General features: G+C 33.5%; 198 protein-coding genes, 5 tRNA genes and 3 pseudogenes. 86 read left to right on the forward strand and 120 right to left on the reverse strand.

Features of this window, described 5'->3' with window-relative positions; genetic code table 11:
• Positions 1-180 precede the first annotated feature (180 nt).
• Positions 181-525: an antiterminator Q family protein gene (locus tag J3U19_RS01950; RefSeq protein WP_267339780.1), complete on the reverse strand. Its 345-nt coding sequence runs from the start codon at positions 523-525 to the stop codon at positions 181-183.
• A 336-nt stretch (positions 526-861) separates the two neighbouring features.
• On the opposite strand from J3U19_RS01950, the gene J3U19_RS01955 reads away from it, so the two are divergent.
• Positions 862-1,557, forward strand: coding sequence for an XRE family transcriptional regulator (locus tag J3U19_RS01955; RefSeq protein WP_267339781.1), 696 nt, complete (start codon positions 862-864; stop codon positions 1,555-1,557).
• A 1,651-nt stretch (positions 1,558-3,208) separates the two neighbouring features.
• Here J3U19_RS01955 and J3U19_RS01960 read toward each other — a convergent pair.
• From J3U19_RS01960 to sohB, 4 genes are all read right to left on the reverse strand, one after another.
• The gene (locus tag J3U19_RS01960) at positions 3,209-4,813 is read right to left on the reverse strand and encodes a bifunctional aspartate transaminase/aspartate 4-decarboxylase (protein ID WP_267345304.1); all 1,605 of its coding nucleotides are present in this window, start codon (positions 4,811-4,813) and stop codon (positions 3,209-3,211) included.
• 28 nt (positions 4,814-4,841) lie between these two features.
• Complete coding sequence (aspT, locus tag J3U19_RS01965; protein ID WP_267345305.1) at positions 4,842-6,542, reverse strand: aspartate-alanine antiporter; 1,701 nt, start codon at positions 6,540-6,542, stop codon at positions 4,842-4,844.
• Positions 6,543-6,988: 446 nt separating this feature from the next.
• Positions 6,989-8,008, reverse strand: coding sequence for a hypothetical protein (locus J3U19_RS01970; RefSeq protein ID WP_267339784.1), 1,020 nt, complete (start codon positions 8,006-8,008; stop codon positions 6,989-6,991).
• 230 nt (positions 8,009-8,238) lie between these two features.
• On the reverse strand, positions 8,239-9,348 hold the full coding sequence (sohB, locus tag J3U19_RS01975) for a protease SohB (RefSeq protein WP_267345306.1): 1,110 nt from the start codon (positions 9,346-9,348) through the stop codon (positions 8,239-8,241).
• Positions 9,349-9,501: 153 nt separating this feature from the next.
• Between sohB and J3U19_RS01980 the strand changes: the two genes are divergently transcribed.
• A complete protein-coding gene (locus J3U19_RS01980) occupies positions 9,502-11,202 on the forward strand; it encodes a formate--tetrahydrofolate ligase (protein WP_267339787.1) in 1,701 nt (566 codons plus the stop codon).
• A 26-nt stretch (positions 11,203-11,228) separates the two neighbouring features.
• Positions 11,229-11,405: pseudogene (locus tag J3U19_RS11510) on the forward strand (RnfABCDGE type electron transport complex subunit B); the annotation flags it as partial.
• 268 nt (positions 11,406-11,673) lie between these two features.
• Here J3U19_RS11510 and typA read toward each other — a convergent pair.
• Both typA and hemG read right to left on the reverse strand, forming a co-directional pair.
• Positions 11,674-13,500: a translational GTPase TypA gene (typA, locus tag J3U19_RS01990; RefSeq protein WP_324123778.1), complete on the reverse strand. Its 1,827-nt coding sequence runs from the start codon at positions 13,498-13,500 to the stop codon at positions 11,674-11,676.
• Positions 13,501-13,655: 155 nt separating this feature from the next.
• Positions 13,656-14,189, reverse strand: a complete 534-nt coding sequence (gene hemG, locus J3U19_RS01995; RefSeq protein ID WP_267339789.1) for a menaquinone-dependent protoporphyrinogen IX dehydrogenase — start codon at positions 14,187-14,189, stop codon at positions 13,656-13,658.
• 588 nt (positions 14,190-14,777) lie between these two features.
• Between hemG and glmU the strand changes: the two genes are divergently transcribed.
• The 6 genes from glmU to rlmKL all read left to right on the forward strand — a co-directional run bounded on the left by glmU (position 14,778) and on the right by rlmKL (position 24,629).
• A complete protein-coding gene (gene glmU / locus J3U19_RS02000; protein WP_267339791.1) occupies positions 14,778-16,163 on the forward strand; it encodes a bifunctional UDP-N-acetylglucosamine diphosphorylase/glucosamine-1-phosphate N-acetyltransferase GlmU in 1,386 nt (461 codons plus the stop codon).
• Between the two features lie 3 nt (positions 16,164-16,166).
• Positions 16,167-17,999, forward strand: a complete 1,833-nt coding sequence (gene glmS / locus J3U19_RS02005; protein ID WP_267339792.1) for a glutamine--fructose-6-phosphate transaminase (isomerizing) — start codon at positions 16,167-16,169, stop codon at positions 17,997-17,999.
• 287 nt (positions 18,000-18,286) lie between these two features.
• The gene (locus J3U19_RS02010; RefSeq protein ID WP_267345309.1) at positions 18,287-20,161 is read left to right on the forward strand and encodes a PTS mannitol transporter subunit IICBA; all 1,875 of its coding nucleotides are present in this window, start codon (positions 18,287-18,289) and stop codon (positions 20,159-20,161) included.
• Positions 20,162-20,244: 83 nt separating this feature from the next.
• A complete protein-coding gene (locus J3U19_RS02015; protein ID WP_267345310.1) occupies positions 20,245-21,405 on the forward strand; it encodes a mannitol-1-phosphate 5-dehydrogenase in 1,161 nt (386 codons plus the stop codon).
• 7 nt (positions 21,406-21,412) lie between these two features.
• Complete coding sequence (locus J3U19_RS02020; protein ID WP_267339797.1) at positions 21,413-21,964, forward strand: MltR family transcriptional regulator; 552 nt, start codon at positions 21,413-21,415, stop codon at positions 21,962-21,964.
• A 544-nt stretch (positions 21,965-22,508) separates the two neighbouring features.
• Positions 22,509-24,629 (forward strand): bifunctional 23S rRNA (guanine(2069)-N(7))-methyltransferase RlmK/23S rRNA (guanine(2445)-N(2))-methyltransferase RlmL, encoded by a 2,121-nt coding sequence (gene rlmKL, locus J3U19_RS02025; RefSeq protein ID WP_267345312.1) that lies wholly within the window; start codon positions 22,509-22,511, stop codon positions 24,627-24,629.
• Between the two features lie 360 nt (positions 24,630-24,989).
• On the opposite strand, the gene J3U19_RS02030 is transcribed toward rlmKL, so the two are convergent.
• The 4 genes from J3U19_RS02030 to J3U19_RS02045 form a co-directional block, all read right to left on the reverse strand.
• Positions 24,990-26,021 (reverse strand): T6SS immunity protein Tli4 family protein, encoded by a 1,032-nt coding sequence (locus tag J3U19_RS02030; protein ID WP_267339800.1) that lies wholly within the window; start codon positions 26,019-26,021, stop codon positions 24,990-24,992.
• Positions 26,022-26,122: 101 nt separating this feature from the next.
• Positions 26,123-27,931, reverse strand: a complete 1,809-nt coding sequence (locus J3U19_RS02035; RefSeq protein WP_267345313.1) for a lipase family alpha/beta hydrolase — start codon at positions 27,929-27,931, stop codon at positions 26,123-26,125.
• A gap of 126 nt (positions 27,932-28,057) precedes the next feature.
• Positions 28,058-28,471 (reverse strand): hypothetical protein, encoded by a 414-nt coding sequence (locus tag J3U19_RS02040; RefSeq protein WP_267339803.1) that lies wholly within the window; start codon positions 28,469-28,471, stop codon positions 28,058-28,060.
• A 371-nt stretch (positions 28,472-28,842) separates the two neighbouring features.
• Positions 28,843-29,271 (reverse strand): universal stress protein, encoded by a 429-nt coding sequence (locus tag J3U19_RS02045; RefSeq protein WP_267339804.1) that lies wholly within the window; start codon positions 29,269-29,271, stop codon positions 28,843-28,845.
• Between the two features lie 218 nt (positions 29,272-29,489).
• On the opposite strand from J3U19_RS02045, the gene J3U19_RS02050 reads away from it, so the two are divergent.
• Both J3U19_RS02050 and J3U19_RS02055 read left to right on the forward strand, forming a co-directional pair.
• Positions 29,490-29,891: a GNAT family N-acetyltransferase gene (locus J3U19_RS02050; RefSeq protein ID WP_267345314.1), complete on the forward strand. Its 402-nt coding sequence runs from the start codon at positions 29,490-29,492 to the stop codon at positions 29,889-29,891.
• Between the two features lie 5 nt (positions 29,892-29,896).
• Positions 29,897-30,478, forward strand: a complete 582-nt coding sequence (locus tag J3U19_RS02055) for a Maf family protein (protein ID WP_267339806.1) — start codon at positions 29,897-29,899, stop codon at positions 30,476-30,478.
• A 63-nt stretch (positions 30,479-30,541) separates the two neighbouring features.
• Here the strand turns inward: J3U19_RS02055 and J3U19_RS02060 are convergent, their stop codons facing one another.
• From J3U19_RS02060 to J3U19_RS02105, 10 genes are all read right to left on the reverse strand, one after another.
• Entirely contained in the window at positions 30,542-31,210 is a 669-nt protein-coding gene (locus J3U19_RS02060; protein ID WP_267339807.1) for an ABC transporter ATP-binding protein, read from the reverse strand.
• Positions 31,210-32,421, reverse strand: coding sequence for an ABC transporter permease (locus J3U19_RS02065; RefSeq protein ID WP_267339809.1), 1,212 nt, complete (start codon positions 32,419-32,421; stop codon positions 31,210-31,212). The genes J3U19_RS02060 and J3U19_RS02065 overlap by 1 nt, the downstream gene beginning before the upstream one ends.
• Positions 32,422-32,457: 36 nt before the next feature.
• Positions 32,458-32,925 (reverse strand): DUF4418 family protein, encoded by a 468-nt coding sequence (locus tag J3U19_RS02070; protein WP_267345315.1) that lies wholly within the window; start codon positions 32,923-32,925, stop codon positions 32,458-32,460.
• A gap of 17 nt (positions 32,926-32,942) precedes the next feature.
• Positions 32,943-33,602: an ABC transporter ATP-binding protein gene (locus J3U19_RS02075; protein WP_267339813.1), complete on the reverse strand. Its 660-nt coding sequence runs from the start codon at positions 33,600-33,602 to the stop codon at positions 32,943-32,945.
• Between the two features lie 10 nt (positions 33,603-33,612).
• The gene (locus J3U19_RS02080) at positions 33,613-34,755 is read right to left on the reverse strand and encodes an ABC transporter permease (protein WP_267345316.1); all 1,143 of its coding nucleotides are present in this window, start codon (positions 34,753-34,755) and stop codon (positions 33,613-33,615) included.
• Positions 34,756-34,772: 17 nt separating this feature from the next.
• The gene (locus J3U19_RS02085; RefSeq protein ID WP_267345318.1) at positions 34,773-36,059 is read right to left on the reverse strand and encodes an ABC transporter permease; all 1,287 of its coding nucleotides are present in this window, start codon (positions 36,057-36,059) and stop codon (positions 34,773-34,775) included.
• A gap of 21 nt (positions 36,060-36,080) precedes the next feature.
• Positions 36,081-37,331: a Fe-S-containing protein gene (locus J3U19_RS02090; RefSeq protein ID WP_267345319.1), complete on the reverse strand. Its 1,251-nt coding sequence runs from the start codon at positions 37,329-37,331 to the stop codon at positions 36,081-36,083.
• A gap of 97 nt (positions 37,332-37,428) precedes the next feature.
• On the reverse strand, positions 37,429-37,992 hold the full coding sequence (locus tag J3U19_RS02095; RefSeq protein WP_267345320.1) for an iron transporter: 564 nt from the start codon (positions 37,990-37,992) through the stop codon (positions 37,429-37,431).
• Positions 37,993-38,202: 210 nt separating this feature from the next.
• Entirely contained in the window at positions 38,203-39,402 is a 1,200-nt protein-coding gene (locus tag J3U19_RS02100) for an FTR1 family iron permease (RefSeq protein WP_267345321.1), read from the reverse strand.
• Positions 39,403-39,418: 16 nt separating this feature from the next.
• The gene (locus tag J3U19_RS02105) at positions 39,419-40,057 is read right to left on the reverse strand and encodes a nitroreductase family protein (RefSeq protein ID WP_267339824.1); all 639 of its coding nucleotides are present in this window, start codon (positions 40,055-40,057) and stop codon (positions 39,419-39,421) included.
• A gap of 643 nt (positions 40,058-40,700) precedes the next feature.
• On the opposite strand from J3U19_RS02105, the gene J3U19_RS02110 reads away from it, so the two are divergent.
• The 4 genes from J3U19_RS02110 to J3U19_RS02125 all read left to right on the forward strand — a co-directional run bounded on the left by J3U19_RS02110 (position 40,701) and on the right by J3U19_RS02125 (position 45,671).
• Complete coding sequence (locus J3U19_RS02110; protein WP_267339825.1) at positions 40,701-41,627, forward strand: TIGR01212 family radical SAM protein; 927 nt, start codon at positions 40,701-40,703, stop codon at positions 41,625-41,627.
• A gap of 482 nt (positions 41,628-42,109) precedes the next feature.
• On the forward strand, positions 42,110-43,231 hold the full coding sequence (locus tag J3U19_RS02115; RefSeq protein WP_267345322.1) for a glycosyltransferase family 4 protein: 1,122 nt from the start codon (positions 42,110-42,112) through the stop codon (positions 43,229-43,231).
• The gene (rfaP, locus tag J3U19_RS02120; protein ID WP_267345323.1) at positions 43,224-44,027 is read left to right on the forward strand and encodes a lipopolysaccharide core heptose(I) kinase RfaP; all 804 of its coding nucleotides are present in this window, start codon (positions 43,224-43,226) and stop codon (positions 44,025-44,027) included. Before J3U19_RS02115 ends, rfaP begins: the two co-directional genes overlap by 8 nt.
• Positions 44,028-44,042: 15 nt before the next feature.
• Positions 44,043-45,671 carry a DUF2813 domain-containing protein gene (locus tag J3U19_RS02125; protein WP_267345325.1) on the forward strand — a complete coding sequence of 543 codons (1,629 nt, stop codon included), beginning with the start codon at positions 44,043-44,045 and terminating at the stop codon, positions 45,669-45,671.
• A 167-nt stretch (positions 45,672-45,838) separates the two neighbouring features.
• Here the strand turns inward: J3U19_RS02125 and ettA are convergent, their stop codons facing one another.
• Both ettA and nfsB read right to left on the reverse strand, forming a co-directional pair.
• The gene (gene ettA, locus J3U19_RS02130; protein ID WP_267345326.1) at positions 45,839-47,506 is read right to left on the reverse strand and encodes an energy-dependent translational throttle protein EttA; all 1,668 of its coding nucleotides are present in this window, start codon (positions 47,504-47,506) and stop codon (positions 45,839-45,841) included.
• A gap of 549 nt (positions 47,507-48,055) precedes the next feature.
• Positions 48,056-48,700, reverse strand: coding sequence for an oxygen-insensitive NAD(P)H nitroreductase (gene nfsB, locus J3U19_RS02135; RefSeq protein ID WP_267339833.1), 645 nt, complete (start codon positions 48,698-48,700; stop codon positions 48,056-48,058).
• 602 nt (positions 48,701-49,302) lie between these two features.
• Between nfsB and leuA the strand changes: the two genes are divergently transcribed.
• The 4 genes from leuA to leuD all read left to right on the forward strand — a co-directional run bounded on the left by leuA (position 49,303) and on the right by leuD (position 54,165).
• The gene (gene leuA, locus J3U19_RS02140; RefSeq protein ID WP_267339834.1) at positions 49,303-50,850 is read left to right on the forward strand and encodes a 2-isopropylmalate synthase; all 1,548 of its coding nucleotides are present in this window, start codon (positions 49,303-49,305) and stop codon (positions 50,848-50,850) included.
• A gap of 62 nt (positions 50,851-50,912) precedes the next feature.
• Positions 50,913-51,992, forward strand: coding sequence for a 3-isopropylmalate dehydrogenase (gene leuB, locus J3U19_RS02145; protein ID WP_267345327.1), 1,080 nt, complete (start codon positions 50,913-50,915; stop codon positions 51,990-51,992).
• 158 nt (positions 51,993-52,150) lie between these two features.
• A complete protein-coding gene (gene leuC / locus J3U19_RS02150; protein ID WP_267339836.1) occupies positions 52,151-53,551 on the forward strand; it encodes a 3-isopropylmalate dehydratase large subunit in 1,401 nt (466 codons plus the stop codon).
• An 11-nt stretch (positions 53,552-53,562) separates the two neighbouring features.
• Entirely contained in the window at positions 53,563-54,165 is a 603-nt protein-coding gene (gene leuD, locus J3U19_RS02155) for a 3-isopropylmalate dehydratase small subunit (RefSeq protein WP_267339837.1), read from the forward strand.
• Positions 54,166-55,018: 853 nt separating this feature from the next.
• On the opposite strand, the gene J3U19_RS02160 is transcribed toward leuD, so the two are convergent.
• The 10 genes from J3U19_RS02160 to manD all read right to left on the reverse strand — a co-directional run bounded on the left by J3U19_RS02160 (position 55,019) and on the right by manD (position 64,815).
• A complete protein-coding gene (locus J3U19_RS02160) occupies positions 55,019-56,434 on the reverse strand; it encodes an RNA polymerase factor sigma-54 (RefSeq protein WP_416380345.1) in 1,416 nt (471 codons plus the stop codon).
• Positions 56,434-57,159: an LPS export ABC transporter ATP-binding protein gene (gene lptB / locus J3U19_RS02165; protein ID WP_267339839.1), complete on the reverse strand. Its 726-nt coding sequence runs from the start codon at positions 57,157-57,159 to the stop codon at positions 56,434-56,436. The genes J3U19_RS02160 and lptB overlap by 1 nt, the downstream gene beginning before the upstream one ends.
• Before the next feature lies 1 nt (position 57,160).
• The gene (gene lptA, locus J3U19_RS02170) at positions 57,161-57,712 is read right to left on the reverse strand and encodes a lipopolysaccharide transport periplasmic protein LptA (protein ID WP_267345330.1); all 552 of its coding nucleotides are present in this window, start codon (positions 57,710-57,712) and stop codon (positions 57,161-57,163) included.
• 4 nt (positions 57,713-57,716) lie between these two features.
• Positions 57,717-58,280, reverse strand: coding sequence for an LPS export ABC transporter periplasmic protein LptC (lptC, locus tag J3U19_RS02175; protein WP_267339842.1), 564 nt, complete (start codon positions 58,278-58,280; stop codon positions 57,717-57,719).
• 99 nt (positions 58,281-58,379) lie between these two features.
• A complete protein-coding gene (gene yccX, locus J3U19_RS02180; RefSeq protein WP_267339843.1) occupies positions 58,380-58,658 on the reverse strand; it encodes an acylphosphatase in 279 nt (92 codons plus the stop codon).
• Positions 58,659-58,801: 143 nt separating this feature from the next.
• Positions 58,802-59,485 (reverse strand): GntR family transcriptional regulator, encoded by a 684-nt coding sequence (locus tag J3U19_RS02185; RefSeq protein ID WP_267339844.1) that lies wholly within the window; start codon positions 59,483-59,485, stop codon positions 58,802-58,804.
• 175 nt (positions 59,486-59,660) lie between these two features.
• Entirely contained in the window at positions 59,661-61,151 is a 1,491-nt protein-coding gene (locus tag J3U19_RS02190; protein ID WP_267345331.1) for a mannitol dehydrogenase family protein, read from the reverse strand.
• A 30-nt stretch (positions 61,152-61,181) separates the two neighbouring features.
• Positions 61,182-62,531, reverse strand: coding sequence for an MFS transporter (locus J3U19_RS02195; RefSeq protein ID WP_267345332.1), 1,350 nt, complete (start codon positions 62,529-62,531; stop codon positions 61,182-61,184).
• A 37-nt stretch (positions 62,532-62,568) separates the two neighbouring features.
• Complete coding sequence (locus J3U19_RS02200) at positions 62,569-63,585, reverse strand: Zn-dependent oxidoreductase (RefSeq protein ID WP_267345334.1); 1,017 nt, start codon at positions 63,583-63,585, stop codon at positions 62,569-62,571.
• A gap of 15 nt (positions 63,586-63,600) precedes the next feature.
• On the reverse strand, positions 63,601-64,815 hold the full coding sequence (manD, locus tag J3U19_RS02205) for a D-mannonate dehydratase ManD (protein ID WP_267345336.1): 1,215 nt from the start codon (positions 64,813-64,815) through the stop codon (positions 63,601-63,603).
• A 377-nt stretch (positions 64,816-65,192) separates the two neighbouring features.
• Here manD and J3U19_RS02210 point away from each other — a divergent pair, with 377 nt between their 5' ends.
• On the forward strand, positions 65,193-65,762 hold the full coding sequence (locus tag J3U19_RS02210; RefSeq protein WP_267339850.1) for an anthranilate synthase component II: 570 nt from the start codon (positions 65,193-65,195) through the stop codon (positions 65,760-65,762).
• Between the two features lie 7 nt (positions 65,763-65,769).
• Entirely contained in the window at positions 65,770-67,509 is a 1,740-nt protein-coding gene (pabB, locus tag J3U19_RS02215; RefSeq protein ID WP_267339852.1) for an aminodeoxychorismate synthase component I, read from the forward strand.
• A gap of 51 nt (positions 67,510-67,560) precedes the next feature.
• On the opposite strand, the gene J3U19_RS02220 is transcribed toward pabB, so the two are convergent.
• From J3U19_RS02220 to J3U19_RS02230, 3 genes are read right to left on the reverse strand one after another with little or no spacing between them, the layout of a single operon-like run.
• On the reverse strand, positions 67,561-68,094 hold the full coding sequence (locus tag J3U19_RS02220; RefSeq protein WP_267339854.1) for an ABC-type transport auxiliary lipoprotein family protein: 534 nt from the start codon (positions 68,092-68,094) through the stop codon (positions 67,561-67,563).
• Positions 68,095-68,144: 50 nt separating this feature from the next.
• A complete protein-coding gene (gene pqiB, locus J3U19_RS02225) occupies positions 68,145-69,782 on the reverse strand; it encodes an intermembrane transport protein PqiB (protein WP_267345338.1) in 1,638 nt (545 codons plus the stop codon).
• Positions 69,783-69,789: 7 nt separating this feature from the next.
• On the reverse strand, positions 69,790-71,043 hold the full coding sequence (locus J3U19_RS02230) for a PqiA/YebS family transporter subunit (RefSeq protein ID WP_267339856.1): 1,254 nt from the start codon (positions 71,041-71,043) through the stop codon (positions 69,790-69,792).
• Positions 71,044-71,590: 547 nt separating this feature from the next.
• Here J3U19_RS02230 and recA point away from each other — a divergent pair.
• The 10 genes from recA to rarD all read left to right on the forward strand — a co-directional run bounded on the left by recA (position 71,591) and on the right by rarD (position 79,267).
• The gene (recA, locus tag J3U19_RS02235; protein WP_267339858.1) at positions 71,591-72,637 is read left to right on the forward strand and encodes a recombinase RecA; all 1,047 of its coding nucleotides are present in this window, start codon (positions 71,591-71,593) and stop codon (positions 72,635-72,637) included.
• Entirely contained in the window at positions 72,637-73,137 is a 501-nt protein-coding gene (locus J3U19_RS02240) for a regulatory protein RecX (RefSeq protein ID WP_267345340.1), read from the forward strand. The genes recA and J3U19_RS02240 overlap by 1 nt, the downstream gene beginning before the upstream one ends.
• 212 nt (positions 73,138-73,349) lie before the next feature.
• A complete protein-coding gene (gene alaS, locus J3U19_RS02245; protein WP_267345342.1) occupies positions 73,350-75,983 on the forward strand; it encodes an alanine--tRNA ligase in 2,634 nt (877 codons plus the stop codon).
• Between the two features lie 152 nt (positions 75,984-76,135).
• Positions 76,136-76,336 (forward strand): carbon storage regulator CsrA, encoded by a 201-nt coding sequence (gene csrA / locus J3U19_RS02250; protein WP_198235577.1) that lies wholly within the window; start codon positions 76,136-76,138, stop codon positions 76,334-76,336.
• Between the two features lie 125 nt (positions 76,337-76,461).
• A tRNA-Ser gene (locus tag J3U19_RS02255) sits at positions 76,462-76,554 on the forward strand.
• A gap of 19 nt (positions 76,555-76,573) precedes the next feature.
• Positions 76,574-76,650, forward strand: a tRNA-Arg gene (locus J3U19_RS02260).
• An 18-nt stretch (positions 76,651-76,668) separates the two neighbouring features.
• Positions 76,669-76,745: transfer RNA gene (locus J3U19_RS02265), tRNA-Arg, on the forward strand.
• Positions 76,746-76,764: 19 nt separating this feature from the next.
• Positions 76,765-76,841: transfer RNA gene (locus J3U19_RS02270), tRNA-Arg, on the forward strand.
• 156 nt (positions 76,842-76,997) lie between these two features.
• Positions 76,998-78,290 carry a serine--tRNA ligase gene (gene serS, locus J3U19_RS02275; protein ID WP_267339863.1) on the forward strand — a complete coding sequence of 431 codons (1,293 nt, stop codon included), beginning with the start codon at positions 76,998-77,000 and terminating at the stop codon, positions 78,288-78,290.
• An 80-nt stretch (positions 78,291-78,370) separates the two neighbouring features.
• Positions 78,371-79,267, forward strand: coding sequence for an EamA family transporter RarD (rarD, locus tag J3U19_RS02280; protein ID WP_267345343.1), 897 nt, complete (start codon positions 78,371-78,373; stop codon positions 79,265-79,267).
• 47 nt (positions 79,268-79,314) lie between these two features.
• On the opposite strand, the gene pflA is transcribed toward rarD, so the two are convergent.
• From pflA to J3U19_RS02305, 5 genes are all read right to left on the reverse strand, one after another.
• Entirely contained in the window at positions 79,315-80,091 is a 777-nt protein-coding gene (gene pflA, locus J3U19_RS02285; protein WP_267345345.1) for a pyruvate formate lyase 1-activating protein, read from the reverse strand.
• Between the two features lie 259 nt (positions 80,092-80,350).
• The gene (gene pflB / locus J3U19_RS02290; RefSeq protein ID WP_267339867.1) at positions 80,351-82,633 is read right to left on the reverse strand and encodes a formate C-acetyltransferase; all 2,283 of its coding nucleotides are present in this window, start codon (positions 82,631-82,633) and stop codon (positions 80,351-80,353) included.
• Positions 82,634-82,701: 68 nt separating this feature from the next.
• Positions 82,702-83,550 (reverse strand): formate transporter FocA, encoded by an 849-nt coding sequence (focA, locus tag J3U19_RS02295; RefSeq protein WP_267339868.1) that lies wholly within the window; start codon positions 83,548-83,550, stop codon positions 82,702-82,704.
• A 199-nt stretch (positions 83,551-83,749) separates the two neighbouring features.
• Positions 83,750-84,820, reverse strand: a complete 1,071-nt coding sequence (mltC, locus tag J3U19_RS02300; protein ID WP_267345346.1) for a membrane-bound lytic murein transglycosylase MltC — start codon at positions 84,818-84,820, stop codon at positions 83,750-83,752.
• A gap of 8 nt (positions 84,821-84,828) precedes the next feature.
• Positions 84,829-85,098, reverse strand: a complete 270-nt coding sequence (locus J3U19_RS02305) for an oxidative damage protection protein (protein ID WP_267339872.1) — start codon at positions 85,096-85,098, stop codon at positions 84,829-84,831.
• A 216-nt stretch (positions 85,099-85,314) separates the two neighbouring features.
• Between J3U19_RS02305 and J3U19_RS02310 the strand changes: the two genes are divergently transcribed.
• The 15 genes from J3U19_RS02310 to J3U19_RS02380 all read left to right on the forward strand — a co-directional run bounded on the left by J3U19_RS02310 (position 85,315) and on the right by J3U19_RS02380 (position 100,802).
• On the forward strand, positions 85,315-86,526 hold the full coding sequence (locus tag J3U19_RS02310) for an aspartate aminotransferase family protein (protein ID WP_267345347.1): 1,212 nt from the start codon (positions 85,315-85,317) through the stop codon (positions 86,524-86,526).
• Between the two features lie 67 nt (positions 86,527-86,593).
• Complete coding sequence (gene yihA / locus J3U19_RS02315; protein WP_416380337.1) at positions 86,594-87,205, forward strand: ribosome biogenesis GTP-binding protein YihA/YsxC; 612 nt, start codon at positions 86,594-86,596, stop codon at positions 87,203-87,205.
• A 16-nt stretch (positions 87,206-87,221) separates the two neighbouring features.
• Positions 87,222-88,208 carry a serine/threonine protein kinase gene (locus tag J3U19_RS02320; RefSeq protein WP_267339874.1) on the forward strand — a complete coding sequence of 329 codons (987 nt, stop codon included), beginning with the start codon at positions 87,222-87,224 and terminating at the stop codon, positions 88,206-88,208.
• A gap of 44 nt (positions 88,209-88,252) precedes the next feature.
• Positions 88,253-88,549 carry a GIY-YIG nuclease family protein gene (locus J3U19_RS02325; protein WP_267339875.1) on the forward strand — a complete coding sequence of 99 codons (297 nt, stop codon included), beginning with the start codon at positions 88,253-88,255 and terminating at the stop codon, positions 88,547-88,549.
• A gap of 935 nt (positions 88,550-89,484) precedes the next feature.
• Complete coding sequence (locus tag J3U19_RS02330; RefSeq protein WP_267345348.1) at positions 89,485-90,189, forward strand: lipopolysaccharide core heptose(II) kinase RfaY; 705 nt, start codon at positions 89,485-89,487, stop codon at positions 90,187-90,189.
• A gap of 180 nt (positions 90,190-90,369) precedes the next feature.
• Positions 90,370-90,957: a hypothetical protein gene (locus tag J3U19_RS02335; RefSeq protein ID WP_267339879.1), complete on the forward strand. Its 588-nt coding sequence runs from the start codon at positions 90,370-90,372 to the stop codon at positions 90,955-90,957.
• A gap of 487 nt (positions 90,958-91,444) precedes the next feature.
• Positions 91,445-92,116: a CsgG/HfaB family protein gene (locus J3U19_RS02340; protein WP_267339880.1), complete on the forward strand. Its 672-nt coding sequence runs from the start codon at positions 91,445-91,447 to the stop codon at positions 92,114-92,116.
• A gap of 34 nt (positions 92,117-92,150) precedes the next feature.
• Positions 92,151-92,510: a DUF4810 domain-containing protein gene (locus J3U19_RS02345; protein ID WP_267339882.1), complete on the forward strand. Its 360-nt coding sequence runs from the start codon at positions 92,151-92,153 to the stop codon at positions 92,508-92,510.
• A gap of 3 nt (positions 92,511-92,513) precedes the next feature.
• Positions 92,514-93,179 (forward strand): DUF799 domain-containing protein, encoded by a 666-nt coding sequence (locus J3U19_RS02350; protein ID WP_267339883.1) that lies wholly within the window; start codon positions 92,514-92,516, stop codon positions 93,177-93,179.
• A gap of 501 nt (positions 93,180-93,680) precedes the next feature.
• On the forward strand, positions 93,681-94,976 hold the full coding sequence (locus J3U19_RS02355) for a 2-hydroxycarboxylate transporter family protein (protein ID WP_267339884.1): 1,296 nt from the start codon (positions 93,681-93,683) through the stop codon (positions 94,974-94,976).
• Between the two features lie 119 nt (positions 94,977-95,095).
• Positions 95,096-96,253 carry an NAD(P)-dependent malic enzyme gene (locus J3U19_RS02360; RefSeq protein ID WP_267339885.1) on the forward strand — a complete coding sequence of 386 codons (1,158 nt, stop codon included), beginning with the start codon at positions 95,096-95,098 and terminating at the stop codon, positions 96,251-96,253.
• A gap of 116 nt (positions 96,254-96,369) precedes the next feature.
• Entirely contained in the window at positions 96,370-97,998 is a 1,629-nt protein-coding gene (dcuS, locus tag J3U19_RS02365; protein WP_267345350.1) for a DcuS/MalK family sensor histidine kinase, read from the forward strand.
• Entirely contained in the window at positions 97,991-98,662 is a 672-nt protein-coding gene (locus J3U19_RS02370) for a response regulator (protein WP_267339889.1), read from the forward strand. The genes dcuS and J3U19_RS02370 overlap by 8 nt, the downstream gene beginning before the upstream one ends.
• Positions 98,663-98,787: 125 nt before the next feature.
• Positions 98,788-99,927, forward strand: coding sequence for a hypothetical protein (locus J3U19_RS02375; protein ID WP_267345351.1), 1,140 nt, complete (start codon positions 98,788-98,790; stop codon positions 99,925-99,927).
• A gap of 146 nt (positions 99,928-100,073) precedes the next feature.
• Positions 100,074-100,802 (forward strand): autotransporter outer membrane beta-barrel domain-containing protein, encoded by a 729-nt coding sequence (locus J3U19_RS02380; RefSeq protein WP_267345353.1) that lies wholly within the window; start codon positions 100,074-100,076, stop codon positions 100,800-100,802.
• Between the two features lie 469 nt (positions 100,803-101,271).
• Here the strand turns inward: J3U19_RS02380 and yfbR are convergent, their stop codons facing one another.
• The 21 genes from yfbR to J3U19_RS02485 form a co-directional block, all read right to left on the reverse strand.
• Positions 101,272-101,865 (reverse strand): 5'-deoxynucleotidase, encoded by a 594-nt coding sequence (gene yfbR, locus J3U19_RS02385; protein ID WP_267345354.1) that lies wholly within the window; start codon positions 101,863-101,865, stop codon positions 101,272-101,274.
• 83 nt (positions 101,866-101,948) lie between these two features.
• Positions 101,949-102,863, reverse strand: a complete 915-nt coding sequence (gene lpxC, locus J3U19_RS02390) for a UDP-3-O-acyl-N-acetylglucosamine deacetylase (RefSeq protein WP_267339896.1) — start codon at positions 102,861-102,863, stop codon at positions 101,949-101,951.
• A gap of 67 nt (positions 102,864-102,930) precedes the next feature.
• The gene (gene ftsZ / locus J3U19_RS02395; RefSeq protein ID WP_267339897.1) at positions 102,931-104,070 is read right to left on the reverse strand and encodes a cell division protein FtsZ; all 1,140 of its coding nucleotides are present in this window, start codon (positions 104,068-104,070) and stop codon (positions 102,931-102,933) included.
• A gap of 81 nt (positions 104,071-104,151) precedes the next feature.
• Positions 104,152-105,405, reverse strand: coding sequence for a cell division protein FtsA (gene ftsA / locus J3U19_RS02400; protein ID WP_267339898.1), 1,254 nt, complete (start codon positions 105,403-105,405; stop codon positions 104,152-104,154).
• 21 nt (positions 105,406-105,426) lie between these two features.
• On the reverse strand, positions 105,427-106,254 hold the full coding sequence (locus J3U19_RS02405; protein WP_267339899.1) for an FtsQ-type POTRA domain-containing protein: 828 nt from the start codon (positions 106,252-106,254) through the stop codon (positions 105,427-105,429).
• Between the two features lie 12 nt (positions 106,255-106,266).
• Positions 106,267-107,175 carry a D-alanine--D-alanine ligase gene (locus J3U19_RS02410; RefSeq protein WP_267339900.1) on the reverse strand — a complete coding sequence of 303 codons (909 nt, stop codon included), beginning with the start codon at positions 107,173-107,175 and terminating at the stop codon, positions 106,267-106,269.
• Positions 107,176-108,624 carry a UDP-N-acetylmuramate--L-alanine ligase gene (murC, locus tag J3U19_RS02415; RefSeq protein ID WP_416380335.1) on the reverse strand — a complete coding sequence of 483 codons (1,449 nt, stop codon included), beginning with the start codon at positions 108,622-108,624 and terminating at the stop codon, positions 107,176-107,178.
• A gap of 148 nt (positions 108,625-108,772) precedes the next feature.
• Positions 108,773-109,825, reverse strand: a complete 1,053-nt coding sequence (gene murG / locus J3U19_RS02420; RefSeq protein WP_267345356.1) for an undecaprenyldiphospho-muramoylpentapeptide beta-N-acetylglucosaminyltransferase — start codon at positions 109,823-109,825, stop codon at positions 108,773-108,775.
• Complete coding sequence (gene ftsW, locus J3U19_RS02425; RefSeq protein WP_267339902.1) at positions 109,825-110,976, reverse strand: cell division protein FtsW; 1,152 nt, start codon at positions 110,974-110,976, stop codon at positions 109,825-109,827. The genes murG and ftsW overlap by 1 nt, the downstream gene beginning before the upstream one ends.
• Entirely contained in the window at positions 110,973-112,307 is a 1,335-nt protein-coding gene (murD, locus tag J3U19_RS02430) for a UDP-N-acetylmuramoyl-L-alanine--D-glutamate ligase (RefSeq protein WP_267339904.1), read from the reverse strand. Before murD ends, ftsW begins: the two co-directional genes overlap by 4 nt.
• A gap of 21 nt (positions 112,308-112,328) precedes the next feature.
• Positions 112,329-113,411, reverse strand: a complete 1,083-nt coding sequence (gene mraY, locus J3U19_RS02435; RefSeq protein ID WP_267345358.1) for a phospho-N-acetylmuramoyl-pentapeptide-transferase — start codon at positions 113,409-113,411, stop codon at positions 112,329-112,331.
• An 18-nt stretch (positions 113,412-113,429) separates the two neighbouring features.
• Positions 113,430-114,785, reverse strand: a complete 1,356-nt coding sequence (murF, locus tag J3U19_RS02440) for a UDP-N-acetylmuramoyl-tripeptide--D-alanyl-D-alanine ligase (RefSeq protein WP_267339906.1) — start codon at positions 114,783-114,785, stop codon at positions 113,430-113,432.
• Positions 114,782-116,332 (reverse strand): UDP-N-acetylmuramoyl-L-alanyl-D-glutamate--2,6-diaminopimelate ligase, encoded by a 1,551-nt coding sequence (gene murE, locus J3U19_RS02445; protein ID WP_267345360.1) that lies wholly within the window; start codon positions 116,330-116,332, stop codon positions 114,782-114,784. Before murE ends, murF begins: the two co-directional genes overlap by 4 nt.
• Positions 116,333-116,345: 13 nt before the next feature.
• A complete protein-coding gene (gene ftsI, locus J3U19_RS02450) occupies positions 116,346-118,124 on the reverse strand; it encodes a peptidoglycan glycosyltransferase FtsI (RefSeq protein ID WP_267339908.1) in 1,779 nt (592 codons plus the stop codon).
• Complete coding sequence (ftsL, locus tag J3U19_RS02455) at positions 118,124-118,501, reverse strand: cell division protein FtsL (RefSeq protein WP_267339909.1); 378 nt, start codon at positions 118,499-118,501, stop codon at positions 118,124-118,126. Before ftsL ends, ftsI begins: the two co-directional genes overlap by 1 nt.
• Positions 118,491-119,429 carry a 16S rRNA (cytosine(1402)-N(4))-methyltransferase RsmH gene (gene rsmH, locus J3U19_RS02460; RefSeq protein WP_267339910.1) on the reverse strand — a complete coding sequence of 313 codons (939 nt, stop codon included), beginning with the start codon at positions 119,427-119,429 and terminating at the stop codon, positions 118,491-118,493. Before rsmH ends, ftsL begins: the two co-directional genes overlap by 11 nt.
• 18 nt (positions 119,430-119,447) lie before the next feature.
• On the reverse strand, positions 119,448-119,894 hold the full coding sequence (gene mraZ / locus J3U19_RS02465) for a division/cell wall cluster transcriptional repressor MraZ (RefSeq protein WP_267339911.1): 447 nt from the start codon (positions 119,892-119,894) through the stop codon (positions 119,448-119,450).
• Positions 119,895-120,309: 415 nt separating this feature from the next.
• A complete protein-coding gene (pgl, locus tag J3U19_RS02470; RefSeq protein WP_267339913.1) occupies positions 120,310-121,008 on the reverse strand; it encodes a 6-phosphogluconolactonase in 699 nt (232 codons plus the stop codon).
• A 13-nt stretch (positions 121,009-121,021) separates the two neighbouring features.
• Positions 121,022-122,482, reverse strand: coding sequence for a glucose-6-phosphate dehydrogenase (gene zwf, locus J3U19_RS02475; protein ID WP_267345361.1), 1,461 nt, complete (start codon positions 122,480-122,482; stop codon positions 121,022-121,024).
• A gap of 181 nt (positions 122,483-122,663) precedes the next feature.
• Complete coding sequence (gene rplY / locus J3U19_RS02480) at positions 122,664-122,948, reverse strand: 50S ribosomal protein L25 (RefSeq protein ID WP_267345362.1); 285 nt, start codon at positions 122,946-122,948, stop codon at positions 122,664-122,666.
• Between the two features lie 181 nt (positions 122,949-123,129).
• On the reverse strand, positions 123,130-124,002 hold the full coding sequence (locus tag J3U19_RS02485) for a D-hexose-6-phosphate mutarotase (protein ID WP_267345363.1): 873 nt from the start codon (positions 124,000-124,002) through the stop codon (positions 123,130-123,132).
• A gap of 198 nt (positions 124,003-124,200) precedes the next feature.
• Here J3U19_RS02485 and hemW point away from each other — a divergent pair, with 198 nt between their 5' ends.
• A complete protein-coding gene (hemW, locus tag J3U19_RS02490) occupies positions 124,201-125,334 on the forward strand; it encodes a radical SAM family heme chaperone HemW (protein WP_267339921.1) in 1,134 nt (377 codons plus the stop codon).
• A gap of 250 nt (positions 125,335-125,584) precedes the next feature.
• Here the strand turns inward: hemW and J3U19_RS02495 are convergent, their stop codons facing one another.
• Positions 125,585-126,550 (reverse strand): sugar kinase, encoded by a 966-nt coding sequence (locus tag J3U19_RS02495; RefSeq protein WP_267345364.1) that lies wholly within the window; start codon positions 126,548-126,550, stop codon positions 125,585-125,587.
• Position 126,551: 1 nt separating this feature from the next.
• Positions 126,552-127,379 (reverse strand): DeoR/GlpR family DNA-binding transcription regulator, encoded by an 828-nt coding sequence (locus J3U19_RS02500; protein WP_267339923.1) that lies wholly within the window; start codon positions 127,377-127,379, stop codon positions 126,552-126,554.
• Between the two features lie 343 nt (positions 127,380-127,722).
• Here J3U19_RS02500 and J3U19_RS02505 point away from each other — a divergent pair, with 343 nt between their 5' ends.
• Genes J3U19_RS02505 through J3U19_RS02520 form a run of 4 tightly spaced genes read left to right on the forward strand, consistent with a single transcriptional unit; the run spans position 127,723 to position 131,420 of the window.
• Positions 127,723-128,577 (forward strand): tagatose bisphosphate family class II aldolase, encoded by an 855-nt coding sequence (locus tag J3U19_RS02505; protein WP_267339924.1) that lies wholly within the window; start codon positions 127,723-127,725, stop codon positions 128,575-128,577.
• Positions 128,578-128,588: 11 nt separating this feature from the next.
• Positions 128,589-129,509 carry a 1-phosphofructokinase family hexose kinase gene (locus J3U19_RS02510; RefSeq protein ID WP_267339926.1) on the forward strand — a complete coding sequence of 307 codons (921 nt, stop codon included), beginning with the start codon at positions 128,589-128,591 and terminating at the stop codon, positions 129,507-129,509.
• Between the two features lie 12 nt (positions 129,510-129,521).
• The gene (locus tag J3U19_RS02515) at positions 129,522-130,937 is read left to right on the forward strand and encodes a PTS fructose transporter subunit IIC (RefSeq protein ID WP_267339927.1); all 1,416 of its coding nucleotides are present in this window, start codon (positions 129,522-129,524) and stop codon (positions 130,935-130,937) included.
• Between the two features lie 45 nt (positions 130,938-130,982).
• Entirely contained in the window at positions 130,983-131,420 is a 438-nt protein-coding gene (locus tag J3U19_RS02520) for a PTS sugar transporter subunit IIA (RefSeq protein WP_267339929.1), read from the forward strand.
• Positions 131,421-131,551: 131 nt separating this feature from the next.
• Here the strand turns inward: J3U19_RS02520 and ribD are convergent, their stop codons facing one another.
• The 13 genes from ribD to rpsU form a co-directional block, all read right to left on the reverse strand.
• A complete protein-coding gene (ribD, locus tag J3U19_RS02525; RefSeq protein ID WP_267339931.1) occupies positions 131,552-132,661 on the reverse strand; it encodes a bifunctional diaminohydroxyphosphoribosylaminopyrimidine deaminase/5-amino-6-(5-phosphoribosylamino)uracil reductase RibD in 1,110 nt (369 codons plus the stop codon).
• 9 nt (positions 132,662-132,670) lie between these two features.
• Positions 132,671-133,123 (reverse strand): transcriptional regulator NrdR, encoded by a 453-nt coding sequence (nrdR, locus tag J3U19_RS02530; protein WP_267339932.1) that lies wholly within the window; start codon positions 133,121-133,123, stop codon positions 132,671-132,673.
• Positions 133,124-133,696: 573 nt separating this feature from the next.
• A complete protein-coding gene (gene thrC, locus J3U19_RS02535) occupies positions 133,697-134,986 on the reverse strand; it encodes a threonine synthase (RefSeq protein ID WP_267339933.1) in 1,290 nt (429 codons plus the stop codon).
• Positions 134,987-135,104: 118 nt separating this feature from the next.
• Positions 135,105-136,043 (reverse strand): homoserine kinase, encoded by a 939-nt coding sequence (thrB, locus tag J3U19_RS02540; RefSeq protein WP_267339934.1) that lies wholly within the window; start codon positions 136,041-136,043, stop codon positions 135,105-135,107.
• Positions 136,044-138,500: a bifunctional aspartate kinase/homoserine dehydrogenase I gene (gene thrA, locus J3U19_RS02545; RefSeq protein ID WP_267345366.1), complete on the reverse strand. Its 2,457-nt coding sequence runs from the start codon at positions 138,498-138,500 to the stop codon at positions 136,044-136,046. It lies immediately after the preceding gene.
• A gap of 355 nt (positions 138,501-138,855) precedes the next feature.
• On the reverse strand, positions 138,856-139,185 hold the full coding sequence (locus J3U19_RS02550) for a hypothetical protein (RefSeq protein WP_267345368.1): 330 nt from the start codon (positions 139,183-139,185) through the stop codon (positions 138,856-138,858).
• A gap of 142 nt (positions 139,186-139,327) precedes the next feature.
• Positions 139,328-140,077 (reverse strand): SDR family NAD(P)-dependent oxidoreductase, encoded by a 750-nt coding sequence (locus tag J3U19_RS02555; RefSeq protein ID WP_267345369.1) that lies wholly within the window; start codon positions 140,075-140,077, stop codon positions 139,328-139,330.
• Between the two features lie 190 nt (positions 140,078-140,267).
• Positions 140,268-140,720 (reverse strand): universal stress protein UspA, encoded by a 453-nt coding sequence (gene uspA / locus J3U19_RS02560; protein WP_267339939.1) that lies wholly within the window; start codon positions 140,718-140,720, stop codon positions 140,268-140,270.
• A gap of 65 nt (positions 140,721-140,785) precedes the next feature.
• Entirely contained in the window at positions 140,786-142,300 is a 1,515-nt protein-coding gene (gene pitA / locus J3U19_RS02565) for an inorganic phosphate transporter PitA (RefSeq protein ID WP_267339940.1), read from the reverse strand.
• A gap of 69 nt (positions 142,301-142,369) precedes the next feature.
• Positions 142,370-143,341, reverse strand: coding sequence for a bile acid:sodium symporter family protein (locus J3U19_RS02570; RefSeq protein WP_267345371.1), 972 nt, complete (start codon positions 143,339-143,341; stop codon positions 142,370-142,372).
• A gap of 67 nt (positions 143,342-143,408) precedes the next feature.
• Positions 143,409-145,250: an RNA polymerase sigma factor RpoD gene (gene rpoD, locus J3U19_RS02575; RefSeq protein WP_267339942.1), complete on the reverse strand. Its 1,842-nt coding sequence runs from the start codon at positions 145,248-145,250 to the stop codon at positions 143,409-143,411.
• Between the two features lie 84 nt (positions 145,251-145,334).
• Positions 145,335-147,113, reverse strand: a complete 1,779-nt coding sequence (gene dnaG, locus J3U19_RS02580; protein WP_267339944.1) for a DNA primase — start codon at positions 147,111-147,113, stop codon at positions 145,335-145,337.
• Between the two features lie 132 nt (positions 147,114-147,245).
• Positions 147,246-147,461 carry a 30S ribosomal protein S21 gene (rpsU, locus tag J3U19_RS02585; RefSeq protein ID WP_034882800.1) on the reverse strand — a complete coding sequence of 72 codons (216 nt, stop codon included), beginning with the start codon at positions 147,459-147,461 and terminating at the stop codon, positions 147,246-147,248.
• Positions 147,462-147,645: 184 nt separating this feature from the next.
• Here rpsU and hemB point away from each other — a divergent pair, with 184 nt between their 5' ends.
• The 3 genes from hemB (at position 147,646) to J3U19_RS02600 (ending at position 150,701) form a co-directional block, all read left to right on the forward strand.
• Positions 147,646-148,659, forward strand: coding sequence for a porphobilinogen synthase (gene hemB, locus J3U19_RS02590; RefSeq protein ID WP_267339945.1), 1,014 nt, complete (start codon positions 147,646-147,648; stop codon positions 148,657-148,659).
• Positions 148,660-149,040: 381 nt separating this feature from the next.
• Positions 149,041-149,811 (forward strand): hypothetical protein, encoded by a 771-nt coding sequence (locus tag J3U19_RS02595; RefSeq protein ID WP_267339946.1) that lies wholly within the window; start codon positions 149,041-149,043, stop codon positions 149,809-149,811.
• 89 nt (positions 149,812-149,900) lie between these two features.
• Entirely contained in the window at positions 149,901-150,701 is an 801-nt protein-coding gene (locus J3U19_RS02600; RefSeq protein WP_267345372.1) for a hypothetical protein, read from the forward strand.
• A 35-nt stretch (positions 150,702-150,736) separates the two neighbouring features.
• Here the strand turns inward: J3U19_RS02600 and nudC are convergent, their stop codons facing one another.
• From nudC to epmB, 6 genes are all read right to left on the reverse strand, one after another.
• The gene (gene nudC / locus J3U19_RS02605) at positions 150,737-151,540 is read right to left on the reverse strand and encodes an NAD(+) diphosphatase (protein WP_267339949.1); all 804 of its coding nucleotides are present in this window, start codon (positions 151,538-151,540) and stop codon (positions 150,737-150,739) included.
• A gap of 57 nt (positions 151,541-151,597) precedes the next feature.
• The gene (gene yidC, locus J3U19_RS02610) at positions 151,598-153,226 is read right to left on the reverse strand and encodes a membrane protein insertase YidC (RefSeq protein ID WP_267339950.1); all 1,629 of its coding nucleotides are present in this window, start codon (positions 153,224-153,226) and stop codon (positions 151,598-151,600) included.
• Positions 153,226-153,468: a membrane protein insertion efficiency factor YidD gene (gene yidD / locus J3U19_RS02615; protein WP_267340143.1), complete on the reverse strand. Its 243-nt coding sequence runs from the start codon at positions 153,466-153,468 to the stop codon at positions 153,226-153,228. Before yidD ends, yidC begins: the two co-directional genes overlap by 1 nt.
• A 47-nt stretch (positions 153,469-153,515) precedes the next feature.
• Positions 153,516-153,872, reverse strand: a complete 357-nt coding sequence (gene rnpA / locus J3U19_RS02620; protein WP_267345374.1) for a ribonuclease P protein component — start codon at positions 153,870-153,872, stop codon at positions 153,516-153,518.
• A gap of 11 nt (positions 153,873-153,883) precedes the next feature.
• Positions 153,884-154,024, reverse strand: coding sequence for a 50S ribosomal protein L34 (rpmH, locus tag J3U19_RS02625; protein WP_025314679.1), 141 nt, complete (start codon positions 154,022-154,024; stop codon positions 153,884-153,886).
• Between the two features lie 328 nt (positions 154,025-154,352).
• Positions 154,353-155,381: an EF-P beta-lysylation protein EpmB gene (epmB, locus tag J3U19_RS02630; protein ID WP_267339953.1), complete on the reverse strand. Its 1,029-nt coding sequence runs from the start codon at positions 155,379-155,381 to the stop codon at positions 154,353-154,355.
• Between the two features lie 32 nt (positions 155,382-155,413).
• On the opposite strand from epmB, the gene efp reads away from it, so the two are divergent.
• Positions 155,414-155,980: an elongation factor P gene (efp, locus tag J3U19_RS02635; protein ID WP_267339955.1), complete on the forward strand. Its 567-nt coding sequence runs from the start codon at positions 155,414-155,416 to the stop codon at positions 155,978-155,980.
• Between the two features lie 165 nt (positions 155,981-156,145).
• Here efp and trmL read toward each other — a convergent pair whose 3' ends face one another.
• The 4 genes from trmL to thiI all read right to left on the reverse strand — a co-directional run bounded on the left by trmL (position 156,146) and on the right by thiI (position 160,359).
• Positions 156,146-156,631, reverse strand: coding sequence for a tRNA (uridine(34)/cytosine(34)/5-carboxymethylaminomethyluridine(34)-2'-O)-methyltransferase TrmL (gene trmL / locus J3U19_RS02640; RefSeq protein WP_267339956.1), 486 nt, complete (start codon positions 156,629-156,631; stop codon positions 156,146-156,148).
• Positions 156,632-156,644: 13 nt separating this feature from the next.
• Positions 156,645-158,024, reverse strand: a complete 1,380-nt coding sequence (cpxA, locus tag J3U19_RS02645; RefSeq protein WP_267340145.1) for an envelope stress sensor histidine kinase CpxA — start codon at positions 158,022-158,024, stop codon at positions 156,645-156,647.
• 41 nt (positions 158,025-158,065) lie between these two features.
• Positions 158,066-158,776 (reverse strand): response regulator, encoded by a 711-nt coding sequence (locus tag J3U19_RS02650; RefSeq protein WP_267339957.1) that lies wholly within the window; start codon positions 158,774-158,776, stop codon positions 158,066-158,068.
• A 131-nt stretch (positions 158,777-158,907) separates the two neighbouring features.
• Entirely contained in the window at positions 158,908-160,359 is a 1,452-nt protein-coding gene (gene thiI, locus J3U19_RS02655; RefSeq protein ID WP_267345375.1) for a tRNA uracil 4-sulfurtransferase ThiI, read from the reverse strand.
• 421 nt (positions 160,360-160,780) lie between these two features.
• Between thiI and secG the strand changes: the two genes are divergently transcribed.
• The 5 genes from secG (at position 160,781) to J3U19_RS02680 (ending at position 164,174) form a co-directional block, all read left to right on the forward strand.
• Positions 160,781-161,155: a preprotein translocase subunit SecG gene (gene secG, locus J3U19_RS02660; RefSeq protein ID WP_267345376.1), complete on the forward strand. Its 375-nt coding sequence runs from the start codon at positions 160,781-160,783 to the stop codon at positions 161,153-161,155.
• A gap of 7 nt (positions 161,156-161,162) precedes the next feature.
• Positions 161,163-161,248, forward strand: a tRNA-Leu gene (locus J3U19_RS02665).
• Between the two features lie 185 nt (positions 161,249-161,433).
• Entirely contained in the window at positions 161,434-162,684 is a 1,251-nt protein-coding gene (locus tag J3U19_RS02670; RefSeq protein WP_267345378.1) for an integrase domain-containing protein, read from the forward strand.
• Positions 162,685-163,407: 723 nt separating this feature from the next.
• On the forward strand, positions 163,408-163,602 hold the full coding sequence (locus J3U19_RS02675; protein WP_267345379.1) for a hypothetical protein: 195 nt from the start codon (positions 163,408-163,410) through the stop codon (positions 163,600-163,602).
• Between the two features lie 5 nt (positions 163,603-163,607).
• Positions 163,608-164,174: a hypothetical protein gene (locus tag J3U19_RS02680; RefSeq protein WP_267345380.1), complete on the forward strand. Its 567-nt coding sequence runs from the start codon at positions 163,608-163,610 to the stop codon at positions 164,172-164,174.
• Between the two features lie 189 nt (positions 164,175-164,363).
• Here J3U19_RS02680 and J3U19_RS02685 read toward each other — a convergent pair whose 3' ends face one another.
• Positions 164,364-165,089, reverse strand: a complete 726-nt coding sequence (locus J3U19_RS02685; RefSeq protein ID WP_267345381.1) for a phage baseplate protein — start codon at positions 165,087-165,089, stop codon at positions 164,364-164,366.
• A 185-nt stretch (positions 165,090-165,274) separates the two neighbouring features.
• Here J3U19_RS02685 and J3U19_RS02690 point away from each other — a divergent pair, with 185 nt between their 5' ends.
• The 4 genes from J3U19_RS02690 to J3U19_RS02705 all read left to right on the forward strand — a co-directional run bounded on the left by J3U19_RS02690 (position 165,275) and on the right by J3U19_RS02705 (position 167,916).
• Complete coding sequence (locus tag J3U19_RS02690) at positions 165,275-166,237, forward strand: hypothetical protein (RefSeq protein WP_267345383.1); 963 nt, start codon at positions 165,275-165,277, stop codon at positions 166,235-166,237.
• Positions 166,238-166,440: 203 nt separating this feature from the next.
• Positions 166,441-166,641, forward strand: a complete 201-nt coding sequence (locus J3U19_RS02695) for a helix-turn-helix transcriptional regulator (protein ID WP_091348728.1) — start codon at positions 166,441-166,443, stop codon at positions 166,639-166,641.
• Positions 166,641-167,054: a hypothetical protein gene (locus J3U19_RS02700; RefSeq protein WP_267345384.1), complete on the forward strand. Its 414-nt coding sequence runs from the start codon at positions 166,641-166,643 to the stop codon at positions 167,052-167,054. Before J3U19_RS02695 ends, J3U19_RS02700 begins: the two co-directional genes overlap by 1 nt.
• A gap of 100 nt (positions 167,055-167,154) precedes the next feature.
• Positions 167,155-167,916, forward strand: coding sequence for an antA/AntB antirepressor family protein (locus J3U19_RS02705; protein ID WP_267345386.1), 762 nt, complete (start codon positions 167,155-167,157; stop codon positions 167,914-167,916).
• Positions 167,917-168,250: 334 nt separating this feature from the next.
• Here the strand turns inward: J3U19_RS02705 and J3U19_RS02710 are convergent, their stop codons facing one another.
• The gene (locus tag J3U19_RS02710) at positions 168,251-168,424 is read right to left on the reverse strand and encodes a hypothetical protein (protein ID WP_176700243.1); all 174 of its coding nucleotides are present in this window, start codon (positions 168,422-168,424) and stop codon (positions 168,251-168,253) included.
• Positions 168,425-168,554: 130 nt separating this feature from the next.
• Between J3U19_RS02710 and J3U19_RS02715 the strand changes: the two genes are divergently transcribed.
• The 13 genes and pseudogenes from J3U19_RS02715 to J3U19_RS02780 all read left to right on the forward strand — a co-directional run bounded on the left by J3U19_RS02715 (position 168,555) and on the right by J3U19_RS02780 (position 177,574).
• Positions 168,555-168,896 (forward strand): hypothetical protein, encoded by a 342-nt coding sequence (locus J3U19_RS02715; protein ID WP_267345387.1) that lies wholly within the window; start codon positions 168,555-168,557, stop codon positions 168,894-168,896.
• A gap of 1 nt (position 168,897) precedes the next feature.
• Entirely contained in the window at positions 168,898-169,440 is a 543-nt protein-coding gene (locus J3U19_RS02720) for a host cell division inhibitor Icd-like protein (RefSeq protein WP_267345388.1), read from the forward strand.
• Positions 169,441-169,453: 13 nt separating this feature from the next.
• Positions 169,454-169,687: a hypothetical protein gene (locus J3U19_RS02725; protein ID WP_267345389.1), complete on the forward strand. Its 234-nt coding sequence runs from the start codon at positions 169,454-169,456 to the stop codon at positions 169,685-169,687.
• Complete coding sequence (locus J3U19_RS02730; protein WP_267345390.1) at positions 169,680-169,901, forward strand: hypothetical protein; 222 nt, start codon at positions 169,680-169,682, stop codon at positions 169,899-169,901. Before J3U19_RS02725 ends, J3U19_RS02730 begins: the two co-directional genes overlap by 8 nt.
• Positions 169,888-170,067, forward strand: coding sequence for a hypothetical protein (locus tag J3U19_RS02735; protein ID WP_267345391.1), 180 nt, complete (start codon positions 169,888-169,890; stop codon positions 170,065-170,067). Before J3U19_RS02730 ends, J3U19_RS02735 begins: the two co-directional genes overlap by 14 nt.
• A 5-nt stretch (positions 170,068-170,072) precedes the next feature.
• Entirely contained in the window at positions 170,073-170,447 is a 375-nt protein-coding gene (locus J3U19_RS02740; protein ID WP_267345393.1) for a hypothetical protein, read from the forward strand.
• A 9-nt stretch (positions 170,448-170,456) separates the two neighbouring features.
• Entirely contained in the window at positions 170,457-172,826 is a 2,370-nt protein-coding gene (locus J3U19_RS02745) for a primase-helicase zinc-binding domain-containing protein (RefSeq protein WP_267345394.1), read from the forward strand.
• Positions 172,827-173,414: 588 nt separating this feature from the next.
• Positions 173,415-174,649: pseudogene (locus tag J3U19_RS11515) on the forward strand (integrase domain-containing protein).
• Positions 174,650-174,724: 75 nt separating this feature from the next.
• Positions 174,725-174,875: pseudogene (locus J3U19_RS11520) on the forward strand (primase-helicase zinc-binding domain-containing protein); the annotation flags it as partial.
• Positions 174,876-175,086: 211 nt separating this feature from the next.
• Positions 175,087-175,320 (forward strand): hypothetical protein, encoded by a 234-nt coding sequence (locus J3U19_RS02770; RefSeq protein ID WP_267339964.1) that lies wholly within the window; start codon positions 175,087-175,089, stop codon positions 175,318-175,320.
• Between the two features lie 9 nt (positions 175,321-175,329).
• Positions 175,330-175,656: a primase-like DNA-binding domain-containing protein gene (locus J3U19_RS11525; protein WP_416380344.1), complete on the forward strand. Its 327-nt coding sequence runs from the start codon at positions 175,330-175,332 to the stop codon at positions 175,654-175,656.
• A 334-nt stretch (positions 175,657-175,990) separates the two neighbouring features.
• Positions 175,991-176,479 (forward strand): hypothetical protein, encoded by a 489-nt coding sequence (locus J3U19_RS02775; RefSeq protein ID WP_267339965.1) that lies wholly within the window; start codon positions 175,991-175,993, stop codon positions 176,477-176,479.
• Between the two features lie 936 nt (positions 176,480-177,415).
• Entirely contained in the window at positions 177,416-177,574 is a 159-nt protein-coding gene (locus J3U19_RS02780) for a hypothetical protein (protein WP_267339966.1), read from the forward strand.
• 795 nt (positions 177,575-178,369) lie between these two features.
• Here J3U19_RS02780 and J3U19_RS02785 read toward each other — a convergent pair.
• The 10 genes from J3U19_RS02785 to J3U19_RS02830 form a co-directional block, all read right to left on the reverse strand.
• Positions 178,370-180,481, reverse strand: a complete 2,112-nt coding sequence (locus J3U19_RS02785; RefSeq protein ID WP_267345400.1) for a peptidase domain-containing ABC transporter — start codon at positions 180,479-180,481, stop codon at positions 178,370-178,372.
• On the reverse strand, positions 180,474-181,766 hold the full coding sequence (locus J3U19_RS02790) for an HlyD family secretion protein (RefSeq protein WP_267339968.1): 1,293 nt from the start codon (positions 181,764-181,766) through the stop codon (positions 180,474-180,476). Before J3U19_RS02790 ends, J3U19_RS02785 begins: the two co-directional genes overlap by 8 nt.
• A 352-nt stretch (positions 181,767-182,118) precedes the next feature.
• Positions 182,119-182,340, reverse strand: a complete 222-nt coding sequence (locus tag J3U19_RS02795; RefSeq protein WP_267339969.1) for a hypothetical protein — start codon at positions 182,338-182,340, stop codon at positions 182,119-182,121.
• Positions 182,341-182,899: 559 nt separating this feature from the next.
• Complete coding sequence (locus J3U19_RS02800; protein WP_267339971.1) at positions 182,900-183,121, reverse strand: hypothetical protein; 222 nt, start codon at positions 183,119-183,121, stop codon at positions 182,900-182,902.
• Positions 183,122-183,514: 393 nt separating this feature from the next.
• Positions 183,515-187,933 carry a chromosome partition protein MukB gene (gene mukB / locus J3U19_RS02805; protein ID WP_267345402.1) on the reverse strand — a complete coding sequence of 1,473 codons (4,419 nt, stop codon included), beginning with the start codon at positions 187,931-187,933 and terminating at the stop codon, positions 183,515-183,517.
• A gap of 2 nt (positions 187,934-187,935) precedes the next feature.
• Positions 187,936-188,658, reverse strand: a complete 723-nt coding sequence (mukE, locus tag J3U19_RS02810; RefSeq protein ID WP_416380343.1) for a chromosome partition protein MukE — start codon at positions 188,656-188,658, stop codon at positions 187,936-187,938.
• Between the two features lie 43 nt (positions 188,659-188,701).
• The gene (mukF, locus tag J3U19_RS02815) at positions 188,702-190,024 is read right to left on the reverse strand and encodes a chromosome partition protein MukF (protein ID WP_267345404.1); all 1,323 of its coding nucleotides are present in this window, start codon (positions 190,022-190,024) and stop codon (positions 188,702-188,704) included.
• A 1,090-nt stretch (positions 190,025-191,114) separates the two neighbouring features.
• Complete coding sequence (locus J3U19_RS02820; protein WP_267345406.1) at positions 191,115-192,503, reverse strand: MFS transporter; 1,389 nt, start codon at positions 192,501-192,503, stop codon at positions 191,115-191,117.
• Positions 192,504-192,507: 4 nt separating this feature from the next.
• The gene (locus J3U19_RS02825; RefSeq protein ID WP_267339978.1) at positions 192,508-192,765 is read right to left on the reverse strand and encodes a hypothetical protein; all 258 of its coding nucleotides are present in this window, start codon (positions 192,763-192,765) and stop codon (positions 192,508-192,510) included.
• 339 nt (positions 192,766-193,104) lie between these two features.
• The gene (locus tag J3U19_RS02830; RefSeq protein WP_267339979.1) at positions 193,105-193,287 is read right to left on the reverse strand and encodes a hypothetical protein; all 183 of its coding nucleotides are present in this window, start codon (positions 193,285-193,287) and stop codon (positions 193,105-193,107) included.
• A gap of 723 nt (positions 193,288-194,010) precedes the next feature.
• Between J3U19_RS02830 and pntA the strand changes: the two genes are divergently transcribed.
• Both pntA and pntB read left to right on the forward strand, forming a co-directional pair.
• Entirely contained in the window at positions 194,011-195,543 is a 1,533-nt protein-coding gene (gene pntA / locus J3U19_RS02835) for a Re/Si-specific NAD(P)(+) transhydrogenase subunit alpha (protein ID WP_267339980.1), read from the forward strand.
• Between the two features lie 15 nt (positions 195,544-195,558).
• The gene (gene pntB / locus J3U19_RS02840; protein ID WP_267339981.1) at positions 195,559-196,953 is read left to right on the forward strand and encodes a Re/Si-specific NAD(P)(+) transhydrogenase subunit beta; all 1,395 of its coding nucleotides are present in this window, start codon (positions 195,559-195,561) and stop codon (positions 196,951-196,953) included.
• Between the two features lie 65 nt (positions 196,954-197,018).
• Here pntB and J3U19_RS02845 read toward each other — a convergent pair whose 3' ends face one another.
• The 4 genes from J3U19_RS02845 to oxyR all read right to left on the reverse strand — a co-directional run bounded on the left by J3U19_RS02845 (position 197,019) and on the right by oxyR (position 199,794).
• Positions 197,019-197,195 (reverse strand): hypothetical protein, encoded by a 177-nt coding sequence (locus tag J3U19_RS02845; RefSeq protein ID WP_267339982.1) that lies wholly within the window; start codon positions 197,193-197,195, stop codon positions 197,019-197,021.
• A 364-nt stretch (positions 197,196-197,559) separates the two neighbouring features.
• Positions 197,560-197,736 carry a hypothetical protein gene (locus J3U19_RS02850; protein WP_267339983.1) on the reverse strand — a complete coding sequence of 59 codons (177 nt, stop codon included), beginning with the start codon at positions 197,734-197,736 and terminating at the stop codon, positions 197,560-197,562.
• Between the two features lie 484 nt (positions 197,737-198,220).
• Positions 198,221-198,865, reverse strand: a complete 645-nt coding sequence (fabR, locus tag J3U19_RS02855; protein ID WP_267339985.1) for an HTH-type transcriptional repressor FabR — start codon at positions 198,863-198,865, stop codon at positions 198,221-198,223.
• On the reverse strand, positions 198,862-199,794 hold the full coding sequence (gene oxyR, locus J3U19_RS02860) for a DNA-binding transcriptional regulator OxyR (RefSeq protein ID WP_267339986.1): 933 nt from the start codon (positions 199,792-199,794) through the stop codon (positions 198,862-198,864). Before oxyR ends, fabR begins: the two co-directional genes overlap by 4 nt.
• 433 nt (positions 199,795-200,227) lie before the next feature.
• On the opposite strand from oxyR, the gene pcnB reads away from it, so the two are divergent.
• The 6 genes from pcnB (at position 200,228) to sppA (ending at position 208,869) form a co-directional block, all read left to right on the forward strand.
• On the forward strand, positions 200,228-201,562 hold the full coding sequence (gene pcnB, locus J3U19_RS02865) for a polynucleotide adenylyltransferase PcnB (RefSeq protein ID WP_267340147.1): 1,335 nt from the start codon (positions 200,228-200,230) through the stop codon (positions 201,560-201,562).
• 74 nt (positions 201,563-201,636) lie between these two features.
• Positions 201,637-203,994, forward strand: a complete 2,358-nt coding sequence (gene lptD / locus J3U19_RS02870; RefSeq protein WP_267339987.1) for an LPS assembly protein LptD — start codon at positions 201,637-201,639, stop codon at positions 203,992-203,994.
• 85 nt (positions 203,995-204,079) lie between these two features.
• Positions 204,080-205,393, forward strand: coding sequence for a peptidylprolyl isomerase SurA (surA, locus tag J3U19_RS02875; protein ID WP_267339988.1), 1,314 nt, complete (start codon positions 204,080-204,082; stop codon positions 205,391-205,393).
• Positions 205,386-206,183, forward strand: coding sequence for a 16S rRNA (adenine(1518)-N(6)/adenine(1519)-N(6))-dimethyltransferase RsmA (gene rsmA, locus J3U19_RS02880; RefSeq protein ID WP_267339989.1), 798 nt, complete (start codon positions 205,386-205,388; stop codon positions 206,181-206,183). Before surA ends, rsmA begins: the two co-directional genes overlap by 8 nt.
• Before the next feature lie 4 nt (positions 206,184-206,187).
• The gene (gene apaH / locus J3U19_RS02885; RefSeq protein WP_267345407.1) at positions 206,188-207,006 is read left to right on the forward strand and encodes a bis(5'-nucleosyl)-tetraphosphatase (symmetrical) ApaH; all 819 of its coding nucleotides are present in this window, start codon (positions 206,188-206,190) and stop codon (positions 207,004-207,006) included.
• Between the two features lie 27 nt (positions 207,007-207,033).
• Positions 207,034-208,869, forward strand: coding sequence for a signal peptide peptidase SppA (gene sppA / locus J3U19_RS02890; RefSeq protein ID WP_267345408.1), 1,836 nt, complete (start codon positions 207,034-207,036; stop codon positions 208,867-208,869).
• Between the two features lie 72 nt (positions 208,870-208,941).
• Here sppA and J3U19_RS02895 read toward each other — a convergent pair whose 3' ends face one another.
• From J3U19_RS02895 to moaC, 5 genes are all read right to left on the reverse strand, one after another.
• Positions 208,942-210,768, reverse strand: a complete 1,827-nt coding sequence (locus J3U19_RS02895) for a sulfatase-like hydrolase/transferase (protein WP_267345410.1) — start codon at positions 210,766-210,768, stop codon at positions 208,942-208,944.
• Positions 210,769-210,941: 173 nt separating this feature from the next.
• Positions 210,942-211,640: a Bax inhibitor-1/YccA family protein gene (locus tag J3U19_RS02900; protein ID WP_267339993.1), complete on the reverse strand. Its 699-nt coding sequence runs from the start codon at positions 211,638-211,640 to the stop codon at positions 210,942-210,944.
• A 55-nt stretch (positions 211,641-211,695) separates the two neighbouring features.
• Entirely contained in the window at positions 211,696-212,139 is a 444-nt protein-coding gene (gene moaE, locus J3U19_RS02905; protein ID WP_267339994.1) for a molybdopterin synthase catalytic subunit MoaE, read from the reverse strand.
• 4 nt (positions 212,140-212,143) lie between these two features.
• Complete coding sequence (gene moaD, locus J3U19_RS02910; RefSeq protein WP_267339995.1) at positions 212,144-212,389, reverse strand: molybdopterin synthase sulfur carrier subunit; 246 nt, start codon at positions 212,387-212,389, stop codon at positions 212,144-212,146.
• Complete coding sequence (gene moaC / locus J3U19_RS02915; protein WP_267339996.1) at positions 212,382-212,873, reverse strand: cyclic pyranopterin monophosphate synthase MoaC; 492 nt, start codon at positions 212,871-212,873, stop codon at positions 212,382-212,384. Before moaC ends, moaD begins: the two co-directional genes overlap by 8 nt.
• Positions 212,874-213,090: 217 nt before the next feature.
• On the opposite strand from moaC, the gene priA reads away from it, so the two are divergent.
• On the forward strand, positions 213,091-215,259 hold the full coding sequence (gene priA / locus J3U19_RS02920) for a primosomal protein N' (protein WP_267345412.1): 2,169 nt from the start codon (positions 213,091-213,093) through the stop codon (positions 215,257-215,259).
• Positions 215,260-215,308: 49 nt separating this feature from the next.
• Here priA and J3U19_RS02925 read toward each other — a convergent pair whose 3' ends face one another.
• The 12 genes from J3U19_RS02925 to J3U19_RS02980 all read right to left on the reverse strand — a co-directional run bounded on the left by J3U19_RS02925 (position 215,309) and on the right by J3U19_RS02980 (position 230,679).
• A complete protein-coding gene (locus J3U19_RS02925; protein ID WP_267339998.1) occupies positions 215,309-215,614 on the reverse strand; it encodes a ComEA family DNA-binding protein in 306 nt (101 codons plus the stop codon).
• A gap of 153 nt (positions 215,615-215,767) precedes the next feature.
• Positions 215,768-217,627, reverse strand: a complete 1,860-nt coding sequence (locus J3U19_RS02930) for a SurA N-terminal domain-containing protein (protein ID WP_267345413.1) — start codon at positions 217,625-217,627, stop codon at positions 215,768-215,770.
• A 132-nt stretch (positions 217,628-217,759) separates the two neighbouring features.
• A complete protein-coding gene (lon, locus tag J3U19_RS02935; protein WP_267345414.1) occupies positions 217,760-220,195 on the reverse strand; it encodes an endopeptidase La in 2,436 nt (811 codons plus the stop codon).
• Positions 220,196-220,382: 187 nt separating this feature from the next.
• A complete protein-coding gene (clpX, locus tag J3U19_RS02940) occupies positions 220,383-221,657 on the reverse strand; it encodes an ATP-dependent protease ATP-binding subunit ClpX (protein WP_267340001.1) in 1,275 nt (424 codons plus the stop codon).
• A gap of 12 nt (positions 221,658-221,669) precedes the next feature.
• Positions 221,670-222,272, reverse strand: a complete 603-nt coding sequence (gene clpP / locus J3U19_RS02945; RefSeq protein ID WP_324123777.1) for an ATP-dependent Clp endopeptidase proteolytic subunit ClpP — start codon at positions 222,270-222,272, stop codon at positions 221,670-221,672.
• A 93-nt stretch (positions 222,273-222,365) separates the two neighbouring features.
• Positions 222,366-223,667, reverse strand: a complete 1,302-nt coding sequence (tig, locus tag J3U19_RS02950; protein WP_267340002.1) for a trigger factor — start codon at positions 223,665-223,667, stop codon at positions 222,366-222,368.
• 108 nt (positions 223,668-223,775) lie between these two features.
• Positions 223,776-224,804: a UDP-3-O-(3-hydroxymyristoyl)glucosamine N-acyltransferase gene (lpxD, locus tag J3U19_RS02955; RefSeq protein WP_267345415.1), complete on the reverse strand. Its 1,029-nt coding sequence runs from the start codon at positions 224,802-224,804 to the stop codon at positions 223,776-223,778.
• A complete protein-coding gene (locus J3U19_RS02960; protein ID WP_267345416.1) occupies positions 224,804-225,292 on the reverse strand; it encodes an OmpH family outer membrane protein in 489 nt (162 codons plus the stop codon). Before J3U19_RS02960 ends, lpxD begins: the two co-directional genes overlap by 1 nt.
• Before the next feature lie 39 nt (positions 225,293-225,331).
• Positions 225,332-227,755 (reverse strand): outer membrane protein assembly factor BamA, encoded by a 2,424-nt coding sequence (gene bamA / locus J3U19_RS02965; protein WP_267340006.1) that lies wholly within the window; start codon positions 227,753-227,755, stop codon positions 225,332-225,334.
• A 25-nt stretch (positions 227,756-227,780) separates the two neighbouring features.
• On the reverse strand, positions 227,781-229,100 hold the full coding sequence (gene rseP / locus J3U19_RS02970; RefSeq protein WP_267345417.1) for an RIP metalloprotease RseP: 1,320 nt from the start codon (positions 229,098-229,100) through the stop codon (positions 227,781-227,783).
• A 14-nt stretch (positions 229,101-229,114) separates the two neighbouring features.
• Positions 229,115-229,954 carry a phosphatidate cytidylyltransferase gene (locus J3U19_RS02975; RefSeq protein WP_267340008.1) on the reverse strand — a complete coding sequence of 280 codons (840 nt, stop codon included), beginning with the start codon at positions 229,952-229,954 and terminating at the stop codon, positions 229,115-229,117.
• Complete coding sequence (locus tag J3U19_RS02980; RefSeq protein ID WP_267340009.1) at positions 229,948-230,679, reverse strand: isoprenyl transferase; 732 nt, start codon at positions 230,677-230,679, stop codon at positions 229,948-229,950. The genes J3U19_RS02975 and J3U19_RS02980 overlap by 7 nt, the downstream gene beginning before the upstream one ends.
• Between the last annotated feature and the right edge of the window lie 7 nt (positions 230,680-230,686).

The following is a 230,686-nucleotide window of genomic DNA, read 5'->3' on the forward strand; positions in this document are numbered from 1 at the left end:
ACACCATTATCCGAAGATATGAACCTTTACATTCAAAATTAATATTGTCTATTAATGCGTTTACTTCGTTTAAACTTGACGATAATTTTAATTTATCCGAATACAAAAAAACCCAGCTAGTTTTAGCTGGGTTTCGTTTAAATTTTATAAAATAGCGCAATAGTCTGCATCTGATCTAACTCATCTGAAAAAAGGATAAATGTACCCCCCAATAAAACTTTCTGCTTGATTGAGTATATTAATAATATCGTGAGGACGTTTACCAATAACTTTAGCTTGTGCATTACATGAAACATTTTTTGTATAGTAAGTCATTAAAACTGTCCAATGCGCTAGATTATATTCTTTTAGATTTAAAATAGCGCTATCAACGATTTCCGCTTCTTCCTCTGTCAAGTATTGACGATAATCAAAATCTCTTGCAGCGCCAGTAATAACTGCTGATTTTGATGGATATTCAGTTCCGATACGTTTAAGTACGCGAGTATTTTTCCATGCGGTTAAAATTTCTTTGGTCTCTTTCATTGTTACCTCTCACCATTAATGCTTTAATTTAATTATTTATAGAATACTTTTATTTAATTATTTATAGGTTTTATATTTATTTTTCTTATAAGATTTAATTTGCTTTATATCCAAAAAATACCGTATAGAAATTCACTTTAATTTCTCACCAAATTTCACGGCTATTTTTTTGGTTATCGTTTAATAAGATGCTATCTTCTAATCGGTAACTCATTTACGATAATTTATATTATCACATGATAACCAATATTATCGATTAGATCAATAACTATTATTATTTGATGACCGATAACTTAAATTATATACTTACAACATCGATAACCATGAGATAACGATATGAATACCTTTACTGATAGAATTAATTGGGCTCTAGAAGCATCAGGCATGTCTCAGCATCAACTCGCTGAGATAGTAAAAATTAGCCAACCGGCCATTCAAAAACTCGTTTCTGGTAAATCCAACACATCCCGTAAAATCATTGAGATTGCTTCTGCTTTGAACGTTGATCTCCTTTGGTTAACAAAAGGAGTTGGAAACCCCGATATAGGGGAAAACTTGTCCAATGCAAAAATAGTGGGAACAATTGATGAATGGGATAGTAAGACACCACTTAATGATGACGAGATTGAAGTACCATTTTATAAAGATGTCAGATTATCTGCTGGAAGTGGTTTTGCTGATGACATTGAAGATTACAATGGTTATCAACTACGCCTATCGCGTTCAACCATGCGTAGATATGGTATTGATAAAGACTGCACGGTTTGTTTAACCGTTTATGGCGATAGTATGGAGCCAGTTTTTCAAGATGGAGCAACAGTTGCCATTGATCAAGCCGACACCATTATTCGTGATGGTAAAATTTATGCAATTAATCATGCTGGCTTACTAAGAATTAAAATACTTGAAAAATTACCTAATAACCAAATCAAAATCAGAAGTTACAATGCTGATTATGAAGATGAAATTGTTTCACAAGATGAAATTACTATCTTAGGGCGTGTATGGTGGCAATCATCAATACTTAATTAATCGGTCAATTTATCATTCAGATCAATATGATAATTTACATTCAATTGAGCTTGTTATGATTCTACCTTTAAAATGCATAGTATCAATGCATCATGGCGCTTATTTAAGCCCTTAAATGGGCTTTTTTATGATACATTTTCCCTTAACTTGGTTATAAACAATAACTTTCGTTATTGACAAATCTGATAACTTATATTATCATTACCACATCAATACCAATCGAGTTAACAGAGTCATTAAACAATACTACGAGTTATTTAGTGGGTTAATAAGATTCAAGTAGCTAGCAGGGGCTTATGAACATACTGCGGTCTTGATGGATGTCTTGGGCATGACGCTAAGCTGTCTAATTGGCTGTTTTGATTCGTTAACACTTAAATCAGCCAATTTAACACCTAAGCATGAAATAAAATTTATGTATAAGGATATCAATTGCTATAAAAATAGCAATCAGTACATCAGTTGCCCCGCTAGCAGGGGCTTTTCTGATAATAATAACTAAAAAATGATTATTATTTTAATTTTTTATCAATCCACTTGCATAAAACTTATTAAAAAATTCAAGTCTATTGAGCTCTCTATGACAGGGAAATAACCAAAGTTTTATGGAAGATAAAAATTGAATAAGATTGCCATAAATTACTATAAGTAACTTGGTGCTAATTATGCGTTACAAGTAATGGAACAAACCATAGAGTAACCAGAATTACCCATTATAATGGCAATAATCGCTATCAACATTAAAAAACTAAAGAAATAAAGGAAACACACGAAATAGATAAACATTAAAAACATCAATCTATGCTAACGAAATTGATATAAATAACAATAAGCAAAAAGCATAACAAAGTAATGAATAGATTCGGTCCTATTTATTTGTTAAGCAATTTAGGATTTTTGAAATTAATATTATTGCCATTGAGCCAACATTAATACCAAATACTTTTATAAAAATAGCAATATTTAGCAATGACCAACTATCATCAACAAATATTAGCGATAATGGATCATTAGTTGGAAGGAAACTCAAGGACATAAGTAACTAGATAATTAACCCATTGCTTTTATCTTTTAAATGATCATTACATTTTTTCAATATTTAGGGTTATTGATTTTGAAAATTGGCTAAATTTTGCATCAACGGTACCCTTCAAAAAATAAAATTATCACGCCACCACTAAAACTATTACCTTCATTGAATAACTTGTCTTGGATACTTAACATAAGATAATGTTGCACTGATAAAAATGGTGCACACCTATTTAGGTATGGATAACTCTAAAATTATAATCATTATCGAAAAAATAAATATAATGATTAGTCAATTATGATGATGAGATAATCGTCTTTATAAATATTCATCAACAATTAATGTCCATTAAATTTTTAAACCATTAATAACATCATTCACGGAATCAAATTTAATGGGGTTAATTCATTTTATCTTTTCTTAAAAGTGAAGTTTAAGCGATAGTCACAAAATCGATACCAACATAATCGGTGTTAAAACAACTTACGAAAAGTAACCATAACTTTTCGACTGACTAAATTTTATCTTTCTTAATGAAAAAAATAATATTCATATTAACTAATTGATTGAAATAAAAAACCCTAGATGAACTAGGGTTTGATAAGTAAGTTAACTAAAGGATTAACTATTTTTCTTCGCTTTACTTTTGTACTCATCATAATACTCTTGTGCAAGTTTACGCATTGATAAGCCAATCGCAGCGTATTGATATTCATTTAAGTTCGCTAAAGATGCACGAGCAGAAGGATGTTGTACAGCAAAACCTTTACCAGGTAATAAAACAACCCCAGCTTCATCAGCTATTCTAAATAGCATTTCAGATGGATTTTTATTTGTTAAGATCCATTGAGCAAATTTATCGTCATATAATTCACGACAAATATGTTCAAGATCAATTAGAGTATAATAATCAACACTATTTTTATCGACAGGGTGTTTAAGACCTAAATGTTGATAAAGAGACGCAGCACGACGTCGGATCAATGATTTTAATGCTGCCTTATAACTTTGATCGGTGTCAATCATTTCGCACAATGCAAATAAAACCATTTGTACTTGTTGTGGTGTTGAAAGACCAGCAGTGTGATTTAACGCAACCGCTCGGCTATCGGCAACTAAACGATCAATAAATTTTAGATTTTCTGGTTCTGTTACAATTGAACTATAACGCTTATTTAAGACTTGTTTCGTTTTGCTAGGCAATGCATTAATTTTTTTATCTAAAACATTATCTTTTGTTGTGGCAATAACACCTAAACGCCAACCTGTTGCTCCAAAATATTTAGAAAAAGAATACACCAAAATAGTATTATTAGGGCAAATAGCAAATAATGATTGGAAATCGTCAGCAAATGTACCATAAACATCATCGGTTAATAGGATGAGATCTGGACGTTTTTTTACAATATCTGCGATGATTTTTAATCCTTTATCGTCAATTTTTACTGAGGGTGGATTGGAAGGGTTGACTAAAAAGAACGCTTTTATAGAAGGATCTTCTAACTTACGCAACTCAGACTCTGGATACTGCCAATTAGCATCAGGATCAGAGTTAACTAATACCTCAACCAACTGATAATCATTGAGTTCTGGTATTTCAAGATATGGCGTAAATATTGGAGCACCAATGGCAATTTTATCACCTTTTTGAATCAAATTATTTTCTTTCATTGAATTAAAAATATATGCCATAGCGGCTGTTCCACCTTCAACAGCAAATAAATCAATATCATCAAGATCAAGATATTGAGCGCCCATTTGCTGTAGCACATAAGATTTTACAACTTCTTCACTTAAACGAAGCATCCTATCAGGAACAGGATAGTTACAACCTAAAATGCCTTCAACCATCTCTTGTAAAAAAGCATTTTCATCCAATCCAAGTTGATCACGAATGTAAGAAAAAGCTTTACCTAAAAACGAAACGCCCTCTGTATTATAATTTTGACGAATAAAATGTTCAAAGCGCCCTGTTAAACCATCTTTGATTGGAAAACCACCAACGCCCTCATTTAAGTAAGAGTAGGACATTTCCGATTCTTGCATTGCAAAGACACCTAATTGGAAAAAAGCTTGTCTTGGCCAAATAGCTAAAAAATTAGGATTCCCTCGACCTGCATTTAGCATAGCTCGATCGGCATGACTTTGTGCCAATTTAATTAAGTTATCTTTTAACTCAAAAGGACTTAAATTAGCATACTTAGCATATTGTGTTTGGTTCTTCATAATCTGTATCCTTAAATTAATATTTTAATTAAACAAAGGCCACAACCAATGGTCCTAATAAAGTCAGAAATACATTAGCTAAAGCATAAGTAATAGCGAAAGAGTTTGTTGGTGTAGAATTACCCGCTTTGTTAAGAACTTCACCAAATGCAGGGTTAGCACTACGAGCACCAGCTAAAGCACCTGCAAAAACGGCAGCATTTTTGTAACCAAGAACATATTTACCAAAATAAATAGCAAGCAACATTGGTAAGACTGTAACGACAACACCAATTAAAAACAATGATAAGCCTTGTTCCCGAATAGTATTGATGGCCTGAAGTCCAGAACTTAACCCTACTACTGCAACAAAACCAGCTAACCCGAAATCTTTTAATAGTTGCACCGCACCAGTTGGAATATTACCTATAGTTTGATGCAGTGAACGGTACCAACCGAATATCAAACCTGAAAGCAATGCACCACCACCAGCGCCTAAGGTAATTGGAATCTCACTAACCCGGATAACAATTAAGCCAATAATCAGACCAAACACCAAACCTAACCCGTGAAATATCCAATCCGTTTTTTCGCTTTTAGTGATTGGTGCACCAATTTTATCAATTACTCGACGAAGATCACTATCGGTACCATAAATGGTAATTACATCACCCAATTTGAATTGGAAGTCACTGTTAAGAGGCAGTGATTGTCCATCACGATGAATAGCTATAAGATAAATGCCATGTTTTAATTGCATTACTTCCTCAGAGGATAATACCTGGGATAAATTCTGACCAACATAACGCGAGTTACGCATTTCGACATCTTGCGTATTCATTACAACATCCATACCTGAAGCAGAATTTACTTCTGACCCAAGAAGATCATTAGCTTGTATCATGGCATCACGGTGACCAACTACCAAAATAATATCTTTGGCTTTTATTACTGTATCAGGTGATGCTTCTAAAATTTTATTGCCACGTTTAATTCGTTCGATACTAATACCACTAACGGTTTTTTCAATATCAGAAACACTTTGATTGATTTTATTAGTGACTCGATATAATCGACCACTAATATCGGATAATGCTAAGTTTTGGTTCGCACCTAATAACAGGGAGCCATGAAGCTGCTCTCCTTCAGCCTTAATCGCATCATCACCAATATCTCGCCCCATTATTTTCGGTAAAATATTCACGCAAATGATAATCGCACCGAGTGAACCAAAAATATAAGTCACCGCATAACCTATGGTCACATTGCTTTGTAAATGACTTAGCTCTTCAGGACTTACACCTAATTGACTTAATGCATCGGAAGCTGTGCCCATAATGGCAGATTGCGTTAAACCACCTGCTGCTAAACCTGCTGCAAGTCCTTTATCTAAATTGAATATTTTTGCCAGAACAACAACGGTAATTAATCCAACAACTGCAATAAAGAGTGCTAAAAAGATTTCACGAAGTGTTTTAACACCTAATGAACGGAAAAACTGCGGACCACTTTCGAATCCAACAGCATAAATAAAGAGAGCAAAAAGAACGGCTTTAACGCCAGCATCAACAGTAACACCAAAAATACTTAAAGCAACAGCCACTAATAATGATCCTGCTACACCACCAAGTTGAAATTTACCAATCCGAATACCACCTATTAAATACCCTAAACTTAATGATAAAAATAAAAGTATTTCTGGTGAGTGTTTGAGTCCATCTAAAATCCAGTTAAAAAGCCAGTGAAACATAATAATTGTCCTCAAGCGCTGTGATTAATGATTTATAGAAAAGATATTTATTAAGGAATGGAACTATATTCATTGAATTTATGAATATGACTATATATTAAACTTCAATGCAAAGAATAGAAAGTCTATTTTAACGATTAATATTATTGTTAGGAATAATAATAAACTTTAAAAAAACGCAATTAACAAATACGAAAAAAATAATGAACATAAAAATAATTATTATTCATTGATATGACTATTTCAATATCAAAATTTTCAAGGAACAGAATGCTAATTGATATGGCGGTAAATTAGAACAACAAATATATTTAATAAAGTTGTTTTTTTATTTTTTTCATCTTTACGAAAGCTAATCAGATTTAAATTTGGAAATGATAAACAAAAAAATCCGCCGAAGCGGATTATATTTAAAGCAATTTAAGAAACAATAATCCTATAAAGGGTTATTCAATACCTGATTTAAAGTACTTAGTTAATAGATTATTTAATATTGATATTTTCTTAATTTTCGCTATGGTCTTTGGATCTATCTTTCTTTCGACATTTTTTCGTGAGCCATAAAATCTCACTATTACCTGATCTTTATCATTTAGTGAATTGATATAAGATACAAATTGATTATTTAGAATAAATTTAGTCCATTCATATACAGTGCTACCACTTTTACTCTTAAAAGTTAAGTCACTAGATGATTCATATATATCATCATTTTGAAAGATCTTAAAATGATCAATAAACAGTCGTTCTTTACTACTAAATATAGCAGTAACCGTTGTAGTATATAATTTTTCTTTAAAAATAAAGGTTTCTATACTCAAAGGTTCGCTTTTTAATTCGATCTTAATAATATTATTTTGAGAATTATAGGTGAAATTGATATCATCCGTGTTAATAATATCAATGAATCGATGTAAATCATTTGGATTAGTTATTTTTTTTGATAGGGATAATAGCCCATAAAGGTTAGCATTACGCAATCTTAGACCATTTGAAAAGGTAATAATATAAATATCTTTCGATTTTGAATCTGTCTCTACTTTTGTTACATATAAATCGTCTATATTGGGAAATTTAATTTCTTTTAATTTCTCTATCTCATCTAATCGCTTTTGGTAATTTTTTGCACTAACTATCTGATTATAAGAATTGAGATCATTGAGATAAAGCACTTCTCCATTTTTCAAAACTATCTTATAGTAAATTTTATTTCCAACTTTGACTTCTTTGTCCAAATAACCTTCCATTCCGTTATATTTTTTATAAGAAGGATAAAAAAGTGAACGTGCATTGGGTTCAGAATATAAACCACTATATTTTTTCAGGTTTATTGCCTCAGCAGAATATTGATCAAAAACAAAAATATCTTTATCTGCTGGATTATATTTTTCTTTTTTAATTAATGCAGATGAAGAAAACGAAACAACCGTCAATATAAGAAACAAATAACAACAAACCTTTTTCATACCATTATCCTTAATCCTTTTTATTTTTTTGTAATAGTATGTTATTTAAGCTTTTTTGGCAATAAAAAATCCCATTTCCATCAAGAATTTTAAGGTAATAGGGGATAAAAAAATTGTGCTTGATAACATGTCTATTTGTGAAATTTAAGCGAGCTGATATGAGAGTTTGCGTATTTACTTATGCTTAATGAATAGCTATCTGAATTTTGTATTATTAAGAAAATGGGCTACTATAGCCCATTCCCTTGTCTAAACAATAACCTTTCAACATTTTTGACCACATTTTTTGAGATTTTTTCAGACAGCTTTTGTTTACGTTGAAAACTCACTGAAATAATTTTATGTGTATCAAGATGCGATAAAATAAAATCATCACTAGTACTGATTTCGTCAACTAATCCTTTATCTTTTGCTTGAGCAGCAAACCAGTGTTCTCCTGTTGCCACCTGCTCAATATCCACATTAGGACGATACTCTTTAACAAAATCTTTGAATAATAGATGAGTCTCCTCTAATTCTTGCTTAAATTTCTGGCGCCCTTCATCAGTGTTTTCTCCAAACATGGTCAATGTACGTTTGTACTCACCGGCTGTTTGTAGTTCTATATCCACATCATGCTTTTTAAGCAAGCGATTAAAATTTGGAATTTGAGCAACGACACCAATTGAGCCTACAATAGCAAACGGTGCAGCAACAATTTTACTGGCGGTACACGCCATCATATAACCTCCACTTGCGGCTACTTTATCAACGACAACAGTAAAAGGGATATTGCGTGCTCTAAAACGTAATAATTGTGAAGCCGCTAATCCATAACCATGTACAACTCCACCAGGGCTTTCTAATTTAATCACGACCTGATCTTCTGGTTTGATAATAGCAAGTACAGCAGTGATCTCTTGACGCAACTCTTCAACCTCATGAGCATCCATACTACCATTAAATGATAATACAAATAGCTTAGATTTAGTACCATGAGTGATTGTAACCTTTGTTTGTGGATTAGAATCATCAATAATGTTATTACAATCAGTTTGGTTACAATTTTTATCCTGTTTCTTTTTTTGTTTGACGGCTAATTTTGCCTGCTTTTTCTCATTTTTTTTCTGTTTTTTAAGATCTTTTGTATACTGCTTAGCTTCAAGTTCATCCATGCTTGACATCAATATATCATCTTTAACTTGTTCATATTCCTGACTGATATCCTTAACAGATAAGCGCCCAGCAACGATTGATAATTTGCGACGTTGACTTACTATAAAAACAAGGATAGACAAAATAGCAATGACCACTGTTGCGGTTTCTGCCAAGAAAAGAGCATACTGTGAAAACCAATTCATTTAACATTTTTCCTTAGATTGAATGTATTGCATTATTATAACAAGATAATTAAGAATTGTGCCGAAAATCAACAAAGATAAAATTGTCGCTTTATTCGGCAATTCAAATTAATTATACTGATACCTCAACATTATCATTCAATGAGAATCTTTATGTCTTTACGTCCAATTACTGAAATAGCACAGCAATATAATATTCCTAAACAATATGTTTTACCTTATGGTAAACATGTCGCAAAAATCGATTTATCCATTCTTAAAACAAATCAAAACAAACCAAAGGGTAAATTGATACTGGTTACTGCTATTACCCCAACTCCTCTCGGCGAAGGTAAAACTGTTAATACGATTGGACTTAGTGAAGGATTAAATTATATTGGTAAAACAGCGATAGCGTGTATTCGTCAACCAAGTTTAGGTCCGGTATTTGGCGTGAAAGGTGGTGCTGCCGGTGGCGGTCAAGCCGAAGTTTTACCGATGGAAACCCTAAATTTGCATTTAACTGGCGATATTCATGCTATCACCGCAGCTCACGATTTGGCATCAGCTGCATTAGATGCACGTCTTTATCATGAAGAACGTTTAGGTGACGAATTTACCACACAGACTGGTTTACAACGTTTAAATATTGATGTCAATCGTATCGTCTGGAAACGTGTCATAGATCATAACGACCGCGCATTACGGCATATCAATGTTGGCGTCGGTGGTGGCGTAAACGGTATTGAACGCCGTGATGGTTTTGAAATTACTGCTGCATCAGAACTGATGGCAATTTTAGCATTGGCTTCTGATTTACATGATATGCGCGCACGTATTGGTCGAATTATTTTAGCGTATAATACTCAAGGCGACCCCATCACAGCGGAACAACTTGAAGTTGCGGGTGCAATGACTGTACTATTAAAAAATGCCATTAATCCAAATTTAATGCAAACTGTTGAGCATACTCCTGTACTAATTCATGCTGGACCTTTTGCTAATATAGCTCATGGTAACTCCTCGGTGATCGCTGACCGCATTGCCTTGCAACTGGCTGATTATGTTATTACTGAAGCTGGATTTGGTTCTGATATGGGAATGGAAAAGTTCTTCAATATCAAATATCGTCAAGCAGGTATAAAAGCGTCTTGTGTGGTGTTAGTCGCTACTGTTCGCAGCCTGAAATCAAACAGTGGTAGATATAACATTAAACCAGGACAAGCCATCCCTAAAGAGATCTCAGAATCGAATGTAGAACTACTCGAAATTGGTGCAGCTAACTTAGCATGGCACATTAACAATGCTAAAAGTTATGGTTTAAAGGTAATTGTTGCTATTAATCGCTTTCCCCATGATAGTGAGGAAGAACTCACTTTCTTACAAAAATATGCTATTGACCATGGTGCGTTTGCTTGTGAAGTGAGTGAAGTATTTACCCATGGTGGTCAGGGCGCTGAAAAACTGGCACAACATATTATTAAAGCTTGTGATACGCCAAGTGAAATTAAGTTACCTTATCCGGATAATATGCCTTTAATTGAAAAAATTCAAACCATGGTAAAAAAATATGGTGCCAATAAAGCAAATCTTTCCAAAAAAGCGCTTGACAATATCAAAGAGATCGAAGCATTAAAACTCGATCACCTGCCTCTTTGTATTGCCAAAACGCCAATGTCAATCAGTGCCGATCCCAACTTAAAGAATGTACCAACGGATTTTGATGTTGATATCAGTCATTTAGCGATTTCTGCTGGTGCTGGATTTATTCGAGTCTATGCTGGTAATGTAATGACTATGCCTGGACTGGGTACCAATCCGGCTTATCGACAAATTGATATTGACAAGGATGGTAATATTATAGGTTTAAGTTAATGCAAAAAGTAATTATGCAAACCAAACAACAATATAAAGCTTTTATTGACGAAGAAAATTGTATTGGCTGTGGTAAATGTATTCGCGTTTGCCCAACCGATGCTATTGTCGGCAGCAAACAAGTATTACATACCGTATTACCGCAGTTATGTACTTCGTGCAGTAATTGCATCAATACGTGCCCAACAGACTGTATTACATTAAGTACATTAGGTATAGCATTAAGTGAAAATGAAGAGTTACGACTGACTGAGAAAAAGCAACAACGCTTAAATTACAATCAACTTGTACCACCTACGATACTATTTCCACACACAATGCCTGTAAATCACAGCAGTCAAACTAGCCCAAGCGATCGCAAACAATCGATTGCTGATGCGATTGCTAGAGTCAAAGCCAAAAAAAACCTCGCTAAATAGCGAGGTTTTTTATTCAGTTATTATATCCTATCTTTCAGATTAATAACAAAGATTAGTCTTTATTACTGCTTCTAAACGCACGTTTACGATCATTCTCAGTAAGATGACGTTTACGTAAACGGATAGATAATGGTGTTACTTCCACTAATTCGTCGTCATCAATAAATTCTAATGCTTGTTCTAACGACATTTTAACTGGCGGTGAAAGTGTGGTTGCTTCATCAGTACCTGATGCACGCATATTAGTCAATTTTTTACCCGTTAAACAGTTAACGGTTAAATCATTTGAACGAGTATGAATACCAATAATTTGACCTTCATAAACTTCAGCACCATGACCAAGGAATAATTTACCACGATCTTGTAAGCTATAAAGTGCATAAGCTAATGCTTTACCCGTACCATTTGAAATCATAACCCCATTAATGCGTTGACCAATTTCACCCGGTCGTACATCGTCATAATGACTAAATGTAGAATATAGCAAACCAGTACCCGATGTCATGGTCATAAACTCCGTTCTAAAGCCGATAAGACCACGACTTGGAATGACATAATCCAAACGCACTCGACCTTTACCATCTGGTAACATATTAGTCAGATCACCTTTACGTAAACCAAGCGCTTCCATCACAGAACCTTGATGTTGTTCTTCAATATCAAGGGTTACTTGTTCAAATGGTTCTTGTCTTTTACCGTCGATTTCTTTGAAGATAACTTTAGGACGAGAAACCCCAAGTTCATAACCTTCACGACGCATATTTTCAATTAATACCGATAAGTGTAATTCACCGCGACCAGAGACTCTAAATGCATCAGGATCAGGCGTTTCTTCAACTCGAAGTGCCACATTATGTACAAGTTCTTTCTTCAAACGTTCAAGAATTTGGCGAGAAGTCACAAATTTACCTTCTTTACCTGCAAACGGTGAACTATTAACATTAAAGAACATAGTAACAGTTGGTTCATCAACAGTTAATGCTGGTAATGCTTCAATGCAGCTGTTATCACAAATCGTATCAGAAATACCTAATTCACCAAGGCCAGTTAACGCAATTATATCACCGGCTTCGGCAACTTCTGCTTCATAACGTTGTAAACCTAAATGACCTAAGACTTGCCCTACTTTACCAGTACGTTTATTACCTTCACTATCAACAATCGTCACTTGTTGATTTGGTTTTACGCGACCTCGTTTGATTCGACCGATACCAATAACCCCAACATAATTATTATAATCAAGTTGAGAAATTTGCATTTGGAATGGCCCATCTAAATCCACTTTTGGAGGCTCAACATGTTTAATGATAGCTTCAAATAATGGTGTCATATCTTCAGCCATATTTTCATGATCTAAACCAGCGATACCCATTAATGCAGAAGCATAAACAATAGGGAAATCGAGCTGCTCGTCAGTTGCACCTAAGTTTACAAACAGATCAAATACTTGATCAACAACCCAATCTGGACGCGCACCTGGACGGTCAACTTTATTAATTACTACAATTGGTTTTAAACCATAAGCAAACGCTTTTTGTGTGACAAAACGAGTTTGTGGCATTGGTCCATCCATAGCATCGACTAACAATAACACCGAGTCAACCATCGACATAACACGCTCAACTTCACCACCAAAATCAGCATGACCTGGGGTATCGACAATATTTATACGATAATCATTCCAGTCAATCGCTGTATTTTTAGCTAAAATGGTAATACCACGCTCTTTTTCAAGCGCATTAGAGTCCATTATACGTTCATTGTCGTCACCACGCAGATTATCTAGCGTACCTGATTGTTTTAACAATTTATCAACCAAAGTTGTTTTACCATGGTCAACGTGCGCAATAATGGCAATATTTCTTAAATTTTCAATCACAATTAAAATCCCAATTAGGAGATAGATTCTTTAGGCGCGATATTGTACACCTTTTTAGCCCAAATGTTGATCTATATCACAAAGTTTATTTAAAAGAACGTCATTACTTGATAACATTACAAAAATATTAATCTATTTTGACAAGAAGTTTAGGGTTATCTATACGTTTGAGTATAAAATTGTGTTGCAAACTGATCAACTTTAGCCCAATCGGTATACTCAATGATAGGTTTTGTCACGTCTGTATCACCCTTACCTAGCCACATAATAAAACGAATCATATTACGATCAAACCAATTGTATTTGGGATAATAAAGTGCGCCAGCAAAAACGGCTTTAATTGTTGGTTTCCATGCGATTTTAGCTAAGAATTTTCTCGTGTACAAATTGGTTTCAGGGGTATTTTTATGCGGCTTTCTGGCCACAACATTCACACCAAAAAAACCCGATTTAATTTTATTTAATTGCTGATAATTATCATCAATAAATTTTTTCATTACTTTATTGTAAAATCCATAACGAATAGAACATCCTAACAAAACTGCTTGATATTTTGTAAGATCGATATTCATCGTTGGTAAAAGCTCAATGACATCACAATCACATTTACCCGCGAGTTGATTTTCGATACGCTGCATAATTTTAAATGTTTGCTTTTCGTAAGTAGTATAGAGTAATAAAACTTTCATTTTTAAATTTCCTATTAAAGGGTTTATACCTGCAACTTTTTAATTCATTTAGTCGTAATTAACTGAATATAGGATAGCAAGCGAAACCTATTATATATAAACGTTAAAGATTAATCAGTACTTTATATTTACTTAAATCATCATATCTAATCAGAATGGCTAACTTAATTTTGTTGAATGGATTTTCTTTTTTTGGTTAAAAAGTAGATTATAGTTTTGAACGGTTGCCCACTGATCTATGCATTGAAATTATCGGCTATTTGAATCATAACTAAACCTTTGTGGCAAATCATAATAGCTTTTTTGACATTTCTATATCACATTGATGAAATCTGAATGGAAACAGGACTAATTACCTTTTTATTACTCATCGAAACATTGCCTCTATTTATTATAGAATTTGAAACATCGACTTAAGTCTTGAATCTATATTGAAAATATTTTTTAGAACACAATTTTCATAATTAAAAGAGATAATCATTAAAGTAGATGTAACTTTTTTTATGATAAAAATTAATAAATTGTGGATGATTTACTAAAAAACTTTGATTATAGTATTATACTAATTTAACCTGATCGGAAATGAATATGGCAATTTCACCCCCAAAACTTAGTGCAATTATTTTGGCGGCAGGAAAAGGCACACGGATGTATTCCAACCTTCCTAAAGTTTTACATAAAATCGGTAACAAACCGATGCTTCAACATGTAATTGATACAGTTAAACAACTTAATACCAATCGCATCAATGTTGTTTATGGTCATGGTAAACAACAGCTTAAAAATGCGTTTAAAGATCAACCTGTACAATGGGTTTATCAAGCTCAACAGCTTGGTACTGGACATGCAGTACAACAAGCTATTGCCTATATTGAAGATGACGAAGACATCTTAATTTTATATGGCGATACCCCACTTATATCAATACCAACCTTACAAAATTTAATTGCCAGTAAACCCAAACAAGGTATTGCGTTATTGACTGTTGTACTTGATGACCCTACCGGTTATGGGCGTATTGAGCGGAAAAATGGCAAAGTCGTTGCGATTATAGAGGAAAAAGATGCTTCATCAGAGCAGCAAAAAATCAATGAAGTCAATACTGGGATTATGTTAGTAACGGGCAAACTATTAAAAAATTGGCTAACGCGATTAACCAATAATAATGCACAAAAAGAGTATTATTTGACTGATATCATTGCTTTTGCTAATCAAGATGGTTACGAAATTCTCACCTCTCATCCAATAAAGCAATTCGAAGTTGAAGGTGTGAATAATCGATTACAGTTAGCGATATTAGAACGACACTATCAACATCAACAAATACAAAATCTATTACTTTCAGGTGTAACCCTACTTGATCCAAACCGTTTTGATTTACGTGGCACTCTTACCCATGGTAAAGATGTCGTAATTGATAGTAATGTCATTATTGAAGGTGATGTAACACTCGGTAATAACGTTACTATTGGCGCAGGGTGTATCTTAAAAAATTGCCGTATTGATGATGATTCCGTTATCAGCCCATACAGCATAATTGAAAATTCAACCATTGCTAAGCAATGTACAATTGGACCTTTTGCACGATTAAGACCAGGTTCAGAACTTGACGAACAAGTACACGTTGGTAACTTTGTTGAACTTAAAAAAGCGCATTTAGGCAAAGCAACCAAAGCTGGACACTTAAGCTATCTTGGCGATAGCCAAATCGGTAGCAATGTCAACATTGGTGCAGGCACGATTACCTGTAATTATGATGGTGCCAATAAATTGACAACCATCATTGAAGATGATGTATTTGTAGGCTCAGATACCCAACTCATTGCCCCAGTTAAAGTTGGTAAAGGTGCAACCATCGCTGCAGGTACTACTGTCACCAATAATGTTAATGATAACGAATTAGTAGTAAGCCGAGTAAAACAAAAGCAATTTGCTGGTTGGAAACGTCCAACTAAATTAAACAACGAGGAATAGACTATGTGTGGAATTGTTGGTGGTGTGGCCAAACGTGATGTTGCTGATATATTACTAGAAGGTTTAAAACGATTAGAATATCGCGGTTATGATTCTGCTGGGCTTGCCATTATATCGCCACAAGGCGAATTACAACGCGTTCGTCGCGTTGGCAAAGTTCAAGCCCTAAAAGATGCCGTCGATGCGCACCCACTCAAAGGTTCAACAGGTATTGCCCACACACGCTGGGCAACACATGGTGAACCGGCTGAACATAATGCCCACCCACATGTTTCCGGATTTATTAGTGTGGTGCACAACGGTATTATTGAAAACTTTGAACCATTACGAGAACAGCTCATTGCTAAAGGTTACCAGTTCCGTTCCGAAACCGATACTGAAGTTATTGCTCATCTAATTCATGACATCATTGCAACTGAAGATTGCTCATTATTTGATGCTGTCCAAAAAGCGATACCACAGCTACGTGGGGCTTATGGCACTGTGATAATGGATACTCGTAACCCTGATATATTAGTCGCTGCACGTTCGGGCAGCCCCTTAGTGATTGGTTGTGGTATGAGTGAAAATTTTATTGCCTCAGATCAACTTGCATTATTACCAGTCACACGTCAATTTATCTTTTTAGAAGAAGGTGATATTGCCCTTATTGGCCACAGCGCGATTACAATCATAGATAAAAATTATCAACATGTTACCCGTCCACGTATTGAATCCGATGCCAGATATGACGCTGGGAGCAAAGCGGGACACAACCACTATATGCAAAAAGAGATCTACGAACAACCTAATGCTATAAAAAATACGCTTGAAGGTCGTATGGCACATGGAAGAGTAGATTTATCTGAACTAGGGGAGCGTGCCGAAAATATTTTAAAACAAGTTGAACATATTCAAATCGTGGCATGTGGTACTGCTTATAATGCTGGTATGGTTGCTCGTTATTGGTTTGAAGCTTTAGCCGGTATTGCTTGCGATGTCGAAATAGCGTCAGAATTTCGCTATCGTAAACCAGCACGTCGAAAAAACAGCTTATTTATCACGTTATCGCAATCAGGTGAAACTGCAGACACTTTAGCCGCACTAAGGCTAGCAAAAGAAATCGACTACCTAAGTACACTCGCAGTGTGTAATGTAGCAGCATCAACCCTTGTTCGTGAAGCAGAATTAGTACTATTAACTAAAGCTGGGGTAGAAATAGGTGTTGCGTCCACAAAAGCATTTACTACTCAATTAACGGTATTGCTGTTATTAGTTGCCAAATTGGGGCGACTCAATGACATGGCAGAAAGCACAGAACAAGCCATTGTTCACGCATTACAAACCTTACCAAATCGTATTGAACAGGTATTAATGTGTGAACCACAAATTAAAAAACTCGCCAGTCAATTTGTTGATAAGCATCACGCTCTATTCTTAGGGCGAGGCGATGAATACCCAATTGCTATGGAAGCATCATTAAAACTAAAAGAAATCTCATACATTCATGCTGAAGCTTACGCTGCTGGTGAACTCAAGCATGGTCCTTTAGCATTAATTGATGCAGACATGCCGGTAATAGTTATGGCACCAACTAACGAAATGTTGGAAAAATTAAAGTCCAATATTGAAGAAGTCCGTGCTCGTGGTGGTCAACTTTATGTATTTGCTGAGCAAGATGCCGGTTTTGTCAGCGACGACACCATGCATATTATTAATTTACCCCATATTGAACAGCTTACCGCACCAATCTACTACACTGTACCAACTCAATTACTGGCTTACCATGTGGCATTAATCAAAGGCACAGATGTCGACCAACCCAGGAATCTAGCAAAGTCGGTAACAGTCGAGTAAAACCAAACCCATAATTATTAAGACCATAAGGGTCAATTATTATGGGTAAAGATCAATAAAAATCAGACAAGCATCACAAACCATTGGCATAAAATTTATTCCAAACATCCTTCCAAGCATTTAACCATTTTGCAAGTGTGAACCACATCACATAATCAGAAAATACCCTGTTTTTTGAAGTGTGATAAGGGTCACATTTACTCATTATTCCAGATGAATATTATGAATAAATCCCTATAAAATAAAAGCATAATAATTATATTCATCAATAAGGAAAGATGCATTTTATGACAACATTAAATATTAAATTAAAAGTCCAAAACTTTGGGCGATTCTTAAGTAATATGGTGATGCCTAATATCGGGGCTTTTATTGCTTGGGGATTTATAACGGCAATTTTTATTCCAACGGGCTGGTATCCTAATGAAAACGTTGCCAAACTCGTTGGTCCAATGATCACTTATTTATTGCCACTGCTCATTGGCTATAGTGGCGGTAAATTAGTTCATGGAGAACGAGGAGGTGTCGTTGCAGCCGTAACAACTATGGGTGTGGTTGTTGGAGCATCCATTCCAATGTTCTTAGGGGCTATGATTGTAGGTCCATTAAGTGGCTGGGTGATTAAACAATTTGATAAGACCATAGACGGTAAAATCAAAAGTGGCTTTGAAATGTTAGTCAATAATTTTTCAGCCGGTATTATTGGTATGCTCCTTGCTTTATTATCATTCTTTGCCATTGGACCTTCAGTAGTTGTCGCATCTAAGGTACTTGCAAGCGGTGTTGACTTTATGGTGCAACATAATTTATTACCACTCACTTCTATTATTGTTGAACCAGCAAAAATCTTATTTTTAAATAATGCAATTAACCATGGTATATTTTCACCACTTGGTATTCAACAAGCAGCCGAACATACACAATCAATATTCTTTCTAATTGAAGCTAATCCTGGACCAGGTTTGGGATTATTACTTGCTTATATGCTTTTTGGTAAAGGCGCGGCAAAAGGTTCAGCAAGTGGTGCTGCAATCATTCACTTCTTTGGTGGTATTCATGAAATTTACTTCCCATATGTGTTAATGAATCCTCGCTTAATTATTGCCATGATTTTAGGTGGGATGACAGGTGTATTTACACTTACCCTTTTTAATTCAGGCTTAAGTTCCCCCGCTTCACCAGGTTCAATTATTGCCCTATTAGCAGTAACGCCTAAAGATTCAATGCTTGGTGTGATTACCTCGGTCCTAGCCGCAACGACAGTATCATTCTTAGTATCAATCGTATTATTAAAAACAACTAAAAATATCGATAAAAGCTTTGAAGATGCAAAATCAGATGTCATAGCGATGAAGGATGAATACAAAGCTTTAAAAACTGAAACATTTAATCTTGATAATGTGAAAAAAATTGTTGTAGCTTGCGATGCAGGGATGGGATCGAGTGCAATGGGTGCAGGTGTACTTCGCAAAAAAATACAAGATGCTAATTTAGACATTTGTGTTATTAATCTTGCCATCAACAATCTAACCTCCGATACCGATATCGTTATTACTCATAGAGATTTAACTCAACGAGCAAAACAATATGCACCCAATGCACATCACATCTCATTAACTAATTTCTTAAACAGTGATTTATATAGCCAACTTGTAAACGAATTGATTGTTGCACAAGGTGTTAGCAATACTAATCGTAGTAATATTGAAACATCAACGCATAATATCCAACCATTATTTCAATTCACAGAAAAGGACATCTTTTTAGGTTTAACCGCTCAAAACAAAGAAGAAGCAATCCGTTTTGCAGGGCAAAAATTAATGGATAACGGCTATGTTAAATCCGCTTACATTGAAGCAATGCTAGAGCGTGAACGGCTAACTTCAACTTATCTTGGCCAATCCATTGCTGTACCTCATGGCACAATTGAAGCCAAAGATAGTGTCATCAATACCGGTATCGTCTTTTGTCAATATCCAGCTGGGATAGAATTTGGTGAAGAAGCGAATGACAAAGCCAAAATCGTTATTGGCATCGCTGCACGCAATAACGAACACTTAGATGTCATAGCCAAATTAACTAACGCGCTGGACGATCCAAACCTTATTGCCAAACTATCCAATACCTCTCGTTTTGATGAAGTGTTAGCAATATTAAGTTAAGTATGACATCACAATGACTTCCTTCACTTTACTTAAGGAAAGTTGTTAAACCAATTATATTAAATACAAATTAAAGGTAAAAAATGCAAGCATTACATTTTGGCGCTGGCAATATTGGGCGCGGATTTATCGGTAAATTATTATCAGACGCAGGTATTCATGTAACATTTGTCGATGTTAACCAACAAGTGATTGACGAAATTGCCAAACGTCATCAGTACCCTGTTAATGTGGTGGGCGAGCAATCAACCACTGAAATTGTTCACAATGTTGACGCGATTAATAGCTCATCGTCCGAAGTGATTGACTATATTGGAACAGTCGATTTAGTAACCACCGCAGTGGGTCCACAGATTTTAGCTCGGATTGCTGAAGATATGGCAAAAGGATTGATTGCAAGATATCAACAAACCAACAACGCACCACTTAATATCATTGCTTGTGAAAACATGGTACGAGGAACCAGCCAATTAAAACAAGAAGTATTTAAATACATACCTTATGAACTCCACTCATGGATGAACAGTCATATTGGCTTTGTTGATTCAGCCGTTGACCGCATCGTACCACCAGCAACATCTAAAATAGGCGATATTTTAGAAGTCACAGTTGAAACATTTTCGGAATGGATTGTTGATAAAAATCAATTTATTGGCGATATCCCATCAATCAAAGGTATGGAACCAGTCGATAATTTAATGGCATTTGTCGAACGTAAATTATTTACTTTAAATACAGGTCATGCCATCACCGCTTATTTAGGATTTTACAATAATATTGCAACCATCCGTGATGCTATTTTAGTTAATAGCATTCGCACAGTTGTACAAGGAGCAATGCAGGAAAGCGGTCAAGTACTGATAAAACGTTACAATTTTGACCCTGCTAAACACCAAGCCTATATTGAAAAGATCCTTACGCGCTTTGAAAATCCATATCTCCAAGACGATACAGCTCGCGTTGGTCGCCAACCCATTCGTAAATTAGGATCTAGCGATCGATTAGTTAAACCGCTACTTGGCACATTTGAATATGAACTAAGCAATAACAACTTGCTCATCGGTATTGCAGCAGCACTTAATTATTACAATGTTGATGACCATCAAGCTATTGACTTAAATAAACAAATCGTTGAAAAAGGCTTAATTCAAACATTTTGTGATATTTCAGGTATAGAAATCAATAATCCTATTGTTTGTCAAATTGAACAACTTTATACTTCCATGCAACATCATCAATACTAAATGAATAATGCTAGAATCAACATTAGCAGAAAACACAATACTTGAAAAACTCAACCAGCAAGCTGACATACACAGCTTGCTGGCGGAGGCGATAAAAATGATCAATAGCATTATTAGTCAATTGCTTATAAAGTCCTTTCGTAAAGAACCTCACGCTATAAAATTTGTCATACCTTCACTCATTGATAAAAATGGTCCGCTCAATGATACATCCATCTGTTTAAAATTACTTTATGTGTTTGGAATCATAACGCACGAAGAGTATGAAGATGTCGAGCTATTAATTGCCATATTAGACGAACTTGATCATGACGATAAAAAATACACTTACCTCGACGATGAAATATTAGGTCCGATTAGTCTATTACATGATATGGTACTGCCATCAAATTGGGATTCACAACATCAAAAAGCCAAAGATTCTGGTATTGTCGATACATTAAAGTCATCCATCTATCAAAATCGATATCAACAAATGATACGCTCAGCACTGATTATCGCTATTACGGATCTGACGGTACGTATGATTAATAAACAAAATATTCACTGCATCCCTTAAAGAGAGAAAATTCATCTTTAAAACAGTTGGTTAATAAAAAACCAAGGACTCATCGAAAAACAAAAACTGGTCTTAATCAAGATCACATAAAGGGAGAACTATTATAAACATGGTTCCTTACCAATGGCATTAATTTTGAAACAATTTACCTACACATTCAATCCTTCTATTAAATCATAACAAACTAAGTTAAGTATGGCTCTCAGTTTGGCAAAAAAACTGTAATAGTTTCTATCTATTGACACAACAAAAATTTTCAATTTCAGGGTGATTTATATTTCATTATGCTATTCAAATTTTGTCGGTGACAGACAAATCATTTACTTTTTTATAGTCTCCTCCTTTTGAATTAAGATTCGTACATTCGGGGTTGAATGTAAGTTTGAATTTCTAATGAAACGGTATAGACTCCTAAATATTTTTTACAAAATTTACTGTTTTCATACTCAAAAATCATCAAGATCCAAAAAGGATTATCCTTTATTTCCCACAATAAAAATAACTCGCTATAATGCATTCAATTTTATTGTTAAGTGGATTATGCATGAAAACACTATTTGCCAGCACGTCGCGCGGGCTTGAAGAGTTATTAAAAAAAGAGTTAGAAGAGTTAGGTTCGGTCGATTGTAAAATCGCCCAGGGTGGTGTTTTTTTTGACGCGGATGAAAAAACACTATATCAATCATTATTATGGTCTCGTTTGGCATCGCGTATTTTATTGCCCATTGCGGAGTTTGATATTTACAGTGATTTAGATCTTTATTCGTGTGTATTTAATCTTAAATGGCCAGATATTTTTGCAGTTGATAACTCCTTTGTCATTAATTTTGTTGGTGTCAACGATTTTATTCGTAATAGCCAATATGGCGCACTCAAAATTAAAGATGCAATTGTTGATCACTTTTCTCGTCATTCTAACGAGCGTCCTAATATCGCTAAGCAAGATCCAGATATTCGTATTCATGCTTATTTAAATAAGAACCGTGTAACACTGTCATTAGATTTGAGTGGCAGTAGTTTGCATCAACGTGGTTATCGTCAGCAAACTGGGCAGGCTCCATTAAAAGAAAACTTAGCGGCAGCAATCATTATGCGATCAGGATGGCAGATAGACTCGCCATTAATCGATCCAATGTGTGGTTCGGGAACACTATTGATCGAAGCGGCAATGATCGCTGCAAAAATTCCACCAGGTTTATTGAGAAAACAGTGGGGATTTTTCGCCTGGAAAGGTTTTAATGCAAAACTTTGGAATGAACTCTTATTTGCTGCTAAACATAATATTAGTAAACCAAATACACCATTTATCGGTTACGACAATAATGCCGTTGTTTTAGAGCGAGCAAAACAAAATGCCATTCAAGCTGGTGTAGGCGATTTGATTACCTATGCACTGCAAGATGTAACGCAGTTAACCAATCCACTGCCTGATGATGCAATGGGTATGATAATCAGTAACCCTCCTTATGGCGAAAGATTAGAAAGTGAACCTGCTCTTGTTGCATTGCATACAGCGCTTGGTCGTCAAATTAAACAATATTTTGGTGGCTGGCGACTTTCTTTATTTAGTGCTGCGCCACAATTATTAGACTGTTTACAAATGCGTGCCGAAAGACAATTTAAAGCGAAGAATGGTCCATTAGATTGCGTACAAAAAAATTATACAATTGCGCAACGTTCTACCGAACAAGTCAGTACCCCCATATTGCCAGCCGCTGATTTTGCTAATCGTTTACGAAAAAATAAGCAGAAGCTTGAAAAGTGGGCTGCACAAGAACAGCTAGAATGTTATCGCCTTTATGATGCCGATTTACCTGAATACAATGTAGCTATCGATCGTTATAAAGATAAAATAATAGTACAGGAATATGCAGCACCTAAAAATATTGAACCACAAAAAACTCGGCAACGACTGTTTGATATTATCAACGCCACAATGTCAGTGCTAGAACTTACTGCCGATCAGTTAGTTTTAAAAACTCGTGAAAAGCAAAAAGGCAAACAGCAATATCAAAAGTTGAGCCAAAAACAGGATTATTTTTTAGTGCATGAATATGCCATTAATAAACACAAAACTCAATTTTGGGTAAATGTGACTGATTATTTAGATACTGGGCTGTTTTTAGATCATCGTTTAGCACGCAAAATGATTGGTGAGATGAGTTCTGGTAAAGATTTTTTAAATCTGTTTGCTTATACTGGTAGTGCAACTGTTTATGCTGGACTAGGTGGCGCTAAATCAACAACGACAGTTGATATGTCACGTACTTATTTACAATGGGCCGATCGTAATTTGAAACAAAATGGTTTAACTGGTCGACAGCACCGCTTAATTCAAGCTGATTGCTTATTGTATTTAGAACAAAGTGATGGTCAATTCGATCTAATTTTCATTGATCCGCCTACATTTTCGAATTCAAAAAGGATGAGTGATACTTTTGATGTACAACGTGATCACTTAAAAATAATGACACATCTAAAACGGTTATTAAGACCAAATGGAATCATTGTGTTTTCAAACAATAAACGTGGTTTTAAAATGGATAATACTGGTATGCAAAACCTTGGATTGACTTATCAAGAGATCACCAATAAAACATTATCTTTGGACTTTAAACGTAATAAGCAAATTCACTGCTGTTTTATTGTCCAACATCAAAAATAAAATATCACTGAAAATGAAAAAATTTTGACGGAATTCTCCTTAAAATAAATCAGTATAGATCTTTTTAAGGAGAATTGTTTTAATTTAAACTCTTTTTGAAAAATTAAACAAATAAATTCAATGGTAAAAATAAATTGAGTATTACTCGTTTATTTTACCTTTAGTAATGGAAATATTTATAAGAATTCAACCATTATTCGAACAACATCTAAAGCAATTTTTTAATACTTAATCATTTATAAGAGAGAATTAATTGAATTCTAATTACGTTATACTAAAAACTTATTTACAGATTACAACAATCATCAAGGATGATAAATTAGTAAAGAGAATAAATATTTAGAACTTTTATGAATATCGTTATTGATTTTTTATTTCACGAATACGAATACTACTGGTTACTTCACGCCATATGACCATTAACTGATCTTCACTATAGGCTTTACGGCTATCAAGTGGGACAATATAGTACATTTCAACCAATAAGTTGGGGTTTTTATTATCAGGCTCTTCCATATTAATGCCTAAATTAAAGATATAACTCTCTTTTTTAAATTCATCGAGGTTTTCATCGTTAAAATCCTTACTTTTAACAATTATTTCCTCTAAATGCAGATTGTGACTCTCACGTGTCCCTTTATAAATTTTTTGCCCTTCACCCTGAATAATAAAATAGTCAGGAATATCAAATAACGAATAACCTCCAGCATAATTATTAAATGTAATACGAAAATAAAAATCATCCCTATCTTCATAACGATAAATGAAATCGATTTCTTTTGGTTTGTCATCATCGCCTTGCATAAAGCCATTTGTAAAACAAAAACCGGGTTCGTTTGGAACAGTAAAATCATCACGAACACGAATGCGTTCAAACAATTTTCGCATTTGCACTATCTTTTCCGGCACATCGTTATTATGGATATCTGGATATTTTTTTCTATCCTCATCATACCGACTGGCCGAACCATTGGTAGCTTCCATTTCAATTTTGAAGGTAACTTCGTCCTGCCAACGATAACCTTCTAAAATTCGGGCTACATCAGGAACTCCCTCACTCTGCATCCGTTCAAAAATAAGACCTTCTATTTCAGCACTATTTGCAACTGACAAAGGGTAGATTGCTTTTAAAAATTTACCATCAATAGGATCGTCTGGTTGAGTGTTTTTTAACTCTTGTTCTCGTCGGGCTAGCATCTGTTTAAAAGGGGGAAAATATTGCTGATTGGTTGCGATATTAATGCCTTGATTATAATCATATTTGAATGAATTTTCTTTGGATGATTTAAATTGTTTTGGTAAATCAATTAAATAGGTTCCTAAGCAACGGGTAGCCGTATCAGTAAGTAGCTCATCGACCTGTTGTTGTTGTTCAGTTGATAAAGTTGCCATATGTATATCCTTGCTAAAAAATTGGTAACTAAAGAGGGTAATCACGAATAAAATAACAATTAAAAAAAAATGTTTTTTATTAAGTTTTAAGTTATGGATCATTATATAACCTTCTGAATAATATCGACTATTGCACGCAAAGCAAACTCTTGACCGATTGCATTTTGATACGCAGGTTCATGTTCAACGGGTATATGCATACGAGCTTGAATCTGATTAAGTGGAATTTCACCAGAACTTTGTGGTACGGTACCATCGCCATTGCTATCGGCTTTTTTTAATGTGTATTCTTCCGCAATATTGCCTCTTTTTTCCGAAACGGTTTGGGTTCCCCAAAAAAAATGATAATCGCGTTTAACCTCTTTCCAATCATTAAAGCTTGCTTTAAGAGTTCTGATTTCAGTTATCTCGTTTAAATCTAATCGATTATTAGCACCAATATGATTCATTGCTGGTCGTTTTTCCTCTTTTTGATACCCTTTAATAACCTTACCTTGCCAATGTACAGTTTGATAGGTAAAAAACTGTTTACGCATTTTATTTCTGTTATTTTCTATTCCGAAAAACACATAGGTATTGGGATGATATTTATTAGCGATCTTTTCATGAAAAGGTTTAACATCTCTATAAATTAACTTTTTATAGTTTTGCCAATCAATTCGCATTGTAGCTAAATCATGCTTTGAATTTAATGGATTAATTAAATGCGGTTCACAAACGCACCACCAGTGATCTTTATTTAAATAAATATCATCATAAGGATTCTTTTGAGGAAACGAGTATGATTTTCCGTTAGGAGCAGTAATGATTAACCATTTTGATACATATTTTTCGCTAGGTAACAATTGTAATGGACCAGGAGCTTGAGCACACACAGCCGTCATTTCTGCAGCATCTTTCCCTAAAACATTTGCAGTAGCCCAATTTATCATAGTACTACTACCATAAGCTTCACTTCCTCGTTTCATGCGGGTATAAGCGGCAGCAGCTCCCGTCGAAGGTTGTACACCGTTAATCACACCGTATACTTTTTCACGCCCACCCAGAACTTCAGTATAATAACGCGCAACCAATCCGCCCATAGAATGGGTAATTAAAATCACTTTATCGCAAGTTCTGCCTCGTTTTTTATAAAATCTTGGGATTGTCTCTTCAACTAGGATTTTAAGTCTTTTTGCACTTTTTTCATTAGATTCTAGCCAGTTATAACCCATCGCATAAAGAGGGAAATCATAATTTTTAAAGATCTGAATCTGATCATTATTAAACGTTAACTTTGCTTTTGATCCTTTTTCTAACTCAAAAGGTAAAGCTTTAATCAGACTTTTTACTTTACTGGATAATTGTCCATTTGGTTGAAATAAGTATGATTGAAAGGTTTCTAAAAACTTGCCATAACTCTTATAACCAACGCTTCCCCATCCTCTTGCTCGACGAACACCAAAGAGCCGATTTTCAGGATGGTTATTGATTGCTTGCTTTATTTTTTGATTTCTTATTACTGTTTCGTCATAAATTTTATTAACCTGATATTTGCTATACTTAGCAATATCTTTGATGTATTGTTTTTTTATATTCGAAATTTCCTTTTCTGCTGCATCAATAACAGTTCCACGGTAATCTACCTCTGTTTTTTCAGGATCAAGTTCTTTTTTTCTTGCTTTGGCTCCACCAACACCCCAAAGTGCCCAACCAGCTACTGAAGCCGAACTATCTAAACGCCAAACTTTTTTCGTATTTGAATCCTTACCGTTTGTAGATTTTACCTTTAAATTACTTCCCATTACGCCAGGCAAAAAAATAATAGGTATAACTTTACGCTCTTTTTCAATATGAATTTTTTCCATTTTCTTATTTGAACGTGGTACTGTGTGAAATACGGCACTTTGGGGATCATTATTTTTGTCCATTCTATTTCCTTATTCCTTTATTGGTTACATCATTTTTTGATAAGTGATTAGTTATAAAGTCACTTATCCAATAACTAGGATCGTTACAACTGACTTAGCATAATTTTACTGCTGACTTGTAAATCCCTAACACAGTGAAAAACTATCATTAAATCTGCGTACCTCACGCTTCACTCGACAATGTGCTTGATCTTCGCTCTCTACGACAATAATAAATTCAGTGATTAATCCGTACAAATTGCTTATTTTTACAACATGACCAAATGAGCTGATTTTTGTCACTACTAGTGGAAATTGGTTAAGAGGAAGAGTCAGAAAGATGGCTTGGATATGGAAGGATGCAATTGAAATTTGCTTATCTTTGCAGGTCAAATCCATCTGATATTGCCAAAGTGCATTTGACCACGCTTGACCTTTAATTGATACGACAAAAATACCGGATAACCCGTCGAGCTTATCAACTGAAAACAGATAGTTAGTGTATGATAAGTGTCCGGTAAGCGAAGCTAAGCTATCGTCCAGTTTCTCCATTATGCCCATACAATAATCCTTCATTTGCAAAATGCTATATTGATCTTCATAAAAAACAAGGATACATATAGATGATAATCTGTATTATATAATAATAATTATTTCTTTTTTGTGAGTCAATTAATCTGTTCGTTATGCCAAATAATGACTAAGTCGAGTAATAAATCTGGTTTTCTATTTTATCGATACCAATATTAAGAATTATGCATAAATACATCTAAGAACAATGTGTCATTAATAAAATGAATATTCATAACATGTACAACCTATAATAGATCGCATTGTTATCGATTTGAGTATTCACAAAGATCCTCTGATTACAAATTATTTACGAGGAGTTATTCGCTCCTCGCTATAGATTTAAACAATACAACTCTAAACTAACGAACGACCAAAACTGAGGTTTGCGCGCTACGAACTACACCTGCTGCATTTGATCCTAATAAATGAGTGGTAATATTAGGGCGGCGAGATCCCAGTATAATTAAATCGGGTTTTAGTTCTTCCGCAATATGAAGAATTTCATCCCTTGGGTTACCAAACGCGATAGAAAACGACAATTTTTCTTGCGGTAAATTAACCGAAGCCATTAATTTATTTAACCACTGTTCAGTTTTTACTGTCGCTTTATCTTTAAATTCATCAAATCCAAATGAGTAAGCATTCACAATTGCTGACGCGACAGGTAAAGTATGAAAGAAAATCACCTCAGCATTTGATAATTTTGCTAAACATTCAACATGTGGGATGACTTTTTGGGTCAACTCATCTTCAAGCACATCAATTGGTACTAAAATTTTGTTGTACATAAAACTTTCCCCCTTGATAAAAAACCGGATAAAAGATCATTAACAATATGGTTTAATTGTTCTGTATTTTGATAATCGTGATTTTGATTACTAGGATACACAATTTGGATTCATTTTTTTATTTTAATAGTTAAGTTAGTTGATGCTCACTATAATATCCTAAATCCAATTTAGAAAAATGAAACTTTTTTTTTGCTCATTTCATGACGGAGATCACCATGAGTAATATCATTTACCGTTCTGACATCAAACCAGAACTCGAACAAGCTATTGAGCTTTATCGTCACTGTTCACTAGGTGAACGCCGACCACTTGCAGATTCAACACGATTTCAAGCTATGTTAAATAATGCTAATTTAGTTATAACCGCGTGGCATAATGATAAATTAATTGGTATTGCCCGTTGTTTAACAGATTTTGTCTATATAACTTATTTAGCTGATCTCGCTGTGGATGAGAATTATCAAAAACAAGGTATTGGAAAACAATTGATTAAAGAAGTAAAAAACAATACTCATGAGGGATGCTCAATCATTTTACTAGCAGCACCAAATGCAGTTGATTATTATGAACATATCGGATTTAATGCCCATCCTTCAGCTTGGATTTTAAGAGACTAATCAATATGAGAATCATTTTAGCATCAACATCACTATCACGTAAAAAAGTACTTGAAAAATTCGCTATACCTTTTGAATGTGTCCCACCAATTTGTGACGAAACGCCACTTTCTGGAGAGTCTGCCGAGCAATTAGTGGTACGTTTAGCGAATCTGAAAGCGCAATCCTTAGTCGACATATATCCAAATAGTTTAATTATTGGCTCAGATCAGGTGGGGGTTTTGGAAGATAAAATTGTTTGCAAACCACATACGGTTGAAAATGCTCGTAAACAACTTGCCAATAGCAGTGGCAAAACAGTCTATTTTTATACCGGTATGACGGTTATTAATACTCGTTCGGGTCAATCAACAACTATTTGCGAGCCATTCAAAGTCACTTTTCGTCAGTTAAGTTGTGCAGAAATTGAGGCTTATATCGCAAAAGAGATGCCCTTACAATGTGCAGGTAGTTTTAAATGTGATGAGCTCGGTATAACGCTGTTTGAGAAATTAGAAGGTGATGATATTAATTCTTTAGTCGGATTACCGCTGTTAAAACTTAATAAAATAATGATTGACATGGATTGTAATCCATTATTTCTTTAATAAGTGATGCAAACTCAATAAGTCAGTGTTCACTTAATATTAGGTGAGTGAACATTGACTTATTTATTTATCAATCAACCGTCCTGCCGATAGGTTCATAATATTTTGGCTATAACTTGCCACATCATTATCATGAGTAACAATCAATAAAGTGGTACCTTGTTGATTAATTTCTTTTAGCAGTTGCATAATATCGTTAGAACTTTCCTCATCAAGATCACTGGTTGGTTCATCGGCAATGAGAATTTGTGGCTGGCAAATTAGTGCTCTCAATATCGCAATACGACGCATTTCACCGCCCGACATATTTGCTGGATATACATCTTGCAAATAACTGACTTTGGCTTTTTCCAATAATTTCTGTGCATAACTTAAGCTATTCTGGTTGGAACGCTTAGTTAAATAAAAGGGTAAGCGAATATTATCTATTGCAGTGAGATTAGAAAGTAAACTGCTGCCTTGAGGAATATAACCAATATGCTGATTACGAAACGCCGATACTTGTTGATCATCTAATTCAAATAGATTTACATCATTGAAGGTTACTTTTCCTTGTGTTGGTGTTAATAAACCCGCAATAATATTCAGAAGCGTGGTTTTACCACTACCGGATTTCCCCATAATGCAATTAAAATCGCCTTGTTTCATGCTAAAACTGATATTATTCACTGCTGCAAAAGTTTGCTGAGCACGTTGATAATCTTTACGCAAATTTTTAACATGCAGTTCCATTATTCCCCCTCTCTGAGCGTACTATAAGTATCAAATTTTGTCATAGATAAAGCCGAATAGATACTTGATAATGGACCAATAATTACAGTTAATGCAAATACTCCTACGGCATAGCCTATCGCATCAATAACAGAAAGATTAATGCATGGCAAACCAATGGTTTGGCAGATTAATAAACTAAATGCATATAATAATACGCCTGCTAATAAAATTCCCATTAAGCCACCTAACGCACTAATAATCAAAGATTCACGCAACAACATTTTTACCAAATCTCGACGTGACGCGCCTAAGATACGTAATAAACTGATTTCTCGCTTGCGCTCATTTAAACTTGACGAGAAAATTACAAAAATAATCACTATTGCTAATACCCAAAAAATTACCGATAAACTATATACTACAGTCGAAAAGCCATTTAACCATTTGGAAATCTTACTTAACATACCTTTAGTTATAACAAAATCGAGTTTATAGTCGATAGCATATTTTGGCATAATTTGATTCACAATATCTCTAGGCTGAAAATCGGGAGCAACTTTGATAAAAATTGAAGAAGCATAATCCGCAAAATGATCCACATCGCCTTGTACTAATCCGGCTTCTTTCATTAAGGTATGTGCCGCTTGCATCGTCATGAATACCGAAGTATCAAAGCCCATACCAGTACTGTCCATTTTAGCTGCTATTTTAAATGGATGATTGAAAAACATAACTTCATCGCCAATATTTGAGCTAATTTTCGATCCAACCACTATTTGATTATCAGTAAGAGGCTCAGCTAGTTGCGATTGTAACCAAGGTTTGATCACAAAATCACTTTGCTGATCAAAGCCAATTAGTTGCACTTTTGCAGTACAACAACCTGCGCTGAGAGAAGCGATAAATAACTGAGGTGATATTGCTTGTATTCCTTTTATATTCTTGATTTTATCAACTAAATCAACCTTTAAATAAAAGCTACTTGGTTCACCACGTAATAAGGCTATTTCTAGATTTTTTTCGTAACCATAAGGAACAACCAAAATATCAGCGCCAAGGCGATCTGCCATACCTGAAATTCCCAAACTGAGGTTTTTCATAATGACACTGCCACCAAAAAGTGTGGCAGAAAACAACACAACAATGATAATTAAACAACAACTGCGAAATGGCCGCCGTTGAATATTTCGCCACGCCAAATTAGCCAAAGTAATGGGTTGTTCTTGCATGTTTTTATCCTGTTTCCTAACAAAGATGGAGCATATCTAAAAAATGCTTCGTCTGGCTGCTTTATTTAGATAGAAAATATTAACAAGTGATACAATAAATAATAACACGGACAATAATACTAGCGCTGGTTTAGCGCCCATATTACAACGCATCATCTCGTTACTGCATACGCCAATTAAAATGGTTGGAATAGCCGCAGCAAATAACGAAATACAGGCGACCGCCATACTCAATCCCATTCGCAGAAAAATTTTACGACAAAATAGCATCAAGATGCCAATTGCAATAATCATACTCCCCACGCCAATCTCAGCTCTACCTGTCCAAAAGCATTTCATAATTTTTCCAACTCCCGCATGCACATGCTCTGCTTGACCATGCATGGTTACAGTGGGTAGGTTAACTGTTTCTGGTGGGCAAACGGGTAAAATATACAGAGGAAATAAAATAAATAATATGCCAATAATGATATAAACTAATGATGAAACAATACGATTTTGCATAATTTAAAACCTTTTTGTTAATTATTAATTACTTGGGCAACCTTGCCATGTTCAAGCACAACAGTTGTTTGTGCATGTTTTGATACTTCAAGTGAGTGAGTCACAACAATAATAGTACTCCCTTCTTCGTGCAGTTGATGCAGTAAATTCATAACCATTGCTTCATTGCTTTCGTCTAAATTACCTGTAGGTTCGTCGGCTAATATTAATTTTGGATAATTGATTAAGGCTCGGGCAATACACACACGTTGCTGTTCCCCACCTGATAGCTGATTTGGCAAGTGCTTAGCGCGAGCAGCAAGACCGACCCTTTCCAATGCTTGCATGGCTTCTTTTTCATCAACCATGCTGTGATAATACTGTGCCACCATAACATTTTCCAGTGCAGTTAAATAAGACACTAAATGAAATTGTTGAAAGATAAGACCAATTTTATCACGGCGGATTTCGGTTAATTCGGGTAGAGATAATTGGGTAATGTCTTGTCCATCTAAAATGACTGATCCTAATGATGGTTTATCCATACAACCAATAATATTCATCAAGGTCGTTTTGCCACTGCCTGATGGTCCCATAATAGATAACCACTTGCTCTCTTCAACTACTAAATTCACCTCTGATAAGGCATGAAGAGAACCATAAATCTTAGATACATTATTAACTTCGAGTATATTCATACTTTACATCCTATTCGCCACGCAATACTAATGCTGGCTCAACATCTAATGCACGTTTAACGGGAATTAAACAAGCAATAACCGTCACAATTGCTGATATTAAAACGGTACTGGGTATCAAATAAAATTCAATAATGATTGAACGACCAAAAACGTTAGAACTGATCACCTGCGCAAAAATAAGCCCACAAATCACCCCAATTATCCCCCCAGTAATCCCCAAAACTAATCCCTCCGCTAAAAACTCTTTAGCGATACTTTCATTCTTAGCACCAATGGCCTTTTTAAGACCTATTTCTTTACGCCGCTCCATTACGACAGTCATCATGGTGGTAGCCACGCAAATCATGGTCAAAACTAATACTATAAAAGTCACTAAATAAAGTAATGATGACAGCTTACCTAATACTGAAGTTTCCGATTGTGTCACCCATTTAATTAAATGTGGTTCAATTGTGGCTGATTGGCTTTTAATGACTTCTATATAATGCTTTAACTCATTTTGTGATGCAGTGATACTGACTTCAACAACGTCGGCTTGATCACTCTCCTCGAAAAACTGTTCTAAATCATAAAGATCGACAAAAATAAAATTATCTTCTGCTCTACCGGTTTTAACAATACCGGTAATAGTTAACTCTTCATCAAAATGAGAACCTTGCTTAGATTTACCCGAAATTGATATTTCATGACCAACGTTTAAATTGGTAAAGTTAGCTACATCAGTACCAATCATCACTTCATGGTCTTTTTTGGGCAAACCGCCCTCAATATGCCAATAAGGACTGGTTTTAATAATTTGATTGAAGTTTGTACCGACAATGGTATAGGGTTGCTGATTAACGCGCACATTACCATAGCGAAATGGTGTGACGCCAAGTAGTTTATCTTGTGGTAATAAGCTTACAGCTTTTTGTACATCAACCATTGACATCGTTGGTTGATTATTACCAGGTAATAATAATAAATTCGCACCATAAGAACGAAACTCCTGCCCCATCTGTCTTGGAAGATCAAAACAAAGCGTAACCATACCTAATAATACCGTTGCGCCAATCGCCACGCCTAATAATGCAATAGTAATACGTGAGCGTCGACGAATGAGCGAACTCAATACAGTTTTAATAATAAAGCGTCGATTTTTATTCATCATCATATCTACCTTTGCCCTTATCGTCCATGCAGTACTTCAGTAGGGCGTAAAAACATCATAATACGCAATGCAGGTAGACTACCTAAAAAAGTAATTAGGGCCACCATTATTAATACTAAAGGAACAATAATCATTTTAGGTTCGACAAACGAACCGAATACGGTATGACCAATAATTTGCGCAAAGCCAAGACCAATAAAGTAACCAAAAATACCACCAATTAAGGCAATAATTAAAATTTCGATTAAAATGAGCATGGCAACTGCCCCATTAGTCGCGCCGAGCGCTTTGAGTAAGCCAATTTCGGTACTGCGCTCAATCACATTTGCCGTTACTAAATTTGATATAGCTAAGGCAGAACACATCAATGATAAAACAGTTAACAATAGCATTAATAACTGAGTTTTTTGTAAAATAGAACCTTCTGAATCAGCCACTTGCATAATGGCTTTAACGCGAACATCTGGCATTAGCTCTTCTAGTTGATAAGCAATTGAACTTATATAAGCAGTACAATACCAGGTATCCCATTCGGTGCGGGATAAGCTATTAGGATCTTGCGCTGCTTTACGGGCTAATTCGTTTTCAGGAGTGGTTAATGCGCTCACATCAACTCGTTCAATCAGTCCATTTTTATCAGCTAACTGCTGTGCGATAGGGAGTGGAACATATAATTGTGAATCTTCAACACCACCACTATGAAAAATATTGTGTACGGTTAAAGTTATTTTTTGTTTAGTTAATGCAGAAGTAATCTCGATACGGTCACCTAATTTTAAACTCCACTGTTTAGCCACCGACTCACCAACCATTACACCTTGCAGGTTATCATCAGTCATCTTATCGCCTTCAATTGTCCACCATGATTTCATGGCTAACATACCAGTATCGACCTCATCGCCAGTTGGTATTTTAAGGTGTTGATTAAACCAAGTTCCGACAAGTGTAATGGGTTTATTATTTAACATTGCTTGAACATTAAGATAAGGAGCAAAATCGACAATATTATATGCCCAGAAAATCATCTTAATTTTAACTAAATCTTCTTGTTTGATGTATTGTATCGTTTGTTGATGATCATTATTATCCAACTTGTACATTTCGCTTACTAATGCGGTACTTTTAGGTACAATATTTAGGTTGGCACCATACGCTTTTAATTCTTGATTGACTTTGTCACCAACATCAAACATTACATTTAACATGGCAGTGGCTAAAGAAACACCCAAAGCAACAGTAAGCGCAATTAAAAAGAGCTTCTTTTTTTGGCGTACTAACACGCTTAGTAACATTCTACGAAACATACTCTATTCCTTGGATACTCTTTATTTAAAACGACCTTTTTCGGCTTCAAGATGCGCAGGACGAATCACCATATTGCCGTCAATAATTTCATATTTAAGTGGTACTGGGTTACAACCTCCAGCAAAACCAATAGTAGCAATGTTCATTACGACATCACACAAAATGCAAACGACTTGATTACCACGTTGGTAGTAACCACTTGCGCCACAAATATCACAAGCATCAAAGCCAACACCATAGGCATTTTCGCTTTTTTTAATCACAATAAAGCGAACCAAAGTACCATCGTTTGCTTGGTAACCATAACGATGCAAATTACCATCATTGATGTGATCAAGAGGAATAACAATTAAATTGTCCGCATTGGCTACAATTGGTTCGGCAGGTGTCAGCTCTACCCCTTTTTCAAAAATATAACGCGCTCGTGTCACTGTATAAGCTGTCATAGCAACGCCAGCCATCAGCAATAATGAGGTTCTTCTATCCCGAAGTAATTGCGATTTAAGTTTGCGAATTTGTGCTGGATTGCTACCCACTAACGAGGTTGTTTTTGATTTAAAGTAGAGAATAATCGTTAACAGCGATAAGATTGACATAAAAATAAACGTGAAAAAATTGACATGACTTAAAATAAACATCACCCATTCCATCATCCATTTTTGTGAAGCAATAAATCGTCTAACAATTAAAATTTGCATAATATTAATACCATTTTGAATGGTAAAAATAATCATTAAAAGCATTGTGACTATTGTAACTATCCGATTAGATAACCTGCCACACAGTCGATAAGTAAATAAACCAATTAATACACAAATCAGTAAAGCAAAACCATATCCGACCCATTTGAACAAATATTCATTATTAAAAATAGATTCCATTCCGACAGAAAATTCAAATGGATAAAGCATTAAATTCGGTAGGTATTGTGCCGTAATTAATCCACAAGCCAGCACATATAACATTATCAATAAAACCTTAGTCAAGGTTTTATAACAAAAATTTTGCATCCAAATGCAAACTAATAAAGGTAAGGCAATAATGACCCAAGGTATAATTATACCAAGATCATAAAATTCACGGACTGCAAATCCAGTGTTACGTTTTAAAATGGCATAAATTAATGCTGCAATAAATCCTAATATGAAACCAACAGAAATAATTTTTTTTTGATGGAAGGTGTTTGATTTGGCTATTATTGCACTGAGAAGTGCAATCATAATTACAGGAATAAACGTATTGTCGGTAACTTTGATAAGATATTGAAGCATAATCATTGCCTGGTTTTTATAATATAGATCGGCGAACTTAATGCTCGCCTTAAATCATCCTAATTTAAAAAACATTATACTGCTTTTTTATAACACATTACCATGCACGAGGGAGATAATCAAAATCCCAAGAAACTTCAATTGGTTTACTCCAGAAACGTCCTTCAACACCAGTCTCTTTGTCTACATGCAATAAATAACCTTGTTTTTCTGGATTTTCAATAATAAAGGTCACTTTATATTTACCTGCACCTTCAAGTTTAATGTTATTACCATAATGTGGACCATCTGATGCACTCATAGGCATAAAGTTACCTCCAATGGCTTTATTACTGCCTTCTTTTTGGATTTTATATTTTACGGTTAAATAAGGAACAAAACTGCCCACTCCATAACCTAATTTATTGCCTTCTGCTGCTGAAATATCAGCTTCAATATGCATGTCAGCCTTTGATGCTGGTAAACCACCAATACCAGCTGGCTCCATATCAACAGGTTGGAAATATACTGCACCAATATGTAATGGACCAACTGTCACTTCGTCACCGATTGGAAATTCTTCAAAACCTTTTTGTTCACCTGGTGCAGGTGCCGCAGCATGAGCAAATGAAGATAATGCACATATTGATGAAATACCCACGGCTATAAATAATTTTTTCATTGGAGACTCCTTTACAATTTAAATAGTAGTTTAACAATCTTATTGATCAGTTTTAGCTACTTTTGATTAACTATCTGTTATTACTCTTTGATAACAGCACTATCACTTTCAGTACATTCTTTGTTTTGTCAAAACAAGGTTACTAAAATAGTCTGTTACTTTTCCACCTTTGTGATTTAATCGTTAAACCTTAACAAGAAAAATTTTTATCTATTGCTCTTTCTGATTATTTTTACTTTTTTTGTAGTACATCACTGACAGTACCACAATAAGTACCATAATTACCTGTGGTATCAATGTCTCGACAGTTGGATAGATACCTAAAATTTCTACCGAATGTACAAAATCAACGGGTGTAACAGGGATAATATCAGCTTCCTGTAACTCTTTTACACCACCGCCAGCAAAAGCTACCGCCATCACATACATTAGCATGCTTGTGCAAATAAAAAATGGTTTAAGTGGTAATCTCACTGCTCCAAAGCGAATGACAATAAAGATAATTGATAAAATGATTGTTCCTACACACAGACCATACCACACCATATCCATATGTTCTTTGGCATCCGCTAACATGGCTTGATAAAAGATAATGGTTTCAGCACCTTCCCTAAATACGGCTAAAAATGCAGCAAATCCTAAGGCAAAACTACTGCCAGTCGTCACCGCTGTTTGGACTTTACCTTCTACATAGCTTTTCCAAGCTTCCGCTTCAGATTTTGAAACCATCCAGTTACTGATAAATAACAGGACAACAGTAGCTAATAACATGGCACCACCTTCCATAATTTCTTGGTTAGCACCGCTTAAACCAACAACAGTATGCAAGGCAATTGCTGCAAGAATGCTAGCAAAAATGGCTACTAATGAGCTAACATACACCACCTTCAACATTGGTTTATTATTAGTACGCACTAAATAGGCAGAAATGGCTGCAATCACCAATATGGCTTCTAAACCTTCACGGAAGATAATGATGAAAGAAGCAAGAAAGACACTCAAACCACTCTCTTTTTTACCATCTAATTCGTTTGCATCTTCATGTAACATTTTTAAAATTACATCGATTTCAGCACGAACTGTTTTATTCGGTGCGCCGTTGGTCATTAATCGCTTAATTTTAGCAAATTGATATTCAGTATCTGTTCCACGCTTTCCTGAAATATAAGACATTACCGCTCGTTCAACGCCATGCTTTTCATAAAAACCAAAATAGGCATTATTAACTCGAGCCTTAGCTCGTTCGACGTCTTTTATGAAATAGATATCATAGGCATCATTTAAGATTACATCCATTTCATCAATAATTTCGTTCCAGCTTTTGTATTGTTTTTCTTTGGCATAAGATGAGGGTACAAAAGCAACCAAGCTAGCAATAAGCAGTAAAGCTAGCGTAAAAAACTTTTTCATAACGTCCTTTACCTTTTTACTTACCTAACAAAATCATACTTAACGGTACATCATCCTTTGGCAATTGTAATGCTTGGCTTATTGCTTCTGATTTAATGGAATGAATATAACGAGCACTTAATTTTAAAGCCGCCGCTGCTAAATACACATTTTGGCTCATAGCACCAACTGCGGTATAACTAAAGTTAGTGATTTCCTCTGGTGTAATATCAGTTAATGCACCTGCATCTAACACAAAGATCAACGAATAAGCTGCACGTTTAGTAAAACTTTGCTGACCAATATCACCACGGATATCTTGATTATTGATTTCGTGCAGGTAATGACCTTCCCATTCATATAAAAAAGTGCCCTTTTCACTTGCAACATAAATGCGCACATAAGGAGCTTTGCCTTTTGCCATCGGTACTGTCCAACCTGACTTACCACGGTTTAATCCGCTAGCAGCCCAAAGTACTGTAGATAATTCATCAACTGTAACTTGCTCTGAAGGAAATCCACCGCCTGGGGTAGATGCGCGTTTTTTAAGACTTTCAAACAGGCTCATTCCATCTTTAGTTTGTGGTGTCGGTAAAGTAATATCGGCATAACAAAATGATAAAGAAAACAATAATAAAAATAGAACGGCAACGGTCTTCCGTAAACCCCAAGGCATAGCACACCTCTGACCTTTTGGTAATAATGTGGTGATATCTTATTGCTAATGATCATAATTATCAATATCAAATAATAATAATTATCATTTTGAAACAAAATTAAACTGATTATAATTATGAATAATAATCAAACCAATTATCGTTATCGAACATACTCAAATCTCAGCTTTATAGCATTTATTAGCTAGTTATAAAAATACTAATCAAAACAAATTCAATAAAAAAATGCACTAGAAAGTTAATAAAGGTTAATGTTAATATTTAATTATAAAACAGATAGTTATAACCATAATCTCTTTATGTACCGGAATAAACCATTGCAGTTCAAAACGGAAATAGAAACTAAGAAAATGTTTCCAATACATACACGGAGTTTTCTTTTGAGTAAAATTCATTCATCTTTTTCAAAAAGTTTCAGATTATACCTATGTTTCAGTATAAAGACATCGAAAATTCACCTAATCAATTTAGAAATAAAATTATTTAATAACAATATGTTAATAAGATACATAATAATAATTAATAATTAATGCTTTAGTACTTTTACTAAAACAGAAGCAGTAGTGAAAGTAATGTTTTGTCAGTTCTTGATGTTCATTAGTTATCTTCGTACAATAAACAAAATTTTTGTTTTGGTTTGTTATGCAATTACATTTAGTGATTAATACGTTTGGATCCGATTTGCAGCGCCGTTATGGAGAAAAAATCTATAAATTGACGTTACATGGTGGATTTAGTTGCCCAAATCGTGATGGTACTCTTGGTGTTGGTGGTTGCACTTTTTGTAATGTGGCGTCAATTATCGATGAATCTATCCAAGTCAAATCAATTTCGCAGCAGCTTGCCACACAAGCGCATCAAATGAAAAAATCGAAGCGCTACCTTGCCTACTTTCAAGCTTATACCAGTACTTATGCTGAGGTTGAAATTCTTAAAAATATGTATCAAGAAGCACTCAATAGTGCTGATATTGTCGGTCTTTGTGTTGGTACACGTCCAGATTGTGTACCTAAAGAAGCATTAAACTTACTTGCTCATTATCAAGATCAAGGATACGAAGTTTGGTTAGAACTGGGTTTGCAAACCGCTAATGATCAAACATTACACCATATTAATCGTGGGCATACCTATGACGATTATTACCAAACAGTACAAAAAGCTCGCCAACTGGGGATTAAAGTTTGTACACATTTAATTATTGGTCTACCGAAGGAAACCAAACAAGATAATTTATTTACGTTAGAACAAGTATTAAATTGTGGTGTGGATGGCTTAAAACTGCACCCGTTGCATATTGTTGATGGTAGTATTATGGCCAAGGCATGGCGCGCTGGACGTCTTGATGTGTTGTCATTAGAAGAATATGTAGATATTGCTGGTGATATTATCAGGCAAACTCCAGCGAATATTTTATATCATCGAATTTCAGCCAATGCCAGAAAGCCAACTTTACTTGCCCCTGATTGGTGTGAAAACCATTGGCAATCGATGAATGCCGTCGATCATAATTTACGTCAATTTGGCGTGCAAGGTAGCGCCATCGGTGATAATTATTGTTTTAAATCATAGGATGATTTAATGGATAGCATTCAAATAGTAAATCATGCATAAAATGATTTACTAATCATCCTATCTTGATATTAATGAATGAATTGTAAAATATTTTTCAACGGATTATCAGCAAACTGTAGATGGTAAAACAATGGGCTTGAGTGAACTTGCTGCCCATTTGCAATTATTGCGTAGTGTGGTCAAACAATGCTTCGGCAGTTAGAATTCCTCTTTTAAATTGGTTGGTATGAATAAAAAATAGAGAAATTGAGACTATGATGTCAATAATTGAATATTAAAATATCTGATAAAGCCTTTTTCAAAGGAAAAATTATTCAACTAATTTAAAGGGGTCAATAAGTTGGTTACGATTCAAATGATTTTATACGTAAAAACTCATTTGTATTAACCGTCATAATAAACTTGACTCTTAAAATCAAACTTTGCGCAACAATCAATACTAAGTATATAATATCCCTTTATTACTCGAGGCAATTTGCATGCAATTAGCTTTTTGTATCTATAAATATTTTCCCTATGGCGGTTTGCAACGTGATTTTTTGCAAATTGCTAAAGCCTGTCATGATCGAGGTCATAAAATTCGTGTTTATGTAATGGAGTGGAAAGGCGATATACCTGACGAATTTGAAGTTATATTGGTTGCCAAAAAAGGCCTTTCAAACCATAGCCGAAATCAAGCTTATTACAATTGGGTTAGGGATCATCTTAAGTCTAATCCAGTCGATTGTATTATTGGTTTTAACAAAATGCCCGGCTTAGATGTCTATTTTGCTGGTGATACTTGTTTTGCCGAAAAATCTGCACACAAAGGTTTTTTTTATAAACAATCCAAACGTTATAAACACTATTTAACATTTGAACAAGCTGTTTTTAATCAAACCTCAACCACTAAAATCATGGTGTTAACAAAACAACAAATTCATGATTTCAAAAATTATTATCATACTCAAGATGAACGCTTTTATTTATTACCACCAGGAATTGCTCTAAATCGCAAATACAATGTTTATGCCCCAATAAAGCGTGAACAATTTCGACAAAAGAATCAAATAAGCCAGGATGATTTTGTAATAGTACAAATTGGTTCAGACTTTAAACGTAAAGGAGTTGATCGTTCATTAAAATCCATTGCTGCTTTACCTAATGAATTAAAACAGAAAGTTACCTACTTGGTTGTTGGACAAGATAAACCTGAACCCTATCAAAAATTGGCTCAAGAATTAAATATTACAAAACATGTACGATTCTTTTCAGGTCGCGATGATATTGCGGATTTTTTATTTTCAGCCGATCTTTTACTTCATCCAGCCAGACAAGAAGCTGCAGGTATGGTATTGATTGAAGCATTAGTAGCAGGTGTACCTGTAATGGTTTCGGGTATTTCTGGCTATGCTTTTCACATTAGCCAGGCTAATGCTGGTATTGTATTAACTGAACCTTATCATCAAAATGATTTAGATCAAGCGTTAATTCAGTCAATCAATAATAAAGAGCAATGGCTGAGTTGGCATAAAAATGCCATTGCCTATAGTAATAATGAAGATTTATATCACCTAGCACAGCGAGCAGCAGACATTATTTTAGGATGTCATCATGAATGAGATTAAACTTAAATCACCCTTTAAGCAGTTATGGCAAAAAAAAGATCCCTTTACTGAGGTTGAACGAATTTCAGGTAAAATCTTTCGTGCAGTCAAACAACGTAAAACTTTAAACTTTCAATTAAAAGGTAAATCATATTTTATAAAAATTCACCATGGTACAACAATTAAAGAGATTGTAAAAAATCTAATTGCGCTACGTTTACCTGTTTTAGATGCTAAACAAGAATGGGATGCCATTCATCGTTTAGAACAAGCTGGTGTAGATACGATGAATGGTCGCGCATTTGGACGAAAAGGTTTGAATCCACTCACACGTCATTCTTTTATTATTACCGAAGATCTTAACCCTACCATGAGTTTAGAAGATTTTACTAAACCATGGTCTACTCAGCCTCCGAATTATCATTTAAAACGTTCATTGATTGTTAATTTAGCAAATATGACCGCTAAAATGCATGCTGCTGGGGTTAATCATCGTGACTGCTATTTATGTCATTTTTTGCTAGATTTACCGTTATATGAAAACCATCAGCATATTAAATTATCAGTAATTGATTTACATCGAGCCCAAACTCGTAATAAAGTCCCTACGCGTTGGCGCGATAAAGATCTAATTGGACTTTATTTTTCATCAAATCATATAGGCTTAACGGATCGGGATATTTGGCGATTTTTGAAAATTTATTTTAATAAGCCACTTAAAACAATTTTACACGATGAAAATGAATTGATTACAAGTGCACAACAAAAAGCAGAACGTATTGGTCATCGGACAAAGAAGTATCAACTGTAACAATAAGGAAATACTATGTTTATTGAGAAAATTGATATTACAGGATTTCGAGGTATAAGCCAGTTATCTTTGAAATTTAACGCAAGTTCAAGCGTACTAATCGGCGAAAACCGTTGGGGACGCTCTAGTTTAATTAGTGCGCTGTCGTTATTATCCCTAAACAATAAGTTTTATCAATTTGTTGACACTGACTTTTATCACGACCAAAATCATGTTTATGGTGATAGCATAAGCATCAAAATTACTTATTGTGAATCGACCTTAAATGAGCTAGATAATCAAGCTTATCATTCATTAATCCCTGTTAGCTTGTATTCAGAACAAGATAAGTTGCGTCGTATTACATACCATATTAGCGCCGATAAACAAGGTGATGATATTATGAGTCAGCATTTGTTGATTGATGCAAAAGATAAACCATTTGATATTGAAGATCCTAAATTATTGATTGCTCAATTAATCGAATTAAACCCAGTAATGGCGCTAAAAAATACAATTAACAGTAATGATTTACCCATTACTAATCAACCACTGTCACAATATTTTGTTGAGAAACTGTCTACTCAATTAAAAAAACATTCTTCACAATTAAGTCAAAATGAATTACAACGTGGTTTGCAGGCTGCTCGGGCACTTTTGGAGTATTATTTTGTGGATCAGCAGCATCGTTATCACTATAAACAAGTTGCTAAAAAAACGAGCCCACGCAGTGAAGACTGGGATTCGCTTGAACATATCAATAATATTTTAGATGATTTAGATGATGATTACTTACGTACAACTTTGTTGGGGGTATTTGGGTCAATTATTAGTGCCAAAGGTAATAGCACCTTATCAGAAAGTTCAGTACCAATTTTAATATTAGAAGAGCCAGAAAGCCAAATTCACCCAATCATTTTATCGGTTGGATTTCGATTACTTAAACATCTACCGACTCAAAAAATTATTACTTCTAATTCAAGTGATTTAGTATCACTTTTTCCATTAGATAGTATATTTCGCTTGATTCGTCTGCCCAGTAAAATTATTGCTAAATACATTGAGCCATATTCTTTTGGAGCGGATGATAGTCGTCGCATTTTGTTTCATATTTTCTATCGACGTGCCAGTGCCATATTTGCTCGTTGTTGGCTATTGGTGGAAGGTGAAACTGAAGTTTGGTTATTACGAGAACTGGCAGAACAAAGTAATTATCATTTAAGTTCGGAAGGTATACAGTTAATCGAATTTGCCCAATGCGGTTTAAAACCGTTGATAAAGTACGCAAATAGAATGGGCATTCATTGGTATGTAATAACCGATGGTGATATAGCAGGTAAAAAATATGCCGATACCGTAAAATCTCTCTGCCCTGAAGGCAAAGATTTAAGTGATTATTTAACCGTATTGCCTGCTCGAGATATTGAAAATTTTTTATTTAAACATGGATTTAGCGATGTTTATAAATTAGCGGCGTATAATACCGTACAATATATTGATATGCCTATATCTAAAATTATTCAAAAAGCTATCCATCGAAGTTCTAAACCGGATTTAGCCATTGCTATTTGTGATAACGCAAAATCCCGTGGTGTAAGTGCTATACCTAATTTGTTAATGGATACATTTGCTAAAATTGTCAAAGCATCAAAAGATTTAGCTTAAGCGTTTATTAAATAAGTATTATTAAATAGATTAGTTAAAAAATATGGTAAATAATTGCTTGGATAACAGTTCAAAACATAGTGGTTATGTCCCGTTATTTTTTTATTTATTGATTTTCCGCCGAATCATTATCGGCGGATAAGCTTTATTAATAAAAGTATTAGCAATTATTTAGTGATACGTTTGTACTTCGCGCGTTTTGGCTCAACAGCATCTGCTCCTAAAGTACGTTTTTTCCATTCTTCATATTCAGTGAAGTTTCCTTCAAAAAACTCAACATGCCCTTCGTCTTGGTAATCCAAAATATGAGTTGCAATACGATCAAGGAACCAGCGGTCGTGCGAAATCACTAAGGCGCAACCAGGAAACTCTAATAACGCATTTTCAAGCGCACGCAATGTCTCAACATCTAGGTCATTGGTCGGTTCATCAAGCAATAACACATTACCACCAACTTGTAATAATTTGGCTAAATGTACCCGACCGCGCTCACCACCTGAAAGTTCACCAACGCGTTTTTGTTGATCAACGCCTTTAAAATTAAAGCGACCGACATAAGCACGACTTGGAATTTCGAAATTGCCAATGCGCATAATATCTTGTCCGTTGGATATTTCATCCCATACGGTCTTTTTATCATCCATGCTATCTCGGAATTGATCAACCGATGCTAATTGTACAGTATCACCTAAGTTAATAGTACCTGAATCCGGTTGTTCTTTACCTGACAACATTCTAAACAGGGTTGATTTACCCGCCCCATTTGGGCCAATGATTCCCACAATTGCCCCTTTTGGAATGGTGAATGAAAGATTATCAATCAGTAAGCGATCACCATAAGATTTACTTAAATTACTTACTTCGATAACTTTGTCACCTAAACGTTGCCCAGGTGGAATAAAAAGTTCGTTTGTTTCGTTACGTTTTTGATAATCATTACTGTTTAGCTCTTCAAATCTTGCTAAACGGGCTTTACTTTTCGCTTGACGACCCTTTGGATTTTGCCTTACCCATTCAAGCTCTTTTTCAATCGATTTACGACGTGCAGATTCGGTTGCCGCTTCTTGTGCTAAGCGTTGATCTTTTTGTTCAAGCCAAGATGAGTAGTTGCCTTCCCATGGAATACCTTCACCACGGTCAAGCTCTAAAATCCATCCCGCAACATTATCCAAGAAGTAACGGTCATGGGTTACGGCAACAACTGTTCCTTCATAATCATGCAGAAAACGTTCCAGCCAAGCAACCGACTCAGCGTCAAGATGGTTGGTAGGTTCATCAATTAATAACATATCTGGTTTTTCAAGTAATAACTGACAAATAGCAACGCGACGACGCTCCCCACCGGATAAATTTTCAATTTTCGCATCCCAATCGGGTAAACGTAAGGCATCGGCAGCACGCTCTAATTGGTTATCTAAATTATGTGCATCTTGTGATTGAATAATTGCTTCAAGTTCTGCTTGTTCTTTGGCTAATTTATCAAAATCTGCATCAGGATCAGCGTAGGCTGCATAAACTTCATCTAACCGAGCGAGCGCTTTTTTGGCTTCACCAACCGCCTGTTCAATCGCCTCTCGTACAGTTTGCTTAGGATCAAGCTTGGGCTCTTGAGGTAAATAACCAATTTTAATATCAGGTTGTGGACGAGCTTCGCCTTCAATCTCGGTATCCACTCCAGCCATGATGCGTAATAAAGTGGATTTACCTGCACCATTTAAACCTAGCACTCCAATTTTGGCACCCGGAAAAAAACTTAAAGAGATATCTTTTAATATATAGCGTTTAGGGGGAACAATCTTCCCTACGCGGTTCATGGTATAAACATATTGTGCCATAAAACATCATCCGTTTAATTAATTAAAACTAGCAATCGAATCGAATTGCTATGTGATTGATGGCATATATTGTAATGATTCTATCTGTATGGTCTAGGGTTATTTATGAATTATGATGTAAATTAAGAAAATAGTTATCCAGTAGGTGATCTTTAATAGACTAATTAATATATCACCATCCAAAAAGCAGTTATTTAATTCCATTAGATATAAAATATTGGCTTGGAGCTTATCAGTAAAAATATTGAGAATTAACACATCAAATTAATGAAAAATTGAATGATACAGCGGCAAATATTATGCGATATGTTGGTTTTGATTAATAATAAAAAATGGTGGTTTTAATTAAAGTTAAAAACGAGTATTTATTTTGTCTACATTTTTGTAGTGGTTGTTTTTTCATGAGGCATTAACACGAAAACAACAGCAACCTTTTTAATATAACTTACTGAAATATAAATATTATTATCAAAATTGTGAACTTTGTTTTTTAATTTATCCCACCTATAATTAGATGGGATAATCATAAATATCACTAAAATTTACTGTTTACAAAAAAGTAAAAATTTGTTCTTTTGGTAAACGTGATTTAGGTCGATGTGCATTACCATCATTTTCAGATCGATAACCTAGTGTCGCAATCACTAAACTTTTCAATCCTTTTGCTTTTAAATCTAAAATCTCATCCATTTTTTCACAATCAAAACCTTCGACGGCAGTGGAATCAATACCAATAGTAGCAGCGGCGAAAAGCAATTGTCCTAAAGCAAGATAAGCTTGTTTACCCTCCCAACATTGCTGAGACTGAGGTGTTGAGCTATTTAAGTTAACAAAATAACGTCTACCTTGATCCTGAGCATCTTTTAATTCTGCGGTTGGGATACGCCCATCTTTTTCTTCTTGATTTAATAAATTGACCAAATGCGCTTCATCTAATGACGTTTTAATACAAAAAACAATAGTATGTGATGAGTCTGTAACTCGAGGTTGATTAAACTCAGCAATAGCCGGTAAAATTTTATTTTTAACCGTATCATTATTAATCACAAAAAAATGCCATGGCTGAGAATTGACCGATGATGGACTGTTTCTTAAAACCGTTAATAATTGTTCTATTTTTTCTTTAGGAATTTTCTTACTTTTATCGTAATGTTTTGTTGTGTAACGGTTTTGAGAAATTTCGACAATATTCATATCATAACTCCATCTAGATGATTGTTAATAAAGGTAAATTAAGGATTTTTAAATTAGATTAATTAGATATTCTTGTCAAATTTACGATTTGGCTAACATTAAAAAGAATGCATTCAATGTATTTTCAATAAAAATTGATTAATATTGTGCACGCATTTCGCTCAATTACAATATAATTGTTACTTTAATGACATTTCTTTACGGAATTACCAAAAGAAATGGTCACATTAATAAGCTACATTGCTAATTATAATAACCTATATTTATTAATGTATACAAAATATTTACTCTATTATCATTAGATTAAAATGAATAATCAATAAATATTAGCCTTGACATTCAAATTATTATTTGATAAAACTATTGATAATATTTTGAACAATTTAAATTAAACAATTTGAGAGTTTTAATGATTAAAACAAATTACCTTTTGCTCACTCACCTCCTCGCATTTTTTTGCGCGGATGACTTGTGTGTGGAGTAAAGATAATCAATTAAATAACTCGACAAATTAACAAGAACCCGCGCTAAAGTGCGGGTTTTTTTGTTTTCTTAACATGAAATACCGCAATAGCACTAGAATATAAAAAAAGGAAAAAACAATGAGCGATCAAGTCATTATTTTTGATACAACTTTACGCGATGGAGAACAAGCATTACAGGCAAGTTTAAGCGTTAAAGAAAAATTGCAAATCGCGCTTGCGTTAGAAAGAATGCACGTTGATGTCATGGAAGTTGGTTTTCCTATTTCATCTCCTGGTGATTTTGAATCGGTGCAAACCATCGCAAAAACAATTAAAGATAGCCGAGTTTGTGCCCTATCTCGTTGTGTCGATAAAGATATTGATGTTGCAGCAGAAGCGTTAAAAGTTGCCGATCAATTTCGTATTCATACTTTTATGGCAACTTCAACCTTACATGTGCAAGACAAATTAAAAATGACATTTGAAGATGTCGTAAACAGGGCTGTGCACTGTATTAAACGTGCACGTAATTATACTAATGATGTGGAGTTTTCTTGTGAAGATGCAGGCCGTACCCCAATTGATAACTTATGTCGGATTGTTGAAGCAGCAATTCAAGCAGGGGCAACAACGATCAATATTCCAGATACTGTCGGTTATACTGTCCCTTATCAATTTGGTGGCATTATTCGTACCTTATTTGAACGTGTCCCGAACATTGATAAAGCGATTATCTCTGTTCATTGTCATGATGACTTGGGCATGTCGGTGGCTAACTCGATTAGCGCGATTCAAGAAGGCGCTAGGCAAATTGAAGGCGCGATGAATGGTTTGGGAGAACGAGCAGGCAATACAGCCTTAGAAGAAGTTATTATGGCAATAAAAGTTCGTCAAAATATTTTAAACGTTCATACTAATATCAATCATCAAGAAATTTATCGTACCAGCCAAATTGTAAGCCAAATTACTAATACACCAATACCGTCTAATAAGGCGGTTATTGGTAGTAATGCATTTGCACACTCATCAGGAATCCATCAAGATGGGATACTAAAAAACCGCGAAACTTACGAAATCATGACACCTGAATCAATTGGATTAAATCAAATTCAATTGAATCTCACTTCTCGCTCAGGAAGGGCCGCGGTGAAACATCGTTTAGAGGAATTAGGCTATCATGATAAAGATTATAACTTAGATCAAGTCTATAAAGCATTTCTAGAACTTGCCGATAAAAAAGGGCAAGTGTTTGACTACGACCTTGAAGCGCTTATTTTTATAAACCAACTCAAAGATGAAAAAGAGCATTATATTTTGGATTATTTTAATGTTCAATCTGGCTCAACGATTGTATCAACAGCTTCGGTCAGCTTAAAAATTGGAGATAAAAAGTTTTCCGATGCAGCAACGGGTAATGGTCCTGTTGATGCTGTATATCAAGCAATAAATCGAATCACTAATCAACCTATTGCCATTGTTAAATATCAATTAGCCTCAAAAGGACAAGGTGAAAATGCTTTAGGTCAAGTTGATATTGTTGCTGAATACAAAGGACGAAATTTCCATGGAGTAGGACTGGCTACCGATATTGTTCACGCATCGGCATTAGCATTAATTAATGTTTTAAATAATGTTTATCGAGCAAATCAAGTCGCACAAGAAAAACAAAAATTACACCTTGTTTAATATTATTTTGTTATTCAAGTAATAAAGTAAGTCAATACATTAAATTGTTAAGGAATAAGAACATGACACAAACTTACCATATTGCAGTACTACCCGGCGACGGTATTGGTCCAGAAGTAATGAAACAAGCCTATAAAGTACTTGAAGTCATCCGAAAGAAATATAATCTATCTATTACAACCAGTGAATATGATGTTGGTGGCGCTGCAATTGATATTCATGGCTGCCCATTACCTAAAGACACGTTAGAAGGTTGTGAAAAAGCTGATGCAATTTTATTTGGTTCAGTTGGTGGACCTAAATGGACTAATTTACCACCGGATCAACAACCAGAACGTGGAGCATTATTACCCTTACGTAAACACTTTAAATTATTTGCTAATATGCGCCCTGCCCGGTTATACCAAGGTTTAGAAGAGCTTTGTCCATTACGTGCAGATATAGCAAAACATGGGTTTGATATTTTGTGTATGCGTGAATTAACAGGTGGCATCTATTTCGGTTTACCTAAAGGACGTGAAGGTAGCGGAGCTCAAGAAAGAGCCTTTGATACCGAAGTGTATCACCGTTTTGAAATTGAGCGTATCGCTAAAATGGGCTTTGAAGCTGCACGTTTACGTCGTAAAAAAGTGACTTCTGTTGATAAAGCCAATGTACTTCAAACCTCAATTTTATGGCGTGAAGTTGTGACTGAAGTTGCAAAAAATTATCCTGATGTTGCTCTTGAACACATGTATATTGACAATGCCACCATGCAATTAGTAAAAGATCCTTCACAATTTGATGTAATTTTGTGTTCTAATTTATTTGGTGATATTTTGTCCGATGAGTGCGCAATGATTACAGGTTCAATGGGAATGCTACCATCTGCGAGTCTTAATGAGCAAGGATTTGGTTTATACGAACCTGCTGGCGGTAGTGCACCAGATATTGCTGGTAAAAATATTGCTAATCCTGCTGCACAAATCTTGTCATTAGCGTTATTAGTTCGTTACAGCTTAAAACGCGATGATATTGCAACAGCAATCGAAACAGCCGTTAATCAAGCATTAGAAAAAGGCTATCGTACAATTGATCTTGCCCAAAAACAGCCATCAATTTCAACCGATGAAATGGGTGATGTTATTTGTAAACTTATTTAATAGTTTTTGGTCAATCTAATAAAGGGATATTTGAGTATTAAGAATGCATAAGTCATTAATATCTCTTTTAGGTTTTAATGATTATTTAACTATTAGAGAATGATGTATGTTAGCTAAATTTTTAGTACCCGTTATAAGAAATAACAAGGAAAACAGCAATGTCAAAAACACTGTATCAAAAATTGTATGATGCACATATCGTATACGAAGCGCCAAATGAGACGCCTATTTTATATATCGATCGCCATTTAGTTCATGAAGTTACCTCTCCGCAAGCTTTTGATGGTTTACGAGCCATGAATCGTAAAGTACGTCAACCAAATAAAACCTTTGCAACAATGGATCATAACACTTCAACTAAAAGTAATGATCTTAGCGCTTGTAGTGAAATGGCACAAATTCAATTAACTGAACTGGAAAAAAATGCCAAAGAATTCGGGGTTTCGTTATATGGTTTACAAAGCCCTTTACGCGGTATTGTCCATGTTGTCGGACCTGAACAAGGAATGACTTTACCGGGAATGACCATTGTATGTGGTGACTCGCATACAGCCACACATGGAGCGTTTGGTGCATTAGCTTTTGGTATTGGTACTTCAGAAGTTGAGCATGTGTTAGCAACTCAAACTCTAAAACAAGGTCGAGCCAAAACCATGAAAATTGAAGTCAAAGGGCAGGTTGCTGATGGCATTACGGCAAAAGATATAATCCTTGCCATTATTGGTAAAACGACCAGTGCTGGTGGTACTGGGCATGTGGTTGAGTTTTGTGGAGAAGCTATAAAAGCTTTATCCATGGAAGGTCGTATGACTTTATGTAATATGGCAATTGAAATGGGCGCAAAAGCTGGCATTATAGCTCCCGATGAAGTCACATTTGAGTATTTGAAAGGTCGTCAATTTTCACCAAAAGGTGATGAATTTGACAAAGCAGTAGCTTACTGGAAAACATTGAAAACTGATGAAGGCGCCCATTTTGATACCATAGTGACTTTAGAGGGTAAAGATATTGCACCTCAAGTGACATGGGGAACTAACCCAGGTCAAGTAACTTCAATTGATGCTCAAGTGCCAAATCCTAATAATTTTACTGATCCTATCGAAAAAAATTCAGCAGAACGTGCTCTAGCTTATATGGGCCTAACTGCTGGTACCAAAATCTCTGACATAAAAATTAATAAAGTCTTCATTGGTTCTTGTACCAACTCACGTATTGAAGATTTACGCGCAGCTGCTCAGATTGCTAAAGGCCGTAAAGTTGCCGATGGTGTACAAGCATTAGTCGTTCCAGGATCTGGACCTGTTCGAGAACAAGCCGAAGCTGAGGGTTTAGATAAAATCTTCATTGAAGCTGGTTTTGAGTGGCGTTTACCGGGCTGTTCAATGTGTTTAGCGATGAATGATGATAAGTTGGCACCAGGCGATCGCTGTGCATCCACCAGCAACCGCAATTTTGAAGGTCGTCAAGGTCGTGATGCCAGAACGCATTTAGTAAGTCCTGCTATGGCTGCAGCAGCAGCAATTACTGGTCATTTTACTGATATTCGTGAATCATTTTAAGGAGGCTTGTCATGGCTAAATTTACAAAACATACCGGATTGGTCGTTCCTTTAGATGCGGCTAACGTTGATACGGATGCAATTATCCCTAAACAGTTTTTACAAAAAGTAACACGTACAGGCTTTGGTAAACATGCATTTCATGAATGGCGCTTTTTAGATGATGCTGGTCTGCAACCCAATCCTGATTTTGTACTAAACAAACCACGTTATGAAGGGGCGAGTATTTTATTAGCCCGCGAAAACTTTGGCTGCGGCTCTTCACGTGAACATGCGCCATGGGCACTTGCAGATTATGGTTTTAAAACTATCATTGGTTCAAGTTTTGCTGATATTTTTTATAACAACTCATTTAATAATCAGTTACTTTTAGTTAATTTATCGGAAGAAGATGTTGATGAATTATTTAAAATTGTTGAAGCGAATGAAGGTATCGAATTTACTGTCGATCTGGTTAACGAAGTTGTAATTGCTGATGATAAACAATATTCTTTTAAAATTGATGCGTTTAAACGTCATTGTTTACTAAATGGTTTGGATAATATTGGATTGACTTTACAGCACGAAGCTGCGATCAGCACATTTGAAAATAAAATCCCACCTTTTTTAGCTTAATCATTGAAGGCGCCCTTTAGGCGCCTAACTACGCAGAATCGCCATGGCAATATATTATAATCATATAAAACTGAAATTTTACCAATAAGCAAACGCCTATTTAACCAGTAAAGTTGATACCCAAGCCCCCATCTTCAATATTTATCTATATTTGTTTGCAATACTTAGGCTTAATTACTTGATATGGGCTACTGAGCAGGTCATATTAGTGTTACTGTCGCACCACATGTAAAACAAGTTATTGCCTTATGATCAATCTAATGAAATGATATCTGTTGTGTTTCAAACAGCTAAGGAACATGGTTTAAGTAATCTCATCGACAGTACCAGATTGTGCCGAACAGCATACTTTTGCTGATAGTCAATTTGATTTTGTTGCAAGTCACTATTCCACACACCACTATTGTGACATGGATAAAAGTTGACATGAACTGTATACGATCATTAAAACAAATGGCAAATTAATAATAATGGATGTAGTATTCTTCAAACATCCAGTATCGGATATTTGGTTACAAATAATTGAGGCGTTGCATGATACATCACATGTTTGTGACTATACGCCTCGTGAATAGTTAACCTTTTTGACCAAAACAGAATTTACGATCGATAATATTGCTGATCACCCTTTAACATACTGTTTTGATACATAGATTAAACACATGCGCACAACGATACTATTAGTCGAAATTATTGGAACTTATCAAGAATCGCTATTAGTTATACAGAAAATTATTTTTAACGGCAATTTGACGGCTTATTCACAACAAATATTATGATTAATCAAATCAATAGAATTTTTTAATTTTTCCATTCAAATGATTGTAATAACACTTTTGCTTTAACTTATAGCTCAAAGCTGTTTTCGTTGACTTGATGGTGGAATAGACAAAGCTTCTCGATATTTGGCCACTGTCCTTCGAGCAATAATTATTCCTTGCTTTTCCAACATCGAAACTAACTTACTATCACTCAATGGTTTTTTACTGTCTTCTGTGGATATGTATTTTTTTATTAATGCCCGAATAGCTGTTGACGAAGCTTCCCCCCCAGATTCAGTATTAACATGGCTTGAGAAAAAGAATTTTAGTTCAAATATTCCAGCAGGACTCTGTAAATATTTTTGAGTAGTCACACGAGAAATTGTTGATTCATGCATATCAATAGCCGTAGCCACATCCGACAAAATCATTGGTTTCATAGATTCTGCACCATGCTCGAAAAACTCTTGTTGGTGTTCAACAATAAATTGGCTAACTTTCAACAAAGTCTCGTTACGATTTTCTATACTTTTAATAAACCAATTGGCATCTTGTAAATGTGATTTTATATATTGGCTATCGCTTTGACTGGCAATTTTTTCCATAGCTGCATATTGCTGGTTAATACGTAAAGTAGGCATCGTGTCATTATTTAAGTCAACAATCCATCTCCCATTCATTTTTTTGACTAATACATCTGGGATCACATAATCTGGAGGGGTAGTATTTACTGAATCACCCGGATAAGGTTGCAAATGCTGAATAAAATCAATAGATTCTTTGAGTTGTTCATCTGTTGCATTCAATATTTTTTTCAGTGTGCGATAATCACGAACTGCTAATAAATCAAGATAATTATCAATAATTTGTTTAACAAATGTTGGTGGAGTCAAATATTGGATTTGAATTGATAAACACTCTTGCAACGTCCTTGCTCCAACCCCTATTGGATCAAAATGCCAAATTCGTTTTAAAACCGTTTCAACTTCTTCAAGTTCAATCTCATCATTACCTTGTTCTTCTAAGATTTCATCCAATGAAACAGTCAAATAGCCTCTTTCATCAATAGCATCAAGAATTGACACAGCAATGGCACGATCAATGTCGCTAAAAGGGGTTAAATCAAGTTGCCATTTTAAATAGTCATATAATGTTTCATGAGTTTCGCCTTGATAAACAGGTAATTCATCATTACGATAATCAGAATGAGTTCCTGAGGGCGTTCCTGCTGTATAAATATCATCTAATGAAGCATCAAGCGGTATATCATCAGGAATTTCTCGGCTATCTAAGGCTTCACGAGTGTCAACGTTTTCACTTAATTCAATTTGCTCAATATTTACTTCATCATATTGATCTGCAATCTCAAGTAACGGATTATTTTCAAGTGCACTTTGAATTTCTTGCTGTAATTCTAACGTTGACAACTGTAACAGTCGTATTGCTAGTTGAAGTTGAGGTGTCATTGACAACTGTTGAGAAATTTTCAGTTGTAAACTGGGTTTTATCATAATCTAAATTCATTTCCTAAGTAAACGCGTTTAACATATTCGTTACTTAAGATATCACTTGGTGAACCCTCAGCAATTAAATGTCCTTTATTTACAATATAAGCCCGTTCACAAACGTCTAATGTTTCGCGCACATTGTGGTCCGTTATTAATACGCCAAGTCCTCTATCGCGTAAATGTTTAATTATATTTTTTATATCAATAACCGATATAGGATCAACTCCTGCGAAAGGTTCGTCAAGTAAAATAAATTTAGGGTTAGCCGCTAACGCTCTAGCAATCTCAACTCTACGTCTTTCACCACCAGATAAAGATTGTCCACTATTGTCACGTATATGGGTGATATGAAATTCCTCAAGAAGTTCTTCAGCTCGTTCAATTTTTTCGTTTTTATCAATATCATTCCGTGTTTCTAAAATGGCCATAATATTGTCAATAACCGAGAGTTTCCTAAAGATTGAAGCTTCTTGAGGTAAATAACCGATTCCCTTTTGAGCTCGTTCGTGTAAAGGTAATATGCTTATATCATGATCATCAAGAAATATTTTACCCGCATTTAAAGTTACAATACCAACAACCATATAAAAAGTGGTGGTTTTACCAGCACCATTAGGCCCTAATAAACCAACAATTTCACCTGAGTTTACAGTTAAACTTACATCTTCAACCACACGACGTTTCTTGTAAATTTTGGCTAAATTTTCCGCTTTTAAAATTGACATTTTATTTATTAATCTCTTTAACTTGGCTTGGAATTATAGTGCTTTTTACTCGACCTTGTTTAGGTTGAGCTAGTATCAACTGCTTTTTAACATTATAAGTAATGATTGAACTAACAACATGATTATCCTGCTGAAATAATTCTGCATCATTCTGCAAGGTGACAATATTTTGTTTAACATCATAGATAATTTGCTCTGAATGTCCTGTCACAATTTTATTATTTTGAGGTAATATTTGTTTAAAGTTTACTGGATTACCATAAGCTGTAATTTTCTGTTTTGTAGAATCCTGCATATCAGTAACAATCACTTTATCAGCTATGATTGTTAAACCATCTTGAGTTATATGCACATTACCACTAAATGTTATGATATTTTTGTCAATATCAATCTGTTGGTTATTAGCATCTATAGTAATAGGTTTATTATTAACTAACATCTTTTTATCTTGTTGTACTTCGGGTGTTGATGTATTTGGTTCATCAGCAAAACACCCATATGAAATAAATAATATAAAAAATAATGGATAAATAAACCGTTTTTGCAATCTCATTTTTTTATTGTGCCCCAGTGTTATAATAAGTTTTTATATTTTCAAGTATGTTCGCGGTTTTTGTTCGTAGATTTCCAGCTAATCCTTGACCCTTTGAAAAAAAACCAACCCCTTTTATAGTAACAAGATCTTTAGAGGTGACATTTTGGGTCGTTAAATCAATAATGGCATTATCTGTTAATATATGCTGTAATTGAGCATCAGTAGTTAAATTATCTAATTGAACATTTTGATTTAGGTAAATCAGCTTATCATTGGTTAACGTAGCTTTTTGTGAGTGAATATGCCATGTAGCAGAATGCATTCGATCATAAATAGTCAAATTGGGTAAATCAAATTCAGTATTATTTGATTCTTCAAAATGTCTAACTTTAACTGATTCTATTTTATAGATGATCTCTCCTGATATGTCATAAATATTTGTTATCATATTATCGCTTTGATATATTGGTGTATCAGTTAAATTGATTGTTGACATTGTATCTGAGTCATCATCTTTCTGATAATTATAATAAACACCAATCACCACAATGATAAGTAAGATATAGATTAAATTTTTTTTATTCATAGCATATTTTTATCACACGAATAAGTTTAATCAATAACAAGGATAAATCGTTATCTTTAAGTTCAGCAATTCAGTTATTTTACTTTATTTTTTATTAAATTAATATCTGACATTAAAAGAAGTTAAATCAATATCAGGTATTAATTCATAAATACTAACATTGCTAATTCGAGCAGAAGAGGGACCCCCATGGTTAAGCCATTCAGTGAATTGGGTTATTTGCAGACTATCTCCTTGAACAAGAATTTCAACATCACCATTATCCAAATTTTTAACGTAACCCAATAATCCAAGTTTTTTCGCTTTTTGTTGAGTAAAAAAACGAAATCCAACCCCTTGTACCCGTCCACTCACTTGAATTTTTAATTGTTTAATCATATTACAACTTTACCCAGTTTTTTCAAAACAAAAACATCCTAGCATAATGATAACCAATAATTTCATTCTTCTTTAACTAAAAGCCAAAGATATAAATCTAACATTTTAAAAATGGTTCGGTTTTACAATCCATGAAATAAAAATTAATCAATAAACCATTCATTTTTTTTCTGCGATACAATTGTTATGGTTTGAAGAATCGTCGACAAATGTTCATGTAAAGCTTGTACTGCAAGCTCTGGATCATGATTTTCCAGTGCAATCAAAATTTTTTCATGTTGTTTAACTAAATCTTCCGGTGGAGAAATATCTTCTAATGTTAAAAATCTTACTCTATCCATCATTGCTTTGATATTTTCTACCGTTTGCCATGCCATGGGACAATCAATTACATTCATTAATATTTGATGGAATTCATCATCTTTTTCCAGAAAATAGCATACATCTTTACATTCATTGGCTTGTTTTTGTTCCGCAAGATTTTTTTGTAACAATGAAATATCTGATTGGCTAATTTCTATAGCGGCGCGTTTGATAATAGCGCATTCAACCGCTTCACGAATAAATTGTCCATCAATTACTTTTTTAATAGAAATTTTGGTTACGAATGTGCCACGTTGAGGGAGAATTTGTACAAGACCTGCTTCAGCTAGTTTAATGAACGCTTCACGAACAGGTTGGCGAGAAACATTGAATTGACTGGAAATTTCTTTTTCTGAAAGTAAAACACCAGGCAATACATAACAGGTAATAATAGCTTTTCTTAATGTACGATAAATTTGTTGATTAACAGGTTCAGAAATATTTAAGTCGATAGATTTAAACATATACCATCTTAAAGTAATAAAATAAATTACTAAGAATAGTAGGTGATTTTTAAGTATATGAAAAGTTTTTTTAATAAAAACTCAAAACAATAAAATGGGTTCTGTCTTATACTTAAATATTTAGAAAAGTGTAATACCATTACTGGTAATTACACTTTGATTTTAGGGATTATTGTTAGTTGTATTGAAAACTCTGCGCTAATTGTTCGACGGTTTGTTTAGCCCCTTTATCCCTTAAAGATAAATAAGCGTTGGTAACTTGATCGATAAAATATTGATTGCTGGATAAATCTTTACCAAAAACATGCGTCAATGATAATAATGCTTTGATTCGTTCTTGATTATCTGGGCTGTTTGATACCAACGCTTTTAGTTGCTCGGCAGCAGGATCACTAACTTCAATAACTTTACCATTATCATCGACACCACTAACATATCGCATCCAAGCCGCGATACCTAAAGCTAAACAATGAAATGGTGTATTATTCGCTAAATGAAAACGAACCGAATCGAGCATGCGTTGTGGTAATTTTAATGTACCATCCATTGCGATTTGCCAAGTACGATGCTTAAGACCCGTGTTACGATAACGATCAAGTAACGAATTCGCGTAGGCTAGTAAATCTATATCTTTTACACGTAAGGTTGTTGCTTGCTCCTGAAGTATAAGGTGACGAGCGGCTTTTACATAATAAGGATCTTGCATACATTCATCTATGTGTAGATACCCAGCCAAATAGCCTAAATAGGCTAAAAAGGAGTGACTACCGTTCAGCATACGTAATTTCATTTCTTCATACGGAAAAACATCATTTACTAACTCAGCACCGGATTTTTCCCATTCTGGGCGACCTGCTACAAAATTATCTTCGATAACCCATTGTATGAATGGTTCACCGGCAATACCAACAAGATCCTCTATGCCTCCCAACTGCTTTTGTATTTTTGCCATTGTATCTAACGTTACTGCCGGCACAATTCGATCAACCATTGTAGATGGAAAGCTGACATTTTTTTCAATCCATTGTGTTAAATTTGCATCCCTTATTTTTGCTAAAGCCAAAATCACATTACGTGTTACATGACCATTTTCAGGCATATTGTCACAAGACATGACAGTAAAGGGTTTTAAGCCTTTTTCTTTACGAATACGTAAAGCTTCAACAATTACACCCGGTGCACTTTTAGGATTAGTTGGATTATCTATATCGTGTTTAATAAGTACGTTATTGATATCAATTGATGCTGTCGCGGGTAAATAGCAATAACCTTTTTCGGTAACAGTTAGTGATATAATCGCGATTTGTGGGTGCGTCATGACATCTAGAATTTTCACTATGCCATCTACATCAACATGTAATGCTTCTTTAACTACACCCACAACTCGGGTAGACCAGTTATCATAGGACATCTCACACACACTAAATAAATAGTTTTGCTCTTTAAGATCAGCGATTTGTTTTTCACCACCCATTAAATTGACTTCACAGTATCCCCAATCACTATTATGTTCTGCAGCTAAAATATCGGTAAACACTGCTTGATGAGCACGATGAAAAGCACCAAAACCAAGATGAACTATTTTCGTTTTAATTTGATTTCTATCATAATTTGGGACAATGACCTCTTTAGGTAGTTGTAATAAAGCTTGATTAGATAATTTCATTATTTTTTTTCCATTTTTATATTTTTATATTTATTCTGCAGCATCTTTTAAATCAGATAAATTACGATCTTTGACTTCTGGCATAAAAATTGCGGAAATTAAACTGATGCATGAATAGAGAATAATCATAACAACAGTTGGCCACCAATCATTCACCATATTACAGAAAATTCCCGCTAATATTGGCCCAAACCCTACAGCAATAAGTCCACCCGCTTCTTTGGATATCGCCATTTGTGTAAAACGATTACGAGCCCCAAACATTTCCGCCATTGTAATGTTTTCTAAAGCGAACAGTCCTAATACTGCAACATTATGAATAACAATTAAACATAACATAATGGTATTTACTGGGTGATTTTTATTAACAATAATGGATAACATTGGATAAGCAAGAATCATTGCTGACAAAGTCATAATGATATAAGGTAGGCGGCGACCAATTTTATCTGATAACAAACCTAAGAAAGGAATTGTGAAGAATCCAACAATCGAACTGATCATTAAAGCATCAGTTGGTATACTTTTTTCAAATAATAATGCTTGTACTAAGTAACCGGCTAAAAAAGTTTGGATTAAACCTGAATTTCCAGCTTGACCAAAACGTAAACCCGTTGCTAACCAAAAAGATTTGCTTTTAAACATTTCTAATAACGAAATATGCTTAATTGATGGTTCATCATTAAATTTTTCTACATTTGCATCACTTATATCATCAAATACAGGACTCTCTTTTAAATTCATTCTAAGCCATATGGCAAAAAACATAACAATGACACTAGCAATGAATGGTACTCGCCAACCCCAAGATATGAGCTGATCTTTGTCCAGTAAAAAAAACATTATTGCCCAAATTGCTGTTGCACTTAAAGTACCACAATTGGTTCCCATTGCGACAAGTGATGAAATAATCCCTCGTTTACCTTTTGGTGCATATTCTGCGAGCATAGTACCAGCACCAGAAATTTCAGCACCAGCACCCAATCCCTGAATAATACGTAAAACAACCAACATTAATGGTGCCAAAATACCAACTTGTGCATAAGTTGGTAAAAATCCTATCAACGTGGTACAAATACCCATCATGGTGATCGTTATAAATAATACTTTCTTTCTACCAATGGCATCCCCCATGCGACCAAAAACAAAAGCGCCAACAATACGTGCAATGTATCCTGCGCCATAGGTTCCCATAGCTAATATCAATGCCATAATTGCTGATTGTTCTGGAAAAAATATTTCGCGAAATACAAGTGCTGCGCCTAAAGAATATAATTGGAAATCCATAAATTCTAATGCGGTTCCAAGCCAACCAGAAACAGCTGCTTTAACTAAATCTGAAGTATTTCTGTCACTTTTATTATTTCCTATCTTATTCATATCTAACTCGCTTATCATTTAGTACATAAAAATTCACCTAACTAAAAGTCAGTAAAACCTTGCAACACTTACTCTGATCTTTTTCGAAAGTTTGGATAGCCTCAATCACATCTGTATAATCAAATCGATGAGTAATAAGTTTTTTAGGATCAATGAGTTTCTTATTTAACCAATTAATAACAATTGGGAATTTATTCGCATTGAGTCGTGAAGAGAATATAGAAAGCTCTTTACTGGTAATGCCCTGTTGTGTTATCTGACATGGATCGCTTGAAAAGCCCATTATGAGAATTCTTGCTGCTGGCGATGCAATTGTAATAGCCTCTTGTAAAATCGATGGGTGACAAGCGGCATCAATAATTACCGTTGGTTTGATACTCAATTTTTCCAATTCATCTTTTACAGAAAATGATGTGTTATTAATAATCCGATCAGCACCGCTATCTTTTGCCATAATTAAACGTTCATCAATGCGATCAACAACGACCACTTCTTTAACGTTATACACACCCTTCAGAGCTTGTACTGAGGTTAATCCCATCGGACCTGCACCATAAATTAATGCAGTATCGTTTGGGGTCGGTTTTAACTGTGCCGTTGAATTAGCAGCTATTGTGAAAGGTTCTATCATTACGGCAAGTTCATCATCAATTTCAGTTGGTATTACATAAGCATTTTTACTTGGTACAACTGCATACTGACTAAATCCACCATCACGATGAACACCCAGTACAGTTAATGATGTACATACATTTGGTCGACCAACCGAGCAAGGATAACAATCTCCACAGCTAAGTACAGGATCGATTGAAACACGCTCACCAATTCTTGATTGCTCAACTCCCTCTCCAACTGCATCAATTACACCAAAAAATTCGTGTCCAATTACTCTTGGATATTTGGCGAAAGGATTATGACCGCGATAAATATGACTATCTGAACCACAAATGCCTGCTAATTTAACTTTTACTCTAACTTCTCCAGATTTCGGCAGAGGAACTTCACGCTCTTCAATGGCTAATTCATTAGGTTGTTTTATTACAATACTTTTCATATAAACTCCTTGAACTTACCAATTCCATAAAGTGCCATCTTCTAAACGAGCAATTGGCAGATAAGCTGGGTTGTATGGGTATTTTTTGGCGAGTTTTTCATCAAAATCGATACCTAAACCTGGTTCATCACTTGGATGCATATAACCATCATTAAAAGTCCAATTAGGTGAAAAGACTTCTAACATTTGTTCTGAGTAGCCCATAAATTCCTGTACACCAAAGTTAGGTACCCACATATCAAAATGTAGAGCAGCAGCATGACAAATTGGTGATAAATCAGATGGTCCATGAGAGCCAGTTCTAACTTGATAAAGTGCAGCAAAATCAGCAATACGACGCATGTGAGTAATACCACCTGCATGAGTAATTGTAGTTCGGATATAATCAATCAACTGTTCTTCAATTAGCTGTTTGCAATCCCATATACTGTTAAATACTTCACCGACAGCAATGGGAGTAACTGTATGTTGACGAATTAGACGGAAACATTCTTGATTTTCTGCAGGTGTTGGATCTTCCATCCAAAATAGACGATAATCCTCAATACTTTTACCAAAACGCGCAGCTTCAATTGGAGTTAAGCGATGGTGCATATCATGTAATAAATGCTCGTTGAAACCGAATTTGCTTCTTACCGCTTCAAACAATTTTGGTGTAAAGTCGAGATATTTATCTGTTGCCCAAAACTGCTCTTCAGGATAATTGCCACGCGTAGCAGGCTCATATGCCAGATTTTTCCCTTTGCTTTGACCATATGTCGTTTTCATTCCCGGTATACCGCATTGGACTCGAATTGCTTTAAAACCCATCTCTTTATGTCTAGCATAATCATCCAATGCTTCTCCAATATCTTTTCCTGTAGTATGACAATACACCATTACGCCAGTGCGTGAAGCACCGCCCAATAATTGATAAAGTGGCATATTGGCAACTTTACCTTTGATATCCCATAACGCCATATCTATGGCAGATATCGCTGACATCGTCACGGGGCCTCGACGCCAATAGGCACCTTTATAGAAATATTGAAAAATATCTTCTATTTGACTGGCATCTCTCCCTATTAATTGTGGGCAAAGATGATCTTTAAGATAAGAAGCCACTGATAATTCACGTCCATTAAGTGTTGCATCACCAATACCACAAACCCCTTCATCTGTAGTTATTTTCAATGTGACAAAGTTTCGTCCTGGACTGCATACAAAAACTTCGGCTTTAATTATTTTCATTTGATACCTCTTTGTAGAAATTAAGCATCACAAAAATAGCGATATTAATACTACCATACAAGTAGAGTTGTATGTTTTTGCGAGTGGCATCACAAAAATAAGGTAATCTTGTCAAGATGTTTCAGGTTATGGGTACGTTTAAGTAAAAAAATAAGAATAATGTGCAATATTAAGTTAGCAATCATCTCTCATTTGAGTTTCTTGCTTGTATAATGGAGCCAGAAGTATACAGATTTAAACTAAAGCTAACTTGATTAATCAAATCAATGTAATAAAAGTGTTATCGATAATGTCGGCTGTAGTGTCTTATCATTTATAATGATGATTTACATCATTACCAAGTTGACAAAGAATTTTTTTAATTAACGGAAAATATTTTGATACTATTAATAGATAATTATGATTCTTTTACGTTCAATATATATGATTATTTATGCCGATTGGATGCAACTGTCCAAGTGATAAAAAATGATGAAATGACCATTGAACAAATAAAACAGCTCCCCTTTGCTAAAATAATTATTTCACCTGGCCCAGGAACACCAAGTAATGCCGGAGTATCACTTACTGTGATTGCTGAATTTGCTCATTATTGCCCTATATTAGGAATTTGTTTGGGACATCAAGCGATTGCACAGTATTATGGTTATTCTATTTGTAAAGCACCTTTACCTATGCACGGCAAAATCGATGAAATTACACATGATGGTCAAGGATTATTTAAAGGCATTAAAAACCCGCTTTCTATAGTTCGCTATCACTCTTTAATTGTTAACGACAATTTATCTCACACAAACTCTCCACTAATTGTTACTGCGCGCAACAAACAAGGTCTTATTATGGGATTACGTCATAAGACATTACCTATTGAATCGGTGCAATTTCATCCAGAAGCAATCAAAACAGAATCAGGTTTACAAATGATTCATAATTTTATATATGAGTAAAATGAATATGAAAATGTATATTGATTTTGAGAATCAACAGAAATGTTTTTCTGACCCAATAACAATTTTGAGATCTAACGATTACACTACTGTTAAACAGCAATTAGATGCAATTGAAAAATTCACTCAGCAAGGCTTTTATGCGGTCGGTTATCTTGCTTATGAAAGTGCAATGGGATTTAATCAAGCAAATAGAACCAAAAAAATCTCTAACTCAAGTGATGCATTACCTGTGTTACTCTTTGGTATTTACAGGGATTATTCAATAGTTGAATCATCAACCAAAAATGATTATCAACCTTCTCTGTTCGATTTAAAATGCGATACTTCAATTGAAGAATATAATCAAAAAATCGACTATATCCGCGAACAAATTGAATTAGGAAATACTTATCAAACCAATTACACGATTCAATTTAGTGCACCATTTAATGATAATGCCTTTAATTACTATAAATTTTTACAAAAAAATAACCAAGCGCATTATTGTGCTTATCTTGAATTTGAACATTATCAGATTTTATCAATTTCACCTGAGCTATTTTTTAAATTAGACAATCAAACGATTACGACAAGGCCGATGAAAGGAACCGCTGCTCGTGGTTTAAATAATCAACATGATAAACAACAGTTAGAAACATTATTTTCTGAGAAAAATCAGGCTGAAAATATGATGATTGTTGATTTATTACGTAATGATTTAAGCCGAATTGCTAAGACAGGATCAGTCATTGTACCCAAATTATTTTCTACCGAAAAATACCCTACCGTTTGGCAGTTAACCTCAACCATTCAAGCTGAATTAGCAGAAAATGTCAGTTTGTATCAAATTTTTCAAGCATTGTTTCCTTGTGGTTCAATTACTGGTGCACCTAAAACAAGTACAATGCGGATCATTGCAGACACGGAGAACTCACCTAGAGGCATATACTGTGGAACCATAGGTTACATTAAACCCTATAGGAAAGCAGCAATATTTAATATTCCAATTCGGACGTTAACCATTCACAATCAGCAGATACATTATGGTGTTGGAGGAGGAATCACTTGGGATTCAACATCACACGATGAATACGAGGAAATTTTAGCTAAGACCGCTATATTAAACTCCACAACAACGACTCCTCGATATCTTATTGAATCATTATTATTAGAAAATGGGCAATTTTTATTACTCAATGAACATTTAACCAGACTGACTGATTCGGCTAGCTATTTTGATTTTAAATGTGATATTGAATCTATCAAATTGCAATTGGTTAAATTAGCCAATTCAGATACTGAAGGTAGTTATAAAATCAGAATTTTACTACAACAAGATGGTCAATGGAAAATAAGTAAAGATGTTATTAATACAGCTATGAACATTAATGAAATCGTATTGGCACCACAATGCGTGAATAACAAAAATGTCTATTTGTATCACAAAACATCAAACCGTGAACATTTCCCACAATTAACTATAGGTAAGGAATATATTAATTTTAATCAATATAATGAAATAACTGAATTTGTTAACGGCAATCTTGTGCTATTGATTAATAATCAATGGGTAACACCTAAAATTGAATCGGGATTATTGGCTGGTACTATGCGACAATTTTATTTGGATAAAAAACAAATAATTGAAAAAACAATCTTAATTAACGAATTATTAAATGCAGATAAAATTGCCTTTATTAATAGTGTTCGTAAATGGGTTGAAATTGATAATAAAGTATTTGATCGGTTTAAGCGGCTCTTGTGATCTTTTATTATTTAAATATTCCGCCAGAATTCTGACGGAATATTTAATAATTTAATGTGTTATAGAATAAACAAAATCTTGCTCTTCTTCTTGCCAACCTTTTGACAATGCTTTAACTAAAGCATCATAACCATTTTTTGCTAATGGAACATGGCGTTCAAATGGTTTTGTTTCAATATGATTTTTATTATCAGTAACAATCCAACGTCCTTTTATAATTGCATCACCATTATAACTACCATGAAAACCATCAATAAAAAGTTTCACAGTTAATGTTGGTGTGGTCAAAGATGTACTCGAAACCAAATAATCTGGTAGTAACAAACTTAAATCTTGTACTAAACGTTCTTCAAGCTGTTGAGAAAGCGTCGAAACCCATAAATTATTTGTTGCTGTGACATACTTGATATCTTCTGTTTGCAAAACAATACCAGACTTATTTAAAAAACTGACCACATCAACTGAGTCGATCATTAGAAAACGATCGGTTGATTTCAATGTTTTTGGTGTTTGAATAGGTAAACTAGTAGCTAATTGGAAATAACTTTTGTTAGGTATATTCGTTGAACAGCCAACTAATAACATAAATGCAGTTCCGCAAAATGTTAGAAGTAAATTTCTCATCATCTTATTCATTATTTTTTACCCTTTGCCTTCGGTTCTTGATCTTTCTTAATCGGAGCTGAGAAAATCAATGCATTACTTTTATCATTGAGTGTATTAAGTAATGGCGTTAATTCATCCATCATTTGTTGAACTTTTTGCAAACTCTCATTCATTTGCTTATTAAGTTCTGATCCTGGTTGTATGCCTTTCATGGTATCATTTAATGTTCTTAAGGTTTTTTGTAGATCTTTTGGCATATTTTGCATTTCATTACTTGCCATTATTTGATTTAATGAATTTATTAAGCGCTGACTTGAAGCGAGCGATTTATTAAATTCCGTCATAGTATTATTCAATGGTAAATGATTAAAATTGTCTAATAACTGCATGACTTTGGCTTGAATTTGAGCAATACCTGTTGACGTTGTTTCTATAGTACTATAACCATATTGATTGGATAAGTTGGCATTATATTTATTTTTTAATTCAGGATAAAAATCAAGATCAATATAAAGCGCACCTGTAAACATATTAGAAGTTTTTAACGAGGCTCTTAATCCATTTTTTTGCTCATTCATTATTAAGTTTGCGATATCGATCTTTTCATCAACCCATTCCGATAAGCGATCAGGCTCAATCCTGATTAAAACAGGTACTTTTTGATTTAAAATAGATGTTTTATCTAACATTTCAGCTGTATAAAATGGGACTTTTGATACTGTACCTAGCCGAATACCATGATATTCAACAGGTGCCCCTTCAACCAATCCTGATATGGATTCAGAGAGCATAATCAGAAACTCTTTATATTCTGTGTATTGTGAATCTTGAATTGATTTTTTATTTTCATATAATTTATATACTGCATATTGCTCAGCTGGCGCTCCTAACTTAGAGCCATCCGGCAAATCAAAACTAATCCCACCAGACATTAAAACATCTAAGGAAGGTACGTTCAGACTAGCACCGGACGAAGACAATGTTAAATCAATGCCTCCTTCCTTCCAAAAGCGGACATTTTGAGTGACTAAAGCATCATAAGGTTTAGTAATAAAAATTTGGTATTTCATTTTACGTGAATTAATATCAAACTCGGAAGTTTCAACATTACCAACACGATAACCATGAAACATCACTGATGCTCCACGTGGAATCACACCATTTTGATCACTTTCAAGATTGACTCGAATTCCTTTAATACTTGGATCAGATAATGGTGGAGTATCGGATAGTATAAAAGGATTATTTTTGAAATTATGCGTATCGTTTCCTGACGCTAACTCAATATAAACACCAGATACAATAGTACCTAACCCTGTCACACCATCACGACCAATCTCCGGTTTGACAACCCAAAAAATAGAATCATTTTTTAGAAGTGGTTCCATATCATTATAGATCCGACCTTTAATAACCACTTTTTCAAAATCTTTTGATAAAGTTACTTCATCGACAATACCGATATCAACACTACGGTTTTTTATAACTGTTTTGCCTGCGACAATACCACTTGCATCTTTCGCAAGTAAGGTAAAAGAAGTCCCTCTATCAGCAAAATGCGAATAGATGATCCAAAGACCAACAATTGCAGTAACAATTGGAATAATCCATATAGCCGAGATAGCTCGAATTTTGATGATTTTCGCTAATTTACTTGATGTTGCCATAGTATTCCTATTTATTATAACTTTTAACTGGAGAGTGATCCCAAATTAAGCGCGGATCAAATTTTTGTGATGCAATCATAGTAATAATCACAACGGTTGCGAAAAAAGTAACTCCTATATCAGGATAAACCCCCATCATTTGTTGATTTCTAACTAGTGAACAAACAACCGATACAACAAATATATCAATCATTGACCATTTACCAATAAACTCAACTGCACCATACAATTTCTTCATTTGCAGGCAATTATGCTTATTTTTTCTTTTCACTGCTATTGCAAAATAGCAAAGCCAGCTTAATGAAATTATTTTCAAAATTGGAATAACGATACTGGCAATAAAAATAACTAATGCCACAGGCACATCACCTGCCTGCCACATATAAATAACACCATCCATAATTGTCGATGTTGATGGTGAACCAAAAACTACCGTTATCATGATCCCAAATACATTCGCAGGAATATAGATAATTAGTGAAGTAACTAATAACGCTATCGTCCACTGTATTTTATCGCGATTTCTCACGGCACTTTTTTGTTTACATCTTGGGCATTTACCAAAAGCTATTGGCATCATGGCATGGCAACAACCGCACAACTTCAAGTTTTGACTTATTGCCGTTTTACCAACTTTTAATGGTGTTTGAGCAAAATTATTAGTATGAATTTCTTCCCAAATTGTTTCTGGTGAAAAAATAACTTGGGCTTTTATATAAAAAAATACAAATAAACAAAATGCCCAAAATGTACTTGTGACACCTATACTGCCATAACTCATTAGTTTTACGAAGCTAACCAAAATGCCTGTGATAAATATTTCAGGCATACACCAATGTTTAAATTTTTCATAAATAATTAATAAATCTCTTTTACGATACTTTGATATTTTAAATTTTGAACAAAGCAAACCAATGATTAGAAGATTTATTATGGGAAAAATTAAAACAAATAAAATAAAAAGTGCTGATATATAACTATATTTATCAAAAAAAAGGGTTTTTGGAATATCTAAAACACTTACACCATTAAAATTACCAACAAGGCGAATATCAATAAAAATAAAACCGCAAGCTACAATAATCATAATCAGTGAACAAACCGCATACATTGCAGCTCGAAATTTCATATTAATGCTTTTTTTGGCTAAAGTTGTATTACAACGAGGACATATAGCTTTATGACCTATTGTTACATCAGCTAATTCTATGACCAAATCACAGTGCGAACATAAAACATATTGTTGTTTATCAACAGTCATTATTTCTCTTTATTTGATAGTTATTTTAAATGTAAAGATGTTTCAGGTTAGCGTAATATTTAAGTAAAAAAATTGATACATTACTTTTACTTTATCACAAGGGGATAATTACTTTTAATATATAAAATGACTAAAACTTCTTCGTTACTCATCATATCAAATGCCATTTTTTTATGAAAGCATTACCAACTCAAATTAGCATAATTTGATTACTCACTTTTGAGTATATCGGTTGGTTAAGAAATGTTTTTTATATATTAAATGAAAAATCTTACCTCAAAATTAAAATGCATAAAACATTATAAAAACCGTATATAAAATTATATCATTATCGAATCCATTAATCTGTTTAAATGTAATCTTGAATCTTTTCGTTTCGTCACTATTTGTTACAATCAAATGAACTATTACCAGTAATATTTAAACAAAAATTGTGAAGGATTTCCCATTATTAACTAAATGATTATTAGATATAAAAAAAACTTGATACTGTATAACAATACAGTATAATGTGTATCAATATACTAACTCATTGGAATTTTATAATATGAACGAAAACAAACAACGAGCACTTTCGGCTGCATTAAGTCAAATAGAAAAACAATTTGGTAAAGGTTCTATTATGCGTTTAGGGGATACCCAAACGTTGGACGTTGATTCTGTCTCTACTGGATCTTTAGGACTCGATATTGCATTAGGTATTGGCGGCTTACCAATGGGTCGAATTGTTGAAATTTTTGGACCAGAATCATCGGGTAAAACAACATTAACTTTATCTGTTATTGCACAAGCGCAAAAAGAAGGCAAAACATGTGCATTTATTGATGCTGAACATGCTTTAGATCCAATTTATGCCGCTAAATTAGGCGTGCAAGTTGATGATTTATTAGTTTCTCAACCTGATACTGGTGAACAGGCACTTGAAATTTGTGATGCCTTAGTTCGTTCTGGTGCTGTTGATGTTATTATTGTTGACTCAGTAGCAGCATTAACACCTAAAGCAGAAATTGAAGGTGAAATGGGTGATTCTCATATGGGATTACAAGCTCGCTTGATGTCACAAGCTTTACGTAAATTAACCGCAAATATTAAAAATGCTAACTGCTTAGTGGTGTTTATTAACCAAATTCGTATGAAAATCGGTGTAATGTTTGGTAATCCAGAAACAACAACTGGCGGTAATGCGCTTAAATTCTATGCATCAGTTCGTTTAGATATTCGACGTATTGGTGCAGTAAAAGAAGGCGAAGATGTTATTGGTAGTGACACACGTGTAAAAGTAGTGAAAAATAAAGTTGCTGCACCATTTAGACAAGCTGAATTTCAAATTCTTTACGGTTGTGGTATTTCTAAAGAAGGAGAATTGATTGATCTAGGTGTCAAACATAAATTAGTTGATAAAGCTGGCGCTTGGTATAGCTACAATGGCGAAAAAGTTGGTCAAGGCAAAGCCAATTCAATTAAATTTTTACAAGAACATCCAGAAATAGCTGAAGAACTTGAAACAAGACTACGTGATTTATTATTAAACAGTCCTGCCGTTTTTTCTGCTGAGGACGTAGAGACTGCATCGGAAGATGAAAGCTTTGAATAATGGATAAAAAACTCAATAAATTAATCTTAAATAAAGCTGTGCAATTACTTGCACAGCGCGATCATTCATCTTACGAACTAACCAATAAAATTATCCAATTTTTTACAAAAAAAATAAAAAGCTCAGAAGATGAATACTATGAGCAATTGAATCAACTCAAAATTGAAACTGCTGATGTGGTTCAATATTGTACTAATCAAAATTGGATGAGCGATACACAATATATCGAAAAATATATTGTTATGAGATCTAATAAAGGTTATGGAAGATATAAAATCGCTATGGAATTAAAACAACGAGGTCTACCTAATAACTTAACTAATGAACTTTTAAGTAAATTAGATATTAATTGGTCGTATAATGCCTACAAGCAAATATTAAAAAAATTTAACCAAATTAATGTTAAAAATCTCTTGGAAAAACAAAAGATAATGCAATTTTTAGTTACCCGAGGTTATACCCAAGATGATATAAAAGATGTGTATAATTTATTGACTTAAATTTTGATAATATCTAAAATACACAGGAATTAAATTATTCATTACCCATTAGTTAAGCTCACTAAATCATTTTATTTTTCCTTTTATTTGCATGTAATATTAGCTAGAACAACCGTATTATAAAGAATTTTTTACTTTTCTTTACTTTTCAACTTTAGTTGTAACAGGTATATTACTATGTTTAAAAATTTATCGTTTATATGGATGCCTAAATGAAAAGCACTGCAGAAATTCGTCAAAATTTTCTTGACTTTTTCAATAGCAAAGGACATGAAATTGTAGCAAGTAGTTCCCTTGTTCCTCATAATGATCCAACGCTATTATTTACTAACGCGGGAATGAATCAGTTCAAAGATGTATTTCTAGGAATAGAAAAACGTCCCTATACCAGAGCAACAACTGCACAACGTTGTGTTCGCGCTGGCGGTAAACATAATGATTTGGATAATGTGGGTTACACTGCCCGACATCATACTTTTTTTGAAATGTTAGGAAACTTTAGTTTCGGTGACTATTTTAAACATGATGCGATTCATTTTGCTTGGGAGTTATTAACCAGTAGAGAATGGTTTAATATTCCTAAAGAGAAATTAACCGTCACTGTTTATGAAACAGATGATGAAGCATACACAATTTGGGAAAAAGAGATTGGTATACCCAAAGAACGTATCATACGTATCGGTGATAACAAAGGTGCTCCTTTTGCTTCAGACAACTTCTGGCAAATGGGTGATACAGGACCATGCGGGCCATGTACAGAAATTTTTTATGATCATGGTGATCACATTTGGGGTGGCCCTCCAGGCAGTCCTGAAGAAGATGGTGACCGATTCATTGAAATTTGGAACATTGTCTTTATGCAGTTTAATCGTCATCCTGATGGCACAATGGAGCCTTTACCAAAGCCATCGGTCGATACTGGTATGGGATTGGAAAGAATTGCTGCAGTTTTACAACATGTTAATTCTAATTATGAAATTGATTTATTTAAAAAATTAATTCATGATGCAGCAGGAATCATTCAAACTAAAAATTTAGAAAGTAAATCTTTACGTGTTATTGCTGACCATATTCGTTCTTGTGCATTTTTAATTTCAGATGGCGTATTGCCTTCTAATGAAGGTCGTGGTTATGTGTTGCGCCGTATTATTCGACGAGCTGTACGTCACGGACATATGTTAGGTGCTAAAGGAATATTTTTCTACAAATTGGTTAAACCTCTCATTGATGTAATGGGAAGTGCAGCAGATGAATTAGCGAATAATCAAAAAATAGTAGAAGATGCACTTAAAATTGAAGAAGAGCAATTCTTAAAAACATTAGAACGAGGATTGTTTTTACTTGATCAAGAATTAGCTAAAATTACCAATTCGGTATTACCTGGTGATGTTGCATTTAAACTTTACGATACTTTTGGTTTTCCATTAGATTTAACCGCAGATGTCTGTCGCGAAAAAAATATTGCCATTGATGAAGATGGATTCAATCTATGTATGGAAGAACAACGTAAACGTGCTCGTGAGTCAAGTGCTTTTAGTGTTGACTATAGCAATGTAATTAAACTTGATGATACTACCGAATTTTTAGGTTATCAAGCTACCGAAGCATCAGGGAAAATAATTGCCATTTTCCAAAATGGTCAAAAAGTTGAAAGTGTCAATGCTGGTGATGAAGCTATTATCATCTTAGATAAAACGCCATTCTATGGAGAATCAGGCGGACAAATTGGTGATAAAGGTTTGTTAACCTCTGCAAACGGCGAGTTTACTGTTTTAGATAGCCAAAAGTATGGCAAAAGCATTGGACATATCGGTAACCTTGTTAAAGGTTCTCTAAAAGTTGGGGACTTAGTAACAGCGGCAATTGATGTTGAGTTAAGAGAACGTATTAAACGCAATCATTCAGCAACCCATTTATTACAAGCTGCATTACAACAAATTTTAGGTAACCATGTTCATCAAAAAGGTTCTTTAGTTACTGATAGTTATCTGCGTTTTGATTTTTCACATAATCAAAGCATTACGCAAGAACAAATTGTTGAAATTGAAAATCTAGTTAATCAACAAATTCGTTGTAATCTACCTGTTGACGTTGAACTGATGCCAATAGATGAAGCTAGAAATAAAGGGGCTATGGCACTATTTGGAGAAAAATATGAAGAAATTGTTCGTGTTTTAACTATGGGCGATTTCTCAATTGAATTATGTGGTGGTACTCATGTAAATAGAACAGGCAATATAGGTTTATTTAAAATAATATCTGAATCAAGCATTGCTTCTGGAGTTCGCCGTATTGAGGCTACTTCTGGGCAAAGTGCAATGGATTTTATACACCAAGAAGCAAATTTATTAAATCAAATTGCACAATTGGTTAAAAGCGATAAATCAGCAGTTTTAGTTCGTGTAGAGCAATTGCTTGAACAAACTAAACTACTTGAAAAAAACATTGAGCAATTAAAAGCGCAAAAAGCTAGCCAACAAAGCGCTCAATTAATTAATCAATGTGAAAAAATCAATAATAAAAATTTACTAATTGCTAAACTTGATAATGTTGAGGCAAAAGTATTACGTACCATGATTGATGATCTTAAAAATCAATTAAAAACGGGAGTAATTATTTTGGCCGCTGTTAATGATAACAAAATCAATTTAGCCGCTGGCGTAACGAATGATTTAATCAATATTGTCAAAGCCGGCGAATTAGTTTCCCAATTAGCATTAAAAGTAGGTGGTAAAGGCGGTGGGCGGCCTGATTTCGCCCAAGCAGGTGGAATGGATCTATCAGCATTACCAGAAGCATTGTCTTCAATGAAAAAGGAAATCAGTAATAAATTACAAGCAAGTTAGCCAGATATATTTCAGTATTGGTTGATATAATATTTATTAACTGAATATTTGAGTATTTCTGTAAAATTCCGTCTTTCTGTCCTATCGATGGGGGGCTGACGAAGCTATATCTTAAAATTGTGATGTATACTTAACTGATATTAGGAGATCTAATGTTAATTTTAACTAGGAGAGTAGGTGAAACACTAATTATTGGTGATGATGTTGTTATTACTATTCTTGGCGTGAAAGGTAATCAAGTCAGAATTGGTATTAATGCACCTAAAGAAGTCTCAATTCATCGAGAAGAGATATACAATAGAATTCATCAATCTCAGAACAAAAATGATGAATTACCTGAGTCCAAAGAGTAATATTGGGCACGAAATAAACAACCAGCACGCGTAAGCAAAAAAATGTTTGACTTATTTTTTGTAAAACGTAATATGTGCGCCACGACATTATGATTTTGTTGTTCAAGCAAAGTCATAATGTTTTTGGTGAGATGGCCGAGAGGCTGAAGGCGCTCCCCTGCTAAGGGAGTATGCGGTCAAAAGCTGCATCGAGGGTTCGAATCCCTCTCTCACCGCCATTTAAAAAAATTAAAATATGCATCCGTAGCTCAGCTGGATAGAGTACCCGGCTACGAACCGGGCGGTCAGGGGTTCGAATCCCTTCGGATGCACCATTTTAACAAATTCAAAATGCATCCGTAGCTCAGCTGGATAGAGTACCCGGCTACGAACCGGGCGGTCAGGGGTTCGAATCCCTTCGGATGCACCATTTTTTTACGAACTTACACGCATCCGTAGCTCAGCTGGATAGAGCACTCGGCTTCGAACCGAGCGGTCAGGGGTTCGAATCCCTTCGGGTGCACCATTGCGGTTGAATCCCGATATAATTCTAGTATACTAAGCTCAAAATATTTAATATCTATAATCAATCTACTTTTTGATTTATATGTTTTGTTAACTGTATTAGAATAATAATTAAAGTAGAAAGATATTTCCTTATTAATAAGAATGGACGTTATTTATGTTGGACCCGAATTTACTCCGAAATGAATTAAATGTTGTCGCTAAAAAATTAGCTCGCCGTGGATTTAAACTAGATGTTGATACTATTAGTCAACTAGAAGAAAAACGCAAAGTACTGCAAATTGAAACTGAAAGCTTACAAGCGCAGCGTAATGCTCGTTCTAAAGCTATTGGTGAAGCTAAGGCTCGAGGCGAAGACATTACAGCTGTACGTGAAGAAGTTAATAAAATCGGTGAAAAACTGAATAATGCTAAAGCTGAGCTTGAAACCTTATTAACTAAAATCAAAGATATTACCTCTACGATTCCGAATACTCCTGATGATTCTGTACCTGATGGTAAAGATGAAAACGACAACGTCGAAATTTCTCGCTTTGGAACTCCAAGAATATTTGACTTTCCAATACAAGATCATGTTGCATTAGGTGAACGTTTAGGGGGGCTCGACTTTGCTGCAGGTGTAAAACTTACTGGTTCACGTTTTGTTGTTATGAAGTCACAGATAGCTCGCCTACATCGTGCTATCACACAATTTATGTTAGATCTTCATACAGAGAAACATGGTTATGCTGAAGTTTATGTGCCCTACCTTGTCAATCAAACTACTTTGTACGGTACCGGACAATTACCAAAATTTGCAGATGACTTATTTCACACAAAACCGCTTGATGAAGAATCAGAAAGCAGTAATTATGCCCTAATTCCAACTGCTGAAGTACCAGTAACTAATTTGGTACGTGACGAGATTCTTGATGAAAGTGTGTTACCTCTAAAAATGACCGCGCATACCCCATGCTTCCGTTCTGAAGCTGGCTCTTACGGTAAAGACACTCGTGGTTTAATCCGTATGCATCAATTTGACAAAGTAGAATTAGTCCAAATTGTTAAACCCGAAGAATCAATGAAAGCTTTAGAAGAATTAACCGCACACGCAGAAAAAGTTTTACAATTATTAGAATTACCATATCGCAAAATTGTATTATGTGCAGGTGATATGGGCTTTGGATCATGTAAAACATATGATCTTGAAGTATGGGTACCGGCACAAAATACTTACCGTGAAATTTCTTCTTGTTCGAATATGTGGGATTTCCAAGCTCGTCGTATGCAAGCACGTTATCGTAATAAAGCTGATAATAAAACTTATTTAGTACATACGTTAAATGGCTCTGGTTTAGCTGTAGGGCGCACGTTAGTTGCAATTTTGGAAAACTATCAGCAAGCTGATGGAAAAATTAAAATTCCGTCCGTACTAGTACCTTATATGAATGGTGTAGAGATAATTGGATAAATAAAATTTGTCCGGCTTTCATTACATATAGATAATAGCGCTAATAATTAGCGCTATTTTTTATTAATAAAGGTGAAAAAATGATAAAGGGCGTTGCGCTTTCAATATTTGCATCATGTCTTTTTGGTTTACTATATTACTACCCTGTTCTATTACAACCACTGTCCGTTATTGATATCTTTTGCTGGCGATTATTAACCTCCTTTCCTGCAATAATTTTTCTAATTATTGTCGAAAAACAAGGGTCAGCAATTATCAATCTATTTGTTCGGATTAAACAACAACCCTTGATTTTAATCGGTCTCATATTTTCTTCATTTCTATTGACCATCCAAATGTTGATTTTTATTTGGGCTCCGATCAATGGTCATGGATTATCAGCTTCACTAGGCTATTTTTTACTGCCATTAACGATGGTCGTTTTTGGACAAATATTCTATAAAGAAAAACTGAGTATTTTTCGAAAAGTAGCAATTCTGCTAGCCTGCATAGGTGTTGTTTTAGAAATTTATATAACTGGCGCTTTTTCGTGGGAAACAGCGGTTATTGCATTGGGTTACCCAATTTACTTTATGACACGCCGTAAATTACAAATAGAAGGCATTTCAGGGACATTTTCAGATTTCTTTTTTATCTTTGTTGGCTGCCTCATTTATTTTAATTTGCATTACTCTTTAAATCAGATTATAAGTGATCTATCTCACTTTCATATTTTTATTCCAATGCTAGGTATCATTACAGCCATTGCTTTTGCCATGTATTTTGTTGCTAGACAGTTGTTACCGCTTGGATTATTTGGATTGCTCGGATATGTAGAGCCAGTACTGCTTACTCTTGTATCGGTGTTATTTTTACATGAATCTGTTTCTAAAGAGCAGGTTGTACCATATGGACTTATTTGGTTATCTGTTTGTGTTTTAGCATTAGAAGGTAGTATTTATCTATTACGTACAGTAAAGCGCAAAAAATTGAAATAACTGCCAATAGGCACCATAATAGGAGCCTATTAACAATGGATAGTTAACTATTTGCTGAATGTTACTGGTTGACCATAACTTTCTATAATTGCTTGAATTCTGTCAAGTGTTTCACGAGGCGGAGCTTCTACGCCTTGTAGTTTGTATTCATCGCCCATGGTATCCCATTTATAAGCGCCCATTTTATGATAAGGAAGTAATTCCACTCGTTCTATATTATTCATACCTTCAATAAATTTACCAAGCAAATGTGCTGAGTTATTGTCATCTGTCCACCCAGGAACAACTACGTATCGAATCCAAGTCCGTTTATTAATTTTTTGGAGGTGTTTGGCAAATTCAAGCACACGTTTATTAGATACTCCGACAAGTTTTTGATGAATTTCATCATTGATTTGCTTCAAATCAAGCATTACTAAATCTGTTACCTCTAAAAGCTCATCAACCGTTTGGTCTAACTGCCTCGCATAACCATTAGTATCTAAACATGTACTAATACCTTCTTTATGGCAGGCTTTAAACCATTCAGTGATAAATTCAGATTGCAAGGTAGCCTCGCCACCTGATGCTGTAACACCGCCACCATTAGGGATAATAAAACTTTTATAAGAAACAATTTCTTTCATCAGTTCTTCAACAGTGACTTCTCGCCCAGCTTTCAAATCCCATGTATCACGATTATGGCAATACAAACAACGCATTAAACAGCCTTGAAAAAAAACAATGAAGCGAATTCCAGGACCATCAACAGTACCAAAGGATTCAAAAGAATGAATACGACCTTTTATAGGTTGTTTCGTTGTCATAATAATATTTTGTTCCATACATATTCTCTAATAATTACTCACATTGCTTTTTGCTTTATACTTTTCATTCTTATTTTAACTCAGATAATACTTTGCTTACACCAATTGCATTAATTGATATGATGTGTATTTAACTAAATTATACAAAAGAACAACAATATCTCATTATTCTTGCTGCACTATGATTTTGTTAACTTTAAAGCAAATATTTTTCTATTTAATAAAAAAATAGCGCCTTAAAGGCGCTATTTTAAGTTTAGTTGTTCAATTAACTAAATTACATTGATTGAGTGAAAGTACGTGTAATAACGTCTTTTTGTTGCTCTTTAGTTAATGAATTGAAACGTACTGCATATCCAGAAACACGAATTGTTAATTGTGGATATTTTTCAGGATGTTCCATCGCATCTAATAAAGTTTCGCGATTTAATACGTTCACATTTAAATGTTGACCACCTTCAACAGTAGCTTCATGGTGGAAATAACCATCCATTAAACCTGCTAGGTTACGTTTGCGTGCATCATCATCTTTACCTAATGCATTTGGAACGATAGAGAAAGTATATGAAATGCCATCTTTAGCGTAAGCAAATGGAAGTTTAGCAACAGATGTTAATGAAGCAACAGCACCTTTTTGGTCTCGTCCATGCATTGGGTTAGCACCTGGTCCAAATGGCGCACCAGCACGACGACCGTCTGGAGTATTACCAGTTTTCTTACCATATACAACATTTGAAGTAATGGTTAATACTGACTGAGTAGGAATTGCATTACGATAAGTTTTAAGTTTTTGAATTTTCTTCATGAAACGTTCAACTAAATCAACAGCAATATCATCTACACGCGGATCATTGTTACCGAATTGTGGATATTCACCTTCGATTTCAAAATCAGTTGCTAAACCATCTTCATCACGAATCGTTTTTACTTTTGCGTATTTAATTGCAGATAATGAGTCAGCAGCAACAGATAAACCAGCAATACCACAAGCCATAGTACGAATAACATCACGGTCATGCAACGCCATTAATGACGCTTCATAGCTGTATTTATCGTGCATATAATGAATAGCATTTAAAGCCGTTACGTATTGTTTCGCTAACCAATCCATAAAGTGATCTAAACGAGCGAACACTTTGTCAAAATCAAGATATTCGTCAGTGATTGGCTCTTCTTTAGGACCAACTTGCATTTTTAATTTTTCATCCACACCACCATTGATTGCGTATAGAAGAGTTTTTGCAAGGTTAGCACGAGCACCAAAGAATTGCATTTGTTTACCAACGATCATTGGGCTTACACAACATGCAATTGCATAGTCATCATTATTAAAGTCAGGACGCATTAAATCATCATTTTCATATTGTAATGATGAAGTATCAATTGATACTTTAGATGCAAATTCTTTAAATCCACTTGGTAAGTGTTCAGACCAAAGGATAGTCATGTTTGGTTCCGGTGATGGACCCATTGTATATAAAGTATTTAAGAAACGGAAAGATGTCTTAGTTACTAAAGTACGACCATCAACACCCATACCAGCAATAGATTCAGTTGCCCAAATTGGATCGCCAGAGAATAATTCATCATATTCAGGTGTACGTAAGAAACGAACCATACGTAATTTCATCACGAAATGGTCGACGATTTCTTGTGCTTCTTGCTCAGTGATTAAACCAGCTTCTAAATCACGTTGGAAGTAAATATCAAAGAACGTCGAAGTACGACCTAATGACATTGCCGCACCATTTTGAGATTTAACCGCAGCTAAGTAACCAAAATAAGTCCATTGAACAGCTTCTTGTGCAGTTGTTGCTGGTGCTGAAATATCAAAACCATATTTTGCAGCCATTTCTTTAATTTGACCAAGTGCACGATGTTGCTCAGCAATTTCTTCACGACGTTGCATCGTCATTGGTAAATCAACACCATTTTCAAAGTCAGCTTGTAATGAAGTAAATTGAGCATATTTATCTTGCATTAAGTAATCAATACCGTAAAGTGCCACACGACGGTAGTCACCAATGATACGACCACGGCCATACGCATCAGGAAGACCAGTAATAACGCCTGATTTACGACAACGAAGGATATCTGGAGTATAAATATCAAACACACCTTGATTGTGAGTTTTACGATATTCAGTAAAGATTTTTTTGACTAGTGGATCTAAAGTTCTATCGTAAGCTTTACAAGAGTTTTCAATCATCTTGATACCACCAAACGGAATAATAGCACGTTTTAGTGGTTTTTCAGTTTGTAAACCGACAATCTTCTCTAAATCTTTTTCGATGTAACCCGCATCATGAGCAGTAATAGTGGAAATTACACTCGTATCAAAATCAACTGGTGTATGAGTGGAGTTTTCAAATTTGATGCCTTCCATCACTTTTTCCCACAATTTAGTGGTTGCATCTGTAGCGCCAGCTAAGAAAGATTCATCACCCTCATAAGGTGTATAATTCGTTTGAATGAAATCACGAACATTGACATTATTTTGCCAATCACCTTCTTTAAATCCTTTCCAAGCCTTTGCTTGTACTTCGTTTAAATTACTCATAATTATTAACCTCAGGTTTACAAAAATATCTATTTACCCTCTCCTATATGAGGATAAATATCATAAAATCAATGTGGTTTACGCAAATATAAAGCCCAATATGGTAGCGCTACAGCTAAACCACCTAAAATATTTCCAATTGTTACAGGAATTAAATTATTTAAAACAAAATGCTCTACAGTCAGTTCTTTAAATGTATCTGGCGATACCCCTACTGCAGTCCAAAACTCAGGAGATGCAAAGTTATTAATTACAATTCCCATAGGAATCATAAACATGTTTGCAATACTATGCTCAAAACCGCTTGCAACGAACATTGCTACAGGTAAAACCATAATTAACATTTTATCAAGTAAGCTACGTCCAGCATAACTTAACCAAGCTGCCAAGCAAACCATCAAATTAGCCAATAAACCAAGAAAGACGGCTTCAATAAAAGTATGGTGTAACTTATGATCTGCTGTTTGTAGGACATTTAAACCCCACATTCCGTTAGCTACCATATATTGACCAGAACACCAAATAACTGTTACAAACAGTATAGCACCAATAAAGTTACCAATATAGACTAAAATCCAATTACGGATCATTTTTGTCCAACTAACTTTATGAGTCATTTTTGGTAAAATCGTCAATACAGTTGAAGTAAAGAGATCTGCACCACAACAGACTACTAACATTAATCCTAATGAGAAACAGATGCCACCAACTAGTTTAGCTAAACCAAAAGCAACCGTTGCAGTGCCAGTTGTTACAGTAATATAAAATACGAAAGCAATAGAAATAAACACGCCTGCGATAATCGCAGATAAAATAGTACTATATGGGTGTTTACTTAATTTGTAGTTGCCGAGGTCTTCAGCAATTTGTGTCATTTGTGCGGGGGAATATGAATCCACAAGTTTATCGGTACTCAAACTAACATCCTCAAAAAAACTAGGGTTTTATGAGACGCATAGTATACTCAAAATTTGAAGTAGATCACGTTTTTTTTTATTAAAAAATTTTTAAATTTTAAAAATCTTATTTTTTTAAAGATATTACTTCCAATAAAACAATACCCCTATTTCTTGTTTCTTATTTTATTTGTAATAGCTAGTATTATTTAACTTAATTTTATCTGTTATCTAATATATTACTCACTTTTATCAGATAGTTACGTGATTCCTGAGAGACATGTGACGTGACTAATTTTCGAAAAACTTGTTGTGGCGTCATTGAATTAATAATATCAATTGCTCGAACCCGATCATTAGAAAACGTGCGCAATACACTACCTGCCCCACCATTATAAGAAGTAATCATTGCATACCTTAAAGATATGGGATTATTAATACCAGCCAAATATTTTGTTTTTAATAATGATAAGTAAGCTGTACCCATATCGACATTATTATGTGGATCCAGTAAATATTTTCGATTCGGTTCTCCAGACTTACCACGTAATTGAAAAATATCCCGTCCAGCGGTATGCTGCTGTACTTGCATTAATCCAAGCGCATCTGAACGACTTACAGCATAAGGGTTAAAAGCAGACTCGACTTCCATAATTGCTAGAATCAACCTTTCATCAATGAAATAGCGGTTTGAAGCTTCCGTCACTAATGGTAAGAATTTTCTTGCCCGTTCACTAATGTGATTAGGGACCAATTTGATTTCAACATAAGTAATTTTATGCATTCCTGATGAGCGAACTTTCAAGTTATTAGCAAGCACATAATCAGCAAAATTATTTGCTCGACCACTCCAACGAATGGGTTGTTGTTCTTGATCTAAAACCTGATTATATAAAAAAGGTTCTTGTGACAAATTTTGATTAAATTTATCATAACGGATGATATCAACCGGTTCAGGCATTAATAGTGTTGAAACTATTGCTTCTTTCAAAGATTCTATGGGTAAATCGGATAAAGTTTCAATGGTTATCACCCCAGAAACGAAGTTGATATGAACTCGAGTTTGCAAGTTATCTTCATACTGAACATAATCTTTTGGACCAGCAATAAGGACTTCCTGCGGTCCCCAAATTTCTTCTATATTATTTGCATATTGACTAATTAAAATATTGAAGGCATTAGTATCTTTAATATAAAAATCTTCATTTTCTTTAGCTGAATTATTACCTGAACATCCATTTAAAAGACTTACCGCTATAAATAAAATAATGATATTTTTATTGTTTTTCATGTTATACCTCAGTTTTGGGGTTTATATCCATTAATAACAATCTCTTCACCTTCAAATAAAAATTTAACCATTTCCGTTTCAATTTGTTTACGATGCTCAGGATTCATCATATTAAGTTTATTTTCGTTAATTAACATAGTTTGCTTTTTGAGCCATTCTTGCCATGCAGGTTTTGATATTTCATTGAAAATACGCTTACCAAGTTCACCTGGATAAAGCTGAAAATCTAAACCATCTGCTTCTTTTTTTAAATAATGGCAATAAATAATACGACTCATTTTTAACTCTTTTAAGTGCAATTAACCAACATAATTTGATTATACCTGAAAATAATTATAGAAAAGAAGCAAATTAATGAATAGGTTTTAAATTTAAATATTTTTTACAGATGAATATTAATTCATTATATTTGAATAATTATTTACTTTACTCAACAATTAATTAGCATAAAATAAACGATATTCCATTCAATAAAAATAGATCAGGACTTAACAATGCAAGCAAAAATCACACGCCAACTCTTTGATAAGGTCATTTTACCTGTTTATGCCCCAGCCCAATTTATACCTGTTAAAGGGCAAGGCAGCCGAGTATGGGATCAGAATGGTGAAGAATACATTGATTTTGCTGGTGGCATAGCAGTCAATGCCCTAGGTCATTGCCATCCAAAATTAGTTAAAGCGTTGCATGAGCAAAGTGAAAAAATATGGCATGTTAGTAATGTTTTCACCAACGAACCCGCATTAAATTTAGCACAAAAACTAATTGATAATACTTTTGCTGATCGTGTTTTTTTTGCCAATTCAGGAGCTGAAGCAAATGAAGCGGCTTTTAAATTGGCTCGGTATTATGCTATCGAAAAATACAATCCTTATAAAACCAAAATTATCGCCTTTCATCAATCCTTTCATGGACGAACATTTTTTACCGTGTCTGTAGGCGGTCAAGCTAAATATTCAGATGGTTTTGGTCCAAAACCATCTGACATTATTCATGTTCCATTTAATAATTTTGATGCAGTAAAAGCAGTGATAGATGATCATACCTGTGCTGTCGTGCTAGAACCTGTACAAGGTGAAGGAGGATTAACTTGCGCTTCAGTGGAGTTTTTAAAAGGTGTTCGCGAACTTTGTAATAAATATAATGCTTTGCTTATTTTTGATGAGGTTCAATGTGGAATGGGTCGAACAGGAAGTTTATATACTTATCAACAATATGATGTAACACCGGATATTTTGACTTCTGCCAAAGCGCTGGGCGGTGGATTTCCAATTAGTGCCATGCTAACAACAGAAGACATTGCTACAATAATGCATCCTGGTGTCCATGGTACAACTTATGGCGGTAATCCTTTAGCTTGTGCTGTTGGTTGTGAAGCATTTGATATCATTAACACAACAGAAGTTTTAGAAGGGGTGCAAAAACGACGTGCAATCTTTATTGAACAACTTGAAAAGATTAATGATAGATATAAAGTATTTCGAGAATATCGTGGTAAAGGTCTATTATTAGGCGCAGAACTACAACCAGAGTTCCATAACAAAGCTCGAGACTTTTTAAACGTTGCAACAGAATTTAAAGTAATGATATTAAATGCTGGATCTAACGTATTACGTTTTACTCCTTCATTAATTATCTCGGAAGAAGAAATTCAAGAAGGTATGATACGATTTACAAAAGCAGTCGAAAAAGTTGTCAATGCCTGAGTTTTTCTATACAGTAGCGGCATTTAAATCAATTAAGTGCCATTATAGCATTTAAAGGATACTTTTTATGACTGATATTCGTCCATTAAATTATGCAAAAACACATTTTATCTTAAGTGCACCTGATATTTCTCATTTACCAAGTGACAGTGGTGTAGAAGTAGCATTTGCTGGCAGATCGAATGCAGGTAAATCCAGTGCACTCAACACATTAACCAACCAGAAGTCTTTAGCTCGTACAAGTAAAACACCGGGACGGACACAATTAATCAACCTTTTTGAGGTAGAAACAAATTGCCGATTAGTGGACTTACCGGGTTATGGTTATGCTCAGGTTCCTGAAGCAATAAAACGTCAATGGCAAAAATCACTAGGAGAATATTTACAAAAACGCGAAAGTTTATTGGGATTAGTGGTTTTAATGGATATAAGACATCCTCTAAAAGATTTAGATCAACAGATGATTCATTGGGCAGTTTCAGTAGAAATCCCAGTCATGTTATTACTCACTAAAGCGGATAAACTTGCTTCTGGTGCAGTTAAAAAACAGGTCAATATGGTAAAAGAGGCTATTTTACCTTTCCAAGGTGATATTACTGTCACGCCTTTTTCCTCTCCTAAACGAGTAGGACTTGAAGCGTTAAAACAAAAATTAGATGAATGGTTTAATAAACAATAACGAGAGGAATCATTCAATGGATAGTTCAGCATTTTCATTTCAATTTTTATCACCCGATCTTATTGTCAAGAGTTTATCTTCAATTGGCATTTATATAAATTCGGGTTTAACTGCTTTAAATAGTTATGAAAATCGCGTCTATCAATTTCACGATGAAGAACATAAACGTTATGTTGCTAAATTTTATCGCCCCCATCGTTGGAGTCGAGAACAAATAGTCGAAGAACACAAGTTTACAGAACAGCTATACCTTGCTGATATTCCTGTAGTATCGCCAATTGCACATAATAATAATACATTACATGAGTATCAAGGTTATTTGTTTGCTTTATTTCCTAGTTTTGGTGGTAGACCCTATGAGATAGATAATCGAAATCAAATGGAGTCGGTAGGTACTTTGATTGGTCGAATTCATCAAATTGGTGCAACACAAACTTTCTCATACCGTCCAATTATTGGACTTGAAGAGTATCTTTATCGTCCACAAGATATCCTATTATCATCGGCCTATATTCCCAAAAATATACAACTTGATCTTAAAACTGTATTAGCAAAGCTTATCAAAACAGTTGAACAATATTGGCATACTGATTGGCAACCTATACGCTTACATGCTGATTGCCATGCAGGCAATATTTTATGGCGCGATAGTGCTACGCTTGTGGATTTTGATGATTCTCGTAATGGTCCAGCAATTCAAGATCTTTGGATGCTGTTATATGGAAACCAACAAGCTCAGCGCTTACAATTAGAAGAATTGATTGAATTGTATCAAGAGTTTTATAATTTTGATAAAGGACAACTCAAACTAATTGAACCTTTACGAACTATGCGAATGGTGCATCAATTAGCTTGGATCGTAGAACGATGGAAAGATCCTGCCTTTCCTACTGCCTTTTCATGGATAACCGATGTCGATTATTGGCACCGACAATTATCAGAATTCAATCAACAGATAAATGCGCTTACTGCGCCACCTTTACAATTAATGTCAATGTGTTAAGAACATATTAATGAACAAAATGATAAGTAACAACATTATTGATTATGCAAAGTAAAACTGTGACATGGTTTCTATATATTATAAGAACCGCTAAACAATCTTTATATACAGGAATCACAACCGATGTGGTTAGGCGTTTGCATCAGCATCAAAATGGAAGTGGTGCTAAATATTTAAAAGGTCATAAAGATCTTCGTATTGTTTACCAACTACATGTTGGCGATAAAGCAACAGCTTTAAAGCTGGAGTATCATATAAAACAACTTTCCAAACAGAAAAAAGAACAATTGGTGGTAAACGCTCCAGACTTAGCGAAATTATTAACTACTATTAATCAATAAGTTAATTAATAAATTGATAAGAATTTTAGGAATTTGTAACTGCAAAATTATTTTCAACATTTACAATACTAATGGTATACAAAAGCATTAACCAATTTATTTGCTGATTAACATACGCTTAAACAAAAGCCACATTTTTTAATGTTTTTGCAATTAATTTAGTTTAGTTTAGTTTATTTATTTTAATGTAAGAGATTAGAATCAAATCAACCTTAAAATAGCTGTAATACAGTCCAAAGAGTTTCAGTATAACCAATAAAATAAAAATTGATATTTTTAAAACAAAATGATCTCCTTTATTTTTTGAGGAAAAAATAGTTTGGCATTCTTATTGAATTAGTAACATAAATAAAAAATGAAAAATTGATCAAAAAGTAACTCATGTGAATACTAATAACCATTTCTTGGTACGCTAAATATCAGCAATAACTTTAACATTCACTCCTTAACCATTAGTAAAGTTAATCACTGTAAAACAAGGGACACGTATGGCGGTAATCCATCTATCCCTTATTCCAGGGTTGTAAACATTTTTACCTTTTGACAATCTCACCAATAACTTCTGCCCTAACACCGTTGATTTGTTGACAAAATTACCTCAAATTTTTTAAATAATTAAAGATAAATCTGTGATGAATCATCATTAAAGTGAATAATTTCACGTTTATAGAAAAAATGATGTTATCTATTTAAAGTTAGAAAATTTACATTTTTAGGTACTCACCCGTATATAGAAATGCATTACTATTAGTTATTGATGAGACGAGATTTATACATACTTTATTTGTATATTAAAATAGAAGCACTGAGAGTATTATCTAATCTCTTTGCGTCTATCAACTTGTACCTACCTTAAAAATCGACTGTTTCATTTACTTTATGCTTGATAGTGTTTAAGATAAACCAATTTTTTGATACATCTTGGGACTTAAAATTTGAATAACTTTGCAAACATTATTGAAATCGAACGCGGTGATATAAAGTTCGCGTATGTGCAAAATGATGAAATCAACTATTTAAACCTTTTTGACCAATTTTTGGCAGAAGAAGGACATCATGAGCTTCTTGACCCCAGTGATAAGTTGGAGCGATATACTTATTTAATAAATCATAATCAAAGCAAATTTATTTTTAAGATCGATGGAGGTGTAGAGAAGCGTTTAGAGCGTCGTATTATTGCCATGATGACTGGTGATTTTTATTTCAATTTAATTCATAAGTTAGCAAAAATTTCACTTGATAAATGTGACATCGCTTATGAGCTATACTTGGTAGCTTTTGATAAAAAAACTCAACGTCACTATATGATATTCAATTTTGTGGAAGGTCGTTCCTTGAAATGGGAAGAAATGAATAAATATGGTGTTCAAGTAAAGAACTGTATTGAAAAATTACATAGTTATAATTTGGTTTCAAATGATGTACATGGCGGTAATTTTATTTTAACACCTGAAGGAAAGATTAAAGCAATTGATTTAACCAATTCAGGTTTTATTTGGTTAACGAAGGCCAATGATGCAATCGAGTTAAAAGAACGTTTTAACATCAAAATCAAAGTCCCTGTTATGGCGATGGCAATAAAAAAATTCACCCATGGATTTAAAAAATTATCTCGAAAATTACGAGGTAAAGAGATGTAAAATAATGAGAAAAATGCTATTTTCTCTCATATCTAAATTGTTATTTTAATAGTATATCTTATTGAATTAATGCTAATAAATAACCTATTTTTGATTATTATTCTTATTGCTTTTACAGACACTAATAAATCAATTGGTAAACAACTAGAATTAGTTGGCTTATTCTACAAAGGGCGTTGCATGAAAAATTTAATTGGGATTTTAACAATATTTGCTTTGCTAACTGGCTGTACCTCTCAAAAAATGATGTTAATTTATAAAACTGAGGGAGTCGAAATAGGTCAAAACACGTCTGGCATAGATATATTAAAAAAATACAGTATTTCAAAACCTATCACCGCACTTCGCTCTTCATTATCGCTCTGCATCGCTCAAGAACTTGATAATAGTCCAGTAGTGCTCATTAATGAGAATTATTATGGTTCACATTGGTGGTCTTATTACAATATGCCTAATCATCAATCAATCACTGTTAGCGGTGGCGAAACAATAAAACTTGTTGAAGGTAATAATGTTGTTGCTAGTGCTGTAACAAATTATCAATATTATTCAAAATATTTTGTAAGTTATACTTTAACTGCGACTCGTAACAAAAATGATATCAATTATCTATTTAGTAATATTAAGCAAGCTCAGCAATATTCTGGTTCATCAGTAAATGATGGATTTGAAAATATCAAAACTGTTGCAAGAGCTCATCCTGATCTCGTTATTGAGTCTCTAAATAAAGAAGTTGCTAAAATTCACGAGTGTTTAGAACGTCAATAATGTTGTCATCATGCATAACAATTTTGTAAAAAAGTTTGAGATTAAGTATACATTTAAGTATATTTTTTAATTAGGTAACTATTTTTGGTGATACAATAAATTCACTCAATGCAATATGTTAATAGTTTAATAACTATCGTTTTAAATTATATTAACTTTCTATTGTAAATCAGATAACACCACCGTCTTCCCTCCTCTTTATTGAGATTATTTTTACATATTCCAAAAATAACTCGTATCAAGATTATGGTTATGTTATTGCTAATATAACTAACATTAAATATGTCATTTCATAGTAATGCATTCATTTAAAGGATATATCCGTTTCACAAAATTAAAACCAACTTATATAACATATTAAATAATTTAACAATCGATTAATTAAATTATAATAATAATGACTAAATTATTATTGATAATGGTTCTAATTACTATATTATTATTTATTACTAAAGATTTATTACGCAATAAAAGGAAAAAATAAGCAATGGAAAAAAAACAATTAGTTGGAATTATTATTTTTAGTAGTTTATTAATGGGTTGTGCTCAAGAGTCATCAAAAACCATCGTATCCCCAACAGTCAATAGTTATAACTCACAATATAATGGTGTAAAAACCAATATTGCCATAGGTAAATTCGAAAACCGTTCAAATTATCAAAATGGTATATTTTCAGATGGTATTGATAGACTTGGTAATCAATCAAAAACATTACTCATCAGTCATTTACAGCAAACAAATCATTTCAATGTATTAGATAGAACAAATATGGGTGAACTAGCTGCTGAAGCGAATTATAAAAAACAAAAACAAAACATAATTGGTGCCAATTACATTATTTCTGGTGATGTCACTGAGTTCGGACGCAAAGAAGTGGGTGATCATCAGTTATGGGGAATTCTTGGAAAAGGTAAACAGCAAATTGCTTATGCTAAAGTTAATTTGAACATCATAGATATTAATACATCTCAAGTGGTTTACAGTGTGCAAGGAGCAGGTGAATACAGTTTATCCAATCGTGAAATTATAGGTTTTGGTGGTAAGGCTAGTTATGATTCCACTCTTAACGGAAAAGTACTAGATCTCGCTATTCGAGAGGCGATTAATAATCTCGTTAATGGAATAAATTACGGTGCATGGAAACCTGCAACTAAATAAAAAATTAGATTTTAATTATTAAAGGATTATTATAATGTTAAAAAAACAATATATTACATATTTATTGTTTTCAGGAGTTTTGTTGTTATTAAGCGGTTGCCAATCCTCGAAAACAATCTATTATTGGGAGGGTTATCAAGAAAATCTTTATAACTATAACCTATCAGATAAATCAAGCCATTCTGAACAAATTAAAGCTCTAGAAAAAACCATTGAAAAAGCAAAATCAGCCAATAAACCTATTCCTCCAGGATTACATGCTCATTTAGGATTGTTATATACAACTGTAGGAAACAATAATAAAGCTATGGAACAATTTGAGTTAGAAAAATCACTTTTTCCAGAGTCCAAAAACTTTATTGAGTTTGTTGAACACAAATATCAAGGACATTAATTAATGAAGAATAAAATTATTGCTCTATTAGGAACTTTATTGGCACTTTTTATGCTAGTTGGCTGCTCAACACAAAAAGGAAGCTACGATTACACCGCATTTAAAGAAAGCAAACCAGCATCTATATTGGTATTATTACCTACCAATCATTCAAATGAATTGAGTGCCAGCTTTGGTGTTTTTTCACAAGTAACATTTCCATTATCTGAAGCTGGGTATTATGTTTTTCCAGTTAACTTAACTTATGAAGTATTTAAACAAAATGGCTTAATCGTTGCAGATGAGATTCAATCGGTTAGTTTAGCAAAAATACGAAAAATTTTTAATCCTGATGCTGTTTTATTTATTAATATTCAAAATTATGGAACAAATTATCAAATCATTCAAAGTGACACACGAGTAACATTAGACGCAAAATTAGTCGATGCTCGTTCTGAAAAAATTCTTTGGACTGGCTCTGCTTCAGCGTCAAGTTTAGAAAACCAACAAACTAGCAACAGCCTAATTTCAACTCTAATTTCTGCCGCAATAACACAAATTACGAATACAGTTAGAGATCACAGTGTTGCTATTTCTGGAGTCGCTACAGCACGATTATTTACTCCCAATCCAATAAAAGCAGATGGAATTTTATATGGGCCTTATGCAGCGACTAAAGTAGAAAATTAGGTTAACCCTTAATCAAATTCATATAAATAAAATCATTTATTGTGAATGCAAGGCGGTATCTTTTACCGTCTTTTTTATATAAATATTATACTATTATATTTTATTCTTGTTTAATACTTTTTATTGAATAATACTACCGATTTTTTATTGGTTATGTTAATTATGCTCTGCTAATACAACAATATTTCCAATTAATATTTTTTGACATGTCCAGTCAAATTCTTCCTCCAATTGAATATGGTTTAGTCATACTTAATCCAACAAATATCGTTGTAAAATTATTTATCGCTTTTTATAAATTGAGTTGGTGCAAGAGTGCTTACTTCGATAGTTTTTCCTGATTGACTATGATGTAACAAATTTAAAAATTTTGAAAAACTTAAATAACTTACATTAATTACAAAATCAGTTATATAAATTTCTTATTCTTCTGAATTTTGCGTCAACAATTATACTGTTTTAAAATTCCCAAGAGAAGTTTCACAATAAAAAGGTTGAGTTATGAACATGACAAAGGATTTCGAAATTAATAAAATTTACGTAGGATCGCTTCCCTTACCCATTTTTGTGATTTGTTCAATTATTGTAATTATTGCAGCCCAATTGGATATGTTACCAAAAACATTGATTGGAGGATTTGCTGTTATTTTACCATTGGGATGGTTTTTAGGAACTGTAGGTCAAAATATCCCTTTTTTTAAAAAATTTGGAGCTCCAGCAATTTTGTCCTTAATTGTACCTTCACTATTCGTTTATTACGATGTTTTTGATGCGAATACTTTAACAGCAGTCAAAATGTTAATGAAAGATTCTAATTTCCTACTCTTTTATATTGCCAGCTTAGTATGTGGTAGTATTTTAGGTATGCATAGAGTCATTTTAATACACGGTTTTATTCGTATGATGATTCCGATGTTACTTGGGATGTGTTTAGCTGCTTTAGTTGGTGTCTGTGTTGCTGTTGCTTTTGGTGACACTTGGGAACATGCATTTTTCTATACTGTTTCGCCTGTTATGGCGGGAGGAATTGGTGAGGGGGTATTACAACTTTCAAACGCTTATAGTAATATTCTTGAGCAAGATTATGACAAATTTGTGAGTGCATTAATTCCTGCAACAGTCGTAGGTAACTTTTTTGCAATTACCTTCACTGCCATAATGAGTCGAATTGGTGAAATTAAGCCTCATTTAAGTGGACATGGGCAACTGGTAAAAATCGAATTTGCTGGGTTAGCAGATGCATTAAAAGAAGATAAAACATCATTAGATGCCAGAGCAATGAGTGGTGCGGTGATGATTTTAGCCACATTGTTCATATTTGGTATGATTTTAGAAAAGATAACGCATTTTCCTGGTCCCGTATTAATGATTATTGCCACGGCATTTGTTAAATATTTTCGTTTATTACCCGAAAGTGTCGAACGTGGAAGTCAGCAATGGTATAAATTTATCTCGGGTAATTTTACCTTTCCATTAATGGCAGGTTTAGGTCTGTTATATATTGATTTAGGTAGTGTTGTAAATGTTCTAACAATCCCTTACTTTATCACAATCATTTCTGTAGTATTTACCGTTTCAATGACAGGTTTTATCTGTAGTTTTTTTCTGAAAATGTATCCCGTCGAAGCCTCAATCATCTCATCATGTCAAAGCGGTATGGGTGGAACTGGTGATGTCGCTATTTTGTCAACGGCAAATAGAATGAACCTAATGCCATTTGCACAAGTTGCAACAAGATTAGGAGGAGCTTTGATGGTGATATGTACTACAGCACTATTAAGATCTTTATATATGTAATGACATAATATTATAAACTAATGGAGAGTGATAATTTTAAGAATAATTAATACAATATCAATAACAAAATATTAATTATTGATTTGATATTTTTTAAGTGAAATTGGAAAGGAATAATTATGACAACAGTTCAAGAAAAAGCTTTAGCCATCAGTAAACAAAAGCATGGTAAATTTGAAATCCACTCAAAAGTACCGGTTAATTCAATGTCGGATCTTAGCGTTGCTTATACTCCCGGTGTGGCAGCAGTTTGTACTGAGATCGCAAAAAATCCTGAATCTGTTTATGAGTATACGAGTAAACGTAATTTAGTGGCGGTTATTACCGATGGATCAGCGGTATTGGGACTTGGTAACATTGGACCAGAAGCAGCTATTCCGGTTATGGAAGGTAAAGCAATATTATTTAAACAATTTGCGAATGTAGATGCAATTCCCTTATCTTTAAATACACAAGATTCTGATGAACTAGTTAATTATATTGCTGCGCTGGCTCCATCCTTTGGTGGCATTAATCTTGAAGACATCAGTGCTCCACGGTGTTTTGAAATTGAAAAACGTCTCCAAGAAATCTTAGATATTCCTGTTTTCCATGATGACCAGCATGGTACTGCAATTGTTGTTTTAGCTGCATTATTTAATGCCTTGAAAGTTGTAAATAAAAGTATTGAATCAGCTAAGGTAGTTATAAATGGTGGGGGAGCCGCTGGATTAGCTATTGCAGATATGTTACTAGCAGCTGGGGTAACAGATCTTAAAGTTGTCGATAAAATAGGAATTTTATCTGAAGATGATAGCTCTTTACCTTCCCATCATATAGCAATAGCAAAACGAACTAATCGTTCAAGACAGCGAGGAACCTTACAAGATGCAATAAAAAATGCAGATGTGTTCATTGGTGTTTCAGCACCTGGTGTGTTAAAACCTGATTGGGTTTCTACAATGGCAGAAAAATCAATTATTTTTGCCATGGCTAATCCAACACCTGAAATTTTTCCAGAAGAAGCCAAAGCAGCTGGTGCTTACATTGTTGGTACAGGACGTAGTGATTATCCAAACCAAATCAACAATGTACTTGCTTTTCCTGGTATTTTTAGAGGGGCTTTAGATGCGAGAGCCAAAAATATTACGTTGGAAATGCAATTAGCAGCCGCTAAAGGGTTAGCGAGCATCGTATCTAATGATAAATTGTCAGCAGATTGTATCTTACCAAATGCCTTTGAACCCAATGTGGCAAAAATAGTTGCAGAAAGTGTAAAAAATGCAGCTAAAGAGTAGTGATCATTCTGAAATTATCTAATTTATTTCAAATACACCTACTAATAATTTTTTTGTTAGTAGGTATTTAATACGTTAGAACAATAATGTTGGTATTAAAAAATTGAATAATAAAAATGAAGTATCTCTTTAATCGATTAACACTGAAAGCTAAACTCATCACACTGATTTGTTTGGTTTTTATACTTTCAGTGATTGTACAAAATATATACATTATTCATGTTGTGAACGACGAGTATTTCGATCATTCGCGTCAACAAGTTGAAAAAATAGCTAATATAATTTCAAATTCAAATGATTTTATTGATAAAATGCAAAGCCCAACCCCACTAAATCTAGATTTTATTCAAATAAATACTGAACAAATCCGAAGATTGACGCAAGTCGATTTTGTCGTCATTTTCAATATGCAAGGTGTACGTTACTCTCATCCTGATAAAAATAAAATAGGTCGATTCGTTGTTGGCGGTGATGAACAAAGAGCATTAAAAGGTGAATCTTACACATCAATCGCTAAAGGAACTTTAGGTAACTCTGTACGTGCATTTAGCCCTATTTTTAATGAACACAATCATCAAATTGGCGGAATACTGGTAGGTCAAACTCTAAAGAAAATTGATCATTTAGCTGCAAAGACAAGTCAACCAATTTGGTTATCACTGGTTGCATCATTAGTCATTGCTATCATTTTGGCCTCATTGCTTTCTCGTAATATAAAAAAAATCCTACATGGACTTGAGCCATTAGAAATGGCGCAGCTATTTGAAGAAAGAAATGCAATTATAAGAACAGTTAAAGAAGGTATCGTTGTGGTTAATCGTCAAGGCTTTATTACCCAAATTAACAATGAAGCAAGGCGCATATTACGCATTAATAACAGTAAAGAGAATATTATTGGACATCAAATTGATGACATTATTCCCAATACCCGATTATATGAAGTCATGATGACTGGTGTTGCACAATATGATTGTGAACAAAACATTAATGGTGTTGTGATTCTTACCAATAGGACACCTTTGTTTGTAAGAGAATCATTAGTTGGAGCCATTGCTTCGTTTCGGGATATGACTGAGGTTCGACAGTTGGCCGAAAATCTTACCGGTGTGAATCGGTATGTCGATGCATTACGTTCTCAATCTCATGAATTCAACAATAAATTACATGTAATTTATGGTTTAGCATGCAACAATAATAAGCAAGAACTCATTGAGTACTTGAAGGAAATAATAGGTAATAAACAAGCTGAATCAAATGTGATTAGTCAAACAATAAAAGATCCTATTCTTGCTGGTTTCTTAAACAGCAAATTTATCAGGGCGAGAGAACTAGGTGTTAGTCTATCTTTGAATGTTGATGGTGAATTAAAAGTGATTCCCAATCCCTCTGTAACACATGGTTTGATAACAATTCTTGGTAATCTCATTGATAATGGTTTAGATGCAGTTCAATTTTTAGATAAAAAACAGATAGATGTGAATTTAATTATATCCAATCAGACCTTTCAAATGGAAATTAATGATAATGGTAAAGGTATTTCTGAAGAAGATACACACTATATTTTTCAAAAAGGATATTCAACTAAAGGGGATAATCGAGGGATTGGACTTTATTTGGTTTTAGCAAGCATTGATGAATTAAATGGTTATATTCAATTATGTGATTTAGATAATAAAAAAGGTGCCTGTTTTAAAGTATTATTACCTTTGAAAGAGATCTATAGAGAGAAAGAAATTCATGATTGAAGTTTTAATAGTTGAAGATGATCCTATGGTTGCTGAATTAAACAAAAAATATTTACAAATGATCACAGGTTTCAATTTAATTGCTAATGTCAATGATGGAGAACAAGCATTACATTTTATTCATGATAACCATATTGATCTCATTTTACTTGATGTCTTTATGCCAAAACTAAATGGGCTTGAACTTTTACAACATATACGTATTAGTTATCCGCAAATTGATATAATAATGGTTACAGCTGCATGTAACGCTAGTGATATCCAAACAGCATTACGGTTAGGAGTAATTGATTATATAGTTAAACCTTTTACTTTTGAGCGATTAAGAATAGCACTTATTTCATATCAAGAACGCATTCGTTTATTATCATCCTCAACAAGACTTAATCAACATCAGTTAGATGATCGGATTTTTGCAAAACCTACTATTCAATATAAAAATCTTCCTAAAGGTATTGATAGCCAAACACTAAAAAAAGTTAGAGAGGTTATTATTAACTATAATAAAGAATTTTCAATGAGCAATATTGTTAAACTAATTACTTTATCAAGGATATCTTTAAAAAAATATCTCGATTATTTAGAAGAATTAGGCGAACTTGAAAGTTATTTGACTTATTTATCTATTGGCCGTCCTGTAAAACATTATATTTATAAAAAATAATTTTTACTGCTTTCAAATAATCAGATATTCAGTTAAATCAATATACACTCAATTTATAATTTATTGATTATCATTTTTAATCGTTTATCATTTCATTTCTTTATAAAAATTTTTTAAATAAAACAATGAAGATCAAACCAATTTCTTTTCTCATAACAACTGTATTTGGCACAAGTTATGCTAATGCTTATAATTATGATGCATCAACAGATATTGTCTTACCCTTTAATCAGATTAATGAACGTTATTTTCTAACAAACAATATTAATCTACCTATCAATATTACAACATCCGATAGTTTAATCGTTCATAATAAGGGATCATTTCATCTTGGTTTTACTGGTAAAACGGCAAAAGAATCTGCTTCCATTGCTAACAGTGATATCAATATGACGGTTAATGGTAATTTTCAAATTTTTAATGATACTTGGATTGGTAAATTCGATACCAAGTTCTTTACCGAGTATTTAGGGCTGCATACTGATTTTCCGTATGCTCCTATCGATTATAATATTGATGTACATGTAACAGGAAACATTAATGTTGAATTAGGTGCAGACAAAAAAAGAGGCGGGCTCATGATTTTATCTGGTAACGTCATGGGTACGGGGACAACAGTGAAGGTAGAAGGTGATACTAATATCCGTAGTGGTGATAACCATTTAGCAGGAACATCATCATCTCCTGCAAGACTTATTACACGTAGTTTTAATCTAACTGGTGGCGATATAGAAATTATCGGTGCTAAAACAGTATTAGAAACAACCAATAATGATATTCAAAGATCCTCTGTTTTAATAGGAAAAACCGGAAAAATGATCATTATGCGTGGGGCAACTGTTGATTTGAGTCGTGGTGGTAATTTTGATGTGATGGATAAAGGTCAATTAACTTCCAGTAGAGGGGATGGTTTTGTAAAACTTTCATCTAATGGACAACTTAATATTGATAAAACAGCCACTATAGAGTCATCTAAAGGTTCATTACATATAAGTGATCACAATAATCATACTTCCCATTTGAATATTGCTGGAACGCTTAATTTTGGAATATCAGAGACCAAACAGTATAACAATATTCATGGAGATAATGTTAATATCTTATCTTACGCTAAAATCTCTGCAATCGATGATTTTATTAAATACAGTCTCAAATATAGTTCCTCTGAAATAAATGCTACCGTTTTATCTGCAAATAATTCATTAAATATTTCTAATATTAATGATGGTGAAACTAAACCCACTAATTCAAAATATTTATGGTGATTTAAACTTTAAAAAAATAGGAAATAAACTTCAATTTGTAAATGCAAGCAATGTAACCAATTTCAGTGATCTACATCATGCAAAATTGGCGGCAGAACGACAAATTTATCGTTACTATGAGCAATTAGGTACTCAAATTAAAAATATTGCTCAAGGTTTTTGCTCAAAATTTAGCAAAAGTATCGTACGAATCACTTTACAATATAGCCGAAAATGGCAATGTAAGTTCTGATAAATCTTTAGCTGGAGATTTGAATTGGGAAATTCTAGCAGCTATAGGAAAAGGAAATTTGGCAATTGAAAATAGAAATACAGCTCTATATTTCAACAAGAATTTAGCAGGATTATACAATAATCATCATGGATTACATTTAACAGAAATCACAATGCATTCGTTTAATTATACTCGAAATACATTGAATAAACGTATTGAACAATTCGATCAAAGTAAAAAAGAAACAAATAATAACCTTTGGATAAATTTGATTAATTATCATCAAAATACAAATAATGACTATGACATCTCTGGATACAAATATACATCTAGTGGTTTCATAGTAGGATATGATAAAAAAATAATTGATAATTTTTTAGTCGGCACAACGTTGAGTTATACTTCGGGTAAATACAAAGATAATGCTGCATCCTCAAATAATTCCGATATAAGTAATTATCGAATCCAATTATATTCTGGCTATAGTTTTCCAAATAATATTATAATTTCTGCTTATGTTGGTTACACTTATGGAAAAATCATCTTAATACCTATGATAATTATTATTCAATTAATGAGAAATTTCACAGTAATACTTGGAATATTGGGAATACTATTGGATATAATTGGCAAGTTAAAGAAAGTTAAATTTAACGCCTAGTATAAGTTTAAATTACCTCTATACAGAAAACAGTTCACATAATGCTAGCTATAATAAAATTGACCTAGTTAAATATGGTAAAGCATCAAATTCGACATTATTAATTCCTCTGGATCTGAAAATTGATTATTTAATTTTCTAAAATCAGGATATACAGTTAATTTAAGTCATAATGAATTTGATAGTGATATCACTATCAATGGAATTAATGGAATATCTAAAATGAGTTCCCATACCTCTAATCGATCTAATAATCAATACAATCTAGGATTGGAACTAACCTATAATTATAATCTTATTGATCTTAATATTGACTATCAATATTTTGGCGAAAGCAAGACAAACTCAAACTATATTACTGTGCTTGCTAAATTTAATTTTTAATCATCTAAAATAACAATAGGATGTTGCATATATTTTTTATGAGCATCTAGACCTCAATAATCATTTTTTTGAATATTAAAATCTACTAATAATCCATAGTGATTTCATCTAAAGATAACTTAAAACTTGGAACAAAGACTTCTAAAAAATAGTCCATTTCAGGACTATGACGTTGTGATAAGGTTTTTTTTAAACGCTGTTCTGCTAATCTAAATTCATTATTGCCAGCACTCAGTTCCTCAATCGTTTTTAAATACGCACATAATGCATCAGCTTGCTTTACTATACTTTTTTCTGCTTCATCATAATAGTCATCATCAATTAATAATTTAAACTCATCTTGTAACTCTTTAGGAAGCATATTTATAAGCTTATGCTGTGCTATTTTTTCAATCTTTTTATATTCAACCGTGATTTGTGGGTTATAATATTTCGTTGGTGTTGGTAAATCTCCTGTTATTACTTCTGAAACATCATGATACATAGCCAATAATGCAATTCGTTCAGGATTAACATTACCATTAAATTTTTTATTTTTAATAATTGCTAAGGCATGTGCAATAAAAGCAACTTGCAAACTATGTTCAGATACATTTTCAGTTCTCACATTACGCATTAATGGCCAACGATTAATTAATTTTAATCGTGATAAATGAGCAAAAAAATGGCTGACGTTCATATAAAAATCTCTTTTTTAAAAAATAAAAACGCCTCCATATAATTGGAAGCGTTCAATCGATTAAAATGTATTACTTTAGAATTTTATGCTAAAACAAGTTGTTGTGTACCTAAAGCAAGTGGAACATTTTGCTCTTCAGTAAATGTTACATATTCCCATGCTTCTTGGTTTACCAACAATGATTGTAATAATTGGTTATTTAAAGCATGACCTGATTTATAACAAACAACTTCACCAATCATGTTATGACCACTCATGAATAAATCACCAATAGTATCAAGCATTTTATGACGAACAAATTCATCTTCAAAACGTAAACCATCTTCATTAAGTACTTTGTAGTCATCAACAACAATAGCACAATCCAAACTACCACCTAAGCATAACCCTTTTGATTGTAACGCTTCAATATCTCGCATAAAACCAAATGTTCTTGCTCGGCTAATTTGGCGAATAAAAGATTCAGACGAAAAATCTAATTGATAACGCTGTGAGCTACTATCAATAGCCGGATGATGGAAGTCGATAGTAAAATCTAATCTAAAACCATTATACGGTCTTAATTCTGCCCATTTATCGCCGTTTTCAACTCGAACTGTTTCTTTAACTCGCAAAAATCTTTTTAATGCATTTTGTTCAGTAATACCTGCATCAAGTAATAAATATACAAATGGACTTGCACTACCATCCATAATTGGAATTTCTGGCGCATTAACTTCAATAATAATATTATCGATACCAAGACCTGCTAATGCTGAATTAATATGCTCAACAGTTGAAATGCGAACATTATCTTCATTCACTAGACATGTACAAAGCATAGTATCACGCACAGATTTAGCATCAACAGGGAAATCCACATACGGATTTAAATCAGTACGACGATAAATAACCCCTGTGTTTTCAGGTGCGGGACGTAAGGTCAAAGTAACTTTTTTGCCAGTATGCAAACCAACACCTGTCGCTTGTATTGTCTTTTTTAATGTTCTTTGTTTCACTTTGCACCTACTATTCTATTTGTTTTTACTGAAATATTAGACAATAAAAAATCAACTAAGTTCAATACTAATTTGCCTGCTTACGGATAAATGCAGGAATATCTAAAATTTTATTTTCTTCAAGAGGAGAAATACCTTGTTCATTCACAACTTTAGCTAATCTCTCTTCTTGTTGTCCTAAATTACCACTTTGACCAAATAATGGATTTTGAGTCATTGGTTTAGCTATTTTTACTTCTGGACGTTTGTCCATACCAATACCTGTTGCTACAACCGTTACTCGAATCTCATCTGACATATCTGGATCAAAAGTCGTACCAACCACAACAGTCGCGTTATCAGAAGCAAAAGCTCTAACTGTACTACCCACTGTTTCAAACTCTTCTAATCCAAGATCTAAACCAGCTGTAACATTGACAAGGACACCACGAGCTCCCGATAAATCAATATCTTCAAGTAAAGGGCTTGAAATTGCCATTTCAGCCGCTTCTTCAGCACGATTATCACCACTCGCACAGCCTGAACCCATCATAGCATATCCCATTTCAGACATAACCGTTCTGACATCGGCAAAGTCAACGTTAATATGACCTGGTTTAGTAATCAGCTCTGCAATACCTTGCACTGCACCTTTTAACACGCCATTAGCTGCTGCAAAAGCATCAAGCAGTTTAACTCCACGACCTAACACCTTTAATAATTTATCATTTGGTATCGTAATAAGCGAATCTACATGCTTTGCTAATTCAGCTATACCTTGCTCAGCAAAAGCCATGCGCTTTTTACCTTCAAAACCGAAAGGTTTAGTCACAACAGCAACAGTTAAAATACCTAACTCTTTAGCTATTTCAGCAACTACTGGTGCTGCACCTGTTCCTGTGCCACCACCCATTCCAGCAGCAATAAACACCATGTCAGCACCTTCAATAGCACTACGAATTACTTCACGATCTTCCTCAGCAGAGTTTCTACCCACTTCAGGATTGGCTCCAGCACCAAGTCCTTTAGTAACATTGGTACCGATTTGGATAGTTTGACCTACCTTAATTCTTCGCAATGCTTGTGCATCTGTATTTGCCGCAAAAAACTCTACACCTTCGATATGTTCAGCAATCATATGTTCGACAGCGTTACCGCCACCACCACCTACACCAATAACTTTAATGACTGCTGCTGGTTCATCATCTGCAACCATAGGCTCAAACATAACTTATCTCCAAATTTACGCTCTACGAACATTGTACAGATAACCGCCTGCAATGTCCACGAAGTTCTTGTAATATATTAGCTAAAATTCTTTTTTAAACCAACCGGTCAAACGTTTAGCTATCCCTTTTAATGATGATTTATCACTATCTTTAGAGTCATCATTTAATAAACTCTGTTTTCCATAATGCAATAATCCTACTGCTGTTGAGCAATAAGGTTTTTGTACATAATCCGTTAAGCCCGAAATATTTAAAGGATGACCTATACGCACTTGATTTTGAAAAACTTTTTCAGCACATTCAACCATTCCTTTAATTTGTGCTGCGCCACCGGTTAATACAATCCCTGCTGCTAATTGATATTTGACATTTTGTTTTTTCAGCTCATCTTGTAATGTGAGCAACTCTTTTTGTACTAATGAAAGAAGCTCTGAATATCGGGGTTCAATGACATCAGCAAGCGTTTGTCTTTGCAAAGAACGTGATGGCCTTCCACCAACACTTGGCACATCAATCACTTCATCTTTACCAATTAGCGAGCCTACGGCACATCCATAACGGATTTTAATATTTTCAGCATCCATCGGAGGTGCACCAAATGCATAAGCAATATCACTAGTAACTACATTTCCTGCATAAGGTATGACAACGGAATGTCGTAATGCACCACCTGTATAGACAGTTACATCCATTGTCCCTCCCCCCATATCAATGACACAGACACCAAGTTCTTTTTCATCATCAGTTAATACGGCATAGCTAGAAGCTAAACCAGAAAAAATAAGTTGATCCACCTTCAATCCACAACGTTCAACAGCTTTTACAATATTTCTTGCCATATCGTTATGACAAGTAACTAAGTGTACTTTTGCTTTCATTCGTACACCTGATAAACCGATTGGATTTTTTATCCCTTCCTGTAAATCAATAGAATATTCTTGAGCAATCACATGCAGTATACGGTGTTCATCTAAAATTCGAACTGATTTTGCTGTATGCACAACATTTTCAACATCTTCTGCTGTCACTTCTTCTTCTGCAATTGGCACCATACCAATTTCATTTTGACAACGAATATGTTTTCCTGAAAGGCTTAAATAAACGGAAGATATCTGGCAGTCAGCCATTAGCTCTGCTTGATCAACTGCTCGTTGGATTGATTTCACTACCGACTCGAGATCGTTAACACCACCTTTATCAACCCCTTTTGATGGGCAATGACCTACACCGATAATATTTATAATACCATCGGGAAGAACTTCACCAACGAGAGCAAGTACTTTAGAGGTACCAACTTCTAATCCAACAACCAATTTTTTTTCTGTTGCTTTCATATTTCAGCCTTTATTGATTCCTTACTGCGCTATTTTCTCTGTTTGTACTGAAATACCATTTTCATAACGTAAATCAGCGACTATTATTCTTTCATCAACCGGCGTTTTTGACTTAATTTCAGGAAACAATCTAATAAATTGCTCATAACGTTCTTCAATGTTTTTATTTCCCAACACTAATTTTATTTCCTGATTTTCATCGCATACACCAGCTATACATTGTGTAACCATCAGTTGTAAAGAATTACGCTCATCAGATATTGTAGCGTTAATCTGTAATGCCAACTGATTATTAGCTAATTTTTTAGAAAGATTTTCTAATTTATAATAATTTTCAAGTACAGATTTAGCTTTACCCTCTGGACCATAAAGCCTTGATAACTTTAAATCAGCGATACGATCCGATGGCACACTAAAAACATTTCCTTTTTTATCAAGAAAAAACAAATCATTCCAATAATAGGCTGGCTTATAGTCTTCTACGTAGACAATTAATCTATCCGGCCACTGTTTTCGCACACTCGCTTGCTTAACCCATGGAAATCTCATTATTTCTTGCTGAATATCAACAACATCTTGCCCAACATAAGTATTAGGCAAACCTAATCCTAAAATTGCCTCACGAAGATCATCTTCTGTTGTAAAAATGTGCTCACCACTTAATGTTAACTGTGACAGTACCATTTGTTCAGGATCATCCATCCAGTTTTTAATGCTTTTTACAATCCAAGCACTTATTAGAATAATCACAATAAAGAACAAAAATCCCATCAAATGTTCTTTACTGCGAAAAATAAGCAGCCTTCTTCTTTCATCTCTTCTATGTGCTGCTTGTCTAACTTGTTTCATAAAATTAGCTAGTTAAACTGCTGCTAGTTGTAATATCTGGCTAACTAGTTGATTAAATGACCAACCATGTTGTTTAGCTGCCATTGGAACTAAGCTATGATCTGTCATACCAGGAGCAGTATTAACTTCAAGTAAATATGGTTTTTGACTATCATCAAACATAATATCGACTCTTCCCCAACCTCTGCAACCAACAGCTTTATAAGCATCCAAAGCTAATTTACGGATTTCTTGTTCTTTTTCATCAGATAATCCACTTGGACAAAAATATTGAGTTGAGTCTGATAAATACTTTGCATCATAATCATAAAATTGGGTAGATGGCTTAATGTAAATTGAAGGTAAAACTTCATCTCCTACTATTGCCACTGTAAATTCTGGACCTGATAAAAATGATTCAACCATCACAACACTATCATATTTAAAAGCAATCTCAAGGGCAGCTTTTAATTCCGATACTTGATTAACCCTAGTCATACCTACACTTGAACCTTCATGACTAGGTTTAACAAACAAGGGTAAACCCAATTGTTTAACAATATCGTCAATATCAATGGATTGCGTTTTTTCCACCATTACATAATCAGCAACAGGTAAACCTAATGATTTCCAAACTAATTTAGTTTTTAATTTGTCCATTGTTAATGCTGAAGATAATACGTCACTGCCAGTATAAGGAATATTTTGATAAGTCAATATTGCCTGAACAATACCATCTTCACCACCTCGCCCATGTAAAATTACAAAAGCCTTGGTGTATCCTTCTTGTTTTAAATTAGTTATAGGGTGATCTTTTGTATCAATAAGATGTGCATCAATACCATTTGCTAATAAACCGGTTAGAACCGCATTACCTGATTTAAGCGACACTTCTCGCTCTGCAGAGGTACCACCATATAATATGGCAACTTTATCAACCATTTATAATTCCTCTTTTGAAAATAATTGTGTATTGGCCAACTGACGTGCAACTCGACCAACACTACCAGCACCTTGTGTCAATAAAAGATCTCCACCTTTTAATATTTCTTGCATAATTTCAGGTAATAGATTTAAATCAGACACATAAATGGGGTCAACTTTACCTCGATTGCGAATAGTACGACATAATGAACGACTATCAGCGCCAGCAATTGGTTGCTCACCAGCTGAATAGACATCTAACATAACAAGCGCATCAACTTGTGATAATACTTGTGCAAAATCATCAAATAAATCTCGAGTGCGTGTATATCGATGTGGTTGAAATAACATAACTAATCTACGATCCGGCCAACCATTTCTTGCAGCTTGAATGGTTGCATTAACTTCACTTGGATGATGACCGTAATCATCAACCATCATGACATCGCCCCCATCTGAATTAGGAAAAATACCTAATAAATCAAAACGTCGACTAGTACCTGCAAATTTAGCCAAAGCTTTTACAATAGATTCATCATCAATACCATCTTCAGTTGCAGCAATGATAGCAGCTGCTGAATTTAGGGCATTATGTTGTCCTGGTGCATTTAATTCAATTTGTAAATCTTGGCGATCAGGGCGACAAACGGTGTAATAACTAACACCTCTTTCCTGACGATAATTTTTAATAACAATATCTGCCTCTTTATTGAATCCATAAGTGATGATTTTACGACCAACAATTGGCAATAACTCACGATTAATTGGATCGTCATAACACATAATAGCTAAACCATAAAACGGAAGATTACGTAAAAACGAAATAAAGGTCTGTTTGAGATTTTCAACACAACCGTTATAAGTATCCATATGATCAGGCTCTATATTTGTTACTATAGATACCATTGGTTGTAAATGAAGAAATGACGCATCACTTTCATCTGCCTCTGCAATAAAATAACGACTGCTACCTAATCTAGCATGTGTTCCAGCAGCTTTAACTAAACCACCATTAACAAAAGTTGGATCAAGTTTTGCCTCAGCATAAATAGCTGTAACCATTGCCGTTGTAGTAGTTTTACCATGAGTGCCTGCTATTGCAATACCATATCGAAAACGCATCAATTCAGCTAACATTTCTGCTCTTTGAATAACCGGTATACGAGCTTCACGTGCTGTAATTACTTCAATGTTATCTTGTGAAATAGCTGAAGAAATAACGACAACACTTGAATTACGCACATTTTCAGCGGCATGCCCAATAACAATTTTTGCACCTAATGTTTCTAAGTGTTGAGTAACCGCATTTTCAGCAATGTCTGAACCACTAATTTGGTACCCTTCATTAGCCAGAACCTCAGCAATGCCCCCCATTCCTGCGCCACCAATCCCAACAAAATGGATATGTTTAACACGTTTCATTACGGGAATAATTGCTCTTAATTCAGCTAATTCCTTAGTATTCACTATTTAACTCCTAATCATTTTATTTAGTGTTTATCGTCAAATCTTTATGGAAAACTCAGTTCATATTACGAATTTATAATTTCAATAAAACATTTAACTCAAAACTACAAATTAACCGAAACCATTACATAACGTTATGTAAAAATTATTATTTTACCACTGAACAAATAGTTTCAGCCACTTTTTCTGTAGAATCGACAATAGATAAACTTTTTGCTTTAATGGCCATATCTGTTAACTTATCACGATTAAAATTCAATAATAAACTTGATAACACTTCAACATTAAAATTTGGTTGTTCTATAATATATGCTGCTCCGATATCGGCTAAAGATTTTGCATTCCAATATTGCTGGCGATCTTTATGCATAAATGGAATAAATATTGCACCAATTCCAACAACTTCAATTTCACTTACAGTTAATGCTCCACTACGGCAGATTACTATATCAGCCCAGCTGTAAGCTTCAGCTACATCAGAAATAAATTCAGTAATCTTATTCTTTGTCATATCACAATTTTGATAAGATTGAGAGACAGAATTCAACATCCCTTTACCCGTCTGATGCCATACCACAAAGTTATCGGATAACTTTGTTATCGCTTGAGGTACTATGTCATTAATAACTTTTGCTCCCTGACTGCCTCCCATAACTAATACTCTAATAGGTCCATTTCGATCTTTAAATCTTACCTCTGGATTTGTAATAGTTAACAAATCATTTCGTACCGGATTACCCACTAGTTCAGCTTTATTAAATGCCGTTGGAAATGCTTGTAACACTTTAGTTGCAAATTTTGCAAGATATTTATTAGTTAAGCCAGCTATACCATTTTGTTCATGCAATACAATAGGTATACCAAGAGTTTTAGCCGCTATACCACCTGGACCAGAAACATATCCCCCCATGCCTAGGACAACATCAGGACGATAAGTTTTTAAAATTTTTCTAGCTTGTAATACTGCTTTTAAAATTTTATAAGGTGCTTTTAATAATGCCATTCCCCCTTTTCCACGTAATCCTGAAATCTCGATAAAATCAATATCAATACCATTTTCAGGTACAAGACGCGCTTCCATCCTATCTGCAGTACCCAACCATCTCACTTGCCAACCTTGTTTCATCAAATAATGCGCAACTGCAATACCAGGAAAAACATGACCTCCTGTACCACCTGCCATAACTAACAATTTTTTCATTACTTTATAATCCTAATTCTTGCTTGCGATTGTTTTTGTCTAAATTCGAAATCAATTCTTAGTAATATTGCTACAGCAATGCTCATTACTATAAGACTTGAACCACCATAACTAATAAATGGTAATGTTAATCCTTTAGTTGGTAACATACCTGATGTAACTCCAATATTCACAAATGTTTGAAAACCAAACCAAATACCTATTTCACAAGCTAAATATCCTGAAAACAGTGAACCGTCATTTAATGCTCGGTATCCAATGGCCAATGCTTTAAATGTTAAAAAGAAAAGTAATATTAATAAGGTAATTACACCAACGTAACCAAATTCTTCCGAAATAATTGAAAAAATAAAATCAGTATGACATTCTGGTAAATAGCCTAATTTAAGAATTGAATTACCCATTCCTTGACCGGTGATACCACCACTACCGATTGCCATTAATGATGCAACTAACTGATATCCCGAACCTGTCGCATCTTGCCAAGGATCAAGGAAGGTTAATAAACGAGTTAAACGATAAGCTTCAAACAATATCAAACAAATTACAGCACCAACACCAGTTAATAAAATAGCAATAAATTGCCACAATTGAGCTCCAGCTATAAATAATATGCCGATTGTCACCATAAATAATACAATAACTGTCCCTAAATCAGGTTGTTTGAGTAACAAAATAGAAAGAACTGTCATTACAACCATAGGTTTAAAAAATCCCCAAAATCGATTTTGGACTTCATCAGATTTTCTTGATAAATACCCTGCTAAAAAGATAAAAAGGGATAATTTAGCTAACTCCGCTGGTTGAAAATTAAAAACACCTAACGGAATCCATCTTGAAGCACCATTGATTGAAGAACCTATACCTAAAACTGCAATTAACATTATAATGGCAACAATTAATAATGCAGATCCAAATTGTTGCCATCGTTGCATAGGAATATATAAAGTAATAATCATCAATAACAATGAAATTGTTATCTGAATCAGTTCTCGCCGTGTATAAAAAAAAGGATCGCTTTCACTAAATGACATTGACGCTGATGTGACCATTATCAAACCAAATACCATTAAACTAAGGATTATCCAAAGTAATGAATTATCAAATGGTATATTAGGATTAACTTGTTTTTTTATTCCTAAAAGTGTCATTTTTCACTCCTTAGAACATATTGCTTGGCAAGATAGGCAAAGAGATTTCCTCGCTCAATATAATTTCTAAACTGATCCAAACTTGCACAAGCAGGGGAAAGCAAGACTACATCTCTTGATAGTACTTTCCGAGCTATAATTTGCATAGCATCTGTCATCGTTTCTATAACGGTAGATAAATTAGGCGCTAATTCAGCAAGTAAATTACGATCTCGACCAAAACAAAAAATTTCAAGATTTTTATCTTGTAAATAAGGAATTAAAGGAGAAAAATCAGCTGATTTTCCATCCCCACCTAATAATAAATATAATTTTCCATGACAGACAACACTTTTCAATGCGGCTTCAGTACTACCAACATTCGTTGCTTTAGAATCATTAATCCATTTCACACCATTTTGTTCTAAAACCAACTCAAAACGATGCGGTAAACCTTGAAATGTCATAATTGTAACTAAGCTTAACTGCCTATCTATATTTAATTTATCGGAAATAGCTAATGCAGCCAAAGCATTAAGATAGTTATGACAACCTATTAGTTTCATATCTTGAGTTGACAGTACGGGGTGATTTTGAGCAATTAAATATTCACATAGCTCATCTAAATGGTAATCACCTTCTTTTAATCCAAATGAAACTGTATGATGATGTTTAGATAATGGTACAGTTAATTGATCATCATGGTTAATTATGCAATATCTCGCATTATGATAAATCCGTTGTTTAGCCGCTGTATATTGCTTTAGACCTAATGGATAACGATCCATATGATCTTCGGATATATTTAAAATTGTAGCGACTGTGGCTTTTAGACTATTTGTTGTTTCTAATTGAAAACTAGATAGTTCAAGTACATATACTTCACAATCTTGATTTAATAAAGATAATGCTGGTTCACCAATATTACCTCCAACACCAACTTTAATACCTGCAGACTTAACAATTTCACCAACTAAAGTTGTCACTGTCGTTTTTCCATTCGCACCAGTAATTGCAACAATTTTTTTATTTTCTTGTTGATTCACTTCACGACAAAACAGCTCAATATCGCCTATAATTTCAATACCTTTGTGAGATGCTTGTTTCAATTCAGGTGAGGATAGGGCAATACCAGGACTGACAATAATTAAATCAGCAGCTAATAGCCAATCAATTTTTAATGCCCCTAAATGATAATCAATGCGATCATCTAATTGTTCTAATCCTTGCGGTTTTAGACGGGTATCAATGACTTTAGGAATAACATTTTGAGCAAGAAAATAATCAACACAAGATAAACCTGTGATGCCTAATCCAATAATAACAATATTTTTGCCCTGATAGTTAACCATAATTTAATCCTGATATTTTTATTAACGTAATTTCAAAGTTAATAAGCCAATTACAACTAACATTAATGAGATTATCCAAAACCGCACAATTACACGAGGTTCTGGCCAACCTTTTAATTCATAGTGATGATGAATGGGTGCCATACGAAATATTCTTTTTCCCCGTAATTTAAAGGAACCCACTTGCAATATAACCGATAAAGTTTCAATAACAAAAATACCGCCCATTATCAGTAATAAAAATTCTTGCCTTAGTAAAACAGAGATAATGCCAAAGACTCCACCTAAAGCTAATGAACCAACATCTCCCATAAATACCATCGCGGGGTAGGTGTTAAACCATAAGAAACCTAGCCCAGCACCAATAATAGCGGTACAAATAATCATTAACTCACCACTAAATTTTATATACGGAATATGTAAATAAGCAGCAAAATTGACATTACCTGTTGCCCAAGAAACCAGTGCAAATCCAGCTGCAACAAATACCGTTGGCATAATCGCAAGTCCGTCGAGTCCATCTGTTAAATTAACGGCATTACCAGCGCCTACGATGACAAAATAAGTAAGTAAAATAAAACATATACCTAATTGTGGCATGACATCTTTAAAAAATGGTACTACGAGCACTGTAACTGAGCTATTTTTACCATAAGCATAAAGACCAAAAGCTACAACTAAGGCAATTGACGATTGCCAAAAATACTTCCATCTTGCAATCAACCCTGCACTATTTTTACGAATGACTTTTAAATAATCATCAGCAAAGCCAATTATTCCGTAACCAATTAATACAAATAATGATATCCAAACATAAGGATTGCGAAGATCGGCCCATAGAAATACGGATAACAAAATAGAGGCTAAAATTAAAATTCCTCCCATAGTTGGAGTGCCTTTTTTACTTAAATGAGATTCTGGACCATCATTACGAATAACTTGACCAATTTGTAATTTTTGCAACCAATCAATGACTTTTTGTCCCATAATTAACGAAATAGCTAATGAAGTTAATAAACCTAAAATAGCTCTTACCGTTAAATAAGAGATAACATGAAAAAAAGTAAAATATTTAACCAAATATTCTGATAATAAAACCAACATAATTTTTATCCTGACTCACTATTGTTTAATATATATTTTTTCGATGAGTTCTTCCATTTTTGCACTACGCGACCCTTTAACAAGCATAGTTAATTTTGGATACTGACGTAGTAAAGTTAGCAAATAGCTAACTGCATCTTGTTTATTACTAAAATGGTGTCCTACACCACTAAACTCACTGATAGCCTGACTAAGTATACCAACACTTACTACACAATCAATTTGCTCTTGTTTAGCTATCTCGCCTATTTTTTGGTGATATTTTTCTGCCTCACTGCCAAGTTCAGCCATATCACCAACAACAAATACTCGATATCCTTGCTGCTTTGCTAAAACTTTGAGCGCAGCAGACATTGAACCAACATTGGCATTATAAGTATCATCTAAAATTAGTTGAGTTCGATTTAATTTTATTGGAAATAACCGACCTTTCACTGGGTTCAAAGTAGATAAGCCTTTAACTACTTGTTCAAAATTGGCACCAACCGAAATAGCTAAAGCTGAAGCTGCAATAGCATTAGAAATATTATGCTCTCCAATTAATGGTAATATAATTTCGCATTCGCCATGAGGGGAATGTAAAATAAATCTTGTATATTCAGAAAGTTGAATATTACTAGCATAAAAGTCTGCCGACGAATTATTCAAAGAAAAAGTCCAGACAGTTTTATTTGTTAATTGAGTAAACCATTTATCACTGCAACTATCCAAATTAATAATTGCAATACCATCATTGGATAACCCCCGAAAAATCTCACCTTTAGCTATTGCAACACCTTCGATCGAACCAAAACCTTCAAGATGCGCCTCAGAAATATTATTAATTAAAGCACTTTGAGGTTTAACAATATTGGTTGTATAAGCAATTTCACCGATATGATTAGCGCCTAATTCTATAACGGCAAACTGATCTTGCCGAGTTAAACGAAATAGCGTTAATGGTACACCAATATCATTATTAAAATTACCTTGTGTATAAAGCGTTTGTCCGCAATTTTGTAAAATAGAAGCGATCATTTCTTTAACTGATGTCTTACCAGAAGAACCAGTAAGTGCTACAATTTTTGCTTTGCTTTGTTGGCGAATATATGCAGCTATTTTACTCAAAGCCAAATGAGTATTGCTTACAATAATTTGTGGTATTTCACTATCAATTTTATGATTAACTATCACCGCAATAGCACCATTTTTTATAGCTTGATCGACAAATTCATGACCATCAAAATTATCACCAATAAGTGCAATAAATACAGACATATTAGAAATTTTTCGCGAATCGGTACTAATAGCCTCAACTACCCTATTCTCATTATCTATATAATAAGATTTTCCATTGATCACTTGCTTTATTTTTTCAATACTTAATGGGATCATAATTGATTCTCAATTCCTAATAACTGTCTGACTGTTTCCTGATCTGAATAGTGGTACTTCGTTTTACCAATAATTTGATAGTCCTCATGACCTTTTCCTGCAATTAAAATCACATCATTCGCTTTTGCTTGTGCAATTGTTTGCATAATAGCTTGTTTTCTATCTGTAATCACTTGTGTTTCTTGATTATTATAAAAACCTTGTTCTATATCCCGAATGATATTCATTTCATCTTCGGTGCGAGGATTATCATTAGTTAATACTACTTTGTCAGCAAATTGCTCGGCTATTTCAGCCATTAAAGGCCTTTTCCCTACATCCCTGTCTCCACCACAACCAAAAATTACCCATAAAGTTCCTTTACAATGAATTCGACTTGCTTGTAATGCTTTTTGTAGCGCATCAGGAGTATGAGCATAATCAACAATAATTGTTGGATTATTGTTTGAATGTATGACTTCCATTCGTCCACAGATTGGTTTAAGAAAAGATGCCATATTAATTACTGCAAAAAATGGATAATCAAGCGTTAATAATGTTGCTATAGATAGCAAAATGTTAGACACATTAAATTCACCTAATAATCGACTGTTAATAATGGCATTACCCCAAGTTGATTCCATATGAATTTTGGCACCTTTATCGTGATATTCGATCATAGATACACCAACGTAAGGGATATTTAATGCTTTTAAGCGTTTTAAAGATTTAGGCTGACAAGACACAGCTGTTACTTCTAAAAGCTTATCAATCCAACGTTTACCATATTTGTCATCATAGTTAATGATTGACTTACCTGAATTTGAAACTTGCTTTTCTTTTTCATCAGGATTGAATAATGACCATTTTGCTTTAGCATATTTACTCATGGTTTTATGATAATCAAGATGATCACGACTTAAATTAGTAAATACCGTTGCTGCACAATTCAAACCTTTCACTCGATTCATTACTAATCCATGAGATGAAATTTCCATCGCCAAAACTTTGACATGTTTTTTTACAAAATCAGCTAATAATGATTGAACATCTATAGCGGATGCCGTTGTATTAACTGATGGTTTTAGATGATTATAGATTCCATTTCCGATGGTACCTAAAATAGCTGTTTTGTCATTAAGAAGTGTTGTACATTGAGCAATAAGCTGCGTAATTGTTGTTTTTCCATTTGTACCTGTCACACCAATAACCGTTAATTTTTTTGATGGAGAATGATAAAAATCATTTGCAATAGCGGATAAACGCTGTGAAAGTTGAAAAACACTTATCTGTGGTATAAGCGATTGATCATCTTTCTTCAAATAATCAATTTTTAAATCATTCGATTTCCTATAAGTTTCAATTAAAACAACAACAGCGCCCGCTGTAATAGCTTGAGGAATAAATTTTCGTCCATCAACTGAATAACCTTTGATAGCAACAAATACATCATTTTTTTTCACTTTGCGACTATCAATTTGCAAATTATTAAGCGGGAAATCATTTAATTTTTGAGTGTGTTGTCCTCCTAATAATTTAAATAATGATTTAAATGTGCTTGTAGCCATCATTTACCACCTATTAATAAATAATCGTTTGACCGTCAATTTGCCGATCTGGTTTAACATTCATAGTTCTAAGTACTCCCCCCATAATGCGACTAAAAACTGGAGCAGAAACCGAACCTCCGTAATATTGACCAGCTTTCGGATTATCAATTATAACGACCAACGAATATTTTGGCCTTGTTGCTGGTGCAATCCCTGCTGTGTACGCTAAATATTGATTAACATAGCGTCCACTCGATAATTTTTTAGCTGTGCCTGTTTTAACCCCGACACTATAACCAGGTACGGAGGCTTTTGCTCCACCACCTGAAACAGCTACAGCTTCCATTAGTTGAACTACTATTTTAGCTATTTTTTCTGGCACAACTCGCTGACCATCGACTTGGGTATTTACTTTTAAAATAGAAACAGGTCGATAAATTCCATAACTACCAATAGTTGCATAGGCTCTTGCTAACTGTAGTGGTGTCACACTTAATCCATATCCAAAGGCGAAAGTTGCTCTTTCAATATCAGCCCATTTTCTGGTTCGCTCTGCGGCTATTGACCCATTAACTTCTCCACCTAATCCAAGTCCTGTTGTTTGCCCTAAGCCAAAACGACTATAATACTCAACAAGTTCGCTAGACTGCATTTGCAAAGCTAATTTACTCACGCCAACGTTACTCGATTTTTCCAAAATTCCTGCTAAATTTAATGATTTTTGATATGACACATCTTTAATCTCATAACGATTGACTAAAAAAGGTCTAGTATCAATAATGGTATTCAAATCCGCGATTTTCTTCTCTAACGCAGCCATAACAACTAGAGGTTTTACAGTAGAACCCGGTTCAAATGCATCTGTTACAGCACGGTTACGCAGCAAATTATAATCAATTGATGAGCGATTATTAGGATTATAAGATGGACTAGTTGCCATCGCTAAAATCTCTCCGGTATGTACGTCAATTAAAACTGCAGTACCACTGTCTGCTTGATTAAATGTAACAGCTTGACTAAGCTCGCTATAAACTAAAGATTGTAACCTTTCATCAATACTTAATATTAAATCTTCTGCTGCTTCACTTTCGGTTCGTTCTATTTCTTCAATAACGCGCCCTACTCTGTCACGTCTAATAACTCTTTGCCCTGATTCACCCGTTAACCATTTATTAAAAGTTTTCTCGATACCTTCAGCGCCTTTTTCTGTACCATTTTCATCGATATCAGTTAAACCAATAAGTTGAGCAACGTTCTCTGCTGCCGGATAGTATCGTTTTGAAGTTTTTGCAAATGAAATCCCTGGCAATTTTAATTGTTTTAAATAATTCGAAATTGTCGGCGTTATCTGTTTAGATAAATAAACAAAACGCATAGACGGATTACTCAATTTTTGCTCAAGCGTTGACATCGGAATATTAAGAATTTTTGCTAATCCTTGCCACCTTATATCAGTAGCTTTTACACCGCCTTTTTGCACAACAATTTTTGGATCAGCCCAAACATCAAACATTGGTACGCTAACAGCTAATGCTCGCCCATTACGATCGGTAATCATGGCTCTTGGAGCATCCATCTCTTGATGACGAATGGATCGCTTATCACCTTCAGCAATAAGTTTATCTGGTTCAATGATTTGCAAAATTGCCATTCGGATAATTAAACAAACAATAGCAAAAATAATAAAACCATATACAACATAGAAACGATTAGGAGTAAAAAACTGTTTTTTATTATTCAGTTTATTTACTTTATTTGTCTTTAAAACCTTTTTAGATTTATCTTTATTATTTTTTATAACAGGTTTCATTATTTACTCTTTATCACAATAACGGTTTCATTTTGCGGTGTCACGTAAGACATACCTAATTCATTTTTTGCTCTGTATTCAACACGTTTTGGATCTGCAAGTACATTTTCTTCAATGACTAAATTACGCCATTCACTTTCTAATACATCTTGCTCTAATAGAAGTTGTTCACGTTCAGATAGCTGCTTACGAACCTGCTGAGTTGTGATTAATACACATCCAGCAGACAAAATTATAAGAACTAGTAATAGTAATGAAAATTTTTGATACTCAATGAGATCACCAATAATTAGACCAAATAGACTCTTTCTTGGCCTTTTTTGGCTATCAATTTCTGCATATAAGTTATCAAAATCATTATTTTGATTACCGTTCATTTTTCCTTTCAGCTACCCTTAATATTGCACTTCGTGAACGAGGGTTGTGGTTAATCTCATCATCACTTGGTTTAACTTTGCCAAGTGTTTTCAATTTAGCCCGACCATATTGTTTAATTTGTTGTTCTGTTAGTGGTAATCCAGCAGGGAGTTCTGGTCCTTTACTGTTTTTATTAATAAATTGTTTAACTATTCTATCTTCTAAAGAATGAAAACTAATTATTGCTAATCGGCCTTGGTCAGCAAGTACTGATAAACTACTATTTAGTGCCTGCTCAACTTCTTCCAATTCACTATTGATATAAATGCGTATTGCTTGAAAACTTCGAGTTGCAGGATGTTTATATTTATCTTTTTTAGGTGTGGCTAGTTCAATTAAATTCGCCAACTCTAAAGTTCGGGTTATTGGTGAAATTTTATTTTGTTCAACTATGGCCCGTGCAATACGCTTAGCGAACTTTTCCTCACCAAATGTTTTTAGTACCCAAGCAATATTGCTTTCATCGCTACTCAATAACCATTCACTCGCAGTCATACCTCTATGGCTATTCATTCTCATATCTAAAGGGCCATCACGCATAAAAGAAAATCCCCTTTGTGGATCATCTAATTGAGGTGATGAGACACCAAGATCTAATAAAAAACCATCAACTTTACCGAGTAATCCTAAATTATCAATATATTGATAAACATTAGAAAATTCTCCTCGAATAAACGTAAACCGCGGATCTTTTATTTCTGTTGCGGCTTGTTGTGCTAAAGCGTCACGATCTATAGCAATTAACTTTCCTTGTTCGCCAAGTTGTTCAAGTATCAGTCGAGAATGTCCACCTCGGCCGAAAGTTCCATCAACATAAATGCCGTTTTTTTTTATATTCAATGCTGTTACAGCTTCACCTAATAAAACTGTTGTATGTTGATAGCTCATTAATTTTTTTACTCTTTGTTAAATAGTTAAACTTTTCAAATTATCAGATAAATTAGCAATATCGGATGGTAATGCAGCGATATCTTCACTAATTTGTTGATACCATATTACTTCATCCCAAATCTCGAATTTATTAGATTGTCCAACAAACATGATATGTTTTTCTAATTTGGCATATGCACGTAACGTTGGCGGTAACAAAATTCTACCTGAATTATCCATTGGACACTCAATTGCATAACCTAATAATAACCGTTTAACTCTACGTTCAGCCTCAACCACTGTTGATAGTGTTGAAAGTTGTTGCTCGATTCTTTTCCATTCAGACATGGAGTAAAGGGTAAGACAAGAATGATATAATCCAATAGTACAAACCATACCTTCAGACAAAAATTCACGGTAGCGAGTAGGGATAGCCATTCGCCCTTTACTATCTAAAGTGACTGAAGTTGCACCGCTGAACATAAAAGCACCGTTAGTAATAAATTTTAATTATTTTTTATTTGTTAATAATCAATTGGTTAAATAATTATGACTTTCTTGCCACTTAACCCCACTTTTTACCACAAAAGTTACAAAATTAATAGGCATTTAATTAATTAATTTCTAATTGTTTAATAGTACAGTTTTTTTTATTTTTAATATAAATAAGCCAAAAATCACAAAAGTTATTATTTTAAATAATAACAGAGTGTTAAAAATAAAATTCACATGATGCTACTACCTTTGACCATAAAAATTACACATTGATTAATGATATAGATTTATATGAGTAGAAATTTTTTGAATTAGTAACGACAGGAATTAATGAAATTTTACAACAAATTAATTAATTTATTTAAAAATCATTAGCCGACAAATGTCGGCTAATTTATATCATTTAGCAAGCTGACCAAAATCCAGTTACTTTAACTTTATTTTGATGTAGAATAGCTCGAATTGGCATTTGATTAACATCATCACCATTTTCTGCTTGCTCTAATACTGCCATTTTACTTTCTCCAACTAAAAGCAAATAGATATTTGTACTATTTAAAATAGTCGGCAAAGTCAGAGTAATACGATCAAGAGGGGCTGTTAAAGGAGTCATACCAACAACCTTTCGTCCTGATTTCATATCTAAGCCCAATTGCAAATTAGCTGCACCAGGGAATAATGATGCTGTATGACCATCTTCTCCCATACCTAAAATGATTACATCAAAAGGCATTGGTACTTTATTTAAAGTTTCGTCAGTAAGTTCAGCACCATCAAATGGATTATCATAACTATTTTTCAGTCCTATAAAATTAGCTAATTTTGCTTTATTTTGTAACAAATAGGTCATGACTAACTTTTCATTACTAGCATTATCAGTATCATCAACCCATCTATCATCAACTAACGTGATAAAAACTCGATTCCATTCTAGATCTTGTTGACTAAGTAAGTTAAATAATGGAATAGGCGTTTTACCTCCAGAAACAGCAATAGAAGCATGACCTTTTTTTTCAATTGCTTGTTTTAAAGCATTAACAATATGTGAGGTTAAATCTTCAATCAAAAACTGACTATTTTCATATTTGTTTAACGTAAACATATTTAATTTTCCTTTATTCAAATTCATGCCATGAATACCCATCTTTAGTGATTAAGGCAACCGATGCAACCGGGCCCCATGTACCTGCCTGATAAGTTTTTGGTGACTCTTTATCTGATTCCCAAGCGCTAATAATTGAATCAACCCATTTCCATGCTGCTTCGACTTCATCACGATGGACAAATAGTGCTTGTCGTCCACGCATAACCTCAAGTAATAATCGTTCATAAGCATCGGCTCGATGTTGATGAAAAGTTTCATTAAAACTCAGATCAAGCTTAGTTGTTTGTAATGTATGTGTACTATCTAATCCAGGAACTTTATTTAAAATTTCAATATCCATTCCTTCATCGGGTTGCAACCGAATAGTTAATTTATTTTGTGGTAGCTCTGGATAAGATTCATTAAATAAATTAAGTGGTAATGGTTTAAAATAAACAACGACTTCGGAACATTTGCTTGGTAAACGTTTACCTGTACGCAAATAAAAAGGTACACCAGCCCAGCGCCAGTTATCAATATCAACACGAATGGCTACAAATGTTTCAGTATCACTTTCTTTGTTTGCCCCATCTTCTTCTAAATAACCCGGTACATTAATACCATTTACAAATCCTGCTGTATATTGACCTCGTACAACTTTCTCACGAATGTTGGTTTTATTTATTGGTCTAAGTGCATCAAGCACTGCTATTTTTTCATTACGTAGGCTATTATCTTCTAGATTAGCTGGAGGCGACATCGCGATCATAGTTAAAATTTGTAATAAATGATTTTGCACCATATCACGCATTTGTCCAGCTTTATCAAAATATCCCCATCGACCTTCAATGCCAACTTGTTCAGCTACCGTTATTTCTACATGATCGATCGAATTTCTATCCCAAAATGAGGCAAACAATGGATTAGCAAAACGTAATGCTAATAGATTTAGAACTGATTCTTTACCTAAATAATGGTCAATACGATAAACTTGTGATTCACTGAAATATTTTGCTACTGAATCATTGATTTCACGAGATGATTGCAGATCAGTACCAAGTGGTTTTTCCATCACGATTCGATTCTGATCTTGATTTAATCCAGCTTCAGCTAGACCTCGACAAATAGTACCAAAAGCGCCCGGATGCATCGCAAAATAAAAAATAGTTGGTCGAGTTTGATCAAGTTTATTTTTAAGCTCTTTAAAACCAGAAAGATTATTAACATCCAATTTATGGAAGTTAAGCCGTTGGCTAAATCTTTGCCAAATATTATCATCCAATGGTTCTGACATAAAGGTGGTTAATGCATCTTTAGCAACTTCAACATAAGCAGCATGATCCCATTCTGCACGTCCAACACCTAAAATTTTGGTCTGTTTTGGCAATTTTCCATATTTTTCTAATTGATATAAAGACGGTAATAATTTGCGTCTTGTCAAATCCCCTTTAGCACCGAAAATAACTAAATCGCAAGCTGGGATATCAGACATGGTTCTCTCCTAAGATAGTAGAATATGATTTATTCTATTCTGTTGTATTACCTATGTATACCTAGTTAATGGGGTAAACCATAATAATAGGCATTTGCCTTATTTTTCTAAAATAAAAGGTCACCATGAAGGTGACCTTTATTTTAAATCTTTGATTGGATAATATCCAATTAAAATATAATTATACGCGTACAAAATCCATATGGACTAGTTTTGGCTTGAATGGGTGGCGTTGTACTGCTTGCACTTTCGCTTTAACCGCTTTACCGTCAACTTCAAGGGTTAAAACTTCAGAATAAAATTCTGGTTTTTCTTGCATATTAAAGATTTGGTTGTGATCAAGCACAACAGAGATTGCAGGTTCAGTTCCACCATAAATAATAGCTGGGAATTGACCAGCGTGACGCAGGCGGCGGCTCGCACCCTTACCATGCACTTTTCTAACTTCTGCTTTAAATTTAAACATTTTTATTTCTCTTAATTGTTTTAAAATAAAAACCAATTACAGGCGACCCAGTAGTTGGCTATAAAATAGGTGCTTTAAAAAAAGCGCTAGCGATTATAAAGTTTTATCCAATTAAACGCAATCAAATAATACTATTGTCTTAGTATAATATTGATCGCGTATACAGCTAGAATAAAAATGATTAAATCAATTCTATCTTGAAACCATAAGTCGACTGTTTATTTAGTGACAATTTTAATGGTTTATTGATACGCCCTGCTTCAACACAAACCATATATCTATATTCCTCATCACCAAAATCAGACATTGCTTTAGATTTATCTATCCATGGATTCCAAGTAACCACATCACTTGCATCAGTAGTGGTAAGTTTAACAGTTCGAACATTATCATTAATAGTTATTTCAGTATTAGCATTTGTATAAATACGATCAACTTCTTGATTAAAAGTCATGTGACCAACAGTAACGGGTTTATTTTCAACAACAAGTCGTTCTTGATAAGTTTCACCTAATCCCTTAACAATAACATGACTAATATTATCAATACTAAAATAAGTATGCAGTGCACTGGTTGCTTCAAAGTCACCTGTACAGTTCAAAGTCACTTCACAAGTTTTACCTAAATGAATCTTTAAAGACACATTAAAAGGTTTGTCAAAATAAGATTTTGTTTGTTGATTTTGGGAGAGTACCAAAACAAGATTAACGCCATTATCATCTTCATTACATGAATCTAGAGTCCATTGAACAAGGCGAGCAAAGCCATGAGAAGGAGTTCTTGAAGCTCCAAACCAAGGCCAACAAACTGGTACACCACCACGAATTGCAACGCCTTTTTCAAATTTTGATTGTTTACTTAACCAAATAACAGGTGTCTGCTCTGTTGAAGGTTGCCAGAATAATAAATGAGCGCCTTGCAGACTAACAGCAGCACAACAACGATTATGTTGAATAACTAAAATAGGCAATTCACCAAATTTTATTTGTTTAACTGATGAGGTTAATAACTTTGATTCTGTAGTACTAGTTAAAATTTGTTTATAAATATTCATATTGACTCCTATATTTAACTTGATCGACGATCAATGTCATAAAAAATGAATTTAAATACTAGTATTGATTTTACGCTTTTTGAGCACATTATAAAAACGATATAAATGTAAATAAGATTTTTTCAGTTATTTAGAGTAATATACCCGCACTCATTAAGTCATCATTTATCATTTGTCAAAAAATTTCAGGAAATTTGTATGTTACAGTATAAAATCCCAATAAGCCTATATATTCATATGCCGTGGTGTGTGCATAAATGCCCTTATTGTGATTTTAATTCACATACTGTGAAAAAAATCCCAGATTATGCAGCATATATCGATAATTTAATTAAAGATCTGCAACAAGATGCTGTTCTTTGTTCAGATCGTTCAATTCACTCAATTTTCATTGGTGGTGGCACACCAAGTCTATTTTCCGCTGAATTAATTTCTAATCTTTTGACAAAAGTTAACCAAATAATTCCTGTAAATAAGGATGCAGAAATTACAATTGAAGCTAATCCAAATTCTGTTGATGTGGACAGATTTAATGGTTACCAACAAGCAGGAGTTAACAGAATTTCAATAGGGATTCAAAGTTTTCAAGCCGATAAACTAAAAAATTTAGGACGTATACATAATCCAGAAGAAGCCATAAATGCAGGAACTCTTGCTCACAATCTAAATTTACGTAGCTTTAATTTAGATTTAATGCACGGTTTGCCTAATCAAAGAGTTAATGATGCTTTATATGATTTAAAACAAGCAATTAAGATTGCTCCACCTCATTTATCTTGGTATCAATTAACTATAGAGCCCAATACATTATTTGGTTCTAAACCACCAATATTACCGGAAGATGATAATCTATGGGAAATTTATCAACAAGGTCATCAATTATTAGCTGATCATGGATATCTACAATATGAAACATCAGCTTATGCAAAACCAGATTTTCAATGTCAACATAATTTAAATTATTGGCGTTTCGGTGATTATTTAGGTATTGGTTGTGGAGCACATGGTAAAATTACGAGCTCGAATGGCGAGATTATCCGTACAATAAAAACACGTCACCCTAAAGGGTATCTAGAAGGACGGTATTTAGATAGATCTTATACTGTTACACAAGAAGAATTACCGTTTGAATTTTTTATGAATCGTTTTCGGTTATTTGAAATTGTGCCTAAACACGAATTTGAACAACGAACTTTCTTGCCGCTAAAAACTGTAAACAAACAAATTAATCTTGCTATTGAACAAAATTATTTAATTGAAAATGCACTAGGTTGGCAAGTAACCGAACGGGGAAAGCTGTTTTTAAATTCTTTATTAGAAATATTCCTATAGATAATTATAGGATAAATATTAATTTATTAATAGAAGAATCATGGTTTACATTTATTTAACGATATTAATACTAACCATTTAATTAATAATTTAGTTATTTTTACATACATTTTAGGAAAAAAAGTGCATACTTACGCCCGACAATGCATTTATTTCATTGTTTTCCTATTCCTTATGTTTTCCCAATAACTTTGTTATTGGGATTTTTTTCATTCACGTTTCTAGTTGAATAATAGCGTAATATTATTATTTAATGTTTATACTGAGCTATAAATTGTTTTAATTGAGTCAATGTAGAAGTTCCTTCCATTGGACCTGTTTTCGATACAGCTAACGCACCACTAGCATTAGCATATTGCAATGCATTCTTGACCGAATAACCAGCCAACATCAGACTGATAAATGTCGCACCAAAACAATCTCCTGCTCCTGTTGGATCAACTGGGTTTGTATTAAAACCGTCTACATGCAAAGTTAATAAATTATTGTTATCATCATATCCATAATAATTTGCACCTTTACGCCCTTTTTTTACTACAATGTGCTTAATACCTTTATTGAGTAATGACAACATTGTTTGCTCTTCACTTTCATCGTCACTATTAGCAAAATAGCTTACTTCGCCCTCACTTGGTAAAAATATATCAGTATAGTCCATAATATAGTCAAAAGATTGCTCCATCTCTTGAATATTAAACATCTCTTTTCGTAAATTAGGATCGAACGAAATTGTCCCCCCCTTACTTTTAATAATATCAATTGCTTTACGCATCGCATCAATTGCACGAAAAGAATATAATGATGATCCCATAACATGCAAATGATTACAGTCTTTTAATAAGTTTTCATTGATATGATTGAAAGAGAGTAAACCACATGCACTATTAGGAATATTGAAAATAAAGTCCCTATCATTTGAGCCTTTATAAGTTACAAAGGCACTACCCGTATTAGCCTTATTATGAGTTGTAATACCATCAATAATAACCCCATCTTGCTTAAGCCGCTTAATACACATATTACCAAAGGGATCTTTACCGATACAGCTAAAAAAAACGACAGAAAAACCTAATTTTGCCACTTGATCAGCAAATATTGCTGGAGCGCCACTTGGGAAAGGTCCAACAAATTCACCTGTTTGATCAAAACGTTGATTTTGCCGCTTTGCTAAAAACTCAACAAGCAATTCTCCAATAGTACAAATTTTAAATTGCATATTAAGTTACCTTTGAATTATGATAAGTTATGCAGTATTTGTTTATAGCACGTTGCTTAAAATCTGAATCTAATAATTGTTGATGATATTCAGTAACAGCTGGTTTTGATAATATTACAACATCCAGATGTTTTAATTTTCCAATACTATAATTATCAGATAATAAAAATCGCTGAGGCATAATACCAATGGTATGATCAGCATTTTTAAATATCTGTTGATAAGTATTTTGTTGTTCACTATTTTCAATCATCAATTGATTATGAGCATTGATAGCTGCTAGTTCAAAAATAAAATGCGAAATATGAAATTGGTTAAGGATAGGAGTTAATGTATTACTATTTTGGAGCGTATTTCCATCTTGTAAAATCCCTCCAATAAGAATAACTTCTGCATCAGAAAATTCTCTAACTAATTGAGCATTCCTAATGTCATTCATAATCAATCTTAATGACTTCTTATTATGCAAAAAAGGGATCAGTTTTCGAATTGAATTACCATGACTTAAAAAAACAGTATCACCATCATTAATATAATTTAAACAATTTTTTACTAAATCTATTTCACCACCCTCTATACCTATATTAATACAATTTGGTGGTTCAATATTTGTATGATTAATCAAATTTTCTGGAGAAATATAAATCGCTCCTCCAAAAGAACGTTTTAAATATCCTTGTTGTTCTAAATAAGTTAAATCTTGTCGAATAGTAACATTCGAGACCCGAAGCATGTCAGATAACTCATCCACTTTTACTTCACCTTGCTTACGTACGATTTGGGCAATATCTAATCGACGTTTTAGTAGGGCTGAAGACGCTCTAGCCAAATTTTATTTCCTATATAACTGATAATTATTAAAGCGAAGATAATAAAATTTATCCTACTAGTGGTCAATATTAATTGCTCCAATAATTACTTAATCCTTTTAAAAGGATTAAGAAAGATTATATTGTTTTTACAACCTGATATAGCTGATGAGTAGTTAACCGCTAAAATTAAACTTTAGCAACAAATTTATTATTTTTTGAATATTAAAATCCATTTTTGTGATCTTTCTCACTCTATTAACACTAGTATAACTTTCGTTTTGCAAGCATAATTTTTATTAATACCTTTCAATTAAAAAGTTATTATGTTTGGTAATTTATGCAAATTTAAGGAGAAAACACATGTCTATCATTTCCACTCACAATATGTTAAAAAAAGCACAAAAAGAACATTATGCCGTTCCTGCCTTTAATATCCATAATTTAGAAACCATACAAGTCGTTGTAGAAACAGTTTCTGAATTACAGTCACCAGTTATTTTAGCTGGAACACCTGGTACTTATAGTTATGCTGGTACAGAAAATATTATCGCCATTGCTGAAGAATTATCGAAAAAATACAACATTCCTTTAGCAATTCATTTAGATCATCATGAAGAATATAACGATATCGCTTACAAAATTAATGCTGGTATAAGATCGGTAATGATCGATGGTTCACACTTTCCTTTCGGAAAGAATATTGCCATCGTAAAACAAGTTGTTGAATATGCTCACCGTTATGATGTCAGTGTTGAAGCAGAACTAGGGCGTCTTGGTGGTGTAGAAGATGATTTAATGGTAGATGCTAAAGATGCCTTATATACAAATCCAAAACAAGCAGTCGATTTTATTGAAAGGACGGGAATAGATTCACTCGCAATTGCAATAGGTACAGCTCATGGACTTTATAAATCTGAACCAAAACTTGACTTTGAGCGTTTATCAGAGATCCGTTCAATGATAGATATTCCATTGGTATTACATGGTGCTTCAGGTGTTCCTGATAAAGATGTTCGTGAATGTATTAAACGAGGTATTTGTAAAGTCAATGTAGCAACAGAATTGAAAATCGCTTTTTCTGATGCATTAAAACACTATTTTATTGAGCACTCTGATGCTAACGATCCTCGTGATTATATGAAACCAGCAAAAGCGGCAATGAAAAAGATTATTGAAAAAATTATTACTACTTGTGGATGTGCAGGTAAATTATAGAGGCCAAAATAATGATCTATACATTAACACTTAATACTGCAATTGATATGAATATACATTGCCAAGAGTTAATTCCATATTCGGTTAATCGTACATCACATACGAAATACAGTCCAAATGGTAAAGCGGTCAATGTTTCAATAGTTTTGCATACATTTAACAAACCGACGTGTGCATTAGGATTTTTTGGTGGTTTTACTGGCAAATATATCGTTGAAGAATTAACTAAGATGCAAATTCATACGATACCTTGTTTTATTGACGATATCACACGAATTAATGTTTTTATTAACGATGGGCAAAAAGAATATAAATTGGTAAGTAAAGGACCTTTTGTTCCAGATAATAAAAAAACAGAAATGCTAAATATTATCCATACTCTTGAAAAAAATAGTTATTTGGTCATTAGTGGCAGTTTACCAAATAATATTGAATCTGATTATTATCAATCTATCATGGAATTATGTCATACACAAAATATACAAGTTATTTTGGACATCAGCCATCCAAATTTAAAGCAATTACTCACTTATCATCCCTTGTTAATTAAACCAAATGATGATGAATTAAATGATATTTTTGGATTGAAAACTCAAACAATCAAACAGGTCATTACTGCTATAGAAACAGTACATTCATTTGGTGCTCAAAATATTTTATTAACAATGGGATCGAAAGGTCTCTATTTTTCAAATGGACAGCACATTTGGTTTTGTGATGCCGTTACAATCAAACTGGTTAGCTCTGCATGTGCAGGTGATGCATCGTTAGCAGCTTTTTTAAGCGAGTGGTTACCAGAACAAAAACATATTGAGAATGCAATGAAAAAAGCCTCAGCAACTGGTGCTAACGTTGCTGAATCTGATGGCTTAGGTCAACTGAATAAAATCAGTTCCTATATGGAAAAACTAGCCGTAATCCAAATTAAATAAAAGGGAAATGTTATGAAGAAGATATTAGCCGTTACAGGTTGCCCGACAGGCATTGCCCACACTTATATGGCAGAAGAAGCTTTAAAAAGCGCTGCGCAAAAAGCAGGAATACAGATAAAAGTTGAGACAAATGGTGCTGGAGGTGTTGACAATGCAATTACTGATGATGATATTGCCAATGCTATTGGTGTAATTATCGCAGCTGATAAAGACATTAACCCCGATCGGTTTGATGGCTTGCCCGTTATTGAAGTTCCCGTTAAAGATGGTATTCATAAAGCTACAACATTAATAGAACAAATTACTTCTGGAATGATTCCCATTCGTAAAGGAAAACAAAATAGCACGATTAATACGACACCATCAAATCAATTCGTAAGAAAAGAGTCAATAGGACGCCAAATTTATAAACATTTAATGAGTGGCGTATCAAACATGTTGCCTTTTGTAGTAGCTGGTGGTGTCTTAATTGCTTTATCATTTTTATGGGGAATCTATTCTGCCGATCCAAATAATGCTCAATACAATGAGTTCGCAGCGTTATTAATGAAAATAGGTGGACAAGCATTTAACATAATGGTACCAATCTTTACAGCTTTTATTGCTTACTCCATAAGTGGAAGGCCAGCGATGGTTGCAGGGTTTATTGGTGGATTAATAGCCAATATTACTGGCGCTGGTTTTTTAGGTGGCATTATAGCTGGTTTTGCTGCCGGTTACTTGATGCTTTATGTCAAAAAATCACTTAATGAACTACCTCGTTCATTTGAAGGTCTTAAATCCATTTTTATTATGCCGTTAATTGGTGTATTTGTAATTGGATCAGGTATGTTCTGGCTTGGTGGACCAATAGCAGGCATTAACAATGCAATGAAATCATTCCTTGAATCATTACAAACTGCCAATCCAGTTCTGCTCGGAATAGTTATTGGATCAATGTGTTCATTCGACTTTGGTGGACCTGTTAATAAAGCTGCCTATGTAACAGGTACTATGTTATTGGGTGAAGGTAATTTCTACTTTATGGCTGGTGTTTCGGCTGCTTGTATTGTGCCACCTTTTGTTATTGCTTTTGCAACAACTATTTTTCGAGATAAGATTTTTACTGAAGAAGAACGTGCCGCTGGGATAGTAAATTATATTTTAGGGGCTACCCATATCACCGAAGGGGCCATTCCATTTGCAGCAAAAGATCCATTACATGTCATTCCTATCATGATGTTATCTTCCGCTATCGCATCAGTATTGACATTTATTTGTCAAATACAAGTACCAGCACCACATGGTGGTTTTTTAGTACTTCCATTAGTTAATAATCCATTTCAATGGGTTGGTTGTATTTTTGCTGGCGCGTTAGTTGGAGCAATATTATTCGGTTTACTGCGTATTCATCAAAACCGACAATTAACGACGAAAATGCCTAAATAAATTACTATTTAATATTCTGTTATGTTCAATTAATAAGGAGATAAAATGAATAATTTTAAACTAACAGCCGATGACATTTTAATTATTGATGGATATTATTCTAAATCACAAGCAATTCAAACTGTAGCAGAAAATATGATTAAAGCTGGTTTAGTAAAAGATAATTATACTCAAGCTATGTTAGATCGTGATGCACAAATTTCAACATTTTTAGGTAATGGTATTGCTATTCCACACGGAACTACAGACAAACGAAATAGTATAATTGAAACTGGTTTAAAAGTAATTTACTATCCACAAGGTATAAGATGGGATGAAGATAACAACATTGCTTATGTTATAGTTGGTATAGCAGCTAAAAATAATGAACATTTAAATGTGCTAAGACAACTTACGCGAGCTGTGATTGATGAAGACACAATAGAGCGAATTCAATCAGTTAAAAAACCAGAAGATCTATTAACAATTCTTCAAGGAAACTAATATAACCATCCCATGAGAAAAATAATGTGAATTCATGGGAGTTTATTTCTATTTTATTAACAATCACTTTATTATTTCAAGTCGTTATGTTATTCAAAATAAGGTTATTGAACTACCATCAAGAATGAAGTTTACTTTCTTTTTAAAATAATTCTTAAATCATCGCCCATTGCTGTTACAGATTCAAATTTAAATTGGGGTGCTAGAGATAATTTTCTTAGATGAGGCAATACACATAAATCTTTTGCATTATGACCTAGCAGTTTAGGTGCATAATATATTATTAGTTCATCAACTAAATTTTCTTCAATCAAAGCACCAGCAAGATGTGCTCCTGCTTCAACCCAAACAGAATTAATTTGATTTTTACCTAATTGCTTTAATAATTCAACTAAATTTATATGATTTTGAGCTGAAGATTCAATTATCAGCTTAGTGTTGGATTGAGTAATTGGGATATTTTCCTTTCGCACTATCCATGTTTCAGCTGATTGACTAAAGATATTTTCATTCCCTGTTAATCGATTTTTACTGTCTATGATAATGCGAACAGGTTGTCGAATATTTTCTTGTGAATAAAATTTTCTGATCTCATTAGGTAATTCATTATATCTAACCGTTAAACTGGCATTATCAACTTGAACTGTTGCTCGCGTACTCAAAATACAACCAGCCTGAGCTCGAAATTGTTGAACATCTTGTCTTGCTACACTTGAAGTTATCCATTTACTTTCGCCCGATGCCATAGCAATCTTTCCATCTAACGAGGAAGCGAGTTTAAGTTGGACATAGGGTATGCCTGTGCGCATACATTTTAAAAAGCCTTTATTAATGGCTTCAGCTTGATCAGTTAGAACACCAACAATAACTTCAATTCCAGCGCCTTTTAACCGTTTAATACCATTACCTGCAACTTTTGGATTAGGGTCTTGCATAGCAATAACAACACGAGTTATACCTGAGTTAATCAACGCATCAGCGCACGGAGGAGTTCGACCAAAATGACTACATGGCTCTAGTGTTACATAAGCTGTTGCTCCTTGAGCCTTATCACTAGCCATTGTTAGTGCATTCACTTCTGCGTGAGGCTCCCCAGCTTTTTGATGATAACCTTTGCCGATTATCTTATCATCTTTAACAATAACGCAACCAACATTCGGATTGGGAGGAGTAGTAAAGCGTCCAAGTTTAGCAAGCTCGATTGCTTGCTGCATATAAAATTGATCTTTATCATTAATCATATAACGTAATTATTTTTGTTGTAGTTTAGCGATTTCGTTACTAAACTGCTCAATATCATGGAAGCTGAAATAAACGGAAGCAAAACGGATATAAGCGACTTTATCTAAATCTTTAAGTTCTTCAATCACATAATTACCAATAAGTTTAGCGGGTATTTCACGTTCTCCCGTTGCTCTAATTTTTGATTTTATACGCGTAATTGCATCTTCAATAGCATCAAAAGCAACAGGGCGCTTTTCTAATGCGCGTTTTATACCATTGCGCAATTTATCTTCATTGAACGGCTCACGAACTTTATTACTTTTGATAACATTAGGCATAATTAATTCAGCAACTTCAAATGTGGTAAAACGTTCATTACATTCTACACATTGTCGGCGACGACGAACTTGAAAACCCTCACCAACAAGGCGTGAATCAATCACCTTAGTATCATCAGCATTACAAAAAGGACAGTGCATAAAATCATCCTAATAACGTCACAATTAACATTACAATAGCTGAAAATATCAATTAAAACAAGGTTTCAATAATGAATGATTATTTCATTAATAAATTAATAATTTTGCTTAGTTTAAGCATAATTAAAATTATCCAATATTTCTCATTGATTTTCTTTAAAAACCTGTGATATATGAATAAAAAAGACATCTTTCATTCATATCATTATTTTCATTGCCAGCATGTTAAAACGTAGATTAATGTATAAAATTTGAAGCGTTTTTAGTCATAATGTAAAGACCGGATAATAAGATAAGCGCGAAAGAATAAGGTAGAAAATTGAATACTTTAAAATATCAGAATCATTTACAGTGAAACAACAGGCGAAATCAAAAAATGCAAAGATTTATTCAATCATAATGTTCAAAAATAAAGAATGTGAATAGTAATTCAAGATTAGCATTAATGTTAATGTCATAAAATTATCACTAACAGGACAATTATAAAAAGATAAAGCAATGATCGTATAAATTAGATTAATACTAATAATGAATAAAAAACTCCGTCGCCAAACTAACGACGGAAATAACAATTTACCAATCTAATTTGATCAAAAAATCACGCAATTTAGTAAAATCATCAGGCATGTAATGAGAGAGTAATGTCATATTCGCACGCTCACTAAGGGCTTTAGGTAAAGTAATGGATTTACCAAGAATTTCTTCAACCACTTCTTTAAATTTAGCTGGATGTGCAGTACCTAAGAATAATCCGTATTCTCCTTTTTGTAACTGATCACGCAGTGCACGATAAGCAATTGCGCCATGAGGTTCAGAAAGGTAACCTTTTTGGTCAAGTTCTCGCACAGTCTGTTTGCATATTTCATCAGAAATTGCAGCATGACCAAGTGATGTAAGCACCCACCCTTCTCTTTTATAAATCTCTTCAATACGTGGCCAATTATTAGGTTGGCTAACATCCATGGCATTAGATAGCGTTGCTACCGTTGCATGAGGCTCCCATTTACCTGTTTCCAAATAACGCGGCACTGTATCATTGGCATTGGTTGCAGCAATGAAACGTTTAATTGGTAACCCCATTGTTTTAGCAAGTAGACCCGCTGTCAAATCACCGAAATTACCGCTCGGTACAGAAATTACTAATTGCTCACGTTGTGCTGGAGTTAACTGTGCAAATGCTTCGAAATAATAACAAACTTGTGCTAATAATCGGCTAATGTTAATAGAGTTAGCTGAATTTAAGCCAATTGCAGTTTTTAATTCTTCATCATCAAATGCTTTTTTAACTAATGCTTGGCAAGCATCAAAATCACTTTGTATCGCAATAGTATGAATATTATCACCAAGTGTACAAAATAGCTTTTCTTGTAAGGGGCTAATTTTGCCTTCAGGATATAAAATTACTACTCGAATATTAGGTAGATGATAAAAAGCATGGGCAACTGCTGCACCAGTATCACCAGAAGTCGCCGTTAGAATCGTAATTTTTTTGTCAGCAGCGACTTGCACCAAAGCCTGAGCCATAAAGCGACCACCAAAATCTTTAAAGGCTAATGTTGGGCCATGGTATAATTCTAATGAACCTACATCCTCTTCCACTGATTTGACAGGAGCAGGAAACTGAAACGCATTTTTCACCAATCTATGCATATCATCATCACCAATTTCTTCACCAATATAGGAGGATAAAATCTTGGCACTACGACTGACAAAATCCAGTTCTAATAATGTATCTATTTCATTTAGCGAAAATTTTGGTAAATTTTGAGGAAAAAATAGACCTTGTCCTCTTCCTAATCCTTGTTGTACCGCTTGTGCAAAGCTAACTTGCTGTGAATGATCTTTTAAATTGTACAATTTCATAATATTTTCCGATTATCCTAAGGCTTATAAGGCTTATATTGTTTATTTTATCTGTTAGTCATTTGTAGACCTAACAATAACACGTTGGAAACTTTCATGCTTTCTATCTTAGAAAAAGTTATATCACTCTTGTGCCTTGTTTATCTATTTTGCAAATATGGGTAAAACCTTCCTCATTTTGTAAATAGCATTTTTTCAGCAACAATTCAATTTGCTGGGCCGTTTCAAGCTTGTCAGCAATGACAAACATTGTCGGTCCTGATCCTGAAATACCAGATGCTAAAGCACCAAGTTGTTTGACACGATTTTGCGTTTCATCAAAGTTAGGTAATAATTGTTTACGATAAGGTTCTGCAATATTATCACACAGCATTGCAGCAGCAAGTTTTGGTTGATTCGTGTAACAAGCATGAATGAAACCACCGACATATCGACCATGAGCGATGCAATCTGCCTTTTGATATTGCGCAGGCAGAATAGCTCGTGCTTGAGCTGTCGATATCTTGATACCAGAATAAGCCATTATCCAATACCAATTATCAAAATGTGGAATGGATTCACTAATAATGCCCATTTCATCAAGGATAAGTTGCATTCCACCCAAATAACACGGTGCGACATTATCGTAATGCACGCTCCCAGATATCCGACCTTCAAGTTCACCCATCATTGAAAGCATTTCAAACTCATTAAATGGTTTATCATAAAACTCATTTAAAGCAACCAGTGCTCCCACTACCGAACATGCGCTCGATCCTAATCCTGAACCAATTGGCATATTTTTTTCAAGCGTAATACTGACTGGTAGCGTTTTACCCATTACTTCACAAAAGCGCTGCCAGCATTGATATACAATATTGTATTTAGGATCGCTTGGTAATTTTTTAACAAATATTCCTTTACTTGTGAGGGAAAATTCGGTTGCAGTTTCAACTGTAATAAGATCACCTAACATTACACCACTGATCGGATTAATAGCTGCACCTAAAATATCAAAACCAACACTGATATTAGCCATTGATGCTGGCGCATATACTGTTAAAGATTTATAACTCATTTAACCTCCGATTTTACCCGATGTAGTACGTAGAATATCAGCAAAAACACCAGCAGCAGTTACCTCATTACCAGCTCCATAACCACGTAGTACTAATGGAATTGGTTGATAATAACGAGTGTAAAACGCTAAAGCGTTTTCGCCATTCTTAACTTTATAAAGAGGGTCTTCACTATCAACGGCCTCAATTCTAACACTACATTGATTGTTTTCTATACTACCAACATAACGTAACACTTTTCCCTTTTTTGAAGCTTGTTCAGATTTCATTTTAAATTCAGAATCTAATTGCGGCAATTTAATCATAAATTCATCAATATTGCCTTGTGAATATTCAGTAGGTAGCACAGATTCGACATTAATTTGATCGAGTTCAAGCTGTAATCCAGCTTCTCGCGCTAAAATAAGTAATTTTCTTGCTACATCTGTTCCCGATAGATCATCACGAGGATCTGGCTCAGTAAAACCTTTCTCTTTAGCCAATTTAGTTGCTTCAGACAATGACATTCCTTCATCAAGCTTACCGAAAATGAAAGAAAGTGAGCCAGATAATATCCCAGAGAATTTAATAAGATCGTCACCGGCATTTAGTAAATTTTGTAAGTTTTCAATTACCGGCAATCCTGCACCTACATTAGTATCATATAAGAATTTTCGTTTACTTTTTTCTGCTTCTTGGCGTAAGCGCAAATAATAGGCCATAGAGCTTGTATTTGCTTTTTTATTTGGAGTAACCACATGGAAACCATTAGCTAAAAAGTCGGCGTATTTGTCCGATACTTCGCTGCTTGAAGTACAATCGACTAAAATTGGGTTAAGTAATCGGTTATTTTTGGCAAATTCAATAATACTATCTAACGTGTATTTCGTTTCACTCTGTTTGATTTGTTCACGCCAATTATCAAGAATAATACCATCTCGATCAAGCACACTGTGTTTTGAATTAAATAAACCACATACCCGCAAATCAATCTGTTTGTTTTTAAGCCATTTTTGTTGACGACCAATTTGATCAACAAGTGCACCACCAACACCACCAACACCAATTATAAAGACATCAAGCATTTTATCTGTACCAAATAGCATTTGATGAGCAACTCGGACACCCATTACCGCAACATCGTTATCAACTACAACTGAAATTGAACGTTCAGATGAACCTTGTGCAATAGCGACAATATTGATATTTGCTCTAGCTAATGCAGTAAAGAAATTAGCTGATAATCCACGTAAAGTCCGCATACCATCACCCACAACTGAGATAATAGCCAATCTTTCAATAATTTCAATCGGTTCAAGTAATCCATCTTTTAATTCTAAGAAGAATTCATCGCTCAACGCTTCTTTTGCACGAAAAAGTTCAGATTGTGGTACACAAAAACTAATACTGTATTCAGATGATGATTGAGTAATAAGAACTACAGATATTCCTGCATAAGACATTGCCGAAAAAACTCGAGCTGACATCCCAACCATACCTTTTAAACCAGGACCAGAAACGTTAATCATAGCCATATTATTTAAATTAGTGATCCCTTTTACAGGGGTGGTAGAATCGACAACATTTGCACCAATAAGTGTGCCTTGTGCGTCAGGATTATTGGTATTTTTTATCAAACATGGAATTTGAAATTGTGCAATAGGTAAAATAGTTCTAGGATGAAGAACTTTAGCTCCAAAATAGGAAAGTTCCATTGCTTCTTGATATGACATAGTTTTTAATAATTTAGCATCTGGTACAATCCTAGGATCACAAGTGTAAACACCATCAACATCGGTCCAAATTTCACAACTATTTGCTTTTAAACAAGCTGCGAGAACTGCGGCTGAATAATCAGAACCATTACGGCCAAGTACTACCAATTCACCCTTTTCATTACCCGCAGTAAAACCAGGCATTAAAATAATGTTTTGTTGAGGAATGCATAGCTGCGCAATTCGATGACTTGATTCAGGAATATCAACAGTAGATTCTAAGTAACTACCTTGAGCAATCAGCATTGTAACAGGATCTATTAGGGTGATAGTATGACCTTTCGCTTTAAGCAGCTCTTGCATAATAGTAATTGACAGTTTTTCACCACGACAAATAATTGATGCATTGATACTATCGGGACATTGACCTAATAAGCGAATTCCTTCCAACAATTGCTTGATTTGATTTAATTCATTTAACGCAAAACGTTGCATTTCCTCGTAAGAAAAATTACGTTGTGCTTTTGCAAGACCAGCTAACAAATCAGCAAAAATTTTTTCGGCATCATAAATATTGTTTTTGATATCTTGTCCGGCAACCGTTTTTTCAACCATCGCAACTAGATGATTAGTAATTTTAGCAGGTGCCGATAAAACAGTAGCTGTTTGTTCTTGCTTAGCATTATTTTCAATTATTTCTGCAACTCGCAAAAAACGTTCTGCGTTAGCAACAGATGTTCCTCCAAATTTTAAAACTTTCATATCACACCTTACTTATCTTTTTTATTTATGCCATTACGATTCAAAATACAATTATTCGACTTTTTTATATCGATAGGTATTATGAAAACCCCTTAGTCTTATAACTTATGTTATAACACTATTTTTTAACTATAGTTAATGTTTAAAAATATTCAATATACAATAAAAAACCCGCCTTTTAGGAGCGGGTTTTTTATATTTATTTGGGAAAAATCAACCCGCCCTAGATCGTGTAATAGTACCTAAGGTGCCTGTAATACCTGTCATACGGGTTGGAATAATCATTATTTTTCCTAAAACTTTTTTCTTAAACTCTAAACAAAACAGCCCGACATTTTCATGTCAGGCTGTAATTTTAAAAAACTTTTTTGCTGTTTTCGTACTCATTAACAACTTTATTCAAAGCTTGATATATACATTGTGCATCTTGCTTATTCAATGCTTCATCCAGAATATTGAGGTACGATAACATTAATTTCTGATTGTCTTCGGCAAATTGTGGTGATACTTCTTGATCTTCATATAACATGACATAAGTGCGAGCAAATCCAAATATCAAAAAATAAACCGATGCATTTTTCGGATCTTCTTGAATCAATGCCCTCATTGCCTTGCGTAGTTTTACATAACTATCGGTACCAGGCAAACTTGTCGCAAATGTTTTCGTTACTTCAGAAAATGTCATTGCAATAAACCTCAATCAAAATCACAAGAAGAAAGGATAGCAACCCATCAGCAGAAGTGCAAGTGTATTTTGTCTACTGAGCATAGTTTTTTATTTTTAATAAACAATATATGCCAATTAATACCGAATAAGTTTATTATTATCATTCTTTATAAATAGATAATCCCGCTGAAGCTTGAGCAACCGGCATTATCTCAATTGAGTTAACATTAAAATGTGTTGGTGTATTAACTAACCATGATACGGTATTTGCTATATCTTCGGGTGTGATATAATCTACACCCTCGTAAACTTCTGTCGCTTGTTCATTATTTCCATGAAACCGTACATTTGAAAATTCTGTACCACCACATAAGCCAGGCTCAATATTAGTCACTCTAATCTTTTTCCCAAGCAAATCAGTTCGTAGATTTGCGCTAAACTGCTTAACAAATGCTTTCGATGCACCATATACATTACCACCTTTATAAGCATAACTACCTGCTACCGAACCAATATTAATAATATAACCAAAATTACGTTCGACCATTTCAGGCAAAATTTGGTGAGTTAAATGTACTAAACCTATAATATTAGTTTCAATCATAGTTTCCCAATCGTTATATTCTGCTTGGTATGCTGGCTCTAATCCTAATGCTAATCCTGCATTATTAATTAAAATATCAATCGGTTGAAACTCTTTAGGAAGTTGTAATAAAATAGATTCCACGGCATCTTTTTTGGTTACATCTAAAGGTAATGATAAGAAGTTTGCCCCAAATTCATCAGCTATTTTCTGTAGTTTATCTGCTCGCCTGGCAGCACCAATAACTTTATAGCCATCAGCTATTAACTTGCAACAAATAGCATGCCCAAATCCAGAGGAAGCACCAGTCACTAAAGCAATATTCATAGTAAATCTCCTTATAAGCTTAACGATAATATGAAATATGAGTACTTTTTCATAATCGATATGATAAATAAGCAAAAATTGGTCAATTCATAATTTTACTTAAACGTATAGTTAACCTCAAACTTCTTGACAATAATTCAATATAGATATTATAAAAAACCCGCTAATAAAGCGGGCTAATATTTAAATCTCATTTTGCAGTTTCTACTGATGGTTCTTCATCTTTCAATGGAACAATTAGTGTATCAATATGTGTATTATTGATTAATTGACGAGCAGAAGACATCAACTTGCTCCAAAAATCTTGATGATGACCACATACAACAAGATCAGCACCATATTCATGAATCGCTTCTATTAATACTTGACCAAACTCACCATTTCCTGAAAGCGTGTGTGCAATAGGATATGCAGCATTATCAGCCAGTTTATTTAAGGCAATATGTGCATCTTCTGTGATTTTATCTTTCATATCATTCATATTAATATCAACTAACCCTGTATATAAATCAGAATAGTTAATACCAACATGGATCAAAGAAATTTGAGCATTATATGGTCTTGCCATAGAAACAGCTTTTTCAACAAGAACTTCACTTTCAGGTGATAAATCCACTGCGACTAATATATGTTTATAAGCCATGATATTTTACTCCTTCCTATTTTGACGCTCAGGTTAAATTTTAAATTTATACTCTATTATTACTACTAAATTAATTTTTGAGCAAGCCAAAAAAGTGACGCAGATAACAAAATTGAAATCGGTAATGTCAAAATCCATGTTAATGCGATATTTTTAATCGTTTTACTTTGCACACCACCACCATCAACAATCATTGTACCAGCTACAGATGATGAAAGAACTTGAGTGGTTGATACTGGCATACCAGTATAACTAGCAATACCAATTGAAAGCGCTGTGGTAATTTGCGCCGAAACACCTTGAGCATAAGTCATTCCTTTTTTCCCAATTTTTTCGCCGATGGTAACAGCGACACGACGCCATCCAATCATAGTACCAAGAGCAAGCGCTGAAGCAACAGAGATAATGATCCAAATAGGTGCATATTCAATTGTTTTAAGCAGGTCATTGTTGACCGATTTTAAATATTGTTTATCTTCTAATGAAATATTTGGTTGTTTAGCAACATGTGAAACCGTATCGGATAAACAAAGTAGAATACGTCTAGCTTGTGAGCGCTGTTCAACAGTAAGAGATTCATAATCATTCATTTTATTAAATAAATTATTAGCAATATTTAATGTAATAAATGAACTCGAATAATCACAATGATATTGATTCAAATCGCTGATAGGTACACTAGAATCAACGGTGGATTGAGAGCCAATTACCGTTGTCAAATCTTGATTATGAGTAACAAAATAGTCTTCAATATTGTGGATAGCATTACGAGTATTGGTAATATCATAAGTTGAAGCACTCATATTAACAATAAAACCAGCAGGAGCAATGCCCATCAACACCAACATTAATAAACCAATTCCTTTTTGTCCATCATTAGCGCCGTGTGAAAAGCTAACACCAGCTGCCGATATAATAAGCATTATGCGGATCCAAAATGGAGGCTTTTTCTTACCATAGAGTTTTTCACGCTGCTCTGGTGTCATGAAGATACGCTCTCTTTTTTTACTGCTTTTTTTACTTTGACTTTTACGTGTCCAATATTTACGCAATAAAAAAATCATTAAACCAGCTATAACAAGACCAACCACTGGAGAAATAATTAATGATAAAAAGATTTGAATCATTTTCGTAATATTGAGAGCATCAATAATTGATGTATCCATAATAAAGGCATTAGCGAGTGCTACACCAATAATGGAACCAATTAAAGTATGAGAACTTGAAGCAGGAATGCCCACATACCAAGTTCCTAAATTCCAGATAATTGCGGCAAATAAAATAGAAAAGACCATAGCAAGCCCATGTGTTGAACTTACATTGAGTAATAAATCGGTTGGTAATAAGTGCACAATCGCATAAGCTACGCTGAGGCCACCAAGTAACACACCAAAGAAATTAAATACCCCAGCCATAAAAACGGCAAGTTGTTCTTTCAATGCTCTGGTATAAATAACCGTTGCAACAGCATTAGCTGTATCATGAAATCCATTTATAGCCTCATAAAAAAGCACAAATAGTAATGCAAAGACTAATAATATAATAGTTGAAAATTCTAAATCAGAAAATAGATGAAACATAATAGATCTTTCTGTTGTTAATTAACGGCACTATTATCCTTTAGAATAGGACAATGAGCAAAACAATTTTTACATTTTTCGTTTAGCGTAACGGGCAGCTAAAAAAGCACAGATCATTAATTGAATTTGATGAAAGATCATTAAAGGTAAAATCATAATCCCCATAATCGATATAGGAAAAATAACACCAGCCATTGGAATACCACTAGCTAAACTCTTTTTTGAACCACAAAAAACAATTGTAATTTCGTCTTCTTTGCTAAAACCAAATAGTCTTGCGCTATAGGTCGTGATTAATAATACAATTACTAATAATACAATTGAGAAAAATATTATAGTTAACAATGATAAAAAACCAACTTGGGCCCAAATGCCATTAATAACTGCATCACTAAAAGCAACATAAACCACTAATAAAATCGATAAACGATCAATTTTAAAAATAACATTTTTATATTTGTCTATCCATTTGATTATAAAACGGCGCGATAAATGCCCAACCATAAAAGGTAACATCAATTTTAACATTATCGAAGTAATTGCATCTACTATATCCATTGAAGCAATCGCTTGAGTATTCATTAATAACCCAACTAAAATAGGAGTAATAAAAACACCCAACAATGTTGATGCTGAGGCACTACAAATTGCAGCAGCAACATTACCTTTTGCTATCGAAGTAAATGCTATAGCCGATTGCACTGTTGCGGGCAAAACACACAAATAAACAAAGCCTAAATAAAATTCTTGTGATAAAAAAGTTGGCACTAAAAATCGCATCATAATGCCTAAAATTGGAAAAATCACAAAGGTCGTTACAAATATTAATACATGTAATCGCCAATTTTTTATGCCAATAATAATAGATTGAAAAGAGAGTTTGGCTCCATGCATAAAAAATAACAATCCAATGGCAAAAGTAGTAAGATGCCCAAAAAATATTTTAGTTTGTCCCTTACAAGGCAAAAAACTTGCAGTGATAACAACACAAATTAGAGTCAATAAGAATGGATCAATCTTCAAACGTTGGAATATATTCATAGTTATCGATCTTTTTTACTAAAAAAATCGCCACAAAAGTGGCGATTTAGTTTATGGGTAAAAATACTTATTCTAAGAAGCTACGAAGCACATCAGAACGACTTGGATGACGTAATTTACGTAACGCTTTAGCTTCAATTTGTCGAATACGTTCACGTGTTACATCAAATTGTTTACCCACTTCTTCAAGCGTATGATCGGTATTCATATCAATACCAAATCGCATACGTAATACTTTTGCTTCGCGCGGTGTTAAACCTGATAAGATATCACGTGTTGCACTACGTAAGCTTTCAGATGTTGCTGCATCTAATGGCTGCTCTAGTGCGGTATCTTCAATAAAGTCACCTAAATGTGAATCTTCATCATCACCAACTGGCGTTTCCATCGAGATTGGTTCTTTAGCAATCTTTAGCACTTTACGGATTTTATCTTCTGGCATTTGCATACGTTCAGATAATTCTTCCGGCGTCGGTTCGCGACCAATTTCTTGTAACATTTGACGTGAAATGCGATTTAACTTATTAATCGTTTCAATCATATGTACTGGAATTCGAATCGTTCTTGCTTGATCAGCAATTGAACGTGTGATAGCTTGTCTAATCCACCATGTCGCATAAGTTGAGAATTTATACCCTCGACGGTATTCAAATTTATCTACAGCTTTCATCAAACCGATATTACCTTCTTGAATTAGATCTAAGAATTGTAATCCACGGTTAGTGTATTTTTTTGCTATAGAAATCACTAAACGTAAGTTTGCTTCAACCATTTCTTTCTTAGCTCGTCGTGCTTTTGCTTCACCAATAGACATACGACGGTTAATATCTTTAATTTGCTCAATAGAAAGATTAGTTTCAGCCTCTATTTGTTTCAATAAGTTAACTTGTGCAGCAATCTGCTCCTCAAAATCTTTTAAATTAACAGCAAAAGCATTTTTAGAAGTTAATGCTTTATTATACCAATCCATATTATTTTCATTTCCAGTAAAATAATTCATGAATTGTTTTTTCGGCATTTTACATTGTTCAACGCAGATCTTCATAATTACACGTTCGTGTGCTCTTACACGATCCATCATGCTTCTCATATTGTTGACAAGTATATCGAACTGTTTAGCGACTAAACGAAATTGCTTGAAAATCTCTGATAAATTTTCGATCTCTTTTTGTGCTTTTTTGTGACCACGTCCATATTTTTTTATAGCTTCAGATGTTTTATTGTGTTGCTCTTGTAATTCAGCAAATTTTGCTCTAGCAACTTCAGGATCAATTGAAGCATCTTCATCAGCAGATGAATCACCATCCTCATCTTCATTTTCATCGTCACTATCGTCGATTTCGATCTCAGTTTCACTATCTTCTAAATCTTCAGGCAATTCTTCAGTTACTTCTTCCGCATTTGGATCAACAAAACCGGTAATTAAATCAGACAAACGAACTTGTCCACTTTCGATTAAGTTATATTGCTCAAGTAAATAAGTAATTGCTTCTGGGTATTCAGACACGGAAGTTTGAACTTGATTAATGCCATCTTCAATACGTTTGGCAATGTCAATTTCACCTTCACGAGTTAAGAGTTCCACCGCTCCCATTTCTCGCATATACATACGAACAGGATCGGTTGTACGACCTATTTCTGACTCAACATTAGATAAAACTAATGCTGTTGCTGCTTCAACGGCTTCTTCATCAGGGACATTATCTGAAAGTAATAACTCATCAGAATCAGGGGCTTCTTCAAGAACTTGAATCCCCATATCATTAATCATTTGGATAATATCTTCAATCTGATCTGAATCAATAATCTCTTCAGGCAAGTGATCGTTGACATCAGCATAGGTTAGGTATCCTAGCTCCTTACCACGAATGATTAGGAGTTTTAGCTGTGATTGAGAATTTTGCTCCATAAAAGGTATCCACTTTTAGTTATTTGGTCATGTGTATATTATATATGTAGAACATTATCTGTTATCTACATATACCCTATATATTTAGTCTTTTTTTGATAAAACAAGTATTAATGTCGCTAATTCTTTTTTCTCTGCGGTACTTAAGCCGGAGACTCTCTCTTTTGCGATTAGTTCATCTTGTCTTTGGGCGAGTATATTATCATATAACTCTTTTAAAGTATGTGTAAAAATCGATTCTATATCATCATCTTGATAATGAAACTCCCAGGTTGATAAACGACTGAGTTGTCTATAAAATGGCCTCTCTAAACACTCAGTTAATATTTGTGCAGTATTTATATTAGGATAACGCTGGCATAATTCAAGTAGCTCAATAAAAATATCAATGCCAGCCATTTTTACTTGGCCAATAGCATTAATATTGGACACAAGTTGCGCAAGATTAGGATATTGAAGCAATAAACCAATCAAAATACGCATTGTAGTTAACTTCATTTGTGCTATTGGTGCAGATTCTTGGGACTTAATTTCGTATTTTTGGCGATTTGATTGCATTAATTGCTCTATTTGAGACAAATCAAGTAACCCCAAATAACGCCCAAGTTGTTGTAATAAATTTAATCGGAAAGCTTTTGCTTTTATTTGATCAAGTAAAGGAAGAGCTAATGAACTTAATTTCGCTTTTCCTTCCGGTGTTTTCAAATCAACTTGCTTTAATAATTCATCAAATAAAAATTTAGATAGATTTGACGCAGTGTTCAAGTAATCTTCAAAACCTGAGTTACCGATTTTACGTACAAAACTGTCAGGATCTTCATCTTGAGGTAAAAAAGCAAAACTGATCTCTTTACCATCAATCAAGCAGGGTAATAAAACATTCAGTGCTCTCCAAGCGGCACTCCTTCCCGCATTATCGCCATCATAACAAAAGATTACAGAATCAGTAGCTCTAAACAGAAGTTTAATATGTTCTTCTGATGTTGCAGTTCCTAAAGCCGCTACAGCATAGTCAATTCCATACTGAGCCAGAGACACCACATCCATGTAACCTTCTACAATTATCAATTGTTTCGGATTACGATTAGCTTCTAAAGCTTCATAAAGTCCATATAATTGAAAACCTTTATGAAAAATAGGAGTTTCTGGTGAGTTTAGATATTTTGCAGAATCATTAATAATAGTTCTTCCCCCAAAGGCAATCACATTACCTTGTCTATCACGAATTGGGAACATGATTCGCCCACGAAAGCGATCGAATCGATTACCTCTATCATTATTAACTGACATTCCTGCTTTATCATATAACTCTGCTTCGTTTTTGGTCTTTACAATATTTTGAAAAGTTAATTGGCTTGAATTAGGTGCGTAACCAATTTTATACCTAGCTATAATTTCCCTATTTAGTCCACGTTGTTCCAGATATTTATGCGCATCAATCGAGGTTGATAATGCTAATTGCTGTTGGTAAAAATTGGTTATTTTAGCCATTAACGTATACAGATCACGGCGTATATTTCGAGACTCAATCTGTTTGGACTGATCTATTTGGTTATTATTATCCGTATAAGGAACTCGAATTCCTTGCATACTGGCTAATTCTTCAATTGCTTCAGGAAAAGACAAACGTTCATATTGCATTAAAAAATTCACAACTGAACCAGATGCTCCACAACCAAAGCAATAATAGATCTGTTTTTTTTCATTCAATGAAAAAGAGGCAGTTTTCTCATCATGGAAAGGGCAACAACCAAAGTAGTTATTCCCCTTTTTTTTCATTTTGACACGTTTGCTGATCACATCAAGTATACTTGTGCGAGCAATCAAGTCTAAAATAAAATCTCGAGGAATAAGACCTTTCATGATAATTTAACCGATATTGGCACTATACGCAAAGACAACAAGCCGCATGTATATGTACGGCTTGTAAAAAATTTTTTATAAAAAAATAGATAAAATTGAGTTTTATATCAATTTAAACTTTTAGTATAAATATTAATATAGACGAGTGCGACGAGCGTTTTCTCTTTCTAATTTTTTAGCGTGACGTTTAACAGCAGCTGCTTTTGCGCGTTTACGAATAGTAGTTGGTTTTTCATAAAATTCACGGTTACGAACTTCAGCTAGAACTCCTGCTTTTTCGCAAGAACGTTTAAAACGACGTAATGCTACATCGAAAGGTTCATTTTCACGTACTTTAATTACTGGCATGTGCCTCTCACCTCAAATTTGTTTAATATCACAAAGGACTAAAAATTAGTGCGCAATTTTACCCCTAATAGACATACGTTGTAAAGTAAAATATCGAATTATTGTATCATAACAAATTAATTTGCTAATCTCCCTACTCAATTAGATAATAAAACCATTTTTATTAAGATAGATAGGTATTTTTATGTCATCATTTATCATCGGTCAATACCCAAAGCGTCGCCTACGCCGCAATCGTGTTTATGATTTTAGCCGCCGTTTAGTTGCAGAAAATCACCTAACAATTAATGACCTGATTTATCCTGTTTTTATAATTGAAGGTAACAATATTATTAAACCAGTTATATCAATGCCAAATGTTAATCGAATGAGCATTGATATGCTATTAAAAGAAGCTGAATATGTAGCTAAACTAGGTATTCCTGTTCTTTCACTGTTTCCAGCCATTGAACCAGAAAAAAAATCATTACTTGCTCAAGAAGCTTATAATGAAAATGGGTTAGTGCCCAAAGCGATTCGAGCATTAAAAAAAGAAATTCCCGAGTTAGGTATTCTAACTGATGTAGCACTTGACCCTTATACAAGCCACGGACAAGATGGCATTATTGATGAACATGGTTATGTTCAAAATGATTTATCTGTTGAAATTCTTGTTAAGCAAGCTTTAATTCAAGCTCAAGCTGGTGCAGATATTATCGCGCCAAGTGATATGATGGATGGACGCATTGGTGCAATTCGTGATGCGCTTGAAAATCATCATTTTGTTAATACACAAATCATGGCGTATTCGGCTAAATATGCTTCAAGTTTTTATGGCCCGTTTCGTGATGCAGTAGGATCTGCTTCAAATATAAAAGGCGGTAATAAAAAAACTTATCAACTTGATCCTGCCAACAGCAATGAAGCTTTGCAAGAAATTTACCAAGATCTTAGTGAAGGCGCTGATATGGTCATGGTTAAACCAGGTATGCCTTATCTTGATATGGTCAGAAGAGTGAAAGAAACCTTTGCTGTGCCAACATTTGCCTATCAAGTTTCTGGCGAATATGCCATGCTGTGCGCAGCAATTGAAAACGGTTGGTTAGATGAACAATCAGTAATTATGGAATCCTTACTTTGCTTTAAACGCGCTGGTGCAGATGGAATATTAACATATTTCGCTAAACAAGTTGCTGAATGGTTAGTTCAAAGACAATAAGATGTATTAACTCACTGTAAAGTCCCCATATTATATAATGGGGATATTTATCAAAACACAGCAAAAGACTTCATTTAGATTATTGGCTTTGTTCATTCTATTTTTCGGTAAAATTAGCTATTAAATTAGGAACTTTTTTAAACTTTTACAAGTGGATAAAGCTATGTCGATTTTACCTCCAAAAATCCGATTTTCAAGCAAAACACTTTTCATATTTATTTTATCCGTCAATTTCAGCATATAAATAATTAACATGATTTAATAGCAATATAAAGTAAGTAACCAATATTTAGTAAAGCGTGTAAAAAAGTTTTAGGAAAACTATATGTTTATATAAATATCTGATAATATTTCATCAGATTAATGACAAGAGAATGAAAAATGATCTATGAACTCATACCGATAGAATTGCATGAAGAGCTTAATGATTTTCGTCAAGATTTAGAGAGGATAGTTTTACAGTATGTTGAAGTTTGTCCTTATTGTGACAAAAAAGAATTTTATCTAATCCGTTCAAAACCAACTACTACTTACCGTTGTAAAGCTTGTTATAAATATTTTACGGCGGCAACCAATACACACTTTAATCGTCTAACTCCTTTTAACTGGTTAGAAACTATTTTTATTAGCCGGATAAAAAACTACAGCTATCAAGCAATAGCAGATAAATTTGATTGTTCAACTGAGAAAATAATGCGTCGTGACCATGCTATAATGAATCACTTAAAGCTACATTATTTATCATTATATAAATGGTATATCAACAAACAACAAACAACTTTAAATCCAATCTTAATTGAACAATATAATTATATCAAATCAAAAATAAATACTTTACTTAATACGACAACTCCCGTTTGTTTACACTGCAACTCAACAGAAACAGTCAAAATAGGCAAACGAACATGTTACCGATGTAAACGATGTCGACATAGTTTTAATCTTCTAAGTAATACTAAACTAAATCGTTTACCCAAACCTGAATTATGGCTAAATTTTATTGATTTACTCTTAGCCGGAGAAGACAATATACAAATAGAGAAAAATTTAAAATTGACGAGCAATACCATAAGGAGATGGCGATCGGTATGGTGTGAAATGATGATAGCTTGGAAGTGTGATGCCCTATCTATTTGGTGTAGCAGCCATTAAAAATGGTAAAGATAGCATGATGAATGACAATTTCATGTTTTACTCTAAATAATCTTTAACCCATAAGATTAATAATAGAAGATAATGTTATGAAAAACTATATTTCTCTTCTCTATATAAGTTTATGCAGCAGTACACTATTAATTAGTGGTTGTGATGACAAAAAAACAACTAATACAAACTCAACTCATATTGCCGTGACTAACAGTTATCTTTTTCATACAGAACCAGAATTATTGCCTGTTCACAAGTTATTTAAACAGCAGAAAATTCAAGGTCCATCACATAAACTAATTAACTATAACTATCAGGGTTATGTGACTAATTATAATTTAGAAGGACTTTATGGTGAAATTAATTATGATGAAGCCAAATACATTTACGGAATGGAAGGAACCAGAGATGAATATGAAATTACTTTTGACAATACAAAAAACATACTTGGCATGAAAAATAGTAATGGAGATATTGTTGCTTTTTCTGAATTTGATGGGCAAGGTCATTTAGTTGAAACAACTTTATCTCACTTTGCAGAAAATAATATTATTTTTAACAGCAAAATAATTTATGAAGAAGACCGGGTTGAGAAGGTTTTGTATAATGCTTATATTCCAGTTGATGAAAAAACCAAATTTCCTGTGTTAGTACAAGAAAAAGATATTATTTACAATGATCGTAAGCAATTGGAAAAAACTATCACTAAGTCATTTAAACTATCATCAAATGGTGACATTATTATCAATGATAAAAATGAACAAGAAGTTGAAATGACTGAGACTTGTACCTATTCTAATTATAATGAAAACCGAGATTGGACTAAGGCAATTTGTATTACAACAGGAAATGAGTCAAAAACCGTTACTTTAATAAGAACCATCGAATACCAATAGCTTTATTTATTCTCTTAATACCAAAGGGAATATGATTAGTCATGACCGTACTCATCGTATTTACGGCAAAGTATAATGGTGTCTTCAATTAAGCGCCGAGCAATAGTTCCATATTCAGGTATTTTAGGTAATTGAGAGTAATGATACCAATTTGCTTCAACTAATTCGCAAGTATCTACTTGAATTTCGCCACTTTCATAATCTGCTAAATAAGCCATCATCAATGAATTTGGAAACGGCCAAGGCTGAGATCCTACGTAACGAATATTTTTAATATTTAATTTTGATTCTTCAAATACTTCTCGTTTAACAGCCATTTCCATTGTCTCACCAACTTCAGTAAAACCAGCTAAAACAGTATATAAACTATTTTTATTATGTCTAACATGTTTTGCCAATAATATTTTATTTTTTTTGCGAATAGCGACAATGATAGATGGCGAAATTTGAGGATAATAACGTTCATTACAGTTATGACACATACAACACCATTCTGTTGTACTAATACACATTTTGTGACCACAATAACCACAATATTTATGAGAACGATAGAACTCTGATAATTGAACAGCTCGGCCAGCCATGTAAAATAATGATTGTTCAGTATTATCAAGCAAAGATCGAATTGAACTCATTGCAGTTTTCATTTCACGACAAATAAGCCAAGCCGTTTGTCCATTCCATTCACCGATGGGTTGGGCAATCAGATTTTTGAAACCCAGTTTACTGGCATTTCCAACAGGAACTTCCCCGTTTGGTAACCATAACCTTCCATTTTTACTGACAAACCAATAGCCCGTTTCATTTCCATTCAAACTTATTTGTTGCTGTATGTTCATATCAATTTATACTCAAAACAACGAAAAAGGAGGGGTTAGCCTCCTTTATTATCAATATTATTTCTTTTTCTTCTCGTGAAGTCCTTTTTTCTCAAGTTCCCAATAAATGATACGTTGCTGAGCAATTGTAAATAAATTACTTACGATATAATATAAAACTAAACCTGAAGGAAACCATAAGAAGAATACTGTAAAAATTAATGGCATATAAGTCATTAATTTTTTTTGTAATGGGTCAGCGGCCGGTGTTGGGGACATCATCTGAATTAAGAACATTGTACCGCCCATTAATAAAGGAAAAATATAATAAGGATCTTGTGCAGATAAGTCATAAATCCAAAGTGCAAACGGGGCATGACGTAGCTCAACAGCATTACCTAACATATAGAATAATGATAAGAAAATTGGCATTTGAATAAAGATTGGCAAACAACCGCCTAATGGATTTACTTTCTCTTGTTTATAAATCGCCATAGTTTCCATACTTATTTTTTGTTTATCATCACCATAACGTTCTTTCAATGCTTCTATACGAGGTTGTAATAACTTCATTTTTGCCATTGAACGATATTGAGCACGTGTTAATGGGAATAAAATACCACGGACAATAAAAGTAATAATAATAATTGCAAAGCCCCAGTTACCAACAAAGCTATGAATAAATTTTAACAAATAAAACAGTGGTTGTGATAAGAACCATAACCAACCATAATCAACGGTTAAATCGAGATGATTAGCGGTCTCTTTTAATTGGTTTTGAATTTCTGGCCCTAACCATAATTTTGCCCCAATAGTTTGGCTGCTACCTGATTGTATAACAGTTGATTTACCCTTAAAGCCAATTGTTGCTTGAGATTTGTTAGCTGTAGCTCGAGAATAAAATAAATTATTTTGATCCTGAGTTGGTACCCATGCTGTTACAAAATAGTGTTGTAGCATTGCAATCCAACCAGTTTTAGTACTAACATCTAAAGCTTTATCTTTTATATCATCAAAACTGTATTTACTATAGTTAGTGTTAGAACTAGAATAAGCCGCACCGCGAAAAGCATTTAGACCTAATCCACCACCACCTTCAGTCACTGTGCCTTTAGGTAACTCTATAGTTTGTTTTAATTGACCATACATTGAAACATCAATAGGATTTCCACTCTGATTATTAATGTCATATTGAACATCAATAGCATAATTACCGCGATGCAATATATAATATTTAGTATAACTAATACCATTTACCTGATAAGTCAGTGGTACACGCAATTCATCTTGTCCTTCAGCTAATGCATATTCGGTTTGTTCAGTTTGATATATTGGTCGTTTTGATCCTTGAATAGCATTATCAGGTCCATCTTTACCAGTTAAACCGCTTTCAGCAATATAAATAAAATCGGGACTTGATGTTAACAACTGGAAGGGGGTACCTGAATGAAGTGTTTGCTCATATTTTAATAATTGAGCAGCTTGCACATCGCCACCATACGTATTGATAGTAAGTGACAATACATCTGATTTTACAGTAATTATTTTACCGAGCTCAGCAGTATTAGTTGAATTATCTTCACCTATCTGTTGTGTTAACTGATTAATCATAGGCAGCTTAGGAGCATGATCGTCTTCCCATGCTTTCCAAATAAAAAAAGATAAAAAAAGTAAAGCAATGACTAAAATATTACGTTGAGATCCCATTAGTGTTTTTCTCTATTGGTTTTAATTTTAGGAGGAACAAAATCTTCTCCTCCTTCATGTAAAGGGTGACATTTTAATACACGTTTAACCATTAGCCAACCACCTTTTATTAATCCAAAGCGTCTTACTGCAATTACAGCATATTGTGAACATGATGGTGTAAAACGGCATTTAGGACCAAATAAAGGGCTAAGAATGCGTTGATATATACGAATAAAAAAAATAAAAATATTAATTATCAATAAATTAAATGCAAAAACATGCCTTTTTATCACTAATTTTACTTTATTTAAATTTTTTGCTTGGCTATGATTCGTTGGCATAGTTTATCTAAAATCTCAACTATTTGTTGATTATCTAAGTCAATGACAGGAGATTTAGCCATCAGAATAAAATCAACATTAGGGAGTTGATGTTGATGATAACGAAAATACTCTTTCACAAGTCGTTTGATGCGATTACGTTCATGGGCACGCTTTACCTGCTTTTTAGCTATGGCAAATCCCAAACGAGCATGTGCTAAATTATTTCTACGTGAAACAAGCGTAAGAAAAGGAGATCCAGCTCTAATGGATTCTTGGAAGACATGACTGAAATCAAAGGGAGTTAACAATCGCAACTCCCGAGGATAAGTGAATTTAATCACTCAACTTTAAATCAGCTAGCAACGGTTAAACGAACACGGCCTTTAGCACGACGGCGAGCAAGAACTTGACGACCATTTTTTGTTGCCATACGAGCACGGAAACCGTGAGTTCTATTGCGTTTTAATACTGATGGTTGAAATGTGCGTTTCATGACGATTTATATCCAAATCTAATTTATCAACAAGGTTGTAGAGTGTAGACTCCACAGCATTAATTAAAGAGGTCGAAATTATAGTGTTTATTTTATTTGTCGTCAATGAGATTTTAACAGATAAATTTTTAAGAAATCCATTAGCACCTGATTAAGATACAATTATATAAAAACTGATATATACCTTATTAATTTAAGCAGATATTTTAATCCTTAATATCAAGAAATAATCAGCAAAATAATAGACTATGAGATTAATTTATCTTCTTTATAGATTAATATAACGTATAAAAATAACACCAAAAAAGAAGAGCGAAAATTAAATTTATTAATCACTAAATGCAATGACTCTCTTACTTTTTTCACCACCTATTTCACGCGCTAATTTAGGCACTAAATAACCTGAAACTTGAGCAGCCAGTTGACTCATTAATTGTTTGGCTTTTTCATCACTAACCATAAAATGAGCGGCCCCCTGTACCTTATCAAGTAAATGGATATAATAAGGCAAAATACCAGTATCAAAGAGCTTATTACTTAATTGTGCTAGTATTTCAGCTTTATCGTTAACATTTTTTAATAAAACACTTTGATTAAACACGGTTACATCTTGATGTTTTAATAATGAAACCGCTTTAGCTACATTTTCATCAATTTCGTTTGAATGATTGATATGAGTAACCATGATAATTTGTAATCGGCTATTAGCAAATAGCTGACAGAGCGCTAATGTAATTCGTGATGGTATCACAACCGCTAAACGGGTATGGATTCGTAATCGCTTAATGTGAGGAATTTTTTCTAATGCGTTCACTAAAAATTCAATCTCATGATCCTTAGCCATTAAGGGATCTCCCCCAGAAAGAATGATTTCATCAAGCTCCGGATGATCGGAAATATAATTAAGCGCTATATTAAGATTCTTTTTATTACCCTGATTTTCATGGTAAGGAAAATGCCGTCTAAAACAATAACGGCAATTTATAGCACAGGCCGTTTTAGTAATTAATAAAGCACGATTATGATATTTATGCAATAATCCTGGAATAGCATTTTGTTGTTCATGCAAAGGATCATTGCTATATCCATCAATATGAATCATTTCATGATCATCACAAAGAACTTGTAATAACAAAGGATCTCTATAATCTCCCTTTTTCATTCGATTGATAAAAGCCATAGGGACACGAAGCGGAAATTGTTTTTTCGCTAGTAACATAGAAATTGAAATGGAATTAGGATCTAATTCTAAATAAGAATAGAGTTTCTTGATATCAGTCACGACATTGTTTAGATCTAATATCCATTCATCTTTATTATTTGGTAGTTCAATTTTTTGCTGTATAATATGACTCATTTTTGTAATTCAGAATGATAGTTGGAGCTTTTATGGCATCTTATAGTACAAATGAGTTTAAAGCCGGTCTTAAAATAATGCAAGATGGCGAACCTTGTGTAATTGTTGAAAATGAATTTTATAAACCAGGTAAAGGGCAAGCAATTAACCGAGTAAAAATTAAAAAACTACTTTCAGGCAAAACTGTTGATAAAACTTTTAAGTCGGGTGAATCAGTTGAAGGCGCTGATGTTGTTGATATGAATTTAACATATTTATACACTGATGGTGAATTCTGGCATTTTATGAATAATGATACTTTTGAACAACTGTCGGCTGATGCTAAAGCTGTCGGTGATAATGCAAAATGGTTAGTTGATCAAGCTGAATGCATCTTAACATTATGGAATGGCCAACCTATCGCTGTTACGCCTCCAAATTTTGTTGAACTAGAAGTCATTGAAACCGATCCTGGCTTAAAAGGCGACACAGCAGGAACAGGCGGAAAACCAGCAACTTTATCAACAGGTGCAGTTGTCCGTGTACCATTATTTGTGCAAATTGGTGAAGTACTTAAAGTGGATACTCGTTCAGGTGAATATGTATCGCGTGTTAAATAATTATAGTCGTTTTATGCTACTATGTTATTAATATAAAAAAGAGGTTACATTAACCTCTTTTTTGTGTTAAACCGTTTTTTTAATAGCATATTTTTAATCAACAAAAATAAACTTATCATTTATATTCATTATAACATCTTCATTGTTAATAAGAAATTAATCAAATTATTTTGCACCAAAATAATTTAATTGGCGCCACGATTCATAGACCACAACCGCAACTGAGTTAGATAAATTCATACTTCGACTATCAGCTAACATTGGAATACGAATTTTTTTATCTTGTGGTAATGCATCAAGAACCGATGCAGGTAAGCCACGAGTTTCAGGACCAAACATCAAAAAATCATTATGCTGAAAAATAACTTCACTATGAGATTTTTTACCTTTAGTCGTTAATGCATAGACTTGTGTGATGAGATCAAGTCGGTTAACCTCTAAAAAATGAGCGAGATTTTTATAACGAGTTACGTTGACAAACTCTTGGTAATCAAGACCTGCTCTTCTCAGCTTTTTATCATCCCAAAAAAATCCCATTGGTTCTATAATATGCAAATTAAAACCTGTATTAGCACATAGACGTATAATGTTACCTGTATTAGCTGGAATTTCGGGCTCAAATAAAACGATATTTAACGCAACATTTGACACAATACTTTCTCTTCTATTGTTTATATTTCTGAATTGGTAATATTATCACAATTCGGAGTCCTCCAAGATGACTTTTCTCTGCTTTAACATTGCCATGATCTCGCATGATAGCATTAGCAACAATAGCTAGTCCTAATCCTGTTCCTCCTGATTGACGATCTCGCGCTTCGCTAGTACGATAAAATGGTCTAAAAATTTGCTCAAGCTCCTTGTCAGCAACACCAATTCCATCATCGTCAATACTAATTATTATCTGATTCTGTTGGGCAATAAAATTAACCACAATTTCATGATTAGAATACCGGAATGCATTACGTATCACATTTTCAAGAGCACTACATAAAGCCATAGGATAGCATAAAATAGTATGACTAGTTGGAGGATTAGTCACTAAAAACTTTTTCCCTATTTGTTCTGCTTCAAAAGTAGCATTATCAAGCACCTGTTTGAATAATAAGTTAATTTTCTTAAATTGCCGAATTTCATTATTATCATATTGCTGCCTTGCTAAAGACAATAAATCACCTATCATAGAATCAAGCTTTAACGCTTCATTATTAATACGTATAACTTCATTACTTTCTCCTTGCTTATGTCGCAATAAAGATGTGGCAAGTTGTAAACGTGTTAAAGGAGTACGAAGTTCATGAGAAATATCGGAAAATAAGCGTTGCTGTACTTCTTGCATCCGTTTAAGTTCTCTTAACATATGATTAAAACTAGCACCTGTTGCTTTATATTCAGTAGATCCAATTTTTTCAAGTTCTGGCCATTCTTGTAAATTTCCTTTAGCAACTTGATCTGCGGCTTTTTTTAACCCCCGTGCAGGTTTAGCTATACTCCATGACAACCATAACAAAAAAGGAGAACTGATCAACATCATTAGTGTTAATAACAATAAGGGATGATCAAAAAGTAAATTAACAAATTGAGATTGAACATCAGAAGCAGGTTGTAAGACATACAATTGATATGGTTCATCAGCATAATGAACTAAAAATGGCCCTATAATCTCTTGGAAATCATAAATTTTTTTAGCAGGATCTGAAATATTATGTGATATTTCGCTAAAGTTTTTTACTAAATCAATATTTTTGGTATCAGCAGTAATATATTGCCCGTTTGGAGTAACAATAAATAAAAATTGACCTGATTTTTGGTAGGTATCCATTACAACAATAAAACGCATCCACCAACGAAAGCTATCTTTAGGTACATTGGATAGATCTTTTTCTATTTGTTTAGCTAATTCGTTACCTGTTTCTCGCTCTTTATTTGCAATGTAAGTTAAGTTTCTAGAATCTAAATTTGGTAATAAAATGATTAATGCCAAAAAAAAAGCTATTGTTAGAAGGAAGATAGTGAAAATTCGAACAGTTAAACGGTCAAAAATCCACATATCATTACACCTAATTTAAAACTATATCGATGTTGTTATACATCATCATTGCTATCAATAACAAATAAATATCCCTTAGAACGTAATGTTTTAATCCACGGTAAACCATCGCTACGAGGAGGAAGTTTTTTTCTTAAATTAGATACATGTACATCAATTGAGCGAGCAAGAGGAATAAATTCTTTACCTAAAACTGTTTCGCTCAACGTATCTCGAGATATGATTTTACCACCATTTTCGAGAAATTTAAGTAACACTTGAAATTCTGTACCAGTTAATTCAATATATTTATTATCATAATAAACTGACTGCTGTTTTCGATTTAATACCAACTTATCAACTGTATACTGTAAAGGAAGGTCATCAGCATCATTAACTAAATTATCCCAACGTGTACGACGCAATAGAGCATTGATTCTGGCTATAAGTTCTCTATCATTGAAAGGTTTTAAAATATAATCATCAGCGCCAAGTTCAAGTCCAATAATTTTATCATATTCATTATCTTTAGCCGTTAAAAAAATAACAGGGACAGTAAATTTGCTTCTAAGTTGAGATAATACATTTAATCCATTCATTTCAGGCATCATTATATCGAGCAGAATCAAATCAAATGTCATATCAAACTTTTCTAAAGCTTGCATGCCATTATTCGCCGTTTCAACTTCAAACCCTTCTAGTTCAAGAAGCTCGGATAACAACGAGGCGATTTCTGGATCATCATCCACTACAAGTAATTTGTTCATTACAATCCTCTGTTTACTCATTTATCATATTTATTTTTATCGAATTACATCAAGATTCCACACTGTGCCGAGTTATTATATATGCAAAAAATACTATCAATACCAACAATATAGTAAATAATTGTTAAGTTCTAAAATTTTAATACTTTAACATTATAAAAACCTTGATCAATAAGATAAAGTGCTTGTAATTTACTCATTACTCCACGGTTGCAATAAAGCAAATACTGTTTGCTTTGATCTAAACTACCAAATTGAGAAGCCAATTTATAAAAAGGAATTAATTTAATTTTAACATTATCGCCTAATTGTAAAGGTTCATCTTCTTGTTCATCTGATGGGCGAATGTCAATAATAATATGATCGTTGTTAAGAGTAGATACTGTTTCAACCTGTTGAATTGTTGTATTAGATTGTTTCGCTATTTCACGAATATCAATATTTTCTGCATTTTCTATAGCTGTATTAAGTATTGAAAAATCAAAATTCAACTCTTCTGCTTCAATTTTTTCTTTAATTGCTTTTACAGTAGGACTTTTAGATATTACGCCACAAAACTCAGGCATTGTTTTAGCGATATCTTCAGTGCCGATTTGACGAGCAATATTGATAATGGTTTCTTTATCATGTGTGATTAGCGGACGTAAAACCAATGTATCACTAACATTATCAATTAAACGTAAATTAGTTAATGTTTGGCTTGATACTTGACCTAGTGCTTCCCCAGTCACAAGAGCTTGCACATTATAACGTTGAGCTATTTTAGATGCGGCACGTATCATCATTCTTTTTAAGATTACACCCATTTGCCCATCATCAATTTTTTCCAAAATTTCACCAACGACATCCGAGAAATTAATAGCGATAAAACGTACTTTATGTGAGCTTCCAAATCGTTCCCATAAATAGTGAGCCATCTGTTTTACACCAATTTCGTGAGGTTTTCCACCAAGATTAAAAAAGCAATAATGTACTCGACTTCCTCGCCGCATCAACATGTAACTTGATACACCTGAGTCAAATCCACCAGAAATAAGTGAGATAACATCTTCTTGTGTACCTGTTGGGAAACCACCAATACCATCATGTCGACCTTTAACAAGTAACAACTTATCTTTATCAATTTCTAAATTTACCGTAACCTCAGGACGTGTTAACTTCACCTTAGCTGAAGGTACATATTTATTAAGCCCTCCGCCAACATAACGTTCAACGTCAATTGAAGTAAATTCATGCTTTCCTCTGCGTTTGACCCTTACACAGAAGGTTTTATTTTCAATTAATGAGGCATAATAACTTAAAACTTTTTCAAAAATATCATGCACATCGACATAAGTTAGTTCATCGACAGCTAGAATGTGATGAATACCAGGAATTCGTGTTAATAGTTCTAGAATCATGGCTTCACTATTTTCTATTTTTGGACGAACTTCGATAAAATCCCAATGACGAATAACAGCAACATCTTCTATATGATGTTTTAATATATTACGAATATTGCTAGTTAATATTTTGATAAAACGTAAACGAACAGAATCACTTTTAATCGTGATTTCAGGAAAGAGTTTAACAATAAATTTCATAAAACTAAGGCGTGATCTAAATAAAAATGGCGGACATTATACTGTTTTTCTAAAAAAACATAAAATTTAATCTAACAAATATTAAATCTAAAATGGATTATAAAACCAATTTATTGAATTAAATCATCTGAACAAATTAATTTAAAATAATATTTATTATGGTAATTTTATTGCAAAAAGCAATAATATTCTATTTTATATCTAGAAGTAAATAATCGTTATGATTTGTCTTCCCTAACGATTAAGACAAAAAATGAATATAATTTTTAATATAAAAATTAATATTGATAATAGTTTTAAATTATCGAAACTCAAATTATACCAACTATACCTTAAATTTTACTTGCTTGTTGGTCTGTCTTTCGTTAATATTTCGCTTCAATAAATTCTGTTGTATAAAACATAAAATTGACAGGTTGAAATGTACGGACTTTTAATTATAAGTTATTTGATCATTGCACTAGCAATAATCGTATTAGTTTTAATTCAGCGAGGAAAAGGCGCCGATATGGGGTCTTCTTTTGGCGCAGGTGCGTCAGCAACTTTATTTGGTTCATCAGGAAGTGGAAACTTTTTGACTCGCACAACAACACTATTAGGTATATTATTCTTTGTAATAAGTATTGTTCTATCTAATTTAGGAAGTCGCGGTCATACCACTTCAACTGGCGAATTTGATAACCTCGAAGATACTGTTCCTGTAACGACACAACAAAACGAAAAAGTCAGTACTCCGACAGTAGATCCTGTTGTTCAACCAGAACAAATAAATCCTACATCAGATATTCCTGAATAAAAACGGCGCCGTGGTGGTGAAATTGGTAGACACGCTATCTTGAGGGGGTAGTGCTCTAAGGGCATGCGGGTTCAAGTCCCGCCCACGGCACCAATTCAATATTCAGTAACATTCTTTAAAATTCTTTAAACCACATCAAAACCTGTATAAACAAGGCTTAAAGCCTGTTTTACTATTTCGTAAGCATCAGTAAGATACATTTACAACCAAAAATAATGGGGGTATATTTGGGGGTAGGATAAAGTACCTTTATAATTAGATACCCCCAAAGGTGAAAAATGGCTATTAAAACTACTCCTTTGACTGATACACAAATAAAAGCATTAAAAGCCAATAGTAAGGATAAAAAGTATTTTGACGGTGGAGGCCTTTTTTTGTTAGTCAAATCGTCAGGAACTAAATTATGGCGATTTAAATATAAAAAACCCATATCAAATAAAGAGACATTATTATCTTTTGGTAAATATCCAGAAGTTTCGCTACAGCAAGCGCGAAAACAACGCGACGAAGCGCGCGAATTAATTAAGCAGGGCATAGACCCCCAAGAACATAAAGCGGAACAAAAACAACTAAAGCAAGAAGCAATTGGCAATACATTCTACTCCATGGCTGAACGATGGCTTAAATTCAAGACAGAACAAGGACTAGAAGAACAAACTTTAAAAAAGGCTTGGCGTTCATTAGAGAATCATGTATTCCCTTACATCAAAGACATTCCCATAAACCAAGTAACTGCTGTTAAGGTAATCAATGCTTTACAACCATTAAATAACAATAATAAATACGAAACAGTAAAAAGAGTTTGTAGGCGAATCAATGAAATAATGTATTACGCTGTCAATATGGGAATTATCGATAATAACCCTCTAGCCAAAATCACCGACGTATTTAATAGCCCGAAAGTAAAAAATCAGCCAACTATTCCCCCTACTGAGTTACCGCAGTTCATGCAAGCTTTAGCTATGGCAAAGATTGAATTGCAAACCAGATGCGTGATTGAATGGCAGTTATTAACATTAACGCGACCAAGTGAAGCCGTAGGGGCTAAGTGGGAAGAAATTAATTTAGATAAAAAATTATGGAGTATTCCTGCCGAACGCATGAAAATGGATAGACCACACAATATACCTTTATCACCGCAGGCAATAAAAATACTTGAGATAATGAAATCTATTAATCATAAAAGCGAGTTTGTTTTCCCAACAGCAAGGCCGCCTTATAACAAGCCAATGAGTAGCCAAACCGCTAACATGGCAATAAAGCGCATGGGATACAAAGATAAGTTAGTTGCGCATGGATTAAGAGCTTTAGCTAGTACCACTTTAAACGAACAAGGCTTTAATTATGATGTCATTGAAAGCGCGTTATCGCATGTAGATAAAAACGCAGTAAGGCGAGCCTACAACAAAGCAGAATATGAACATCAAAAGCGTATTATGCTTGATTGGTGGGGTGACTTTGTCGAGCAAGCCAGTAAAGGGAATGTCTCACTATCAGGTAACCGCAATTTAAAGTTAGTTAATTATTAACTATATCGTGCCCCATATTTGGGTTACGCTTTCAATTATTAATCAGATCCACTCCTCAGATGTGAGGAGGCTTTTTCAAATATCATTCTTAACATATACCAGTTATTAAACTGGTTTTTTATGCTTACCCCCACTATTCTAAACTTTTCATTAAAAGTATTCACTACTATTCACCTTTTAAAATTAATTAATATATATCAATATATTATATACTTATTATATATATTTTTTGGTGTTCACTACTATTCACATTTAAATATAATCTTGATCCTATGATTAACCAATTGAAATATAGAAATAATTCTATAACCTCTATTTTTGGTTAAAATTAAAATATATATTAATCATGATGTTAAAAATAAGTGATTTTAAGGTTGATCATGGTTACTATTAGAGGTATTAAAATTGCAATCTGCTAAAAAGTCAGCACATTCATTGATAGTAAAAAAACTATTTCAATTCGCGGTTTTGCATAAAAATGAGGGTGAGCGGTGTAGAAAGATTAGAGTTATAGAAATTTACTACCCCCCTCACTACTTGGCTTGAAGAATTTAAGGACACGTTAGAAGCAATATAATTACTTTGATTGCATGGGGTGTTTTTACAAATAATACTTTTTATTAATGTAACTACATCTAGACTGATTAGAATTATAATTTTAACAGTCCATAAAAAGAGAATGGTACAATATACTTTGATGATTTAGAGACACGTTAGGGAAAAATGAAACAAACAGAAAAGAAAAAGATAAATCGCTATTTTCATGGTGTACCTAACATAAGATTAATTGTATCGATTGAACAATCAATAGTTAATGAAATAGACGATCTTATTAAACATGATAGAAGTCATCCAGCCAGTAAGAACCGTTCTGAGTTTGTGAGATTGGCGATTGTTGAAAAATTGAGGAAGGATTGAAAAATATGAATCAAAATGACATTGCTTTTTGGGGGATGATTGGCAATTGGTTTACTGGATTGGCAACATTTTTAGCTGTGATTGTATCGCTTTATTTAAGTTCTCGACAGACTCGAATAAAATTAAAATGCTTTTTTGGTGAGAGAATTAAAATATTAAGTGATGGCACTAATTTAGGAAAATGTATATTTATTAAGATAACTAATCTTTCTTTAATTCCTATTAATATAGATCACCAACTTGGTGTAGGAATTATAACAAAGAAAAGGTATTTACGTTTTTGGAAAAAAAAGAAAGTATGGACGCTTAGTATTAATTCGAGTAATGTTTCTGGTAGTAAAAATAAACTTTCAACCGGTGAAACTAGTGTAATGTGGATTGATTTTGATCAATATAGAACTAATGAATGGTATAGGTATACGGCAAAAAAATTATATAGAGATGGAGTGAAACCAAACGAAATTGAATGTTATGTTTATATTAATAATTCAATAATTTATAGATTTCCATTTGATTCTGGTGTACTTGAACATTTAACATTACAATATAAAAAAATAATAGATGATAGCTAGTTTTATGTATATAAATACAGATACTATAATATCTCTAAAAGCATATAACTGCATTATTTGCGTCTTTAGCTGATCTATTAACAATAAAAATAGGTATCCAAACAAGTATCCTGTAAAAAGGTATTTAATAAATGGATACTAATTTAATAATAAAAGGCAGTTATCTTTATTACGAAGACAGCTAAAAATTTACCTATTTGCTAACCATGCTAAAATAGCCTTTTTTTCTTCATCAGTGACTTCCCTTGGCTGAGTTCTGCCTAAATTTCTAACTTTCGGCTTAGACATTTTAAAGCCGTTAGCGATTTGCGTTTCAACAATAAAAATCTCACGAAATGTTAATACAAACTCGCCACTTGTATTTTGTTTTTGAGTAAGCCCAACAGACGTAAGTATCATGTTTTTATACTGCCGTGTATTTGTTTGTAGCGTTACGGGCTCACCGCTTCGCTGTATTGCTAATAGTTTTTCGTGTGCATCAGCAATGCGATCTGATGATAAACTATTTAAAAGTGGAGATTGATAATCGGGTAGAAAATCTGCTATCACTTGATTAGCCGCTTTTTCACCAGCACTGCGTGATGCATAATAACGCTTAACCATATTTTCAGCTTGAGCAGTAACCGCTTTAATCGGCATTGGTAACGGATATTCGGAAAAATTAACCCCTGACATTTTATCAAATGAAAATGTATTAGTTTCGTACCCGACAACTAAACCATAAACGGTTACCTCTTTAGGGTCTAATACTGCATGGTCTGCAATATTAGCTCCATTCTCAATTGGGTTTTCAGTTACCCGCAATTTTGATGCATGTTGTTCTACAGTGTTAATATCAAGATTAAAGGTAAAATTATCACTGATTATCAAACCGCTGTCTTTTGATGATTTATTTAATATAGATTGAAACGCCATTTTTCTATAACCTCTAAATATTATTTTCATCCTGTAATATTAACATAGTTTATTTAATGTATATAAATACAGTGCTATAATGTACCTAACTGTATATTAATGTATTATTTGCGTCTAGGCTGATCCCCGAACATTCGCAACCCTAGCGAACTGGCGCAAATATCTATTAGGGGCGTGAGGGGCGTATGGATGATACAAAAAATAATATAATTTTACCTTATGTTGAAGCTATAAAAATCAAAGATGTTTCGTTAGCCTTAGGTTGTTCTATTGATGATATTATCGAATGGGCACGTCGAGACTTAATAAACTTATGTATTGATATTAACTCTCTTTATGGTGAGTTAAGTATTTCTTGTAGAAGAGACGCTCCCGTTATAAATAATTATATTAATTTGCTAAATGAAATTAATAAAAAGTATCTAGATTATAACCGCAAAAGCATTACAGATTTTGATTTTCAGGATTTATTCAAATTACTGCCTGCAAATAATAGACCTTTATATAATAGAGGTAGATCATTAATGGATAAATATTTAAAAAATGAGAGCGATGAAGATTATTTTAAATTAAGATTTTTAGGGAAAGGTGAAGGTTTTTGGATATTTGATTATTATAATTTAAAACGCCAAAAAATAAGAACTATTAACTCTCAAGAATTTTTTAAAGTACGTAGTTTAATTTTAAACTATAAATATTATGATGCAAAATCATTGCCTCAAAATTATGCTGAAGGTTTGAAAGCAAGTTTCTTATTATTTGATGAGATTCTTGTTTCAAGCGATGAATTTTATATTCATTATCACGATTTTAATAATTTAATAAATAATAAATTTGTTCAAGGTAAAAATGACATTAATAATATAAAGGAAAAATCACTAAATATAGGCAAGCCCCCCCATTTTTATAAGAATTTTGCCATCGATACGGCTTACTTAACCAGAAATAAGAACCCTCAAAGTAAAGTTGCTGATATAGCAAGGAAAATACATCTTACAATTATTGATAATTTTAACTCTGTAAACCCCCCCACAAAAGATACTATTTCTAATTGGCTTTATGAAATAAAATTAGGTAAACCTACAGAGAAAAGTAATAATGATTTTGAGTTAGTTATTCCTGAGGAATGGCGTGATTATTTTGAATAAAATGGAAACTAATTTAGTAAAATGGAAATTATTCATTTTAATATATAGAAGCATTCAATATATTAGTTATTGATAGTAAATTAGCTAATTAACTGGGTGTTTTCCATTTTGTTAAATGGTAAATTTTAATATTTAATGTAATGCATGTTTATTTACACAGTTATATTCTATATTTATCTTTTAAATACAGGAGAATATAACTAATGACCAACCAAATCCTATCCAAAAAAGAAGTAAAAGCCTTACTTCACTTCAAAAGTGACACTAGCCTTTATACGCTAGAACAGAAAGATGAGACCTTTCCCCAAAGAATCAGAATAGGCTTGCGTCGTGTTGGCTATCGAGCTGATGAAATTTATTCTTGGCTTGAATCTCGCAAAGTAGAACGTCGCGAGGTGGCATAATGGTGATAAAGCAAAACCCTTTATATGACGAAATAGTAAAGGGCTTAGATTGGAACTTAGACGCCTCCAATCATAGCCAATCTTGCTATAAGTGTCTACCTAAAAAGCCGAGAGCTTACCTATTAATTGCGTGTACTGGTGACAATGGTATTACAGAAAATGAGATATTGCGCACCTGTAGGCTTTCTAGCGGTAGAAATTACTGTTCAGAACTAGAAAGAAAGTTAGGCATCACATTAAAGCGTATGGATGAACCTAATACCGACGGAATGGGCTCACACTATCGCTATTACCTAGCCAATAAGGAAGATGCTCAAAAGGTGGTTAATCTGATTCTTAGTTATGAAAATAGCTTATTAACTGAATCGGATATCAGCCAAATTTTAGCACTTTATCCAAGTAAAGCAGCTTAATTAATTGATTTTATAGCAAAGCGCATTTTTGCGCTGACGGTATCCCCTTGCCTAAATTTAGCTAAATGGGGATTTTCTGACACGTTAGGAGTTATAGAAAGTGACAGATTTTAATAATTTAGTACCAGTAACAGAAACGCAATTAAACGGAAGATTACAACAAACAGTTAGCGCAAAGGCTTTACATAATTACTTAAAAGTAGGAAATGATTTTTCAACATGGATAAAGGGAAGAATAAAAGAATATGGGCTTATTAAAAATGATGATTTTTTAATCTTTGATTCATCAGAATTCAGGAATCAAAGTACAAATAATGAACAACAAATAAAATGGACAACTAAGCGAGGTGGAGACCGTAAAAGTATAGATTACATACTGACAATCGGAACCGCTAAAGAATTAGCAATGATTGAAAACAACGAGAAAGGTAGAGCAATAAGAAAGTACTTTATCCGTTGTGAACAGCACCTTAAAGAAATTGCACCAGCAATCCAGAAGAAAGAGCTTAAGCGATTAAAAGCACGCATCGAGGTGGCAGATTATAGCCGTCCTATGTGTGACGCATTAACTATACAAAGGTTATCACAAAGTAAAGAGACTAAACCACATCACTATACTAATGAATTTAATATGATTAATAGTATTGTGCTTGGTATGTCCGCAAAGGCTTTCAGAAAATCACATAATCTTACTGGTGATATTCGCGACTATCTTAATGAACAACAGCTTAATCACCTAGCCTACTTAGAAAAATCAAATATTACTCTAATTGATATAGGTTGGAATTACGAAAAACGAAAAGCGGAACTTATCAAGCTATCACAAAGCTATATCATTCGGTTATTGGGTGAGGTAGCATAATGATCTTACAAGCCAATTTAAACCATTTTAACGCCCTAGCAATAGGGCAGCATACCCAAACCCTAAATAATCGCTTATTAGATCGCTACGACACGATTAAAGCCATCCAAAAGGTGAAATCTTTCTTCTTGGTCAGCAATGAAGATTTTATTGATATCAATAGCCAATCAAATAGCTACTTTTTCGTAACTAATTTAATTTTCCGACACGTTAAACAAGTTTTTTCGGTGGTCACTATGCGCGCGCGTATGTCCTTTAAAATTCATTGCATGAGGTTGAATTTCAAAAGTAGGTTTCTTGAGTCCATAAAAAGAAGCCACAAGCAACTTAATTATTATGCTTTAGGTATGATTCCTCGTGATTGTAATTCTTTTCTTAAAACTCTTTTAATCCAAGTAGCCAAGCTAGTATCGCCATCTTTCATAGCTTCTTCTTCTAACTGTTGCCGAAATTCTTCGGTTAATCGCATTTGGTATTGTGGTGATCTTTTTTCTTTTGGTGTTGACATGGTAATTACCCAATATTATTATAATTACATGGTAACGACCATTATAATGGTCGCGCCCCAAAAAACAATAGCCCAAAGAGTTCACACCTCAATGAGCTATCTAACCACAAACATTAAACGGAGTAATGCTATGGCTAATAGTAATGATACCCTACACCCAGAAAATGGGCAACTTGACCTACCTAATTTAATTTCTGTCTTAAATCTTTATAAGGCGGATATTCCTGTCGAACATTTGTCACAAGCAGAGGACCATTTTGAAGAACTACGACAATCGATTCTATGGGGGATCGGTGCGATAGGCAATTTAATGTTTTGGGCTTGTGAAAATGAGGATTATACCGAGCAAAGCCTTAAAAATGATATGCGTGATTTGGGTTATTTGTTCATACAATTAAGAGATTTAGCTTGTTTCGCGACCAATCAAATGAATCTACTTAATACCAAACTTAGCAATAAGGGAGGTAAATAATATGTTGAACTCTAATCATAAAATATCAATCTATCGTGATATTAAATCAAGTAAAAAATACTTGCACAATCTCAATCATTCGGGCTATATTGATAGTGCCTTAGCAAAATCTAAGGTCAGGATTGGAACCCTGAACAGTTACTTGGCGACACATGACGCCCAAAGCGTCTTTTTTTGTGTCAATGCTTGCGCACACCTATTTATCAATATTTCTTCTATGGTGGCGTTAATGGGGCATCCGAAAGGATGGCTGGGTCACCAAGTAACCAGTAGTTCCAACCCTGCTAACGTCACCGCCAACGAGATTGGAACCTCTAGCGGTGATTATGTAAATCATTACTTGGAGGCTGTCACTATGACTACTATCCCTACCCCTATTATATCCACTCAAAAACTATATAAATTCTATGACCTATCAACGGCTCAAGTAGTCCAAACAACGGCAACAACCGAACACCAAGCACGCAAGAGCCTAGGCAAATCATTCCTTATCTTTATTGCCAGAATCCGCTTGTATCCTATAGTCGAACGTTCCCAAAATTGAGGAGGTTACATCCATGACTGATAAAAACTTTAAATTAATTTGTGATGTTGAATCTAAACTTATTCAAGTTCAAAGCATGGCTAAAATCGCCTTAAACAACACTAATCACAAGTATGCAGGATATGACGAGCCTTTTATCGAGCAAGACGATATGAGTAATTTACTATGGGCTATCGTTGATTTAGTAGAGCAAGCTTTTGATGAGCTACAAGAGTACGGGTTAACGGAGGGTAAGAACAATGGCTAATATCTCAATGGACGCGATAAATACAATTAACTCTAAACTTGGACAAGCTAACGCTATAACAATCCTTTTAATGTGTGACTGTGATTCTAATACACCAATTAATGATGAACTACGAGATTATGCGCTTAGTGCTATATACGACTTAATTAGTGATTCTAAAGCCTTATTTAGAAGCGAAACAGAACGTAAAGGGGCGAATAATGAAAGAGTTTAATTTTGTCCATAATGATAATGGAACTATCACGGCATTAAGGCTTAAAAATAACAAGTATGTAAAGCTACTTTCTTTTGGCAAGGATGAAATCCCTAGCCTGCTCGCTGATGTTACTAAACGACTACCGCCCGAAGTTAGACGGTATATGGAACAGATTAAGGGGTAATCATCATGAATAATCAACAAGAAGTAACCGTAATTCACCATAGTATAGTCGATTCAACTATGGCGATTATCGCAGGTTTATTTTTAATTGAGCAGATTAATAAAAATGGTGCAAAGGTATTTATTCATGAAGAAATCAAGATTGATATAGACATGGATTTAATTGTCCTTGGGCTAAAAACCGTCCTTAAAGATTATTTTATTGAAGACTTCGGCGAACCTGAGGGATTGAACCGCACTTATGGGGTGTTAAAGGTGATGTATACCGAAAGCAAGGATAAACCTATGGAGTTAACACAACCAGGGCGTGAAATGCTTGAATCATTGTTTATTGATTTGGCCATAGACATTAAAGCCGAATCTAGCGCGACTATTCATTAAGGGGATGTGATGAAAATAAGTGAAATTACAGCCCAAGCGGTAGATAAATGGGATTACATCTTTCATTCATTAGGTATTGAAGTGGGCAACGGTAAACATTGTCCATGTCCTATGTGTGGCGGTAAAGATAGATTTCGGTTTGATAATCAAAATGGACGAGGTACTTATATTTGCAATCAATGTGGTAGTGGTGACGGCTTAGAACTGATTAAACACTATTATCATTGTGATGCTAAAGAAGCATCAAATAAAGTAGCGGAATGTTTGAATCTACCTAATCATAGTAACCAAATACGAGAAAAAACCGTATTTAAAAAAAGAGATTCTGAACAGTCGTATAATAACAACATACCAGATAATCCCGTATGTAAAAAAGTCGAATATTTACTCTCTAAAACAACATTAGGACAATCTGAGTACCTCACCAAGAAAGGATTAACCTTTGATTTACCCTTGTTAGATAACGGGCGCATTTTTGCGCCTATGCTGAATCTTCGTAATGAATACGCAGGTGGTCAATTTATCGAACCTGACGGTGGTAAACACTTAATGAAAAGCTCAAATAAAAAAAGTGCTTTTATTTTAGCCAGCTCAATTTTGAGTAGACCTGCCGAGGTGTGCGCAAATTTGCTCGCACATAATGAAATTATTATTTGTGAGGGTTTAGCTACAGGGATATCAATAGCGGAATTCCGCCAACAGTCTATTGTTATATCGGCCATTGACGCAGGCAATCTTATTCATGTGGCCAAGGCTATTCGTGAACTAAACCCTACCGTTAAAATCATTGTCGCAGGTGATAACGATATTGACCAAAGCCCGAATACGGGCTTAGCTAAAGCAATAGAAGCTGCTCAAACGGTAAATGGTTATTACTCCGTTCCTGATACAGATTATAAATGTGATTGGGATGATTATAGGCAACAATTTGGAAGCGATAACGCTTTGGCTCATTTTAATAAAAACCTCATAAAACCAGAGTTATCCACCATGACAAAACATAACATGCAAAACGAGTTATCAAGCATGAATCTATCGCAAATGGCATCGAGCCAACGGGCTGAACTGCTCAATCAATATTATGATAATAACCTTGCGATTAATCTTACTACCGATGAAATCTATCACTATCAAGATAACGCATGGCAACCTATCAACGATAAAGTGTTAATGCGAACGTTAGCCGATTTATTTACCCAATCAGGCGAACCATTTAACCCCTTAAGGATTAGCTCCGCAGTTGAATCGCTCAGGTTATCACTACCTATAATGGGTATACCTCAAAAAGATTTAATCTGTTTTAAAAATGGGGTGTATGAGCTAAAAAGCCAAACCTTTAGACCACACAATAAGCAAGATTGGCTATTAGTCAGTAATGATATTGATTACTACCCTGCCAAAGAAAAGGAATCTTTTGATACTCACGCGCCCAACTTCGCTAAATGGCTAAAAAGAGCATCAGGCAATCAAGATAAGGCTAAAAATATCTTAGCTGCGCTATATATGATATTAGCCAATCGGCATGATTGGCAATTGTTCCTAGAGGTTACAGGCGCAGGCGGTAGCGGTAAAAGTGTTTTTGCTGAAATCGCGACTATGTTAGCAGGTAAAAGTAATACCGTGATAGGCACAATGGACGCTTTAGAGAAAGCAAGAGATAGAGCCTTAATTGTGGGTTATTCATTGGTTATATTACCAGACCAACCGCGCTACATGGGCAGTGGTGCAGGTTTAAAAGCAATTACTGGAGGTGATGAAGTCGCAATAGACCCAAAACACAAACAGCCGTACTCTTGTAAAATTCCTGCGGTAGTCTTGGTTATCAATAATGAAGCCATGCGATTTAATGAACGTAACGGCGGTATATCTCGGCGCAGAGTAATCTTTCACTTTGGCGAGGTCATCCCTGAAAAAGAGCGAGATTTAAACTTAGTCAGCAAAATAGAGCAAGAGCTCCCCTCAATTGTGAGGTTGCTATTAAATGAGTTTATCAATCCAACAGAAGCCAAAGAAAGACTACACCAGCAACAACAATCAGAGGAAGCAACCGCGATTAAACGCGAATCTGACCACCTAGTCGATTTTTGTAGTTATCTTAATGCGCTTGATTATCCTAATGGGATGCTAATTGGCAATTTAGGCATAATACCATTTAACCCTCAGAAATATTTATATCATGCTTATATTGAGTATGTCCGAAACACAGGGCTTAATAATCCACTGTCCTTAAGTGGATTCGGCTCATCGTTAAATTACGCCATAAATGAAAACAGAAAGGCATACATTAAAAAACGAACTAATATAGGGGTAAAAACTAATTTAGAAATAAACCCAGATATGTGTAAAGATTGGCTACCTAAAGCCGAAGATCCTAACTAGTAGCTCAAATTAAGCCACCAAAATAAGACCGCCCTAATTGGCGGTTTTTTATTGAGTGAATACCTAAAGTGTATACTTGTGAATAGTAAACATTCAAGTATACACCGCTCAAACCCTTTTTGAATAAGGCTTCAATCAGATAGTGAACACCGTGCATACTTTTTTATAAAATTTTATTTTTATGGGGGGTAGGGTAAATTTCTACAGATTTTAGTTATCCAAACCGCTCGCCCTCTTTCATTTTAACGCTAACCCGATTTTTTTAATTTTTATGCTTTGTGTAGCTGGATAATAATATCTAATTTATGGGGGGTCATTTTTTGTTTTGGGGGTACAAATGGGGGTACAGCAAACAGAAGAAACAAACACAATGCTTTATTAAAAAGGATTTAAACAGTGCTTTTCAAGTCCTGCCCACGCACCAATTCAATATTCAGTAACATTCTTTAAAGCACATCAAAACTTGTATAAATAAGGCTTAGAGCCTATTTTGCTATTCTGCAAGCATCAGTAAGACACATTTACAACCACATTTTTTAGTTATAAGCTTAGTTATACGAATTTCATATAACTAAAAATCGTATAACTATGGCTCGTATAACCACCCCATTAACAGACACTCAAATAAAAACAGCCAAGCCACAGAATAAGGATTACTCTTTATTTGACGGTAATGGATTATATCTTTTAATTAAATCTAACGGCTCTAAAATATGGCGGTTTAACTATTATCACCCTATAAATAAAATCCGTTCATTAATCAGTTTTGGTAGTTATCCCGAAGTTTCGCTACAGCAAGCGCGAAAACAACGCGACGAAGCACGCGAATTAATTAAGCAAGGCATAGACCCCCAAAAACATAAAGCGGAACAAGAACAACTTAAGCAAGCAGCAATTGACCACATTCTACTCCATGGCTGAACGATGGCTTAAATTCAAAACAGAACAAGGACTAGAAGAACAAACTTTAAAAAAGGCTTGGCGTTCATTAGAAAATCATGTTTTCTTTTATAAAAAGATATTCCCATAAACTAAGTAACTGCTATTAAGGCAATCAATGCTTTACAGCCATTAAATAACAATAATAAATACGAGACAGTAAAAAGAGTTTGTAGGCGAATCTATGAAATAATGTATTACGCTGTCAATATGGGAATCATCGATAATAACCCTCTTGCTAAAATTACCGACGTATTTAACAGCCCGAAAGTAAAAAATCAGCCTATCATATCCCCTACTGAGTTACCGCAGTTTATGCAAGCCTTATCTATGGCTAGTATTGAGTTACAAACAAGATGCGTGATTGAATGGCAATTACTCACATTAACGCGACCTAGCGAAGCTGTAGGCGCACGGTGAGATGAAATAAGTTTTAATAAGAAATATGGAGCATTCCTGCTGAACGCATGAAAATGGATAGACCCCACAATATACCTTTATCGCCACAAGCAATGAAAATCCTTGAGATAATGAAATCTATTAACAATAAAAGTGAATTCATTTTCCCAACAGCAAGACCACCTTATAACAAGCCAATGAGTAGCCAAACCGCTAACATGGCAATAAAGCTCATGGAATACAAAGATAAGTTAGTAGCACATGGATTGAGATCGTTAGCAAGTACTACCTTAAATGAATAGGGCTTTAATTATGATGTAATAGAGAACGCATTATCGTACGTTGATAAGAACGCAGTTAGGCGAGCTTATAACCGAGCAGAGTACGAACAACAAAAAAGAATCATGCTTGACTGGTGGGGAGATTTTGTCGAGCAAGCCAGTAAAGGGAATGTTTCACTATCAGGTAACCGCAATTCACCATAGTATAGTCGATTCAACCATAACGATTATAGCAGGCTTATTTTTAATTGAGCAGATTAATAAAAATGGGGCAAAGGTAAACATTGTCCATGTCCTATGTGTGGTGGTAAAGATAGATTTCGGTTTGATAATCAAAATGGACGAGGTACTTATATTTGCAATCAATGTGGTAGCGGTGACGGCTTAGAACTGATTAAACACTATTATCATTGTGATACTAAAGAAGCATCAATTAAATTAGCGGAATGTTTGAATCTACCTAATCAGAGTAACAAAATACGAGAAAAAACCGTATTTAAAAAGATAGATTCTGAACAGTTGCATAATAACAACACACCAGAAAATCCCGTATGTAAAAAGGATTAAAAGCAATTACTGGGGGTGATGAGGTTGCAATAGATCCAAAACACAAGCAACCTTACTCATGTAAAATTCCTGCTGTGGTATTAGTAATCAACAATGAAGCTAGGCGATTTAATGAGCGTAATGCCGGTATATCTCGGCGCAGAGTAATCTTTCATTTTGGCAAGGTCATCCCTGAAAAAGAACGAGATTTAAACTTAGTCAGCAAAATAGAACAAGAGTTACCCTCTATTGTCAGATTGCCATTAAATGAATTTACTAACCCAATAGAAGCAAAAGAAAGGCTACACAAGCAACAACAATCTAAGTAAGCCACTGCGATTAAGCGCGAATCTGACCACCTAGTCGATTTTTGTAGTTATCTTAATACTCTTGATTATCCCAATGGGATGTTAATTGGTAATTTAGGCATAATACCATTTATCCCTAAGAAATATTTATACCATGCTTATATTGAGTATGTCCGAAACACAAGACTTAATAATCCATTGTCCTTGAGTGGCTTTGGTGCATCATTAAATTACGCCATAAAAGAAAATAGAAAGGCGTACATTAAAAAACGAACTAATATAGGGGTAGAAACTAATTTAGTAATAAACCCAGATATGTGTAAAAATTGGCTAGATAAAGCCGAAGATCCTAACTAGTAGCTCAAATTGAACCACTAAAATAAGACAGCCCTAATTGGCGTTTTTTTATTGAGTGAATACCTAAAGTGTATACTTATGTTTAGAAGGAAATTGATGTAACTATTTATATAGGTTTATTATTTTGTGTAAAGTATACGAAGTTAATAGCATTACAATAGGCTAAATATGACTATATAATCAATAACCATAAAAAAATACGAAAGAAAAATATAAAAAAGTATATATCACTGCTCTTTTCGGCTATGCTATAAAAAATTGTTTAATAGTTTTTCTATTAGTCTTTACTCTCTTATTTTCAAAATAATCATTAAACTCATCAATGGAATATATTATGAAAAAATTAATATCAATATTATTTTTAAGTAGCTTATTTTGCAGTCATAGTTATGCTAATGAAAACCAAAACAGTTTTCAAAAACAGCCTAGGTCACAAAATAATAACCAATACACAGAATATAAGGCTCAACTTGCTGATAATGTTTTTTTATCATTTTTTGTCGATACCCAAGAGCAAAAAGCAATACCTGTATTATTTAAAGATGGCAAAAAATATCAACCTCTGAGTGTTGAATTTTGTATTAAAGATTCTGATGAATGTTGGCGACAATTCCTTTATCACAATTCACTTTCCAACATTACTTTTAACTTTGATAAACCAGAAAATAAAAAAGATTTGTTAGAATGGAAGATAGACTACCTTGATAACAATCAATTAGTGACTACTCATTTTATGCATCCTCCTAAAACTGGAGCTTTACCAAATGGCGATGATGACTATGACCCTTATATTCTTTGGCAATCTGACTTAAGTAATTTTTAAAATTGATTAATGGCACTCGAATAAGATAAATAAGTTAATATGATTCAGACAATAATTGATGATCTAAGTGATTTTGTATTAATTATATTGGTTTACATCATTTTGGCTAACTAAAGATTATTTATTTTAATCAGCTATTAAAAGATATATTTCACCACTTTTCACTTATAAATTTTATCAATAACATCTAATTTATTACATTAGGTTATTACTTTTTTGTAATAACCTTTCTTAAATCTCAATAATGCTAATTGCTCATTTAGTTATATTATCGTATTGATTAATTTATTTTCTGGTTGATTGATGATAGTAAGATGTTCATCCAATGTTTCATCTCCTTGTAAGCAAAACTTAACATAATGTTGTATATCGTTAATTGATATATTCGCATTACAAAAACATTCAGTTAATTTTACCTATTGCAAATCTGCATCAGAAAAACGCTTTACATTTTGAGCGAGTTACAGAAATAGAAATAACCTTAATGAATCATAATATTTCAGCATTTGCACTGATAAACCTGACATTTTGGTTACTTTAGTCACAGTATATTTAAATGATTGGTTTAGTTCACCATTTTGAGTTATTGATGCAAATATCGTGTAACGTTAAAAAATGGTGAAAATTATCATCGTAGACAATCCTATGTTACTGACGAGTTTTGAAAAAGATTACGTGTATTGAAGAACTATTTATTAATACAACAATTATATTCCTATAGAAGATGTAGGTAAGATTATGGGACTCTGTCAGAAGAAACAACGGTGTGTTTATGTAGATCTGATGTATCAGAATAATAAAATGACCAAATTAATATTTAAACTGCCAATTTCATGAATTGATTATAATTATTATAATTCACTAAAATCAATTACGTATTGATATGTGTCATAAGATTACTAAGACCGAAGTTATATTGTAACAGATTTAGTTAAAATGGATATTTGGTTGAATGATGAAATTGTCGATGCTTTTTCATTTATTTTGCCACGAGATAGAATCTTTGAACGCAATAAGCCAATTGTTCAGCAAATGAAACATGTTATACCTCGTAAATTCTATGCAATGCCAGTAAAATCGGTATTTGAAAGTTAACTCATTATAAAGGGAGATATTCCACTATTACGCAAAAGTGTAATAGGACGTGGTTATTCAGGATCTGCATCAAGAAACAAAAAAAACAAAAAAAACAAAAAATAAAATAACGCAACGTAAGTTTGGCTGTATTGATATCCCACAAGAAGCATTTCATGCCGTATTGAATATTCATGAATAATATTCACTAGTTGCTCTCCTAATTGATTATAAATTATAATATCTTCTAACAGACTGAGATGATAAAAAATTTTTCCGGCAATTTGTGGTGAAACTTTTTAATATACACAGTATAAATTTCTTTATGCAATGCTTCTTAATCCAACAACAGCAAGTTCTCAATAGCAACAGATCAACGATTACATCCTATAGCTGAAAGTTTTAGTTGTCTCTATGACTATCCATTTATTTTTATTAATATAATAATTGTATTATATAAATTTAGTATTCTAAACATAGCTGAAACAAAAAAATAAATAACTATTTTTTTAATTATTGTATTTCTATATTCAAAATAAATTAACTAAAGTAAGTTTTAAACAGTAAAATTTAATATACCATTTTCAGCAAATCGTGAAGTGAAAGTATTAAGAATATTACCATTGCAGAAAATTTACTAACTAAGCAAAATAATAGCAATGTTCATTTCTAACTTTAAAACCCTTGCCTGCTGAAATGATAAATCACATTTTATTGCTAATAAGTTGAAGTATTTTGTCCTCTCTGACTGTTGCTTTAATTTCAAAAACTTTTATTACATATTTAAATGTGATAGCTTTCGCCCCTTATTATTTTTTAATAATTTACTTCACCAATATTAACAACACGATCAGCACTCTCAATTGTTGATTTTCGATGAGCAATAATAATACGCGTAATTTTTAATGAAGATATCGCCTTATTAATTGTAGTTTCATTATCTTCATCTAAATGACTTGTCGCTTCGTCAAGAAATAATAAACAAGGCTTACGATACAATGCTCTTGCAATTAGTAATCGTTGTTTTTGACCGCCAGATAAGCTATTTCCTAACTCACTTACTAACGTTTCATATCCCATTGGCATACTCATAATTTCGTTATGAATATTACAATATTTTGCACATTCAATAAGCCATTCATAATTTTTTTCATTATCAAAACTTGAAATATTATCCGATATAGATCCTGCAAAAAGTTTATCATTTTGTAATACACTACCGATAATATCTCTATAATTATTAACACCAAATTTATAAATATCAATTCCATTTATAAGAACTTCACCATGAGTAGGTGTAAGCAATCCATTCATAACTTTCATCAATGTGGTTTTTCCTGAACCTGAAGGACCAATAATTGCAACACTTTCACCCGCTTTAACTTTCATGTTTATATTAGTAAAAATAGGTTTAGAAAGATTATCGTATTGATACGCTATGTTGTTCAGTTCAAATTCAACAGGGATATCTTTAGGGAAAGAGTGCTTTGATTCGATATCATTTTCAGTATCAGTTAATACAATATCGGTTAATCGTTCAGTATGTAAATTCAGCATTTTCAAATCTAATACCATATTTATCAAATTTGCTGTTTGTTCTGAAAATTGAGCTCTATATGCTGTAAACGCGATAAACATACCTAGCGTCATTTTATCATCCATAACAAGTGCAGCGCCGATCCACAATATTGAAGTTTGCTCAATCATCATAATCAATGTGTTAACACCACTAAATATCATTTCTAATTTAGTAAGACGAATATTTGCGTTGGATGTATCAATATTCATATTGAGCCAATATTGAGCTCTTGAGTCAGTAAGTTTCAGTGATTTTAAAGTATCAATACCATATAAACTTTCCATAAAATGGGAATTAGCTTTAGCCTCTTTCACAATTTTTTCTTCTGATGCTTGTCGATAACGTTGATAGGTAGCTACACGTAATATTATGTAGATGAGAGTAAAACCACAGACAATCCAAACCAACCATCCACCATACAGAAACATCATGATAAAAACACCAATTGACATCAAAATATTAATAATACTTTTTACGATATTATTAGTTAGTGTTGTACAAATTATTTCTAAGGATGTGAAACGAGACTGAATATCACCAAGTTTCCTTTTTTCAAAATAGGCTAATGGTAATTTCATTAAATGATCAAAAAGTCCAGCTTTCCATTGAATATCTACTAAAGATCCCATAATTAATGATGACCAAGAACGTAACATGGCAATAAATGTTCTGAATAATATAAAAAACAGTAATCCCATACAGATTAATCCAAGTAAACTGTGATCTTGTGCCATAATTACATGGTCCATTACCAATTGAGTTCCAACGGGCAGCAATAAATTAATGGATTCAATAATAAGAGATAATGATAAAATTTTAACTAAAAATCCTTTTAAACCATCAATTTGGAAAAGCATTTTAATCAAACTAAGTTGACTGCGTTCTGTGCGAGGTTCAAACTCTTTATCAGGCCATAATTCAAGTGCTATTCCACTAAAATGTTTTGACATTTCATTAAGACCTACTTCACGGCGACCAAATGCGGGATCATGTAATATAAATTTACTTCTTTTAACTGCCACTAATACAACAAAATGATTGAGGTCCCAATGTAAAATACAAGGGGTTTTTAACTGTTTTATTTCATTTAAATCTAAAGAAAGTGGACGACTTCTTAAATGTACAGAGGCTGACATATTAATTAAGGTGGCAAGAGTGACGCCATGAGATGAAACGCCAATTTGATTTCTTAAACTAAATAAATCTACGTTCATACCATAATAACGACAAATCATAGTTAAACATGCAAGACCACATTCAGCAGCTTCTGTCTGTAAAATTTGTGGTATTTTTCTTTTCCAACCAAAATGTAAACTTTGAAGTATATGCTGAAACTGATTTTTATTCATTGACTGGTCCTGTAATACTTTTTTGAACATCATAAAAAGGAGATAGCATCCATTGATAAATAGGTCTTTTTTCTAAAAAGAGAGTGATGTCAGCTTTCATTCCATTTGTTAATTTAATTTTATTATTAAATTTGGCCATTTGTTTTTTATCAAGAGAAACCATTACTTTGTAATAAGCTTGATAACTAATATTGTTTTGAGATAATGGAGAACTACTGTAAGTTGACATTTCTTGGCTTGAGGCAGGCACCTTGGATATTGATATAATTTTACCTGAGAACTGTCCAAATTTTTGATAAGGATAAGCTTCATAACGAATATTAATTTTATCATTAACTGAAATATAAGGAACACTTTCATTAGGAGCCCAAAGAACTAAATAGTAAATATCAGTATTAGCAGGAATAAGTTGTGCTAGGCTATCATCTGTTTTTACCATCTGACCGTCTGTTACACTAAGTGATTCAATACGTCCATCACTAGGAGCACTTATAACTAATGTTCCTTTAGCATTTACTTCTGTTAATTGACGTTGTAGAGCATTCAACTGAAATTGATATTCAGATATTTTGTTATCAAAATCAGCTATCTTTGTAACTAATTCACTATTAAGTTGTATAATACTTAAATTTTCTTGTATTATTTGATTTTGTAAAAATTGATAAGAATTTTGTTGTTGATAATATAAGTATCTTTGATTATTGAATTGTTCATTATTAATTAGTCCTTTTTTTTGGTAATCAGCATAGTTTTGCATGCTTTCATACATTTCACTCATCCCTTTTTCTGCATTTTTGACAAGCAATAATGAATCTTGATGGAATCGATTATATTCATCTATTTGTTGTTTCAATGCATTTGAAGTGATCTGTTTATTTTCCTTTAGAGTTTCAATAATTTCAGATATATTTTTGATTTGATTATTGATTGATTCAATTGTTTTTTGAGTGACATTACCTAACTGTGTCGTTTGGCTGACATCTAATTCATAAATTGGATCGCCTTTTTTAACTTTATCGCCAACTTTCACATGAGAGTTAATAATAAAACCTTGCTGTGTTGAAAACAAAGTAATTGCTCTTGGTTGTGTAGTTATTTCACCTGGCACATTAATTCGTCTAGTATAAGTACCGAATATGATAGCAAGAACTAAAACGATAACAAAAATAATCGATAATAAAAAAACAAACCATGCAGAATATCCTTTTATTAATAACGCTTTTCCCATCCATTTTGCTTTCTGGTAATTAATAGCTTCTTGCCGAAACAATCGATTATTTTCCATAAAATGTTTTACCTACTTATACTTATATTTATTTATTATTATTTATTCAATAATATGAATTTTAATTTTCAATAAAGAAATCATGTTTAAAAATATACTAATAAGTTTATTACTAAACATAATTACTTAAATGATCAAATCTGTTTAATGATAGATGACCAATCACATAAAATAAATTATTAATTAATATCTTATCTAATTTTATTTTTTAATTGAACAATCCCTTATTATTCTAAAATAGAAATACTGAATTTTAGTTTAAAATGCATAATTTCATATAACTAATTGATTTTTTAAAACAAAACGAGAAGCGAATAATCGCTTCTCGTTTGACGATATTAAATAATATCAATTATAAAGGAACACGCGCTGGGTAATGTAGACCTAAATGAGTTTCAACAATTTTACCAATATTTTCACCTAGTATTTGACCGGCATTTTGAGAAGATTGAGTTAAATCATTATTTATTGCATCAATTACAGCACCAATACCAGCTCCTAAAGAACCTGCTGCATCAGCAATATAGCCAGCACCAGAAACTTGTTCAACTTCCATTAAATTTAATTCTTTCATAATATGTTCCTTTTCTCCATAATAATTATTTTCAAATTAAAATCCAAAAATACCAATTTCTAAATGGTACCAATGAAATTCGTGATTATTTAATCAGAAAATAAAATTCTTATCAAGTCAATTATTATTACATATATTTTTCACATGAAATAAATGAATGTTAGATTTAATATAAGTATTTTAAAATTAATGATTATTTTTAATTTAAACTTAACTTTTTATAGGCAAAAAAATTATATTAAGTAAGCAAAATAAGGTTATTATTTATTGATTTTTTTATTGATAGTAGTAGGAAGGTAAACAGAAAAAAAACTTCATGTACATAATGTACATATTTCCCTTTCAAGTTTAATGATATTAAATGAGGTAATAATGAGAAAATTTTAATCATCATCTTCCTTGATAATTTATATCCAGTAAAACACATATATAAATCAAATCATTTAACTTATTAATTATATAAAATATTGATTTTAGCTTAAGATATATGTTTTAATTCCCTGGATGATTTTTTATACAAAACGAGAAGCGAATGATCGCTTCTCGTTCAAAACATTAATTATGGACGGCATGCTGATGGGCAATTTATACCGATAACAGCTTCAACAACTCTACCAATCCCTTGACCTAGTAATCTACCTGAATTTTGTCCAGCATTACTTTCGTCACCATGAGCTGCATCCACTACAGCACCAATACCAGCACCTAAGGCACCCGCTGCATCAGCTATAAAGCCAGCACCTGAAACTTGTTCAACTTCTACTAAATTTAATTCTTTCATAATGTGTTCCTTTTTTCCACAATAGTTATTTTCAAATTAGAGTCTAAAAAATACCATTAATACATAGTACTGTTTAAACCCATAAATATTTAAACAGAAAATAAAATTTTGATCAAGTCAATTATGATTACATTTAATTTTCACATGAAAAAAAAAGACTTTAAATTAAGCATAAGTGTTTTAAAAATATTAATAATTTTTTTACTAAAACTTAACCTTTGTATAGAGAAAAATTATATTTTTAGAGCGAAATAGAATCATTCATGATGGAGTAATTATATAAATTTAAAATTAAGTGATAACATCAAAATATTTTATTCGTTAGTATACATCATAAGCAATCAAATTTCTTAAAAAATAAGATATTGCTGGTGGTAATCACCAGCAATATTATTAAGCAAAGCCTTTTAATCCAACAACATGAACATGTTCTTGGTTATTAATAACTTTACGAACTAATTTATAAGTAGTTCCTTTTTCTGGGCTAATATTTTCGGGTGCAGCAATAATAAGCTGCATTTCTAATCGCTCACATAGTTCAAAAAGCGTTGCAATTGATTTAGTATCAAGACGAGCAGCTTCATCTAAAAATAATAATCGACATGGTAAAATATCTTTATTACGCAGTCGTTTAGATTCTTCTTCCCAGCTTTGAATCACCATCAATAGAATCGACATACCAGTACCAATCGCTTCACCAGTCGATAAAGCGCCACTTTCGGCACGTAACCAACCATCAGCACCACGATTAACTTCAACATCCATCTCTAGATAGTTTCGATAGTCAAGTAATTCTTCACCGATATTTTGTGAACTTCGTTGCCCCATATCAATATGAGGGTTTAAGCGATGATATAGTTTAGCTAACGCTTCTGAGAAAGTGATTCGATTGTTACTAAACAAGTCTTGATATTCATCTTGTTCATCAGCCAAGGCTGATAATAAAGCAGAATGAGCCTCACGTATACTTACGTTCAAACGTACACCATTAACTTGACCAAATGCCACTGCTTGTAAACCTTGATTTAACATACGAATACGATTTTGCTCACGTTGTATAGTTTTACGTATAATATTGGCTACACTTTTGGAGCTTATTGCTAATTGCTGTTCACGCGAGGTGAGTTCTTCAGTTAAGCGAGATAATTCGATTTCCATTTGTTCAATGGCTTCAATTGGATCATCAGTTTTCACGATATCTTGGCGAATTCGTTCACGCAGATGTTTATAAACCGCAATATAGAATTGAACCTTTCGTTCAGGCCGTTTTGGATCTTCAGATAGCCTTAATACATCTCGTAGATGTTCATTATCATTTACAGCTAAACGTAAGGAACCCAACGCCTTATCCGACATAGAACGAAGCTCATCGGCACTTAAATAAGCAAGTTCCCGGCGATGTAATCGACGCTCAACACTATTGTCTTTAACTAATCGTAATACTAAACGCCACCCAGCTTTAGCTTGCACCACTTGTTCCCGTAATTGCTTATATTCTCGCGATATTTGGTTCAAACGTTTTTGCATTTGAGTCATTTCGCCTTCACACATAATCAATTGTTTTTCAAGAGAAAGACATTCCAGACGATTATCATTAAGTTTTTGATGGATTTCATTACGGCGAATTTTAGCACGTTCCTCGGTAATCGTATCAGCTTTTACACCAATTTGTTTTATCTCTTTAAGTAGTTCATTAAGCATATCCTGCTTAGTTTCAAAAGCACTTTTTAATGAAGCAAACGTTTGGTTATATTGATTATACTTGTCTTGATAGTGCTGCATTTGACTACGGGATTTAGCTCTTTGTGCTTCAACCACTTCCAATCGAGAACGCAGTTTTTCATTTAAATCAGTATTTTCACCTAACATATCAGCGGAATCTTCATAACTAAAATGAACTCGACGCTGTATCACTTCGGTTAATGCAAATACTTGTTGGCGAATAATCTGTTGTTGTTCTTTTATGATGTTGTATTGTTTATGTAAAGCTTCATTTTGTTCAGGATCGCTCTGTAAAACAGCAACAATTGGTTCCAGTTCTGAAACAGTGTTACGATTGCGATTGACATATTGTACTGCCTCTTGTGCTTCTACCACTTGTTCACGTAAGTCATCAATACGATCTGCTAGATCATCATCAGCCAATAAATGTATCTGTGCAACAAGTCGATTAACAGTACTTAACTGTTCCTTATAGCTAGATACTTGTTGCTGATTTTGTTTATCAATAGTTTCTTGAGACGACAGCAATCGTTCAACTTCCACACTCCTTGCGACTAATTTTTGCGCTTCAGCTTCAGGATCAATATCAAAAGCTACCGCTAAATATTGACCGATAAATTTCCCAACATTTTGCTCAATTCTCTGTAATTTTTGTAGATCAAATGAGGCTGTTGCATAACGTTCATACAGTTGATCTCGTTCAACAGATAATTTTTCAAGATAAACCTCACGTGCAGCTCGGCCAAATAATGGTACTTTAGGAAAACTAGAAAAACGCCATTGACGCTCGCCTGTTTTAACCAATACCGCTTTATTCATCTCTTCACAATCAAACACGTTATCATCAAATGATGACGGATCACCTTCAATAAAATAGATATCTTCAGGATAATCTTCTTCACTTGCAGTAAGAGTTTCAAGTTGTGCTTTTACTAAAGATAAATCGGGTACCACAATAGCTTGCCTAGATGGACCATATACCGCCGAAAAATATGGAGCATCATCAATAGTAACATCTTCATAAATTTCAGATAGCAATACGCCATTAAATCGTTCTGCTAATGCTGATAATCGTCCATCATCAACCCCACTTGGTTGATTGAGTTGTTCAATTTGTCTATCAAGCTGATTACGTCTAAAATTGATTTGATCACGTTCAGTAACAAGTACTCGCTCTTGTTCAAGTAACTGCTGCATATGTTGTGTAATCGCTTGGCTATGGGCAAATGTTTGACCAGATTGTTCTTGCAATGAAATTAAAGCATCTTGTGCTTTTAGCCATAAAGGTGCTTTTTGTCGATAATCAGAAATTTTAGCTTGAATCTGTTCTAGTTCTTGCCTACATTCAATACGTTTTTCGCTAGATTCATTGGCTAACTGAGCACTTTCGTCTAATTGTACTTCAATCTCTTGTTTTAACTCTTCAAGATCTTCATAATTAACTTGACGACCAATACGTTTACAAAATTGAGTTAATAATGATTCTGCTTCTTTTTGCTCAAAAAAACGTTGTTCTAATTCATCTAAGTGTAATTGTAAATGTTCAGCTTGATCAGCTTGATAACATTGTGATGGCCACTTCCTTAATGCTTCTTTGGCAACAATAAATGCATCACTACGCACCACATCGCCAATTAATTTGACAACAAGTTGATAAGCTCTATCAAATTGACTGATTGCCGCATTAGAAACACTGAGCCTTTGTTCAAGTTCTAATACTTTCTCTGTTATTACTTTCTGTTTTTCGTCAAACTCTTCAAAATGATTTTCAATATTATTAAGGTCTAGTTTAGGTAATTGGCATAAAGACTGCGCATTTTTAAGGGTTTGCAATGCTTGTTGATATTGAATAGCACGGGTTTGTTGGACATCAAGCGCTTGCTGATAATCAGCCAGTTGTGTTTTGATTTCATCAACTTCTCGTTCTGTGTGTTCAAATTGATCACGGTAAACTTGATATTGTTCGTTAGCTTCAACAACAACTTCACTTTGCTCCTCAAGCTTGACATTTAAATCGTCTAAATCTGCTTGATAGCGATCAATCTTTTCTTGTTGGCGTAATGCCGTTTGTGCTAGATTAAGATGATCATTAGCTGCTTGTAAATCGGTTTCCAAATCGCTTTGTGCTTCTTGATATTCTTTCAACTCTTTCGCCATTTCAATTTGGCGGAATTGATTACTTATAAGTAGCGCTTGCGTTTTAAACATATCTTGGCGTAGACCTAGCACTGATTCAATATGTACACGACGTTCATTAGCATGACGCATATAATCAGCTGCTACATAATTAGTTGATTCGGTAATCAGATGTTTGAATAAATCCCGATCTGATTGCGTCACTCTAATGGCTTCTAATGTCATTCGATTTTCACGTAGTGCAGCCTCCATATCTTGGAAAGCTTTACGTACGCCACTATTTTCGGGCAATAAATAATCACGAAGTGAACGAGTAATAGCGCTTGAAATACCACCATAAAGTGAAGCTTCAATTAGGCGATAGTATTTACTACGATCAGAAGATGTGCGCAGACGCTTTGGTAATACACCGACATCAAACATTACCGAATGATAATCAGTAATTGAGTTAAATTGTTTAAAAATTACGCCTTCCATTTCTTCAATTTTTTCTTTTAATTCAGGTAATGAAAGGATTCGTGCTTGTTTATCAATTAATCTCTCAGTAACTAATTCTGTTGGGGAAATGCCAACAAATAAACCTTGTATTAGGAAAGGTTTAATATCGACTTTTTTATCACGACCAGCTACTTGCTGTAAACGTACTCCACAAATTATACGTTGATTACGAGAATTAATTACATCAAGTATTGAGTAACAAACGCCAGGTTTCAATTTTCCGTGTAAGCCTTTATCTCGTGAACCTGATGTTGCCCCTGCTTCGGTCGTGTTTCTGAAATGTAATAAAGTTAAATCAGGAATTAAAGCAGTAACAAATGCTGCCATTGTGGTTGATTTACCCGCGCCATTTCCCCCAGAAAGTGTAGTAACTAATTTATCCAGATCAAAAGTTCGAGCAAAAAAACCATTCCAGTTAATCAGAGTCAATGAGTGAAATTTACCATGTCCGATCATAATTATTCTATCTCCTCATTAACATCTTGGTCTTCATTATTATCATCTAAAATAAGTGACGATTCTATATTGATTGCTTCACCATCACGGATTAAACGCAATTGAGCTTCTTGCATATCATCACTACTACGGACTTCAGCGCCAAAACGAAAAATTGATTCATTAATGCGAAAACGGCTACTGTCATTGCCAACAATAAAGAAAATCATACCAAGTCTACGTAATCGATTTAAAGCTGTTTTGACTTTATCAAATAATTTTTGACGATCTAAATCAGAACCAGTAGAACGCTGATTAACTAATTTGAGCAATTTACTTTCATCTGCTAATGAAATCAGTTCATCAAACAACTCTTGCAACGTAAAGATCCCTTCATGCGCTAATCGTTCAGGACTTAAATAAAGATAACAAAGTACTTTGCCAACTAACATTTCTAACTCAGATAATACCGAGCGAGAAATTAACGACGTTGAACGAGGACGAAGATAAAAAAATCCTTCTGGCGCCCTGACTAATTCAACATTATAACGTTGGTAAAATTGTTCAAGTTCTAATTGAAAATCCATTAAAAATGCATGATTATCAAGCTCATCAATGCCAATATGACGCCCTGAACGCAAAGTACTATCAAGCTCAGGGAAAATCGGATTTGCAATTGCTTGCGCCAATTTAACTGGCATATATTTATCAATGGATGCTTGTGAATTTGCCGCTATGCGCTCCATAATTTCATCAAGATGATGTGCAGTTTGTTGTGTTTCTAAATCGTTAGTATCTGTTGATGACATGTGCTTGTACCTTAGCTCCATAATCGTTAATAGGTTTCCATTCGCTGGGTATACCGAGTAAATCATCTTTGGCAATACCAAGTCGAATAGCCTGATCGATAAATAACCTTGCTATATCAAAATGTTGTTCGCGTGGGAATTGTGCCAAATAGTTACAAATTGCTATACCAATATCAAGTGGTTTATTTTCTTGTTTAAAAATCAACAAATTTTGTTCGATATGCATAATAATATGTTCTTGAATCTCTTCTATCATTTCAAATTCAAGTTCTGAAGGTAATTCACCTGTCACTTCTGCTTCGTGTAGTGCGAGTTCTTCATCACGCATATCGAGTAAACGATCAGCATTTGCGAATGTAAGAGACCATGGCATATCAAAATAATTCTGAATTGATTTTCGTAACCGTTGTGAAAATACACGGTTTTTATCTAAATCGATCGCTGTTCGGATAAATTTATGAACATGTCTATCATAACCTATCCAAAGATCTATCGCTTTTTGCCCCCAACCTATAATTCGATCTAATTTACTTTGTAAATCTAATACTACATTGTTAATTTTATCAAGTTCAGGATGATCCAGTGTTGCGTCTTGAATTAATAACAAACTGGCTTGTAGTTTATCGCCTGCAGCAGCTAAAGTGTCTTGCAACTCACGAAGTGTTTGTGATGTCTCCGTTAACAATCCCTCACAGCTACTAATTGCAGCTTGCCAATCTTGGCTTAATAATGCAGAAATATTTCGTTTTACATCAACTTGCTGCTCATCCATAACACGTTGCGTTATATCAATGCTATCAAAAATTTCAGCAACCGAATATTTTAAAGGAGCAAAGACATTTCTATGCCAATGTAAATCATCCCCCCCTTCGACAGCTGCATCGGCAGCACGTTTCAATTCTTGTGCCACAATGGATAATTGGATGGATAAACGCAGTGAAGAAAATTCCCGCTGTCGAATATAATAATCAGAAATCCCAATTCCAAGGGGAGTTAAACGATAAATTGAATAGCCATCAGTCATTTCACTTGTAAAACGTGTAATTAGATGCTGACGTACTAAATCATTAATGGCATTATTGGCTCGTACAGTGATGGTATCTTCACTTTGTTCGAAAATCTGTGAAACATGCCGAAAAGCATCAATTAATTCCGATTCAGTCATTTCACCATCAAAACGCTCACTATTTAATACAGCAATAGCCAATAAAAAAGCTAACCTTTCAACAGGTAAAGTAATTGAAAAATCATTCTTTTTTGCCCAAGAGACCAGTTCAGGTACTGTTTGGGAAAAATCCAACATAGAGGTTTCCTTAGATTAACGTATCGTTTTATATAAAAATACCTTAAAAAAGTTTAATAAATACAATATAGAGATTAAAAGACAAATATTATCGATTATATAACAATTTGTACTAGTTAAAAATAACCAAGCTTAAGATTTACGATTAGATGATTGAATAACAGTAAATGAACATTTATATAGCCTCATTTTAGATTTTATATTGCATTCGTCAAATTTATCTTAACTGGCACCTATACTCAACGTGACAATACCAAACATAAAAGAAAATTCATTATTTTTTAAAAATTAGGTTAACATATGCGTAAAATGTTGCTTTTGATGTTATCAAATTTTGCCACTTCTTTTAGAACTCTAACATTCTCCCCTACTTGTGGTATCTCAATTGCAATCGGTTGAATAAAAGCATATTTATATCTATCCAATTGATTAGATTACATAATACTTTATAAAAAACCCGCAGTAACTATATTACTATTGAACTATTGGAAAAAAATCAGTGATGAGGATGGATTTTAATTACAGATGTTGGACAAAAAACACTGAAGAAAATATGTTAATTTACCTATAAATCAAGTTCCAGACATTACTTCAGGTAATTATGTCATAAAATATAGCGTAAATTATTTATTATTTTAACTAATTTTGAAATAATTGGAGATATTCCATTACAAATCCTACCTAAAATTGGTCTGACAAAATTAATATATGGTAAAACAGTTTCTATTATTACTTATGAAGATGGTAAACCTTTCTTAAAAGTTTCTGAAATGATTAAATTGGGAAATAATTTAAATTAATCTTTAAAAAAACTGATAATAACTAAAAGTTGATATTATTGTTCCTAAAAAGGCTTTAATGTTATTTGTATTGAAATTAGTTTACTATTAAAAATAGCAAGTTAGTTACTGAAGACAAATTCTTCATAATATTAGTTTTTACTTTAATACCCAAATCGTAGAACATAGATTTTCGAAAAACATCAAATCATAAATAGTAGTAAGCCAATGACAGAAACAATATATTTATTACACTCAAAGCTAAAAATCCTAGATAATATTATCTAGGATTCATTAAAAATTTATACTTTTTATAACTCTGCATTAATAGGTCGAGGAATTAAAAAGCTGCAAAGTAAAGCTAAAATAGTAATGATCAATCCCAATAACATACCATTAAAATAACCTTTGATAGTATTAGCATTTACCATTTGTATAGCGGGTAACAATGCAAAACTTAATCCTGCGCCTAAATTAAAGGCACCTGCATTCATACCAGGTAAAAATCCTGGATTTTCTGATGGCGATAAAACAATACCTAATCCATTTAAGATAATATTAGCCATTCCTGCATAAAAAATTCCAAGTGCTATAACGCAAATGGATAAAATTGTTAACGAGTAAACACCATAGAACATAATTACTAAAATACTAATGATACAACCCAATAAACCTAATTTTAATACATTATTATATCCCATCGTTGGCGCTAAACGACCTGAGAACGGACCCACAAGCCAACCAATTAATGCATATGGTGTAAGAAAAATGAGTGATGCCCAATCAGGATCAAGTCCGAAACCTAATTCATGATTTTGTGCTATTGACATAACTAAACCATTAACTATTGCAAAAATACCTGTCATGGTTAATGTTGTCGTTAAGAGTAAAGCCCAAGTTGACCTTCTTTTTAAATGTTCAATTGTTACCAATGGTTGTTTATTGCGTTTTTCTGTGCACCAAAATAACATAAAACAAACAATAGCAATCAGTGTGAGTCCAATGACATAAAGCCAATTGGCACTACCAATATTGCCGGCCTCATTAAGTGCTAACAGTAAAGCTGCAATCGTCATTACAATGAACAGAACACCTATCCAATCCATTTTAGTTCCCGCTGATGGTTTTGATTCTGGAGAAAAACGATAGACAAAATAGGTAGAAATAGCAGCAACGACCGCAATAACCCAAAAAACTGAACGGAAACCAAAATATGTAGCAAGTAAACCACCCGCAATTGCATCAACACCAGCAATACCACCATTTACTGCTGTAATAATTCCCATTAACATTCCATATTGTTTGGCATCTTTTACTTCATAACTAAGCATCAATAAACAAAGTGGTACAACAGGACCTGATACACCTTGTATAATTCGTGCTGCATACAATACTTCTATATTAGGTGCTAGTGCTGCTAGTATTGTACCAAATGTCATAATAAGCAACATAAAGGTTAATACTTTCTTACGGCCTTTTATATCACTCAAGCGTGGCAAAAATAGAGAAAATAACGCTGCAGCTGTAAAAAAAGAGGTTTGCGATAAACCTACGGCCGCATCATTGGTCCCTAGCTCGTTAGCTATGGTTACTAATACTGGACTTAACATGCTTGCATTAAGTTGAAATGCAGTACAAGCTGCAAGTAACGCAACCATTAATGTTATAATATTTTTCTTTTCCTTACTTTGATCTATCATGCATTTACCTCATTGGTGCGTTTAAAGAATCAATATATAAATTAATTGTATGTATTGGGTTTAACTGTATACTGGTTTTTGATTGTACTCGTCTATCCAAATTTGAATCATTATAAATATCTTGTGCTATGTCGACTTTTTTCACTAAGGGTTTAATAGCTGCTAATTCAATATCAGGATCACCCTGTGCCAATAAAATCGCGAAAGTATCATGATGACAGAGATCATAATCTAAAATAATTTTTTTTGGTTGATTTGTCATAAATCATTTCCTATAGAAAATTGATTTGTTAGTCATTTTGTAAAATATACTCTGATGAAATGGCATTTTTTTATGCTTCTTAATTGTCTATTGACAAAGAAGCATAAATCGCTTATTGGTAAAGTGATTCATCTTTTTCCTGTAATTTATAAAACACATCATTAAAAATATCTTTTGTACCTATTGTATCTAAAGTTATGGCTAAAAAGAGTTAATGTATTAAGGATCTATCCCATCAAAATCAGTAAATTTTTACTACTAAAAATAACAATAACGGTTTGAATACCTATTAAATATATTTTTCGAGTTGCAAGTTTTGCAGTATCTAAATTAGCCGCATTAAATTTGCCTCGGTGTTATTTGGGATAATAATTGGATGATATTTAAAGAGTATGAAGCAGGGTCAAATACAACTTTTACTCTTACATATTTAGGTAATTTCATTGTATGAAAAACAGCATTAATAATATTTTCAAGTTGAACTAATAAAATATCAGATTTTTCTAAATAAGGTTCTAACATTACAATTTCTTTATCAGTAATTGTTAAATTGACCTAAGAGAAATAACAATTATAGGTTCTTTTAAAACATAAATCATTGCATTACCTATTGGCTATTTCTTAGATTTATATGAAGTATACGTATTAATTTTTTCCAACTTTGGAATAAAAATGAACTTTCCTTCAATATTATTAATAAAAAAACCAGATTAATATCATTAATCAATTTGAATTTATGATATTTTTTAGATAATAGCGATTTACAACCTTTTAAAAAAATTGCTACTTAAGCAATGATGTTAATATTGAATGAACCCAAAATATAATTGTTGCCTGTTATTTTTTCTTGCTTTTTATTTTATGTCTAAAAAAAATAAATTCATGTTTTAACTACCTAATTTGCATTAAATATAAATTGAAACATTAAAAAAGTATTTATTATCATATCTTATGAAGTAAAACTGAAGCAAATAGAACTAAACTTAAATATGGTCAATTGCTTTAAAAATAGAAAAAAATATTAAAAAAGCAACAATTTTTTAGCATAAATAATCATATTATTATTTTAATCCTTATTACCCGTTTTCATTATTGAGCGTATTTATTGATATGATCTTATAATATTATTAAAAATAATAATGTGGACTGAATAATAAAAAATAAATTACCTACTCGCTCTGCCGCAATTTTATGCTAGAATCAAAGTACTATTACCAACTCACTTTAACATAAGGATGAAATGCAATGCATATCGGTATACCCAAAGAACGGTTAGCCAATGAAGCTAGAGTTGCAGCAACTCCCCAAACAGTTGGACAACTGTTAAAACTTGGATTTACAGTCTCTGTAGAACAAGGTGCAGGACACGCTGCTCATTTTGAAGATCAAGCATTTATTGATGCTGGAGCAACAATTCAAAATAATCAAGAGATTTGGCAAAATGACCTTATCTTAAAATTCCATGCACCAACGGATGAAGAAATTTCACTAATGAAGGAGGGGTTAACTCTCATTAGTTATATTTATCCAGCCCAACATCAAGCGCTTTTAGAACAGCTTGCAGCTAAAAATATAACTGTAATGGCTATGGATTGTGTTCCACGTATCTCACGTGCTCAGTCACTTGATGCATTAAGTTCCATGTCTAATATTGCTGGCTATCGATCTGTTATTGAAGCAGCAAATCAATTCGGACGATTCTTCACTGGGCAAGTAACGGCAGCAGGAAAAGTGCCACCAGCAAAAGTTTTGGTAATTGGTGCAGGTGTTGCTGGTCTTGCAGCAATTGGTGCAGCAGTTAGTTTAGGTGCTATTGTTCGAGCATTTGATACGCGTCCAGAAGTTGCAGAACAAATTAATAGTATGGGCGCTGACTTCTTAGAGTTAGATTTCGAAGAAGAATCTGGTTCAGGTGACGGTTATGCGAAACAAATGTCTGCTGCTTTTATTGAAGCTGAAATGGCATTATTTGCAGACCAAGCAAAAGATGTAGATATCATTATAACTACAGCACTAATACCAGGTAAACCAGCACCAAAACTTATTTCGAAAGAAATGGTTGAATCAATGAAACCTGGTAGCGTTATAGTTGATTTAGCAGCCTTAACAGGAGGCAACTGCGAATTAACTAAACCTGGCGAAATATTTGAAACAGATAATAATGTAAAAATTGTTGGCTATACTGATTTAGCTAATCGTATGCCAACTCAAGCATCTCAACTTTATGGGACTAACATTGTTAATTTATTAAAATTGCTTGCTAAAGAGAAAGATGGCAATATTGACATCAATTTTGAAGATGTGGTTATTCGTGGAGTAACTGTAGTCAAAGATAAAGAAATCACTTGGCCTGCGCCACCAATTCAAGTATCTGCCCAACCTCAGAAAAAAGCAGCCGATCCTATTGCAAAACCAGAACCAAAGCCAATGGATCCTCAGAAAAAATATGGGATTTTAGCGTTAATTATTATTGCTTACTTCTGGTTAGCAAACTCGGTACCTGAAAGCTTCTTAGGGCATTTTACTGTATTTGCGCTATCTTGCGTTGTTGGTTATTACGTTGTATGGAATGTTACCCATTCTTTGCATACACCACTTATGTCTGTAACGAATGCTATTTCCGGAATTATATTAGTTGGGGCTATATTGCAAGTCGGCGATGATAATGGCTTAACAACAGCAATTGCATTTATTGCTATTTTGATTGCGAGTATCAATATTTTTGGTGGATTCTTTGTTACCCAAAGAATGCTAAAAATGTTCCAACGTGGTAAATAAAGGAGAGAATCAATAATGTTAAGTAACGGAATTATTCAAGCAGCCTATGTTATTGCTGCATTACTTTTTATATTCAGTTTACGAGGTCTTTCCAATCAAGAATCAGCCAAATCAGGAAACATCTACGGTATGATCGGTATGGCAATAGCCCTTATCGCAGCAATTGCCAGCATAAATGGTGGATTACACTGGATCATTATTGCCATGATTATAGGTGCTGCTATTGGTTTATACCTAGCAAAAAATGTTGAAATGACACAAATGCCTGAATTGGTTGCTTTGCTACATAGCTTTGTTGGAATGGCAGCCGTTCTTGTTGGTATAAACAGCTTTTTAGATCCGCATATGGTTACATTTTCAGCAAATGAAATAACAGTTCATTTAATTGAAATTTTTGTAGGTGTATTTATTGGTGCGGTTACCTTTTCAGGTTCAATTGTAGCCTTTGGAAAGTTAAATGGTAAAATTAGTTCAAAACCATTATCTCTTCCAAATAAACACTATCTAAATCTAGCTGCAATAGTTATATCTGTTATTTTGATGTTTACATTTATCAATATACAAACTGGTGCTGGCGCTCTAATTTGTTTACTTATTATGACTATTATTGCATTAGTGTTTGGTTTCCACCTTGTAGCATCGATTGGTGGTGCAGATATGCCTGTTGTTATCTCAATGCTCAATTCTTATTCTGGTTGGGCTGCAGCAGCGGCAGGCTTTATGCTACAAAATGACCTTCTAATTGTAACAGGTGCGTTAGTGGGTTCTTCTGGTGCAATTCTTTCTTATATTATGTGTAAAGCAATGAATCGCTCATTTATCAGCGTAATTGCCGGTGGTTTTGGTAGCGATGGCAGCTCATCAAGCTCTTCAGAAGAAGAACAAGGTGAATATCGCGAAATTCAACCCGCTGAAGTTGCACAAACCTTGAAAGAAGCACGCTCAGTTATTATTGTTCCAGGTTATGGTATGGCGGTTGCACAAGCACAAGGCGCGGTGAGCAATATTACTGAAAAACTACGAGCTATGGGTATTGAAGTGAGATTTGGTATCCACCCTGTTGCCGGGCGTTTACCGGGGCATATGAATGTATTATTAGCCGAAGCGAAAGTACCTTACGATATCGTGCTTGAAATGGACGAAATCAATGACGACTTCCCTGATACGGATGTTGTATGGGTCATTGGTGCAAATGATACGGTTAATCCAGCGGCGGAAGAAGATCCAAATAGCCCTATCGCAGGTATGCCAGTTCTTGAAGTTTGGAAAGCTAAAACGGTTATCATTTCTAAACGCTCAATGAATACCGGTTATGCCGGCGTTCAAAATCCACTGTTCTTCAAAGAAAATAGTTATATGCTATTTGGTGATGCCAAAGATAGTGTTGAAAAAGTGTTACAAAATCTTTAATGACAATTAGTCTTATAGATAATACAAAATATTACTGCGGCCTAGCCGCAGTAATATTATAAGAGTTAAGAGTTTAAATTTATTTGAGCTAAAAAAGTAGTAATTTGTTTAATTATTTCACGATGAATTTCGGCTCGAGTCCGTTTCCCTCCATCCTTACAAATAATGCCTTCGCTTCGAGCTTCTTGTTCTAATATCGCTATCGCCTTAGGTTTACAAACTTGTATAAAACTAAAATGCATTGCATCTGGTATCACCGTATAAGTTAACAGAAACTGTATAAATAGCCTAAGCCAAGTTTTGCATCCATATCGCCAACATCGACTCTTGCATCAATAATTAAAGAAAGAATTTTAAACATCTTTTAAACTTTCTGAAGTAAAACCTCTGACTAATCCCGCATCCAAAGAGATAAATGATTTTATTCTTGGATCGAATAAGATTTTATTTAATTTAGAATTATCAAGGCCAAGTTCAGTCACTAATTGGCAAGCTTTCAAATGGGCATGAATTGTACAGTTTTGCTTAAAAAGCTCAGTATCAAATTTTGCTCCAGTAAGTGCGATTACCCTTCAGCCGCCAAGGGAATGCTTAATCGCTGATATATTATCCAATATCAATATTGTTTGCTAAAGTCTCGTCTTCTTCTAAAGAATCAATTGTTTTACTTAAATCTTGTTGGCGTAGCCATAATTTAAAGGATTGTTGAATATCATTATTAAAGAATTTTGTACCTGGATGATTTGGTGTGGCAACAAAATACTTCCTTTTTGGCCAGTTCATAGGCAAGCCAACTTAAATTTTGCCAACTGCCACCATAACCATGCGAAAAAAAATTAGGGGATGTTTACAGTAATCTGAAACAGGCGTTGCATTAAATAGAACCTTAAAAAATGGCATTATCGCAACCATTAAACTATCTTATTGATTCTTTGGTCAATACCATGTTGCTATGCTCAAAGATGGGCTACTTTCTTTACTGTAATAGATTCACTTAAATCCTATATCTGAATATGTATAATTGATAAAAGTGAAAATTAAATAAAAATTAAGCCCAAGTAGTATTGAGTCATTCAATGAATACCTACTGAAAAATGTGACTATTTTGAACTTTAACAGCTATACTTAATTGATAACAATATAAATATTACAACTGGTTAATTAATAGTTTACTTTATTTAGTCAAGTAATAAATAAACAATCTAGTAAGTTAATTCTTGTTAAAAAGCTTTAGGTTAACCATACATTTTAGTATAAAAAATTGTAATTATCTTTTTCCTTGCTTTATTAATTCTTTGTGATAAAGATAATAAGCACCTCGTGAAACCATTCGAAGCTGGAAAATAAGATCTTCGATTAATCTTTGACGTTGAATGGTATCAAAATCAATCGCTTCCGCTCCCGCATTAAAAGCAATAGTTACCATTGCTTCAGCTTGAGCTTCGTTATAATGATGAGGCATTTTGTTAGCATTATCCAAATAATCAACTAATTCTTCAATAAAATGTTGAATTTCACGTGCAATGGCTGATCGAAATGCCGATGATGTCCCTGCCTTTTCACGAAGTAATAGTAAAAAAACTTTAGGATTTTTATCAATAAATTCAATAAACGTTGTTACAGAAGTACGCAACACGCTACCACCTTTTTCAATACGTTTTCGCGCTTGGCGCAACAATTGGCGAAGGGTTAAACCACTTTCATCAACCATAGCTAAACCCAATTCATCCATATCACGAAAATGTCGATAAAACGATGTTGCAGCAATACCAGCTTCTCGAGCAACTTCACGTAAGCTCAAACTGGCAAAACCCTGCTCGGCATTTAGTTGATTAAACGCCGCATCAATTAATGATCGACGAGTTCTCTCTTTCTGCTGTGCACGTACGCCACTTGTTTTAATGTTTTTCATTTTATATTTATTGATTTTAACAAACGTTCTTTTTCTGCAAATACTTTTGGCATATGTTCGCGAATCGTTTTTGCAATTGTTTCATAACGTGAACGCAAAGGTGAACCAGGTCTATAAATCAAAGCAATACTACGTACTGGAATCGGATCGGTACAAGGAATATAGCAAATATTATCTCTCATTCGCTCATTTGGAGCAGCTAGCTCAGGAAATAAAGTTATTCCTCGACCCGCAGAAATCATACTACGCAAGGTTTCTAAGCTTGTTGCTTTAAATTGTTTATCTTCATCAATACCTACTTGAAAACAATATCCCATAGCATGTTCACGTAAACAGTGCCCATCTTCCAACATTAAGAATTTTTGACCTTTTAAATTAGAAAGTTTAACTGTTTGTTTATTTGCTAACTCATCGTTTGCTGGAACAGCTAAAAACATTGGCTCATTAAATAATGGAAGTTCAATAAATTGCGCCGTTTCTTTTACTTGTGCAATTATTGCGCAATCTAATTTACCACTTTCAAGTTGAGCGACAATATTAGCAGTTTGTGCTTCATGTAAATAAAGCTCTAATTGAGGAAAAGATTCATGTAGTACAGTTATTACATGTGGTAATAAATAAGGAGCAATAGTTGGTATTAAACCAATATGCATCGGACCTGACATCTCTTCCCCTTGGCGACTAGCCATCTCTTTAAGGATTTGAATATTGCGTAATATCTCTTTAGCTTGCTCAACAAGCATCATACCTGTTTGAGTAAATAATACTTTGCGACTAGTACGTTCTAATAACATCACGCCTAGTTCATCTTCCAATTTTCTGATTTGTCCACTTAAAGTTGGTTGACTCACATTGCAAGCATCAGCAGCTTTACGAAAATGACGAAACTCAGCTAACGAAACAAAATATTCCAAATCACGAATATTCATAATGTCCCCAAAATAATTTATCAGTTAATGGTATATACTCAAACAATTTTTATTGGCTAATCCTGTTTAAAAAATTAACAGATTGAAAGATAACTTAAATATTTATCATGTTGTTTATATGAGCTATTTTCTATAATATATTAAAAATTTTTGAATATAGGTTAGTTAATTATAATTAGATAGTAAAATTACACATAAAATACATGTAAATAGATAATGTTGTTTTCTAGACCAATATCGCTAATTGTACTATATAAAGTGCTATTATTGATAATTATGTTTAAAAATTAAATAGAATATTAAATTAAAATCCTAAAGTATTTAATTTTACTATAGTTAAAGTTGATAAATGAAGAAAAATGGAAAGTTATAAGCAATTGAGATATAATCGCGCGCTATATCACTTGAGTAAATATACTTTTAGAGGTGCACTATTTTTAAACAAGTCTCTCGCTTTTACCGTAAAATGTTTCACATCGAAAAACAGAAAGAATCTCGATATGTTTTGATATCTCGCAATGAACACAATATTTCACGTAAAGATATTAGTGAAAATGCGTTAAAAGTTCTTTATAGATTAAATAAACAAGGATATGAAGCTTATTTAGTTGGTGGATGTATTCGAGATCTTTTACTAGGTAAGACACCTAAAGATTTCGATATTGCAACCAACGCAACACCAGAACAAGTACAAAAAACGTTTCGCAATTGCCGTTTAGTTGGCAAAAGATTCCGTCTGGCGCACATTATGTTTGGTAAAGAGATTATTGAAGTAGCAACCTTCCGCGGTGAGCATAGCAACCAAGATGAACAAAACAATATTGCCAAACGTTCCCAATCGGGAATGCTGCTACGCGATAATGTATATGGAACAATTGAACAAGATGCTGTTCGTCGTGATTTCACGATGAACGCTTTTTATTATAGTATAAAAGATTTTACGTTACGTGATTACTGTGGTGGCTTAAAAGACTTACAAAATGGAATTATTCGCTTGATTGGTGATCCAAAAGTTCGCTATCGTGAAGATCCGGTTAGAATGTTACGAACGATTCGTTTTGCCGCTAAACTTGATATGCAAATTGAACCTACAACAGCTGAACCAATCAAACATCTTGCACCTTTGTTAAAAAATATACCGTCAGCAAGACTTTTTGATGAATCACTAAAATTATTACAATCAGGCAATGGATATAACACTTATTTATTATTAAAAAAATATCATCTTTTTGAGCAATTATTTCCGATCATTGAACAACTATTTACTCAAAATAATAATAGCTATTTAGAAAAAATGATTGAGCAAGTTTTAAAAAATACTGATTACCGAATAGCTAATAAGCTACGTGTTAATCCTGCATTTTTATTTGCTGCTTTTTTTTGGTATCCAATTATTGAACAGACACAATTAACTTGTGTTGAAAGTGGTTTGTTATTTCATGATGCATTTTCAATGGCTATTAATGATATACTAAGTGAACAATGCCGAATGATTGCAATACCTAAGAGATTAACAACAATAATGGGAGATATCTGGCGTTTACAATTACGAATGAAAAAACGTGAAGGAAAACGTGCATTTGCAATTTTGGAACATCCTAAATTCCGTGCAGCATATGATTTATTAGAAATGCGGGCATCCATCGAAAAAGGTGAACTTTTAACTCTAGCTAAATGGTGGGATGAATTTCAGCATACTTCTGTCGACAAAAGAATTGCAATGGTTAAACAAATCAGTAAAACAAATAAGCGCAGAACCAAACATTAATTTTTCGTTCGCACTTTTATAAATAACCGTTATAATGCTTAGCATATAATAATCATAACTACCTTTAATTATTGATGAAAAAATTAACGCCGTCATTTATTGCAATTACCGTTACCCTTTCATTGTCTAATAGCTGCTATGCTATAGGTTTACCTAAAGCTGAAAGTAATAATCCACAATGTTTTGCCAGTGTTCCAAAATATGATCGCCCTTTAGTTAAAGGTGATATTAACACATTGCCTGTTAATGCCGAAGCAAACCAATTTGAAGCGATTTATCCAAATACTGTCATTTATCAAGGTGATGTTTCAATAGAACAAGGGAACCGCACAGTACAAGCAAATAAAGTCACAATTGACTCAACTAATCAAAAAAACCGTTTAGCAATCTTACAAGGAAACATTAATTATCAAGATAATTTGATTAAAATAAAAGGTAATAATGCATCAATGAATCTTAATAATAATGATACCCAAATCAGCCCTGGTGAGTATCATCTTGTTAATCGACTTGGTCGCGGTGATGCTGATGAGATGAAACTTGAGAAAAATCGATTGGTTATTTTGAAAAACGGCAGTTTTACCTCATGTCCTGTCGATGACGGTACTTGGAGTATTAAGGGTTCAACGATTATTCACGATAATGAAGAGCAATTACTTGAAGTATGGAATGCGATATTTCGTATTGGTAAAGTACCTGTATTGTATTCACCTTACTTACAATTACCAACAGGTAATAAGCGTCGGTCAGGTTTATTAATGCCTAATATAAGTTATGACAGCGTCAGTGGTATTGATTTTACTTTACCTATTTATTGGAATATTGCACCTAATTATGATGCCACATTCATCCCGAGGCTATTACAGCGTCGCGGCCTTCAATTACAAACCGAATTCCGGTATCTGAATGAGCTTGGTTTGGGTACACTCGCATTTGATTGGCTACAACATGATGCTAAATATAATGAAGATAGAGATAGATTATTAAATGGTAATAACTATGATGACAATCGTCATCGCTGGTTATTCTATTGGAAAAACGACGAATTAATTAATTACAATTGGCGTTTTACTGTTGATTCGACACGTGTAAGTGATAATCAATATTTAGCAGATTTAGATTCTAAATATACATCTCAAACAGCAGGATATCTAACTCAGTTTTATAAATTAGGCTATAATGATCCAAATTGGGACATTACTTTGGGCTATAGACACTTTCAAGCCTTTCAAGATGGTGTGAAAGATTCATTGTATCAAACTCAACCACAATTAAATATTAATTATTATAATTATGATTTTGGACCAATTAAATTTAAAACGTTTTCTCAAGTATCTCATTTTATAAGCTCTGGAAAGAATAATCCTAAAGCATGGCGCACTCATATTGAACCATCAATTAATTATACTTTAACTAATTCTTGGACAATATTAACAACTTCAGCCGGTATAATGGCAACACATTATAGTCAAGATAATATTAAAAGACACATTGATAGATATAGACAGTTAGATAAAAATGTAAACCGTTTTATACCAAAATTTAGTATTGATGGTAAAATTATATTTGAGCGTGACTTCAATTTCATTGATGGCTATACCCAGACATTAGAACCTCGAGTAAAATATATATATATTCCATACCGAAATCAGTCTAATATAGGAACTTATGATTCCACCTTATTACAATTTGATTATGTGGGTTTATTTAGAGATCAACCATACAGTGGATTGGATCGAATTGCTTCTGCTAATAATATAGCCACAGGGGTAACAACTCGTTTTTACGATAATAATAAAGTTGAAAAGTTTAATTTTTCCATTGGACAGATTACTTATTTTACTAAATCAAAAACCAGCGAACATAATACTGGATTAGATGAAAACTCAGATACTGGTAGTATCACTTGGGCTTCTGATAATTTTTGGCGGATCACTGATAATATGATTTTCAGGAGTGGTATACAATATGATACTCGAATTGATACTGTCTCTTTAGCTAATGCAATATTTGAATATCGTCCATCAAGTGAAAAACTACTACAACTATCTTATCGTTATGCTAACCATAATTATATTAATACGGTTGATTTAAGTTCTTTATATAAGAATTATAAACAAGATATCTCACAAGCTGGATTTGTTACAGCGTGGCCGTTGTCACAAACAATCAATGCGGTAGGTTCATACTATTATGACGTCAACTTAGGCCAAACGGCCGATAGCTCCATAGGGTTACATTATAGTGATTGTTGCTGGGGAATGACTGTACAATATGGACGAAAGTTAACAGATTGGGATTCAATTACGCGTAGCAGTAAATACGAAAATAAACTCTCCGTTAATTTTGAATTACAAGGTTTAGGGCGTAACCGTGATGCGAAAGCAAAAATGTTAAACTTTGGAAAACTTCCATACACAACGACATTTTAATGAACATATTAATTTTATTTAATATAACTAATTAAATTAATACAGTAATATTTATACTGTAACAAACAATACGAGTAACGCAAATATGAAACTATCAAAATTATTGATTACTTTAAATTTAAGTTTAACCATAGGACTACTTACTCCATTATCAACAGTTGCCGCACCTAAGGTTATCGAACGAGTAGCTGCAGTAGTTAATAATAATGTCATTTTAGAAAGTGATATTAACGACATGTTAAAAACAATAAAGGCCAGTACTGATGCGAGTAATCTGCCTAATGATAATGTATTAAGAGAGCAAATTCTGGATCGCTTAATTATTGAAAATTTAATTTTGCAAAAAGCAGCTAAAGCAAAAATTACAATCAATGATGATGAAGTCACCAACGCTATTGCTAGAATTGCAGAGCAAAACGGTATGACGATTGATGAACTCAGAAGTAAACTTTCGATAATGGGTATTAGTTATAGCAGTTATCGGGAACGTATTCATAATGATATGTTGATCGAACAAACCAGAATGAATGAGGTTAGGCCTAGAATTAAAATTTCAGAAAAAGAAGTTGAAACTTTGACTAAAAATCTTTCTGAACAGCCAGCTAACAATATAGATGTCAAAATTAGCCATATTCTTATATCTGTACCAGAAAAAGCGTCTAAACAACAGATTGATAATGCAACTAACAGAGCAAATGATATTATAAATCGGGCACAAAAAGGTGAAAATTTTGCAAAATTAGCAACGACATACTCAAACGATGATCTGGCTTTAAAAGGTGGCAATATGGGTTGGAATAAACTTAACGAGCTACCAACTATCTTTGAAGAACGACTTGTTAGAGCACAGAAAGGCAGTATTATTGGCCCAATTCGTTCTGGTGTTGGTTTACACATTTTAAAGGTAGATGATACCCGCAAAGAAGCCCCAAAAAAATATACAATTGAAGAAATGAATGCTCGCCATATTTTAATTAAAACGAATGTATTGGTGACAGACCAAATAGCTAGACAAAAATTGAATGATATTCGTAAATCAATAATCAATGGTACAATGAGTTTTGAAGCAGCTGCAAAAGCTAATTCAGAGGATCCTGGATCAGCCGAAAATGGAGGGAATTTAGGTTGGAATCGTCCAGAGGTCTATGACAGTGGATTTAGAAATGCTTTAGTTCATTTGAAAAAAGGTGAGATCAGCCAGCCAGTTAAATCATCCTTCGGTTGGCATTTGATTCAACTAATCGATACTAAACAAACTGATGGAACCAATGCAATTAAACAAGATCGGGCTTACCGATTAATATTCAATCGTAAATTTAGTGAGGAAGCTCAAGTGTGGATCCAAGAATTAAAAGGCGATGCCTACATTAACATTACAGGTGAAAATAAGCATGAATAATCGTGTTCATCAAGGGCATTTTGCCCGTAAACGATTCGGACAAAATTTTTTACATGATGACTATATTATTGAAAGTATTGTTGCAGCCATACAACCTAAAACAGATCAAGCTCTAGTAGAAATTGGTCCTGGGCTAGCTGCATTAACAGTTCCAGTCAGTAAATACGTTGATCATTTAACGGTTATAGAAATTGATAGAGATTTAGCCAGTAGATTGATTGATAACCCTTTGTTAAAGAATAAATTGACTGTTATCGAACAAGATGCTTTAACCTTTAACTTTAATGAGTTAAACCAACAATTAGGTAAACCATTAAGAGTATTTGGTAATTTACCCTATAACATTTCTACACCGTTAATGTTCCATTTATTTGAATATGCCAATATCATTGTTGATATGCATTTTATGTTACAAAAAGAAGTCGTAACTCGACTTGTTGCGGCACCTAATAGTAAAGATTATGGTAGATTAAGTGTCATGGCACAATATTATTGCCAAATTATTCCAGTATTGGAAGTACCCCCAACATCATTTAAACCAGCACCAAAAGTTGACTCTGCGGTTGTAAAATTGATCCCTTACAAAGAAAAACTTCATCAAGTCAATGATGTCAAAATACTTTCTCGTATTACAACCGAAGCATTTAATCAACGCCGAAAAACAATTCGTAACAGTTTAGGTAATATGTTTACAGTTGAACAATTAGTAGAACTAAATATTGATCCAAATTTACGTGCTGAAAATATAACTGTTCAACAATATTGCCAGCTTGCAAATGCATGGAAATAGCTTTATGGCAAATTTACTCATTGGTGATATTCATGGCTGTTATGATGAATTTATGCGATTACTCGAAAAAGCAAAATTTGCCTCTTCAGATACTTTATGGTTAACAGGGGATCTTGTTGCCCGTGGCCCTAAATCACTAGATGTTTTACGATTTGTTAAGCAACATAGTCAAAAAATTCGCATGGTATTGGGAAATCATGATTTGCATTTATTATCGGTATATGCTGGTGTTACACTTACTAAAAAGAAAGATAATTTAGATGAAGTCATCAATGCTCCCGACTATGATGAGCTTATGAACTGGCTACGTAAACAGCCATTGGTTCAGATTGATGATTCATTAAAATTAATCATGAGCCATGCAGGTATTTCACCACAATGGGATCTTGAATTACTAAAAAAGTGCGCTCAGGATCTGAGTGTCATGTTATCTAGTGATTCATATCCCTTATTTTTAGATAATATGTATGGTAACTTTCCTGATGAATGGTCATCAGAATTACAAGGATTAGATCGCCTACGTTATATTGCCAATGCGTTAACACGTATGCGTTTTTGTTATGAAGATGGTCGATTAGATTTTTATTTTAAAAAATCACCTGAACAAGCACCAGTAAAACTTAAACCTTGGTTTTTATTGCCAAGTAAAATACCCCCAGAATACAATATTGCTTTTGGACATTGGGCTGCGTTAAATGGTAAAGGAACACCCGAAAATATTTATGCACTTGATACCGGATGTTGTTGGGGTGGAAAACTAACATGTTTACGATTTGAAGATAAAAAATATTTCAAAAAACGTAATAATGAAACAAAAAATTAAAGTTATTGTTAACAAGGACTAATAATTATGTCTGCATTATCTGTCATAAAATCTATTTGGAAAGTGATTAATGTAATACGAGAAATGTTTCTTAATTTGATATTCTTAGTTATTATTCTGATTATCTTCGGAGGTATTGGCTTAATAAAAGAAGCCAAAAAACAAAATACAGTACCTCAATATGGTTCATTAGTTTTAGATCTTGAAGGTGTGATTGTCGATAACACGAATTACAGTGATGAAATCTATGCCTTACAAAATAAAATATATGGCAAGAAAATCAATACATCGCGCGAAAATAGCTTATTCGTATTAACTCAAAAAATTGCTCAAGCAACCATCGATCCAAATATTAAAAGCATGGTTTTGAAGTTAGATAATTTTGTTGGTGCTGATTTGAGCTCTTTACAATATGTGGGTAAATATTTAACAAAATTCAAAGAAGCAAAAAAACCAATTTATGCTTTTGGTACAACTTATAATCAAAGCCAATATTATTTAGCGAGTTATGCCAATAAAATCTATCTAACACCTCTTGGTTCAGTCAATGTATATGGATTATCTGCTAACAATTTGTACTATAAAACTCTACTTGATAATTTAAAAGTTAATACGCATGTTTTCAGAGTAGGAACGTATAAATCTGCCATTGAACCATTTGTTCGCGATAATATGTCAGAAGAAGCAAGAAATAATACAACTCGTTGGTTAACTCTTATGTGGGATAATTATCTTAATGATATCTCAACACAACGAAAAAAAGCCAATACCCAATTAGTACCCACACCTGAAAAAATGCTATCAGAATTGAAATCTGTAAATGGCAATATGGCTCAATATGCTTTATCTAATGGTTTAGTTGATATCATTACTTCAAATCATCAATATGAATTAGAATTCATTGATCAACATGAAATTAGCATTTACGATTATCTACTCAAATCAGAAGAAGAACAATTAATAAGTGATAATAATAAGAGCAACACTCCACTTATCGCTGTTGTATTTGTTAATGGTACTATCAATAATAGTGAAAATAGTCGTGCTGTAGCAGGAAGCCAAGATATTGTTCAGCAACTTAAAGAAATTCGTCAAAATCTAGATAAGCATAATGTGCAAGCCGTAGTGTTACGAGTAAATAGCCCTGGGGGAAGTGTTGATGCATCTGAAGCAATTCGCAGTGAATTAGAAGCTTTACGTAGTTATAAAATTCCAGTCGTTGTTTCTATGGGAGGAATGGCTGCATCAGGTGGGTACTGGATCTCAACTGAATCTGATTATATTGTTGCTAGTCCGAACACCATTACAGGCTCTATAGGTATATTTGGTATTATTCCAACATTTGAAAATTCTTTATCTCATGTTGGTGTTTATAGTGATGGAGTAAGCACATCACCATTAGCAGGCAATAATTTAACTAAAAACTTGCCTGAAGAAACAAGACAATTAATTCAAATGAACATCAACAATGGCTATCAAAAATTCATTTCACTGGTAGCAAAAGCGCGAAAAATGACTACAAAACAAGTGGATAAAATTGGACAAGGTCAAGTATGGTTAGGATCAGAGGCAAACAATATAGGACTCGTTGATAAGTTAGGTGATTTCGATGATGCTGTTGAAATAGCAGCAACATTAGCAGATTTAACTGATTATAGAATTGATTGGCCAAAACCTGAAGTAAACTGGTTTAATGCATTATATTCAGATATGATAGCTATATTACCTCAATCAACAGCTGAGATATTCTTTGAACATCTCCCTGAAGCAAAACAGCTACAACAACATATATCTTTATGGAATAATTTTAACGACACTCAAAATCGTTATATTTATTGTTTAAATTGTGCTGATGTTCGTTAAATCATATTACTATCCGCCATGAACTGGCGGATGGAATTCTTCAATGGTACTAGATGATAAAGTTCTAATATTTTAATCATTTTTTTCTCGATTGAAAAAATAACTCATATTTTTCATTGCTTCTTGAATATATTGGTAATTTGGTACTTCATTAAGCTCATGATTGTGCAGATCCATATAACGACTAATACCAATTCTATTAACAAAGTAAATATTATCAGATGTTCTAACTGCATAAGAACTGTAGTTGGACATTAATAACCAATTACGATCAGTTATAGGTTTAAATAAATCATATCCAGTAGAGTAATCCTTTATATCATTTTCAACATATAAATAATGCTTCATCAGGGATGGAACAACATCTTCATGGTTAGTTAATTTATTACTGTTATTTATCAAATTGCCTAATTCTGTCGCACCAATAATAATAAAAGGTACTTTAGTTTGAGCATCGGTATAATTACCATTATGCCCCCAAAAACCGAGTTTATTATCATTCATTTCTTGACTATGATCACCAGTGATAATTAACAATGTATCATTTAATGAGTCTGATTTAATAAGTTCATCATAAATACTTTGTAATAAATAATCATCATAATAAACGCTTTGTTTATAACGATTAAAAATTGGCAAAGGATCTGTATCATTATTTAATGTCATATAATTAAGATCGCCAATGGGTTTAAACCTAACTGGAAAATCATCAGGAAAATCATAAGCATGCGGTGCATCATAAAATAAAAAAGAAAACGTTGGCCTTGAGGTATCTCGCGATTTATACCATGATAACCAATCGTCAGTGATTTGTTTATCCCGTTTAGATGCAGAGCCATCTTTACTACTGATTCTTAAATTTTCAATGGTAACAAACGCAGTTCGGTCAAATTCAGGTGCAGTAACTTTAGCTGATGTAAAAATACCAATATTATAATTTTCTTTCTGTAAAGTTGTAATAAATAAAGACGGAATACTACCACGTAAAAATGAATCCCAATAGGTACCTGGAATACCGTAAAAAAGTCCAAAAATACCCGTGCGCGTTGCATTACCTGTAGAATAATGATTATTAAAGACAACGCCATCGTTGTTCTTAACAAACTGGAAGGTATTTGGAGAAATTTCATTACTGAAAGTATCGTATCGCCATGAATCTAAAACAATAAACATTATGTTTTTAAGTTTTTTATTTTCTGGGTTAATGACTAATGGATTTTTAGGATAATCTATAGTTGCGTTGATATAATCCTTATCATAAACAACTTTTCGCTCTCCTTGCTTATCAAAAAAATTCATGATTTTTTTTGAAGTCAATGGACGATAGAGCGGAATATATTCTTTCACCACCATTATTGGGGAATAAGCATAATAAAAAGCAACCATATGTCCGAATTGGCTAATAAATAAAGAAACAATCAACAACAGCGTAGAAAATAAAATTGCATTCGTTTTACTGTGTGGTTTTGATATTTTGAAATCAATAATATAGATAATAAGATATTCAGCACAAAATGAAACGACAATTAGTACCAGCATTAGCAGATAAGTTGCTATCGAAAAATCAACAATTTGACCCGACAATACCATTGATAAAACTGATTCATTAATGTGGAATCGATATTGTTGAAAGACAATTGTATCAACATATAATGTTATCTGAATAAGACTAAACAAAATAGCAAGAATAGCATGGCATAAATATTTTCTTAACCATAGTGTTGGTATACAGATTAAAAAGAACAATATATATAATGAAAAAAAATGCCCAAGTACTGCAAACACTGAAAATGTGCTACCAAGCCAAGAAAACGATATATCGGGAACAAGAAAGAAACGTATTGCAATAAGAGATGAAATGAAGATATTTATTAAAACACAACAATATAATTTTTTCATAGTATTCACTATTAGGTAATTCATTCGCTTTTTTTAAGAATCTTACAGCATTTTATACTGAAACGTAGTGCTTTCCTGAAACTTTTTTACAAGTTAGCATTATCTAGATAAATACTAATAAAATATTAACAAAAAAGGGCTCTATTTGAGCCCTTTTTCTAGATTCAAAAAAGTTATCGACGATCGGCAAAAATTCTTAGTAACATAATAAATAAATTGATAAAATCAAGATAAAGTTGTAATGCACCTAAAATAACATAACGTCTAAATAAATTCTGATCATCTTGAGGTAAACCATCACCTAACTCTTTCAATTTTTGAGTATCATACGCAGTTAATCCTGCAAAAACAAACACACCAATATAGGTAATAGCCCACATTAACGGTTGACTATGCATAAACATATTCACTAATGACGCAATGATTAATCCAATTACACCCATAAATAAGAAACGGCCGAAACCAGACAAATCTCGCTTAGTAGTATAGCCATAAAAAGCCAAAGCTGCGAACATGCCTGCAGTAATAAAGAATACACTTGCTATTGATGATGAAGTATAAACCAAAAAATAGATTGAAAAAGTACAACCATTTAAAACCGAATAAAGCATAAATAATGTGGTTGCAGCAGCACCAGAAAGTCTATTGATCATGCCAGAAATAACGAAAACTAATGCCAGTTCCGCAATTAACAACAACCACATACCTTTATATAATAACTGCACCAATGCCATATTACTTGATGCAAACCAAGCAACTAAAGCTGTTAGTAATAAACCTACTGTCATCCAGCCATATACATGGCTCATATACGTTTGTACACGACTACCAGCTTGTTCGTTAATTAAACCATTAGGCGAAAAACTTGCCATTCTTTACCTCTCCTAAAATGTTACATAATCTTATGTATTATATATTAAATAAGGATTAATTCCATTTTTTCAATGCGTCTATGTCAGTTTTTTTTGCTTCAACCCAGTGTTCTCCATCAATGATTCGTTCTTTCTTCCAAAATGGTGCCTCATTTTTTAAAAAATCCATTATAAATTCAGCAGCCGAAAATGAATCCGCACGATGAGCACTACTTACTCCAACAAATACTATCTGCTCATTAGCATTAATTTCCCCAACTCTGTGAACCACCACTACTCGACTTAATTGCCATTTTTTTCGAGCATTAGCAATTATATTAGCTAATACTTTCTCAGTCATTAATGCATAATGTTCAAGATAAAGGCTTAATGTTCGTTTTTCAAAACAACGAACTTTACCCATAAAAGTAACAATAGCACCATCTTGGGGTAATTCTGAAAGCCAATTAATTAACTGATTAGTATCAATTGACTCTTCATTTACTCTAATAATATCCATAATTTTAACCGCCCGTTACAGGAGGAAAAAAGGCAATTTCATCATTAGTCTGAATAATATAATCAGTATCCACCAACGTTTGGTTCACTGCACATAAAATAACTCTCTCTTTAAATGCTAAAGCCCACCTATCGCCACGTTTACTAAGTTGTTCGAGCAATTCAAAAATAGAAACTTGATTAGCATCTAAAAAGATGCTATCAACTTCCACTAACTCTCTAATTTGAGCAAAAAAAATAATTTTATTCATTTATTTCCTTGGCAATAAACTCTCCTGACTTACCACCACTTTTAGTCAATAATTTTACTTGTGTAATCACCATATCCTTTTGCACAGCCTTACACATATCATAGATAGTTAAAGCCGCAACTGATGCAGCAACCATAGCCTCCATTTCAACACCTGTTTGCCCATTTAATCGACAACTAGCTTGAATGCGAATACAACTTTTTATTCGATCAGCTTCGATATCAATTTCAATTTTACTTAGTAAGAGCGGATGGCAAAGAGGAATAATATCCCAAGTTTTTTTTGCAGCTTGGATGCCTGCAATTCTTGCTGTCGCAAAAACATCACCTTTATGATGCTTACCTTCTATAATCATATCAAGTGTATTGATATTCATTAAGACTAGTGATTCTGCGCTTGCTTGCCGCATTGTGAGCTGTTTGCTTGAAACATCAACCATATGAGCATCACCACGATGATTAATGTGCGAAAATGACTCAGGCATCTTTAATTCCTTAAATATTTATTCACTTGTTAGAATATAGCCAAGATAGAAAAATTTTACAAGTAGCTACCCATATGATTAAATTAATTATTATAAAAACAAATAAAAATAAATTTATTTTAACCTATCTAATCATCAATAAATTTGATATGTTTATGCGAGTTAAATAAAAACTGCGTACAATATTACTTTCTGTTAATTATAATTGTGATTCTCAATGCTTATTGCTCATGTAGCCTTACCAGTACCACTTTACCAACTTTATGATTATCACTTAACTAAGCCAGCTAAAATTGGAATGCGGGTGAAAGTTCCATTTGGTTTCCGCAATGCCATAGGTATTATTGTTAGTATAGACCAACAAACCGATATTAATGTTAAAAATTTAAAAAATATAACTACTATTATTGATAGTGAGCCTATTTTTACTTCAGATATCTGGCAGTTATTAAACTGGGCGGCAAATTATTATCATTATCCAATTGGTGAAGTTTTATTTCATGCAATGCCCGTTTTATTAAGACAAGGACGTAAAGCGAATAAAGATGAAATCAAAGATTGGCAATTAACTGAATTAGGGAAAAATATCGATCTGACATCATTATCACGAACACCAAAACAAAAATTATTATTATCATCATTTAGAAGTAATGCTGTTGATTTTATTAATCCAAGTACCGCCATCTATAAGGAATTAGAAAAAAAACAACTTATAACTCGCGTAAATTGCCAACCAGATACTATAAGATGGCAAACAAATTTCTCTACCAATCCAAACTTGATTAAATTAAATCAAGAACAATTTTATGCTATAGATACAGTAAATAAACAACGTTATAATTTTGCTGTATTTCTATTAGAAGGCGTTACTGGTTCAGGAAAAACTGAAGTTTATCTCAATATAATATCTAATGTATTAGCTAAAGGTGAACAAGCATTAGTATTAGTTCCTGAAATTAGCCTTACACCACAAACAATCAAACGTTTTAAAGAACGATTTAATGTACCAATAGATATTTTACATTCAGGATTAACTAATCAGCAGAGACTGGCTGTTTGGTTAAGAAGCAAAAATGGAGAAAATGCAGTTGTTGTTGGTACCCGTTCATCACTTTTCACACCGTTTAAAAATTTAGGCATGATTATTATTGACGAAGAGCATGATAGTTCTTACAAACAACAAGAAGGATGGCGTTATAATGCTCGTGATTTAGCAATTATTCGTGCTAAACTTAAAAATATCCCTGTTTTATTAGGTTCAGCAACACCTTCATTAGAAACTTTAAATAATGTTAAAAATCGTAGATATCAATTATTGCAATTAACAAAACGTGCAGGTCAAGCTAAGCCAGTAAAGCAATCTATTTTAGATATTCGAGGTTTAACACTTATAGCTGGCTTATCACAGCCTTTAATTGAACAAATAAAAATACATCTACAAAATAATAATCAAGTCATGTTATTTTTAAATCGGCGTGGTTATTCACCTTTATTAATTTGTCATGATTGTGGTTGGATTGCAGAATGTCCCCGTTGTGATCGTCCATATACTTTTCACCATCAACAACAGAAACTTAACTGTCATTACTGCGATACACCAAGGGCAATTCCCAAACAATGTCCAAAATGTGGTTCAACTCACTTAGTACCAGTAGGTTTTGGAACTGAACAATTAGAAAAACAACTTGAACTCCTTTTTCCTAATACTAAAATAAGTCGTATTGATCGTGATACTGTAACTAAAAAAGGAGCATTAGATGGTTATTTGCAAAGCATCCAACAAGGTGGTGCACATATTTTAGTGGGTACACAAATTTTAGCGAAAGGACATCATTTTCCTGATGTAACATTAGTGGGTATTATAGATGTCGACGGTGCATTATTTTCGAGTGATTTTCGAGCCACAGAACAATTTGCTCAGATCTACACTCAAGTATCAGGACGAGCTGGACGTGAAACAAAAACAGGAGAAGTAATATTACAAACCTATCATCCAGATCATCCATTACTAAATGTCTTATTAAACAAGGGATATCAAGAGTTTGCCAAACAGACCTTAAAAGAGCGTCAACAAACGCTATTACCACCATTCAGTTATCAAGCATTAATACGTGCAGCTGATCGCAATAATCATCATGCACAAAACTTTTTACAACTTATTCACGAGAAATTGAAAGAGTATGGTGATAATACTTTATGGCAACTTGGTCCTATTCCAGCAAATCAGCCTAAAAAAGCAGGATATTACCGTTGGCAACTTTTACTACAACATACAAATAGGCAACTATTGCACTTAATTTTAGACAAACTTGTTATTGATATAGAAAAGTGGAATGAGACATCAAAAGTAAGATGGAGTATTGATATTGATCCTATCAATAATTAAGATATTGTAGTCGCCGACCGATATTAAAAATCGGCGGCTTAAAATAAAATTATAAAGCTATTTTGCCTACATTTTTGTCCAGTGTTGCTTGACCAATACCTGAAACTTCTTTTAATTGTTCTATAGAAACAAATGGTCCTAATTTTTCACGATATTCAACAATTTTTTTGGCTTTACTTATACCTATACCCGTCAAGACTTTAGTTAACTCTTCTGCAGTAGCTGTATTAATATTAACTTGTATAATTTGTTGCTGTTCTTTTTTAGTTACTTCATTAGGTGGATTATCCGCAATACTTAAACCGGAAAAACTGATACTTGATAATAAAATACATAAAATTGAAAATAGTTTCATTTGATTAACCTCTTAAATATAGTTATGCAATTAATATGCTTTTTAACTATCTCATTTAATCAAATATTAAACGTTTACTAATTTCATAAATGAGAAAAGTCACCGAAGTGACTTTTCATTTTTGCTAAATTTTGCATTAATTTATGATTTGGATCACAAATTTGCATCAGGCATAATTTCAATCTTAGCTTTGGAACGAATATCGTCAGTAAGATAATAATATATATTGTTGATATATAATGGCAATAATTCCGAGGACACATCTTTTTGTTCATTAGGCGTTTTTACATCGGTTAATACCACAATTGTAGCACTTTTATCATCTAAATATTGAACACCGAAAACTCTTTTAGATGTAACTGATGGTACTAAATCAAAAACCATATTAACGATTTTCTTATCCAGTGCTTTTGAGTCTCTAGAAAGTTTAACACTTTGAGAAAAATTAACATTTGATGAACTACCTGTTTCATTTAATTGCGTTAATATATTATTGACAGTCGATTTGAAACGCTCATTAGCAATATTTTGATATAGTTTTGTATTAATTTCATCTTTGACCTCTTCAAAAGGTGCTATGCCTTCCTTTCGATAATCAACAATTTGAATTACAAAATCAATCATATTAATGCCTTGACCAACAGTTATCATTTCAGAAACGTTACCTGTTGCTTGACCATCAACAATCATTTGATCACCAAATGCAACATCTCTAACTTCTGGGTATCGTAAGATGGTAGCGATATCATTATAATAAGACCAATCTGAATTAACTATTTGTAAATCTGAATCTTTTGCAATAGCTTCTAATGAATTAGGATTTTTATTTATCGCAGCCTGAATTTTCTTTTCTACAGAATCAAACATGGCATTTAATTTATCATCTTCTAGTTTTGAAGTAATCACATGTTTTGCATAATCAAAATCCATAACTTTAGACTTTTGTACATCATCTAATTTGACAATAATATAACCATCGTCAACTTTTATCGGCTTAGAAGTTTGTCCAACTTTTTTCAAATTAGCGTCTTTAAATGCTTGAGGTAAAGAATCATCCATAGTAAACCATCCTAATGAACCATTTTTTCCATACGGAGAGGTACTAGGGCTCTGATTAACCGTTTTAACAATATTATCAAAACTACCATCAGAAGATAGATCCTTAATAATATCATCAGCCTGTTCTTTATCAGTGACATAAATTACACTGTAAGCTTGTTTTTCAGGGAAGGAATAATCTTTTTTATTTTTTTTAAATTGTTGTTGTACTTCTTCATCACTAATACGAATTTTATCTACATAGTTATATTTCTTATTCAAAATATAATTAAACTTAACCCTTTCTTTCCGATAAAACTCGCTCTTATGTTCTTCATAATATTTTTTTTCATCTTCAACAGTGATTTTAACATCATCCATATTAACCACTTTAGGGCTTAAAGTTGTTGCATAAACTGTCCTTGTTTGATCTTGTAATTTAGCTAACTCAGAATCCACTGGTAATACAAAACTGGAGCTGACTAAAGCATTAATCACTTGTTGTTGTTGCAAAGAAGTTTTTAAGCTTGCACCATAACTATCAGGTGTAAATCCGTTTGCTGAAAGGAGTTCTAAATATTTTTTATTACTAAATTTACCATTTTCAAAAAACACATGTTGTTGCTTGATGAATTCTTTGACTCTTTCATTACTAATATTTGCGTTTAATTGTTCAGAAAATTTATAAGATAAAAAATTCGTAATTTGTGAATATAATACATTGCGACGAAGTTGTTTAATAAAAGCGGGATCACCAGCTGAACCTGATGTAACTTCTCTTACTTGAGCTTCAAATTGTGCTCGATTTATCCCTTCTCCATCAACTTTTGCGATGTATTGTTGAGCATCTCGTGCATTATTACCGCCACCAAACCCCAAAAAACCTATCCCTGTGAATATAAATGATAAAATAATTATTGTAAAAATAATTTTAACTACAATATGGTTTGCAGCTGTGCGGATTGTATCCATCATTTCTTGCGATTCTCCATATATCTAAAGATTAATTCGGCAAGTATAGCATATTTACCTAAATTGGCTATTATCGGAACGTTAAGAGATAAAAAAAGATCAACATTAAGTTGATCTTTTTAAAATTAAATATAATTAATTTAATTGTGTCTGAACCGGAATTTTAGATTTAATTTGTTTTGTTGCCTTTTTAGTTGACTGTTTTAAATTAATTTTCTCTTCTTCCAATTCTATACCAAATGGATTATTTTGTAATGCTATTGTGATTACTTCATCAATCCATTTTACTGGGCAAATCTCAATTTCAGCTTTAACATTATCTGGAATTTCTTCTAGATCTTTTACATTATCCATCGGTATAACGACAGTTTTAATTCCACCTCTATGTGCCGCAAGTAATTTTTCTTTAAGACCACCAATAGGTAATACTTCTCCTCTTAAAGTAATTTCTCCAGTCATAGCAACATCTGAACGAACAGGATTGCCTGTTAAAGTTGATATTAATGATGTACACATAGCAATACCAGCACTTGGACCGTCTTTCGGTGTAGCACCATCGGGAACATGTACATGAATATCACGTTTTTCGTAAAAATCACTGTTAATACCTAACTTTTCAGCACGAGAACGAACTACCGTCAATGCAGTTTGAATAGACTCTTGCATCACATCACCCAATGAGCCTGTATAAGTTAATTTACCTTTACCCGGAACACTAACTGATTCAATTGTTAGTAAATCACCACCTACTTCAGTCCAAGCAAGACCAATAACTTGCCCAATCCGATTTTCATTATCGGTTTTACCATAATCAAATCGTTGTACCCCTAAGAAATCTTTTAAATTATCCTGAGTTACCGTCACTTTTTTCAACTTGCTGTTTAAGGCTAATTGTTTTACAACTTTACGGCAAATTTTTGCTATTTCCCTTTCTAAGCTACGCACTCCCGCTTCACGGGTATAGTAACGAATAATTCCAATAATAGCCGAATCATCTATACAGATTTCTTTCGGTTTTAACCCATTATTTTCTATTTGTTTAGAAATAAGGTGCTGTTTAGCAATGTTTAATTTTTCATCTTCCGTATAACCAGAAAGACGAATAACTTCCATTCGATCTAATAAAGGAGCAGGAATATTCATAGAATTAGCAGTTGCAACAAACATTACATCAGATAAATCATAGTCAACTTCCAGATAGTGATCACTGAAAGCACTGTTTTGTTCTGGATCAAGTACTTCTAACAATGCAGAAGCAGGATCACCTCTCATATCAGATGCCATCTTATCAATTTCATCCAATAAAAATAATGGGTTTTTGACGCCAACTTTTACCATACGTTGAATCAATTTACCCGGCATGGAACCTATATAAGTTCTTCTATGACCGCGAATTTCTGCTTCATCACGAACTCCACCTAATGCCATTCGAACATATTTACGCCCCGTTGCTTTAGCTATCGATTGACCAAGAGACGTTTTACCTACACCAGGAGGTCCAACTAGACATAATATAGGCCCTTTAACTTTATTAATTCGACCTTGAACAGCTAGATATTCTAAGATACGATCTTTAACTCTTTCTAAACCATAATGATCTTTATCTAGAATTTTTTGAGCGCCCTCAATATCTTTTTTAACTTTGCTATGCTTATGCCATGGAATTTGTAGCATCCAATCAATATATCCTCTGACTACAGTTGCTTCAGCAGACATTGCAGGCATCATTTTGAGTTTATTGAGTTCAGCCAAAGCTTTTTCTGTCGCCTCTTTTGGCATTTTAGCTTGAGTAATTTTATTTTTTAACTCTTCATATTCGTCGGTTTTATTATCAATATCACCCAATTCTTTATGAATTGCTTTTATTTGCTCATTAAGATAATATTCCTTCTGCGCTTTTTCCATCTGTTGCTTAACACGCTGACGAATATTTTTCTCAACTTGTAATAAATCTATCTCAGATTCCATCAATGAAATAAGTAACTCAAAACGCTTTTCCAAATTAGCTGTAACCAGTAATTCTTGTTTTTGTTCTACTTTCAAAAATAATGTAGCCGCAATAGAATCAGCCAATTGTGAAGGCTCTTTAATTAAACGAATTGAATCAACTACTTCTTGAGTTACCTTTTTATTCAGTTTTGCATAATCATCAAAGTTAGAAAGTACAACTCGCATTAGAGCTTCATTTAAATCATCATTCTTATTTTTTTCATGCAATGTTTCGATATTGGCAATAAAAAAGTCGTCTTCTTTTTGTTCTAAAATATCAACAATTTTAGCTCGTTCAACGCCTTCAACTAAAACTTTCACTGTTCCATCTGGAAGTTGAAGCAATTGTAAAATATTGGCAACAGTCCCAGTTTCATATAAATCTTCAATATCGGGATCATCTTGTGAAGGATTTTTTTGAGTAACAAGAAAAACTTGTTTATCCATGTCCATTGCACTCTCAAGACACCGTATTGATTTATTTCGACCAACAAAGAGAGGAATTACCATATGTGGAAACACCACAACATCACGTAATGGTAAAATAGGCATAATCATTTGTTTAGTTTGTTTTGTTTTCATTTTTTTCTCTCTAATAGTACAAACCCATTATGATGATATTGGGATTGATTTTAGATATTCAAGCCTATTCTTATGATTCAAATATATACTATTCCTTAAACATTTTGACAATATCTACATGTAATTAGACATAATATAAATAAGATCATGCTTGTTAACATATTAACGATAACAAGCATATTCATAGTTAAGCTGACAACTCAACATCTTCACGGTAAATTAAAGCTGGGGCTTGAGATTTCTCTACTGTTTCTTGTTCAACAATAACTTTTTTAATATTTTTTATTGATGGTAAATCATACATTATATCTAATAAAATATTTTCAACAATAGAACGTAAACCACGAGCTCCGGTTTTGCGTTGCAACGCTTTTATTGCAATAGCATTTAATGCCTCTTTAGTAAACTCTAACTCAACTCCATCTAACCTAAATAACTCTTCAAACTGCTTGGTCAAAGCATTTTTAGGTTCAGTTAAAATGCTAATTAAAGCATTTTTGTCTAATTCTGATAATGTCCCGATAACTGGTAATCGGCCAATAAATTCAGGAATTAAACCAAATTTTACTAGATCTTCAGATTCAACTTGAGCTAGTAACTCAGTCTCTGTTGCCTTATTTTTACTACTTTTGACATCAGCACCAAAGCCAATGCCAGTATTAACAGACACGCGATTTCCAATGACTTTATCTAAGCCACTAAAAGCCCCACCACAGATAAAAAGAATTTTTGAGGTATCTACTTGTAAAAATTCTTGCTGAGGATGTTTACGCCCACCCTTCGGAGGCACAGAAGCAATAGTACCTTCAATAATTTTTAATAATGCTTGCTGAACTCCTTCACCTGATACATCTCTAGTGATTGAAGGATTATCCGATTTTCTTGAAATCTTATCTATTTCATCAATGTAGATTATGCCACGTTGTGCTTTTTCAATATCATAATCACAACTTTGCAATAATTTTTGGATGATATTTTCAACATCTTCACCAACATACCCAGCCTCAGTTAATGTTGTTGCATCTGCCATCGCAAAAGGAACATCCAAAAAGCGAGCTAAAGTTTCAGCTAATAATGTTTTACCACTACCAGTTGGACCAATTAATAAGATATTACTTTTACCTAATTCGACATCATTATGACTTATATAATTACGTAAACGTTTATAATGATTATAAACAGCTACAGATAATACTTTTTTTGCTTTTTCTTGACCAATAACATATTCATCAAGATGGTTTCGAATTTCATGAGGAGTTGGTAATGGTTTACTATTAAATTCTTCATGTGAGAGAAAATTTTTTGTCTCTTCTTTTAAAATATCATTGCATAACCCAATACACTCATTACAAATATAAATAGATGATGGTCCTGCAATTAGTTTGCGAACTTCATGTTCACTTTTACCACAAAAAGTACAATAGAGTAATTTTTCTGAGCTTTCATTATTCACTTTTACCACCTAGCTAATTTATTATGAACGTTTACTATATATGGCGTCCACTAAACCATATTCAACTGCTTTTTCGGCAGACATAAAGTTATCACGATCTGTATCTTTTTCAATTACACTAATATCTTGACCAGTATGCATAGACAAAATATTATTTAAACGACTTTTTACTTGTAAAATTTCTTGTGCATGTATTTGAATATCTGAAGCTTGTCCTTGAAAACCGCCTAATGGTTGGTGAATCATTACTCTAGCATTAGGTAAGCAATATCGTTTCCCTTTTGTTCCTGCAGTTAGAAGCAATGATCCCATTGAACACGCCTGTCCCAAACAAATTGTACTAACATCTGGTTTTATAAATTGCATCGTATCATAAATAGCCATTCCAGCTGTAACAACACCTCCTGGCGAATTTATATATAAATGAATATCTTTTTCAGGATTTTCCGCTTCTAAAAATAACATTTGAGCGATAATTAAGTTAGCCATATTATCTTCAACTTGTCCTGTTAAAAAGATAACTCGCTCTTTTAATAAACGTGAATATATATCGTAAGCTCTTTCTCCTCGAGAGCTTTGCTCAACAACCATTGGAATCACACCCATATATGGTTCTAAAGGCATTTTTATCTCCTATTAAACAAAATAGCCCAAACAGATAATTCTTATTTGGGCTTAAAAGTAATCTTTTTTATTGAATGAAGCAGTATATAGATATTAAGCCATTTGCTGATTCATTAATTCAGAAAATGAATAGTTTTTATCAGTTACTTTAGCACTAGCTAATAATAAATCAACTACTTGATCTTCAATTGCTACAGACCGAATGTTATCCATTGCTTTCTTATCTTTGCTGTAAAATTCGAAAACTTCTTTAGGATCCTCGTAAGCAGAGGCTATTTCATTAATTAAAGACTTAACCTTTTCATCATCTGCTTTAATCTTATTACTTTCGATGATTTCGCTAAACAATAAACCAACTGATACGCGACGTTTAGCTTCAGCTTCAAATAATTCTTTAGGAAGTTCCATTGATTGTTTCGTGTTTCCACCAAATCGAGATACTGCTTGTTGACGTAGTACATCAATTTCTCGTTCAACTAATGCGCTAGGAACATCAATTTCATTATTCTTAACTAAACCGTCAATAACTTGTGCTTTAATTTTATTACGAATTGTTGCGTTGAGTTCGCGTAACATATTTTTTTGGACTTCAGCACGTAAGCTTTCAACTGAACCATCAGCGATACCAAATCGTTTGATGACTTCTTCGGTAAGTTCTGGAAGTTCAAGTTCTTCCACTTTTTTCAATGTTGCAGAAAATACGGCAGGCTTACCTTTTAAATTTTCAGCATGATAATCTTCTGGAAATGTTACATTAATATCGAATTTGTCATTAGCTTTATGATTCAAAATTGCATCCTCAAATCCTGGAATCATTCTACCTTGACCTAATACTAATACAAAATCATCAGCTTTACCGCCTTCGAATTCCTTACCATCAACTTGACCAACAAAATCTAGAGTGACACGATTTTGTTCTTTAGCTTCCTGATCAACTTCCTTCCAAGTCCCTTGCTGTTTACGTAATGTTTCAATCATTGTTTCAACATCAGCATCAACAACCTCAGCTACTGGCTTTTCAACTTCAATCTTATCTAAATCTTTGATGTTAACTTCAGGATAAACCTCAAATTCAACTGTAAATGTGTAATCCTCTCCATCCTTATATTCATTTGGAGTATAAGTTGGGGCCCCTGCTGGATTTAATTTTTCTTGAACAATCGCTTCAATGAAATTTTTTTGCATCAAATCACTCAATGCATCTTGTAAAATGGACGCACCATAGCGTTGTTCAACAATTTTTAAGGGTACTTTTCCTTTGCGAAAACCATCAATTCGTACTTTTTTTGCAGTGTTAACCAGCTCTTTATCAATTGCTTTTTTAATATCTTCTGATTGAATTGTAATTGATAAACGTCTACCTAAACCTTTTGTTGTTTCCACCGAAACTTGCATCTGTATACCTCGAAATTATTGAATAATATTTGCCCATGATTATTTTAAATTGATAATTGAGCAAACAAATTTATAAAAATAGGCAAACATTATACCGACCGTATTCGTCTACGTCGAGACATTTAATTGTTTCTTCTCAAGCGCTTTCAGACGTTTATTCATTTCATCAATGTGTAAAACTAACGAAGCGGTTTTTCGCCATACTTTATTCTCTTGTAGTGGGATCCCTGATGAATAAACACCTGGTTCAGTGATAGGACGCATCACCATCCCCATACCAGTAACAGTAACTTGATCACAAATTTCCATATGCCCATTAATCACACTAGCTCCGCCAATTAGACAGTGACGACCAATAGTTAAGCTACCAGCCATAATAACACCTCCCGCAACTGCGGTATGATCACCAATTATATCGTTATGAGCAATTTGGCACTGATTATCTATAATAACTCCATTACCTATAACCGTATCATCCAGCGCACCCCTATCTATTGTTGTTGATGCACCTATCTCTACATTATTGCCAATGACAACGCGCCCTAATTGAGGAATTTTAATCCATTTTCCTTTATCATTAGCATAACCAAATCCATCCGCTCCTATTACCGTGCCAGATTGAACTAAGCAATTATCTCCAATAATACAGTTATGATAAACAGTAACATTAGCCCATAATTTTGTATTTGCACCTATCTTTGTATCTTTACCAATAAAACAACCCGCACCAATAATACAATTATCATCTAATATAACACCACTTTCGATAACTGCATTGGCACCAATTGAAATATTACTACCTAACTGAGCAGATGAGTCAATTACGGCTGATACAGCAATATCTTTAGCTGGCGCAGGTGTAGTATCAAGGCATTGAGCTAATTTTGCATAAGTAAAATAAGGGTCTTTTACAATTAATGCTGAACCTTGCCAATACTTAAGACTTTCTTCAGTCATAACTACGGCAGAAGCTTTACATTCTGATAAATTATTTTGCAATTTTTTATCGGACAAAAAAGTAATTTGTCCAGATACAGCACTTTTCATGGATGCAATACCTGTGATAGTTATATCACCATCACCATGTAACTTTGCATCAAGTTGTTTAGCCAACTGTTCTAAACGGAAAGCAAACATTATTTTTTAACCTTTTCCAGTACTTTATTAGTGATATCTACCGCATCCGATGCTGATAATGTAGCTTCTGCTTTTAAAATAATATCGTATTTTTCTGTTGTAACAATATTTTTAACGGCTTCTTGGATTTTAGTTAATAATTTACCTATCTCTTCTGATTCACGTTTGCGGTAATCTGTTGTGAACGCTTTTGCTTTATTTTCAAAATCTGAAATTGTTTTATTTAATTTTGTTTTTTCAGAGGCTGATAATGTTAAACCATCTTTTTTTAAACGAGCTGCCGCTTCACTGGCTTTCTGTTCTTCTTCTCGTAATGATTTCTCTCTTGCCTCAAATTCTTTATTTAAAGCTTGTCCAACTGTTTCTCGCTGTGGCATATTTTGTAAAACAGACATTACATCAATAACACCAATTTTAACTTCTGCATTTGCCATACCAGTAAACAGTAATGCAGCACTTATACTAAGAACAGATATAATTTTTTTCACTTTCTTCACCTATGTCTATTTATTAATTTTGACATGGAGTTACCATGTCGAACCGATATTAAATTGGAATTGTTGTGCTGAATCACCATTATATTTCTTAAGAGGTTGAGCATAAGAAAAGACTAATGGACCTAATGGTGACATCCATTGAATAGCTAATCCTGCTGACATTCTTATATCAGAAGGTGAACTATAATCTGGAATATCATTGTTCTTAAAATTCCACTCAGTATCCCATACGGTACCTGCGTCAAAAAATATTGAGGTACGAATGCTATCTTTATATTTTTCTCCAGCAAATGGAGTAGGAACAATTAACTCTGTACTGGCAAATGCTAAGGCATTACCGCCAACCGCATCCTTTGATCTTTTACATTTACTTGTATTATCTAAATCACTACAACCATCTTCATTATTAAAGTAAACCGCTTTAGGGCCAACAGTATTGGCTTTAAAACCACGCAATACAGTTGAACCGCCAGCATAGAAGTTCTCATAGAAAGGCAATTCTTTACCACCAAAACCATTACCATAACCCAATCTCCCTCGAGTTAAGAAAACCCAATGATGTTCAGAATCAAATGGATAATAATAGGAAGCATCAGTAACTAGTTTATAGAATCGATTATCGAATACAGGCGCTGTTATTTTTGCATTGGCTGTCACTTTTAAACCATCAGTTGGAAAAAATCCTCGATCTAATGAATTATATGTCCAATAAGCATTTAGCAATAAATCATTAGTATCGAAAGAAATAGAACGTCTATTCTTCATATTTTTACCCATAGAGTCAAAGTAACGCCACATTCCATATTGAGCTTTCATGTCAGACAATTTATGATTGGCATATTCTGTTCCAAAGCGAACGAAATTATTTTCACTAATCGGAAATCCTAAATTTGCTGATGCCCCCCATGTTTTACTTGAGTATTCTGACTCTTCATCATCGTCATCTGCTTTATAAGTATTATAGTAAACACTACCACCTAAGCTTACTCCATCTACAGTAAAATATGGATCAACAATTGAAATAGAGGCTGTTTTATCAGTATCAGTTGTATTAATATCAAACGATACGCTGTTACCTGTACCTAACCAGTTATCTTGAGATATACCTGCATTAAAACTAACTCCACTATCAGAACCAATACCCACACCAAATTTAATACTACCTGTATTACGCTCTGCAACTTTATAGATGATATCAACTTGATCATCTATTCCTGGTACTCGTTCAGTATTCGCTTCAACAGTATCAAAAAAACCTAATCGACTTAAGCGTTCTTTACCTAACTCAACTAACCCGTTACTTAACCATGCACCTTCCATTTGACGAAGCTCACGGCGGATAACACTTTCACTTGTTACGGTATTACCGACAATTTTAATATTACGAACATAGTAACGTTGTCCGACATCAACCATAACAATTAGCTTTACAGTATGCTTGGAATCATCCATTTCTGGCTCAATAATGACTTTAGGGTAAGCATAACCGAAATTAGCAAGTAGTCGTTTAACATTATCTTCAATATCTGTTATTTTTTTACCATTATATAAGTCGCCAACCGATACACGCTCATTAGCTATTTTGGCAATAACATCTTTATGCCCAGCAAATTTTCCTTTGAAATCAATGCCTGATAACTTGTATTGCTCGCCCTCATGGATGTTAATAGTTACGTAAATACCTTTTTTATCTGGTGTTAAACTTACTTGTGTGGAATCAATATTAAATCGAGCATAACCACGATTTAGATAGAAACTTTGTAATTCATCTAAATCACTAGCTAATTTTTGTTTTTGATATTTTCGGTCACCAAGCATGTTCCACCATGGAACTTCATCACGTAAAGAAAAACGTGAGATGAGTTCTTCTGAAGAAAATGCTTTAGCACCTACAATATTGATTTGATCAATTAGTGCTGATTTACCTTCAGCAATAACCAATTTTAAATCAGCTCGATTACGAGATAATGGGGTAACTACAGCTTTAACTTTTGCATTATATTTACCCACGCTGTAATAAAAATCTTCTAAACCTTTTTCAATAGCCGAAAGCATTGTACGATCTAATGCTTCGCCTTCCCGAATTCCAGAGCTATCTAAATTCTTTTTTAACATATCATCTTTAACTGATTTATTACCAGAAAAAGTAATACTCGCAATAATTGGACGCTCTTGAACATGAACAATCAATTTATTACCATCTCGGGAAACACTGATATTATCAAAATTACCACTAGCATAAAGGGATTTGATAATACGACCTAAGTCAGCTTCATTAACATAATCACCAACTTGAACTGGCATTTCAAGCAATGCAGCGCCTTGGGTAACTCTCTGTAACCCTTCGAATTTAATATCTTTTACTATAAAATCATCAACACAAAATGCGTTGGAACTATATATTGCTGTACTACTGAACAGCAAAGATGCTATAAGTAATTTATTTATTTTCATTGTAAATGTTTATAACCTCATCCCATCACAATCGTAAAAAATCGTTAAATAGTGCAATTCCCATTATTACTATTAATAAAAAAAACCCTATGCGAAATAATCTTTCTTGGGTTTGATCTGATAAGGCTTTCCCTTTTATCTTTTCAAGCAATAAAAAGACAAGCTGCCCACCATCTAATATTGGTAATGGGACAAGATTGATAACTCCCAAACTTATACTAATAAATGCAAGAAAATATAAGTAAGGTGTGAAACCATAACTTGCTGTTTGCTCTGCGCTTTTTGCTATTGTTATTGGCCCTGATAAATGTTTAAGACCAATAACACCTGTCATTAATTGATAAAGTGAACCTACAGTTAGTTTTGTTGTCAATACTGTTTGTTCAAAACTTTTACCCAATCCTTCTAAAAAACCATATTGCTTAACTACTACTTCTGAGGAAGGATATAAACCCGCAATACCTTCTCCATTCTTCTGAACTTTTGGTATTAAATCAAGATAAATTTCATTATTACCCCGTTTAACCTTTAATACCATTGCATTTGCTTTTTTTATTTCAGAAGAAAAATCATTCCAATTTGTATAAAGATGATCATTATAACTGATTATTTCATCACCAACTTGTAATCCCGCTTTTTCTGCAGCAGATTTTGGTACAATTTTACTCACAACTGGATAAATTTCCAATGTTTTAGGAAGAAAACCAAATGACGTAATGGACGATTCTTTTTCAATATCGAAATTCCAATGACTAATATCAACGTTCTTTATAACTTCTATCAAATTACCATTATTATCTGTATCAATATAAGATAAAGATACACTATTTTTACCTAATACAGATATCAATGCTAAATTTACATCGTTCCAACTATTGATATTAATATTATTAATAGTTTTTAGCTCTGCTCCATAAGGAATATACAATTTAGAAGCTGGAGTATTGGCAATTGTATCTTTTACTTTTACAGGATAAACCATCACTCCGTTTAAAAAAATAACCCAATAAATTATCGCAGCTAAAACAAAATTTGCAAAAGGTCCTGCAAATATGATTGCCATTTTTTGCCATGTTTTTTTTCTATTAAAAGCAAATTTTTCATCATGAATTGAAGTGTGTTGTGCTTTTTCATTGAGCATTCTAACATAACCACCAAGTGGAATCATAGCAATTACCAATTCAGTTCCACTTGAAAATTTATATGACCACATTTTTTTTCCAAAACCAATTGAAAAGCGCTCAACATAAACCCCACATAAACGAGCAATAAAAAAATGCCCAAATTCATGTACAGTGACTAAAATACTCATAGTAATGATAAATAGCAGCAATGCCCAAAGCAAAACAAATTACCTCTCTATGATAAGTATAAAGATAGCGCTGTAAAAATTGGAACTGCGGCTGTTAAACTGTCAATTCTATCTAAAATACCGCCATGCCCAGGTATTAAATAACCACTATCTTTAATGCCTGCTTCGCGTTTAAACATACTTTCAGTTAAATCACCTAATACTGAGACTAAAATAGCAAATAAAGAACTGATAAAAAAAACATTAAATTTTATATTGAACAGATTAGAATAATAAACAATTAAACTAATTATAAGTGCGACACTAACACCACCAATAAAACCTTCTACAGTTTTACCCGGAGAAACTTTTGGTGCTAATTTTCGTTTACCAAACATTCGACCGGCAAAGTAAGCTCCAGTATCTGTTGCCCATACTAACACAAATACATATAACAGCAAGATTGCCCCTGTATAACAATTTGAATTATAATTAATCGATCTTAACTCTATCATGCTAAGAAAGAAAGGAACCAATGTAAAAAAAGCAAAGATTAATTTTACAGCAACATTTGACCAATAATGTATGGTTTTGGGATAACTTATGACTAAGTATAATGCAACTAACCACCAAATAATTGAAAGTGATAATATAATATTATACAGTCTGGATTTAATCTCAAAAGAGATTGGCATAAAATATAACAAAGCTACTATAACTACGATAAAAAAAGTAAACATTAATTTTAAATGCTTATTAGTAATATGTAAAAACTGGGACCACTCCCATGCAGCTAGACCACCAACAGCAATCATAATACAAGCGAATATCGATAGTTGTGCAAAAAAAAGCAGAAGAATTACAAGTGGAATTAGCACGATTGCAGCAAGTAATCGTTGAATTAACATGGATGCTCCTCTATAGGTATACCGCCAAAACGTCGCTCTCTGGTATTAAAGACATTAATGGCTTTGTCAAATAACGTTTGATCGAAGTCTGGCCATAAAACATCAGTAAAGTAAAGTTCAGAATAAGCGATCTGCCACAATAAAAAATTACTGATCCTATATTCTCCACCGGTACGAATAACTAAATCAACTTCAGGAAACTCATGCATACTTATTTCCGAATCCAATCGTTCCTCAGTAATATCATCTAAAGTTATTTTACCATCTAAGACTTGTTTAACCATTTTTTTAGTTGACTCTAAAATATCCCAACGACCACCATAATTAGCAGCAATATTTAAAACCAGTCCCGAATTATTTTTCGTTAATTGTTCAGCATTGATAATCTTATTTTGTAGATCATCATTAAATTGAGAAATATTACCGATAATATTTAATCGAATATTATTTTTATGTAAACTTTTCACTTCACGATTCAAAGCATAAATAAATAAAGAAACTAAAGCAGAAACTTCATTCGGTGGGCGTTTCCAATTTTCACTACTAAAAGCATACAACGTTAAAACTTTTATGCCAAGAGTTGAAGCATAGGTAACAATTTTACGTACGGCTTTCAAACCGGCTCTATGTCCAACTGCACGTAATTGTTTTCGTTGCTGTGCCCAGCGACCATTTCCATCCATAATGATCGCGATATGCTTAGGAATGTATCTTTCTTGAATCATGAAATAT

Source organism: Gilliamella sp. B2828 (assembly GCF_026537125.1).
Classification (GTDB): Bacteria; Pseudomonadota; Gammaproteobacteria; order Enterobacterales; family Orbaceae; genus Gilliamella.

What these genes read in the sequence shown, in the direction of transcription:
- ftsW (WP_267339902.1), bottom strand. Translation starts at nt 110,976, where the DNA reads ATGACACTTTTAGGAATAAAAAAACAAGTTAATCCTAATATACCATTT.
- ftsZ (WP_267339897.1), bottom strand. Translation starts at nt 104,070, where the DNA reads ATGTTTGAGCCTATGGTTGCAGATGATGAACCAGCAGCAGTCATTAAA.
- J3U19_RS02845 (WP_267339982.1), bottom strand. Translation starts at nt 197,195, where the DNA reads ATGCATTTTAGTTTTATACAAGTTTGTAAACCTAAGGCGATAGCGATA.
- J3U19_RS02775 (WP_267339965.1), top strand. Translation starts at nt 175,991, where the DNA reads ATGAAAAAATTAATATCAATATTATTTTTAAGTAGCTTATTTTGCAGT.
- J3U19_RS02850 (WP_267339983.1), bottom strand. Translation starts at nt 197,736, where the DNA reads ATGAACTGGCCAAAAAGGAAGTATTTTGTTGCCACACCAAATCATCCA.
- J3U19_RS02325 (WP_267339875.1), top strand. Translation starts at nt 88,253, where the DNA reads ATGCAAAGTAAAACTGTGACATGGTTTCTATATATTATAAGAACCGCT.
- J3U19_RS01955 (WP_267339781.1), top strand. Translation starts at nt 862, where the DNA reads ATGAATACCTTTACTGATAGAATTAATTGGGCTCTAGAAGCATCAGGC.
- pntB (WP_267339981.1), top strand. Translation starts at nt 195,559, where the DNA reads ATGTTAAGTAACGGAATTATTCAAGCAGCCTATGTTATTGCTGCATTA.
- J3U19_RS02895 (WP_267345410.1), bottom strand. Translation starts at nt 210,768, where the DNA reads ATGAAAAAATTATATTGTTGTGTTTTAATAAATATCTTCATTTCATCT.
- J3U19_RS02735 (WP_267345391.1), top strand. Translation starts at nt 169,888, where the DNA reads ATGAAAGAGTTTAATTTTGTCCATAATGATAATGGAACTATCACGGCA.
- murF (WP_267339906.1), bottom strand. Translation starts at nt 114,785, where the DNA reads ATGATCCCATTAAGTATTGAAAAAATAAAGCAAGTGATCAATGGAAAA.
- lptC (WP_267339842.1), bottom strand. Translation starts at nt 58,280, where the DNA reads ATGAATAAAAAAAATTTAATCTATATCTTACTTATCATTGTGGTGATT.
- glmS (WP_267339792.1), top strand. Translation starts at nt 16,167, where the DNA reads ATGTGTGGAATTGTTGGTGGTGTGGCCAAACGTGATGTTGCTGATATA.
- lpxD (WP_267345415.1), bottom strand. Translation starts at nt 224,804, where the DNA reads ATGTTTGCTTTCCGTTTAGAACAGTTGGCTAAACAACTTGATGCAAAG.
- lptB (WP_267339839.1), bottom strand. Translation starts at nt 57,159, where the DNA reads ATGTCAATTTTAAAAGCGGAAAATTTAGCCAAAATTTACAAGAAACGT.
- J3U19_RS02055 (WP_267339806.1), top strand. Translation starts at nt 29,897, where the DNA reads ATGAGAATCATTTTAGCATCAACATCACTATCACGTAAAAAAGTACTT.
- lptA (WP_267345330.1), bottom strand. Translation starts at nt 57,712, where the DNA reads ATGAGATTGCAAAAACGGTTTATTTATCCATTATTTTTTATATTATTT.
- hemG (WP_267339789.1), bottom strand. Translation starts at nt 14,189, where the DNA reads ATGAAAGTTTTATTACTCTATACTACTTACGAAAAGCAAACATTTAAA.
- yfbR (WP_267345354.1), bottom strand. Translation starts at nt 101,865, where the DNA reads ATGAACGTCAGCCATTTTTTTGCTCATTTATCACGATTAAAATTAATT.
- hemB (WP_267339945.1), top strand. Translation starts at nt 147,646, where the DNA reads ATGTCATCATTTATCATCGGTCAATACCCAAAGCGTCGCCTACGCCGC.
- surA (WP_267339988.1), top strand. Translation starts at nt 204,080, where the DNA reads ATGAAACTATCAAAATTATTGATTACTTTAAATTTAAGTTTAACCATA.
- mukF (WP_267345404.1), bottom strand. Translation starts at nt 190,024, where the DNA reads ATGTTGGATTTTTCCCAAACAGTACCTGAACTGGTCTCTTGGGCAAAA.
- mukB (WP_267345402.1), bottom strand. Translation starts at nt 187,933, where the DNA reads ATGATCGGACATGGTAAATTTCACTCATTGACTCTGATTAACTGGAAT.
- moaE (WP_267339994.1), bottom strand. Translation starts at nt 212,139, where the DNA reads ATGGATATTATTAGAGTAAATGAAGAGTCAATTGATACTAATCAGTTA.
- J3U19_RS02930 (WP_267345413.1), bottom strand. Translation starts at nt 217,627, where the DNA reads ATGATGGATACAATCCGCACAGCTGCAAACCATATTGTAGTTAAAATT.
- J3U19_RS02095 (WP_267345320.1), bottom strand. Translation starts at nt 37,992, where the DNA reads ATGAAAAAATTATTTATAGCCGTGGGTATTTCATCAATATGTGCATTA.
- J3U19_RS02715 (WP_267345387.1), top strand. Translation starts at nt 168,555, where the DNA reads ATGGCTAATAGTAATGATACCCTACACCCAGAAAATGGGCAACTTGAC.
- J3U19_RS02310 (WP_267345347.1), top strand. Translation starts at nt 85,315, where the DNA reads ATGCAAGCAAAAATCACACGCCAACTCTTTGATAAGGTCATTTTACCT.
- zwf (WP_267345361.1), bottom strand. Translation starts at nt 122,482, where the DNA reads ATGTCTGATATCCCAGCTTGCGATTTAGTTATTTTCGGTGCTAAAGGG.
- rsmH (WP_267339910.1), bottom strand. Translation starts at nt 119,429, where the DNA reads ATGAGCTATCAACATACAACAGTTTTATTAGGTGAAGCTGTAACAGCA.
- secG (WP_267345376.1), top strand. Translation starts at nt 160,781, where the DNA reads ATGTACGGACTTTTAATTATAAGTTATTTGATCATTGCACTAGCAATA.
- rpmH (WP_025314679.1), bottom strand. Translation starts at nt 154,024, where the DNA reads ATGAAACGCACATTTCAACCATCAGTATTAAAACGCAATAGAACTCAC.
- J3U19_RS02075 (WP_267339813.1), bottom strand. Translation starts at nt 33,602, where the DNA reads ATGAATATACTCGAAGTTAATAATGTATCTAAGATTTATGGTTCTCTT.
- rlmKL (WP_267345312.1), top strand. Translation starts at nt 22,509, where the DNA reads ATGAAAACACTATTTGCCAGCACGTCGCGCGGGCTTGAAGAGTTATTA.
- J3U19_RS02695 (WP_091348728.1), top strand. Translation starts at nt 166,441, where the DNA reads ATGACCAACCAAATCCTATCCAAAAAAGAAGTAAAAGCCTTACTTCAC.
- J3U19_RS02780 (WP_267339966.1), top strand. Translation starts at nt 177,416, where the DNA reads ATGGATATTTGGTTGAATGATGAAATTGTCGATGCTTTTTCATTTATT.
- nudC (WP_267339949.1), bottom strand. Translation starts at nt 151,540, where the DNA reads ATGAACATACAGCAACAAATAAGTTTGAATGGAAATGAAACGGGCTAT.
- J3U19_RS02720 (WP_267345388.1), top strand. Translation starts at nt 168,898, where the DNA reads ATGTTGAACTCTAATCATAAAATATCAATCTATCGTGATATTAAATCA.
- mraZ (WP_267339911.1), bottom strand. Translation starts at nt 119,894, where the DNA reads ATGTTCAGCGGTGCAACTTCAGTCACTTTAGATAGTAAAGGGCGAATG.
- J3U19_RS02505 (WP_267339924.1), top strand. Translation starts at nt 127,723, where the DNA reads ATGTCTATCATTTCCACTCACAATATGTTAAAAAAAGCACAAAAAGAA.
- J3U19_RS02600 (WP_267345372.1), top strand. Translation starts at nt 149,901, where the DNA reads ATGAAAAACTATATTTCTCTTCTCTATATAAGTTTATGCAGCAGTACA.
- yidC (WP_267339950.1), bottom strand. Translation starts at nt 153,226, where the DNA reads ATGGGATCTCAACGTAATATTTTAGTCATTGCTTTACTTTTTTTATCT.
- ribD (WP_267339931.1), bottom strand. Translation starts at nt 132,661, where the DNA reads ATGATTAATGATAAAGATCAATTTTATATGCAGCAAGCAATCGAGCTT.
- priA (WP_267345412.1), top strand. Translation starts at nt 213,091, where the DNA reads ATGCTTATTGCTCATGTAGCCTTACCAGTACCACTTTACCAACTTTAT.
- J3U19_RS02710 (WP_176700243.1), bottom strand. Translation starts at nt 168,424, where the DNA reads ATGTCAACACCAAAAGAAAAAAGATCACCACAATACCAAATGCGATTA.
- J3U19_RS02900 (WP_267339993.1), bottom strand. Translation starts at nt 211,640, where the DNA reads ATGGCAAGTTTTTCGCCTAATGGTTTAATTAACGAACAAGCTGGTAGT.
- J3U19_RS02080 (WP_267345316.1), bottom strand. Translation starts at nt 34,755, where the DNA reads ATGATGAATAAAAATCGACGCTTTATTATTAAAACTGTATTGAGTTCG.
- J3U19_RS02305 (WP_267339872.1), bottom strand. Translation starts at nt 85,098, where the DNA reads ATGAGTCGTATTATTTATTGCCATTATTTAAAAAAAGAAGCAGATGGT.
- lptD (WP_267339987.1), top strand. Translation starts at nt 201,637, where the DNA reads ATGAAAAAATTAACGCCGTCATTTATTGCAATTACCGTTACCCTTTCA.
- J3U19_RS02555 (WP_267345369.1), bottom strand. Translation starts at nt 140,077, where the DNA reads ATGAATATTGCTTTAGTGACTGGTGCTTCCTCTGGATTTGGGCATGCT.
- aspT (WP_267345305.1), bottom strand. Translation starts at nt 6,542, where the DNA reads ATGTTTCACTGGCTTTTTAACTGGATTTTAGATGGACTCAAACACTCA.
- mltC (WP_267345346.1), bottom strand. Translation starts at nt 84,820, where the DNA reads ATGAAAAACAATAAAAATATCATTATTTTATTTATAGCGGTAAGTCTT.
- J3U19_RS02100 (WP_267345321.1), bottom strand. Translation starts at nt 39,402, where the DNA reads ATGAAAAAGTTTTTTACGCTAGCTTTACTGCTTATTGCTAGCTTGGTT.
- nrdR (WP_267339932.1), bottom strand. Translation starts at nt 133,123, where the DNA reads ATGCACTGTCCTTTTTGTAATGCTGATGATACTAAGGTGATTGATTCA.
- csrA (WP_198235577.1), top strand. Translation starts at nt 76,136, where the DNA reads ATGTTAATTTTAACTAGGAGAGTAGGTGAAACACTAATTATTGGTGAT.
- J3U19_RS01980 (WP_267339787.1), top strand. Translation starts at nt 9,502, where the DNA reads ATGTCTTTACGTCCAATTACTGAAATAGCACAGCAATATAATATTCCT.
- J3U19_RS02195 (WP_267345332.1), bottom strand. Translation starts at nt 62,531, where the DNA reads ATGAATAAGATAGGAAATAATAAAAGTGACAGAAATACTTCAGATTTA.
- J3U19_RS02065 (WP_267339809.1), bottom strand. Translation starts at nt 32,421, where the DNA reads ATGCAAGAACAACCCATTACTTTGGCTAATTTGGCGTGGCGAAATATT.
- J3U19_RS02675 (WP_267345379.1), top strand. Translation starts at nt 163,408, where the DNA reads ATGAAACAAACAGAAAAGAAAAAGATAAATCGCTATTTTCATGGTGTA.
- alaS (WP_267345342.1), top strand. Translation starts at nt 73,350, where the DNA reads ATGAAAAGCACTGCAGAAATTCGTCAAAATTTTCTTGACTTTTTCAAT.
- J3U19_RS02595 (WP_267339946.1), top strand. Translation starts at nt 149,041, where the DNA reads ATGATCTATGAACTCATACCGATAGAATTGCATGAAGAGCTTAATGAT.
- J3U19_RS02685 (WP_267345381.1), bottom strand. Translation starts at nt 165,089, where the DNA reads ATGGCGTTTCAATCTATATTAAATAAATCATCAAAAGACAGCGGTTTG.
- rfaP (WP_267345323.1), top strand. Translation starts at nt 43,224, where the DNA reads ATGAATGAGATTAAACTTAAATCACCCTTTAAGCAGTTATGGCAAAAA.
- J3U19_RS02350 (WP_267339883.1), top strand. Translation starts at nt 92,514, where the DNA reads ATGAAGAATAAAATTATTGCTCTATTAGGAACTTTATTGGCACTTTTT.
- J3U19_RS02040 (WP_267339803.1), bottom strand. Translation starts at nt 28,471, where the DNA reads ATGGGCATAATGGAGAAACTGGACGATAGCTTAGCTTCGCTTACCGGA.
- J3U19_RS02190 (WP_267345331.1), bottom strand. Translation starts at nt 61,151, where the DNA reads ATGAAATTATCTAATCAAGCTTTATTACAACTACCTAAAGAGGTCATT.
- J3U19_RS01970 (WP_267339784.1), bottom strand. Translation starts at nt 8,008, where the DNA reads ATGAAAAAGGTTTGTTGTTATTTGTTTCTTATATTGACGGTTGTTTCG.
- J3U19_RS02060 (WP_267339807.1), bottom strand. Translation starts at nt 31,210, where the DNA reads ATGGAACTGCATGTTAAAAATTTGCGTAAAGATTATCAACGTGCTCAG.
- J3U19_RS02240 (WP_267345340.1), top strand. Translation starts at nt 72,637, where the DNA reads ATGGATAAAAAACTCAATAAATTAATCTTAAATAAAGCTGTGCAATTA.
- J3U19_RS02745 (WP_267345394.1), top strand. Translation starts at nt 170,457, where the DNA reads ATGAAAATAAGTGAAATTACAGCCCAAGCGGTAGATAAATGGGATTAC.
- thrA (WP_267345366.1), bottom strand. Translation starts at nt 138,500, where the DNA reads ATGAAAGTTTTAAAATTTGGAGGAACATCTGTTGCTAACGCAGAACGT.
- J3U19_RS02410 (WP_267339900.1), bottom strand. Translation starts at nt 107,175, where the DNA reads ATGGTTGATAAAGTTGCCATATTATATGGTGGTACCTCTGCAGAGCGA.
- J3U19_RS02105 (WP_267339824.1), bottom strand. Translation starts at nt 40,057, where the DNA reads ATGCCTTGGGGTTTACGGAAGACCGTTGCCGTTCTATTTTTATTATTG.
- J3U19_RS02515 (WP_267339927.1), top strand. Translation starts at nt 129,522, where the DNA reads ATGAAGAAGATATTAGCCGTTACAGGTTGCCCGACAGGCATTGCCCAC.
- J3U19_RS02030 (WP_267339800.1), bottom strand. Translation starts at nt 26,021, where the DNA reads ATGGCAACTTTATCAACTGAACAACAACAACAGGTCGATGAGCTACTT.
- J3U19_RS02485 (WP_267345363.1), bottom strand. Translation starts at nt 124,002, where the DNA reads ATGAATATTTATAAACAAATTTTAACTAGTACTACAGAATCAAAGTTA.
- pitA (WP_267339940.1), bottom strand. Translation starts at nt 142,300, where the DNA reads ATGTTTCATCTATTTTCTGATTTAGAATTTTCAACTATTATATTATTA.
- J3U19_RS02220 (WP_267339854.1), bottom strand. Translation starts at nt 68,094, where the DNA reads ATGTTATTAGTTGGCTGTTCAACGAATATACCTAACAAAAGTTATTTC.
- J3U19_RS02975 (WP_267340008.1), bottom strand. Translation starts at nt 229,954, where the DNA reads ATGTTAATTCAACGATTACTTGCTGCAATCGTGCTAATTCCACTTGTA.
- J3U19_RS02725 (WP_267345389.1), top strand. Translation starts at nt 169,454, where the DNA reads ATGACTGATAAAAACTTTAAATTAATTTGTGATGTTGAATCTAAACTT.
- J3U19_RS02050 (WP_267345314.1), top strand. Translation starts at nt 29,490, where the DNA reads ATGAGTAATATCATTTACCGTTCTGACATCAAACCAGAACTCGAACAA.
- J3U19_RS02345 (WP_267339882.1), top strand. Translation starts at nt 92,151, where the DNA reads ATGTTAAAAAAACAATATATTACATATTTATTGTTTTCAGGAGTTTTG.
- J3U19_RS02405 (WP_267339899.1), bottom strand. Translation starts at nt 106,254, where the DNA reads ATGAAACAAGTTAGACAAGCAGCACATAGAAGAGATGAAAGAAGAAGG.
- ftsA (WP_267339898.1), bottom strand. Translation starts at nt 105,405, where the DNA reads ATGAAAGCAACAGAAAAAAAATTGGTTGTTGGATTAGAAGTTGGTACC.
- rpoD (WP_267339942.1), bottom strand. Translation starts at nt 145,250, where the DNA reads ATGGAGCAAAATTCTCAATCACAGCTAAAACTCCTAATCATTCGTGGT.
- J3U19_RS02925 (WP_267339998.1), bottom strand. Translation starts at nt 215,614, where the DNA reads ATGAAACTATTTTCAATTTTATGTATTTTATTATCAAGTATCAGTTTT.
- nfsB (WP_267339833.1), bottom strand. Translation starts at nt 48,700, where the DNA reads ATGAATATTGTCGAAATTTCTCAAAACCGTTACACAACAAAACATTAC.
- J3U19_RS02125 (WP_267345325.1), top strand. Translation starts at nt 44,043, where the DNA reads ATGTTTATTGAGAAAATTGATATTACAGGATTTCGAGGTATAAGCCAG.
- manD (WP_267345336.1), bottom strand. Translation starts at nt 64,815, where the DNA reads ATGAAAATAATTAAAGCCGAAGTTTTTGTATGCAGTCCAGGACGAAAC.
- J3U19_RS02740 (WP_267345393.1), top strand. Translation starts at nt 170,073, where the DNA reads ATGAATAATCAACAAGAAGTAACCGTAATTCACCATAGTATAGTCGAT.
- leuA (WP_267339834.1), top strand. Translation starts at nt 49,303, where the DNA reads ATGAGCGATCAAGTCATTATTTTTGATACAACTTTACGCGATGGAGAA.
- J3U19_RS02115 (WP_267345322.1), top strand. Translation starts at nt 42,110, where the DNA reads ATGCAATTAGCTTTTTGTATCTATAAATATTTTCCCTATGGCGGTTTG.
- J3U19_RS02035 (WP_267345313.1), bottom strand. Translation starts at nt 27,931, where the DNA reads ATGGACAAAAATAATGATCCCCAAAGTGCCGTATTTCACACAGTACCA.
- thiI (WP_267345375.1), bottom strand. Translation starts at nt 160,359, where the DNA reads ATGAAATTTATTGTTAAACTCTTTCCTGAAATCACGATTAAAAGTGAT.
- leuB (WP_267345327.1), top strand. Translation starts at nt 50,913, where the DNA reads ATGACACAAACTTACCATATTGCAGTACTACCCGGCGACGGTATTGGT.
- pqiB (WP_267345338.1), bottom strand. Translation starts at nt 69,782, where the DNA reads ATGGCAACATCAAGTAAATTAGCGAAAATCATCAAAATTCGAGCTATC.
- rpsU (WP_034882800.1), bottom strand. Translation starts at nt 147,461, where the DNA reads ATGCCAGTAATTAAAGTACGTGAAAATGAACCTTTCGATGTAGCATTA.
- J3U19_RS02360 (WP_267339885.1), top strand. Translation starts at nt 95,096, where the DNA reads ATGACAACAGTTCAAGAAAAAGCTTTAGCCATCAGTAAACAAAAGCAT.
- ettA (WP_267345326.1), bottom strand. Translation starts at nt 47,506, where the DNA reads ATGGCACAATATGTTTATACCATGAACCGCGTAGGGAAGATTGTTCCC.
- J3U19_RS02650 (WP_267339957.1), bottom strand. Translation starts at nt 158,776, where the DNA reads ATGAACAAATTACTTGTAGTGGATGATGATCCAGAAATCGCCTCGTTG.
- thrB (WP_267339934.1), bottom strand. Translation starts at nt 136,043, where the DNA reads ATGAGTTATAAATCTTTAACAGTATATGCGCCAGCATCAATGGCTAAT.
- serS (WP_267339863.1), top strand. Translation starts at nt 76,998, where the DNA reads ATGTTGGACCCGAATTTACTCCGAAATGAATTAAATGTTGTCGCTAAA.
- J3U19_RS02320 (WP_267339874.1), top strand. Translation starts at nt 87,222, where the DNA reads ATGGATAGTTCAGCATTTTCATTTCAATTTTTATCACCCGATCTTATT.
- J3U19_RS02340 (WP_267339880.1), top strand. Translation starts at nt 91,445, where the DNA reads ATGGAAAAAAAACAATTAGTTGGAATTATTATTTTTAGTAGTTTATTA.
- J3U19_RS02785 (WP_267345400.1), bottom strand. Translation starts at nt 180,481, where the DNA reads ATGAATAAAAATCAGTTTCAGCATATACTTCAAAGTTTACATTTTGGT.
- J3U19_RS02010 (WP_267345309.1), top strand. Translation starts at nt 18,287, where the DNA reads ATGACAACATTAAATATTAAATTAAAAGTCCAAAACTTTGGGCGATTC.
- J3U19_RS02730 (WP_267345390.1), top strand. Translation starts at nt 169,680, where the DNA reads ATGGCTAATATCTCAATGGACGCGATAAATACAATTAACTCTAAACTT.
- J3U19_RS02680 (WP_267345380.1), top strand. Translation starts at nt 163,608, where the DNA reads ATGAATCAAAATGACATTGCTTTTTGGGGGATGATTGGCAATTGGTTT.
- murD (WP_267339904.1), bottom strand. Translation starts at nt 112,307, where the DNA reads ATGGTTAACTATCAGGGCAAAAATATTGTTATTATTGGATTAGGCATC.
- uspA (WP_267339939.1), bottom strand. Translation starts at nt 140,720, where the DNA reads ATGGCTTATAAACATATATTAGTCGCAGTGGATTTATCACCTGAAAGT.
- J3U19_RS02510 (WP_267339926.1), top strand. Translation starts at nt 128,589, where the DNA reads ATGATCTATACATTAACACTTAATACTGCAATTGATATGAATATACAT.
- J3U19_RS02690 (WP_267345383.1), top strand. Translation starts at nt 165,275, where the DNA reads ATGGATGATACAAAAAATAATATAATTTTACCTTATGTTGAAGCTATA.
- pflA (WP_267345345.1), bottom strand. Translation starts at nt 80,091, where the DNA reads ATGGAACAAAATATTATTATGACAACGAAACAACCTATAAAAGGTCGT.
- rplY (WP_267345362.1), bottom strand. Translation starts at nt 122,948, where the DNA reads ATGTTTAAATTTAAAGCAGAAGTTAGAAAAGTGCATGGTAAGGGTGCG.
- clpP (WP_324123777.1), bottom strand. Translation starts at nt 222,272, where the DNA reads ATGCCTTTAGAACCATATATGGGTGTGATTCCAATGGTTGTTGAGCAA.
- J3U19_RS02980 (WP_267340009.1), bottom strand. Translation starts at nt 230,679, where the DNA reads ATGATTCAAGAAAGATACATTCCTAAGCATATCGCGATCATTATGGAT.
- fabR (WP_267339985.1), bottom strand. Translation starts at nt 198,865, where the DNA reads ATGAAAAACATTAAAACAAGTGGCGTACGTGCACAGCAGAAAGAGAGA.
- ftsL (WP_267339909.1), bottom strand. Translation starts at nt 118,501, where the DNA reads ATGAACGGTAATCAAAATAATGATTTTGATAACTTATATGCAGAAATT.
- J3U19_RS01950 (WP_267339780.1), bottom strand. Translation starts at nt 525, where the DNA reads ATGAAAGAGACCAAAGAAATTTTAACCGCATGGAAAAATACTCGCGTA.
- efp (WP_267339955.1), top strand. Translation starts at nt 155,414, where the DNA reads ATGGCATCTTATAGTACAAATGAGTTTAAAGCCGGTCTTAAAATAATG.
- J3U19_RS02375 (WP_267345351.1), top strand. Translation starts at nt 98,788, where the DNA reads ATGAAGATCAAACCAATTTCTTTTCTCATAACAACTGTATTTGGCACA.
- J3U19_RS02185 (WP_267339844.1), bottom strand. Translation starts at nt 59,485, where the DNA reads ATGTTTAAATCTATCGACTTAAATATTTCTGAACCTGTTAATCAACAA.
- J3U19_RS02670 (WP_267345378.1), top strand. Translation starts at nt 161,434, where the DNA reads ATGGCTATTAAAACTACTCCTTTGACTGATACACAAATAAAAGCATTA.
- murG (WP_267345356.1), bottom strand. Translation starts at nt 109,825, where the DNA reads ATGAAAAAATTGTTAGTTATGGCAGGTGGTACAGGAGGTCATGTTTTT.
- thrC (WP_267339933.1), bottom strand. Translation starts at nt 134,986, where the DNA reads ATGAAATTGTACAATTTAAAAGATCATTCACAGCAAGTTAGCTTTGCA.
- J3U19_RS02070 (WP_267345315.1), bottom strand. Translation starts at nt 32,925, where the DNA reads ATGCAAAATCGTATTGTTTCATCATTAGTTTATATCATTATTGGCATA.
- leuD (WP_267339837.1), top strand. Translation starts at nt 53,563, where the DNA reads ATGGCTAAATTTACAAAACATACCGGATTGGTCGTTCCTTTAGATGCG.
- J3U19_RS02085 (WP_267345318.1), bottom strand. Translation starts at nt 36,059, where the DNA reads ATGTTTCGTAGAATGTTACTAAGCGTGTTAGTACGCCAAAAAAAGAAG.
- sppA (WP_267345408.1), top strand. Translation starts at nt 207,034, where the DNA reads ATGTCTGCATTATCTGTCATAAAATCTATTTGGAAAGTGATTAATGTA.
- leuC (WP_267339836.1), top strand. Translation starts at nt 52,151, where the DNA reads ATGTCAAAAACACTGTATCAAAAATTGTATGATGCACATATCGTATAC.
- J3U19_RS02090 (WP_267345319.1), bottom strand. Translation starts at nt 37,331, where the DNA reads ATGCTTCAATATCTTATCAAAGTTACCGACAATACGTTTATTCCTGTA.
- J3U19_RS02520 (WP_267339929.1), top strand. Translation starts at nt 130,983, where the DNA reads ATGAATAATTTTAAACTAACAGCCGATGACATTTTAATTATTGATGGA.
- J3U19_RS02820 (WP_267345406.1), bottom strand. Translation starts at nt 192,503, where the DNA reads ATGATAGATCAAAGTAAGGAAAAGAAAAATATTATAACATTAATGGTT.
- tig (WP_267340002.1), bottom strand. Translation starts at nt 223,667, where the DNA reads ATGCAAGTTTCGGTGGAAACAACAAAAGGTTTAGGTAGACGTTTATCA.
- ftsI (WP_267339908.1), bottom strand. Translation starts at nt 118,124, where the DNA reads ATGAAACCTGTTATAAAAAATAATAAAGATAAATCTAAAAAGGTTTTA.
- lon (WP_267345414.1), bottom strand. Translation starts at nt 220,195, where the DNA reads ATGAAAACAAAACAAACTAAACAAATGATTATGCCTATTTTACCATTA.
- J3U19_RS02370 (WP_267339889.1), top strand. Translation starts at nt 97,991, where the DNA reads ATGATTGAAGTTTTAATAGTTGAAGATGATCCTATGGTTGCTGAATTA.
- yccX (WP_267339843.1), bottom strand. Translation starts at nt 58,658, where the DNA reads ATGATTAAACAATTAAAAATTCAAGTGAGTGGACGGGTACAAGGGGTT.
- J3U19_RS02230 (WP_267339856.1), bottom strand. Translation starts at nt 71,043, where the DNA reads ATGACTGTTGATAAACAACAATATGTTTTATGTTCGCACTGTGATTTG.
- hemW (WP_267339921.1), top strand. Translation starts at nt 124,201, where the DNA reads ATGTTACAGTATAAAATCCCAATAAGCCTATATATTCATATGCCGTGG.
- J3U19_RS02570 (WP_267345371.1), bottom strand. Translation starts at nt 143,341, where the DNA reads ATGAATATATTCCAACGTTTGAAGATTGATCCATTCTTATTGACTCTA.
- J3U19_RS02020 (WP_267339797.1), top strand. Translation starts at nt 21,413, where the DNA reads ATGCTAGAATCAACATTAGCAGAAAACACAATACTTGAAAAACTCAAC.
- moaD (WP_267339995.1), bottom strand. Translation starts at nt 212,389, where the DNA reads ATGAATAAAATTATTTTTTTTGCTCAAATTAGAGAGTTAGTGGAAGTT.
- J3U19_RS02795 (WP_267339969.1), bottom strand. Translation starts at nt 182,340, where the DNA reads ATGAAAGAATTAAATTTAATGGAAGTTGAACAAGTTTCTGGTGCTGGC.
- pabB (WP_267339852.1), top strand. Translation starts at nt 65,770, where the DNA reads ATGAAAATGTATATTGATTTTGAGAATCAACAGAAATGTTTTTCTGAC.
- J3U19_RS02550 (WP_267345368.1), bottom strand. Translation starts at nt 139,185, where the DNA reads ATGACATTTTCTGAAGTAACGAAAACATTTGCGACAAGTTTGCCTGGT.
- sohB (WP_267345306.1), bottom strand. Translation starts at nt 9,348, where the DNA reads ATGAATTGGTTTTCACAGTATGCTCTTTTCTTGGCAGAAACCGCAACA.
- J3U19_RS02045 (WP_267339804.1), bottom strand. Translation starts at nt 29,271, where the DNA reads ATGTACAACAAAATTTTAGTACCAATTGATGTGCTTGAAGATGAGTTG.
- J3U19_RS02800 (WP_267339971.1), bottom strand. Translation starts at nt 183,121, where the DNA reads ATGAAAGAATTAAATTTAGTAGAAGTTGAACAAGTTTCAGGTGCTGGC.
- murE (WP_267345360.1), bottom strand. Translation starts at nt 116,332, where the DNA reads ATGGCTACAAGCACATTTAAATCATTATTTAAATTATTAGGAGGACAA.
- rsmA (WP_267339989.1), top strand. Translation starts at nt 205,386, where the DNA reads ATGAATAATCGTGTTCATCAAGGGCATTTTGCCCGTAAACGATTCGGA.
- J3U19_RS02015 (WP_267345310.1), top strand. Translation starts at nt 20,245, where the DNA reads ATGCAAGCATTACATTTTGGCGCTGGCAATATTGGGCGCGGATTTATC.
- moaC (WP_267339996.1), bottom strand. Translation starts at nt 212,873, where the DNA reads ATGCCTGAGTCATTTTCGCACATTAATCATCGTGGTGATGCTCATATG.
- J3U19_RS02335 (WP_267339879.1), top strand. Translation starts at nt 90,370, where the DNA reads ATGAAAAATTTAATTGGGATTTTAACAATATTTGCTTTGCTAACTGGC.
- pflB (WP_267339867.1), bottom strand. Translation starts at nt 82,633, where the DNA reads ATGAGTAATTTAAACGAAGTACAAGCAAAGGCTTGGAAAGGATTTAAA.
- J3U19_RS02790 (WP_267339968.1), bottom strand. Translation starts at nt 181,766, where the DNA reads ATGGAAAATAATCGATTGTTTCGGCAAGAAGCTATTAATTACCAGAAA.
- J3U19_RS02110 (WP_267339825.1), top strand. Translation starts at nt 40,701, where the DNA reads ATGCAATTACATTTAGTGATTAATACGTTTGGATCCGATTTGCAGCGC.
- glmU (WP_267339791.1), top strand. Translation starts at nt 14,778, where the DNA reads ATGGCAATTTCACCCCCAAAACTTAGTGCAATTATTTTGGCGGCAGGA.
- recA (WP_267339858.1), top strand. Translation starts at nt 71,591, where the DNA reads ATGAACGAAAACAAACAACGAGCACTTTCGGCTGCATTAAGTCAAATA.
- epmB (WP_267339953.1), bottom strand. Translation starts at nt 155,381, where the DNA reads ATGAGTCATATTATACAGCAAAAAATTGAACTACCAAATAATAAAGAT.
- J3U19_RS02495 (WP_267345364.1), bottom strand. Translation starts at nt 126,550, where the DNA reads ATGCAATTTAAAATTTGTACTATTGGAGAATTGCTTGTTGAGTTTTTA.
- J3U19_RS02355 (WP_267339884.1), top strand. Translation starts at nt 93,681, where the DNA reads ATGAACATGACAAAGGATTTCGAAATTAATAAAATTTACGTAGGATCG.
- rarD (WP_267345343.1), top strand. Translation starts at nt 78,371, where the DNA reads ATGATAAAGGGCGTTGCGCTTTCAATATTTGCATCATGTCTTTTTGGT.
- J3U19_RS02825 (WP_267339978.1), bottom strand. Translation starts at nt 192,765, where the DNA reads ATGACAAATCAACCAAAAAAAATTATTTTAGATTATGATCTCTGTCAT.
- mukE (WP_416380343.1), bottom strand. Translation starts at nt 188,658, where the DNA reads ATGGAGCGCATAGCGGCAAATTCACAAGCATCCATTGATAAATATATG.
- J3U19_RS02200 (WP_267345334.1), bottom strand. Translation starts at nt 63,585, where the DNA reads ATGAAAAGTATTGTAATAAAACAACCTAATGAATTAGCCATTGAAGAG.
- mraY (WP_267345358.1), bottom strand. Translation starts at nt 113,411, where the DNA reads ATGTTGGTTTTATTATCAGAATATTTGGTTAAATATTTTACTTTTTTT.
- J3U19_RS02830 (WP_267339979.1), bottom strand. Translation starts at nt 193,287, where the DNA reads ATGTTAGAACCTTATTTAGAAAAATCTGATATTTTATTAGTTCAACTT.
- pntA (WP_267339980.1), top strand. Translation starts at nt 194,011, where the DNA reads ATGCATATCGGTATACCCAAAGAACGGTTAGCCAATGAAGCTAGAGTT.
- dcuS (WP_267345350.1), top strand. Translation starts at nt 96,370, where the DNA reads ATGAAGTATCTCTTTAATCGATTAACACTGAAAGCTAAACTCATCACA.
- pgl (WP_267339913.1), bottom strand. Translation starts at nt 121,008, where the DNA reads ATGTTTACGTTAAACAAATATGAAAATAGTCAGTTTTTGATTGAAGAT.
- J3U19_RS02700 (WP_267345384.1), top strand. Translation starts at nt 166,641, where the DNA reads ATGGTGATAAAGCAAAACCCTTTATATGACGAAATAGTAAAGGGCTTA.
- oxyR (WP_267339986.1), bottom strand. Translation starts at nt 199,794, where the DNA reads ATGAATATTCGTGATTTGGAATATTTTGTTTCGTTAGCTGAGTTTCGT.
- apaH (WP_267345407.1), top strand. Translation starts at nt 206,188, where the DNA reads ATGGCAAATTTACTCATTGGTGATATTCATGGCTGTTATGATGAATTT.
- J3U19_RS01960 (WP_267345304.1), bottom strand. Translation starts at nt 4,813, where the DNA reads ATGAAGAACCAAACACAATATGCTAAGTATGCTAATTTAAGTCCTTTT.
- bamA (WP_267340006.1), bottom strand. Translation starts at nt 227,755, where the DNA reads ATGAAAATAAATAAATTACTTATAGCATCTTTGCTGTTCAGTAGTACA.
- dnaG (WP_267339944.1), bottom strand. Translation starts at nt 147,113, where the DNA reads ATGAAAGGTCTTATTCCTCGAGATTTTATTTTAGACTTGATTGCTCGC.
- yihA (WP_416380337.1), top strand. Translation starts at nt 86,594, where the DNA reads ATGACTGATATTCGTCCATTAAATTATGCAAAAACACATTTTATCTTA.